160 protein-coding genes (1 of these 160 cut by a window edge) are annotated in these 230,686 nt (G+C 41.1%); 46 read left to right on the forward strand and 114 right to left on the reverse strand.

All coding sequences use genetic code 11. The features are described from left to right. Positions 1-267: 267 nt before the first annotated feature. The 8 genes from KEM09_RS05810 to kdsA all read left to right on the forward strand — a co-directional run bounded on the left by KEM09_RS05810 (position 268) and on the right by kdsA (position 6,835). On the forward strand, positions 268-987 hold the full coding sequence (locus tag KEM09_RS05810; protein WP_212226672.1) for a DUF6261 family protein: 720 nt from the start codon (positions 268-270) through the stop codon (positions 985-987). A 254-nt stretch (positions 988-1,241) separates the two neighbouring features. Then, positions 1,242-1,886 carry a hypothetical protein gene (locus tag KEM09_RS05815; protein WP_212226674.1) on the forward strand — a complete coding sequence of 215 codons (645 nt, stop codon included), beginning with the start codon at positions 1,242-1,244 and terminating at the stop codon, positions 1,884-1,886. A 212-nt stretch (positions 1,887-2,098) separates the two neighbouring features. Further along, complete coding sequence (locus KEM09_RS05820; protein WP_212226675.1) at positions 2,099-2,440, forward strand: hypothetical protein; 342 nt, start codon at positions 2,099-2,101, stop codon at positions 2,438-2,440. A gap of 64 nt (positions 2,441-2,504) precedes the next feature. Further along, on the forward strand, positions 2,505-3,173 hold the full coding sequence (locus KEM09_RS05825) for a hypothetical protein (RefSeq protein ID WP_212226677.1): 669 nt from the start codon (positions 2,505-2,507) through the stop codon (positions 3,171-3,173). Positions 3,174-3,255: 82 nt separating this feature from the next. Beyond that, a complete protein-coding gene (locus tag KEM09_RS05830) occupies positions 3,256-4,098 on the forward strand; it encodes an MBL fold metallo-hydrolase (protein WP_212226679.1) in 843 nt (280 codons plus the stop codon). 10 nt (positions 4,099-4,108) lie between these two features. Next, the gene (locus tag KEM09_RS05835; RefSeq protein ID WP_212226681.1) at positions 4,109-4,507 is read left to right on the forward strand and encodes a hypothetical protein; all 399 of its coding nucleotides are present in this window, start codon (positions 4,109-4,111) and stop codon (positions 4,505-4,507) included. 11 nt (positions 4,508-4,518) lie between these two features. Continuing rightward, positions 4,519-5,799, forward strand: a complete 1,281-nt coding sequence (locus tag KEM09_RS05840) for a replication-associated recombination protein A (RefSeq protein WP_212226684.1) — start codon at positions 4,519-4,521, stop codon at positions 5,797-5,799. A gap of 214 nt (positions 5,800-6,013) precedes the next feature. Beyond that, entirely contained in the window at positions 6,014-6,835 is an 822-nt protein-coding gene (kdsA, locus tag KEM09_RS05845) for a 3-deoxy-8-phosphooctulonate synthase (protein ID WP_212188429.1), read from the forward strand. Positions 6,836-6,887: 52 nt separating this feature from the next. Here the strand turns inward: kdsA and KEM09_RS05850 are convergent, their stop codons facing one another. Continuing rightward, a complete protein-coding gene (locus KEM09_RS05850; RefSeq protein ID WP_212226686.1) occupies positions 6,888-9,107 on the reverse strand; it encodes a PAS domain-containing sensor histidine kinase in 2,220 nt (739 codons plus the stop codon). Positions 9,108-9,304: 197 nt separating this feature from the next. On the opposite strand from KEM09_RS05850, the gene KEM09_RS05855 reads away from it, so the two are divergent. After that, on the forward strand, positions 9,305-10,966 hold the full coding sequence (locus tag KEM09_RS05855) for a dipeptidase (RefSeq protein WP_244824866.1): 1,662 nt from the start codon (positions 9,305-9,307) through the stop codon (positions 10,964-10,966). A gap of 72 nt (positions 10,967-11,038) precedes the next feature. Here the strand turns inward: KEM09_RS05855 and KEM09_RS05860 are convergent, their stop codons facing one another. The 9 genes from KEM09_RS05860 to KEM09_RS05900 form a co-directional block, all read right to left on the reverse strand. Continuing rightward, positions 11,039-12,739: a formate--tetrahydrofolate ligase gene (locus tag KEM09_RS05860; protein ID WP_212226688.1), complete on the reverse strand. Its 1,701-nt coding sequence runs from the start codon at positions 12,737-12,739 to the stop codon at positions 11,039-11,041. A gap of 136 nt (positions 12,740-12,875) precedes the next feature. Beyond that, entirely contained in the window at positions 12,876-13,601 is a 726-nt protein-coding gene (locus KEM09_RS05865; RefSeq protein WP_212226690.1) for a LytR/AlgR family response regulator transcription factor, read from the reverse strand. After that, positions 13,598-14,719: a sensor histidine kinase gene (locus KEM09_RS05870; RefSeq protein WP_212226692.1), complete on the reverse strand. Its 1,122-nt coding sequence runs from the start codon at positions 14,717-14,719 to the stop codon at positions 13,598-13,600. The genes KEM09_RS05865 and KEM09_RS05870 overlap by 4 nt, the downstream gene beginning before the upstream one ends. A gap of 226 nt (positions 14,720-14,945) precedes the next feature. Then, positions 14,946-15,497, reverse strand: coding sequence for an RNA 2',3'-cyclic phosphodiesterase (gene thpR, locus KEM09_RS05875; RefSeq protein WP_212226694.1), 552 nt, complete (start codon positions 15,495-15,497; stop codon positions 14,946-14,948). 8 nt (positions 15,498-15,505) lie between these two features. Further along, the gene (locus tag KEM09_RS05880; RefSeq protein ID WP_212226696.1) at positions 15,506-16,162 is read right to left on the reverse strand and encodes a rhomboid family intramembrane serine protease; all 657 of its coding nucleotides are present in this window, start codon (positions 16,160-16,162) and stop codon (positions 15,506-15,508) included. 5 nt (positions 16,163-16,167) lie between these two features. Then, complete coding sequence (locus tag KEM09_RS05885) at positions 16,168-17,196, reverse strand: threonine aldolase family protein (protein WP_244824867.1); 1,029 nt, start codon at positions 17,194-17,196, stop codon at positions 16,168-16,170. Continuing rightward, positions 17,193-18,128 (reverse strand): hypothetical protein, encoded by a 936-nt coding sequence (locus KEM09_RS05890; RefSeq protein WP_212226698.1) that lies wholly within the window; start codon positions 18,126-18,128, stop codon positions 17,193-17,195. The genes KEM09_RS05885 and KEM09_RS05890 overlap by 4 nt, the downstream gene beginning before the upstream one ends. Before the next feature lie 34 nt (positions 18,129-18,162). Continuing rightward, positions 18,163-19,266 carry a universal stress protein gene (locus KEM09_RS05895; protein WP_212226700.1) on the reverse strand — a complete coding sequence of 368 codons (1,104 nt, stop codon included), beginning with the start codon at positions 19,264-19,266 and terminating at the stop codon, positions 18,163-18,165. Positions 19,267-19,360: 94 nt separating this feature from the next. After that, entirely contained in the window at positions 19,361-21,571 is a 2,211-nt protein-coding gene (locus KEM09_RS05900; RefSeq protein ID WP_212226702.1) for a RelA/SpoT family protein, read from the reverse strand. A gap of 310 nt (positions 21,572-21,881) precedes the next feature. On the opposite strand from KEM09_RS05900, the gene KEM09_RS05905 reads away from it, so the two are divergent. The 4 genes from KEM09_RS05905 to rplS all read left to right on the forward strand — a co-directional run bounded on the left by KEM09_RS05905 (position 21,882) and on the right by rplS (position 23,365). Beyond that, on the forward strand, positions 21,882-22,169 hold the full coding sequence (locus KEM09_RS05905) for a YtxH domain-containing protein (RefSeq protein WP_212226704.1): 288 nt from the start codon (positions 21,882-21,884) through the stop codon (positions 22,167-22,169). 69 nt (positions 22,170-22,238) lie between these two features. After that, the gene (locus KEM09_RS05910) at positions 22,239-22,610 is read left to right on the forward strand and encodes a phage holin family protein (protein ID WP_212226713.1); all 372 of its coding nucleotides are present in this window, start codon (positions 22,239-22,241) and stop codon (positions 22,608-22,610) included. Continuing rightward, positions 22,597-22,872 (forward strand): hypothetical protein, encoded by a 276-nt coding sequence (locus KEM09_RS05915; protein WP_212226715.1) that lies wholly within the window; start codon positions 22,597-22,599, stop codon positions 22,870-22,872. Before KEM09_RS05910 ends, KEM09_RS05915 begins: the two co-directional genes overlap by 14 nt. A gap of 145 nt (positions 22,873-23,017) precedes the next feature. Continuing rightward, complete coding sequence (gene rplS, locus KEM09_RS05920; RefSeq protein ID WP_212226716.1) at positions 23,018-23,365, forward strand: 50S ribosomal protein L19; 348 nt, start codon at positions 23,018-23,020, stop codon at positions 23,363-23,365. A 58-nt stretch (positions 23,366-23,423) separates the two neighbouring features. On the opposite strand, the gene KEM09_RS05925 is transcribed toward rplS, so the two are convergent. Both KEM09_RS05925 and KEM09_RS05930 read right to left on the reverse strand, forming a co-directional pair. Beyond that, entirely contained in the window at positions 23,424-25,610 is a 2,187-nt protein-coding gene (locus KEM09_RS05925) for a glycosyltransferase (protein WP_212226718.1), read from the reverse strand. A gap of 198 nt (positions 25,611-25,808) precedes the next feature. Next, positions 25,809-28,253 carry an AsmA family protein gene (locus tag KEM09_RS05930; protein ID WP_212226719.1) on the reverse strand — a complete coding sequence of 815 codons (2,445 nt, stop codon included), beginning with the start codon at positions 28,251-28,253 and terminating at the stop codon, positions 25,809-25,811. Positions 28,254-28,444: 191 nt separating this feature from the next. On the opposite strand from KEM09_RS05930, the gene KEM09_RS05935 reads away from it, so the two are divergent. Continuing rightward, complete coding sequence (locus tag KEM09_RS05935; protein WP_212226720.1) at positions 28,445-30,025, forward strand: dipeptidase; 1,581 nt, start codon at positions 28,445-28,447, stop codon at positions 30,023-30,025. Positions 30,026-30,139: 114 nt separating this feature from the next. Here the strand turns inward: KEM09_RS05935 and KEM09_RS05940 are convergent, their stop codons facing one another. From KEM09_RS05940 to KEM09_RS06005, 14 genes are all read right to left on the reverse strand, one after another. After that, a complete protein-coding gene (locus KEM09_RS05940) occupies positions 30,140-33,679 on the reverse strand; it encodes a glycoside hydrolase family 38 N-terminal domain-containing protein (RefSeq protein ID WP_212226724.1) in 3,540 nt (1,179 codons plus the stop codon). Between the two features lie 50 nt (positions 33,680-33,729). Further along, the gene (locus tag KEM09_RS05945; RefSeq protein ID WP_212226726.1) at positions 33,730-34,725 is read right to left on the reverse strand and encodes a LacI family DNA-binding transcriptional regulator; all 996 of its coding nucleotides are present in this window, start codon (positions 34,723-34,725) and stop codon (positions 33,730-33,732) included. A gap of 479 nt (positions 34,726-35,204) precedes the next feature. After that, complete coding sequence (locus KEM09_RS05950; RefSeq protein WP_212226728.1) at positions 35,205-36,719, reverse strand: BACON domain-containing protein; 1,515 nt, start codon at positions 36,717-36,719, stop codon at positions 35,205-35,207. A gap of 86 nt (positions 36,720-36,805) precedes the next feature. Then, a complete protein-coding gene (locus tag KEM09_RS05955) occupies positions 36,806-40,078 on the reverse strand; it encodes a TonB-dependent receptor (protein WP_212226730.1) in 3,273 nt (1,090 codons plus the stop codon). Between the two features lie 270 nt (positions 40,079-40,348). Beyond that, positions 40,349-40,918, reverse strand: coding sequence for a TetR/AcrR family transcriptional regulator (locus tag KEM09_RS05960; RefSeq protein WP_212188449.1), 570 nt, complete (start codon positions 40,916-40,918; stop codon positions 40,349-40,351). 96 nt (positions 40,919-41,014) lie between these two features. Beyond that, complete coding sequence (locus KEM09_RS05965) at positions 41,015-42,037, reverse strand: aldose epimerase family protein (RefSeq protein WP_212226732.1); 1,023 nt, start codon at positions 42,035-42,037, stop codon at positions 41,015-41,017. A 47-nt stretch (positions 42,038-42,084) separates the two neighbouring features. After that, positions 42,085-43,359 (reverse strand): galactokinase, encoded by a 1,275-nt coding sequence (locus KEM09_RS05970; RefSeq protein WP_212226734.1) that lies wholly within the window; start codon positions 43,357-43,359, stop codon positions 42,085-42,087. 26 nt (positions 43,360-43,385) lie between these two features. Continuing rightward, the gene (locus tag KEM09_RS05975) at positions 43,386-44,432 is read right to left on the reverse strand and encodes a UDP-glucose--hexose-1-phosphate uridylyltransferase (RefSeq protein WP_212226736.1); all 1,047 of its coding nucleotides are present in this window, start codon (positions 44,430-44,432) and stop codon (positions 43,386-43,388) included. Positions 44,433-44,458: 26 nt separating this feature from the next. After that, positions 44,459-45,157, reverse strand: a complete 699-nt coding sequence (locus KEM09_RS05980) for an NUDIX hydrolase (protein ID WP_212226738.1) — start codon at positions 45,155-45,157, stop codon at positions 44,459-44,461. A gap of 214 nt (positions 45,158-45,371) precedes the next feature. Continuing rightward, positions 45,372-46,349: an ROK family protein gene (locus KEM09_RS05985; protein ID WP_212226740.1), complete on the reverse strand. Its 978-nt coding sequence runs from the start codon at positions 46,347-46,349 to the stop codon at positions 45,372-45,374. 91 nt (positions 46,350-46,440) lie between these two features. After that, positions 46,441-47,763, reverse strand: coding sequence for an MFS transporter (locus tag KEM09_RS05990; protein ID WP_212226742.1), 1,323 nt, complete (start codon positions 47,761-47,763; stop codon positions 46,441-46,443). A 301-nt stretch (positions 47,764-48,064) separates the two neighbouring features. After that, on the reverse strand, positions 48,065-48,676 hold the full coding sequence (locus KEM09_RS05995; protein WP_212226744.1) for a hypothetical protein: 612 nt from the start codon (positions 48,674-48,676) through the stop codon (positions 48,065-48,067). A 68-nt stretch (positions 48,677-48,744) separates the two neighbouring features. Then, positions 48,745-49,278 (reverse strand): FKBP-type peptidyl-prolyl cis-trans isomerase, encoded by a 534-nt coding sequence (locus KEM09_RS06000; RefSeq protein ID WP_212226746.1) that lies wholly within the window; start codon positions 49,276-49,278, stop codon positions 48,745-48,747. Next, entirely contained in the window at positions 49,265-50,293 is a 1,029-nt protein-coding gene (locus KEM09_RS06005; protein ID WP_212226748.1) for a DHH family phosphoesterase, read from the reverse strand. The genes KEM09_RS06000 and KEM09_RS06005 overlap by 14 nt, the downstream gene beginning before the upstream one ends. A gap of 104 nt (positions 50,294-50,397) precedes the next feature. Between KEM09_RS06005 and ndk the strand changes: the two genes are divergently transcribed. Then, positions 50,398-50,829 (forward strand): nucleoside-diphosphate kinase, encoded by a 432-nt coding sequence (ndk, locus tag KEM09_RS06010; protein ID WP_212188459.1) that lies wholly within the window; start codon positions 50,398-50,400, stop codon positions 50,827-50,829. A gap of 143 nt (positions 50,830-50,972) precedes the next feature. Here the strand turns inward: ndk and KEM09_RS06015 are convergent, their stop codons facing one another. Beyond that, positions 50,973-51,263: a DciA family protein gene (locus tag KEM09_RS06015; RefSeq protein ID WP_212188460.1), complete on the reverse strand. Its 291-nt coding sequence runs from the start codon at positions 51,261-51,263 to the stop codon at positions 50,973-50,975. A gap of 63 nt (positions 51,264-51,326) precedes the next feature. Then, entirely contained in the window at positions 51,327-52,433 is a 1,107-nt protein-coding gene (gene recF, locus KEM09_RS06020; RefSeq protein WP_212226749.1) for a DNA replication/repair protein RecF, read from the reverse strand. 229 nt (positions 52,434-52,662) lie between these two features. Between recF and KEM09_RS06025 the strand changes: the two genes are divergently transcribed. After that, complete coding sequence (locus KEM09_RS06025) at positions 52,663-53,349, forward strand: tetratricopeptide repeat protein (protein ID WP_212226751.1); 687 nt, start codon at positions 52,663-52,665, stop codon at positions 53,347-53,349. A 73-nt stretch (positions 53,350-53,422) separates the two neighbouring features. Then, positions 53,423-53,917, forward strand: a complete 495-nt coding sequence (ribH, locus tag KEM09_RS06030; protein WP_212226752.1) for a 6,7-dimethyl-8-ribityllumazine synthase — start codon at positions 53,423-53,425, stop codon at positions 53,915-53,917. 231 nt (positions 53,918-54,148) lie between these two features. Here ribH and KEM09_RS06035 read toward each other — a convergent pair whose 3' ends face one another. Together KEM09_RS06035 and KEM09_RS06040 are read right to left on the reverse strand one after the other, a co-directional pair. Further along, on the reverse strand, positions 54,149-55,789 hold the full coding sequence (locus tag KEM09_RS06035) for a SulP family inorganic anion transporter (RefSeq protein WP_212226753.1): 1,641 nt from the start codon (positions 55,787-55,789) through the stop codon (positions 54,149-54,151). A gap of 702 nt (positions 55,790-56,491) precedes the next feature. Continuing rightward, positions 56,492-56,821, reverse strand: coding sequence for a hypothetical protein (locus KEM09_RS06040; protein ID WP_212226754.1), 330 nt, complete (start codon positions 56,819-56,821; stop codon positions 56,492-56,494). 165 nt (positions 56,822-56,986) lie between these two features. On the opposite strand from KEM09_RS06040, the gene KEM09_RS06045 reads away from it, so the two are divergent. Continuing rightward, positions 56,987-57,709, forward strand: coding sequence for a DUF6261 family protein (locus KEM09_RS06045; protein WP_212226755.1), 723 nt, complete (start codon positions 56,987-56,989; stop codon positions 57,707-57,709). A gap of 74 nt (positions 57,710-57,783) precedes the next feature. On the opposite strand, the gene KEM09_RS06050 is transcribed toward KEM09_RS06045, so the two are convergent. Beyond that, entirely contained in the window at positions 57,784-59,583 is a 1,800-nt protein-coding gene (locus KEM09_RS06050) for a cation:proton antiporter (protein ID WP_212226756.1), read from the reverse strand. A gap of 140 nt (positions 59,584-59,723) precedes the next feature. Next, on the reverse strand, positions 59,724-61,541 hold the full coding sequence (locus KEM09_RS06055; protein WP_212226758.1) for a mechanosensitive ion channel family protein: 1,818 nt from the start codon (positions 61,539-61,541) through the stop codon (positions 59,724-59,726). Between the two features lie 271 nt (positions 61,542-61,812). Here KEM09_RS06055 and KEM09_RS06060 point away from each other — a divergent pair, with 271 nt between their 5' ends. Next, complete coding sequence (locus KEM09_RS06060) at positions 61,813-65,082, forward strand: UvrD-helicase domain-containing protein (protein WP_212226760.1); 3,270 nt, start codon at positions 61,813-61,815, stop codon at positions 65,080-65,082. A 145-nt stretch (positions 65,083-65,227) separates the two neighbouring features. On the opposite strand, the gene KEM09_RS06065 is transcribed toward KEM09_RS06060, so the two are convergent. From KEM09_RS06065 to lacZ, 19 genes are all read right to left on the reverse strand, one after another. Next, positions 65,228-66,805, reverse strand: a complete 1,578-nt coding sequence (locus KEM09_RS06065) for a glycoside hydrolase family 5 protein (RefSeq protein WP_212226762.1) — start codon at positions 66,803-66,805, stop codon at positions 65,228-65,230. A gap of 342 nt (positions 66,806-67,147) precedes the next feature. Continuing rightward, on the reverse strand, positions 67,148-68,590 hold the full coding sequence (locus tag KEM09_RS06070) for an arylsulfatase (RefSeq protein ID WP_212226763.1): 1,443 nt from the start codon (positions 68,588-68,590) through the stop codon (positions 67,148-67,150). Positions 68,591-68,601: 11 nt separating this feature from the next. Beyond that, entirely contained in the window at positions 68,602-69,375 is a 774-nt protein-coding gene (locus KEM09_RS06075; protein WP_212226764.1) for a glycoside hydrolase family 16 protein, read from the reverse strand. Between the two features lie 61 nt (positions 69,376-69,436). Further along, the gene (locus KEM09_RS06080; RefSeq protein WP_244824869.1) at positions 69,437-71,746 is read right to left on the reverse strand and encodes a family 20 glycosylhydrolase; all 2,310 of its coding nucleotides are present in this window, start codon (positions 71,744-71,746) and stop codon (positions 69,437-69,439) included. Between the two features lie 119 nt (positions 71,747-71,865). Continuing rightward, positions 71,866-73,662 carry a right-handed parallel beta-helix repeat-containing protein gene (locus tag KEM09_RS06085; RefSeq protein WP_212226765.1) on the reverse strand — a complete coding sequence of 599 codons (1,797 nt, stop codon included), beginning with the start codon at positions 73,660-73,662 and terminating at the stop codon, positions 71,866-71,868. A gap of 91 nt (positions 73,663-73,753) precedes the next feature. Next, positions 73,754-76,051 carry a glycoside hydrolase family 20 protein gene (locus KEM09_RS06090; RefSeq protein ID WP_212226766.1) on the reverse strand — a complete coding sequence of 766 codons (2,298 nt, stop codon included), beginning with the start codon at positions 76,049-76,051 and terminating at the stop codon, positions 73,754-73,756. 16 nt (positions 76,052-76,067) lie between these two features. Next, a complete protein-coding gene (locus KEM09_RS06095) occupies positions 76,068-78,746 on the reverse strand; it encodes a glycoside hydrolase family 2 protein (protein ID WP_212226767.1) in 2,679 nt (892 codons plus the stop codon). A gap of 11 nt (positions 78,747-78,757) precedes the next feature. After that, positions 78,758-79,993, reverse strand: a complete 1,236-nt coding sequence (locus tag KEM09_RS06100; protein ID WP_212226768.1) for a glycoside hydrolase family 27 protein — start codon at positions 79,991-79,993, stop codon at positions 78,758-78,760. 97 nt (positions 79,994-80,090) lie between these two features. Beyond that, positions 80,091-82,250 (reverse strand): alpha-L-fucosidase, encoded by a 2,160-nt coding sequence (locus KEM09_RS06105; RefSeq protein WP_244824871.1) that lies wholly within the window; start codon positions 82,248-82,250, stop codon positions 80,091-80,093. Between the two features lie 237 nt (positions 82,251-82,487). Further along, on the reverse strand, positions 82,488-82,778 hold the full coding sequence (locus KEM09_RS06110; protein ID WP_212226769.1) for a hypothetical protein: 291 nt from the start codon (positions 82,776-82,778) through the stop codon (positions 82,488-82,490). Between the two features lie 199 nt (positions 82,779-82,977). After that, positions 82,978-83,757: a glycoside hydrolase family 16 protein gene (locus KEM09_RS06115; protein ID WP_212226771.1), complete on the reverse strand. Its 780-nt coding sequence runs from the start codon at positions 83,755-83,757 to the stop codon at positions 82,978-82,980. Positions 83,758-83,830: 73 nt separating this feature from the next. After that, positions 83,831-85,798: a RagB/SusD family nutrient uptake outer membrane protein gene (locus KEM09_RS06120; protein WP_212226773.1), complete on the reverse strand. Its 1,968-nt coding sequence runs from the start codon at positions 85,796-85,798 to the stop codon at positions 83,831-83,833. 75 nt (positions 85,799-85,873) lie between these two features. Then, positions 85,874-89,359, reverse strand: coding sequence for a TonB-dependent receptor (locus KEM09_RS06125; protein WP_212226774.1), 3,486 nt, complete (start codon positions 89,357-89,359; stop codon positions 85,874-85,876). A 76-nt stretch (positions 89,360-89,435) separates the two neighbouring features. Next, positions 89,436-90,407: a FecR family protein gene (locus KEM09_RS06130; RefSeq protein ID WP_212226776.1), complete on the reverse strand. Its 972-nt coding sequence runs from the start codon at positions 90,405-90,407 to the stop codon at positions 89,436-89,438. 128 nt (positions 90,408-90,535) lie between these two features. After that, positions 90,536-91,111 carry an RNA polymerase sigma factor gene (locus KEM09_RS06135; RefSeq protein ID WP_212226779.1) on the reverse strand — a complete coding sequence of 192 codons (576 nt, stop codon included), beginning with the start codon at positions 91,109-91,111 and terminating at the stop codon, positions 90,536-90,538. A 34-nt stretch (positions 91,112-91,145) separates the two neighbouring features. Then, positions 91,146-92,705 carry a sulfatase gene (locus tag KEM09_RS06140; RefSeq protein ID WP_212226781.1) on the reverse strand — a complete coding sequence of 520 codons (1,560 nt, stop codon included), beginning with the start codon at positions 92,703-92,705 and terminating at the stop codon, positions 91,146-91,148. Positions 92,706-92,707: 2 nt separating this feature from the next. Further along, entirely contained in the window at positions 92,708-94,654 is a 1,947-nt protein-coding gene (locus KEM09_RS06145; protein ID WP_212226790.1) for a beta-N-acetylhexosaminidase, read from the reverse strand. A 24-nt stretch (positions 94,655-94,678) separates the two neighbouring features. Continuing rightward, complete coding sequence (locus KEM09_RS06150; protein WP_212226792.1) at positions 94,679-96,235, reverse strand: sulfatase family protein; 1,557 nt, start codon at positions 96,233-96,235, stop codon at positions 94,679-94,681. A gap of 41 nt (positions 96,236-96,276) precedes the next feature. Further along, positions 96,277-99,459, reverse strand: coding sequence for a beta-galactosidase, LacZ type (gene lacZ / locus KEM09_RS06155; RefSeq protein ID WP_212226794.1), 3,183 nt, complete (start codon positions 99,457-99,459; stop codon positions 96,277-96,279). A 283-nt stretch (positions 99,460-99,742) separates the two neighbouring features. On the opposite strand from lacZ, the gene KEM09_RS06160 reads away from it, so the two are divergent. Beyond that, positions 99,743-103,867 carry a hybrid sensor histidine kinase/response regulator gene (locus tag KEM09_RS06160; protein ID WP_212226796.1) on the forward strand — a complete coding sequence of 1,375 codons (4,125 nt, stop codon included), beginning with the start codon at positions 99,743-99,745 and terminating at the stop codon, positions 103,865-103,867. A gap of 114 nt (positions 103,868-103,981) precedes the next feature. On the opposite strand, the gene KEM09_RS06165 is transcribed toward KEM09_RS06160, so the two are convergent. The 9 genes from KEM09_RS06165 to KEM09_RS06205 all read right to left on the reverse strand — a co-directional run bounded on the left by KEM09_RS06165 (position 103,982) and on the right by KEM09_RS06205 (position 119,683). Continuing rightward, entirely contained in the window at positions 103,982-105,178 is a 1,197-nt protein-coding gene (locus KEM09_RS06165) for a n-acyl-d-glucosamine 2-epimerase (protein WP_212226798.1), read from the reverse strand. 3 nt (positions 105,179-105,181) lie between these two features. After that, positions 105,182-107,833, reverse strand: a complete 2,652-nt coding sequence (locus tag KEM09_RS06170; RefSeq protein WP_212226799.1) for a sodium:solute symporter family protein — start codon at positions 107,831-107,833, stop codon at positions 105,182-105,184. Between the two features lies 1 nt (position 107,834). Then, entirely contained in the window at positions 107,835-108,758 is a 924-nt protein-coding gene (locus KEM09_RS06175; protein ID WP_212226800.1) for a dihydrodipicolinate synthase family protein, read from the reverse strand. Positions 108,759-108,820: 62 nt separating this feature from the next. Continuing rightward, the gene (locus KEM09_RS06180; protein WP_244824873.1) at positions 108,821-109,501 is read right to left on the reverse strand and encodes a GDSL-type esterase/lipase family protein; all 681 of its coding nucleotides are present in this window, start codon (positions 109,499-109,501) and stop codon (positions 108,821-108,823) included. Between the two features lie 6 nt (positions 109,502-109,507). Beyond that, the gene (locus tag KEM09_RS06185; RefSeq protein WP_212226801.1) at positions 109,508-111,631 is read right to left on the reverse strand and encodes a GDSL-type esterase/lipase family protein; all 2,124 of its coding nucleotides are present in this window, start codon (positions 111,629-111,631) and stop codon (positions 109,508-109,510) included. Beyond that, positions 111,621-113,654, reverse strand: a complete 2,034-nt coding sequence (locus KEM09_RS06190; protein ID WP_212226802.1) for a family 20 glycosylhydrolase — start codon at positions 113,652-113,654, stop codon at positions 111,621-111,623. The genes KEM09_RS06185 and KEM09_RS06190 overlap by 11 nt, the downstream gene beginning before the upstream one ends. 14 nt (positions 113,655-113,668) lie before the next feature. After that, positions 113,669-114,784 carry a sialidase family protein gene (locus KEM09_RS06195; protein ID WP_212226803.1) on the reverse strand — a complete coding sequence of 372 codons (1,116 nt, stop codon included), beginning with the start codon at positions 114,782-114,784 and terminating at the stop codon, positions 113,669-113,671. Positions 114,785-114,940: 156 nt separating this feature from the next. Beyond that, positions 114,941-116,428, reverse strand: a complete 1,488-nt coding sequence (locus tag KEM09_RS06200) for a RagB/SusD family nutrient uptake outer membrane protein (protein WP_212226806.1) — start codon at positions 116,426-116,428, stop codon at positions 114,941-114,943. 18 nt (positions 116,429-116,446) lie between these two features. Continuing rightward, entirely contained in the window at positions 116,447-119,683 is a 3,237-nt protein-coding gene (locus tag KEM09_RS06205) for a SusC/RagA family TonB-linked outer membrane protein (protein WP_212226808.1), read from the reverse strand. Between the two features lie 112 nt (positions 119,684-119,795). On the opposite strand from KEM09_RS06205, the gene KEM09_RS06210 reads away from it, so the two are divergent. Further along, complete coding sequence (locus KEM09_RS06210) at positions 119,796-120,509, forward strand: FadR/GntR family transcriptional regulator (protein ID WP_212226809.1); 714 nt, start codon at positions 119,796-119,798, stop codon at positions 120,507-120,509. A 45-nt stretch (positions 120,510-120,554) separates the two neighbouring features. On the opposite strand, the gene amaB is transcribed toward KEM09_RS06210, so the two are convergent. From amaB to KEM09_RS06260, 10 genes are all read right to left on the reverse strand, one after another. Further along, positions 120,555-122,084: an L-piperidine-6-carboxylate dehydrogenase gene (gene amaB, locus KEM09_RS06215; protein ID WP_244824875.1), complete on the reverse strand. Its 1,530-nt coding sequence runs from the start codon at positions 122,082-122,084 to the stop codon at positions 120,555-120,557. Positions 122,085-122,118: 34 nt separating this feature from the next. Further along, positions 122,119-123,018: a DUF1338 domain-containing protein gene (locus tag KEM09_RS06220; protein WP_212226811.1), complete on the reverse strand. Its 900-nt coding sequence runs from the start codon at positions 123,016-123,018 to the stop codon at positions 122,119-122,121. Positions 123,019-123,020: 2 nt separating this feature from the next. Then, a complete protein-coding gene (locus KEM09_RS06225; RefSeq protein WP_212226812.1) occupies positions 123,021-124,085 on the reverse strand; it encodes a saccharopine dehydrogenase family protein in 1,065 nt (354 codons plus the stop codon). Between the two features lie 325 nt (positions 124,086-124,410). Continuing rightward, a complete protein-coding gene (locus tag KEM09_RS06230; RefSeq protein WP_212226813.1) occupies positions 124,411-126,429 on the reverse strand; it encodes a glycoside hydrolase family 97 protein in 2,019 nt (672 codons plus the stop codon). 145 nt (positions 126,430-126,574) lie between these two features. Then, positions 126,575-127,942 carry a glucoamylase family protein gene (locus tag KEM09_RS06235; protein ID WP_212226814.1) on the reverse strand — a complete coding sequence of 456 codons (1,368 nt, stop codon included), beginning with the start codon at positions 127,940-127,942 and terminating at the stop codon, positions 126,575-126,577. 120 nt (positions 127,943-128,062) lie between these two features. Further along, a complete protein-coding gene (locus tag KEM09_RS06240; RefSeq protein WP_212226816.1) occupies positions 128,063-130,348 on the reverse strand; it encodes a glycoside hydrolase family 3 N-terminal domain-containing protein in 2,286 nt (761 codons plus the stop codon). A gap of 3 nt (positions 130,349-130,351) precedes the next feature. Beyond that, positions 130,352-132,754 (reverse strand): glucoamylase family protein, encoded by a 2,403-nt coding sequence (locus KEM09_RS06245; protein WP_212226829.1) that lies wholly within the window; start codon positions 132,752-132,754, stop codon positions 130,352-130,354. Positions 132,755-132,839: 85 nt separating this feature from the next. Beyond that, positions 132,840-133,745, reverse strand: coding sequence for a T9SS type A sorting domain-containing protein (locus KEM09_RS06250; protein ID WP_212226830.1), 906 nt, complete (start codon positions 133,743-133,745; stop codon positions 132,840-132,842). A gap of 16 nt (positions 133,746-133,761) precedes the next feature. Continuing rightward, positions 133,762-135,243 (reverse strand): RagB/SusD family nutrient uptake outer membrane protein, encoded by a 1,482-nt coding sequence (locus KEM09_RS06255; protein ID WP_212226839.1) that lies wholly within the window; start codon positions 135,241-135,243, stop codon positions 133,762-133,764. 10 nt (positions 135,244-135,253) lie between these two features. After that, on the reverse strand, positions 135,254-138,226 hold the full coding sequence (locus KEM09_RS06260; RefSeq protein WP_212226842.1) for a SusC/RagA family TonB-linked outer membrane protein: 2,973 nt from the start codon (positions 138,224-138,226) through the stop codon (positions 135,254-135,256). A gap of 329 nt (positions 138,227-138,555) precedes the next feature. Between KEM09_RS06260 and KEM09_RS06265 the strand changes: the two genes are divergently transcribed. Beyond that, positions 138,556-141,414, forward strand: a complete 2,859-nt coding sequence (locus KEM09_RS06265; RefSeq protein ID WP_212226844.1) for a helix-turn-helix and ligand-binding sensor domain-containing protein — start codon at positions 138,556-138,558, stop codon at positions 141,412-141,414. Positions 141,415-141,500: 86 nt separating this feature from the next. Here KEM09_RS06265 and KEM09_RS06270 read toward each other — a convergent pair whose 3' ends face one another. From KEM09_RS06270 to KEM09_RS06285, 4 genes are all read right to left on the reverse strand, one after another. After that, positions 141,501-142,208, reverse strand: a complete 708-nt coding sequence (locus KEM09_RS06270; RefSeq protein ID WP_212226846.1) for a Crp/Fnr family transcriptional regulator — start codon at positions 142,206-142,208, stop codon at positions 141,501-141,503. A 197-nt stretch (positions 142,209-142,405) separates the two neighbouring features. Continuing rightward, on the reverse strand, positions 142,406-144,952 hold the full coding sequence (locus KEM09_RS06275) for a beta-mannosidase (protein ID WP_212226848.1): 2,547 nt from the start codon (positions 144,950-144,952) through the stop codon (positions 142,406-142,408). A gap of 184 nt (positions 144,953-145,136) precedes the next feature. Further along, a complete protein-coding gene (locus tag KEM09_RS06280) occupies positions 145,137-146,573 on the reverse strand; it encodes a sulfatase family protein (RefSeq protein ID WP_212226850.1) in 1,437 nt (478 codons plus the stop codon). A 2-nt stretch (positions 146,574-146,575) separates the two neighbouring features. Beyond that, the gene (locus tag KEM09_RS06285; protein ID WP_212226852.1) at positions 146,576-147,466 is read right to left on the reverse strand and encodes an AraC family transcriptional regulator; all 891 of its coding nucleotides are present in this window, start codon (positions 147,464-147,466) and stop codon (positions 146,576-146,578) included. A 444-nt stretch (positions 147,467-147,910) separates the two neighbouring features. On the opposite strand from KEM09_RS06285, the gene KEM09_RS06290 reads away from it, so the two are divergent. The 3 genes from KEM09_RS06290 (at position 147,911) to KEM09_RS06300 (ending at position 149,775) form a co-directional block, all read left to right on the forward strand. Continuing rightward, positions 147,911-148,762 carry an FKBP-type peptidyl-prolyl cis-trans isomerase gene (locus KEM09_RS06290; protein ID WP_212226854.1) on the forward strand — a complete coding sequence of 284 codons (852 nt, stop codon included), beginning with the start codon at positions 147,911-147,913 and terminating at the stop codon, positions 148,760-148,762. Between the two features lie 109 nt (positions 148,763-148,871). Beyond that, positions 148,872-149,444, forward strand: a complete 573-nt coding sequence (locus KEM09_RS06295; protein WP_212226855.1) for a class I SAM-dependent methyltransferase — start codon at positions 148,872-148,874, stop codon at positions 149,442-149,444. A 1-nt stretch (position 149,445) separates the two neighbouring features. Beyond that, positions 149,446-149,775, forward strand: coding sequence for a TraR/DksA family transcriptional regulator (locus tag KEM09_RS06300; protein WP_212226857.1), 330 nt, complete (start codon positions 149,446-149,448; stop codon positions 149,773-149,775). A gap of 77 nt (positions 149,776-149,852) precedes the next feature. Here the strand turns inward: KEM09_RS06300 and KEM09_RS06305 are convergent, their stop codons facing one another. The 3 genes from KEM09_RS06305 to KEM09_RS06315 all read right to left on the reverse strand — a co-directional run bounded on the left by KEM09_RS06305 (position 149,853) and on the right by KEM09_RS06315 (position 155,998). Beyond that, positions 149,853-154,322: a hypothetical protein gene (locus KEM09_RS06305; RefSeq protein ID WP_212226860.1), complete on the reverse strand. Its 4,470-nt coding sequence runs from the start codon at positions 154,320-154,322 to the stop codon at positions 149,853-149,855. Positions 154,323-154,363: 41 nt separating this feature from the next. Further along, positions 154,364-155,203 carry a 50S ribosomal protein L11 methyltransferase gene (gene prmA, locus KEM09_RS06310; RefSeq protein WP_212226862.1) on the reverse strand — a complete coding sequence of 280 codons (840 nt, stop codon included), beginning with the start codon at positions 155,201-155,203 and terminating at the stop codon, positions 154,364-154,366. A gap of 111 nt (positions 155,204-155,314) precedes the next feature. Next, entirely contained in the window at positions 155,315-155,998 is a 684-nt protein-coding gene (locus tag KEM09_RS06315; protein WP_212226864.1) for a TapB family protein, read from the reverse strand. A 192-nt stretch (positions 155,999-156,190) separates the two neighbouring features. Here KEM09_RS06315 and KEM09_RS06320 point away from each other — a divergent pair, with 192 nt between their 5' ends. Genes KEM09_RS06320 through KEM09_RS06330 form a run of 3 tightly spaced genes read left to right on the forward strand, consistent with a single transcriptional unit; the run spans position 156,191 to position 160,523 of the window. After that, entirely contained in the window at positions 156,191-158,452 is a 2,262-nt protein-coding gene (locus KEM09_RS06320) for a sensor histidine kinase (protein ID WP_212226865.1), read from the forward strand. Between the two features lie 45 nt (positions 158,453-158,497). Beyond that, the gene (locus KEM09_RS06325) at positions 158,498-159,193 is read left to right on the forward strand and encodes a 16S rRNA (uracil(1498)-N(3))-methyltransferase (RefSeq protein WP_212226867.1); all 696 of its coding nucleotides are present in this window, start codon (positions 158,498-158,500) and stop codon (positions 159,191-159,193) included. Beyond that, entirely contained in the window at positions 159,186-160,523 is a 1,338-nt protein-coding gene (locus KEM09_RS06330; protein ID WP_212226868.1) for a zinc-dependent peptidase, read from the forward strand. The genes KEM09_RS06325 and KEM09_RS06330 overlap by 8 nt, the downstream gene beginning before the upstream one ends. Before the next feature lies 1 nt (position 160,524). Here the strand turns inward: KEM09_RS06330 and KEM09_RS06335 are convergent, their stop codons facing one another. Both KEM09_RS06335 and KEM09_RS06340 read right to left on the reverse strand, forming a co-directional pair. Continuing rightward, the gene (locus KEM09_RS06335) at positions 160,525-160,923 is read right to left on the reverse strand and encodes an RrF2 family transcriptional regulator (protein ID WP_212226869.1); all 399 of its coding nucleotides are present in this window, start codon (positions 160,921-160,923) and stop codon (positions 160,525-160,527) included. Positions 160,924-161,024: 101 nt separating this feature from the next. Next, entirely contained in the window at positions 161,025-162,671 is a 1,647-nt protein-coding gene (locus KEM09_RS06340) for a diphosphate--fructose-6-phosphate 1-phosphotransferase (protein WP_244824877.1), read from the reverse strand. A 321-nt stretch (positions 162,672-162,992) separates the two neighbouring features. On the opposite strand from KEM09_RS06340, the gene KEM09_RS06345 reads away from it, so the two are divergent. Both KEM09_RS06345 and KEM09_RS06350 read left to right on the forward strand, forming a co-directional pair. Then, complete coding sequence (locus tag KEM09_RS06345) at positions 162,993-164,210, forward strand: 6-phosphofructokinase (RefSeq protein ID WP_212226871.1); 1,218 nt, start codon at positions 162,993-162,995, stop codon at positions 164,208-164,210. A 100-nt stretch (positions 164,211-164,310) separates the two neighbouring features. Then, complete coding sequence (locus tag KEM09_RS06350) at positions 164,311-165,306, forward strand: glycosyltransferase family 2 protein (protein WP_212226873.1); 996 nt, start codon at positions 164,311-164,313, stop codon at positions 165,304-165,306. Here KEM09_RS06350 and KEM09_RS06355 read toward each other — a convergent pair. Together KEM09_RS06355 and KEM09_RS06360 are read right to left on the reverse strand one after the other, a co-directional pair. Next, positions 165,303-165,509 (reverse strand): hypothetical protein, encoded by a 207-nt coding sequence (locus tag KEM09_RS06355; RefSeq protein WP_212226875.1) that lies wholly within the window; start codon positions 165,507-165,509, stop codon positions 165,303-165,305. The two genes, KEM09_RS06350 and KEM09_RS06355, sit on opposite strands and share 4 nt — an antisense overlap. A gap of 61 nt (positions 165,510-165,570) precedes the next feature. Continuing rightward, on the reverse strand, positions 165,571-166,164 hold the full coding sequence (locus tag KEM09_RS06360; protein WP_212188516.1) for a sigma-70 family RNA polymerase sigma factor: 594 nt from the start codon (positions 166,162-166,164) through the stop codon (positions 165,571-165,573). Positions 166,165-166,368: 204 nt separating this feature from the next. Between KEM09_RS06360 and uvrA the strand changes: the two genes are divergently transcribed. Beyond that, on the forward strand, positions 166,369-169,173 hold the full coding sequence (gene uvrA / locus KEM09_RS06365; RefSeq protein WP_212226877.1) for an excinuclease ABC subunit UvrA: 2,805 nt from the start codon (positions 166,369-166,371) through the stop codon (positions 169,171-169,173). A 32-nt stretch (positions 169,174-169,205) separates the two neighbouring features. Here the strand turns inward: uvrA and KEM09_RS06370 are convergent, their stop codons facing one another. From KEM09_RS06370 to gcvT, 8 genes are all read right to left on the reverse strand, one after another. Then, positions 169,206-169,649: a hypothetical protein gene (locus KEM09_RS06370; protein ID WP_212226880.1), complete on the reverse strand. Its 444-nt coding sequence runs from the start codon at positions 169,647-169,649 to the stop codon at positions 169,206-169,208. Between the two features lie 19 nt (positions 169,650-169,668). Further along, positions 169,669-170,598 (reverse strand): hypothetical protein, encoded by a 930-nt coding sequence (locus KEM09_RS06375; RefSeq protein WP_212226882.1) that lies wholly within the window; start codon positions 170,596-170,598, stop codon positions 169,669-169,671. Between the two features lie 247 nt (positions 170,599-170,845). Then, positions 170,846-171,832 (reverse strand): dihydroorotate dehydrogenase-like protein, encoded by a 987-nt coding sequence (locus KEM09_RS06380; protein ID WP_212226885.1) that lies wholly within the window; start codon positions 171,830-171,832, stop codon positions 170,846-170,848. A gap of 112 nt (positions 171,833-171,944) precedes the next feature. Next, positions 171,945-172,616 carry a YggS family pyridoxal phosphate-dependent enzyme gene (locus KEM09_RS06385; protein WP_212226887.1) on the reverse strand — a complete coding sequence of 224 codons (672 nt, stop codon included), beginning with the start codon at positions 172,614-172,616 and terminating at the stop codon, positions 171,945-171,947. 113 nt (positions 172,617-172,729) lie between these two features. Further along, complete coding sequence (locus tag KEM09_RS06390) at positions 172,730-173,986, reverse strand: DUF1015 domain-containing protein (RefSeq protein WP_212226889.1); 1,257 nt, start codon at positions 173,984-173,986, stop codon at positions 172,730-172,732. Between the two features lie 220 nt (positions 173,987-174,206). Beyond that, on the reverse strand, positions 174,207-175,130 hold the full coding sequence (locus tag KEM09_RS06395) for a 3-phosphoglycerate dehydrogenase (RefSeq protein WP_212226891.1): 924 nt from the start codon (positions 175,128-175,130) through the stop codon (positions 174,207-174,209). Between the two features lie 80 nt (positions 175,131-175,210). After that, positions 175,211-176,281 carry a 3-phosphoserine/phosphohydroxythreonine transaminase gene (serC, locus tag KEM09_RS06400; RefSeq protein ID WP_212226893.1) on the reverse strand — a complete coding sequence of 357 codons (1,071 nt, stop codon included), beginning with the start codon at positions 176,279-176,281 and terminating at the stop codon, positions 175,211-175,213. Between the two features lie 283 nt (positions 176,282-176,564). Next, positions 176,565-177,647, reverse strand: coding sequence for a glycine cleavage system aminomethyltransferase GcvT (gcvT, locus tag KEM09_RS06405; protein WP_212226895.1), 1,083 nt, complete (start codon positions 177,645-177,647; stop codon positions 176,565-176,567). A 255-nt stretch (positions 177,648-177,902) separates the two neighbouring features. On the opposite strand from gcvT, the gene KEM09_RS06410 reads away from it, so the two are divergent. Then, a complete protein-coding gene (locus KEM09_RS06410; RefSeq protein ID WP_212226897.1) occupies positions 177,903-178,367 on the forward strand; it encodes an Hpt domain-containing protein in 465 nt (154 codons plus the stop codon). Between the two features lie 11 nt (positions 178,368-178,378). Next, a complete protein-coding gene (locus KEM09_RS06415) occupies positions 178,379-178,705 on the forward strand; it encodes an STAS domain-containing protein (RefSeq protein WP_244824879.1) in 327 nt (108 codons plus the stop codon). A 23-nt stretch (positions 178,706-178,728) separates the two neighbouring features. Here the strand turns inward: KEM09_RS06415 and citC are convergent, their stop codons facing one another. The 6 genes from citC to KEM09_RS06445 form a co-directional block, all read right to left on the reverse strand. Further along, positions 178,729-179,805: a [citrate (pro-3S)-lyase] ligase gene (citC, locus tag KEM09_RS06420; RefSeq protein ID WP_212226899.1), complete on the reverse strand. Its 1,077-nt coding sequence runs from the start codon at positions 179,803-179,805 to the stop codon at positions 178,729-178,731. Positions 179,806-179,809: 4 nt separating this feature from the next. Then, the gene (locus KEM09_RS06425; RefSeq protein ID WP_212226903.1) at positions 179,810-181,219 is read right to left on the reverse strand and encodes a triphosphoribosyl-dephospho-CoA synthase; all 1,410 of its coding nucleotides are present in this window, start codon (positions 181,217-181,219) and stop codon (positions 179,810-179,812) included. Next, positions 181,219-182,772, reverse strand: coding sequence for a citrate lyase subunit alpha (gene citF / locus KEM09_RS06430; protein WP_212226904.1), 1,554 nt, complete (start codon positions 182,770-182,772; stop codon positions 181,219-181,221). The genes KEM09_RS06425 and citF overlap by 1 nt, the downstream gene beginning before the upstream one ends. Before the next feature lie 11 nt (positions 182,773-182,783). After that, entirely contained in the window at positions 182,784-183,677 is an 894-nt protein-coding gene (locus tag KEM09_RS06435; RefSeq protein ID WP_212226906.1) for an HpcH/HpaI aldolase/citrate lyase family protein, read from the reverse strand. Positions 183,678-183,683: 6 nt separating this feature from the next. Then, the gene (gene citD / locus KEM09_RS06440; RefSeq protein WP_212226908.1) at positions 183,684-183,974 is read right to left on the reverse strand and encodes a citrate lyase acyl carrier protein; all 291 of its coding nucleotides are present in this window, start codon (positions 183,972-183,974) and stop codon (positions 183,684-183,686) included. A gap of 323 nt (positions 183,975-184,297) precedes the next feature. Beyond that, positions 184,298-186,436: a S9 family peptidase gene (locus KEM09_RS06445; RefSeq protein WP_212226913.1), complete on the reverse strand. Its 2,139-nt coding sequence runs from the start codon at positions 186,434-186,436 to the stop codon at positions 184,298-184,300. 297 nt (positions 186,437-186,733) lie between these two features. Here KEM09_RS06445 and KEM09_RS06450 point away from each other — a divergent pair, with 297 nt between their 5' ends. Further along, the gene (locus KEM09_RS06450; protein ID WP_212226920.1) at positions 186,734-187,171 is read left to right on the forward strand and encodes a hypothetical protein; all 438 of its coding nucleotides are present in this window, start codon (positions 186,734-186,736) and stop codon (positions 187,169-187,171) included. 73 nt (positions 187,172-187,244) lie between these two features. Further along, positions 187,245-190,334 (forward strand): ATP-binding cassette domain-containing protein, encoded by a 3,090-nt coding sequence (locus KEM09_RS06455; protein ID WP_212226922.1) that lies wholly within the window; start codon positions 187,245-187,247, stop codon positions 190,332-190,334. Between the two features lie 51 nt (positions 190,335-190,385). Here the strand turns inward: KEM09_RS06455 and KEM09_RS06460 are convergent, their stop codons facing one another. The 8 genes from KEM09_RS06460 to KEM09_RS06495 form a co-directional block, all read right to left on the reverse strand. Further along, on the reverse strand, positions 190,386-190,766 hold the full coding sequence (locus tag KEM09_RS06460; protein WP_212226924.1) for a DUF1987 domain-containing protein: 381 nt from the start codon (positions 190,764-190,766) through the stop codon (positions 190,386-190,388). Positions 190,767-190,782: 16 nt separating this feature from the next. Next, positions 190,783-191,331, reverse strand: a complete 549-nt coding sequence (locus tag KEM09_RS06465; protein WP_212188536.1) for a SiaB family protein kinase — start codon at positions 191,329-191,331, stop codon at positions 190,783-190,785. Between the two features lie 155 nt (positions 191,332-191,486). Then, a complete protein-coding gene (locus KEM09_RS06470; protein ID WP_212226926.1) occupies positions 191,487-192,410 on the reverse strand; it encodes a serine O-acetyltransferase in 924 nt (307 codons plus the stop codon). Continuing rightward, on the reverse strand, positions 192,400-192,942 hold the full coding sequence (locus KEM09_RS06475) for an AAA family ATPase (protein WP_212226928.1): 543 nt from the start codon (positions 192,940-192,942) through the stop codon (positions 192,400-192,402). The genes KEM09_RS06470 and KEM09_RS06475 overlap by 11 nt, the downstream gene beginning before the upstream one ends. Next, on the reverse strand, positions 192,932-193,540 hold the full coding sequence (gene pnuC / locus KEM09_RS06480) for a nicotinamide riboside transporter PnuC (RefSeq protein WP_212226930.1): 609 nt from the start codon (positions 193,538-193,540) through the stop codon (positions 192,932-192,934). Before pnuC ends, KEM09_RS06475 begins: the two co-directional genes overlap by 11 nt. A gap of 21 nt (positions 193,541-193,561) precedes the next feature. Continuing rightward, positions 193,562-195,151, reverse strand: a complete 1,590-nt coding sequence (locus tag KEM09_RS06485; protein ID WP_212226932.1) for a S41 family peptidase — start codon at positions 195,149-195,151, stop codon at positions 193,562-193,564. A 102-nt stretch (positions 195,152-195,253) separates the two neighbouring features. Beyond that, complete coding sequence (gene guaA / locus KEM09_RS06490) at positions 195,254-196,783, reverse strand: glutamine-hydrolyzing GMP synthase (RefSeq protein WP_212226934.1); 1,530 nt, start codon at positions 196,781-196,783, stop codon at positions 195,254-195,256. Positions 196,784-196,939: 156 nt separating this feature from the next. Beyond that, complete coding sequence (locus tag KEM09_RS06495) at positions 196,940-198,085, reverse strand: aspartyl protease family protein (RefSeq protein WP_212226938.1); 1,146 nt, start codon at positions 198,083-198,085, stop codon at positions 196,940-196,942. Positions 198,086-198,269: 184 nt separating this feature from the next. Here KEM09_RS06495 and KEM09_RS06500 point away from each other — a divergent pair, with 184 nt between their 5' ends. From KEM09_RS06500 to KEM09_RS06510, 3 genes are all read left to right on the forward strand, one after another. After that, a complete protein-coding gene (locus KEM09_RS06500) occupies positions 198,270-198,776 on the forward strand; it encodes a UpxY family transcription antiterminator (RefSeq protein ID WP_212226940.1) in 507 nt (168 codons plus the stop codon). Between the two features lie 63 nt (positions 198,777-198,839). Next, entirely contained in the window at positions 198,840-199,844 is a 1,005-nt protein-coding gene (locus KEM09_RS06505; protein WP_212226942.1) for an SDR family NAD(P)-dependent oxidoreductase, read from the forward strand. A gap of 2 nt (positions 199,845-199,846) precedes the next feature. Continuing rightward, positions 199,847-200,659: a hypothetical protein gene (locus KEM09_RS06510; protein WP_212226953.1), complete on the forward strand. Its 813-nt coding sequence runs from the start codon at positions 199,847-199,849 to the stop codon at positions 200,657-200,659. Here KEM09_RS06510 and KEM09_RS06515 read toward each other — a convergent pair. The 5 genes from KEM09_RS06515 to KEM09_RS06535 form a co-directional block, all read right to left on the reverse strand. After that, positions 200,654-201,322 (reverse strand): hypothetical protein, encoded by a 669-nt coding sequence (locus KEM09_RS06515; protein WP_212226955.1) that lies wholly within the window; start codon positions 201,320-201,322, stop codon positions 200,654-200,656. The two genes, KEM09_RS06510 and KEM09_RS06515, sit on opposite strands and share 6 nt — an antisense overlap. An 18-nt stretch (positions 201,323-201,340) precedes the next feature. Continuing rightward, positions 201,341-201,805 (reverse strand): hypothetical protein, encoded by a 465-nt coding sequence (locus KEM09_RS06520; RefSeq protein WP_212226957.1) that lies wholly within the window; start codon positions 201,803-201,805, stop codon positions 201,341-201,343. A 129-nt stretch (positions 201,806-201,934) separates the two neighbouring features. Next, entirely contained in the window at positions 201,935-202,381 is a 447-nt protein-coding gene (locus tag KEM09_RS06525) for a hypothetical protein (protein ID WP_212226960.1), read from the reverse strand. A 127-nt stretch (positions 202,382-202,508) separates the two neighbouring features. Beyond that, complete coding sequence (gene clpB / locus KEM09_RS06530; protein WP_212226962.1) at positions 202,509-205,100, reverse strand: ATP-dependent chaperone ClpB; 2,592 nt, start codon at positions 205,098-205,100, stop codon at positions 202,509-202,511. A gap of 137 nt (positions 205,101-205,237) precedes the next feature. Then, the gene (locus tag KEM09_RS06535; RefSeq protein ID WP_212226964.1) at positions 205,238-206,110 is read right to left on the reverse strand and encodes a polysaccharide deacetylase family protein; all 873 of its coding nucleotides are present in this window, start codon (positions 206,108-206,110) and stop codon (positions 205,238-205,240) included. A 338-nt stretch (positions 206,111-206,448) separates the two neighbouring features. Between KEM09_RS06535 and KEM09_RS06540 the strand changes: the two genes are divergently transcribed. From KEM09_RS06540 to glgP, 4 genes are read left to right on the forward strand one after another with little or no spacing between them, the layout of a single operon-like run. Continuing rightward, positions 206,449-208,392 carry a glycogen debranching enzyme N-terminal domain-containing protein gene (locus KEM09_RS06540; protein WP_212226966.1) on the forward strand — a complete coding sequence of 648 codons (1,944 nt, stop codon included), beginning with the start codon at positions 206,449-206,451 and terminating at the stop codon, positions 208,390-208,392. After that, positions 208,389-209,675, forward strand: coding sequence for a glycosyltransferase family 4 protein (locus tag KEM09_RS06545; RefSeq protein WP_212226968.1), 1,287 nt, complete (start codon positions 208,389-208,391; stop codon positions 209,673-209,675). The genes KEM09_RS06540 and KEM09_RS06545 overlap by 4 nt, the downstream gene beginning before the upstream one ends. A 26-nt stretch (positions 209,676-209,701) precedes the next feature. Beyond that, complete coding sequence (locus KEM09_RS06550) at positions 209,702-211,000, forward strand: glycoside hydrolase family 57 protein (RefSeq protein WP_212226970.1); 1,299 nt, start codon at positions 209,702-209,704, stop codon at positions 210,998-211,000. 58 nt (positions 211,001-211,058) lie between these two features. Next, on the forward strand, positions 211,059-215,282 hold the full coding sequence (gene glgP / locus KEM09_RS06555) for an alpha-glucan family phosphorylase (RefSeq protein WP_212226972.1): 4,224 nt from the start codon (positions 211,059-211,061) through the stop codon (positions 215,280-215,282). A gap of 146 nt (positions 215,283-215,428) precedes the next feature. Here the strand turns inward: glgP and KEM09_RS06560 are convergent, their stop codons facing one another. The 3 genes from KEM09_RS06560 to KEM09_RS06570 are packed head-to-tail and all read right to left on the reverse strand — an operon-like array spanning position 215,429 to position 221,055. After that, positions 215,429-216,631 (reverse strand): Pycsar system effector family protein, encoded by a 1,203-nt coding sequence (locus KEM09_RS06560; RefSeq protein ID WP_212226974.1) that lies wholly within the window; start codon positions 216,629-216,631, stop codon positions 215,429-215,431. Beyond that, positions 216,628-218,640, reverse strand: a complete 2,013-nt coding sequence (ppk1, locus tag KEM09_RS06565) for a polyphosphate kinase 1 (protein WP_212226976.1) — start codon at positions 218,638-218,640, stop codon at positions 216,628-216,630. The genes KEM09_RS06560 and ppk1 overlap by 4 nt, the downstream gene beginning before the upstream one ends. 27 nt (positions 218,641-218,667) lie before the next feature. Continuing rightward, positions 218,668-221,055 carry a GAF domain-containing protein gene (locus KEM09_RS06570; protein ID WP_212226978.1) on the reverse strand — a complete coding sequence of 796 codons (2,388 nt, stop codon included), beginning with the start codon at positions 221,053-221,055 and terminating at the stop codon, positions 218,668-218,670. 258 nt (positions 221,056-221,313) lie between these two features. Here KEM09_RS06570 and KEM09_RS06575 point away from each other — a divergent pair, with 258 nt between their 5' ends. Genes KEM09_RS06575 through menB form a run of 3 tightly spaced genes read left to right on the forward strand, consistent with a single transcriptional unit; the run spans position 221,314 to position 224,916 of the window. Beyond that, the gene (locus KEM09_RS06575) at positions 221,314-222,393 is read left to right on the forward strand and encodes an isochorismate synthase (RefSeq protein ID WP_212226980.1); all 1,080 of its coding nucleotides are present in this window, start codon (positions 221,314-221,316) and stop codon (positions 222,391-222,393) included. A gap of 13 nt (positions 222,394-222,406) precedes the next feature. Continuing rightward, the gene (gene menD / locus KEM09_RS06580; protein WP_212226982.1) at positions 222,407-224,098 is read left to right on the forward strand and encodes a 2-succinyl-5-enolpyruvyl-6-hydroxy-3-cyclohexene-1-carboxylic-acid synthase; all 1,692 of its coding nucleotides are present in this window, start codon (positions 222,407-222,409) and stop codon (positions 224,096-224,098) included. Continuing rightward, positions 224,095-224,916, forward strand: coding sequence for a 1,4-dihydroxy-2-naphthoyl-CoA synthase (gene menB / locus KEM09_RS06585; RefSeq protein WP_212188560.1), 822 nt, complete (start codon positions 224,095-224,097; stop codon positions 224,914-224,916). Before menD ends, menB begins: the two co-directional genes overlap by 4 nt. 94 nt (positions 224,917-225,010) lie before the next feature. On the opposite strand, the gene KEM09_RS06590 is transcribed toward menB, so the two are convergent. After that, the gene (locus KEM09_RS06590) at positions 225,011-225,649 is read right to left on the reverse strand and encodes a LysE family translocator (protein WP_212226984.1); all 639 of its coding nucleotides are present in this window, start codon (positions 225,647-225,649) and stop codon (positions 225,011-225,013) included. A gap of 528 nt (positions 225,650-226,177) precedes the next feature. Between KEM09_RS06590 and KEM09_RS06595 the strand changes: the two genes are divergently transcribed. Next, positions 226,178-228,427, forward strand: a complete 2,250-nt coding sequence (locus KEM09_RS06595) for an inorganic phosphate transporter (protein WP_212226986.1) — start codon at positions 226,178-226,180, stop codon at positions 228,425-228,427. A gap of 348 nt (positions 228,428-228,775) precedes the next feature. Here KEM09_RS06595 and KEM09_RS06600 read toward each other — a convergent pair whose 3' ends face one another. Then, entirely contained in the window at positions 228,776-230,560 is a 1,785-nt protein-coding gene (locus tag KEM09_RS06600; protein WP_212226988.1) for a sensor histidine kinase, read from the reverse strand. Positions 230,561-230,577: 17 nt separating this feature from the next. Beyond that, positions 230,578-230,686, reverse strand: partial view of a two-component system response regulator PhoB gene (locus tag KEM09_RS06605; RefSeq protein ID WP_212226990.1) — the end only. The gene runs 581 nt beyond the window's last position; 109 of the gene's 690 nt are visible here — the last part of the coding sequence; its start codon lies off the right edge, out of view — the gene reads right to left on this strand; it ends in the stop codon at positions 230,578-230,580.

Genomic DNA, 230,686 nt, shown 5'->3' on the forward strand with positions numbered 1-230,686 from the left:
CAGCGTGTATTTGCTTGTTTTAGTGCTTGGACAAGCCGATACACCGTGTATCGGGCCCAACAAGTTCCAAAAAGTCAAAATACACCGTGTATTTGCTCCAACAAGTCCAAAAATGCAAAATACATCGTGTATCGGCATCGCCAGGCTTCAAAATGCAAAAATACATGGTGTATCGACGCTTTTTCATTTTCTGCTCGATACACGGTGTATCAACCATCTGAAACTAATCTCACTAAATACATTTTACAAACCTCTAAATAGGACAATATGGAGAAAATTCAAAAAATTCGATTAAACACCCGCATCAGCGAAGTCAATGGTTTGGTGCAGCAGCTTATTGATGAGTACAAAAAGCGTGATTATTCGGCTGACAGCTACCTCACCATGGTATATAAGCAGCTGAGTGAACAGAACGCACAACTGGGCATTGCCATTAAGCGCGATTCCATTGAATCGGAATTGGCCGAACTGGACGATGTAACCGACAGTGTATTTACCTTGCTGCATGGTTTGGTCAAAGGCTATACCTACCACCCCGATGAAGCCATATCCGGCCCTGCCATACAACTGTTTAAAATGATAGATAAGTATGGCCTGGAAGTAAAAAGCAAAGGCTACCGCGAAGAGTATCCGCTGCTGAGCTCAATGATTACCGATAGTAAAACCGAGCCCTATGCGGCCTGCATCACGGCCCTGACCGGGTGCGACGTGCGCTTCAGCCAGCTCGAAACGGCGGTGGTTAATTTTAACGCCAAACAGCATGCCTACTATGGTGCCAGGGACGACCAACAGGAGCTGGAAACAGCATCGGTGATTAAAAAACGCCTCATCAACTTACTTCACGATGATGTGGCCCCTTACCTATATACTATGCAAAAGGTAAATGCACCCCTATATGGCCGGCTGGCACAATTTACTGCCAATCGCATTGCCGAGAGTAATGCCGTGGTGCGCAACCGCAGCACTAAAGTGGTAGCAGACCAATAAACAGTTAACCGAGATTAGTTGCAGCCCTGCAGACATGTGGGGCTGTTTTGTATCAACCGCCCTATTAATACGCCATACCGACTCCTCTTATATGGCACTATACTTTTCTATATAGAAAATATTATACATCTTTAGGATGGTGATGGATATAAGAAAAGTAACAGCACCTGGTGAGGTTGTTTGGGAGTTAGCAGCAATTATTCAGTGATAAAAATCTGTTACAATTAATACTCAAAACTTTTATTAGTCGAAGAATGAAAATAGACAATGACAATATACGTAAACTAGCTGATGACATTGTTCTCTCAATCACAGAGAGTTTTTATGCGAATGGTGTTTTTAATGACGATGATATTAAGGATAGTGAATCACATTTCAAGGCACTTAAGCGAATACTTGATGAAGGCGGTATAGATAATCTGAGCATGACTGTTGACCATACAGATAGTTTAACTTCAAAAGCTCGACACTATAAAAAAAATAACGAATTAGACTACGCCAGAATATTCTATGCGACTTACTTTGAACATCAAGTTAATGATTTAATTGACTTATATTGTAGAAGAAATAAAATTGACAATAAAAACAGATTGTCTATAATTCAGTCGGTTAATATTTGGGGTAAATTCACTTGGTTACTCGAACTTATGAACTACCCAAAGTTCAATAAGAATCACCTAAATACTATTAAGAATCTTGCTGATTCAAGAAATGCTTTTGTCCATTATAAATGGAAAGAAGACCCAGATTTTCATAGTGATATTAATCTGGAAGCCGAACAGAAAAAAATAGAGGACGAATTTAAAAGGATTGAAAATGCAGTAAAGTACTTTAGAAATTATTGCAGCAAGATTAAGTTTAATGGAAAGAAGAACCATTTAAAAAAACTTATAAAATAAAAGCTGCTAACACGCTAGTATAAAGCATATGGCATTCGAGATTTTTTTGAAGTATAGTTCGGTATTCGACTACCGCCAAATCTCTGATTTGGCTTAAAATGAAAAGTTAAAAACAAATAAAAGTTTTGGCTCAGAGGAGTATTTTGGAGTTCTATATCTGCTTCGGTAGTTGGACTAATAATCTTTTTAGCGAAAATCATAAAGCTATTCAAATGAAAAGAAAAGAAATTGCAATTACAACTGTACTAATCTTAATTGGATTGGTTTTCACATTTCTAGCTTTTGCAAAAAACTTCTCTAACATTGATATTTTTCGAACAAAAAACATTGCATATCACAATGAAAAGCTTCTTAAAATCAATAATTCAGAAGACATTGATTTTGTAAAGAATGAAGTAATTAAGTTTATTGAAAATTCAAATTATAGAAATTCACAGACTACAGAAAGAGCTGTAAAAGTTTCTAGGAATTTAGTCGTTGTACTTTTAGGGAATTTGATTGTATTAATCTTATTGCTATTTAGACTGATAAAAAAACACCCCACAACACGCTAGCCTCAAGCATTTGGCATTCGTGAGTATTTGGAAGTTATATGGTGTATAAACCAATAAAATTTACATGAAAAGGATTCTGAATCACATTAATAGACCTGGAATGGTGCTAGTATTATTTCTGTTGTCCTTCACTTTGTCAGTTTGCTCTAAAGTTTTTAGGATATTTTTTAAAACCTATTTACCATTGGGACTGGGAGACTATAACACTTCGATTTATACAATGATTCTGGTAATACTTACAAGTGTTTTTATAATCTGGTTCATTACTTTATTAAACATTAGATATACATTAAAAGGACTACTGATTCCTGCTTTTGTGATTCTGAACTTACTTGTTAGTGCTAAAATTGGAGATCTCTTGACTACTCCAGCTGTTAAAGCATTTTGCAATCTGAATAAGGACAATATTATAGAAATGATAACAATATTGGAAAAAAATAATATTCAATCTATTAAGAGGATTCCTATAAATGGTGATTTTCATATCATACCTTTTCAAAACAGAAATGACTCCCAGAAAGAACTGATTAATATATCGAGACAACTTGGTTTTATTAGTGTAACAAGACAAGAATATATTTTGCTTATATATGAATTATCAATGTGGGGTGGCTATGGTTTAATACTTGCAGATGGTGAAAAGGTTAATTCTTTCCATCAATTAGAATTTGGTGGTCAAATTGCAAAATGGGAAGAAATCAATACTAATGTATACTACTATGAATTTGATTAATAAACCTTTCATCGCAACAGCATGAATCCAATTCCCCCACTGCCGCGCGAATCCAATCACCTAACAAACAACACCCAAACCCATGAAACAACTACTTACCTTCATCATCATTGCCATTATCACCATTAGCTGCAGCACAAATCAGGATGATTGGTACCAAATCCAGCAGCTCAATAAGCGCACTTATAGTATTTCCGAGCCCAACAGTTCGCAGCGTAACTCCAGCTTTTTAATCATTGGTGAGAAAGAAGCCATATTGCTGGATGCCGGCACAGGCGAAAACAAAATGCAGAGTATGGCACAGGTGGCCAATTCGCTCAGTCCGGTGCCGGTTACCTTGCTACTGTCCCACTTTCATTTCGACCACATTGGCGGCGCTTCTGATTTTCGTAAAGTTGGCCTTGCGGCACTTCCATTTCTTGCCAATCGCCTGTCTGCCGATAGCATTCTGGTACTTACTAAAACTGAAGTATTAAGTGATGATACCATCAGCCTAAAAATCGACAGACTATACCCTGTTGGCGAAGCCATTGATTTAGGCAACCGTAACATACAAGTACTCCACACACCCGGCCATTCAAAGGCCTCCATTGCGCTTATCGACCATGAGCAGCGATACATCTTTACCGGCGATCTCATCTACAACGACCTGTTGCTGGTTAACAACTGTGAGGCCTACCTGCAAAGCATCAATACCATACAAGAGCATAGCAATGCCGGCTATCGTATATTTGGCTCACATGGCACTCCCGAGGTCGACTATGCACACCTGGTAAAAGTAAAAGAGGCTTTAACAGCCTACCTGGCAGACGATGGTTCCTTTGACTCTATCAGGAACATCAGTTTCTTTGGCACTCCTAAAGAGGTATATCAAAAAGGAGATGTAGCCTTTATCGTGGGTTATAGCGATGTGTTTAAGCATTAAAACTACATAAGTGTTATTGAACCATTTTCTAAAACCACCAATTGTTTTCCTTAAAAATCAGAAACTGACAACTCGAGAATTGCTCACAGCAATCGCATTAAAAAAACTGTTTTTTTCAACTCAAGCCGTTGAGGCTTCACCTTTTTGCCTCCAGCTCAAAAAGGTGAGAAAAAAGCCGCCGACTAAAGTACTTGTTTACCCATTAAGGCAACGCTTCTGGAAAAATTTAAAGATTTACAGCTTGGGAGCAAATTTTTCTTACCTCCGCTTTTGCCAATGGGTCCCAAACGGCGTTACTTATGTCGGTAAAGCGTATAAAAAAAACATCACTATTCTAAAGGTGATTACCCTAGAGTATTTCATTCTGCTGCTGCAGGCAACAATGAAATTTGTATTTTTGGGTTCTTAAAACAAAGATGCATGAGTGGATATCCTCCCCTGGCCGAGCGGATGCGGCCAACAAACCTGGAACAATACATTGGTCAGAAGCACCTGGTTGGCAAAGGCGCTGTGCTGCGTAAGATGCTTGATCGCAAAGTGATTTCGTCCATCATTTTATGGGGGCCTCCGGGAGTTGGTAAAACCACCCTGGCCAAAATCATCTCCAAGCAACTTGAGCGACCATTCTTTGTGCTGTCGGCCATCAACTCTGGGGTGAAGGATGTGCGCGAAGCCATAGAAAAGGCCCGTAAGGCCCGGTTCTTCAGTTCGCCCTCTCCCATCCTGTTTATCGATGAGATACACCGCTTCAGCAAGTCGCAGCAGGATAGCCTGCTGGGTGCCGTAGAAGAAGGTGTGGTAACGCTGATTGGTGCCACCACCGAAAACCCGTCATTTGAGGTTATTTCGCCACTCTTGTCGCGCTGCCAGGTGTATGTACTCAAAGCCCTTGAAAAAGAGGATTTGCTCGAACTGGTTGACAAGGTGCTCAGCGAGGACATTCTTTTAAAGGAGAAGAACATCACGGTTAAAGAAGACACCGCCTTACTGCGTTACTCAGGTGGCGATGCACGTAAGCTGCTCAATATCCTCGAACTGGTGACCAATGCCGAAATAAGCAGCGAAACGATTGAGATTACCGATGAACTGGTCACCACACATCTACAACAAAACCCGGCCCAGTACGATAAAAATGGCGAGATGCATTACGACATTGTATCGGCCTTTATTAAATCTATTCGTGGCAGCGACCCAAATGCAGCCGTATATTGGTTGGCACGCATGGTAGAAGGTGGCGAAGATCCTAAATTCATTGCCCGCCGCCTGATTATTTCGGCCTCCGAAGATATTGGACTGGCCAATCCCAATGCGCTACTGCTGGCTACCAACTGTTTCGAAGCCATTAAGATGGTGGGCTGGCCCGAGGCCCGTATTATTCTGTCGCAAGTTACCATTTACCTGGCCACCAGCCCCAAAAGTAACTCGGCCTATCAGGCCATAAAAGATGCCCAGTCAATAGTCAAACAAACCGGTAACCTGCCGGTGCCGCTGCATCTGCGCAATGCGCCCACCAAGCTCATGAAAGAGCTTAACTATGGTAAGGAGTATTTATATGCTCACTCCTATCCTAATAATTTTGTGGAGCAGGATTACCTGCCCGATGAGCTTCAGAAACAGCAGATCTATCATCCGCAAAACAACCCGCAGGAAGCCAAAGTGAATGAACGTATGCAGTTTTTGTGGAAGGACCGGTATAAGTAAGAATACAGTCCGAAGTTCGAAAGTCCGCTGCATAAAACGGATTGCAGCTTTATGAGCACCTTGTAAGTAAAGATGCGAGCCGCAGAAACTCATTACTCACGACTGACCACTCACTACTGACTAATTTAATTTAAAATGTCAGTGGCTTTGCCTATTTTTGTAATCGAAATTAAAACAACCTCCGGACTATAGTGCTTCGGACTATTTAACGACCATGGATATAAATAAGATACCAAAGATTAAACATACCGATAGTGGCAACTTTTTCCTGCTGGCCGGCCCTTGTGCCATCGAAGGCGAAGAGATGGCCTTGCGCATAGCTGAGCGCATTGTTGAAATCACTAACAAGCTGCAGATACCTTACATTTTTAAGGGCTCGTACCGTAAAGCCAATCGTTCACGCATCGATTCATTCAGTGGTATTGGCGATGAAAAAGCGTTGAAGATTCTGCGCAAGGTGAGCGAGACATTTGATGTGCCGACGGTTACAGATATTCATGCGGCCGAAGAAGCGGCCATGGCTGCCGAATATGTAGATGTATTGCAGATACCAGCCTTCTTATGTCGCCAAACTGACCTGTTGGTGGCCGCTGCTAACACAGGTAAGGTGGTTAACATTAAGAAAGGACAGTTTCTGAGCCCCGAATCGATGGTATTTGCTGTAAATAAAGTGAGAGACAGTCATAACAATCAGGTGATACTAACCGACCGTGGTACCATGTTTGGCTACCAGGATATGATTGTTGATTACCGTGGTATCCCTGCCATGAAGCAATTCGATGTGCCTGTTGTACTTGATATCACCCACTCACTGCAGCAACCTAATCAATCAAGCGGTGTGACAGGTGGTAAGCCCGAGCTGATTGAAACAGTGGCACGCGCTGGTATTGCTGTTGGTGCGGATGGGCTATTTATAGAAACACATTTCGATCCGGGTAATGCCAAATCAGATGGTGCCAATATGCTGCACCTCGATTTGCTGGAAGGCCTGATGACCCGACTGGTAGAAATCAGAAAAGTGGTCAATACATTTTAAGTCAGGAGAAAAAATATTTGAAAAGCGTCGAACCGAAGGTTACGGCGCTTTTTTATTGATCAGTTAATGGCAGGTAGACTTTTATTTCGGTGCCTACGCCCACTTCACTTTCCACCTCTATTCGCCCATCATTTTTTTCTACCATATCCAGCGACAGGTGCAATCCCAAACCTGTTCCTTTTTCCTCTGACGTGCCGGAGGTAGTCATGTAACTACTGATGTTAAACAATGTTTTTACTTTCTCAGGACGAATGCCAATACCGGTATCTTTAACCGACAATATTACAAACTCACCGTCGATAGCTGCCCGGCATCTCACCACTCCATTGGAATTGGTAAACTTAATGGCGTTATGAATCAGGTTACGCACCACAAACTTCATCATATCCAGGTCGGCATACGCCACTTCCTGCTGCCGTATATCGTTGATGAGTGCAATCTGCTTGTTTTCGGCCTGTAAAGTGTAATGTTCGAACGCCATATCAACCAGATTTCTTAAGCGAAAAAACTGGGGATTAACCGTCATTTGGCCCAATTGACTTTTGGCCCATATCAACAAATCATCTAATAGCTTATAGACATTTTCGCTACTCAAGGCTATCTGCTCGATATAGGACTTAATCTCTTCCCTGCTGTAATGATCCAGGTTGTTTTTAAGAAGCCCAGAAAAGCCAAGTATACTGTTAAAAGGATTCTTGATATCATGAGCAATGATGGAAAACAGTTTGTCTTTGGTAGCATTCAGCTCCTTCAGCTTCTCTTCGCGCTCCTTCAGTTGCAGCTCGGTCTCTTTCTTCTTGGTACTATCAGTAATAATACCAATAATCTCCACTATCTCACCGTTTACATCTTTTATAGGCGATACATGCAGGTCGCCCCAAAACGTTGTTTTATCACGCCTTATAATCTCCAGCTCAAGGTTATAATCGTTAACTTCACCTGACAACAGGCGCTGAAAGTTTTGCTCAGCTATAGCCGCCCATCGTGGATGAGCAAACTCCAGATGTTCACATGCGTAAATTTCCTCTTTACTATCGTATCCCATCATCTTCTGAAAGCGCTCGTTGACCAGTACAAAGCGTCCATCAGGTGACACCACACCTATGCCTGCCACTGTGCTGTTTACCACCGCATCCAGCTTATTTCGATGCTGAATCAGCTCCAGTTCTGTTTTCTTCAACGGGGTTAAATCCATGCCCACCGATTGGTATTCAAATATTTTACCATTCGAATCAACCAGGGCCCGGTCAAGCCAGCGCATCCATTTGGTTTTACCACCTTCCAGCACCAGCTGATGTTCAACAACGCTTATGGGATTTTCTGCTGTTAATGATTTAATCGTACGCTTAGCACGACTTTTCTCTTCGTCCGGATACCAGTCATAAATATTACGCCCAATCAAATCTTCGCGCTGCACCTCAAAGGTTTTACAATATTCTTCATTGGCATAGATGAGTACGCCGTCTTTATCAAAACGACTGATAAGGGCCGGTGCATCTTCCACCAATGAAAAGTAACGCTCTTCACTTGCCTCCAATGCCTGTATAGTTTGTCTGTAGGGCGATACATCATAAAAGAACAAACACACGTTATCCTTTCCAAAAGGAAAGCTCCGATAGCGGACATGCTTCCCAATATCCTGAAGGTGCGATTCAAAAGATGACTTGCGGGATAATACCTGTGCCAGTCGCTCCTGATCCATCTGGTAATCGGGTAAAATATCGCTCACTTTCAGCCCTACCAAACCAAGTCTGCCCACAACAATGCCGGCTGACGGATTAGCTCTTGTAACTCTGAAGTCAACAACCTTGTCGTGCTCGTAAATTGGCTGAAGAATAGCTATGCCTACAGGTGAATTATCAAATAATTCATCCAGAAAACTGTTATCACGGTCGAGCTGTAGCTGCAGCTCACGTTGGCGGGTTATATCCTCTTTGACAGCAATAAAACCACTTAAACGGCCGTTATCAGCTTTCACCGGACTTATAACAGCTTTCTCCCATATAAAATCACCACCCTTGGTAATATTCTTGAAGAGCCCACGCCAGGTTTCACCATTTTTTATGGTAGCCCAAAGGTTATGATAGTATAAGGCATCGTGATAATCACTTTTAAAAAGGCGCGGAGTTTTCCCAATCACTTCCTCTCTCGAGTAGCCGTACTTTTCTACGAAACTATTGTTCACATATCGGATCATCCCTCGATTATCCGTTAACACAACAATACTTTCCGAATAGTCTAATGCCGTAATGAGTTCATCCCTTATTTGCATTTTCCCCAGATCTCACCCATGCAAATAAGTAAAAATGATAGTAAAACGCAAACTATTAAGGCAATATGTTAATAATTGGTCTGTGTGCCAAACAGTATTTAAGCTGTGTTTTTAAACCTGTCAAATCTCACATTCTAATATCCGGGATTTTATATATTTGTGTCAGAACAAACATTTTCACTTAATATTTTATTGATATGATGAAAAGATTTATTGCATTAGTGGGTGTTGCAGCCATGCTGTTTCATATAACACCTGCGAATGCCTGTACCAATGTATTGGTGACCAAAAATGCGTCGGTGGACGGTTCCACTATGATTTCTTACGCAGCCGACTCTCATGATCTATATGGTGAGTTGTATTTTTGGCCGGCTGCCACCTACGAACCTGGCACTATGCTTAAGGTTTATGAATGGGATACCGGTAAATACCTTGGTGAAATTCCTCAGGCCAGTCAAACATACACAGTGATTGGTAACATGAATGAGCACCAGCTTACCATTGCCGAAACAACCTTTGGTGGTCGCTCAGAATTACGTGACAACAATGGTTTGATAGACTACGGCAGCCTTATTTATATCACACTTCAACGTGCCAAAACAGCGCGTGAAGCCATCCAGGTGATGACTGAACTGGTAGCCGAGCATGGCTATTACAGCTCAGGCGAATCATTTTCTATTGCTGATAAAGATGAAGTATGGGTAATGGAAATGATTGGTAAAGGTGAAAACAACAAGGGTGCTGTTTGGGTAGCTGTGCGCATCCCTGATGGTTATGTATCGGCCCACGCCAACCAGGCACGTATCACTACTTTCCCATTGAAAGACAAAGAGAACTGCCTGTATTCAGAAGATGTTATCTCATTCGCCCGTGAAAAAGGCTATTTTGATGGTAAAAACAAAGACTTCAGCTTTGCTGATGCCTATGCGCCACTTGACTTTGGTGCAGTTCGCTTCTGCGACGCCCGTGTTTGGAGTGCCTTCAACATTATGAACCCTGCTGATATGGGTAAATATGAGGAATATGCCTTAGGTAACTCAACTGAAAGAATGCCATTATACATTAAGCCTGATCGTAAGATTTCACACCGCGATGTAATGAACATTATGCGCGACCATTACGAAGGAACAGCTCTTGACATGACTAAAGATGCCGGTGCGGGCCCTTATGCGAAGCCATACCGCTTCCGTCCGTTAACATGGGAAGTTGAGGGTGAAAAGTATTTCAATGAGCGCGCCATTGCCACTCAACAGACAGGTTTCTCTTTTGTAGCACAAATGCGTAACTGGTTACCAGATCATATTGGCGGTATCCTTTGGTTTGGTGTGGATGATGCTGCATCAACTGTTTACATGCCTATGTATGCCGGTATGACAGCCGTGCCTAACTGTCTGGCAAAAGGTACCGGTGACCTGCTAAACTTCACTTGGGATGCTTCTTTCTGGGTGTTTACATTTGTGAGCAACCAGGCCTATGGCCGATACAGCCACATGATTGAGGACATCAAAAAGGTACAAACGGAGCTGGAAGATAACCTTACGTCTTTCACAGCTGCTATAGACCAGTCGGCTAAAGCCTTGTATGATCAGAATCCTGAACTGGCTCGTCAGTTCTTGACTGATTTCTCCATCAACCAAGCTGAATTGGTAACCGAAAGATGGCGCAAACTGGGTGAATTCCTGTTAGTGAAATACAATGATGGCAACCTGCACGAAGAAGAAAACGGCGTTTTTAAGCGCAATGAGCACGGTAACCCAGCTCACGCTAAATTCCCTGGCTACTCGCAAGACTATTACAAAACAATAGTTAAAGATGCCGGCGACCACCTGAAGCTGCGTGAACTGCCTGCTGAGAATTAATCCAACAATTACGGATATACAAAAAAACCTCGCTGATAGCGAGGTTTTTTTATTGGTGTAAATTGATTGCATTTATGATAATCCGGTAATCACACCGTTCTCATCAATATCCATGCCCTCTGAGGCCGGCACGGCTGGCAAGCCTGGCATACGCATCATCTTACCAAGGATTGGAATAATGAAACCGGCTCCGGCTGCTATCTCAAACTCACGAACTGTCACGGTAAATCCCTTAGGACGTCCAATCAGTTTCTCATTATCTGAAAACGACTTTTGTGTCTTTGCCATACAAATTGGTAGCTTGTCCAGTTCAAGACTCTCAATCTTTTTAATGTCTGCCAACGCCTGTTTAGAGAAGTCTACCCCATCTGCCCCGTATATTTCGCGCGCAATGGTCTCTATCTTTTCTTTAACTCCCTGGTTGTGATCATACAGCTGCTTAAAGTTGTTGTTATTACTTTCAACTTCCTCAACAACAGCCTGTGCCAAAGACATAGCACCATCACCTCCCATTGCCCAGGCTTTGGTTGGCACTGCCTTAACGCCTAATTCAGCACATAGAGACTGAAGCAACACCACTTCTTCCTCTGTATCCGAAATGAAATTGTTAATCGAAACTACCGGATTAAGGCCAAACTTCTGCGCATTTTCGATGTGCTTGGCCAAATTCTCAAATCCTTTTCTTAAGCGATCACAGCTAGGCGTGTTCAATTCATTGGCAGGGGCACCACCATGGTGACGTAGAGCACGGATAGTAGCGACAATAACCATCGCCTTCGGCTTCAAGCCACCAGCAACACATTTTATATTCAGGAATTTTTCGGCTCCTAAATCAGCACCAAATCCGGCTTCTGTAACCACATAGTCCGACAACGACAATCCCATTTTAGTGGCAATAATCGTATTAGTTCCTTGAGCAATGTTAGCAAAAGGTCCACCATGAATAATAGCAGGATTACCTTCCAATGTCTGCACCAGGTTAGGCTTAATGGCATCTTTTAACAGCAATGCCATGGCTCCCTCCGCATTTAGTTCACGCGCATAAACCGGCTTTTTATCAAAGGTGAAACCGATGAAAATATTACCCAGACGGCGCTTCAAATCAGCGATATCATTAGACATACAAAGGATGGCCATAATTTCGGAGGCTGCTGTAATATTAAAACCATCCTGACGTGGTATACCATTAGGCGTCCCCCCCAAACCAATGACAATATCTCGTAAGGTCCTGTCATTCATATCAATGACTCGCTTCCAGATAACGGTACGCGGATCAATATTCAAACTTCGTGTTTTGCTTTGGATGTTATTATCAATGAGGGCTGCCAATAGGTTGTTAGCCTTCTCAATGGCACTGAAATCGCCTGTAAAATGCAGGTTGATATCCTCCATAGGTACTACCTGTGCATGACCGCCACCAGCTGCTCCACCTTTAATGCCAAATACAGGACCTAGAGAAGGCTCGCGCAATACAGCTGTTGCCTGCTTCCCAATTTTGTTCAAACCTTCAGTCAAACCAATAGAAATGGTGGTTTTACCTTCGCCCGCCAGTGTAGGTGTTAATGCTGTTACCAATACCAGGTTGTTGGCGTTTACTTTGCTGTCATCAATCAGATGCAGTGGCAGTTTAGCCTTATATTTTCCATAAAGCTCCAATTCATCTTCTGAAATATTCAGCTTTGCCGCAATCTTTGATATGTGCTGCATTTGGGCAGCCTGTGCAATTTCTAAATCACTTTTAACCTCACGGGTGTTGTTAATCGGGTTGCTCATTTATTCTGTTGTTTTTATCTGTAATTGCTGAACCGGCAACATCATGCTGGTCATTAAAAAATGAAGTCGCAAAAATAGAAAAATTGTGAAATAAATAAGCCTTAAAAAGTCAATGCTTAATACTGATTTTATTCACTCAACTATTGACTAATCGCTTGTTGACTACTTCTTTAAATGATTTACCAATAGGAATGTATTTTTGCACATTATCCAGCTTTAACTGATTTCCATAAAAAGCCACAATGCGCTCAATATTGACAATGTATGACTTGTGAACACGCATAAACCCATGCTTCTCCAGTTGTTGCTCAAGGTTACGCAACGACTCAAGGGACACAATCTTTTCGTTAGTGCAGAAAAATGTCACATACTCTCTCAGGCCTTCGATGTATAGAATATCCTTGAATTTGACCCGATAAATCTTGTGATCGGCCTTAACCATCATAAAGTTCTTTGTTTCCTCCTTAGGCGACAGAGACTGAAAATCATTAACCACATGTTTATATGAGAGGCGATCGCCCACCTTATTAATGGTATGCATAAAACGCTCGAAAGAGAAAGGTTTCACAAGGTAGTCCAGCACATCCAGCTTATAGCCTTCCACGGCATATTCCTCATAGGCCGTAGTAAATACCACCAGTGGTTTTTTAGTGAGTGTCTTCAGAAAATCAATCCCCGTTATATCAGGCATCTGTATATCCAGAAACATCAGGTCGATATCATCGTTTTGCAGAACACCCATAGCTTCCAAAGGTGATTTAAAGCTACCTGCCAACTCCAGATGGGCAAATTTTGCAATAAAGCTTTGCAGTAGTTCACGTGCCGGAAACTCATCGTCTATAATAATACATCTTACCTTCATGTTGTTGTTATTTTGAGTTTAAGGTTATAGCGCTTTTCATCCACTTTTATCTCAACCAAATGCTTGTCAGGATACAAGTATTTGAGTCGACGCCTCACATTTTCAACACCTATTCCACTGTTTTTATCGGCTGCAATCTTCTTTTTAGGAACACTATTAGACACTTCAAAACAAATGGTATCATCATCGGTTGTCAGCGTCATAGAGATCCAGCCATTAACTGTATCCTCAATTTTACTGTGCTTAAAACTATTCTCAACAAAAGGAATCAGCAACATCGGCTCTATCATCTTCATACGGTCGGCCCGGTCGATATCCACATGGATATTAGGCATCCCCTCAATTTTAACTCGCTGAAATTCGATGAAGTTTTTAATATAATCTACTTCTTTACCCAGCTTTACCTTTACATCTTCCGACTCGTATAAAACATACCGGAGCATGGCCGACAATTTCAGCACCAACTCAGGCGTTTTTACCGAATGTAGCATCGAGAGGCTATAAATATTGTTGAGTGCATTAAACAGAAAATGTGGATTCATTTGCGATTTCAGAAACTTCATTTCATTGACCAGGTTTTGGTTAATCAAACTCAGTTCATGCTGTTTGCGCCTGCGTGTGTCGCTGTATATCCAAAAAAGTGTACTAATAAACAGAATAGCTATAAATGAAGGGACACCCATCATATTAAATCCAAATAATCGCCTCTCTTTGAATCGAGGACGCTCTTTTTTTAGAATTAACTCTTTATTGGCACTTAAAAACCTGTCCTGATCGATTAATTGCTCCCATTGCTCATCTTCACGCAGCTGCTGCATCGATTTGATTCCCATATGTGAACCGGTCAGGTGATATACCCCTGCAGTCACAAACAAGGTTAAACCAATACCAGCCAGGTACTTTATATAGGCCCCCTTTGCTATGTAGCGCGGCAATAGCCAATATGCATTGACGTAGAAAATTACAATGCTGACAACCAGCGTGCGAAAAACAAAGATTATGGCCGTATAGGTATCCATAATGATAAGTGGCAGGTATGAAAGCAGCAAGCCATAGCCCAACCACCATCCAACATGCACCAATACATCTTTCCGCTTGAAGTTGCCCCATTTTATCATAGTGCAAAAATACAGGTTTTACGTTTATCGAATCTTCTTTTCAATGAACAATCACTTTTTGTCAATCAACACACTCAATACCCATTCTTAGGAAGTCTGCGATGTATGTTGATAAAGCCATAAGGAATATTGAATTGTTTTCGAAACCAGAAACGAATCATTCATCTTTGTTTCAATCAAATTTTAAAACTATAAAATATGGAAACCAATCGTCCTCCGCCTGCCGTTAATCATCTCTCCAAATTCCATTTAAAGGATAACTGGCTTTCTCTATGTAAACTGGCCCACTCGGTGTTAGTTTGCTTTCAATCAGCATAAACTTATCCACTTGCATCATCGCATTAACCGCCTCACGTGCCATCTCCCTTTGAATTAACTCTTTGGTTTTAGAAGACAGTTTATGTGGGTGTTTCAACCTTGCCAGGGTAATATGCGGATGAAAAGAGCTTGATGAGGGATGCCGCTGACCAAGCAACCTTTCCACCTCATGATGCAGTTGATTTAGTTCGTCCGATTCATTTACTCCACACCAAACCACTTGCTGGCTATAAGATTTAAAAGTTCCCAATTGATTCAATTGCAAATAAAAACTTTGGACCTTTACTCCTTTTAGTTGATTCTCAATCCAGATATAATCTGACTCACCTACCTCGCCAATAAATTTCAGGGTCAGATGAAAATCCTTCACAAAGCGCGCTTTTACTTCATAAAATGGCTCTTGGAGAGTTTTCAAATCAGTCTGCAAACCATTACAGTCGATAGCGATAAATAGGCGCATAGATATGATTAATTGACTTTATCATTATCTTCCACTTCCCAGAATGGATAATCATAATCTTCTTCTGGCCATTCCTTAACCGGTTTTTGCGGACCTTTTTTTCGATAGATGATGGCCAAAACAGCACCCGCAACCGTGCCCCATAAATGCGATTCCCACGAATAGGGAACGTCCCATTTCACCGGGAAAATTCCCCATATCATTCCTCCGTATAAGAAAATAACCATCAGAGAAATAGCCATGAGAGGTATATAATTACGTATAAAACCGCCAACAATCAGGAAAGCGGCCAGGCCATATATAACACCACTGGCGCCAATATGCCAGGCATCTCGCCCGCCAAGCCATACCCACAGGCCTGTAAGTAAATAGATTAATACAAATACCTTAATTGCTATACCCCTGTAGAAATAAAACAAAGCTGTCCCTAAAACAAACAAAGGCACAGCATTGGCAAAAAAATGATCCCAGTCAGAATGTACCACCGGAGCCAATATTATTCCGCTTAAACCAGCTATAGAGAGCGGTTTGATACCCCACTCCACAAAACTAAAACCTTCGAGGGCCTCAAGCAACTTTAATGAGAAGGTAATGATCAGGAAGAAAACTGGGATGATAATGGCCGTTTTGATTTTCTTCAGTTCTATGTCAGACAGTTTTGTCACAATAGCTACAATAACCTTTTAATAGTTGACACAAAAGCCTTAATATCTTCTTCCCGGGTATCGAAAGAGGTCATCCATCGCACCTCTGAGCGACTTTCGTCCCAGACATAAAAGAAAAACTCATTTTGTAATGGCTCAATCAGCGCTTTAGGTACCACTGCAAATACGCCATTTGACTCGACGGGCTGTGTAATATTCACTTGACTAACTTCCTTTAACTCTCTGGCCAGAAGAGCAGCCATATTATTGGAGTGACGGGCATTCTGTAACCACAGGTCATTCTGCAACAATGCAATAAACTGCGCCGACACATAACGCATTTTCGAGTGTAACTGGGTCGATTGCTTACGAATATACTTCACATTGTTTGCCAGTTCAGCATTAGCAAAAACAATGGCCTCCCCAAACATCAGTCCGTTTTTGGTTCCACCAAAAGACAGTACATCAACGCCAGCCTTTATAGATGTTTCAGCTAATGTGCAGTCTAAAGCAGCAGCTGCATTGGCAATCCGGGCACCATCCATATGCAGGTATAATCCCATGCTGTGCACATAATCAGCTATTTCCTTTATTTCGTTAATTGAGTAAACGGTTCCCAACTCGGTAGCCTGAGTAATGGACACCACCTTAGGCTGTGAGTGATGCTCAAATCCAAAGCCATGCATGTATTGCTTAATCTGCGCTACTGTTATCTTGCCATTAGCTGTATCAATGGGCAATAGTTTACATCCTGATAGTTTCTCAGGTGCCCCACATTCATCAACATTGATATGGGCAGTACGCGCGCATACAACTGCATTATACGATTGTGCCAATGCCTGAATAGCGATAACATTGGCACCAGTTCCGTTATACACAAAAAATGTTTCAGTCTCTTGTCCAAATACCTGTTTAAATAGTTGTAAGGCATTTTCAGTTGTTTTATCACCGCCATAACCAACAGCATGTCCGTTGTTAGCCTCCGCAATAGCTTTTAATACCTCAGGATGCACACTGGCATTATTATCACTGGCAAAACCTCTTATATAACTCATTTATATTGTTTTATCTTAGTTCTACAATTTAATATTGAATGCTCATACACTTCTTTCGATATACACCTGTAACCAATATGCGCCTCATCAATGAAAAAGAAATGCCCTCCCCATTCATGCTTGACTGAGATGAAAACCTTTCGTTGTCCATTGTAAACAAAAATAGTTCGATGAATATGCCTGTTTTTCAGAGCAAATTCTTCGTTAGTCTCCCCCTCCGGATAAACAGGCTTTAAAGGCGGGGCGCCATTCATTTCGCGGCGTGCAAAGTCTTTATCAATGGTATTTGGTGTTTGCTCTTCTTCCTTAATGGGAATATCTGCAGTATTTTCTGAATTGGTATTATTAGCCCGTTTCTGCTTCTTGGTTTTTGTTGGCTTCTTTGCAGGCTTTTTAGCTTTAACAGATGCTGATGCCTCTTCTCCTTCACGTCGCATCTGATCAATTCTGAATTTCACATTTAGCGAATAATCACGGTCATCGGCAAAATCGCCAAAGCGACCGTCAGAGCGCACTTCGCTTTTGTCGTACCGAATTTTGGCAACCGGATTTTGAAAGAAAACCGTATCTACCCACTCAAAAATTCTAAAAAGACGCACCGGCATGTGATATGGTTCAATGGAGGAACTGGACACACCCTCTGGCAGATGCGTTGAGAACTCTATTACTTTTGTAACATAGCCTTCTTTCTTAAAAGAGAAGTTATACTTCTTATTCCATTCTAAAGAGGTAAAAAAATGGCCATTGGCCGATACAGGTATATCTACATTCTGATTTCCACTGCTTAATTCCACCCTCACATCGCTGTAATTATTATTAACCTCCAGCACTTCACCACTTACCGGATACTGAGCAAAAACGAAAGAATAGAGCAACAGAAAGCCGGCTAACAGAAAGCCGGCCTTATGGTATTTTGTTGTAACTCTATTCACATCTCAGGCAATTGGTTTGCCTAAAATTAGAAAATTAATCGTTAAAAACTAATAATGGTGTGGTAGAATGGAACAGCATCTTCTTAGCAAGGTTGGGATTGATAATACGACTGATTAGATTTCTACGCCTGCGAGTGAATGATAACATATCAATATGATTATCCCTCACATAGCTCTCTATTCCAACGAACAGGTCTTCGTGCTCAATTAAATCACACTTCACCAGATTCTCATCATAATTTGCTTTAATGTGTTCTCTGAGACCGGCCATCCGCACTTCATCCCATTGCGAATGCTCTTTTGAACTCACATGCCCACACGTAACCATCATTTTTAACGGGCGAACCAATTGCTCCAGTTTTTCTAGTGATCTGAAATCAGCTTCCTGAAAGTCGGTGGCGTATAGAATATTCTTAAGGGCGCCTAAACCTGTATATTCAAAATCTTCGGGTATAGCTAATACCGGGACTTTAGCTGTTTCCATCACCTCAGCTGTAACACTACCAATCAGATCGGCTGCTTTACGGTCGGCACCACGTGTACCCATTATAATAACCAACGGCCGGTACACCTTGCTATACTTCACAATTTCATCTTCGGCAATGCCTTTTACCAGTTCCATCTTTAATGAAACAGGTTTTTCCAGTTGTTCATTTTTTTGGTTCAGGTAGGCTTTCATTTCCTCCATACCTTCACGGGCTTTTTCCTCCAGTTCCATGACCATTTCCTCGGTATTCACCTCATAGGCAAAGGTATCTGAAAATGGCATTGTACTGATAATGGGATTAAAATAAGTATGAAACACTGTTAACTCTGCATTTAGCTCTTGCGCCCAATCTAAAGCGAATTCAGCTGCTTTGCGTGAGTAATCGGAGAAGTCGATCGGCAACAGGATACGAGGAGGTATACTTTCAACCTCCACAGGTTCCATTTCTTCCAACATCATTCCCTCTAATACAGGCATTGCCCTTTCTAATGAGAATTCTGATATTCTAACTTTAACGCCTGTGGAAACTGCTCCCTGAATTAAGTTGGTATTTTCCAGGAAACTTTCAATCCCTTCGGCTTCAAGCAATGTTTTAAGTATATGCGCCCGTTCAAAGGATAATACGGCTAAAGTGATGATTTTTTCTTCCATGGCGTAATCGTTTAGAAGGTCAGTTACTTTTTCAAAAAAGTTAACTTAAAAAAAGAAAATAATCAACTCAATTAACCTTAAAAACCCTTTATTTTTAGGCGCCTACACGGGATACTGTATAGACCCCTTTAATGTTTTTAATTTTCTTAATCAAAGTGGTCAGACTATTGGTATTATCAACAAAAACAGTGAGTGTTCCTTCAAAAATACCTTCATGCGAATCAATTGCCATGGAACGAATTTTAATTTTCATTTCCTTAGAGATAACCTGAGAAATATTGGTAACAATTCCAATATCATCAACACCGGTTATTTTGAGCGTTGCCTGGTAATTTGCATCCGAACCGCTGGTCCATTGCGCCTTAACAATACGATATCCAAACTTAGTGTGCATATCAAGTGCATTAGGGCATGTTCGACGATGAATTTTTATACCTCCCATTGATGCCACAAAACCAAAAATATCGTCCCCGAAGATAGGATTACAACACTTGGCCAGCTTATAATCTACATTCGTAAGGCTTTTGTCAATCATCAACACATCATCATCGGGCAAATCTTCTTTACCAGCCACAAAGTTTTCAGCACTGCGTTCTTTGTCGGACTCCGTTCCTTCTTCCTCTTTCTTCTCCAGGTTAATGATAAACTCCTTAATGCGCGAAAAATCGATTTTATCAATGGCTATTGAACGCATAAAATCCTGAACAGTCTTATAGCCAAACCCTTTAACCATTTGATTAAGTAGCTGGTCAGTTAGTTCATATTTCCAATTCTTTAGCCTTCTTATTAACATCTCACGACCAAGCTCTGCTTCTTTGTACTCAATATCACGCAGTGCCTGTTTAAGCTTCGACTTAGCCTTGGAAGTTACCACAATATTGAGCCAGTCTTTTTTGGGTGCCTGGTTGTTGGCCGTTTGAATATCTACATGATCGCCATTTTGAAGTTGGTACTTAATGGGTACATTCTTATTATTCACGCGGCCACCAATGCATTTCTTCCCTACTTCGGAGTGGATTTCAAAAGCAAAATCCAAAACAGTAGCACCTTTCTTTAGGCGTCGAAGATCTCCTTTAGGCGTAAAAACAAATACTTCCTCATCGTATAAATCCAGCTTAAAGTCATCAATGAAGTCAACTGCATTAAGCTCAGGATTTTCAAGGATTTCACGCACATTTGACAACCACTCATCCATGCCCTTCTCTCCTTTGTGTCCTTTATACTTCCAGTGAGCAGCCAGGCCTTTTTCGGCGACTTCATTCATGCGTTCCGTCCGTATCTGCACTTCCACCCACTTGTTCTCGGGCCCTAATACAGTTGTATGCAATGATTCATAGCCATTTGACTTTGGAACAGATATCCAATCGCGCAAACGGCTTGGATTAGGCTGATACTTATCAGTGACTACCGAATAGACCTGCCAGCACTCTGCCTTTTCCTTTTCCAACTCACTGTCCAGAATTACCCGTATAGCAAAAAGGTCATATACATTTTCAAATTCGGTATTTTGTTTCTTGATTTTATTATAGATGGAATGAATCGTCTTTGTACGCCCCTTTATTTCAAATTTCAATCCTTGTTTTTTAAGTTGTTTCTCGAGTGGCTCGATAAACTCACGGATGTACTTATCACGCGCTCGCTTGGTTTCATTAAGCTTTTTGGCAATAAAAGAGTACATCTCACGGTTAGTAAACTTCATCACCAAATCCTCCATTTCGGACTTGATGTTGTACAAGCCTAAACGATGAGCCATAGGTGCATATAAATAAGCAACCTCGCTGCTGATACGCTGTTGATCATCGGCACTGTACAAAGCCAACTGACGCATTGTTCTTAATCGATTAGCAATTATGAGCAAGACAACACGTATATCTTCGGCAAATGTTAACAGCAGCTTTCTGAAATTATCATTTTCAATGGAGGTATTTTTATTGTATAACTCGCCAACCTTAACCAAGCCACGGGTTATCAGAGCCACTTGTTTCCCAAAGGTGCTCTCAACCTCGTCACTCGTGACAGCACCATTCAGCACAGCATCGTATAAAAGCGCTCCAATAACGGCAATACGGCTTAAACCAAGCTCATTAACAACAACAAGAGCTACTTCAATCGCTTCAACCACCTTAAGTTCTCCACCTTCGTTACGCGCTACACCGGCATCATGAGTAGCTGTAATATTCAGAGCTTTACGAATCAAGCCAATATCGTCCTTTTCCATCATTGGCTTACACGCCACCAATAGGCGCTTATAAGCCAGTCGTAATTCTTCTCTTTCTTCCGTTTCTATTGCACTATTTAAAGCCATTAATAACTCTCTTTTAATATCTTATATTACCTTACCTCAATCACAACACAAGGTTAGCCATCCGGCGTAATCTCAATATAACCAAAATACTCGGCTTTATTTTTTACAAATTATACCTGTATTATAAACATGCTTGTAAAGTTATAACTTTATCACAAAATGAATTTACAGAAAGTAAACAGATAATAATAAAAGCCGATGATTTATCATTATCTTTCCACGAACGTATGGATTTGGTACATTAAATAAATTGACAACTTAAATAAGCTTTTGTACCTTATAAACTTTAATAACCTTAAAATTATAGGCCATGAAGTATACTGGATTATTTTTAGGAGGTTTAATTACCGGAGCAGCTCTGGGGGCCTCATTAGCTTTACTTTACGCGCCACAAACTGGCAAAGAAACTAGGGATCAGGTTAAAGCTAAAATTAAGGAAATGGAAACCGAATTACAGCAACTTCGCGAAAAGGTGAAAGTAAAAGGTGGCGAGCTTAAAGAAGAGATGAAAGTTAAGATGAATGAAATTGAGAAAAAGATTGAAAATCTCATCAATGAGTACAAAAAGAATCTTGAACCAAGCCATGGAGCCAACTAGCTCTGAAAAATCTATTTCAACCTAATATCCCGGAAAGTTACTTTTCGGGGTATTTTATTAACACACATCATGAAGGAACATCTATCTGAAGAAATTAATGAAGTTAAAGATGAGTTTGAAGAATATGTTAACGCTCGTTTAGATTTAGCCAAACTTCATACCGCTGAAAACCTATCTCGTTTTTTTTCGGGCATGCTCATTAAAATGGGATTGTTTTATTTATTCTTTTTCGTTTTGTTGTTTATATCACTGGCAGTAGCTTTCTGGCTCAATGATTTGTTTGAGGGCAAAGGAGTTGGATTTTTTATAGTTGCTGGCTTTTATCTGCTTATAGCCCTTTTATTTTATGCTATGCGCAAGGTACTTATTCAACGACCTATCATCCAGTCATTTGTTCAACTATTTTTCCCTAAATACACGCAATACGATGAATCTAAGTAGAAATTCCTATAATCACATCAAGTCCTTTGAAGACTTTGAGAGCGAAAAGATGAAGCTCTATTACCAGATAAGGCTATCTGAAAAAAAGTTAGAATTGCGGTATATTGAGCTGGTATCATTCTTAAACCCAATGAGACTGGTTCCCTTTCTGGTAAGTAGTTGGTTGACACCCCTGGCGGTATCGTTCAGAGATTTGATAGTTGGCTTCTTCACCCGCAGTTCGCAGTCAACAAACAATCCTGAACAAACAGAAAAAGAGTAATAACAACCCTAAAAAAGCGCGCTAAGTTTTTTATTTTAAAGATAGAAACACTATTTTTGCAGCCGATTTCACGTAATCTCTTACTGAACGAGGGAGTCATGTAATATTGCGTGAATAAAGTTTAATCCAATAAAATTTCCAAAAAATGGATTTAATTAAAGTAGCCGAAGCCGCTTTTGAAGGCGGAGTTGAGATGCCTGATTTCGGTCCTGGTGATAACATCGCAGTATCGTACAAAATTAAAGAGGGTAACAAAGAACGTATTCAGGTATTTAAAGGCGTAGTTATCCAAATCAAAGGTCAGGGAAACAACAAGCGTTTCACAGTTAGAAAAGTATCTAACAACGTAGGTGTTGAGCGTATCTTCCCATTCAATTCACCTTTTATCGAGAAAGTTGAACTATTACGTCAAGGTAAAGTTCGTCGTGCTAAGTTGTACTATTTACGTGGTCTTCGTGGTAAAAAAGCTCGTATCAAAGAGAAAAGAAGCTAAGCCATTATATAATGGTGATAAGAAGCCTGACTTGTTTAAGTCAGGCTTTTTTTTATTTCTACTCAGCAAAAAGTTGAGCATAATACAACTCACATAAAGCATAGTGCGACAACCAGTAAGCACTGGTAGCTTCAAGTGTCATTTGAGGGTTAATACTTCTACCAGACAAAGAACTGTAACATCCGCCAGTTTGGGAATCATACAAACATTTACCAATTGTATTATCACCCAGGTACCATGAATGCACTTGCCATGCTTTTCTTAAGCAACGTGCATCATCAGCAATCACAAACAGCTTGGCAAAAGCTTTGACCATCCAAACACCTTCAATAGCATTCTGATCTGCTGACGCTTTAGCCTTTGCCTCTCCTTTTGCGACACCTGCCACCTTCGGAATAAACCTGTCTTCGGCCAAAACCATCTTCTCTACAAAGCGCAAAGCCCTTTTGGCTAGAGTCAATAAGGCTTCATCATGCAAGAGCTCATAAGCACACAATAACGCATAAGGCACAAGCCCCAACTGCGAACCCAACTCATCGGCATGCCATTGCCAGTTTTGAATTTTGTCGGCTGGGAAAAGCCCTTGGAGGTGTGCACTCCACTTTTTGAGCAGATCCTCAAACTCCTGATGTCCATGTTCTGTATTAAGCACTTTAGTTAGTCCAATAACGCCTAATGCCAATGCATTAGCTCCATTAAGTTCAACTCGCTGAGAAATATCGAGGAACAGACCATAGGCCATATCCTTAATGCCAGCATCCACATCGGAAGCATACAATACACCCAATGAACTAATTGTCTGCCCCAGAGCTAATCCAGAGCATTGATGCTTTAATTCACCTGCATAACTATTCGATGTGCTAGCAGTTTTAGTATCATTTAGCACGAGTTGAATAAATGATAAGCATTTCTTAATTCCTTGTAGATAAATATCATCGGAAACAGACATGTAAGCATTCGTAAATACTTCAAGAGCCAAAGCATTTGACCTCAAACAATAGCCCCCTCCTAGATCGGCGACTCCATACAAGGTCTGCTTAAGGTAACCCAGATTATTCTCCAGTGATTGAATATGTTGTAAATTAAGTTCTGGGAGATAAGCCAACTCAAATGCACTCTTAATTGGTTCAACAGGCCTTCCTTTAACCGTATAAATAAGCTCCAAGAGTTTTTTAGTGACCAAATCACTCGTATGTTGAGCACCATATAGCGTTGCATTTTCGCGATAGCGTTGCACCTCATTTTTATTACGAAGCATGGCCATCAGCTCCGATGACAGTTCTGTGGCCGACCTGAATGAGAAAAAGTTACCCTTTTGCTCATCTAATAGTTCACTAGCAAACCAGGTAGGTGTGGATAAAATGGCGGCACCACTGTTAACAGCCATGCTCAAATAAATATCTTCAAGAAGTTTTTCTTCGATACACGCAGAAACATACACATCAGCACTATGCATCAATCGTTCCATATTATTACCAACAGAGTGCCAATCAATAATCTTTACGGATGACAACACGCCTCTTTGCATGGCTAATCGCATCAGCGATTTAATATATTCGTCAGTCAGCCTGCCTGAGGTACTGGCATTAACAATTAACAATTTAGTACCATGATTGCTTTTTTGCACTACTGGTAAGGCGTTAATGATGGTCTCAAAACCCGATGAGGCAGTCATTTCACCACAAGCCAATATGAGTTTTGAACAATCTGCTTCAATTAATTCTGTCCTTTCTTCGGGCATCATGGGTGTAAAAGCTGTTATGCCAATAGAATGCCGTAACAACTTATCCCTGTTTATTTTATAGTAATGCTCCAGAAACTCAACGCCCAGTTGGCTAAAGGTAAGTATACGCTCTGAGCGCTTAGCCAGGAAACCCATAATTGCCTTCTCTTGTCTGCACGGCTCATTTTCAACCTTATGCACAATTGTTACCAGCGGCACCTTCAGCTGACTTACAAGATTCAGTATATTGACACCTCCATTTCCTCCAAAAGCCGCAGAGGCATATTGCAATAAGCACACATCAAAGCGTGTATTAATTAACTCTGCTGCCAATTGATAATCAGACAAACAATGCTTATCAAAAATTAAAAGGCTGCTATCGGATAAACCATTTGAAAAAGTAATGGTTTCAATTGTTAAATTATCATTACCAAGCTGCCCAACGGCAGCAGAAAGCTGTGCTGTATGAAGAGCTAATCGAGGGTTGTTGTCAACCACCGGAGCCAGTACGACTACTTTCATCCAAAGAGTATTAGTTTTCCTGAAAAGTTACTTCTGTCACTTAAAGTAAATGCATAGTCACTTAAAACGAAAATAGATTCCATTAATGCACCAAAACCAAAGGTTAATGCACTTATTTATGAGATATCAGCTTTTTGCCACCAGTAAAAACCTATCATCTGCCTCTTCGATTCTCCCACATACAACTATCCGAAGGGCTTAAAAGCCTTTGAGAAGGTTCTTGAGCAGGTTTTCACCTTCCTTCTTCAAATCCTTTTCGATCTGCTTTTTGGCTTTATCAAGACCAAAGCTCAATTGAGGCTCTTGTACAGTTCCTTTTACGAGTACATCCACGATAAGGTCATCACCCGATGTTGGCAGTGAAAATCCAAATGAACCGGCCATTTTAGCCACTTCCTTGCGGCTTACCGGCATTGTTATTTTGTAATCAATTGATTGATCAAGTCCTTGCACTCCTTGCACTTCAACCATTTTGCCTCCCACTTTTGTCTTGAATGGCTTTACAATAACGTTCCCTTTATCCAGGATAAAGTTGATATTGAGGTCTTCGGCACGCATCGTGCGATAGCTCTCATTGTTTAAGGTTGATGCCAAAGAATTTTGAATCTTAGAACCCGAAACTTCTACCTTTTGTGAACGCAACCAACCGCCACCATTCACAGTGGCCATCACAGGCTTTGCATTCCTGCTCAATAAACTGTTGTATTTAAATTTAGGTGACACCTTACCAACGGTATTTTTGGCGAGCGGCAATAATGAATCAACCACACTAAAAGAATTAGCAGCCATGTTTAAATCCAAATCGGCTCCTTCGAAGGCGAAATCCACAAAAGGTTTCTGCATATCAGCCGTATTATATTCGCCTGTCATCGCAAGCGAGCCATCCAGTAAACGCATTTTTAATCCATCGAGCTTAACAACGCCATTGCGAACGGTAATTTTACCATTGGCCCGGTAAATATCAAGTTTATCATACACCAGCTGCTCCACCTGCGATTGAAATACAAAATCAAGGTTCTTGGGTACCTCTACCACTTCCGTTTCTCCTGCCTCAGAAGCAGATTCATCTTCGCTGCCGGCCATTTTTAACAACTCGTTGGTATTGATAAGTTTTGAGTAATGAGTTAGTGAGCCTTTTAGGGTACCATCCTTTAAGGCATACGCCAGGTAATTATCTAATGAGCCCTTAAGATTAAAATCACTTTTTCCAATACGACAATCAAATGATTCGAGCCTGACAGAGCGTGGATTAACACTCATTACCGACTGCTTAATAAACACCGGTAAAGACATATCTGCACCCTGATATGAGAAATTATTTAGCGCCAGTTCACCACGGGCATTAATCTGCTCATAATTCTCAGATTCGATCATTGCATAATCGCCGGCAATGGCAAAATCTGTTTCAATCAGACCTTTTATTTCGAAACTATCGAGCGGAATGGCATTGGCTAAGGAATTCAAGTCGATTCGACCAACTACGCGGCTATCAAACTGAGGATTAGAAATTGGATTACGCACCTTAAAAGAGGCATCAAATGGATTTTGGGCTATTTCGAAATGAAACTGTTTCAACTCTGTCTCGGTTAAATCAGCACTGCCTCCCACATTCTTAACCAGTAAGGCCACATTAATATTATCAATCGATTCTGGTAAATCCGGATATTGTATCATACCATTTTCAACTCCTAAATCTAAAGTAAAAGCCGGCAGATGCTCTTCATCAATGTAATCACCTTTCACAACCATATCTACGTGCATAGTACCTTGTGTTTGGAGCCCTTCAAAATCCTTTAAAAATTCCTCAGGAACCAGTGCTAAGAGTGATTTAAAATCAGTTTTCGTTGTGCCCATTTTCAGGTCGAGCCCATACCCTTTTTCCTTGACTGCCACCGAACCATCTAGTTTTAGTACCAAACCATTAACTGAAAGTTCATTCTCGAGGAAAGAAAATATCATATTTTCTAAATCGGCACCAATACCTGCTTTTAACCCAAGGGATGCCTTATTCACATATTTAATACCATCGTAATCAAACATCAGCTGAGCAATATCACTTTGGATTTCGAGGTTGGTTTGCTGCGCCGACATATCACCAGATAAAGACAGGTTAAAGCCTTTAATCTCCGACTGCATATTAGCAGTTTGATCAACATAACGGATATTGGCATTCTCAATCACAAAGGACTGTAACACCACTTTAAAGGCAGAGGCTTCGCTTTCTTCTTCCTCCATCACTACTTCTTCTGAGCCTTTTGCTATATCCCAGTTAGCTGTTGAATCAGCCAGAACCAGTGCATTCACAAGCACATTTGATAGCAGCACCGATTTTACTTCAATCTCGCCGGCCAATGCCCCAAATAATCCTACTTTTCCCGAAAATTTATCCAGATACACCAAAGTATCCTTTTCAAACGGTACGTTGCCAACAACCGATAAACCATCAATACCGATAGTGATATTCGGAAAGTTTTTAATCAACGACAATGAGAAGTCGGTATAATCCACTCTGGCATTTACATTCGTATTAATCTGCTCCTTTACCAGTTTTTCGATTTTCCCCTTGAATAATGCAGGCAAAACCATCATCAATACGATTAAACCCAAAATAATTCCGCCCGTTATTTTTAAAACCTTCTTCATATTCTAATATCATTAAGTTGATGTGATACAAACAAAGTTAAAAAAACCTCTTGAAGTACAGTTATTGGTTGAGGCCGAACGATGCTATAATAGTAGAGAACTCTTCTGCAGACATGAATAAAACGTACCATTTCAATATGCAGGCTCATTCATTTTTATATTTTTGTAAAACCTCAAAAACGAATGTACCAATGAAAATAACTATTTCTCTTACCCTGCTGTTGACTCTGGTTGCACAGGGATTGAACGCACAGATAAAAGCCGATTGGGAAGGCGGTGTACCCGAAGGATGTACCACCATTACAGTAGGAAAAAATGCCACTTTTGATGGATCGGTGATGACCTCACATACTGACGACAGCCACCGGACACGCTCATGGATGAATATTGTACCTGAACAAAAGCACGGCCGAAGAGACATGGTTACCATGTATAGCCGCGAAAAAGATGATAGCCGTAAAATGCCTGCATACAAGCATACACCGGTGGGTGAAATTCCCCAGGTACGAAAAACGTATGGCTATATCAATTCTGCTTACCCCTGCATGAACACCAAGCAACTGGCCATTGGCGAATCGACCTTTGGAGGCCGGGAGTCTTTGGTTTCGGGAAAAGGCCTGATTGATTGTCAGCGTCTGATTCAGCTGATGCTGGAGCGCTGCACCACGGCCCGCGAAGCCATTAAGATGGCCGGTGATTTAACCAAGAAGTACGGCTACCGTGACTGGGGCGAATGTCTAACCATAGCTGACAAAAAGGAAGTATGGCATTTTGAAATCGTTGGTCCGGGTAAAGATAAGGTAGGCGCCATGTGGGTAGCTCAGCGAGTTCCTGACAACCATGTAAGCGTTAATGCCAACGCAGCCCGCATACTGGAAGTTGATACGACAGATACCAAAAACTTTATGTATTCAGACAACCTGTTTGACATGGCTAAAGACAGTGCCTGGTGGAACCCATTAGAGGAGCCTTTCCGCTTTGCCTATGCCTATGCGCCCGAAAGCCGTGAATCAATGGCCAGCCGGCGACGCGAATGGCGAATACTTAGTATGGTAGCTCCTTCATTAGAATTGGACCCGGAGGCCATGGACTACCCATTCTCAGTTGAGCCAGAGCAAAAGGTGACACTGCATAAGATGATTGAACTATTTAAAGATTATTACGAAGGTACGCCTTACGATATGGTTGGACATTTGAAAAAAGTGACGGAAGATGGCGACACCATTCCTCACCCTTATGCCAATCCGTTTATGCCATACGACAAGTACGACCTGCATAACATTGAAGGAGGTTGGGGAAAGCTGGGCGAGCGCACCATTGCACGCTGGTACACCATGTACGGTACCATTACACAAAGCAGAGACTGGCTACCTGATGAAATTGGAGGATTAGTATGGATGGCACAGGATAATATAGCTACCTCTGTATATATTCCAATTTACTGCAGCGTAACCGACCTTCCTGAATCATACAAAGCTCCCGGACGTAACGGTTTCAATCGTAACTCGGCCTGGTGGGCCTTTAACCGCATGAGCACACTGGCTGCCTTGCGCTGGAACGATGCCCGCCACGATGTGGATAAGGTACTGCTTCCTCTTCAGGAAGAGATATTTGCCAAACAGCGTGAAACAGAATTAGCAGCCATGAGCATGGGCACTAAACAGACCATTGCGCATTTAACACGCTACACCATCGACTGGGGTAATAAGGTAGTGAATACTGCCTGGCAAATTGGCGATGACCTGTGGACCAAATACGATGAGAAGTTTTAGAAATTAAACTATTAGACAATAGACATAAGAACTAAGATTAGGATATTAATCAGTAAAAACAAAGGCTGCTTCGGATGAGGCAGCCTTTGTTGTATACTTTAATAGAATAATTGATTAGTCAAATGACAAACGAATAGTTTCAATTTCGTAATTCTTCAACGGTAACTCAACATCCCTGTCCTTTGACTGCAGACTTCCAGTTTTCTCTTCAATCAGGTTGGTTTTAGAAGCATTAGCAATGGATTTCATACCCGTTAAAACCACTGGCTGACTAGACTGGCCTGTTTTATACAGTCTGATAACGATATCATCATTATCTTCGGCCTTTTTGATGGCAGAGATTACCACATCCGGATCCGACACCTTCAATAGTGACAATGACTCTGGTAAATTACCTTTTTTACTTCTTTCGGGGTTTACCACAACCAATAAGGGTGTGTTATTAGCAATACCATTTCGGTTCATCTCCGCCAAATCAGGTTTAGATGTTGATAAGGAAAAGTGGAAATGATGATTACCCGTTTGCGGGTAAGGATTTCCCTCCCAGTGGCAGCTATGGCGCGATGCAAAAAGAATAGGCTGGATAGTCAATTTGCCTGGTTGTTTGACATCCAGATAGTCGGCTGCCACCACCGACGATGAAACTGATAATGCCAGTTCATCATTGTAGGCACCTATCCAGTTCATTATACCTCGCGGATGAATATCTTCACAAGGTGTGCTATATATTAATCCACCCGCTTCGCCACCTGCCGGCCCCTGCATCTCGTCCTGGCCAACACGTAAAATTCCATAAGGTACCTCGTAGGCAACCTGCCTGAATGCTTCTGCCAAAGGAAATGCCATTCTGAACTCACGGAACATCTCACCATCCCAGTTCACGATATCCGCATCAAAATCTATTCGCGGTAACTCTTTATACACTTTCACCGTCAGCTGAGCCACAGCATGCTTAAGTGGCTGTCGTAATTCCCACTGGGCATAAACCTTTCCATTAGCCGTCAGTTGCCACTGTGGCTTATGAGCACTTAGCTGCTCAAAGCCTTCCAATGTGGGTTGCTGTACCTGCACAAATTCGCCTGCTCCGTTTCCCTCTGATTGCAATGAGAAAATATCACCTGCCAGAAATTCGCTGGTATCAAATAACTCTTTACCTGTCACTTTATCGGTAACACTGCTCAGTCCGCCACGGCCCATTTCAATATTGTAGAAAGCGGTTTCCAATGTGTTCAATTCCTTTTTATCAGTAACTGGCGGTAAGGTGTTAGATGCTACAGCATAATAGGAGGCATAGCCATGTGCCGGCACATGGGCAATAAATTCCACTTTTACTTTTTGAACATGGCCCTGTTCATCGGTATTGTACTCAACTATTTGGAACGGGATGCTGTTGCCATCACTATCGGTCAGGTTTAGACCACTAACAGCCAGTTCGTGCAGATTGAGGTCGGCCTCCACTGGTGTCTGACGCTCCCAGCTCAAACTATTAAACAGAACGATGGGCACTCCCTTTTTCCTGAATTTAATCCGGCCAGCCACATTATTGATGGCTTCATCAGCAATGGCATTGGCCAGGTGAAGGGCTTTCTGATAGCTTGCTTCGAAAATAGCATCGGTGATATCACCATTTTTACCGCCCCATCCGTGGTCAGGATAAATCTTCGCTTTCCAGGCCTCATTCAGCTTCTCGCCGGGGTAATTGGCAAAGGAACCTTTTGTAACAGCATCCAGTACTGCAAACTGCTCGGCATTTACCATCATCTGATCGCCCTCCCGACTTGCTTTTATAGCTTTCTGATGCGATGGACCATGAATATACAGCCACAATGCAGGACGCTCTCCCTTAATAACATTCAATGATTCCGTATTATTCGCGATTCGCTCCATAAACTGCGCTGTGCTGGTCAGCTCAATGGCAGGCAGCTGAATGGGCTTTATCCGTCCGTCAGCACCTTCAATATACTTAATGGCGGCCCATTGCTCCATCAGCTGTGAGTAATCCTTAGCAGGACTCATATCATAATCCGATAAAATAGGCATTACCGCTTCATTGGCATTTACATCATTGTAGCCATCTTTCCAGAATAACACAGCATCGGCAATATAAGCCGCAGCATCAAAAAAGTTGCGATTAATACCATTATAATCCAGACTATAATGGCCTGATGAATAAGCCCTCACCATTGAGCCATCGGGTGATGCCCAACCATAAACACCTTTTGCCTGACGACTTATTACCAGATTAGGCACACCAGCTTTAAGCATTAATTGCGGCATTTGCATGGTTCTGCCAGGCACATCCACATTCCAATAGGTATCTGCTGAATAGCCCTGCAACTCATCCTGCAGCCATTTCTTACCAAAATAGAACTGACGCGCCAGTGATTCACCCGAATACATCTCCTCATACGGTTGAATGTAGGTAGCGCCAACTGTTATTTTACCTTGCTTCAGTAATTTTAATATATCACCCTTTCTGTCAGGATGCCGCATCAAATATTCTTCAATCATCAAGGCATCTTCAATATCAAAGCTGTAGTTCTCGGCAGCCAGTCCATCCTGCACCAGAGGTGATAAAAGCATCGTATCACGCTCAACAATGCACTTCTCTACATCGTCCATCCAGGCTATGTCTTGATGACTGGAATTCATTAGGCAAATCGTTCCCGTAGCCAGTTTTGACTCCGATAATTCAATTAGCTTATCCACCATCTTAGGCTGATAGACGCTTTGGGCCATTATTTTAATGATACCAGGCTCATTAATAATATCGATGTGCTTCATCAGTCCTTTTTGCCCTGCTATATAATAGCTTTCATTGTTCTGATGAAGTACACCTCCAAATACTGCTTGACTATTCATTTCCAATTGCCAAGATGAATATGTTGCAACTTGTTTCTGTACTGACCAGGTTGCCTCTCCCTTATTATTAAGCTTTTGGTCAAAAACATCGCCATCCAGAGTTAGCCTGACCATTATAGCAGCCATTTCCTTACCAGCCTTCACACTAATTTGATCGCTTTTCAAATGGATGGCAACACTGTTCTCACGTGATGCTTTATTGTATAAATACTTACAAATCTCCTGTTCGCGATACACCTGAATCCATTCATTAGTGCCCTTCCCATCCCCGGCTATCTTAAATTCAACAGGCTCACCAGCCTTCACCCAGCTGGCCGGAATACGAGCATGCAAATAACCATGCGTATCCCCATGGCGGTCGGACGAAACATGGTAATAACTCAAATAAGACTGACTCTCTCCATCTACCTGCCAGCTCTTCGCATTGCCCTGAGTAAAACTAAAGCGCTTTAGTTTATTGATATAAAAAAAGAAGGCAGGCGTTTGCTCAGCAGCATCCAGACTGACAAGCCATAGAAAATCAATGTACTTACTATGTAGCTTATCAGGCACAGGTGCTGACTGCCATTCGATAGGCTCTGTATTAGATCTGCATAGTAAAGATGGGGTGGTGGCGTCCAGCAAAGAATGGTACTGAAACAGACCTTTTTCATGGTGGGTCTGATAACCTTCAATAAAAGTATCTGCACGTTTACCCAACTCTGATAATGCTGCATTATCAGTCACAGATTGTGCCAAGCCTCCGGTCAGGACCATCAGGCACAATAAGTATGAAATGATTCGCTTTTTCATGTAATTAGATTTATATTTCAATAATTATATTTAGCTATAGTAGTTATATATCAAGTATTTCGAATGACTAATTTCGGCTCCAGAATTATTTCGCCTGATGACTGCAGACCGCCCTCTTTCAATTGTTCAAAAACCAACTTTAAGCAGTTCTCGGCAATTCGCGCAACAGGTTGATGAACCACTGTAATGCCCGGGGTAAATACACTGAATGCCTGATGATCACCGAAACTCACTACATTCACATCATCTGGACAATGAAAGCCCTTACTCGTCATACACTTAATCCCCTCTAAAGCCAGGTAATGTGTTTCAAAAAGTAAGGCATCAACACCGTTTTGAAGCAACTGACTAACCACACCTTCACATTCTGCCTGATAATTCTCATAATGCACCGTTCGAAAAAAATCTGGCGATGAAGTGGCCTTCATCCAGTCATTGTAGGCCAACTGTCGTTCCTTGATGGCATCCAATTGTAACTCCAGACCAATATAGCCAATGTTTGTTCGGCTCTTTGACTGAAGATGATAAATCAGTTTGTTTATCCCCCTGTAATTATCAACTATCACATGAGGCAATAGTGAATTAGGATAATGACGATCAAACAACACAACAGGAATACCACTATTATAAATACGTTCAATATACGCTTGTTTCTTCTGCGTTGTGGCCACTATCAGTGCATCAACCTGGCGATTTAAAAAGGTATTGATCAGTGCTTCTTCCCGTTCTGAGTTTTCCCGGGTGCTGCCCATCAACAATTGATACTCGGTATTGGCCAACTGTTGCTCCAATTGAAATGCGATGTTGCTGTAAAAACTATCCGCAATATTAGGCACAACCAATCCTATGGTCATAGTTCTCCCCTTTGTAAGGCTGCGAGCTGAAAAATTGGGTCTATAATTATATTCGGCAGCTACTCTAAGAATACGTTGCTGTGTATCCTTATTAATTTTGTACCTATCTCCTTTTCCATTAAGCACTAAGGAAGCCGTAGTTTTTGATACCTTGGCTTTTCCGGCCAGTTCTTCCAATGAAATATTTTGCATACTAAACCGCTTTAGTTGCAAGTGTATTAATTGCAAATTACAACTCAAAGTAATAATTCAAAAAATAAAGTGGCTAAAACATTTGTAGAAGGATGTGGACATTTTGCCTCCCTGCAAAGGTCATATATGTGTAAAAACAAAGGCCACCTCTAATGAAGCAGCCTCATGAATAAGTTCTTTGTCTTATTACTGAATAATGACTTTTCTATTGATTAAGTTTCCTTCAATATTAATTCATAAAAAGTAGATACCTTGCTTCAGATGACTCACCTAAAGGGGTGTTTTCGTATGACTGATTACAGCTTCCGTTTTGGAAACAACTACCTTACCTGTCATATCAACCAGATTTATCTGGATCATATGGTTATAATCAATGTATATAAACTCAATAAGACAAAGTCAAGACTATATGCGCGGTACATAAAAAAATAAACCGCAATCGAGCTGACTGCGGTTTATTAATATTTATAGAATATTCTCTAGTTAGCACTTACATGGCTGAAATAAATACCATTTCCAAGTTGGTCTTGCCCGTTGTAGCTACTCCTTATACCAATTATAGTTAGTTCATCACCAACCACAATACCTTTTGCTGCTAACAATCCTTTTCGGTCATCACCGCTTGCACCCCAGCCAGGGTAACAGCCATACACATATATCTCACTAACGCCATCATTTAAATATAAATTACCATATGTATCATTAGTAATTTGTGTTATATCACCGCTTACCATATAGTAAGTGTCGTTGGACTCTTCTTTCGCCAGAAATTCCGTAATTGTAACCGGAGTAACAGGAATAACACTTTCCAATACGGCACCAACCATTTGTGGATTTCCTTGATACTCGCCACGCTTTCCAACTAGAGTGATAATATCACCTACCTTCAAACCTTTATCTCCGAAATCTTCAATACCATAAACGTAGGTTTCCCCAGAGAAATCCTGCAAGTATAAATTGCCATAGGTAGTATTGGCAATATCTGTAATAACTCCTTCCAATCGATATTGTGTATTGCCCACTTCGGCTGCAAGAAACTCTGCTACTGTAGCATTTACAATGGCTCCTTTTTGGCTAAGCGTTGTTTCAGCAGTATAGTTTTTAGTGCCATCAGTAGTGCTGAATGTAAGAAGTGTTTCGCGATCTCCTCCTTCATTAGCTTCGGCTTTGAATGTGACAACACTATTGGTGCCGGCTGACTGGATGGATGAAATAGATAACCAAGACTTCGCATCTTCAGGAATTTCTACTGATACACCCTCTCCCTTGCAGGTTAAGTATGCAATAAATTCGCCTCCTTCTACAGGAAGCTCAGCGTTCTCAACCGAATCAACTTTCACAAGTGATTTATTGATTTCAATAACCGTTACATTCACCATTTGAGGATTACCCTTGTAAGACGACTTTGGCCCTTCAATCGTTACTTCATCTCCAACTTCAAGACCAAGGCTCAGAAAATTCTTTTCTCCACCCTTCTCGTCAAGCGTACCATATATGTAAACACTACCCGTTTCATCTTCTAAATACCAGTTTCCGTATAAGGTATTACTAATGCCAGTACAAACACCCGACACCCGGAAATTTTTCCCATCTGGAGCTTCAAGCACTTCAGCAACGGTTGCTAACGATATTTGTGGCAGGCCTTGAATAACATTAATTCTTTGCGTTTCTGCTTCAGTGAAGATTAACACCTCTGCAGTGCGACCATCTAAAGCCGATGAAGCGGAAAAGGTAATTTCTGATTCACCTTCACCTCCCGAGGTTGAAGAGATGGTTAACCATTCAACATCATCTTTATCGGTTGTAACTTTTTCTGCAGTCCAGCTATCCTTAGCCGTTACAGTAATAGATGTAGAACCTCCGTCCTGAGGAATAGCGACAAACGATGACGATACCCGAATTTCATCAAGCAAGGTCATTGTTTCTTCATCGTCACAACTTGTCATAAAGGCAAGGGCTGCGATGAATAGTGGAAAAAAATATTTTAGTTTCATCTGTATATATTTTAATTTTCTATGGTAACTCCTTGAACTCCTCCCGATTACTTCGAGACTCGTTTCATATTATCTATACTCTGTAATTAGTTAAAAACATACCTGATACCAATTAACGCATACCAAGTTTGCCCCAAAGTATAGCTTGGTGTGAATGTTTTAGTATCACCAGATATTGAAGAAGGTGTAGAGAATGTAGCTACCCCGTCTGCGTCAACTCCTTCGTATTTGAGAATACGGGCTTCTGAACCAATTTCAGGATTCAGGTTCTTAGCCACACCCCATTCTGAGTTAAACAGGTTCATCACATTTTTTATATCCATGCTAAGTTGCAGCTTGTGATCGTTATTACCAATTTTTAGCTTAAAATCATGCTTATAGCTAAAGTCTACACGATGTACCCAAGGAGAATATAGACTATAGGCTTCGGCATAGTCGCCTTGATTATCTTTCAAATAATCATTGGCATGCACATAGTCCATAAAACGTGTCTTATCGTCTTCAGAAACGAAACGGAAATCGCCATTTTCCACCTCTCTGTCGGTTGGAATATAAATTGCATCGTAGTTGTAGCCATCACCATTAATATCGTTTACCGTCATGTATGAGTAGCTTCTTCCACCTCGCCATCCTTCATAAATAAGACCGTAATGATTACCGCACTTGTCGTGCGCATTAAGAGAAAATATCAAACGATCGGGAGTGGTGTATTGAGAATTGTGTAGCTTAATGTTATTTGGCCCCTCAACTGTAGGAACATATGTAAATGCTGATTCAGCATTAGAACCCGGCATTCCGGTTAAATCTTTTGCCACTGTATGTGTATACGCGGCCATCATGCTCATCCATTCTGTAGGTCGGGCATTAATCGTGATGTTGGCAGACCAGCCATATCCCTTGCTGGTATTTTCCAACATGAATGCCGGTGTGTTAGTGCGGTAACCGTCGGGATAAATAGGACGATTGTCAACCCCGTTAAAACGAGCAAAACCACCTACATTTGGAATACTCCAGTCGGAAAGTGTAACGCCGTTAATTGTTTTATTGTAAATTCCCTCAACAGTTGCTGACAATGGGAAAGATGTATTGAATGCATAATCAACAGCCAGCGAGGTTTTCCATACTTGCGGCATTTTAAAACTCGGATTTACTGCAGAAATAGACGACGGTACTGTTCCATCCTCAGGTGAAATTGTCGTAGGATAACCTAAACTTACCAATTTATCATGCAATGCTCCAATTGTAGCTCTTCCATTAGCGTCGGTAACAAGGCCACCATCAAATACATCCATCGAGAATCCATTATTCGCAGCATTTCTTGCATTTATCTGTGCCTGGTATTGAACCATACCTCCATTGGTTGGCATATTGGTGAAGAACACAAGCGGTAAGTTACCTGCGAAAAGACCGGTACCTCCACGAACTTTCATGCTTTTATCGCCAAATGCATCCCAAACAAAACCAACACGGGGTGAAAATATAATATTTGCATCTGGCCACTTTCCAGTATCAATATGACGACCCGAGTAATCAAGATCTTTGATAGCTTGATTTGTTATCAAATCATCGTTGTTGAAAATAAGAGCTTCAAGGCGCATACCATACGAAAGTTTAAATCTTTCATTAACACTCCAATCGTCTTGTGCATAAATGCCGAATTTATTACTTCTTACACGAGCTGCCGGATTACTTTCTCCACCATAACCATAAGTTAAGTTTACAATCTCAGGTGTTGCACCATTTAAGAAATCATCAAGACTTGAGTAACGATAGTAGCCGGTACCGTTGCGCATATAAGCATTATCGGCCATTTTATACTCGTAAGCTATACCACCAAATATTTTATGATTCCCTAAATAAAAGGTCAACTCATCTTTAATATTCACTACATCATTGTGAACACCGTTGTTCCATGTAAAGAGTTCATAACCTAAAGAAAGGTAAGCCTGCCCGTCTTTCAGAATGTCGATAAAAGGGAATTGATCAGAATTTGTTCCGCGAATATCGTCGAGCTTAGAGTATGTTGCCAAAAATTGGTTAGAGATGTTATCCGATATACGACTATTTAAGTCAAAAGAGAATGAATGAACAAGGTTGTCCATCGAATACATCGAGTTGGCATATGACATTGAAGCCTGTGACATCCTCGCCTCAGACATACGAGTACCCCCGTCCATAGAAGATGCATTAGGCGATCGCCATGATTGATTCTTCGTATAGTTGTAACGCAATGCCAAACGGTGTTTGTTTGAAATGTTCCAATCGAGACGAGCAAGCAATTTTTTGTTGCTTTCATCTGCAGGGAAACTTGTGTAAGATCCTGTTTCATACCCATAGTTACTTCTCACAAAATCGGAAACCATCTGAAGATCGTTTTCTGTTGTGCGTGAGATATAATTGTCCGGATCAGCAATGCCATCGGTTGAAGCCCTCCAGCGATTCGCAACGGTTGGTGTTTTAGCTATTTCGCCGTTTACAAAAAAGAATAATTTGTTTTCGATAATCGGACCACCTAAAGTGAAACCATAGGTTGTATTGCGATCTTCTTCGCGCGCACCAGCAATTTGCAGACCGTGAACAGCATCCCCGCGCATGTTTTCATTTCTATGAAAAACATAAGCACTTCCTTTAAATTTATTGGTACCCGATTTTGTAATCGCATTTACACCACCACCAATAAAGTTAGTTTGTCGTACATCGTAAGGAGCAATCACAACTTGCAATTCATCAATTGCTTCAATAGAAATTGGATTTCCTCCACCAGGAAGAGCATCACTTAAACCAAAGTTATTGTTGAAATTAGCTCCATCCACTGTAAAGTTGGCCGTACGACCATCTGCGCCGGCAAAACTCATCCCATCGCCTCCATATGGCGAAAGACGGGTAATATCTATTACACTGCGACTTACTGTTGGCAGATTAACTATCTGATCGTTTGAGATATTGGTAACAGCTCCGGTTTTCTCATTGGAAAATTTAGTGCGAACTGCAGTAACTTGAATTTCATCTAATGATGTTGCTTCATCGGTAAGAACTACGTCCAATACATAATTCTCACCTAAACTCAATGTGATATTGTTTTTTACAAAGTCGCCATATCCAATAAACGTAACTTTTACCGTATAAGGACCACCTACACGCATACCGTTGAAATTGAATCGTCCTTCAGTGTTAGTAATGGTACCATAAGTTGTTCCTGAAGGTGTGTGCGTAGCAATTACCGTTGCACCGATTATAGTCCCTTCTGCATCAGTAACACGTCCTCCCATACTGGATGTAGTTACCTGTGCATGTGTTTGCATAATGAAAAATGCCAAAACCATAATCATACATGCAAATAATCTCAATACTTTTTTCATGATTGATTAAATTAGTCGTAAAATTAAAACGTATTTATTATTGTATTACATTCCTAAATATCAAGCCATTGAACACTCACCTCGCATTCAACTTATCCAAGACAAAGGTGCCAAAGTCGACCATTAGGTCGGTTTTCTCAACGTTAAAATTCTGTTAATTCTGTATAAAAGACCAAATTTCTTAACAGAAATAATTAACATTTTTTAAGAAGTTATCAACAAAAGCAACAACTCCTTAACCCACAATAACAAAACACTTTTACGAAACAACTAATTAGCAGGCATTTGCTTCTTGGCCACCCCATCCCAATACATATCAAAAGCGGCATCAAATTCTTCAGTAAAACTTTTAAGGGGTTTTGGTGAATTCAGGAAGTAATTAGCCGTAGCCCTGGTAAAGGCAAAGTCGAAGAAAGCAATCATATCAGTCTTATAGGCTTTTAGTATGCCCATATTCACTTTTTGCATAATAAAACGACGCGGCCCCTCTTTGGTATCTTCTACCAGACCAAAATGCATTTTCATATAAGGACTTGATTCAAATATATTGATATAATGAAACTTAACAGGATGCGTTATGAACCACTTGACTATACCACTAAACACTTGCTTAGTGTTTTCTTTCTGATCCTCGGTGAGCACATTTACACACTGCTCTTCTACCTCAAACATCAGTTGCTTATAGATATCAATAATTAGCTGCTCCTTATTTGTAATATGATGATAAAGAGTACCCTTGGCGATACCTATCCGTTCAATCAATTCATTGACAGATGCTGCAAAGCCTTTTTCAACAAATAACTCCATCGCACCTTTATAGATATCTTTCTTTTTACTCATCACATTTAGTTTTAGCCCCGCGAAGTTAAGCGTTTTTTTGAAGCATAAAAAAACCACCTCTAAATAATAGAAGTGGTTCTTATAACATACTTAATATTAAATGAACTTATAAACACAGGTGTGTCGATAATACTCCCCAGCTTTTAAAGTAGCTTCCGGGAAATGTGCTTTATTAGGCGAATCAGGGAATATCTGTGTTTCCAGTGCTACCCCAGCCCATTTTTCAATTGGCTTACCTTGCTTACCTGTTTCGGTACCATCAAAATGACTACCTGTGTAAATTTGCACGCCTGGCTGATCGGTATACACTTCCATTGCCCGGCCTGAAGAAGGACTTTCCAAACGCGCAGCCAATCTCACCATTCCATCATACCCATTAATCACAAAGTTATGATCGATACCATCTACCAGCTTAACTTGTGGACAATCAGCGTTTAGAGCTTCACCTATTGCTTTCGCAGTGATAAAATTCATTGCGGTATCCTTCACGTCTGCAATCTCGCCTGTCACTGTTCCTATTTCGCCATCAATCGGTGTAAACTTATCTGCATTAATAGTTAATTGATGATTGGCAATTGTACCTATTCCTGCCCCATCCAGATTAAAATAGGCATGAGATGTGAGGTTGATAATGGTATCCTTATCGGATACTGCATCATACTCAATCACCAACTCATTATCCTCCGTTAAACCATAGGTCACAATAGTCGTTAGTTCGCCGGGATAACCCTGATCGCCGTCAGGACTCACCAGGCTAAGCTTATAGGCCTGGGCAAATTGCGGTAAATCCACTTCTTCCACCTCCCATGTACGAAGATTAAATCCATCTACCCCACCATGCAGGTGATTCGGGCCATTATTGGTATCCAGCTGATACTGCTGACCATTCAACTCAAACTGCCCTTTTACAATGCGGTTGGCATAACGGCCACAAATGGCTCCAAAATAGGTATCACCAGCTAATGCTTCTTCAACAGTGTCATAACCAATGACTACATCAGCTATTTCACCATTGGCATCAGGCACTTTAATGGAGGTGATTTGTCCACCTCGCGCAATAAAGCTTACCTCTACTTGATTATTATTTCTTAATGTAAATACATCAGATGCTTTTGTCATATTCATTCGTTTTTAAGAAAATTGGTGTAGTTAGTATTAAAAACAAATTATAATTCTACCTGAACAGCACCTTTAGAGCGGATAAACAACTTGTGACAGTTGCCTTTGCCGAATACCGACTCTAGTGTTGTGATATAATCATCTAATAATTCATTAGGCACAAAAGCCTGAATGGTACCGGCAAAGCCACCACCATGCACACGCCAGGCGCCTTTGCCTTTCAGCACTAATTCACTCAATGCCAATGCTAATGCTACATTCTGATGCTTGGTTTCGCCACCAACAAAGATATTCTGGTTATACATGTATGAACTAAAACCTGACTCAACCACCAGTTCCAGAAACTTGTCGAAGTTACCTGACTCTAAAGCTTCCACCTGATATACAACACGTGAGTTATCTGCCTGGAAGTGAATAGAACGCAATAATGCACGGTCTCCTACTTTTTCGCGAATAGATGGAATACCTTTCACCACATCCTCCATTGACAACGGACGCAATACTTCTTGGCCCAACTCTTTAGCAACCGCCTTCATTTCACCAGGCAATGCATTGTATTCTTCATCCAATCCACCATGGCTACCTCCAGTGTTGGTAATAACTAATGAATATCCTGTTTGGGCAAAATCAAAATCCAAAGCTTTTACAACCGGATTGGCTTTGTCAGCAAAGTCAATGGTAATAAACCCACCCACAGCGCAAGCCGTCTGATCCATTAAGCCACAAAACTTCTTACAAGCATGCTCAGCCTTTTGGCCAATCTTGGCATTATCCACCGGATCCAACTTACCATCATTAAACAAGTTACTGAAAATGGCTCCAATCAATACTTCGAAAGAAGCTGAAGAGCTCAATCCCGATCCTTCAGGTACACTGCCATGTATTACCGCATCAAAGCCGGCAATCTCTAAACCCAAAGCTTTAATCTCCTTTGCAATGGTTCTTACAATGTTACCAGGTGTTAATTTAAACTCAGTCACTTCCAATTCACCCAAATCAACCTCGAAAGGATCAAAACCCACAGATGTGATGCGGACTATATTGGTACCGTTAGGCGCAGCAACTGCAATGTTATCCAAATTAACTGCTCCAGCCAATACACGTCCTAACTGGTGGTCGGTGTGATTACCTCCAACTTCAGTTCGACCTGGCGAACTTAACAGCATTACGTCATCATTACCATATATGTTTTTAAACTCGTTAATGTATTTAATATAACGATCAGCCTGAGCTTTCAATACAGCCTCATCGTTTCCATATAACTCTTTAAAAAACGGATTATTTCCACCGTTGATTTTCTCAATTAAACTTGTTATTTGCATTTCTAAACTGAATTAAGTGTTATTGTTTATTTAGCTTTATAATGTACAGTTGGCAAATCACGCAGGCGTTGGGCAGCCTGTTCAGCAGTAATATCACGCTGAGCATTGGCCATCATTTCATAGCCTACCATAAACTTCTTAACCGTTGCCGAACGTAATAAAGGTGGATAAAAATGCATGTGTAAATGCCACTCAGGATGCTCCTGCCCGTCTGTTGGGGCCTGATGAATGCCCGCTGAATAAGGAAACGACACTTCAAATAAGTTATCGTACATCACCGTCAGCTTTTTGTAAGCATCGGCTAAAGCAGTGCGCTCTTCTTCGGTTAATTGAGTAATATTTGCTACAGCACACTTACTCACAATCATCGCTTCAAACGGCCAGGTTGCCCAAAACGGAACCAGCGCCACAAAATGGTCATTCTCCACCAGGATACGCTCACCCGTCATTAACTCTTCAGCTACATAGTCTTCCAAAAGTGTTTTACCGTGCTTATCGAAGTAAGCCTTCTGCATCACCGCTTCTTTAGCTGGCTCCACAGGCACCGAATATTGTCCCCATATCTGCCCGTGTGGGTGCGGATTGCTACACCCCATGATATCACCCTTGTTTTCAAAAATCTGAACATGATTGATATAGTCCAGTGCGCCAATTTCCTGGTATTCATTGCACCACAAATCCACTACTTTTCGAATATCAGTCACCTCCATCTCAGGAATAGTCAGATCATGGCGAGGCGAAAAACAAATAACCTTGCAAAAACCTCTCTCGCTTTCAGCCTTAAATAATTCACCATTGCTGTAATTGCCTTCAGGAATATCAGGTACCAAGGCACTAAAATCGTTCTGAAAAACAAATACATCTTTATATTCGGGATTATTATGCCCTCCTGCCCGCTCATTTCCAGGGCATAAGTAACATTTCTCATCATATTCCGGACGCTTTTCAATGGCCGGCTTCTCAACCTTCCCTTGCCACGGGCGCTTTGTCCGGTGGGGGGAAACCAATACCCAATCACCTGTTAACGGATTATACCTGCGGTGTGAATGTTCAGTAAATTCAAATTGTTCCATAATATAATAAAGTGCAGTTAGTAGTATTAAATTGAACGTTTAAAAATCGGATCGCTAAATTCACCCTCCTGTTTAGGTTTGAATTTAAAGTAAAAAGCGCCTTTACGAGATTCCGACATATCTTTCTCTTCAAGTCGTTCCAAAACTTTGAGCGACAGAATTTTCTTTCGGAAATTTCCAGGATCAAATTGCCTTTGAAATATTTGATCGTACAAGTTTCGCAAACGGGTAATTGTGAATTTCTCCGGCAATAGTTTACGCCCGATAATTTCATAACTGGAACGCAATCTCAACTTCTCAAGGGCCTTCTGAACCAGAATATCATGATCAAAAATAAGCTTCGGCAATGCGGCTATTGTAAACCATTTAGCACCGTAATCTTTGATCAAATTCGCTGCCTTATCATCAATCTTTATTAAAGCATAATACTCAACCGTTATTACACTCCCTCCTGGATCACGATTAGGATCAGAAAATGTATGCACCTGCTCCAGGTAAACATCATCCAGACCAGTTAACTTATGAAGTACTCTGCGTGCCGCTGCTTCGGTTGATTCATTGACATTTACCCAGCCTCCAAGCAACGACCACTCACCTTTTGCAGGTTCAATATCACGCTCAAAAACCAACAATTTAAGCTGCTCCTCCTCATATCCAAAAATGACACAATCGACAGCTACAAAGCGTTTATTCTCCTGATACTGATCGTATATACTTTTATTCATACCTACAAATATAAAAGTAATATTTACTTTTATATCATTTTAAAGGTATATTTTACTTTTATAATTCAATTAAAACAAAATAAGAGCTATTTACGCCAAATAATCAGATATTTACAAACCATGAGTCATAAAAGCATGCTGATTACCTCTACTAAATAAAAAAGCCTGCTCGAATTTATATCGAACAGGCTCATTTAATAATGTTATACGCTTATTACTTATCCAACTCTTTCCATGCCAGGGCACTTGCTCCAACAATAGCCGCATCACCGGCATCAAGCTTCGATGGCAATAATTGAATTTTATCTTTAAAGATAGGTAATAAATGCTTCTCGATACTTTCCTTGGTAGGCTTAAGAATTAGCTCACCGGCCGCCAATGGACCACCAAAGAGGAATATAGCCTCAGGACTTAAATGATGAATGGTATCGGCAATACCCTGACCAAGGTGATGGCCTGTCAGTTTAAATACCTCCAAAGCCACTTTATCACCAGCCACAGCTGCATCGTAAATCATTTTAGATGTCAAATCATTATATGTATGATTGGCTAGTGGACTATCTGTTGCGTTGTATTTAGCCAGCAACTCAAATGCTGTACGCTTCATACCCGGAGCAGAACAGTATGCTTCAAGGTGTCCCTGAGCACCGCAGCCACACAAACGACCTCCCGGCACTAACGTAGTATGCCCACATTCACCAGCAAATCCATCGTGACCATACACAAGATCACCATTCACTACAACTCCGCTTCCTACACCTGTACCAAGTGTGTACATTACAAAGTTTTTCATGCCTTTGGCTCCACCATAAATCATTTCTCCAATAGCAGCAGCGTTTGCATCATTAGTTAAAGCGATGGCTTCCAATTCAGGAAAATGTGCTTTCAACAGTTTAACAACATGCACTACGCCCTTAAATGACAAGTTAGGCGCATATTCAATAGTTCCGCTGTAATAGTTGCCATTAGGCGCTCCCACGCCAATACCAATAATCTCAATTTCTTCATTCATCAACTTAGCGTTGGTGATAAGCTTATTGATTGCAGCAGATAAATCTTCGATGTATTTATTTATATCACCATGCGACGGTGTTGAAATACTGTCTTTAGTCAATACATGACCCATTTCATCAACTACTCCAATGGCGGTGTTTGTACCACCTATATCCACGCCAACAGATACCTTTTTCATTTGATTAGTTTTAATAGTTAATCGATTTCTTTAAACACAACGACTTCCTGAAGTTAGTCCAGGAAGTCGTTTTATATCATACGAATTTCCCTTATTCTACAGGAATATCCTTGTTTACATTTTTACATCCTGCCAATGCATACCATAATAGATAAACAAGAGCAGCAACAATTACCCAGTAAGAGGCCATGTAGCTTACTGTAAGGTCAGCAACGGCTCCTTGAATCAATGGAAGAACTCCACCACCAACTACCATTACCATAAAAATACCAGAACCCATTTCCGTATATTTTCCAATACCTTCAACAGCCAGATTAAAGATACCTCCCCACATAATTGAAGTACATAAACCACACAAAGTAAATAACATTACCGCTAATGGAACTGTCTGCATACCAAAACTTAGGTCTGACATAAATACTGGCATTGAGACCGAAATAGTTGATGGAAGGAAAATACCTAAAGCAACAAAAATAATACCCAAGGTACTAACAAAAGTCAATTGGGCTTTTGCCGAAAATTTGCTACCTAAAACTCCACCTGTGAGACGACCAATCAACATTAAAAACCAATATGTACCAACTACCGAACCGGCAGCTGCAGGATCAATACCCATACCTGCTGCTCCATCTGCAGCATCTTTAGCTGCAGTTAAGTAAAGGTTGATAAAATTTGGAATACCAACTTCAATACCTACGTATAAGAAAATTGCCACTGTACCTAAAACGAAGTGACGGAATGACATTGCACTATACTTCTCTATAACTTTAGATTCTTTTACATCTCTGTTATGTGGCTCAGGAATAGCAACGATTGCTAATACAATAAAAGCTACAACAAAAATACCAATAGCAATTAACAAGGCAGGAACAGCATTTTTCATGGTTGCTTTAGCAAGATCTCCAATTAAATAACCACCCAAAATTGGGACAATGGTTGCTGCCATTGAATTCAATGAACCTCCAAACTGAATCAACTGATTACCCTTTTTACCTCCACCTCCTAAGGTGTTCAACATTGGATTAACAACAGTATTTAACATACACATTGAGAAACCTGAAATCAATGCCCCTGTTAGGTAAACGGTAAAGATTGGTGTGAAGTTATCACCAATTTCATATGGCATTAAGCCTGAAATTAACTGAACACCAACACCCAGAATACCAAGCGCAATTGCCGTTAAGGCCGTAAATTTATAACCCTTTTTCTTCAACAGAATCCCAGAAGGTAAACCTAGAAGTAAATAAGCCAGGAAGTTAGCAAAATTCCCTAACTGAGACATCCAGTTAAGAATACCATCCTGATTTTTGGCAATCACACCCATTGGGTTTGACAATCCAGTCACAAATGAAATCATTGCAAATAGAAAGAACATCATTACTATTGGCAATACCTTGTTGTTTTTGCTAGACATAATTCGATTAATTAATTCTTAAAGGTGGATCAAGAACCCACCTCCCTTGTTTTTAGTTTGTGTATAAAATATTAGTTTTTGAGTTTCGTTTTCAAACACTTACCACCTTCATTATGAACAATTTTGCACAAAAAAGATTAATTTATTTAAAAACGGAAAGCAAGATAGTATTTAAATGTACAATTCTTACAATTTGCGTTAAAATATCGCTAATAAAAAATTGATATAAATTACTGGTCTGTTTTAGGGTAAAAAAAAAACCACCCCATAACGAGGTGGTTCTGTATATTCAACTGATTATTTATTGCTCCAAATAGGTCACTTCCAACTCAAATATATGAGTATTATACTGATTATCTGCGATTAGAGATGGAAGAACAAGTTTAGCTTTGCCAAATAAATTCATGTGTAACACAGCTTCATTAACACCAGGGAAAACATTTGAACCAGCTCCGGGTACGCCACCAACCGGATAAGTTGTAAACGTAAATGGTGAAATGGCGTATTCATTACTCTCTCTAAAAACTTCTACTGTTTTTTCTACAAATGTTGTATCTACACCATCTACGAGGGTATCCATTTGTAAGGCTATTGCATAATTTGTGTATCTGAAACCTACCGTTTTATAAGCTTCTACAGGTTGGTCCTTTTCACCTAATTCTGTGTGAAACATCATCAAACCTGATTCAAAGCGATGGTCAACTGTATCTATTGACGCTGCTGTCAATGAGTCCAGCCTGCTTAAACCATTATCCATCTCTTCGTCATAATAGCGTTCCAACAACTCCTGTTCAGCAGCTAAGGCTTCCTTTACGTTAAAGTAATTGTAAGAATCATTACAAGCAGCAAATCCAATTAAAAATGTAATTGCGATAAGTATAGTCAGGTTAAAAAATCTATTTCCAGTCTTCATTAATTATTTTTTATGTCAGTTTGACAAGCACACAAAGAAAATCATTTTTATGCAATCTTCAAACCTTATTATGGCAATGATTGGCTTGTTTGCACCTCCAACACCTCAATATCCATTACTATTATCGCCAATTTAGGAATCTTATTGCCATCACCGGCAATACCATGAGCCAAATAGGGTGGCAATATTAGTTTAGCAATGGCTCCTTGCTGCAAGTGCTGAACAAATTGCTCAAGCCCCGCTTCCACCTGAGCCTTTCCAACCGTAAATTGCATAAATCCATCAGTTGCCGACGAATAACAGATGGTTCCATCAAGCAAACTGGTTGTGTAAGCTAGTTTCACTGCATCCTGATAGCGTATTGAATCTCCAACACCCGGCTTATTAATCTGATAATAGTAACCGGTTCCAGACTTGGTCATATCCAGATGATTATCGGCAATATACTGCTCAATCACCTTTACCTCGGCACTAACCATCTTTTTATTCATCTCCAAAAGCATGTCTTTGGTCACCTGCTTTTTTTCTCTGGGTTTTTCTTTACACCCACTTAAAAAACCGATGGTCACTAATACAACAACCAGTATTCTAATTAAAGCCATTGGCATCACAAAATTCTTTTAATACATTTTTAAACCGCTCAACTGTTTCATCCAGCTTAAGTTTTGATTCTCCACCGGCAGCATTAAAATGTCCTCCACCATTAAAATAGGTTTCACTGAACTTATTAGCAGGAAACCCCCCGCGCGAACGGAATGATATCTTTATTAAATCCTTTTTCTCGGTAAACAAAGCTGATAAGTTAACGCCTTCGATCCACAGCGCCTGATTAACAAATCCTTCGGTATCGCCTGGTTTAAAATTAAAGCGTTTTAACTCTTCCTGACTCAACGATATGTAGGCTGTTTTCAGCTCGGGTAAACGTTCCATCTTCTCACCCAGTGCATGCCCTAATAAGCGCATCCGATCAAATGAGTTGTTATGAAATATCATGTGATGAATATGCTCTTTATCAATGCCCATGCGCAACAACTCTGCTACAATCAGGTATGTTTCGGGGCGGTTAGAATTGTAATTGAGCGAGCCTGTGTCGGTCATGATACCGGCATAAATACACTCGGCAGCTTCTTTGGTCACAGCATCTTTTAAGCCAGCCTCATTCAACACATGAAAGAGTAACTCACAGGTTGACGAAGCTTCAGGTACACTTATCTGTAGTTGTGCCACATTAGCATCAGGAAATGGATGGTGATCAATCATGATACGGGGCGTATCATCCTGCTCAAACAGCTCACCCATCAGTTTGATACGCGTCAATGAATTGAAATCAACAAAAATAACCAGTTCACTCTCTTTAATTAGTTTGGTCGACTTCTTGATGCTCTTATCGTAAATCAATACCTCATTCACGCCGTGCATCCAATTGAGAAAATCAGGAAATTCATTTGGAGATATCACTGTTACCTCCTTGTCCATATTCCTCAATGTATTATATAGGCCCAATGCGGCACCTAAAGCATCTCCATCGGGATTATTATGCGGAACAATTATGACTTTCCGACTGTTATCTATCTTAGTTTTTAATAAATCTATTTGTGTCTTGTCTTGAATATTCATTGTAATTTTTTGTTGAATTGACAAAGATATAGATTTTGAAAGACTATTTTTTTTGTATTTTCGGAATATTAAGTTTTACCCTTACACTAAATTAATCAGCTAATATGGCAGGACTGAAAACACTTACTATGATTAAGCCGGGAGCCGTAAAAAACAGGCATATCGGCGCCATTCTCAATATGATTGAAGAAGCCGGATTTCGCATCTCGGCTATTAAATCCCTAAAATTATCGAAGGAAGATGCCGAAAACTTCTATGAAGAGCACAAAGAGCGTCCATTCTTCCCCGAACTGGTTGACTTTATGTCATCGGGACCTATTGTGGCTGCTATTCTTTTGAAAGAAAATGCAGTGGAAGACTTCAGAAAACTGATAGGCAGCACCGACCCGGCTGAAGCGGAAGAAGGCACCATCCGAAAGCTTTTTGCTGAAAGTAAAGCTCATAATGCGATTCACGGCTCAGACAGCGATGCCAGTGCTGAACGTGAATGCCACTTCTTCTTTAGCTCGAAGGAATTACTGGAACGTCACCCGTAGACAAAAGTTAAAATTACAGAGGCCTCTTGCATTGCAAGGGGCTTTTTTTAGTTCAAAAAAGCTGATAGCTTATGGCGGTTAGCTATTTCCACAGCGATGTTATCCAAAGCACTTTGTCATTCGCCTCCTGTTATCCATTTCCTCTATCGAAACACTATATCCTGAACAATATTATCGCCTATAGCCTGATTCAGGTTTTCAATGATTTTATCCTTCCACATCAATAATTCGTTGCGCAACACACTGGAGGTCATTTCCACATAAAGAATTCCATTACGGATGTAGATACGATGTGTTGCCCGTGCCACCGATGGCCCAAGTACTTTTGCCCAGTAATGCACAGCCCGGTTCTCGAGCATACCTTTATTCAGATTCTGCTGTTTAAGCACCTCCTTTATTACATCACTTATGGCTTGTGTTTTGCGTCGACGCATACTTAAGTTATTAATTATTAGGCAGTAGCCAGTATTTTAATAAATTGCATTGCATAAATGTGATTATGAGTTCTCAGCAATCTGTCCATTTGCCACATCAAACACCTTATATGCTTTACCTGTTCGTTTCACTATATCAACCAAGTACGGTTTATTGGTATCGGTTATAAAAATCTGATTAAACACATCTTCGGCAACCAGCTGAAGCAGGCGATTGCTGCGTGCGTCATCCAGCTTGTCAAAAATATCATCGAGCAATAAAATAGGCTTAATGCCATTGTGCTTGTGTATAAACTCATATTGAGCGAGCTTTAGTGCAATCAAAAAAGTCTTTTTCTGCCCCTGCGAAGCTATTTTTTTGATTGAGTAACCTCCCAGCAACAATTCAAGATCGTCTTTGTGAACGCCTTTGGTAGTATAACCCAACACAATATCCTTAGAGCGCACTGCTGCCAGCTGCCCCTTTAAATCACCCTCGTGTAAATGGGATTTATAAGTGAGTGCAATCTCTTCCTTCCCATCGGAGATATAGGCGTAATATTTTTGAAAAACCGGTACCAGTTCTTTAATAAAATCAACACGGCGCGCATAAATTCGGTTGGCCAGCTGCTCCAGTTGCTCATCCCATAAATCGAGCATAGAATAATCACCGGAATGACTATCTTTCAATTGCTTGAGAGTTGCATTACGCTGCATCAGTGAGCGATTATAACGCATTAAATCATCCAAAAAGGGCTTATCATACTGCGATATAACACCATCGATGTATTTACGGCGCTGCTCACTTCCTTCATTAATCAGTTGCTCATCCGATGGCGATATCATCACCAATGGCAATAGGCCAATATGTTCCGAAAGCTTGCTGTATTCCTTTTTGTTGCGCTTAAAATGTTTCTTCTGTGACTTCTTCAGGCCGCAATAGATATGCTCCTCCTCATCATGGCGCAAATATTGTCCCTGAACCACGAAGAATTCCTGCTGATGATTAATGTTCTGGCTATCAACAGCGTTAAAGTAGCTTTTACAAAACGACAGGTAGTACAGTGCATCCAACACATTGGTCTTCCCTGAACCATTATCGCCCACCAGGCAGTTAATACCCGGTGAAAAGGCTATTTCGGCCTGTTCAATATTTTTAAAATTGATAAGATTAAGGTGCCTGATGTGCATGTAAAATGGTTTTGTGCAAAAGTAACTAACCTGCAGGATTGTTCAAAAATGCCTTTCAATATTTTTAGAACTATTCGGCCGAACTAACACCATTAGATTACCGCGACATTGATTACCGGATAGCATCGACATTAAAATATTTATCTGGAAGCCACAAAAAGTAATAATCCATCTTTTGTTTTTTGGTCAAAAGGATTACTTTTGGCATTCGAATAAAAATTTACTTACAATGTCAAAAGAGAAACATACGCATCAAGATGATAGCTTCGAGAATGTAGAAAGCGCATTGAGTAAGACGGAGCACTTTATTGAAGAGAATCAGAACAGAATAAGTATGATTGCTTTGGCAATCATCATCATAGTAGCCGGATACTGGGGATTAAAGAAATTCTATTTCTTACCATTGGAGCAAGAAGCTCAAAAGCAGGTGTTCTATGCTCAGCAGTATTTTGAGCAGGATTCATTTAAGCTGGCTTTAAATGGCGATGGACAGAATTATGGTTTCATTGAGATCATGGATGAATATGGCTCAACTAAAGCTGGTAAGCTGGCGGCATATTACGCAGGTGTTTCTAACCTTCATTTAGGTAATTACAACGAAGCTGTTAACTACTTATCAGGCTTCTCTTCTAGTGAAGAAATGGTGGCAGCTACTGCAGCCGGTGCATTAGGTGATGCTTACGCTGAATTGGGAGAAAACGATAAGGCTATCTCACAATACAAAACAGCAGCCTCTTATGACAATTCATTGACAGCTCCTACCTACCTGATGAAGCTGGGAGTAATGTATGAGGCAAAAGGTGATTACAAAGCAGCTGTTGAGGCTTATCAAAAAATTAAAGATAAGTATGCATCATCAGCAGAAGCCCGTCAGGTTGACAAGTATCTGACACGTGCTAAGCTGCAGACGAAGTAATTTTGAACTAAAATATTAAAAAGAGGTTGTCTATGTAGGCAACCTCTTTTATTTTTGCACAAAACTGTAAACAATGGCAACAAGTCTTAAAAACTTATCAGATTACAATATAGCTGATGTACCATCGGCCGCTGAAATGAAGTTCGGCATTGTGGTGTCGGAGTGGAACACCGAGATAACCGAGGCATTATACGAAGGAGCTTATAACACCCTTATTAAGCACGGGGCTTCGGAGGACAACATCATTAAAAAATATGTACCTGGCAGCTTTGAGCTCACCGCTGGTGCCAAATATCTGGCTGAGATGACAGATGTTGATGCTGTTATTTGCCTGGGATGTGTGATACAAGGTGAAACACCACACTTCGACTTCGTTTGTCATGGTGTGACACAAGGTATGACCCTTTTAAATGTGCAGTATCCAATACCGTTTATATTTGGCTTGCTGACCACACTGAATCAGCAACAAGCCATAGACCGCGCTGGTGGCAAACATGGTAATAAAGGAGATGAAGGAGCTGTAACAGCCATTAAAATGGTGCACCTTAATCGCTCGCTTAAAAACTAAGAACATTATAAGATAGCATACGACAAAGCCCGGCCTTAAACCGGGCTTTCTTGTGCATTCTAAAAAATTAAAGGAATATATTAGTCACCAGACTATTTCTGCATAATACACCCAACTTATACCAAATGAATAACAAAATGATTGATAGAGCATTTTGCTTATATCATGGGTTAATGCCGAAACCGAATCACAGATTGTTTTTTAATCAATCGTTTTGATTCGTAATCGATATTACTCCTTCAACAGCTCAACGGCTTTCTGAGTGGCGTCATTAAAGCTATCAAAGATCAAAGCTTCGGGCACAAACTGAGTCAGTTCAAATTGCTTGATTTCCTCCTTAATCTCCGCATTAACCCCCGAAAGTAATATGGTAATGTTCTTGTTGCTCAGCATCCGGAGGGTGTCTTTCAGGTTATGCAGCCCGGTTTGATCAATAAATGACACATGGCGCATCCTGATAATCAATACCTCACAACGCAGTCCAATTTCCTCTATAGCCTCGGAATAGCGGCGGGCCGAAGCAAAAAACAGGGGCCCGCTGATTTCATAAATCTTCAATGCGGCAGGTAAATCGGAGTAGTTCTCAATCACATCGCTGTCTACTATATCATCAATTCGCTTATCGCTGATGTCAGCCATCCGTTTCATAAATAGCAGGGCTGACAGCACCACGCCAATTTCAATGGCCAGTGTCAGGTCAAAAAACACAGTGATAACAAAGGTGGTTAACAGGATAAGAATATCGAAGTAGCGGCCTTTGAGGATGGCCACAAAACTGCGCCACTCACTCATATTGTATGCTACAACCATTAGGATACCAGCCAGGCAAGCCATAGGAATCAGTTTGGCCCATTGCCCCAGAAAAAGCATTATCAGCAACAGAGTAACAGCATGCACCATACCGGCAATTGGGGTGCGTCCCCCATTTTTAACATTTGTGGCTGTGCGTGCTATGGCACCAGTTGCCGGTATACCGCCAAAAAATGGCGTAACAATATTGGCTATTCCCTGGGCAATAAGCTCGGTATTGGAGCGATGCTTACCACCTATCATACCGTCGGCCACAACCGCCGATAACAAAGACTCAATCCCTCCAAGCAATGCAATGGTGATGGCCGGCCCAATGTAATGTTGCAGCTGTCCAATCTCAATAGAAGGAACGGTGATACTAAAGCTGGACGGAATAGAACCAAAAGCTGATTCGATGGTGGTAACATCCAGTTTGAGGAAATAGACCAGTGGCGTGATGATGACGATGGATAAAAATGCCCCCGGTATTTTAGATGTAAGGCGTCTGGCAAAAACCGTAATCAGAATGGTAGCTACTGTAACAAGTACAGCTGTATAGTTAATGCTGTCAATGGCAGAAAAATAGGTCAGCCATTTGGCATGAAATTCAGAAGGCACCTTGGTGACTGATAATCCAAATGCGTCTTTAATTTGGGTGGAGAAAATAACCAGCGCAATACCACTGGTAAAGCCCACCACCAAAGAATGCGGAAAGAACTTGAGCAAAGTACCCAACTTTAGTAAACCAAAAAGCACCAAAAACACGCCTGCCATGATGGTGGAAATAATCAGTCCATCAACACCATACTGCTCAATAATACCATAAACAATAATGATAAAGGCTCCGGTAGGTCCGCCAATCTGTACGCGGCTGCCGCCCAACAATGAAATAATAAAACCGGCCACCACAGCCGTAATCAGGCCTTTGTCGGGCGATACACCAGATGCCACTGCAAAAGCAATGGCTAAAGGCAAGGCTACCAGGCCAACTACCACTCCTGAGAATACATCATTGGTCAACTGCTTCCTGTCAATGCCCGATCGAAGAACAGTGAAGAACTTTGGTTTGAATATATTTTCCATGTGTTTACAAATTGTGTTCCACTTCACACTATCAACCCACCTGAGGGGAAGGCACAATTCAGTAGTGTCATTTCAGATGTGTGGATGCCTTTTACAAGGGCTGCTCATAACTATCCCTCATAAAATCGCTGCAAATGTAAGCCTAAAACGCTACCATTATCCTCCAACAACCGTTTTTTTGTTTAAACCGCATGGCATATTCGTAAACATTTAAGGTGTAATGCCCTGATCAACTATTTATAAGAAGCTGGTATATTTTTTCGATCCGAAGTAGCAAAGTGATGAGTATACTATATATTTTTAAGGGGCAAGGCCAGTGGATAAGAACGTAGAGCCTGGCATAACGAAACTAGGCAAAAAGCTTATTTCACTTGAGCATATTGTATTCTAACCACATAAAAAACATAAGTAGCTATATACAGAAAGTTACTTTCAAACAAATTCTAAATAATTTTGATTGATATAAACTAAGTACCACTATCAAAAGCCACTCAAATTATTAGCTAATCAACTGTTTTATATGCAATTTATCACATCACAATATGTATTTACTTTAATTAGATAATTAGGATAACGCTTTATCCATCATTCGCATTATCAACACTTGGTAATTAATCAATAATTATTATCTTGCATTAAGCGTTTAACCCATAAACCCTAAAATTATGACTGAATCTGGCCAGACAGGACCATACATTTCTATCAGTCCTTACGCAACTTACCCAACAGCCAATCATCAATTGGTTGTATCACCAGTACACCATTCACCAACAAACATTTTAAGGCCCGGCAAACCCCTTGTAAAGTATGCCTGGCCTGTTTTTTCTGAACAATAGCAGAAGTATAAAAGCAAAAGGGCTTACTGCCGGCAGGTTCAACATTCCCGCCATGAGAAAATGTACTTTTTCCGCCAGAAGCCTTTCCTACCGTAGGAAAACCTGTTTTGCACGCCAGAGAAGCTATCCCACCATAGGATGTAATAGCATTTACGCCAGTCACCCTTTCCCATGGTGAGAAAGGCTGTCTTTTCAAAAAAACATGGTTTCCCATCGTGGGATTGGGCATCTTTTCAGACAGGAACCATTTCCTGTGGCAGGATCGACGGATTTCTGCAAGGCCTAATTAAAGGTGCTTTTCACATACCAAATAACTAATCAGTAACTAACAATATTCTTTATCACCAATAACTTAAATCTTATGCTAATAGAAAAAGTTCTTAAACGTATGCGGGTTGCCGATACCGTTCATTTAGGAAATGCAATACTTGATGAACTGGGGAAATCAACCATTGAAGATGTAAATATTACCGCTATAAAAAGCGAAATGAGTACCATTTGCATTGGCCTGGCCGGCGCAGTTAATGAAACAAAGGTGCTGTCGATGCTGGAAAAATACGATACGCTGCGCGATAACACTTATCGCTCATTACTATACCTCAACAAAGGTTTCCTGCTGCATCCCGATACAAAAATACGGGCAGCTGCCAGTGAAGTACAGCAGGTACTTGATAAATATGGCTTTAGTCTGGTTGACCACAACTATGCATCCGAATCTACCCTGATAGATGCCTTCATCAGGGATATGAAGATGCCGTTGATAGCACCCAATGTAAGCGTTTTGCCGGGTTTACCGGCTATTCTGAGTCAGCTGCAAACCGACCAGGACCTGTTTAAAAGTGCCGAAAGAAGCTGGCACGAGGCCCGCGCCGAAGATGGTAAAACCCTTAATGCTACAGCACTTAAGCACGAACTGATGAAAGTGATAAATGACAAACTGGTGCTCTATCTGCGAGCCATGGTACAGCTTAATCCTGCCAGCTTCGGAGAACTGAGTAATAATATCTCCATGCACATCAGCACGGCCAATGAGCTGGTTAAACGTCGCAGTAACAGCGAAGAGGAGGTAGAAATTGATAATTAATTATTCATCCGGTTGATAAAGGATTGTTTAGGGTGCCTATTTAGCGGCACCCTTTTCTTTTTCCTGTAAGCTTATTAACTCTTTTTTTGCAGCAGTATTACCGTTTCGCCTTCTTCCAGAATATCCCCCGAGGCAAAGGTTCTCACCTTACCATGAGGATTCTGAACCAGTATTGGCAGGGTACGGTTTAAATCGTCAATTTGCTGCTCCACCCATGTTTCGGAAGACAGCTCTTTTGCAACCGGCATTTTAACTTCTTCCGTTTTATCATTACTAATATTCATAAACCATTTAGCCAAACGCGGATGACTGGCAAACAAAAGAGACGCTTCAAAGCGTTTAAGCAACTCAATTCCTGCTTTAGCCTCTTGCTGTGCGATGGCCACCTGCACATTGGGCACCAGGAATGAATCTTTTGACAGCTGGCCGGCCAACAGGTTCACCTGGCTATTGGTGGTCAATCCAATAAAGGTATGAATATGCTCCATCGACAGCTCATCCTGCGTTTCTTTATTCAAGGCATTCCCCAGGATACAGTTAAAACCTTGCTCCCGTGCTTTTGTCACATGCGTTTGGTTATTATCCACCATCATTACCGGCTTATGAGGTGCCAGGTACCGGGCCATCAATAAGCTTAGTGAATTAACCCCCAGAAATAAAACACCACTCCGCTGTTCCATATATACCAGCTCATTGCGACGGCGCAGCCATTTGGTTGTCCAATTGAGTAGAACCGGCACTGTCAGCGTGGTAAAAATGGCCATGAATACGAGAATGGAAAAGATGGTTTGGTCAATAATACCCATCTTTAAGCCTATCTCGGCAATAATGATCTCAACAGCTCCCCGCCCGTTCATGCCTGTACCAATGGTAATACCCTCGCGCCAGCCATTGCCCGAGGGCATATAAAACAAGGCTGTACCTGCTATCTTTCCCACCACCGCCAATCCGGTAATGAGCAGCAGTAATTCCCAATCGGTTTGAAAAACAGTAACATCCACAAAAAAGCCGGCCGTCACAAAGAAAACAGGCGCCATAAAGCCAATGGATACATCGTAGAAGGCCTTGTTCACCTCTTTTGATATATTTTTAGGAAACAGCTTGTCCTTCAGAAACAGTCCGGCCATAAAAGCTCCCAGTATGCTGTGCATACCTGCCAGTTCGGCCAGTTCGCAATAGCCAAAAGTGACAATTAGTATGAGTGTAAAATAGGCCGTGCTGTTTTTAAGGCCTGAGCGCGACAGGTAGCGGCCCACATATGGTAAAACAAACAAGCCTATGCTAATGGTGATACCGAAAAAGAGAATGATTTTGCCCCCTATCATCAGAAGCTTCATTAAACTCAATGAGCTAGATTCAACAAAATTGGTGATGCCCGAAAAAATGACCAGAGCCAACACATCAGAAATTAATGCGCCTGCCATCAGCACATAAGCAATGCGTGTATTAAGTAGTTTAAGGTCAATCAGTATGCGACTTTTGGTGGCCAGCGAAGTTACGCCAATAGCAATGGCAACAAATAAGCCAGAAATAGGTGTGCCACCCGTCCACACGATGGCATAATAACCAAGGGCAAAAGGCACCAGAAAACCACCCAATGCAGCCAGCAAGCCAGGCCAGGAGGCTTTTTTTAAATCATGAAATTCTATCTCCATACCAATGTAAACCATCAGCAGGATAATGCCTATCTCGGCCAGCACTTTTATCGACTCAGTGCTTTCGATTACGCCCAGCAGACTGGGGCCTAGTATGATACCTATCAGCAATTCTCCAAGAATAGCAGGGTAACCAATCTTCCGGATTAAGGCTCCGCCTATGTAGGCCGACAGCAATACCAGCGATATATTCAGAATATTAAGGTGAAAAACTTCCATGGCGATGAGATTAAGTTGCTAGTGCTTTAATTTAGCAAAATTCCTCACAATAAACGATGGTCGGGTCTTTTATTTTCAGGCTTATATTTAAGCCCAGGCACCTAACATCATTCTGCTCACTCTTGCTGCCAAACGCTTAACTATTCCTTGTTATCCCGCGATATATGCACATTGAAACCGGATGCCTTGTAATCTTTAGGCAGGTAGTCTGCCGGAATCGTACTCATGTTGCCATCTCTGGCGGCGCGGTAATGGGGCGAAAGTATCTCAACGCCACGCTCATTGCACACATCCTGTATGTGCTGATGCAAAGCCGAATAGATCAGCGCCTGCTTACTGGCCTCACGTGTATAGGCATTCAGCTGATACGACACATAAAAATCATCTAGGCTGGTCTGCAATACAAAAGGCCGAGGTTGATCCAGTAACATATCGGTCCGTGAAGCGGCCTCCAGCAACACTTCGTGCATTAGTTTCCAGGGCACATCATAACCAATAGTCACGGTGGTGTGTATGATTAATCCCCTCTCCTGGGCTTCGGCACTGTAGTTGGTGGTATTGCCGGTAAGCACCGATGAATTAGGAATAGTGATGATTTCATTTTTAATGGTTCTGACCCGTGTCACCAGCAAGGTTTTTTCAATGACATCGCCCGATATATCGGCAATTTTAATCCGGTCGCCTATCTTAAACGGACGCATGTAGGTAATCACTAAACCAGCCACCATATTGGCAATAGCCGATGATGAACCTAGTGAAAACAGGATACCGATAAATACCGATACGCCTTTAAATATATTGGAATCAGAGCCCGGGAGATAAGGAAAAATCAGCACAAACATAAATGCATAAAGCAAAAACTTGACAATGCTGTAGGTAGGCATGGCCCAATCGGCATGAAAGCCCGATATCTTTAGTTTCTCTGTCTGTATTTCCCGAAAAATATACTTCACAAAACGAATCACATATTTCATCACAAAGAATATGACCAGGATGCTAAACAGGTTGGGCAAATAATCCCATACAGCTAACAGGACGCTTTTAAAAGGCGACCACACCAGATGAAACAAGGCATTGGCCCAATCGCGTGAAAACGGAAAGATACTGAAAATGATGGGCAACGTGATGTAAAGCAATATAATGTATACCACCCAGCGAACAACCCTTACCAGAAACAGAATCCCGGTTAATTCCTGATCGGCTGTCAGGAAAGTATAGTCTTTATAAGATAAGTCCTTTAACCAAATACCCTTCTTCTGATCAATGAAGTTCAGCAATTTGGCATAGCCCTTTCCAATGAGCCATATAATCAGCCAGGCAATGGCCATCACCAAAAACACCCAGCCCAGCCGTGCTGCAAACTTAAACAGGCTGTTTTCCTTCTTGGCATTCACAATAGAATGGGTGATAGCTTCCCTGTATTCATTGGCCAGTTCGTGCATACGCCGACCATACCACAAAGCATCATTTTCGGATACACTCATGATAATCAGTTCGCCATAGACAATATCAAACGTATTTTCAGCCTTAACTACCTGTATTGAGTCTGCTTTCAGAAAATCATCTTCATACAGCTGCCTGATTTTACGATTAGTACTGTTTGCCCTTTCATTGGGGGTAGCTGCCCCAATTTTAGAGTATACAATAAGCAAAGTATCTTTCATAACGCCTACCACAGGGTAACCTTTAGCAGTAGCACGTAAGGCATTTATCTGTGCTTTTTTATCAGACAAGCGCTTTTGCTCATTTTCATCAATAGCTTGCAGCTGCTTTTGAAGGTCTTCCTTCTGCAGGTTATCGGTGGTTTTAAGTTTCAGCAACTGCGCCTCCAGCTCAGATTTTTTAAGCGAATCAGCCTTACGCTGAGCATCAACCTCCAATAAGCGCTGACGGTACTCATTTAGTATTATCCGGTTAAGCGAGTCACTCACTTGTATAACACTATCTTCCTGCCCCATAACCAGCATATTGCATAGGACAAAGAAGAGTACCAAACCATTTTTCAAAGACTTTATCATGGACAACAATATAACTGATAATTATAGGAAAAAAAAGACCTGATTTAAACGTCTGACATGGTTCATTGTTTTAGGTTTCGTTAGAAAAGAGCATCCATTATAAAACATTCTCACTGATGTTCTCGCGCAGATAATTCTGCAGCCCCGCACTGAAAAATCTGTGGCTTCGCACAGAAAAATCTGTACTTTTGATAGCAAACAAAAATCGTTCATGTCAGAATTAAAAATATATCGTGCATCTGCGGGCTCCGGTAAAACATTTACCTTGTCCTTTGAGTTTATCAAACTACTGTTTCAAGAGCCACAAAGCTACAAAAGCATACTTGCCGTGACCTTTACCAATAAAGCCACTGCTGAGATGAAAAGCCGTATACTGGATAAACTTTATGCCTTATCGGTCGCCGAGGCCCCCGATTACCTGCCCGAGCTGATGAAACTACTGGATAAACCAGAAGCTTATATTCGAAAAGTAGCCAGGAACCTCTTGATTAATATACTGAACGATTTCTCCAAGTTCTCCATCAATACCATCGACAGCTTCTTTCAGAAGGTGATACGCTCATTTGCCTATGAAGCGAACCTGCCGGCCAACTTCAAAGTGGAGCTCGATTCTGACAGGATACTCGCACAGGCAGTGGATAATTTGCTGCGCGAACTGGAACTCAAAGGTAATGAAGACCTGAAGGAGTGGCTGATTAAGCACACCTTGTCGAAGATAGAAGAAGGTAAAGACTGGAACATTGCCAGTGAGATAAACTCACTTGGCCGCGAGGTGTTTAAAGAGGAGTTTCAGAGCCTGAAGCCAGAGGTTTTACAAAAGTTGCTTGATAAAAAAGCTCTGAACAGCTACCGCCTGCAATTAAAGCAGATGGCGGATGCTTTTGAGGCAAGCATTCAGTCTGCTGCTCAAAAAGGCCTTGATGCGCTTAAATCGCATGGCATCAGCTGGGATATCCTGCAGGGTAAATCGCGCTCACCGCTTAAGAAGCTCGAAAAGCTGGTGAATGTGACTAAAGCGGCGGATTACCTCGAAATCTTAAAGCTGGAAGACTTGGTAAATAATCCGGAGGCAGCTAGTCATAGTAAGAACAGTGAATCGGACAACAGCCTGATTATTGACTGCTATAACAATGGTCTGAACGAATCGCTGCAACAGCTTTGGAATATCCTGGAAGAGGATAAAACCAACTACTTTACGGCCAAAGCCATCCTGTCGAACCTCAACGCACTGGGCATTATTACCGACATAGCCCTGAAGGTGAATGAGCTGGCCCGTAACGAGAACCTGTTTCTGCTGGCCGATGCCAACCGCCTGCTCCACCAGATTATTGATGAAAATGAGGCCCCGTTTATTTACGAGAAAACAGGCACCCGCTTTCAGCATTACATGATTGATGAGTTCCAGGATACCTCGCGCCTGCAGTGGGACAACTTCAGACCGCTGCTGCAGAATAGTGTAAGTGACGGGCATACGGCACTAATTGTGGGTGATGTAAAACAATCGATCTATCGCTGGCGTAATTCGGACTGGAAACTACTGAGCGATCAGGTGAATAAAGACTTTCTATCGCACGGACTGACCAACCTGACGCTCGATACCAACTGGCGTAGTTCGGAGCATGTTATCACCTTTAACAACTGCATTTTTGCCGGAGCTGCACGTATGCTGCAAACCGAATTTATCAATTCGTCCAAAGAGGCCATTGATGAAGCCGATATACCCGATGACCTCCAACAAAAAATTAGCACAGCCTATAGCGACACCGTGCAACAGGTGGCTGCCAAATCAATTGGTTCGGGTGGTTTTATCCATGTTGATTTTCTGGAAGGTAAAAACGCGGAGTTCAGAAGCAATGCCACCAAGGCTGCGGTGTTGCAAATCGAACGCCTGATTGATGAAGGGTACAACTACCGTGATATTTGCATTCTGGTACGCAAAAAAAATGAAGGCACCGAAATAACGGAGGCCTTGCTTTCAGGCAGCTTCTCACCTACCCAACGGAAACATCCGGTGATTTCCAACGAAACACTGCTACTTAGCAGTTCACCGGCTGTTAACCTGGTGGTGCAACAGATTAAGTACATCCAGGAGCCCGATAACGAGGTATTTGAAGCCTTCATCAGGCTATACAGCCATTTTTACAGCACCCGGCAGTCCAATGAAGCAAACTACTGTGATACCACGGTACTCCATGAAAATAAAGAACACTTTGACGAGCTGTCAGCCCAACTACTTGAGCTAAAAGGTCAGCCGCTTTTCGAGATGACCGAGGCACTGGTTCGCCGCCTGCCCGACGAACTGCACCAAAACCAGTTTGTATTTCTGCAGGGTTTATTGGATGCCGTGCGCGATTATGTGACCAACTACTCGGTAAATGTGCATGATTTCATTAACTGGTGGAATGACAAGGGACAAAATACGGCCATCTCTGTGCCCGAGAATCAGGATGCCATTAATGTGATGACCATTCATAAATCAAAGGGACTGGAGTTTAAAGCGGTGGTGGTACCCTACTGCAACTGGGATTTGGATGACAAAGGCCATGGCAGCCTTATCTGGTGTCAACCCCGGAACGCCCCTTTCAATCAACTTGATTTGCTCCCGGTTAACTATTCATCCACATTGCTGCACACCCAGTTTATAGATGAGTACCTGAATGAACGCCTGCATCAGTTTGTAGATAATCTCAACCTGCTGTATGTTGCCTTAACCCGCGCCGAGGAGAGCCTGGTGATAATGGCTGAGCAACCGGCCAAAACAGGCGGCTTGAAAAATGTTTCGCACCTGTTATTCCGCATCATCAGCCAGTTTAATATGCTATCAGAACTTGACGAACAGCCTGTTCAGCAGTTAACCGATGCCTGGGACGACACAGAAAAAAGCTATGAATTTGGCAGTATACCCAAACAAGCTCAGAAAGCCGTGCCGGAACAAACGGTTTCTGTTCCTTTCAAAACCACAGAGCTGGGCAAGCGCATTAAAATACATCCCGAAAGCGTGGCCCTTAGCTCACCTGAACATTTGAAACACCTGAAACATGGTAAAGTCATGCACCGCCTGTTTGAACTTATTATCACCAAAGATGATGTTGAATCAGCTATTACCAAACTTATTCTAAACGGCCAGATTAAAACTTCAGATAGGCATAGTCTTCTGGATTTTGTGACCGATAAAATTAATCAGGACCAGGTCAAAGAGTGGTTCGAATCCGATAAACATATCATCAATGAAGGAACCATTTTGGTACCAAGCGGCACCTATCGCCCCGACAGAGTGATTGTGACAGATACAAAAGTAACCGTAGTGGATTATAAGTTTGGCGAATTAAAGGATGATAAACATGCCATACAGGTGAAACGCTACATGGATTTACTTAGGAAAATGGGCTACAGTAATATAGAAGGCTACCTGTGGTACCTCCGTGAGAAAGATGAAGTGATAAAAGTAGGTGATCAGCCTGTTCAGGGAAGCTTGTTTTAAGCATAGCTATATGGCAATTACAAGCCATTCAGCTATTACATAAAACAACTAATAAGACTATGGCAAAAGCACAAAGCATTATCAAAAACCCACCAATTTAATTGAGAGTAAGAATAGCTTTGTGCGCATTGCCTGTTTATTGACCTTATTTCATCAGGCGTTCATTTAGAGAAATAGAAATGGAACGTTGTTCCTGTTTACCTAGTGGCTGAATGACCAGCCAGCCATGTTCGGTACCCTCCAACTCATTAATATGAGCTTTAAATGGCAGATTCTGTATGGATAAGCGCTTCACATCAGGCACAAACAGCATGGTAGGTGCATCTGTTAATCCATCTTCCTGCCACGTTATGGTAAACAGACCACTTTCTCGCTCAAACCGATAGTTCAATAGCCTTCCGTTTGTGCAAACCGGATAAGGCCGCAATATTGCTTGCTGAAAATAGCCCAGCTTCTCAGTTCCTTCATCATAAGACCAATAAGCCTGACCAAACTGGTATTGTTCGATGAGTGAAATAGCATGCTGGGCAACCGGTATGATATCTTCTGAATGATTGTAATAGGCGCCCCATTCTCCCATCCACACAGGCATATGTAATTCCTTACCCTTCTCTTGAATTCGGCGGTAAATAAAATTGACACGCTCGTTGCTGGCCGCGGCTGCATCTCGTGTATCAGTCACCAAATCATAGCCATGTGGCGCATAAGCCACTTGCGAATCGGGTGTGCCATCCTCCAACACAACCCGCTGAATACTGCTTCTCACCCCCATATTACTAAAGTAACTGTGTTCAAGAAATAAAACAGACCTTTGATCCACCTGCCTGATGGCATTGGCCACTTTTTGATACATGGCCTGCAAATGTGTCGACTCAAATTGCTGATTCACCTCCTGCAATGCATCAATAACAGCCGCATAACTGGCTTCGTCAGTTAATTGTTTTAAGGCTTCGGTCCGCTTTTGTTCATTACCCCAGGTTAATGCCAATTCTTCTTCCGACATCACAACACCATGCTTTTGATACATCATCGTACCATAGGCATTCAATAGTGCTGGCATGGCCAGTTGCGCAGAAGAGCCTGCAAAGGGTTCATTCATGATATCATAGCCAATAACATTTGAATAGTGAGCATACCGCTGGGCAACATGCTGCCAAAGGGCAGCATAATGGTCCTGAATACCTATTCCATCCCTTGCCGGTGAATTATTCCAGAAATGATCGAAAGCTGTTTGAACAGCCTCACTTAAAAGGTAGGCATCACTCCAGATGGCACCTGTGGTATGTGGCTTATCACCTGTGATGGTTGCCCACTCAGGAGCTCCATCGGCATATTTCACGCTAAATAAGTCCTGATGCATATCCAGTACCACAAACAGATCATTTTCGGCCGCCCATGCAATGCGTTTATCCAGTTCCTTCAGGTAGGCTTCGCTATATACACCCGGCTGAGGTTCCAGCCCATCCCAGATAATCCCCAAACGGATACAATTAAACCCCTGCTGTTTTAAGAGCTTGTAGAATTCCGGACCACCTTTATACAGGTAGTTGTCATCTTTGTTTTTATTTACCACATTAATGCCATTCAATATAACCTGACGACCATACTCATCAATAAAGATGTCGCCCTTAACTGTAATTTTTGAAGGCATTGGCAAACCATGCTCATTGGTGCACGACCAAGACAATAAACCAGCCAATAGAACTATTGCAACTTTTTTCATATAATATGTCATTCTGTTATGCATTAAATAAATCCTTTCTCAACCACTTCTATAGCTAAAAAACATAAAGCCAATAATGGCTCAAACATAGCTATTCAGTCATTATTATGAATTGAAATCAAAAGCTTTGGGATAAAATGCACCTATTTGGGATGAATGATACCAGTTGAATTAACTGCAACTGGAAAGCCCTTCTGTCTATAAATTGTTACGCAGAAAGGAAGTGAGAGAAACCGAATAAAATAAAGCCAGGAATTTACCAAAGCATTAGATCATAAAAAAAGAGATGGATACAAAACTGCCATCTCTTTTTCCTTTGCATTAACGCCGCATCTATGATGGTCATTTCAATCTGTTTGGCTCAAACACAAATACCTCTGAGTCGTTTCGTGCCTGAATAAACAGCTGCTCAAAGTGTTTCACTATATGCGGAAACTGGATGGCGATATTGTTTTGTTCGCCCGGATCGCTTTCCAAATCATATAGTTCCAGTGTTGCTTTCTCCGGAGTGAGCACATTGTATTTCACACATTTCCAATTACCCATTCTAATAGCTTGTCTGCCATTCAGCTCGTGAAATTCCCAATAAAGGTACTCATGCTGCTGTTGTGAGTCTTTTCCCAGTAATGTGGGAACCATCGAAATTCCATCAATGTGTTGTGGCATATTCGCCTGAGTTAACTCCGATAAAGTAGGTAGCCAATCCCAAAAAGCCGAGATATGTTCCGTTTGACTTCCCGCCTTAATCATGCCTTGCCAGCTGGCAATTAAAGGCACACGGATTCCTCCTTCGTACAAATCTCTCTTGTAACCTCTATAAGGTCCGTTGCTATTGAAATAATCGGGCTGTGCACCACCTTCCTTATGCGGACCATTATCCGATGTAAAGATGATTAGCGTATTATCGGCAATACCTAGTTCATTGACTTTATTCATAATGTCGCCCACCTGCTCATCCAGTAGATGAACCATGGCTGCAAAAGCTGCATGCGACTCCGGTTGTGAACCATATCCGCCATTGCGATAGGCAGGTCCATCATCTATGCCTTTGTAATTTTGCTCAGGCTCAAACTTGCCGCGATACAAATCCATGTACTCTTCCGGGACCAGCAGCTCAGCGTGCGGAATAATTGTTGGCACGTAACAAAAGAATGGTTCATCATGATGGGCTGCAATAAACTCAATCGTTTTCTCATGAATCAACTGAGGTGCATAGGTACCGGCGGCTTTCCCTTCATTGGCCTTTAAAACCAAACTATCTTGATTGTCACGCAGAAAATAAGGATAATAGTTATGGCCAATACGCTGACAGTTATAGCCAAAGAAGGTATCAAAACCCTGATTATTAGCATCACCTTCTGAGCCCGGATAACCCAGCCCCCATTTACCAAATGCTCCGGTAGCGTATCCTTTTTCCTTTAATAACTCAGCCAATGTCACCACTTCTGCACTCATTGGATATTGCCCCTCTGGCAGCACCTCTTTATTACCCCGAATAAACGTATGCCCGGTGTGTTGTCCGGTCATCAAGGCTGAGCGCGATGGTGCGCACACTGTACTGCCTGAATAATGCTGGGTAAACAACATCCCCTGCTGAGCCAGTTTGTCAATGTTTGGCGTTCGGAATTTAGTTTGTCCGTAACAACTCAAATCACCATAACCCAAATCATCGGCCAAAATAAAGATGATGTTGGGAGATTTCACTTTACCGGCATCTCCGCAAGCTGTCAACAACGCAATCCCGGCATATATCAGTATTATTACTTTGCCTGGTTTTAACTTCATAATTCCCCTTCTTATTTATTTTGAACTGGTTTATATACTCTCACATAGTCAAACAAAACCTGATCCGGAAAATCCGCCTTTCGGTAATCACCTCCCCATCCGGTAAGTTCTGCGCTTAAAATCATGTATTCCTCAATATTTGATACAGCCTCTTGGGTGCGCCAGGTTTCTATGCCATCTACATAAAAGATATATTCGTCTTTGGTCCACTCCACACCAAATGTATGAAATCCCCTATTAATGCCATCCACCTTTACCTTTGTTCCCGCATGCTGATGCTTTTGCTTATAGCCATTCCAGTGCAGGTTATGGTAAACATTGTTGAGTCCTTCAGCAATATGGTATTCAAAAATATCAATTTCGGTTCCATATTGTTGTGGGTTGTCCTTCTCTTCATGTATAGTTGGCGATTGCAACCAGAATGCCACATGCGGCCCCGGTTGCACATTCATCTGCGCCCGGCATTCAAAATAACCATACCTGGTCATAAAAGTATTTTGTGTGCCTATCTGGCCAATGGTATACATACTGTCAACCTGCGCAACCTTAATAACCAGATGCCCTTTGCCATCTACAAAACAATTATCGGTTCTGACATACCCAACGTTTCGCTTATTTCCCGTATCACGGTAGTTCCATTTAAGCGTATCGATAGTTTGTCCATTAAAATCATCACTCCATACCAGCTCATAGTCTTTTAAGATATGCTCAGGTGTCTGAGCTTTTATGGCTACTAACCCAAAGGCAAAAAACGCTAACGTCACTGCTATCTTTAACTTTTTCATATAAATTGTAACAATGCCAGGCCACCAGCCAGTTTTATAGGTGATGGCATGGCAATAATCTTTAATGACTCAAATACTCCCTTAAAGGCAACTTTTCTCCAACTTCATTCATCATCTCCAACTTGAGACCTTCGCCGCCACCACCTTCGAAGAACAGCACTTTAACAGGATATGCACCTTTCTTTAAAGCCAGACTTGCTTTTTTGTAAATCATACCGTGAAAACCATCGTTATCAATGACCAAGCGATCGTTTAAATAAAATTGCGAGCCATCGTCGGAACCCAAGGCAAATTGATACAGGCCATCCTGCTCAATGGATAAGACACCCTCAATGCTTAATCCAAAATTATCATGCGGTGCTTCTGACGGAATCATCACATCAGTAACTACAAGGCTCTTCCCATTGGCCTTATCAACCTCACTGCATTTTTCAAATTTGCCCGTCGCAAGCTTACACGCAAGTCCCTTTTCTGTTCCAGGCTCTGCAATACCTTCAATAAACGACAATTTCTGAGCCGGTATTTCCAACACATCACTTGCCCGGCCTCTTGAATCAATGGCCACAGCCTTAATGGTACATTCCTCGGTAATAGTAATCGCGCCCTGATACAAGGTTGATTGTTCTGTAGGAATGCTACCATCAGTGGTATAATAGAGCTTGGCTCCAATGGCATTGTCAAACAGCTCTAGCTTCGCCTGGTCAATAAACTCAACTTTATCAACAGACGAAGAAGGCATCAGCACCTTATCAAAGTAGTTCACTCCCATCATATCAAATCGTTGAAAATGGCTTTGTAATCGTCTGGCAAAAGCCTCGTAATCACGCTTTGAAAAATCGAGCCAACCCACTTCGGCAATGGCACAAGCCCGTGGATAGGTCATGTACTCTACATAATCGCTCTCGGGCATATACTCGGTCCACACATTACCCTGCACCCCAATTATGTGCTTGGCTTCTTCTGCAGTCAGATCACCAGCCATTGGATCATATGAATACACCTTACTTAAAGGCAGATAACCTCCAATAGCCAAGGGTTCTTTCTGTGGGTTATTCTGATAATAATCGAGGTAGAAATGCGTGTTAGGTGTCATAATCACGTTATGGCCCTGTTTGGCAGCTTCTTCGCCACCTTTGATGCCACGCCACGACATCACTGTGGCATTGGGAGCCAAACCACCTTCCAGAATCTCGTCCCATCCGATGATATCACGACCATTTGCATTCAGGAACTTTTCAATGCGGTGAATAAAATAACTCTGCAGCTCATGGGCATCTTTACAGCCTTCGGCCTGCATGCGTTTTTTACATTTAGGGCACTCATTCCAACGAGCTTTCGGACATTCGTCGCCTCCAATATGAATGTATTTGGATGGAAAAATATCCATCACCTCAACAAGCACATCTTCCAGAAAAGTAAACACCTCTTCGTTACCGGCACAATATACTTCCTTAAACACACCCCATTCCTTCGCCACTTCATATGGACCACCCGTACAACCTAACCCTGGATAAGCAGCAAGAGCCGCCTGGGCATGACCCGGCAATTCAATCTCTGGAATAACTGTAATGAAACGGTCGGCTGCATACTGTACAATTTCACGTGCCTCTTCCTGGGTATAGTAACCACCGTAGCGCTTACCATCGTATTGGCGTTCGCCCACACCCAGATGACCAACCAGTGTCTCATCACGAAAAGCAGCCACCTTGGACAACTTCGGGTATTTCTTAATTTCCAAACGCCATCCTTGATCCTCTGTCAGGTGCCAGTGAAATACATTCATTTTGTGTAAAGCCAGCAGGTCGATGTATTTTTTTATGAAATCCATCGGGAAGAAATGGCGTCCCACATCCAGGTGTAAACCTCGGTATGAAAAATTAGGTGCATCTGTAATTTCTACCGCCGGAACTGTCCAATCAGTATTCTTAACCAGTTCTTTTGATTCAACCTCAGCCGGCATCAATTGACGAATGGTTTGAAAACCATAAAATAGACCAACCGGATTGTTGGATTTCACCAATATGCCATCCTTAGTAACTACCAATTGATAACTTCCTTCAACACCTTCAAGAGTGGCATCTTCTATAAAGCACACTGTATTTTTAACTAGTTCACTGTTTTCAGTTGCTTCAACCTGCAGCTGAAGCCCTGTAGCAGGCTTAATGAAATCGGCAAAGGCTTGTGCAACAAACTGACTGTTTTCGCTGCCTTGATAGCTTACTATTGTTGACTCATTTATTGTAAAGCTTCCTTGTTGTGCCTTTAGTTGTTGTGGATAAGGCACCAGGTTATACTCATTGCTTTTTTGCTCACAACCTGACTCAAGTATTAACATTGCGGACAAAATGAGCATACTCAGTTGTTTCATCATCTTGGATTAATTTTATTAATATAAAGTGATATAATCTCTGCGTTGTTCCGATCCTTTTCCAAATTGCGAAAAGTTAGAAACATCTCGTATAATATTGCTTGTCGAAATATTCCAGAAACCTAAAATTTAAAAAACTCCTTCGAAGGCATTTTCACCTCTTTGGGATTCATATTGATAACTTCCACCTTTTTACCCAAAACATCCCCTTCAATCTCATTTCCCTTAATCGTTACATTCTTGCAAGCATCCAAAGTAATTCCAGCCTGGCGCTTGTGAAATGGCTCAATCTTAATACTGCGAATCAGTGTGTTATTCGTGAATTGGAGCCCATTAACAGATTTGGCATATAAGATGGGATAGTCAAAAGGATGAAACGTATTATTTGTAATGGTGATGTTGCGATGAAAAGGATACTCAGAATCCGGTTCCGGAATCTCTGGCAGAATGCTGATAATGGCTTCACAGAACTGATACATCGACGACATACAAGGATACTCAAAAACATTATTTTGAATGGTTACATCTCTTACTGCACCTGATTCATACCAATAATTGGCATCTCCTGCAATTAGAATGGCCGAACCGCTCGACTGAAACCGGTTGTTCTCTACAACTATCTTACCGGGTGTTGATAGTAAAAGACCCCTTGCCCTGCAACTGCCAAACACACTGTTACGTATTTCCACATCAGGTGTCCAGGTGAGGTTTTCCAGCGCTGCACCGGCTTTTATTTCTTCAGGAATTGGGGCACTCAACTGAACTGTAAACTCCTCCTTGTTAATGACCTCATACGCTTCAATAGTCCCAAAGCCAACGGTGCGCATGCTTTTGTTTTCGATGAAACCCACTTGTTCACCTGTCTGGCTCCAGACCATTCCGGCACTCATATCGTGCATAAAGCGACACTTGATTTTTTGTGGAGAAAGAATCTCGGTGATGCGCACACAGGTCCCATGCACATTAATAGGATCGTCCATCAGTCCGGCCCACTCGCAATTATCGACTGTAATCTGACCCTTGCAGCCCATAAAGTGAAAGCCGTCATCATGACCGCTTAAAAAGCGACCCTTAGCTTTATTGGGAACTACTTTTACATCTTTTAGGGAGATGTTTTCACTGTACTGCGACAAAACACCCAAACCAGCCGTGTGATAAATGCGTACACCTTCAATGGCAATATCCTTACTATTGACCAGAAACATACCGGCATGATCGCGCGTACTATGGCGTAACACCAGCCAATTGCCTACTTTGGGATGACGCTTGAAACCACCCTTTCGGTAAAGCTTCACCAGACCTAGTGATAACTCTTTTGTCTGGTAATTCTGCCATCCATGTCCCAAAGCCTGTGCATCACCTGTATAAGGTTCCACAAAACGGGTATCTGGTTGAAACTCCATCACCTCCCACAAAGCTGACTTCCAGCCTTCTCCTACAAAAAACAACTTATTGTTTTCAATAATGTAGGGCGATTCATTTGTATTAATACGAATGGTGAAACCTTCCGCATCAGAGCTGATTACCTCCCCCTGTGCCGTTAACGGAATATCCCAATCGACGCTGAAGTTTTTCAGGCTCACATACGATGAGCCGTCCACCGTAAACGGCTGCATGCGATCGTGAAAAATGAATTCAGACCCATTGCCTTCAATCGTTACATTCGTCAGACCATCCATTACAATACCTAATCGCTTTGGGTTGATATCATAGGTGTTCGACTCAAAATACTCTTTTTCGATACAATGATGCGGCCAGAAATCGTAACGTCCTTGTGGAAAGTACAGAACCCTATTTTGCTTCCCTTCCATCATCGCCATTGCCTTATTAACAAAAGGCGCAGCATTTTCGCGCGTGTTTGGCAATAAGCCAAGGTCACTTATCATTAACGTATCTTGCGCCACCAAACTCACTGACATTGTCATTAGTAGGTTTATAATGACTATAAACGTTATTCGTAGATTTATTCTATTCATAATCAGTTTTGCATTTAAGAGATAAGCACTAAACTCATTCAACTATTATTTCGTCAACGAATATCCAAGCCGGTTTACCAGCTCCATTATGTCCCGATGGACACACATTGCTAACAGCTTTCACCCGGATAAAGCGGACTTGCGTTTCATAGAAGGATAGTTTGAAATTACGGATAACTTTCTGCTCATCAGACTCAACAAAATTGATTACTTCACCTATTTCCTTGAATTTGCGTCCATTAGTGGATACTTCGAAGACTACTTTCTGTGGCATAAAAATCCAATCACGGTACTTCTGTAAACACCCCAAGGCTATGCTGCTTATTGCTTTAGTCTCTCCCAAATCGATGGTAGCTATCATATCCCGGGCATCGAAACCATGCCAGTACTGCCCAACAGTAGTGGTTCCCCTCACCCCGTCAGTTAAGGAATTAGGGCCATCGGCCAGATAAAAAGGACTCACCTCGTTTGTATAATCAACACCACGGCCAATTGCCTGATGCATCACAAAAGACTGGCTGGCTGGGACGTGACCTTTCACTTGCCCATCAACAACAGATGCTGCTTTCAATTGCACCGAGGCTTTAATCTCCACAGGTTCTGTATAGAGGTGACTATTTGCAGTTGGCACTGAACCGTCGAGCGTATAAACCACCTCACCACCCAGTAACTCAGTTGAAAGTGCAACCATCAGTTTGCCATTCTCCGAAATCGGTTTAATAGCGACAGTAGAGTTACCGGTACAATAATTTTGACCCTTTTGATCATAGGTGCGAAACTGCTTCTGGATACGCTGATTGAAACCGATCCAATCCTTTTTTTCAGCAGGAGTCCACACCACCTCAGCCAAAGCAGCCATGCGCGGCAATACCATGTACTCTAAATGCGATACCGTTGGTATATACTCTGTCCACACATTGGCCTGAGCCCCCAATACATGCGCAGCATTTTCGGCAGACAATTCATCCGGTATGGGTTCGTAGTCATACACTGTCTTCAGCGTATTAAAACCACCAATGGCTAATGGTTCGCCTTCTGGTCCTGCCTGATAATGATCAAAATAGCAGGGTTTTCCGGGAGTCATTACCACATCGTGAGCCATTTTAGCGGCTTCTATGCCACCAGACTCACCCCGCCAACTCATCACAGTGGCTTCCGGAGCCAATCCGCCCTCCAGTATTTCGTCCCAACCTATAAGCTTGCGATTTTTGCTGATCAGAAACTTCTCGATTCGTTTGATAAAGTAACTCTGCAACTCATTCTCATCTTTCAGGTCTTCATCCTGAATACGTTGTTGGCAGCGCTCACATTTTTTCCATGAATTCTTATTGACTTCATCGCCACCAATGTGAATGTATTCTGAAGGAAAGAGATCGACAACTTCAGTCAGGATATTCTCTAAGAAAGTAAATACGGCATCATCACCTGCACAATAGTTCGATGAAATACCGGTATAATCGCCACCTGTCAATGGTAGTTGAGCTTTTTGCGAACACGAATATTCAGGATAGGAAGCTATTGCTGAGGCCACATGACCAGGCATTTCAATCTCGGGCACGATGGTAATATTCCGTTCTGCCGCATAGATTATGATGTCCTTAATTTGGTCCTGGGTATAATATCCTCCATAGGTTGGTGCTTCGCCTGGTTTAGCCTGTGGACGCTCACTCCAGGGCAAATGATTATAATCCACCCGCCAGGCACCTACTTCTGTTAGTTTGGGATATTGCTTAATTTCAATGCGCCAACCTGTGTCATCCACCAGGTGCCAGTGAAATACATTCATCTTATAACTAGCCATTAAATCAATGTATTGCCTGATGACCTCAGGACCAAAGAAATGACGACTCACATCAAGGTGCATACCACGCCATTTAAATCGCGGATAATCATCTATCCGCATGCAGGGAATAACTAAATCGGCATTGGTACGAACCGGAGGCAACAACTGCAAAAGCGATTGCATCCCGTAAATAATACCAGCCTTATCACTGGCTCTTATCTCAATTTGGTTGGACTTTACAGTCAGTTGATAGCCCTCTTTATGAATGTCACTTTCTGAATCTAAAACCAACTGAATCTTTGATTCTACATCCAAGTTATGAGATAGCTCAAAACCAGATATATGGTCAATGGCCTTTGCAAAAAAGACGGCGGCTTGTTCCAGTTCTGACTGCTCAACATTATAACATAACGCTGTCTGTTCTTTAATATTGAAAAATCCGTTTTGTACCTCTACCGAAACCGGTTGTGGTATAATACCAATCTGATGTTGAGAAAAGGCTTCGACAGCCCAAAGCATTATCAACAAACTATATATTAGTAATCGCATGTGACTCAATTTTAGATTATTTCTTCTCCCCAAACGCCTCCTGCTGACGCTCCACTTCTTTCAGTTTCAGAGCATTTAACTCACGCTTCAGGGCTTCTACCTCTTTTAGTAAATCCTGATCCGATTTTGTAGCTTGAGAAGTCGTTGAAGCAGCGTTTCTTGTTTTATCCGCCCATTCGTTGGCGTTGAAAAGTAGCTTATTAGAAGCTCCATCACTTGAGAAAGTCAGTTCGCCCCTAATTGGCGTCTGACTGCCTTCCAATAACACAGAAGCTGTTACTTTAATATCACCTGGCTTAGTGGTTGCCTGAACCAGAACAGGTGCAGTCCCCCAATTGACCGGACGTGGGTTGGCCATGATACTTTCATCGCCCAGCAGTGTACCTTCGCCTTCAATAGTAAACTTGATGAAGTAATTGTTCAGTCGTTTGATGTTGCCGCTCTTATCGGCCACGCCCGCTACCAATGTCACACAGTCAGAACCATCGGCCTGCAGAGCTGTTCCTTCATCGTCGAGCCACAGCACCAGCTTCTCAGGACGCCTGGCCGGTTCAATACGGTGAGTTGCCACCTTTTGTCCATTGATGTAGCCATCGGCCTGCATAAACACCTCTTCTTGTTTGCGTTTGCGCGACAAGGCTTTATCTGCCATAAAATCATATACACCGCTAAATACAACGATCGGATTAAGAATGCCATTCTCTGTTTTTTCTCTTTTGTACACATACTGCTTGCCCTCTTTAAAAACCTGCAGGCGCACTTCATCACAATTGGAATACACCGTTACATCAGACGACGAGAAAGGCGTCATTTCATGGGCAATAAATACCGTTGGCCCTGTTTCGGCCATTATATCTGTCTGAATTGGGGAGCGCTGCGCCTTAAACAGTTCGTAGGAATATTTAGGTTGACGGAAGACATCCATAATGCCACCATAGAAGGGATCAGGATGATAACCGCGCTGGTGGTCGAAAGAATGCCACAACGCACCTCCCGCATGCTGTCGAGTGGTGCGAAATAGTGCATCGTAGCAAGTGTATTGGTAATCGGGTTTGGCATAGTGATTTGCCTGAATCAGCATGGCTTGTTCCCCCCAGCCTTTGTTGACACGACTTGGTGAATTATGCGAATTCCAATCATCCACATTATCACCCCATTCACGCGTAAAATAGGTTTTATTTGGATCGATGTGTTTCAGTGCCCAGTTTTGATCGCCTGTTGATGGATGACCGAACAAGATGTCGAAATGCTCATTTCCTTTGGCCTCGGCATCACAGGCACAATAACAGCCCGGATAAGGGAACTCGCTTTCAACAATAGCACGTGTATTTTTAGCAAAATAATCGGGATACCAGGTCTCATTCAGAATTGGCTCCCACAGCCAGATGCTGGCATGATTGCGATCGCGACGAACCATGTTGCGGATATCGCTGTATACGTGCTGTTCGAAAATAGGCTCGTCGTTCCAAAACTGCCAGCCCGGTGTATTAACAATCACAAACAGGCCTAACTCGTCACAGGCATCCATAAAAGCCGGATCCTGCGGATAATGTGCATTACGAATCACCTTGAGGCCCACATCGCGCAGCTTTTTGGCGTCGCGCCAGTGTAAACTGTTTGGCAAGGCATTACCCAACACTGCAAAATCCTGGTGACGGTTGGCACCAATCAAAGGCTGCGGATAGGGCTTCCCATTCAGCCAAAATCCATCCTCCCCTTTAAATTCAATACTGCGGATGCCAATGCGCCTGCGATAGCCATCCACCACCTGATTGTTTTCATCCTTCACCCTCACCACCAGGTTATACAGGTATGGTGAATCGGGCGACCAAAGGTTTGGTTTATCTACAGTCAGCTTATTTGCTACATGCTGAGCCTTTTGTGCTTTCAACCTGAGGGCAACCTCTGATGTTACAACTACCTCACCCTTATTATTAATCAGCTCATACTCAATAACACCTCTAAAGCTGCATTTCAATTCATTACGCAGATGCGCTTTCACTGTCACTTCGGCCGATATTTCAGATACCTTATCTGAAGCCACCAGTAGACCACCGCCGGCTATCTCATCCTCATAGTTTGGATCTGTGATATAAATATTATTGTGCGCCACCAACCAACAATCGCGATAAATGCCACCGAAATAGGCAAAATCCAGAGTCTCCTGTGGTTTCCCGGGAGGATACAAGGGATCGTTACTGTTATCGGCCAATACGGCAATCACATTATCGCCATCCCAATTGATGTATGGTGTTACATCTGCAATAACAGGCAGAAATCCACCGAAATGCTCTTTTACCAATTGCCCATTGATCCACACTTTCGACTTTCCCATAATGGCTTCGAAATGCAGAAACAATTTCTTGCCTTTAAGCGTGTGATCTGGTTCAAAATGCTTTCGGTACCACACTTCGCCCTGGTAATTGACACACCCGCTTGCCTCGGTTGGTAAATACTCAATGCCATGTGGCAATGCTACCACACCCCAATTGGCATCATCAAAATCAGAGGCTTCGGCTCCTTCCACAGCTCCTTTATAGAAGCGCCAGGCTACATTCATTGAATACACCTCGCGACCGCTATCTTTCAATTGGAAAAAGCCAGCGGTAGAAAATTCTGGCGTGTAATTAGCTAAAGATGCCATCGAAACCAATAGGCCGACAACACCTAAAAGAAATATTCTTAATTTTTTCATAGATTTCCTGATTACTTGTATTGATAGACATTATAAGGTTTGGACTGTCCCTTTATTCGCAGTACCACAACACCATGAGAAGGAACATCAAAGCATAGGTTTTCATCCTGTAAGCTATCGGATGATTGACTGGTCCATAAATCGCGATAGGTATAACCTTTAGATGGAAGGATACCAATGTCCTCCAACTTAAACTCGATGGACTGAAGCGTTTCGCTGCGGTTCAGCAAGGCCACTGCCACCTCTCCGCTCATGGTCGACCCTAAAGGTCTGCCCCACACTTCCAAATCGCCATAATCGATGATCCTGCGGGCCTGATAAGCCAACGGATCCTGGTTTAAGGCAATCACCTCTTGGTTGGTGAGTATATCCAGTGTTTGCTGAGACATAGTGCTTAAATCGTTGCCTGCCATCAATGGCGAGTTCATCATGCACCACATCGAAAAATGCGTTTTATCTTCTTCGTAACTCATGCCACGTCCTACCTGCAACATATCCATATCGTTAAAATGCCCTGGGGAGGCATAGCGCCACAGTTCCGCATTGATATCGATGATGTGTAAAATGGAAGAAAACTTATTGGCAATATCGCCTGAGATACGCCATGAATCAGCAATGGATGTGGCCCATTTGCCCGGAAACTGCCAGCGACAAATATTATAAACTGTACCAGGCTTGATTTCGTTAATCAGATTAGCTATCTCCGTATAGCGAGTCTGCTCATCCAAATCGAGCCATTGACCACCACACCAGTCTACTTTGATAAAGTCATAGCCCCAGTCTTTCAGCATCAGGGTTAAATCCTGACGGTCGTGCCCATAGAGTCCCATGCCGACACCGATTGTATCTTTGTCCCAATAGGATGCGCAGGTGTTGATACCGGCATCGGAATAGATGCCAGCCTTCAGGCCTTTACTGTGAATGTAATCAGCCACAGCTTTCATGCCATTGGGGAAACGCGTTGGGTGCGGAATAATATTGCCTTGCGCATCGCGGCCACCAAAAAAACCATCATCAATATTGATGAAATTGTAACCGGCTTCTTTCAGACCACTTTCAACTAATGCATCAGCCTGAGCTTTAATAATGTCTTCAGAGATATTTACCCGGTACTGGTTCCAACTGGCCCATCCCATCAGTGGTGTTAATGGCTTGGAAACCGGTTCTGAGGTGGACTCACCCTCTTTTTTTTGAGCGCAACCAACCAATAATAAAACACTTACTGCAATCCAAAATAACTTGTTCATGTATCTGATTTATCTTTCAGTAATGAGATGAAACCAACATATAATGGTATCTATAAACCATTTACAGGCTGGTTTCGTCTCTTATCATTTCTGTAGCTTACTTCGTTATCACACCTAGTTCAGCAAGGGAAACCCATGGCTCGTTAAATGCGCCTACTTTGCTTTCCAGCTTAATAAAACGCGCCTGATAGCTTTTATTGAAATGGATATCCTGCTTCACGGGGTTATTTTTGATATTGCTAAACTCGCCACTTGTTTTTACCGCTTGCCAGTTCTTACCATCCTGACTTACGTAAAACACATATTTGAAGATGGTGCCACTCTTATTATGATCGGCACGCGGCGTATAACTAAACCCTTTAATAATTAGCTGTTCACCTAAATCAATTGCGATATAATGCGGATGACTTGGTACATTATCACCCCAAGGGGTGTGCCACATCGTATTGGGATCGCCATCAATCGTGTTTATTGGTTTAAACTGTTCCGTTTGAGCACTCACGCCTACAATCGTCCATTTTTCCGAACAGATATCGAATTGCTGCGTCACCACACTACTCTGCGATCCGAAGTCGTTAATAAAAGCTCTGGCTTTAACCGTTCCGCCATCAGGCAAACTAAATGGTTGAGAATACCTTGCTGATGCAGCCTTTGGCTCTGTTCCGTCAAGCGTATAGGTGATGACCGGATGAGTAGTCTCCGCTTTAATACTTACCAATCCTTCGCGATTTCGCTTAATGACCGGTTCTGATAAAATCTCAGGTGAAGCAAACACACCTATGGCATTTATCAGTGCACCGTCGCGCGCCTGTTCGATGGTTACACGAACTTCATCAGTAGTTATATTCGGGAAACGGAGCAAACGCTTGTAGCCGATGGTTGTTCCTTTTGCCACCTCAGTCCAGGCACCATCAACTTTGGCTTCCACTTTAAACTGTTCCACACGTTGTCCTTTGGCGATGTATTCCTGCAGCATCACCACATTTACTTTCTGAGGCTGCGATAACTTAAAAGTAGCCGCATTCGGCAGGTTATCTATTTGCCAGTAAGTATCGTAATCATTATCAATGGCCCGATTTGCCGATGACGCATCAGAGCACACTGCATTTAAAATCAGATTGTTTTCAAATGTTTCATCCAGGTAAGCCTTAAACTCTTTTAAACGCGCCACATCGTTTTCATGAATCAATCCTCGTGTATCTGGCGGAATATTTAACAGTAGAACCGCATTCATTCCCACTGAGTTAAAGTAGATATCCACCATTTTAGTGAGCGACTTGACCTGATTATCCTCGTGTTCATGATAAAACCATCCGGGCCTGATGGATACATCCACTTCGGCAGGATACCAGAAAAGGTGATTAGCCTTGTCGATCATGGAGCGACTTCCCAGGTCTTTCGAGGTAGCTTTCAACTCCAGCTGTTCATTAATGGTTGCCATTTCCGGACGACCACCTGGCGCATAAGCAGTCACGCTCCATTCTGTTTCGCGTCCATAGCCGGTTTCGGTACCTACCCAACGCACATCTTCACCCATGATGGCAATCACAGCATCGGGTTGTAGGTTTTTAATTGTGCCATAATACGAGGCCCAGTCATACTCTTGCTTTTTGCCGTTAGGTCCTTCTCCGCAGGCACCATCAAACCACACTTCATCCACCTTGCCGTACCATGATAACAACTCGGTGAGCTGCTGATTAAACATTTCGTTATACCTGGGTGAATCACCATAACATTCTGCATTACGATCCCAAGGAGAAAGGTAAACGCCAAACTTAAGGCCGAATTCCTTACAGGCTTCACTCAGTTCCTTTACCACATCTCCTTTACCATCTTTCCAGGGAGCAGATACAACCGAGTGTTGAGTGGTTTTTGTTGGCCACAAACAGAAGCCATCGTGATGCTTGGCTGTAAGAATAACCATCTTCATACCTGCATCACTGAGTGTTTTAGCCCACTGGCGGGCATCCAGCTCCGATGGATTAAAAATTTCAGGTGATTCGTCACCATGCCCCCACTCCATATTAGTAAAGGTATTGACTGTAAAATGGATAAAAGCCGTCATTTCCAGCTTTTGCCAATCAAGCTGTTGTTGCGTAGGCACTACATGAGCTGCCATTTTAACCTTTTCATCCAGGGTGGTATGCTCTTCAAATTGAACCTGCTTTAGAAAAGTCTTATCCTGATTATTAACTGAGCAGGCAATTACCAAATAGCCGCACAGAATACATCCAATTATAGATTTAAGTTTCATCATTATGGTTAACTGATATTAAAAGAGTAAAACTTACTTTTATTTATCTAAGAAAAAACAATTTATTGGCATTTACACGCTATTGGCAACTCCTTTTCCTTGTTTTGTAATTAATTCCACTAATATTTACATAGCTACTATCACACATTTATACGAAAGGTCCTACTTTGTTGTGTAAATATCAACACTGCATAACATGGTTGAGTTATGTTTAAGAAAATCAATTTGAACATGATCTCCTTAAAAGTTAAAGTTGAAGCTTTTTGACGGCATGTTCATACCCACAAAAATTGTAGCAAGTCCATTAATAGCCATGCTAATACCAAGCACAATAATGCATATCCCAACCCACTTTAATACTTTATTCAGTGCTTCAAGGTTCTGTGGTTGAATCAGATTGTCAGGAAGAGGCTTACGGCTTATTAAAGACAAGGTGGATTCATTATGATTCATTATGATTAAACCCAAACAGATTAATAATCCGGATTTTGCAATCGAAATAATAAATGCATTAAGTATAAAAAATTTCATATTTTAATTTTGAAGGATTAGTTACTGTAATTCTTTAGACCTTATCACTCTTATGCCTCTGAGGCTAATCAGTTTATCTCTCAGGTTTAGGTGATGATCATAAAATGAGCATGGCTTTGGATTACTTGACCTGGATTGTTAATGTTAATCTAAACAGGGAACAATTACTTCGGATTCTTGAGTTATCTTGCAATGATACCTATTGATACACCCTGACCCAGTCTACCAACATCTCCTGAGGTACATCATCCGGGTTAATTTCTCCAACCCAATTGCCGCCCAATGCCTGGTTAAGTATGATGTAAAATGGCTTATCGAATGGCCACTTTTCAGAATCATCACCTTTACAACGAGGATAGGTGAATGTGGCTTTATTATTTATAGAGAAGCACAATGAATCAGGATACCACTCACAGGCAAATACATTAAATTCATTTACATTATAGGGTGCCGTAACATAGTAACTCACACTATCCTTGCCACCCTGGTTATCCAAAAATTCACTGTGGATCGTTTGATAGACGTAAGCATCGTTATTTAAATGTTCCATGATATCAATCTCACCACTTTTGGGCCATCCACCATACTCGCTATTTTCGGGCATCATCCAAATGGCCGGCCAAGAGCCTTTGCCATGTTGCAGCTTAGCACACACCTCTATTTTACCATATAGAAAACTAAATTTCCCTTTGGTTTGGATACAACCCGTTTGGTAATTCATTGTCCCATCCGATAAGTTCTCGACAGTTCCATTTACATGCAGGTAACCGTCAGCCACAAAAGCATTCTCAATGCGATCAGAACAATAGCATGCCCAATCCGCCTTATTTTGCCCCGAAAAACTCCAGTTTTGATCACTTGGTGGACCGGCTATGTCAAATTCATCGGACCAAATTAACTCCCAATCATGTTGCACCTCCTTTGGGGCATTGCAACTACAAAAAGCGATAAGTATGGGTAATAAAAAATATAGTTTCATAATTAAGCGGTAAAAGGCCCTGGGCAAACGAGTGCCCAAGACCTTATTTATAATTAAACTATGTTATATCCTATTAATCAATCGGTTCACCATTTGCTTCAATAGGCCAGTTCGGATTCTGATAAATCACCGAATTAGTTGGCTCACCTCCACTTGTCATTAAGAAGTGATCGTATGCAATCGGCGATAAATAGTGCGCCGGGTGCCAGTTATATCCATTATAAACCAGGTTATTATCTTTCACAATCTGGTAAGGGCGCAAATAATCGCTGTTAGCAGGACTTGATACATTAGAGGTTTTTCCTTCTGTTCCTTCAGGTATTAATAATGATTCACCTGAATCTTCGTCAAGATACCAATCTTGCATAACGCCACCCCACAGGTTAAAACCTTCAATCTGATAGTTACTTACCTGATCCAAAGCGCGCCAGCGCTTTAAGTCCATGTAACGCATACCTTCAGCTACGAGCTCACAACGGCGCTCTCTGCGAATATTATAAAGTGTTGCATCAACCAGGTTACCGCCAGAATACGCACCCCAGTCACCCTGAGCTTCTTGTGTCATATCAGTTGCTGCAATGGTCTTATTGAAATCTGTATCAAGGCCAGCTCGTGTTCTTAAGGCCACCCAACAGTTAGTCGCTGTTGCATCTAAAGAACCGTTCAACACATAAGCAGCCTCAATGTAATTCAGGTAAGCCTCTGCCGCCCTGAATACGATTGAACCGGTATAACTACCTGAACCATCGGCTTGTGAATCATCACGATTAACACCTTTTTTGATTGCATAACCCGTTACATACTTCACCTCAGGAATTCCTAAAATATCAGGATAAGGTTCTACATTGGCATCGGTAATCTGCTCACCTGGCGCTTTCATAAATAGTTTCAATCGATCATCGCGCAACTCTTTCACATCGCTGATAGTAGCATCACCTACATAACCCGAACCCGCTGCATAAATTGGTAAGCCATTCTCCATTAGAAAACTCTCTACAAAACCTTTTGTGTATCCAGTATTACCTCCATTGCGCTGCAGATAGTGCTGATTCTGATGATAAACATTTTCCTGAACATTATACGAGCGCCAGAACAATACTTCATCGAAATCAGACATATCGTTGGCCGCAAACATATTATAGTATGGGTTATCAAAGATGGCTACTCCTTCAGAATCACCATTATTAGCTACTAAACTAACCGCATCAATCACTTCTTTTGAAGCCTTCATCGCTTCTCCCAAAAAGTAGTTGATTTCGGCATCAATATCGATGGAGAAACCACTCAGGTAGTCAGCATTAGCTCCCGGCCAACCTGGACCTCCCGGAACACGCGCTGTTCCCTTGTGGTATTTCAACCAGCTTCCTTCATGCAAAGCAACACGTGACTTAAACAGTTGCGCACTTAATTTTGTCAGGCGATTTCTACCTCCATCCGGCTCATTGTTCATCAACATAATTGCCGAATCTAAATCAGAGATAATGAAACGCGCCACTTCGTTGCGAGGTCTTCTCTTTGATGCTTCAGTTAATACTTCCTGCTGATCAGGTAAAGTATTTCGGATAATCGGGAAATCACCTAACGCCTGAACACGATTAAAGTATTCATAGGCGCGAATAAAGTACATCTCACCAATGTAATGTTCTATGTTGGCTGGATTACCAGAGATGCTTCCTGCCTTCCATTTTGGCAATACATCTTCCAGGAAGTAGTTACACTCGCGGATACCTGAAAAACTCCATGAACCACCATTCTGGCCAACACGCCATTCGCCAGGCGAAAAACGTGAACTATAGCCAGAAGTGGCCTGATTATCGGTGTGGTTATCATAGTTAAACGTACCATTTCCCCAACCTGAATGAGTTGGAAAATTGTAATGTGCAATGGCGTATGCCGCCAATTGATCTTCGGCATTCAAATACACCTCTGGTGTTACCTGATCCAAAGGCTCTCGGTCAAGGAAATCATTACAGCTACTAAATGCACCCAAGGCCAATCCCCCAAGTAAGTAGGCGAATAATTTTATAGTATTTTTTTTCATTTTCATAAATCTATTTTGTTATTCTTTTCATTAGTAATACTAGTTTATCTCTGAGTAAACAACTATTAGTATTTCTTAGAAAGTTATGCTACAACCTGCTGAAATAGTTTTTGATAGCGGATAAATCTTACCATCGCTCCATCCACCATCAATGGTTTCAGGGTCAAATATTTTGGTCATCTCTGTAAATGTCAGCAAGTTCTCGCCTGATACATAGAAACGTAGCTTCTGAACACCATACTTCTTGGTAAACGTTTGAGGTATAGTATAACCTAACTGGATATTCTTCAAACGAATATAGGCCGCATTCTGAAGGTATCGGGTCTGTGTTTTAGTGTTCTTATTAGATTCCCACGACATGATTGGACGAGGGTAATATCCATCCACATTAGCTCCTAACTCATGACCTTCAGGACGGAAATAATCCATGTGCTCTTTAAAGCCGGCAGCTTGCCACATGTTTCCGTTCGCTCCCCAGAAATAAGGGCCCCCCAAAGCATAGTCGCGCTTGCCAACACCTTGCCAAAGCATTCTGAAGTCAATACCTTTCCAGGCTGCATCTACATCAATACTGAATTTATAACGTGGTGTATTGTTACCAATGATTGAGTAGTCACCAGTATCGCCGAGTACGCCACTTCCTGAATTGATTTCACCATCATTATTGAGGTCTTCATACATGATGTCACCAGCTGCCCAGTTGCTTCCCATCACACTCTGGTCGTGATTAGCCAACCAGTTGTTCATCTCATCATCGCTTTTAGCAATACCATGGGTTGTGTACCCCCAAATTTCTCCACCCATGCGACCGGCATACCACATATCAACGCGGCCATTCTCATTTGGATAACGGGTTACTTCCTGTTGGTCATCGGCTAAAATACCTCTTACACCATAAGATACCTGGCCAATTTTATCGCGCCAGCTAAGCTCCAATTCAAATCCATAGGACTTCATATCCGCATTGTTGATTTTTGGAACAGAAGTACCTAAAGTAGCTGGCAGCTCAGGTGCTGGTCCAACCATATCCTCTGTAAAGCGCTGGAAGTAGTCAAACACCAATGTCAAGCGATTATCAAACATCCCTGCGTCTAAACCAATGTTCCATGAACGAACCGTTTCCCAGGTTAATAATGAGCTCACCAATCCAGGACTAAAGGCAGTGTTGGGACGCATGCCGTTTATCATCCATGAGCCATTAGCAGTTCCAACAGGCATGGTTGTATAAAACGGATACCATTGCTTTGTGTTTTGATTACCCAGTTCACCCCATGAAGCACGTAACTTTAAAGTATTAATTTTGTCCTCTAATGGTTGCCAGAAGTTTTCTCTTGCGATATTCCATCCCACTGATAAAGAAGGGAATAAATTCCAACGCTCTTCTCTTAAGAATCGGCTTGTTCCATCATAGCGGGCATTCAGTTCAATCAGGTACTTCTCCTGGTAGTTATAGTTAATACGACCAAAGAAACCAGCTGTAGCCCAGTGTCCATAACCTCCTGAGGTAATTTTATCTTCACCTGAAGCGGTATTGATTGTTGGCAGATCAGGACTGATCAAATCATTACGGTAACCGCCCAAGTTACGCGTTTTATTTTCTTCCGACTGAAAACCAGCTAAAGCTGTCAGGTTATGTCCCCCATCAAATTCTTTGGTAAATTGAGTATAGAGGTTAGGACTCATGTAAGTCGTTTTAGACGCATATTCAGATGCTTGCGTACTACCTGGCGACAACCAGCCAACACCTACCGCATATGGATTTCCTGCTACATCATGTGCATAAGCTGGCAAATAATTGCTACTGCTAAAGTAAGTATCGGTACGATAGTTTAACTCACCAATCAGCTTCCAGCCCTTTACTGGTTCAATATCTAATTTGAACTGCTGGTAATGTTGATCTTTCTCCGATACATTTCTTCCGCCTTCTCTTAATTGCAGAATCTCACCGCCATCGGCATAAAAACCATTTGGATCATAAACCGGATTAGTAGGCCAGCGGCGTGCAATGTTATGATAGAACAAGCCAAACTGGTGTGTGGCCTTTTCATAAGTTTCGCGGATAAACTTCGTATTATAGCGGATATTAACGAAATCAGCTAATTGAGCCGTTACATTTGCTGTTACTGTGAACCTGTCGAATGTATCATCAGCATGACGCAACAGCCCATTCTGGTTCAAGTAATTGGTTGACAAGTAATATTGTACCTTTTCCGAACCACCATTGAGGCTTAAAGCATGCTCCTGCGACGGTGTCCAGCTTTTATAATGCTCCTCAAACCAATCGGTATTAGCATGCGAACCTGTATACTGCTGCCATCTGTCTCCATTGGTATTAGCTACTGTTCCATAGTCTATTTCTCCTTTTTGGTAGGCTAGAATACGTTCCAATACTTCATCGGTAAACGCTGGATTCTGTCCTGCATTGGCACGGGCATCGTTCCAGTAATTGGCAAAAGTATATGAATCCAACATATTAGGCTTCAATAATGGATCGCTCCAACGGAAGTTGTTATTGTAGTTGATTTGCATACGACCTTCCTTACCTCTTTTGGTCGTAATCAGGATGACTCCAAATGGTGCGCGTGAACCATAGATAGCAGAAGATGCGGCATCTTTCAAAACAGAGATACTTTCAATGTCCTGTGGGTTGAGCGAGTTCATGTCACCCTCCATGCCATCAATTAAGATCAGTGGACCTGAATTAGATCCATCACCGATTGTACCAGCTCCACGGATATTGATTTTAAGCGGATTATTTAATTCACCACCACCCGAAGAGGTCACATTTAAACCTGGTACGATTCCTTGTAAAGCCTGTGATACATTCTGCACAGGACGTTCCTCAATTTTATCGGAGGTAACAGCTGACACAGAGCCCGTAACATTTACCTTTTTTTGTGTACCATAGGCAACTACAACCACTTCATCCAATCCGGTCGCTTCCTCCACCATGGTAATATTAAAGTTGGTTCTGCCAGCCACATTCACAACCTGAGACTCAAACCCCACAAATGAGAAAGTCAAACTGGCATTCTCTGAACTCACACTTATTGAAAAGGTTCCATCAATACCAGTGATAACACCAGATGTTGGATTCTCCTGTTCGTACACGTTAACGCCCGGTAAAGGCTCACCCATATGATCAGTCACTTTACCTTCCACTACATGCTGTTGAACCTGAGTAACCACATCGCTCTGTGTTTTATCAACAATCACATAATAGTTCTCAATTACTTTGTAAGTAAGATTTTTATCCAGTACCTGCTTAAGCACCTCTTCAACATCGCTGTCCTTAACATTCACCGAAACGATTTGCTGCGGATTAAGCTGAGAATTGCTGTAGGCGAATCTACAGTCTGCAGAATTTTCAATCTGCTCAAATAGCTCCTGGATTGAAATAGTACTTTCTTGAATGGTCACGCGCTTGTTTTGTGCATAGCCGGCTGCAGAAATGACCATCGAGCCACAAAACAAGAATACACTCAGTAGCTTCATTATACGATAAATTTTTTTCCTCCGATAATTGAGCAAACAATCCGGATGATTTGTTTTTCTTTTCATAAATTTGTGTTTTGCTGAATTAATTAGAAATTAGTTCATTGATTAAGCAGACAATAGGCCAATATTGTCTGCTTTTTTAATTGTTAATCCGTTTTTTAGTTATTATTAGTTTATCATCATTCATTCTGTAGTTGAGCTGTAACACCTCACCCATAATCGCCAATAGATTATAAAGTGTCTCTTCTTTTCTCAAGCGCAGAGAAAAGGTTTTACCTTTAAAGTCAGCCATATTGCAAATCACGTCTACACCATACCAGTGCTCAATTTTACGGCAAACGTCCTCCATGGTATCATCCTTAAAAATGAGACTCCCATTCGTCCAGGCTAGTCCCATTCCTAAATCGAAACGCTTTTTAGTAAGCACTGATGCCGCTTTATTGTATTCCACGCTTTCACCGGGCACCAAAACCATTCCCTCATCTGTACTTTCAACCTTTATCTTACCTTCAAGAAGCGAAGAGCGCACAAACGGTTCGTCCAGATAATTTCTTACCATAAACTGTGTCCCTAACGCTTCTACGGTTATCGAATCTGAAGAGACTACAAACGGCAAAGACGGATTTTTAAATACATCAAAGTATACTTCTCCTGTCACCTGAACATTACGCTGATTCACCCCATAACTTAAGTTATAGCTTAGCGTTGAGAGTGCATTCATGTGAACTTCAGTACCATCTGGCAAGAAGAAATGAGCCCTGTCACCTAGCTCTGTTCTAACGGTCATCAGTTGAGTATCCGCAACTTTTTTATTAATGATCACAAAAAGCAATGCTCCTATAAGAGGAAGTAAGAGAATAGCTGCTAAATTTTTATAAAACTGGAGATTCCACCAAGTCGATGTTATAAATAGCCTCTTAGTCTGATTCGCCTCTTTAACATCAGATGTTTTGACTGCTTCCCATTTCTCTGAAAAGTACAACAACAATTCCTCTCTTTCAGAATCGTTATCTAACCAGCTTTCCAAATCCTGTATCGCCTCCTTACCCAACATCTTATCGGAATACAAGCGGTTTATCTTTGCGTCTATATGTGATTTATTTTCGCTCATCTACATTAAATACGATTGAAGTCCTTGCATCTATTAGTGCTATTTCTATTTTTTTCAATAAAAACTACATCATCCTCACCAACTGCACTTTACACACCTACTTTTTTTTCAAACAACACATAATTAACTTATCCAGCCACCAGTAACACGATTAACAGGCATATCAATTCCTTCAGATTATTCTTAAGAAACTTTGTAGAATTGTACATATGCGCATTTACGGTATGTTCACTAATACCCAGCATTTGTGCAATAGCTCTATAGCTCATGCCTTCAATTTTATTGAGTATAAATATCTCGCGGCCTTTGGCTGGCAATTCATCTATATATTTGAATACCTGCTGCTCAACCTCCTTATATTCTATAGACTCGACGGTTGAGTCATCAATATCCTGACTGCTTGCAATGGTTTCCTCAATATACTTGCGCTGACGAATAAGCTTGCGCATGTGGTCAATCATCAGGTTTCGGGCCACGGTAAAGATGAATGCATCCAAGGATGCATCCTGCTTAAGTGTTTTCCGCTTATTCCATATAATGAGAAATACCTCCTGAACGAGGCTTTCTGCATCTTCTTCTTTGGGAAGACTTTGCTGAATAAAATTCAAAAGACGTAATCTATAGTTCGATACGATCCAGGCAACAGCCTTTTCATCACCATCGATCAACTGTGAAACTATTTTTACTTCTTTATTATCTTTCATCACTTACTATCAGTAAAATCGTAAACTATACCACCTATAACTGTACCTCATCGGGCCAGGGTACTATCTGTCCATTTTGTTTGTTTGAGGGCCTTTGGGCATTCACACTGCGCAAATAATCACCCAGCTTTTTCGCCAACTCTTTAACTATTTGAGGGTGTTCAGCTGCCAGGTTGTTTGTCTCTCCAATATCCTGATGTATATTAAACAGCTCAAAGTGCTGGTCTCTGTACCAATAAATCAGTTTCCACTGGCCACTTCGAATGGTACTGGTGGTTCCGATACCTGGTCCGTGTCCGCCCCATTTGTTTGGGAAATGCCAGAAAAGATCACGATCTGCAGCTGTACTTCCTTCCTGCAATAGCATAGGCACAAAGCTCATACCATCAATATCTTGCTTCGGAGTTACATTTATAATGCCTGCCATCTCAAGTATCGACGGATAAAAATCTTCGATAATCAGGTAATCATCACATTTAGTTTTTGGCTGAACTACACCTGGCCATTTTACTATCATCGGCTCCCGAATACCACCTTCGTAAGCTGAACCTTTACCGCTATTAAGCGGTGCATTATGCACATGTAACTCACCTCCACGGGCATGCGCACTCAGTCCACCATTATCGGACATAAATAATATGATGGTGTTATCATCAATGCCTTTCTGCTCAAGGTAATCCATTAAATCACCCAAGCTCTTATCCATTCCTTCTACCATCGATGCATAACGTGCTTCAGTTTCGTCAAGTCCTTGACTCTTGTATTTCTGATAGAACCGATTATCTGCTTCAATTGGCACATGAATAGTATAATGAGCCATGTAGAGGAAAAAAGGCTTATCAACGCTCAGCGCACTATCCAAAGCCAGTTTAGCTTCAGTAGTTAATGCTTCCGTCAGATTAATGTCCTGACCATGGTATTTCTCCAACCCTGGTATCGCCCATACACTAAGAGGGATAGCATTCTCATCATGACCGTAGTTTTTAAGTCCTTGATAAGTGGCAGGTCCTCCCGCAGCATGACCTGCAATGTTTATATCAAATCCAAGGTTACAAGGATTGGCAGATGGAGTTGTCAAAGCTCCAAAATGGGCCTTCCCTGCATGGATGGTAAAATAACCATTGTCCTTTAAGACCTGCGGTAGCGGAGTGGTGTCAACCGCATATTCAATCGAGTCAGCGGTCTGTAAACCATTCATATTCCACTTTGGAAACTCCAATACTTCATCCTTCGCATCCTGCGACACGCCTCGTCTAAGTGTCCAGTTAGTGACTCTGTGACGGGCGGCATTCATACCACTCATCAGACTTACGCGAGTTGGAGAACAGACAGCACAGGCATACGCTTGTGTAAATTTCATTCCCTGTTGAGCCAAACACTCCATATTTGGTGTATGGTACTTATCGTTGAGTGGTGTTCTTTCGGTCCAAAAGGGCACTGATGTATCCTGCCAACCCATATCATCCACCAAAAACAAGATAATATTGGGTTGCTCTTTCTCTTTATCAACGACACTGCTGCAACTGGTTAAAACAGCCAGCCATGCAATAGAAAGCAAGACAATACTATGCATGATAAAACGTGTTTTTTTCATAGTCAATTATTAATTCGATAGGCATTTTCAATGGGTTCGAATCCGCGAAGACTATTTTGCAAACCTCCTGAGCGGTTCCTTTGCATCCATAATCGTCTGAATTGAGCCAGCAAGGCATCCCAATCTTCCTGCATTGTTTCTTTTACAGAATCACTAGCATGACTCATTTTATTATCAGGCAACAGTAAGCGTTCTTTGGCCATCAGAGCACTGTGACGCGCAAAACCAGCGGCCAGTTGAAGTTCCTCAATTAGTAATTGTTGCTCTTTATTATAGGCCGGACAACGTTCTAGTTGCTCAATTAACATATTTAACTTCTGCAGAACAGCTTCGGTATTCTCTGCATTAACATGCTCCAATCTAGGAGTGGATAACGGATCATCGGGAGAACGAAGGATATCGTAAAATACATTGACGTACTTTTGAATATCTCCATCATATAATTTATAAACACTTCCGAGTTCCATTATAAGTTGAGCCAGCTCAGTGTTTGGATGCTTCATGAGTGAATAAGCCAGGTGAGTATTTACATCCAATGACTCGTTTGCTTCCACCGCCCAAGATAATCCGGCACCATATATGATGGCGGGATAACTGATGACAAAGGGCTGCCAATGGCCAAAGTCGCCCCAATCGGTGATTAAATAACCACTAGCCTCATACTTTTTGCCTGCCTTTGCTGCTTTTAAAAGGTTTGCCTGTGCATTGGGCCATCGACCAATGAAGGACTGCCAGCTGGAAGTACCCGGACAAACATAGAAAGGCACTCCGGCATCGTGCATCTTGCGACTGTTTTTTTCAAACGGGTACCACGAACGGTAGCCCCAAACCAAACAAGTCAGATCTTCAGGTAGGCGGTGCAATTGTTTAGGATAGTTGAGTATAATGTCTGCCCACATCTGAGGCTGATACCCCTGTGAACTTAAATAATTTGTTAATTCGGACATGTAGCTGATGTACACTTCGCCTTTCCCTTGTTCATCGCAGGCCTCTTTCGAACGTCCATGTCCTAATTCCCATGGCTCATCACCACCAATATTGACCGTTTTAGATGAGAAGTTAGGTAACAACTCATCGTATAGACTTTCAACGAGCTCCATAGAACGCGGATCAACCGGATTTAAAGTGGTGCGTCGTTGTAAATGATGAGGCCCATCCTTTTGTACCTTTTCCAACTCTGCCAGATGCTGGTAGTCGGTATGCTCCAACCAACGCTCCATATGTCCTAATGAGTTTTGGTTGGCCACCAATTCGATAAAGCGCTCCTGGCAATACTCATTAATTGTTATAATATCTTCAGCAGTATAGGGTGAATAATCCTGCCATACTTTCTGATGTTTTTGATAAGCAAAAGTATGCTCAGTATAAAGCTGCAACTGGTTCATTTTCCATTCAGCCAGATGATCGATAATCTGATATAAAGTGGTTAATGTGGGTACTTTATCACGGCTTACGTCCAGCATAAACCCTCTGTTTTTAAAATCAGGATAATCGGTGATGGATACAAGCGGCAAATACCCAGCCTCCTCAGAATAGCGAATGATCTGCTTCAACGTTTGAAATCCATTGTATACGCCAGCCAGATCCACTCCCACTAGTTCAATTTGATTAGCCGCAATCAGCAGTTGATATCCTTGCTCGTTTAGGTCTAAATCTCCATCGATACTTACTTTCATAATGGGAGATTCGCCATTGGCACAAGCTCTTGTGATGTTCCAGTTCAGACCAATATTCTGAAACGCAGCACGTACCTTCTTGAGTTCGGATAACACACGGGCATCTTTAATATCGCCAGATAGTTCAATGCGTCCGGCATGACCATTAAACGCCCCATCTTCCACCTTGATAGTTTGCGGAAGAGGCAATAAGAAATCTTTAACTGAATTAGTGGCAAAGCCAGTCAGCCCAATGAGCCAACTGGTTATCATTATCATTAGATGTTTTTTCATAATTGGAGATTGAAAGTGTAGAGCTTAGTAGGTACTTAAATCGGTATCCTCATACTTCTCTTGTAGTTCCTTTAGTTGCTTTTTCAGCTTGCTAATCAAATCCTGCATCGATTGGTGATCATAAAGGTTAACCATCTCATTAGGATCATCAACCAAATCGTAAAGCTCCCATTTGTCAATATCGTTGTAGAAATGAATTAACTTATAACGGCCGGTGCGGATGCCATAATGACGCTTCACCATGTGTTCGTTGGGGAACTCGTAGTAGTGATAGTAAATAGCCTCACGCCAATCAGCGTCTTTATCATTAAAGAGTTTTACCAGGCTTTCGCCTTGCATATCGGCAGGCACTTTCAGACCAGCAACATCTAAAAACGTGGGTGCATAGTCAATGTTCTGCACTAACTGATGCAATTGCGTTTTGGGCTTAATGACCTTTGGGTAGCGCATCACTAAAGGCGTTCGCAACGATTGTTCGTACATAAAACGCTTGTCAAACCAACCGTGCTCACCCATGTAGAAGCCCTGATCGGAAGAATAGACAATCAATGTATTATCCAACTCACCTTTTTCCTCCAGGTAATTCAATAAACGTCCGATATTATTGTCAACCGACGCCACACAACGCAGGTAATCCTGCATATATCGCTGATATTTGTATAGTGCCAGCTCTTTGCCTTCGAGGTTTCTCGATTTGAAATCTTCTATAATAGGATCATATTCTTTGTCCCAGGCCTCGCGTTGTTCAGGTGTCAGCTGGGCGATCATGTGTTCGTAGTTCTTTCGATACTTAGTTTGAATTTTTCCTTCTTCATCCAATAATTTAAGATCATATACCAAATCCATATCATTGGCAATGTGCATGCGTTGTTCCGCTGCGGCCTGACGATTCTGATAATCATCAAAAAATGTTTCTGGCACATCAAACTCCCTGTTTTTAAACAGATGAAACAAAGCTGTGTCGGGTTGCCAGATACGGTGTGTAGCCTTATGGTGCACTAACAGGCAGAAAGGTTTTTCTGCATCTCGATTTTCAAGCCAGTTGATGCTTTTATCTGTAATCACGTTGGTCACATAGCCTTCTGAAGGAATCGTATCTCCATTGGCAATAAAATCAGAGTTATAGTAATCACCCTGACCAATCAGCACCTCGTAGTTATCGAATCCGGTTGGCAAACTTCTCAGATGCCATTTACCCACAATGCTGGTTTGATAACCATTAGCCTTCAACAACTTTGGGAAAGTCATTTGACTGCCGTCAAAGGTTAACGAATTGTTGATGTGCCCGTTTCTATGACTGTGCTTACCCGTGAGCATAACGGCACGGCTTGGTCCGCAAATCGAATTCGTCACGAAACTATTTCTGAAAATCGCACCTTCTTCGCCAATCCTGTCCAGATTAGGCGTTTCAATAAAACGATTATCGTATGCACTGAAAGTTTGCAACGAATGATCATCCGTCATGATGAAAAGGATATTTGGCTTCTTTTGGTCTTGCTGGTTCTTTGCTGGTTGACAGCCGGCGAACAGTATGGCGACAATCGCCAAACATAAAGCCATCTGTATATATTGTTTTTTCATTAGATATGTAGTTAATATCTGCTTTAGATGCTTGGGTTTTATTATTTAATCGCTGATATCTGATAGGAGTAAGTATAGTCACCTGGCTGAATCTGGTACTTTTCAATCGTTTTTGATTTTTCTGACCAGGTATTTGTTCCGCCTACTCCAACTTGCAATAGATCCAGGTTAAGGGTTAAATGTTGTGCTGTTTTCAGCTCATTAATGTGTTTGGCTGCTTCCAGATTCTTAGCCGACCATGGCCAAACCGATGTACTTAATGGTTGAGCCCCGGTAATGCGAATACCTTTGCCTTGTGCATTGGTCAGTTCAAGCCATCGCACCTCGGTATGATTACTGCACTCCTGAGGAGTTACATAGTGATGGATGAAATCTTTAACTGTCCCCTTATGTACATCCAACTCAGCCGAGAATGCCCGGTCATTGTAGTTTTCCCAAGGCCCTTTACCATAAAACTTCATACTCTGAAGTGATGAGCTAATGTTCAGTTCCGAACCTATTCTTAAAGGCATCGGTAGTTGTTCATTCATTTCTACTGCCATCTCCACCAACACATTGGCCTGGTTGTCAACATCGTATTTAGTTGTCACACTCAATGAGTCACTGTATACCTGCTCCACATATACCCGATAACATGAGGCTGTACTCTGCTCCACAGATACATTTACTTCAGGTTCAACATGCTTAATATCTCTCCAAAAGCCCGATTGCTTATGTGATTTCCATCCCCGGAAATCGTTATCGGTTTGCGGACGCCAGAAGTTCGCCTGGGGACCGGCCTCAATATATCTGTGTCCTTTAAATGCATAGCTCGTCAGCTGACCGGTTATCTTCGACCATTGCACCTCAAACTGTTTGTTGGCAATCGTAATCTGCTCATCCGTCTGCGTCAATGTCAGTCCTTTATTGCCTTTGGGAGACACATCAGCTGTGCTTTTCTCCGGTGTAACAATGAACTGCTGTTTGGCTACCTCATAGCCTGCTGCTGAATAGGCCGTTTCGTGTTTATGATGCATGCTCACGCGTACCACATATTCACTATCATCCTGTAGCTTTATCTTATTTAGAGGCAAGGCCAATTGATGCATCTGGCCTGGCTCAATCACTATATCATTGATGGTGCCTGAACGCAGTTCCTTTCCTTCTTTTGACACCGACCACTTAAAATAGTATTCGTTTGTTGAAATGAAATTGTACAAGCTTTCAATGGCGATTTGTCCTTCTTTAATATCAATCGCGTTGAAACGAATGGGCTGAAACACGTACTTGCATTCTTGCAATTGAGGCTTGACAGAACGATCCGGACCTACAATACCATTGAGGCAGAAATTACCCAGATTAGGTTGATCGCCAAAGTCACCGCCATATTTCCAAAAAACTGTTCCATCTTCATCTTCAGCACGAATACCCTGGTCAATCCAGTCCCAAATAAACCCACCCGCAATAATCGGATGCTCGTAAACGATGTCCCAGTACTCTTTTAAATGGCCAAGTGAATTACCCATCGCATGGGCGTATTCACACATCACAACGGGCCTCTTTAAATCAGGATTGCTCCCCAGCGCCTCCAGCTGTTCCAATGAGGGATACATACGACTGAGCATGTCCACATAAGACGGATCGGTTGGATTCGCCATTTTTGAGTGGTATCTGACACCCCATTCTTTAGAGTTGAGTGGGATGTAATCAGGGTGTGTTGGTACTCCCTGTGCTCCTTCGTAATGGATCAGACGAGTAGGATCGAAATCGCGAATCCAGCCAGCTGCCGCCGCGTGATTTGGTCCACAACCCGACTCGTTACCCAACGACCATGAGAAAATGGATGCGTGGTTTTTGTCGCGCTCCACCATGCGAATCACCCGATCCATAAATGATTGATTCCATGAAGGATCATTGGCCAGTTTACCTCCATAGCCGTGTGACTCAATATTCGCTTCGTCCATCACGTAAATACCATAACGATCACACAACTCATACACATAAGGATCATTAGGGTAATGAGCTGTACGAACTGCATTCAGATTGTACAGTTTCATCAGTTCAATATCGCGCTTCATCTCCTCACGCGTCATTGTTTTACCACCTGTCTCACTGTGGTCGTGACGATTCACTCCTTTTAGTTTTACGGGCTTGCCGTTAACTAAAAAAGCACCTTTGTCGCTGTAAGTGTATTCACGAAAACCAACATAACTGCTGCGCGCCTCAACTACCTTTCCTGCATTATCCAACAGTGTGATGAGAGCCGTGTACAAATATGGATCTTCATCGCTCCAAAGATGTGGCTGGTCAATGCGAGTTTCCATCTTTCCGAAATAAACATTATCACGGGCCGGATACCACTCGTTTATAATGCTATTTACTGGTAGCTGCATAGCGCTATCCAATACTGAACTTCCATTTTGGTCCAGCAAGTTTACTTCCAGCGTCCAACCTTTACTGTTACCGTCAGTTACAACCACTTCAGGGCGTATCTGAAACAGCGCACTTTGATAATCATTATCAAGAGGCGTGCGGATGGCAAAATCATTAACATGAATCTTTGGTTGGGCCATTAAATACACCTCACGATTAATACCGCTCATTCGCCAGTGATCCTGATCTTCGAGGTAACTACCATCGGACCAGCGAATCACCTGAACTGCCAGCTTATTCTTTCCCGGTTGAAGGTGGTTGGTTAAATCAAACTCAGCTGGCAAGCGGCTGCCTTGGCTATAACCAACGTACTCTCCATTCAACCAGCAATAGAATGCCGATGACACTCCTCCAAAATGGATGATTACCTGTTCATCCTGCCATTTTTCAGGCAATTCGAACTCTTTTATATATGAACCAACAGGGTTCGTCCTGTCGATGAAAGGCGCATTGGGCGTAAACGGATATACTTCATTGGTATAAATAGGTGTTCCGTAACCTTGCATTTCCCAGCATGATGGCACCGAAATAGTATCCCACAAATGTGCATCATAATCAATAGTTACAAAATCAGTAGAACGATTTTTACTATCTGGCGTGAAACGGAATTGCCAGTCTCCATTTAATGACTGGACTTCGGACTGCTCCCGATCCATATTTTGGGCAGCGCTCACACTTCTGTAAGAGTACGAAGTTGCCCTTGCATCCATTTTATTCTCCTGAATAATGTGCTGATTTTCCCATTTATTGTTTTGGCTGTTGATGCTAAAAACAATAAACAGCATACAAGCTATTAGTCCACCTTTGATCATCTGACGTTATTTTGACTGTTATTTTTATGCGAATACATCAATTACAAATTTATCAGCCCTTGCTGCGACCTGGCAGCGGTGAAATCATCAAGAATCAATGGTTTTTTGTGCAGTCATCACATAGACAGATTATTCAATTTATATGGATTAATTAATCATCACACAATTCTAAATGCTGATTATCTTCTACTTACAAAGCATTAATAGTCCACATCTTTAATCAAGAATGCAGGTGAATAGATTTTTGTATTTTTGGACTACAACTATCTAAAAGGGGCCATCAATGCGTTCAAGACTTCTTGCAATTATAATTCTGGGATACTTCATTCAGTATGTAGCTGCCACCGACTACTCCATCAGTGCAGAGTACATTACCTTGCAGGATGGTTTATCGGATAACAATGTTAACGCCATCCTGAAAGATGATTCGGGATTTATATGGTTTGGTACTTCAGATGGGCTCAATCGTTATGATGGATTCAATCTCAAATCCTACTATCCTGAAAAAAGTTCGCTTCATGTACTTAGCCTGTACCAATGTCCAGATGGCTATTTATGGATTGGCTCTCCCAATGGGTTGTATGTTTTTGACCCTACAACTGAATCATTCCGGGCTCACATCAAAATCAATCCTGCTCCTGACAACACTTTTAACTCTATCCCTGTGAATGGAGTTTCGGGTGATTTTAACAAGGGGGTTATTCTATCCACATCTTCGGGACTAGCTATTCTAAAGTTTGCTGATTTTGCCAACAGGATTGAAGATTACAGTGTTGTATGGCGAAATAAAACCAACAGCCGAAGCCTATTATACGATACTTTTTCCTGCATTGCGAAAGCACCTGATAGCCAAATATGGATGGGTACCAATACCAACATGGTGGTTAGCTACAACCCAACCACCGATCAGTTTCATTCTTTCCCATTAAAACCCTCCAGTTCTGGCCATCCAATGTTCATTGTGACCAATCTTTCATTTATTGACAATCATTTGATCATATCCACCATTGGTCATGGTATCTATATCTTAAACACAAATACCGGTGAAATAGAGGTCATCGCCCATCAACCCAATGATAATACGATCATCAGCCACAAAGATGTTTACGGTGTTGTAAAGGATTACAGTGGAGACTACTGGATTGCCACCTGGGATGGATTAGACCAGGTCCACATACTAAATAACAAAACCAGGAGTCAACACTATAATTGGGATCATTCCCTGTTTAAAGATAAACTGGAGAATCGGGTGATTTCGATTTTATCTGACCCTTCAGGCGTTATCTGGATTGGCACGCACGGTGGTGGAGCAGTTAAAATCAACCTGGAGAAACAGTTTTTCAGCCGTATCCGCTTTAATAGTCTATACGAGGTTAAAAGCTTCAGCTCTGATTGGCAGAATAATCTCTACATAGCCCTCTATCATGGTGGAATCAAGAAAACAACTCTGCCACTATCATCAGAGCCGACAAATGGCATCGAACAATTTTCTACCTCCGGCAAAGGAAATAGATTCATTCCTTCAGACATTGTTCTTTCATCTGTAACAGATGAATCTGGAAATATTTGGTTTGGTACATTGGAATCGTCGCTATTGTATTATCAACCTGAACAGGATATTGTTAGAGAAATAAAAGTCAAACCTGCAAAAAATGAAAATTGGGAAGGCCGGATTCAAGCCTTATCCATTGACAGCCAAGGGCGTTTTTGGTTAGGCACCAGCAATGGCTTAATCCTCTATGGCAGAGATAATAATGAATTTCATCTGACACAAGCTAATTCAAAGATTAAGTATCAACTATCGGGCAACAACATCAGGGCCATACTGGAAGATAAGGATAAAGCTCTGTGGATAGGTACAGATAATGGTCTGAACAAGCTCATCTATCAGGAGCTTGATTCGTTTCGTTTTAATCAGTTCAACGATTTACACACCTCATCCGATATTTTGGGAAATAAAGAGGTGTGGGCACTTCATCAGATGCCGGATGGCCGAATATGGATTGGTTACAGAAGCGCCCTGGGCTATTACGATGCCATGCATTCAACCATTCACTTTTTTGACAAGCGTGATGGCTTATGCCATAATTTTGTGGCTTGTTTAACTTCTCAAGCTAATGAGCTATGGATTGGCACCAACTCAGGCATTTCAAAGTTCAATACCCAAACACAAACGTTTACCAACTACTATATTGCCAATAACCTGCGCGCTGTTTTTAAAACGCCGGATGGACAACTCATTTTTGGCAACAACAAAGGGCTGTTATACTTTCATCCGGATAGTATTCAGAAAAGGGACTATTCAACGCCTGTTTATATCACCGAAATTGAGATACAAAACCATCCTGTTCGTGTGATGGAGACTGTGAATAAGAAGGTGCTTCTGACCAAAGCTGCACCATATACGTCTGCCATCGAACTGCATCATCCCATAAACAGCTTTGCCGTCAACTTCGTTGGATTATCATACCTCAATCAAAAATCGAATAAATATAAGTACCGTTTGTCAGGCTTTGAAGAAGACTGGACCTCAGTTGATGGAACGCAAGGGGCTGTGACCTTCAACAACCTGAAACCGGGCAGCTACAGGTTCGAGGTTTTGGCTGCCAACTGCGATGAAGTTTGGAATGAACAACCAGCCCAACTAGCCGTCACAATTTATCCGGCCTGGTATGCAAGCTGGTGGGGACAACTCTTGATTGCGACCACTATCATTTTACTTTTAACAGGTTTCTACCGCTACCGGATGAAGCAAATCTACCGGACTAAAGATTTGGAGTTACAGAGTAAAGAGCTGGAACATGAGTTAAACATCGCCCGAATAGAAAAAGACAAAGAGCATGAGCTGGCCGAGATGAAATCTCGCTTTTTCACCAATATATCTCATGAGTTACGAACGCCTCTCACATTGATCCTTGCGCCAGTAAAGGATTTACTGAGAACAAAGTCGCTACCGGAATTTGCAAATAAACAGTTGGAGATGGTTCATCAACAGGCGGCACACCTATATGCTTTAATCTCACAACTGCTTGATTTACGCAAAGCTGAAGTGACACAAATGCAGCTCCAGGCTTCCGAAAATGATATCGTCGGGTTTATTGAGAAGCTGACTGAGCGTTTTAAGCCATTTGCGCAAATGAGAAATGTACAGCTCATTTTTGATTCTGATCAATCCTCTGCTAAAGTTTGGTTTGATGTTGAGAAGCTGCAAATTGTGGTATCTAACCTGCTGTCAAATGCCATAAAATTCTCTCCTGAGAAAAGTACCGTATCCATCCATGTCAAATGCAAGAACGACGAGTGCCTAATCTCTGTTAAAGATAGCGGCCCCGGTATTCCTGAATCTGAACACGAGAAAATTTTTGAACGCTTTTATCAGCTTCAAAATCAAGCAATCAAAGACATTAGTAGCTCAGGCATTGGTCTTTCACTGGTAAAAGAGCTTGTACAACTGCATCATGGAAATATTGCTGTCGAAAGTAAACCGGGCAAAGGAGCTGAGTTCACTGTTAGAATACCATTAGGACATCAGCATTTGAGCGATGCTGAAAAAGGAAAAGGCCAAACCACTAAAGAGCCTTTGATTCCTGAAGCCAGAAAGCAACCAGTAAAATCTATTGTACAAAATGAAGAGCCAAATAGTTTTAAAGTACTGATTGTTGAAGATCATGAGGAATTGCGCCACTATCTAGGCTCTTTGCTTAGCAGCAGGTATGCCATCCAACATGCTGCCAATGGAAAAGAAGCTTTAATACTGATTGAAAAAGAACAGCCAGACCTAATTATTACAGATGTGATGATGCCCTTAATGGACGGACACCAGCTCTGCGAGACGATTAGAACAGACGACCATCTTTGCCACATTCCAGTGATAATGCTAACGGCTAAAAGTGAAGAAAGTGATATGCTGGAAGGATTGGAAACAGGTGCCGATGACTACCTTACCAAACCATTCGCTTCGGAAATCCTATTAACAAAAGTTGATAACATACTAAAAAACAGAGCTCATTTAAAGCAATATTACAGTCAAAAAGTTACCTTATCACCGTCTAACGTTGAGATAGAACCACAGAATGAACTGTTTATCAGACAGGCCATTGAACTAGTTGAAAAAAACCTGACCAATCCAATGTTTAATGCCGCTATGCTGGCCGAAAAGCTTAATATGAGTCAACCCACTCTTTATCGTCGAATTAAGACCTTCACCGGTGATAACATTGCCACTTTTATACGCTCCATCCGAATCAGGTATGCGGCTCAATTATTGAAATCGGGGAATTATTCGGTTAGCGAAACGGCCACCAAAATTGGTTTTAATGATGCAGCTTATTTCCGTAAATGTTTTGTAGAGCAGTTTGGAACAACGCCATCGAAGTATAAAGGGGATAACACATCAAGCATACAATAGCAAAATGATGTACCATTGCATACAATCCTTTTGAGGTAAACTTAATTGGCAATAGACGATTGACAAGAAAGGCCGGTAACAACCGGCCTCAAAAATCTAAACAAACAGGAAAAACTATTTCCTATCATTAATTCGTTCCAAAGTTTGTAAACAATACATCAAACCTCTGGGCACATGAAAGCAACCTTTCCACTTGCCGCCTTTTAATGGCAGCAATACTTTTCCTTCGCGGCTCAGGTATCCATACCACTCGCCATGCTCCGGATCTGAAAAGTGATTCCAGGCATAATCATGTACTTTTTCAAACCATTCCCAACAAGCCTCATTTCCGGTATGATAATAGCCTTTCAGCAATGCTACCAAAGTCTCCAGATGTACCCACCAAAGCTTCTGATCCCATTCGAGTTGCTGCGTTGGATGGCCCTTTAAATCCATGAAATAAAAGATTCCTCCATGTTCTTTATCCCAACCATATTCCAAGGTATCCAATGTGATTTTAACGGCTTTCTCAATTAATTCAGGTCGATTCAGTTTTTCACCCAAATCCATCATAAACCACATGGCTTCGATGGCATGCCCTGGGTTCATTAAACGCCCCTCAAAGCAATCGACGAACTGTCCATCCAGACTCACATTCTCCAGAACAAGGCTTTCTTCAGGAAAATAAAATACTTCCATCACCTCATGAATGATTTTGTCCAATGTCTCCTGAATCATTTCCTGTGGTAATAAGGATTCAATTTCCAGTGCCAGATTGGATAAAATCATAGGCAATGCAAAATTCTTTAGTACCCGTGTTCCAGGATACGCTTTGTTGTAGGTTCCTTTGGGATTATCCTGACGCTTTAAAATCGAGTAAAACGTATCACGGGCCAGCTGTCCATATTCCTCATCTCCTGTCGCCTTGTATAACTGGCCAAACGCCATTGTTGCAAAGCAATCCGAAAAGATATTGTAAGGCTGAATCAATGGCTCTCCTTGCTGATTCAATGAGAAATACCATTGCCCTTTCTCATCTGCGCCATGCTTCTGCAAAAAACGAGCACCATGCAAGGCCATTTCAAGCCACTCTTCCCTTTGTTCGTAGGTGTTGTACAATTTAGCAAACTGCCATACCTCACGGGCCTGCAACCAGATAAACTTGTCGGTATCATATACCTCTCCTTCCCTGGTCAGGCAGGTAAAATAACCACCATGAGTTGTGTCTTTTGAGTGATTCATCCAGAAAGGAATCACGCTGCCCTCCAATTCATTCCGATATTGGTTGATAAATTGTTCGATGCGTTCTTTACTAACTTTTCTATTATTCATCCCTTATTTCTTTTCCCGGTTCTTTTTTATTCCTTCATAAACTAACTGACTTTCTACAGATTTAGCAGGCCAGATAAAACTTAATAGCCATCCTACCAACACGCTCACTGTAATGCCGGCTGCACCATACAACAGAAACGACATATCGGAAGCATTACGCAGATAAAGTAAAGCCACCAAACCAACTGCAACACCAATTAAGGCTGCTATACCGGAAATACGCTTAAAGAAAATTCCCATCATAAAGAAAGCGGCTAATCCTCCGGTTAATAATCCCAGGAAGGTATTGAACTGATCCCATAACGAAGCAATATCCCAGGTGGCTAATACCAAAGCCATGCCAATGCCCAACACTCCGACGATGATACCGGACCAACGCGCCACCAGCAAGGTGCTTTTGGCAGACACATTCAATTTCAGCACTTTGTAAAAATCAGATGTAATCACAGCAGCTACCGAGTTAATGTTGGATGACAAGGTGGACATGGCTGCTGCAAAAACCGCAGCTATCAACAAACCAGCCAGTCCGGCCGGCATCTCACTCACAATAAAATGCGGAAAAACGGCATCCAGTTTTGGAATGGTAATGGAAATTGCTTCCGGATTGGATGTGTAAAAGGCATATAAGCCTGTTCCTAAGAGGAAGAATACAATCGACACAGGTACGCTGATAATGCCGTTTAACCAGATGCTTCGGGCTGTAGCACGTTCATCCTTTGTAGTCATATAACGCTGAACCACCGATTGGTCACTGGTATAGGCAATTAAACTATTGGCAAAGCCTCCTAGAAGCACCACCCACATCACTGGTTTGGACCAATCCAGGCTGGTATCAAATAAAAACAACTTATCCTGGTCAAGCGATAACTGAATGAAACCACCCAAACCGCCATCTACGCCGGCTACCATAAAAACCATAGCAAACAAAGCACCTGCCATCAGGATGAAACCCTGAATCACATCGCCCCAAACAACGGCTTCAATACCACCACTGGTGCAGTACACAATAGTCACCACCCCCATAATAATGATGGACCAGTAAACGCTAAAACCAGTGACCGTATGTAAGGCCAGTGACGGCAAAAACAATACAATGGCAATGCGCGTAATCATAAACAGGATAAACAGTATCGAGGCTACCCAACGCACTGTTCGGTTAAAACGCATCTCCAGATATTCATAGGCAGTTCCGATTTTTAAACGCCTGAAAAACGGCAGGTAATAACGAATAATCACCGGTACCACCATAATAATGGTAAAGTTGAATATCAGCATGCGCCAGTCAGTGGCATAAGCTTTGGCCGGTATGGCAATAAAAGTAATAGCACTTAAGGTAGTGGCAAAAATACTGATTCCAGCCGCCCACCAAGGAATACGACCACCTGCTTTAAAAAAGTCCTGATCATCACCTTCACGCTTCATGAAATAGAAACCTAGTAGCAACATGGCAATAAAGAACAGGACTAACACCAGGTAATTTAACCAGCCAAAACCACCATTCGATTCAAAATCCAAAGCAATAACCTGGTCAGTACGAATGCCCGGCCGAATCTCCCCTGAAGGCACCAGCACTTTATTTTTCCAAATGACAGCTGAAGTTACAGCCGGGGCACTATTCTCCAACTCTCCTGCACTAAACCAGCTATCGGTAATGGTATTATAAACCAATATCTTTTTATTAAACCCACTGTGATTTAACCATAACTGATTTCGTTCCGATTTAGCCTGCTGACGAATAGAATCATTATCTGAGGCCATAGCTCCAATGGCTTTTTCTACCTGGTTAAACACAGCCCCACTGTCACCTCCAACCAGAACAATGTGTGAAGCACCCATCTTAACACCAGCTGCTGCGGCCAATTTCATGGAACGTTGCCCTGCTATCGTAATCGGATGTTTTTGTTCCCATTTCTGCTGAGATGGGATGTACTTCCAAACTTCACTACTGAAGGTGGTGATGAACTCCCCTTCCTGCTTGTACCGACCTCCAATCACATATAAACACTGCTCATTCCCATCCATCTGGCTTTCCACAATGGCATTAGTAATACCATGCGGCAATCCGTCATGCATCTGCCAGCCTTTTTCTGGTGCATCCAAATTTAACACTAACAATTGTGTGTTGTAACCTTGAGGGGTTACGCCGCCAACGATGAATACCTCACGACCTATAGCAGTCATCCCGTGATCTTTCAGCGGAAATGGCAGTTTGGTAAAAGGTAAAAATTCAGTGGTCTTATTTGTTACTTTGATAAGAGAAGCTTCAGCCAATATCCCTTTTTCATTGGCTCCACCTGTGCATAGAATTCCCTCTGGTAAGGAAACAGCTGCTCCACCAGCTACTGATTCTGGCAGCGATGTTTTATCCACATGCCAGGTGAATTGCCCGTTTTCTTCCCACCCCAATAATACCTCATTGGAGTATTGTTTTTGACCATCTTCCCAAGGTTTAGCATCAGGAAAAGCCGAACCTCCGGCCAGCACCACTACATCGTTATGTTGACCAATAAAGGCACCGGCCCAACCATGATGTGGATGACCTTTGACAATAGCGGGTAAAACATCCAATGCTGACTGAGTCAGATGCTGCTGAGCCCTTACAGAACCCGACAGCAATGCTAACACAAATAGTAAAATTGATGCAATATATCTCATGCTACTCTCCTTTTGAAAACAACGCTTCCATTTCCAGCGCTTTCACATCCTGAACAAATTGTTGATACGCTTCTTCAGTCATGGCTTTAACTGGCAAACGAAATCCACCGCATTCAATACCAACATAGCGCATAAATGCCTTACCTGTGCCAATGCCTCCATATTTCCCCAATAAGCGAATCATATCAATAGACTGTTGTTGCAATTCACGGGCTTCTTTAATTTCCCCTTTCTGGTAAGCAGCCATCAGTTGATGATAAAGCGGAGCTGCATAGTTAAAGGTACTTCCTACACTTCCTTCCGCTCCTAAAACTAAGGCAGACAGCATATTCTCATCTCTTCCCCACAGCATATCGTACTGTCCATCGGCGAAGTGCAGGCATGAAAGGTAATCCATGAAATCCTCGTGGGTGTATTTAATTCCGGCAAAATTTGGCATCTGCCCATGCAGTTCTTTCAGTAAGTCAATCATGGCAAATCCCACGCCTGTCAACACCGGGATATGATAGAAATATACCGGCAATTCAGGCACCGCTTGTCCGATCATTTTTACAAATTCAGCCAGCTCCTTAACGCTTGGCGGCTTGAAGTAAAAAGGTGCCAGAATGGCGATGGCATCAACGCCTACTGACTGTGAATGTTTTGCCAAATCAATGCATTCCTGATAAGACGTTCCTCCCACTAAATTAATCTGCTTCATAGGCGAAGCATCCTGCTTAATTTCATTGGCCCAGGCCTCAGCCACCAGCTTGCGTTCTTGCGTTGTTTGTGACACCCCTTCACCGGTACTTCCGTTAATAAACGCCCCGGCTACGCCATTTTGTTTCAAAAATTGGTAGTAAGAAGGGATAATATTCAAATTAATGCCACCATCAGCCGTCATTGGCGTGAAAGGCGCTGCAATAAGTCCTTTAATCTTTTCCATCGCTAATTATATCTATTCGTTTTATCTCTCTTTGTTTTATATAGTAGCAGTTATCTACTTCATTATAAATACTGCTTGATTAATGTGGCCCACAATAAATAGCCTTCACCTGTCAGATGCAGTCCATCATTGGTGTATGATGGATTCATCAGGTTATTAGTGGTATTTTTAAAGTGTGAAAACAGGTCAATAAATTCAGCTGACTCATGTACACACCACTTGGCCAGTTGGTCATTTATCCACAAAATGTCATCGGTTTTGGAGCAATGCCCGGTGAATTTTCCAAACTCAGGATTCACCGGCAGGATGCTCTGGATATATACTTTCGTTTTAGGCGATTGCTCATTTATTACCTGAGCTATTCGGCAAATATTAGCGTAAATGGTATCGTTAGAAATGCTACGTGCCAGGTCATTAACACCAATCAGCAAAAACACTTTGGCAGGTTTCGATTCAGTTACTTCGGCCAATCGATACAGCACACCTTCAGTAATATCGCCACTTATTCCGCGGTTTTTCACATGCTTATTCTGCAATAACTCGCTCCATTCGCAGCCATCAGTAATACTGTTCCCCAGAAAGATAATTTCCTTTTTAGTATTTGGTAACTTTTCAAACAATGTCTTTCGTTGCTGGTAATAGGTACCAAAACGGGACTCCTGCGCCACCCCCTGCACAGTTGTCAGTATAATCATTAGGCCCAGCATGCTATACCAACGGGTGTTTGTTTTATTGTGTATCATGGTCAGCTATTTAGTCTTGTTATCAAATGGAGCATCTATTCGGAAAGTAGAAACCGGAGTTCCGTTTTCGTTGGTCAAATTAGCCTGAGAATAAGGCTTCCAGGCATATCGAATCGCTTTAACCGATATATTTTCAGTTTTAATGACAAGCGTATTTTTCTTTACAGTAGCATCAGCCGGATGAAATATACCATCCTCACCGGCTACTTCCAGTTCCCTTATATTTTCTCCATCTGTTGTTTGGAGCTTTTGCGTATGATTAAAAACTATTTCTATTCCATCCTTACCTGCATTTACGCCCTCAATCTCCACATTTCCAAATGGCACATCATTTTCTCCATAAACCTCACGTAAAGCTGTATTAGCAAATCGTTCGGCCACCGGGTACTTATTCTTAGGATGTACATCCGTTTCATTGCCCCAATCGCTGGTCACCACCATAGACACATGGGGCAGCTGTTGAGCCAATCGTCGTTGACTATCGCGAAAATGTGGCCAGCTTGGTCTGTTCAAGGATGATAGTTGTGCAAATAAAACAGGTAAATCTGGTTGATTCCAGCCATCGCGCCAGGATTGCACCATTACAGGAAATAACGCTTCATGCAATTCCACATTATGAGCATTGGATTCACCCTGATACCACAAAACGCCCTTTATAGCCAGACCTTCAATTTGACTGATTCCTGATTCATATAAATAAGCCGGTTGATACGGATGACGCTGAAAAGTTGATTTTGCATTCTGAATATTAACTCCTGCCCGCTCGCGGCACCATTGCATGGTATGATCGTTATTTTGCCAGTCGTATAGCATATTCACCAATTGCGCATGGTGTTCCAATGTTTTCCGGTCAATCCAGGCTTCAGTCGGACTTCCTCCTACAGCCAACTGTATCAAACCAATTGGTACATTAAGCTCTTGTTCCAGCTGAGTTCCAAAGTACCATCCGATAGCCGAAAAATCAGCTACAGACTGGCTGCTTGCCAACTCCCATTTTCCTGATAAATACTCCAACTCATTCACCTTTTGCAAAATAATTGAATCCCAAGCTGTATTATTTGTTTCAGCCAATGGATGATAATTCATCAATCGGATATTGTAGGGTAATGCTTGATTTAAAGCTTCTGAACCTCTATTGGATTGCTTTACCGTAAATACCATATTAGACTGACCGGAACATAGCCAAACATCACCTAACATGACATCCTTGATAGTAATTTGTTCCGTTTCTGTTTTAACAGTTAAAGCATAAGGACCACCCCATTGCATTGACGGTAATTCGACTTCCCATTTTCCGTCGAATCCAGTTTCAACGTCCATACTCGTGCCGTTAAATTGCACGGAAACACGCTCACCCCGATTGGCCGTTCCCCATATCGCAATAATAGTATCGCGTTGCAACACCATATGATCGCTGAACACTGAGGCCACATGCAATCCACCAAAATCGCCTGTGATGTGTTGATGGGCCAACTTAGCCATGATTGTTGCCCCCTCTTTAGTTGGGTGCAAAGCATCCGGAAACAATTCAGGGCGAGCATGCAATGGCGTATGCCAATCGATAAGCTGAGCATTCCAGTTTTTTGCTACTTGCTCAATTGTTGCCTGAATCTGCCAAAACCAATCTCGCGTTCCTGATTTGAATCGTGGATGCGTATGAAAAATGGGCGTCATGCGGCCAATCCATATCTCAGGCATCGAACCATCTGCTTTCCGAAAGCTTTCCAACAGTACACTATAGTCTTCGATGAAATCGTCACGATAGTTTGGCCAATTGCGCGGATCCGTATCGTTTAATCCCAAGGAAACGATTAGGATATCTGGCTGAAAAGCAACAGCATCCTGAAATTCGGCTTGCTCCATATACGGACGATGTCCTTTACGAAGCAAGGTGGCGCCACTCTTACCAAAATTGCCAACTTCGTAATCCTCTCCCAACATAGCCTCAAGTTGAGCGGGGTAACTATTCGTTTCACGCTGCTCAATATGGTAGCCAAATGTCACACTATTGCCTACACATGCCACTTTAGTTTTTTGAGCATAGCCGGCTGATTCAAAAATCAATAACAAAATAGCAAGCATGCTTAATTTCAGCGCCCAATTGATTCTACATCCCTCTCTATCGCTCATATTCAACTGTTTTAAAATCCTTATCAGGTGAATAAACAATATTATCAAGAGCCTGATGACCATCTGTCGTCACCAATACCGCATTAAACATCCACTTAACCAATCGCACTTCCGGTGATGTAAATTCGCCTATCGGTAATTTCAGTAATAATTTGTTCCAGCCCTTATTTAACTGCACCTGTATTGGAGGACGTCCCTCCCAATTTTCATTTCGCAAGGATATCTCGTTCGATTTTACGGCATGTGTGTTTTCCCAAACAGGTGGCTGAATATGTTTGTCATTCAACCAAATACGACTTTCTTTGTAATCCCATTTCCCTTGAGGTGGTGGCAAGTCTTTTTCGGATCGTCCATAATTTTGGAACCGCACGTAAATCCCTGCTTCCTGCTGAATGGGTGAATAAACCCAGGTGTAAGCATAAGCCGTGTGATTCGGCTGAGGATTAGCATAAAAACCAGGAATTAATGTTCCCCAAACATGACGCAGGTATATTCCGGCACCTGTTGCCTCATGTGTTGAGTAAACATTATCCCGATATACATACGATTTTTGCAATTTCTCTTCCGGTGGAAATGCCAGTGATAAATTCCCTTTATTTGGGAAAGCATCTGTGATACGCCATTTTACATTGGTTTGCTTCACATAGGCAAAAGGCTCTTCATTAAAAACATTCTTTTTGAAGTGGAGCATGCGTTCTTCAAAATCCTTAAACGCATTGAATTCTTCACTATTAACAGCCCCCAGTAAAGTTCCTTGCTCATAGAAGTACTTGTCTCGTCCTCCTTGCCAGGTAGATTCGGCTAATGCCAGCATAGCAGGATAAAAACCATTCTGAGCAATCACCTGTTTTGTTTCATCCACAAAACGGTCATTCCAAATGGCGACAATCGAACCGGCAACATCTGCACTACACTCACTAACGCCCGCCACATTACTATGGTATAAGGCGATGTTATCCGCAAACGTATCGAAATGATTAATATAATGCAGCCTCGAATCAATGGCCGGAATACCTTGATGTAATTGACCACGCGAGCTCCACATCTGAATCATATCAATTTCACCGGCCTGGTAATGCCAACCCGGATTCCAGCTAATTACTTTTTTGCCTTTATCACGGATATAAGCCACCATCTCCGGCACAAAATCAGGATTAGTAAATTTCACCTCATCCGTACCAATATGCAAATACGGCACATCTGCAAACACCACACACACTTCATCCATCAACTGTTTGAGTAGCTTCATGCCTTCAGGCGATTGCATATCGTGACCTAATGCACGAGTAAAAGCCACACTGTGCCCAGGCATATCAATTTCGGGAATCAATAGCACATGATGCTCCTGACAGAATTTCACCAAGTCTTTGGCCTCTTCAAAGGTGTAGTATTTCCCTGCCTGACGTTCAAAATTGGAACTATTATTCAACTGTGGAAAAACTTTACTTTCCAGTCGCCAGGCAATATCTTCGGTCAGATGCCAGTGAAAGACATTGATCTTGAATTGTGACAGCAATGCAATTTGCTTCTTCAATTCTTCAACAGGAATATAACTGCGTCCTACATCGTGCATAAAACCACGAATTTTGAATGCCGGCCAGTCAACAATGTGGCAATTAGGTGCAATCAGTTCACCTCCCTGCTTTACGACTAATTGATTTAAGGTTTGTAAAGCTCTGTAAACACCTGTTTTTGTAACTGCCTGAATAGAAATATTAGTTGCGTTAATCGTTAAATAATAAGCTTCATCCTGATTAAGTGGTACATCCTTCAATGCTTCACCCATCTTTATTTCAAGATGCATATCACTCTTCTGCGCTATCGTACAACCTAGTTCATTAAACTGCTGATGTACCATTTTCATTAAAGAATCTGACACACTCAACGTTGCACTTGTCAAATTAACAAATCCATCTTTCCACTCCACTTTTTGAGGGAATGGCAGTAAAGCTGGTCTCTCGTACTGTGCGTAAACAAGATGCAATACAAAGCAAATCAAGGTGAATAACAAAGCTCTCTTCATCCCAATGGTATTGCCTATTTAGTAACTGAGTCTTCGCCATCGGTCAGCCATTCGAGTGAGAAGCTGACAAAAGGATTTTCTTTATGCCCATCTTTTTCGAAGAATACGGCGATATCGCCATTTTCGAGTACCGTTAATGATGAATAGGCTGAACCTCCTTCATAGATTGTTTTCCCTTCTGTCCATGTTTTCCCTTCATCGTAGCTAACTCTTACGGTCAAATTCACACGCCCTTCTTTACTTTTCGCATTGCTAAATAGCAGACGGTTTTTATCATCGCCATTTTTCACCGATGAATAACGAATAATGGATGCATTACAGGCCGGATCAATAAGTGTGGTATCCGGATAGCTCTCCCATGATAGTCCCTCATCATCTGATATGTGCACATAACGATGTCCCAACTTCTGAACACGGCTGTTAATCATCCAGCGCCCATCAGCCAACTCAACAATCTTTGACTCATCAAAAGGCAGGATGGCATTATCGATGACAAACCATGATTTTCCATGATCCTTTGAACCAAAGACGTGTCCACCTTTTTGCAGGTTAACAATGGTGTGCAGCAATGTTCCATCAGTCGTTTGAATACCTCTTCCTGAGGTGATGAACTTAAAGTCCTTTTCCCATCCATCCAATGCAATCTGTGAGGTGATGTCTTCGGGTTCACTCCACGTTTTTCCATTATCCTTACTTTTCACTACATGAAAATAGTACACGTCCTTCTCCTTATCCAGGTCCATATAGTTGTAAAACATGAATATTTCACCTGTCACTTCATCAACAATCATGGATGGATCTGAAGCTGACTGTCCCAATGGAAAGTCTACCACCGTTTCAATATCAGACCAGGTCTTTCCGTTGTCAATGCTACGACGAAGTACAATGTTGATATCGCGGCTCCATTTCAGGTCGCCACAAGAAGGCACACGCTCGTCAATGGCTGCAATTAAATCACCATTTGGGGCAGTTACTAGTGCTGGTATGCGATAACAGGCCACTCTTTCGTTTGCTGTAGCATTAAAAAGGTCAACATTATTGATAATGGTATTCCTGGTTTCTTTATCGCTTGACTGTGCACATGCATTGATTGCCAGCAGTACCAGAGCAAATGTTAATATTTTATTCATTGAAATTGATTTTAGAGAGATGTATAGTCTTCTATATTCTTTCGTTAGATGTTTTTATAACTTTCAAGATACTAATCCTAGCTTTAAAAACCTCCTGAATGATTAAAACTGCCCCATAAGCCATATGAAGCTTACAGGGCAATTTAACAACAACTTTTAATTATAACCTTCTGTCTGTTTCAATTGATCATCGTTGGCCAACATACTTTCAGAAATTGAATAGTAGATTTTATAGGCTTCAGATTCATCCAATGAGGCCACCTCATCAAACACATACGATTCACCAGCGCGAACCAAATCCCACCAGCGTTTACCTTCTCCAATGAACTCTTTGTAGCGCTCATCTAAGATAGCTTTGGCATTTTCGGCTTTTGTACCATTTGCAAATTCATGTCCACTGAAGTTGTCTCCATAAGCCCTCTGGCGAACCAAATTTATCTCAGCTGCAGGATCTTCACCCAGGTTATTCTTGGCTTCGGCCAGCAATAACAAGGCATCGGCATAGCGATAAAGTGGCACATTGTTATAATTAAAACGTGAACCATCATCACCTATGATGCCCAGGAACTTATTAAGAATAGCACCTTGATAATTGGCGTTATCTGGTGTAAATGGAACATGATTGGTGCCATCGTTATACAATTTAATAAAAGTAGTTCGGCGCATATCATCCAAATCTTCCAGGATGAGATTGGTTTTATCTGATGGCCCGAAACGACTGGCTCCATTCACTACAAAATCAGACAAAGAAGCACCTGTTTCATCAAATAAACCGGCCACATCAACCATACGACCGGTAAAACTACCGTAGAAATTACCTGCTTGATCCTGCTGATAATCAAATGCAAATATAAACTCGTTATTAAACTCATTACCCTGTCCCCACAGTTGTTCAAATGGAACCAGTTCGTGGCCTGTAATTTGCGACAAAGCCGTTTTAGCAGCTGTAAAATCAGCATCGCCACCACCAAGTACCTTACCCGACCACAGGTATACATCACCTTTTAGTACTAAAGTTGCTGCCTTGGACCAATACACATTCTTGCCATTCCATTGACTGTTGTCACTTCCAAAATGTTCCAATGAACTTTCGATATCCGACTTGATCTGGCTCATCACTTCTGCTTTGGGTGAACGTGGCTTCTTAAGTTTTTCCAAATCCACCTCTAACAATGGCTCTGTGGTAATTGGCACATCGCCCCAGGCTTTTAGCATGGTATAATACACCTGAGCTCGTAAACCATACACCTGACCCAATAAATGATTCAGTTCAGCTTCATCCTTAAACGGAGCTTTAGGCGCATTAACAATGAAATCATTAATGTAGTGCATCAGCCCATAAAAATTAGCCCAGTTATTAAAGTGTACAATAGTTGTGCTAATGTTATTATCAATCAAGTCCTGTCCCGATGGCGATTCAATTGTTTTACCACCCCACACATCAGAGCGTAATTCACCCATTTGCCAAAGCGTGTAGGCATAATCCCTGTATTTAGAGAAAATCCCGACATGAGCAGCACGAGCCGCTTCTTCCGTATCCCAAAAACCATTATAGGTTAATTCACTTTCAGGTTGCATATCCAACTCACATGAGCCCAACAAGGTCACAACCAGCAATAGTGCTATATATTTTAATTGTTTCATTTTAAACTGTATTAAAAGTTAGAAAGTAACGTTTAAACCTAAAGTATATGTGCGAGGTAACGGGAAACGTCCCGAATCAATTCCTCCACTGGTCACTTCAGGTGAACTGCCAGAAAAACCATTGAAATAGGCCAGGTTAGCTCCGGTCACGTACAGACGAATATTCTGGAATACATTATTGGCTATAGCACCGCTAAGATTATAGCTCAATGTTACTTCGCGCAATGCCAAATAATCTCCTTTTTCCCACATTCGAGAACTACTGTTGTCAATAGAACCCTGATCGCCACCTGCAGCCATGTGATTACGCTGACGATCCACCAAAGTGAAAATCGGAATATTTGAAGTAGGATTTTCTGGTGTCCACGAGTCTCGTATTTCAATCGGTCCGTTTTGGTTACCCTGAGTTTGAGCTATCCCTTTAACCCGGCGTCCGTTAATGATGTAATGACCAACAGCAAAATCAGTTTTAACAAACAGGTTAAAGTTCTTATAACTCAGGTTCGAAGTCATACCCCCAACAAAATCAGGCGTGGTACGGCCTATTACTTTACGATCCAAATGATTGATAACACCATCGTTATTCAAATCTTTCCAACGTGCATCACCCAAAAAGCGGGTGTCTTTACGGTGGGCAAATTCAACGGTTCTGCCAGCATGTTCGTCAATATCTTCCTGTGTTTGATAAACACCATCAAATACATACGCTGTAATCAAGTCGTAACCCACACGCTGACCTTCTTGTAGTCCGCCAACGTATTTCGTTTCGCCGGTTGCTGCATCGTAAATCTCTGTTCCACCCTGGCGGTTATTATCAACGCCATTAGCTGGTAATTTGTGCGCATAGTTTCTGACAGAATAGTAGGTTACTCCCAAATTCCAATTAAGATCATTCTTTTTAATCACATCGGCATTCAACTGAAGTTCCAGACCTTTATTGCGTAGTGTTCCGTTATTAGTAGTAATAGATGAGAAACCAGTCCATAAAGGCAATGTTAGTCCTGCCAATTTATCTTTGACATCTCTCACGAAATAGTCCGCCATCAACGTGATGCGGTTATTAGCGAAACCAGCATCCAATCCAATATTGAAAGTTGTTGAACGCTCCCATTTCAGATCTAACAAAGGTAAACGGTTATTGACATAGCCAGCCTGTGTATCGTAAACATTTGTTGTAGCATAGGTTCCGAATACACCAAAATTAGATAGTACCTCAATATTGCCATTCACACCATAGCTTAAGCGCGGCTTCAGGCTGCTTACAATCGATTTCATCTTAGAGTCTTTGTAAAACTCTTCGTTGTGCACATTCCATCCTACCGATACGCCAGGGAAGAAATCATACTTGTTATTTCCCAGTCGGCTGGCACCGTCACGACGGAAAGTTAAACCCAGCAGGTACTTATAGTCATAGTCGTAGTTAACCTGTCCAAAAACAGACGCAATCTCATAACCTGTATGATACGAATAAGGTATACCAGAAGCTTCAGAACCCACATTCATAGAATAAATCAGGTCTGTGGGCGACAAGCGAGTGGCGGCATCAAACTCAAATTCCTTCTCTTTAAAATATTCGAAGCCAACTAACGCATTAATGTTATGTACATCGTTAATACGCTTTTTATAGTTGAGCATTGTTGTTACTTGGTTACGCATCATTCTATCATGAGACACTGACGATTTACGATCGGTATTTAATCGGCCAGAACTTAAGTAGGCTTTGTTAAATGCCTCATTGGAGTTATTGATCGTAAAATGACTACCACGAACTGTCAATGTAAAATCATTCAGAAACTTGTAATCCATTTGAACAGATGCTGTTAAACGCTGCTCAAGGTTGGTGCGTACAAACTTATCCTTGTAATACAGTGGATTACCAAAGCCCAAATAAGTACCTGGCTGGTATTCATCAGACAAGCTACCATCCGGATTGTTATTATAAATGCGGGAAGTTGGTGCTAAACCGGCTGTACGCTGGAATAAATTGTATTCACTATCGTATGGCAAGTTCTGGTTAGAGTGCGCATAGATAATATTGGATGACACTTTAAAATTATCAGAAATATTATACGATGCATTAAATGTTCCTGAGTAACGCTTAAATGCAGAGCCAAATACCAATCCTTTATCATCAAGCATACCCAAACCCAGGTAATACGTTCCTTTGTCATTACCTCCGTCGAACGACAAGCTGTAATCCTGTCCATAGCTTTCCTGGTAAAACAGCTCATTCATTTTGTTCTCCTGGAAAAGCAGAGTTGTTCCTGGTGCAATAGGATCATCCATGGTTTGCCAACCATCATAATTCAACAAGTATTTGTTATCATCGGTCAAATACATGGTTGTATAAATGGAATTGGTAGCATTGTTGCCAGTAGCTGCAGCATGTGCCCCAGTCAGAAACTGATCAAGCCAGGCATATCCCATCACATCCTGTGCTGCACGCACTCCTAGGCGGTTAAACTTCACATAGTCCGCAGCACCCAGGTATTCCATTGGATCTTCACGACGTTTATTGGTTGTAAATTTAGATCTGAAGGTCACATTTGACTTACCTTTCTTTCCTTTTTTAGTGGTCACCAATATAACACCATTGGCAGCACGCGCACCATACACCGCAGTGGAAGCTGCATCCTTCAGTACCTCCATCGATTCAATATCATCGGCATTTAAGGCATAGAATGATCCTGGTACACCATCAATTAAAATGAGTGGCGTTCCTTTTCCGTCGAAGCTGGTTCCCCCACGTAATACCAGGCTTGGGGTTGAGCCAGGCTGTCCTGTTGTTTGAGTCACCTGCAAACCGGCAATGGTACCCTGCAATGCAGTAGCTGCATTTGAACGCGGCGCACTTTCCAACACCTTAGTATCCAATTTAGCGATTGAAGTGGTCATCTCAGCTCTTGACTGAGTGGTATAACCAGTTACCACCACTTCATCCAATCGTTTCAACTCTTCCACTAAAGTGACATTAATGGTTTGCTGTGTACCCACTGCAATCACCTGCGTTTGAAAGCCAATAAATGAGAAAACAAGTGACTCATTTGCATCAGCCGAAATCTGGTATGTACCATCAATACCAGTAATTGTTCCATTTGTGGTGTTTTCTACATACACCGAAACACCAGGTAAAAGTTCGCCTCCTGCATCTTTTACCACACCTGTAATTAGGTTTTGAGCCAACACACTACCTCCTAATATCCAAGATAATAGCATGACCAAGCCCAGCTTTTTTGTTAATAGTTTCCTTTTCATAAATTCAAATTTTATTGGATTATGTCATACATAATGCGTTTCAAAAATATGTGATTTAATTTTTTTTTCAAAAGATTTTGCTAAAATTTGTGGGGAGATAATCATGCATCCTATGACAGATAAGACAAAAAATAATAGCCTTAACATCACCGCAGTTGATTCAAGCAGCCTTGTTGACAAGGTGGAACAAACGTTAATTGATTTATTAATCTCTGAGAAATTGAACCCGGGTGATCAAATTCCAAAAGAACTGGAATTGACAGAAATGTTAGGTGTTTCGAGAACCGTTATACGTGAAGCGCTCAATCGGCTTAAAACAATTGGTCTTATCGAATCTACAAAACGGAAAGGCTCAACCATTAAAAGTCCGGATCTACTTTTCCTCTTAAAGAAAAGCTTGATCCCTAATATTCTGGATCAAGCCACGTTAAAAGATATTTTTGAACTAAGGCTGGTGATTGAGATTGGAATGAGCGATTTAATTTATAATCGTGCTACGCCAGAGGATATTGCAGAATTAGAGCAGATTGTTGCAACAGAGCCAGATTCGCCCAAAGAAGTCCTTTTTGATGTAGACCATGAAATCAAATTCCATGGAAAATTGTATCAGATTTCGGGCAATCACACATTAATTGATTTTCAGACAATATTATTACCCGCATTCCGGTATGTATATGATTCCGGCATGATTGAAAGTCCTAATCATGACTCCAAATGGGTTTCACACCAGGATCTAGTAAAGATATTAAAGGATGGTAATGCTAATAAGTTCCGTAACGCCATGCGCAAGCATCTGGACAGACATTTTAAGGGGTATTTTAAGTAAATCATAGACTCACAACCCCTTATTAACATCCATTCGGTAAAAAAACTACATCTCAAATTTGATACCTTGCGAAAGCGGTAACTCGTTGGAATAGTTAATCGTGACTGTTTGCCGGCGCATATAGTTTTTCCAGGCGTCACTTCCGCTCTCTCGTCCACCTCCTGTTTCCTTCTCGCCACCAAAAGCACCGCCAATCTCAGCACCCGAGGTGCCAATATTGACATTCGCTATACCACAGTCGCTCCCATTTTGTGAAAGAAAGTATTCAGCCTCCTGCATATGCATGGTCATGATGGTAGAAGACAGGCCTTGCGGCACATTATTCTGTATAGCAATAGCCTCTTTTAAATCCTTGTAAGATATGATATATAGTAAAGGGGCAAACAATTCTTTTTGCAAAACGGGCAGATTGGCATCAACCAGTGCTATAGATGGTTTGACATAGTATCCGTTTTCCAATCCATCAATTTGCAAGGCACCTCCTTCTAATAAAAACTTACCACCTTGCTGTTTGCACTCCTCTATACCTGAAACATAGCTTTTAACAGCTGCTTCGTCTACCAGAGGCCCCATGTGTGTGTCTGCATCTAAGGGATTACCAATTTTAACTTGCTGATAGGCATGAAGCAAGCGTTCGATGACCTGTTCAATAACAGATTCGTGAACAATGAGCCGGCGGGTAGACGTACAACGCTGTCCTGAAGTGCCGATAGCTCCAAAGTAGGTGGCAGGAATGGCAATATTTAAATCGGCATTCTCAGTGATAATCATGGCATTATTACCTCCCAGCTCCAGCAAGGATTTACCAAATCGTTTAGCCACCTCCTGAGCTACCGCTTGCCCCATTCGTACAGAGCCTGTAGCCGATATCAACGGAATATGCTTATCTGCGCTCATCCATTCACCTACCTCTCTGGTACCTGTCACCAGGCTACTGATAGCCCCTGGTAAATTATTTGCTTTCAATACATCAGCTATTAATTTCTGGCATACTAAAGCCGTCAACGGTGTTTTTTCTGATGCTTTCCAGATGCACACATTACCACATATCCAGGCAATAGTGCTATTCCAGCTCCACACAGCCACTGGAAAATTAAAAGCGGATATAATGCCAACTATTCCCAATGGATGCCATTGCTCATACATCCTGTGCATTGGACGTTCGCTATGCATAGTCAGCCCATACAACTGTCGCGACAGACCGACTGCAAAATCACATATATCTATCATCTCCTGCACTTCACCATAGCTTTCCTGCAGACTTTTTCCCATTTCAAAAGCCACCAGTTTACCTAAAAACTCCTTTTCTTCTCTTAGCCGGTCACCAAATTGCCTAACGATCTCTCCTCTTTTGGGTGCAGGAACATTACGCCAATCAAGAAAAGCCGTATTGGCATCTTCAACAATTTGATCGTAAGCGTTTCGATCGGTACATTTTATTTTGGCTATTGGCTGCCCGTTAACTGGTGAAGTAACCTCTAACAATGATGCATTTGAACCGACAAATATTTGTCCAGTCCATGTGCCTTCATTCACTGGATTTATTTCAAAATGATTTAGTATTTCTTGTAACATATGCTTCATACATTTTATTATCACTCAATAGAAGTTAGCTTTTTGGCTTACCTGTCTGGCTTGAATAAGTGCTTTCAAATATTTTATCTGCATTGGCTGTTTCGAAGCCATCTCTTCTGTGCGTTCTTTCAATTTCATGTTCTGGCATATGCGCAAATTCAGGCAACACTTTTCGTTCGGCAAACTCCACGTAACTACCCGCTATCTGATGCATATCATCATTTGCAAAAGTGGCATCCATCATTTTTGAAACCGATGAACTCTGTTTCAGTAAGCCATCCTTACTGGTTTTTATCAATCCGCCAGCATTATTTAAGGTGATACCTATTGACATCAGGAATTCATTAAACACCTCCAAGCTATTATAGGGATGTGGCAGGTTGTGAACACTAATGGTAAAATGATTCAGGTAATATTTATTGTAAATGGCCCACGAGGCATATTCACTTACTTCAGCCAGCATCTGAAATTCTTCCCAGGAGGGAGTTCGCCATAGTGGAGAGTGCAAAAATTCATCAACCTGCCTAGCATTATTCAAATCTAAATATTCGACAGGGTCTGTTTTTACCTCATCGGTAAAAGAGGTGATGACTTTTTGAATTGAGTCAGGAAAATCATTAACGCGTAACTCACTGATAAATATTCTTGGAAGACTATTCTCCGGAGGTGCATACCAGCGTGCGTTTATCTTCTTATACTCAAAATAGAAATCTTCCCTGGCCACGTATCCATGGTGTAAGAATATCTTTTCCAGCGACTGAATGCCTAATTGCGGCACTCCAATGGTTCGAAAGGCAATATGATCATTCTCTATATCCGACAATTGGCTAATAATACCTTTATCTATCAACGCATGCATTATTGTACTAACATCCGATACGCGTTGCTGGTACCTGGTCATTAGTCCGTCGAGTATTTTATTAAGTGTATCCATTACTACATCTGATTTTTATAATACTTTCCGTATGAAGTAGATAGAAAGTCATCAAGGTTAATATCTTCTTGCTTTAAATAGCCTTTGGAAGGCGTTACTCCCCGATGAACCAGCTCAACAACACTGCAAACACTGGATGCTGTTGTCCAGGAAATCGCCCTGTATTCCTGTCCATCAATCTCCTGAGGTAAATAAGTATGGAAAAATTCTTCTCGAAATAGCTTATCACCCTGCCAGCCTTCCACAGCGGCATAAACATACACTACATCTTCCTTAACAGGTGGTTTAGCAATAGTCAAAATATCCTCCAGCACCTCCTTTTTATCTTTCAGAATGAGTTCAGTAATCAGAAAGCGCATCAATCGTGCATGCCCCGGATAGCGGATAGTTTTGTAATTCAATGTATCTACCTTACCGTCAAGCGTCTTGCATAAAGTACCCAGCCCCCCACTTGTATAAAAGGCTTCATATTCGCGTCCTTCAATATTTATGGTTTCTAAACCCATTAATGATGAAACGTACTTTCTTTTTCCATTGGTAATAACTTCCGCATCCTCAATGTATTCGTTAATAACACCAGCTGGTGACCAGTTAAATGAATAGCCCAATAAACCGTTCGGATATCTTGGCAAGGCGCCTACTCTTAGCTCCACATCTCTTAGTTTATCAAAACGCTTCACCAGATCATATCCAACTATGCCGATGTAGCCTGGTGCTAATCCACACTGCGGTGCCATAATTCCCTTAGAAGTTGCTGAAAGTTTCATAATTTCATCCGATGTCTTGATATCCTCTGTTAAGTCAAAATAATGAATACCAGCCTGATGGGCAATCTGTGCAATAATAATGTTATACTTGTACGGTAAACACGATACCACCGCATCAAACTCTTTAAGTTTCTGAAAGGCAGCTTCACGCTCCGTAATATCGATCATTGAGCTTTGGAATGAAAATGAATTAGCTATGGGTTGTGAATCGAATCCATGCACATTAAAGGATTTGTTTAATAGAATGGCCACAAGCGATCCTACTTTTCCCAGGCCAACAACAGCAATGTTTTTAATCATTATAGAATATTTTAGGATGGTTAACTCTTCTTTAAATATAGAAAATTTTATTCTTACACAAAGAGTTGAAATACTTTTATTTACAACAATAATCAGCTACTAAAATTGTGTTACCTTAAAAGCTAATTCTGTGACGAATTGTTACAAATAAACTGGCATTACTATCAAACGAGATGATGAAAAATTTAAAAGGCCATCAGCCATGTATAGCATGGTTAATGGCCTTTTAAGTTAACATTAATAAAAAATCGGTATACCAATATGAAATTTATAATTCAAACATATCATCCGACATTAGGCTTGAGGCAGAGCTTATAAACATTATTTATTCAATAAGTGCCCCCATCTTCGTGAAATCGGGTATAAACTCAATGGCAGCACCTCCTCCTCTGGCTAAACGCACTTCCATTTTAGTGCTTGCGTTTACTGCCTTTTCTTCTATCAAAAAGTCATGCGGTTCAGTCTGGTAATCAGACTTATTGGCATCTCTGTATATTACGCATTTATAATCAATATCAGCATTCAGGAACGAGCAATCAATAGTAACTGTTCGCTTCTTATCATTGGTGATGGCGCCCAGGTACCAGCAATCCGAATTTTTGGCTTTTCGGGCCATCACAAGGTACTCTCCTATCGCCCCATCTAAAGCCAGGCTGCGACTCCAATTAACCGGTACATTTTTAATAAACTCAAAAGCAGGATGACCAATATAGTTATCAGGCAAGTCACATGCCATTTGTGCCGGACTTTGGCATACAACGTATAAAGCTAACTGCTGAGCTAATGTAGAATAAGCCCGTTTATCGGTGATTCCAAGGTGCTCATACGTAAGTTTGAAGAGTCCAGGCGTATAGTCCATTGAACCGGCCAGTAAACGGGTGTATGGAAGAATAGTAACATGCTCAGTCGGATTATTTACCGGAGCCCAGGGAGCGTTATACTCCTGCCCTCTGGCAGACTCTACGGCCAAAAGATTGGGCCAGGTTCGGTTTAATCCGCTTGGTTTTATATGCTCATGCCCGAGAATACAAATTCCCCTTTTTGCCGCCTCTTCCAGTACGTATTGATAATGATTAACCATACGCTGACCATGGTGTGGCTCTCCACTCTTCACCGGACCCACATAGCCGGTTTTGATGTATTTAATCCCCAGTTTCTGATAATAATCAAAAGCTTCAGGAATTTGTTGCTCGTACTCGTTTACATAACCCGCTGTTTCATTATGCATCACAATCTCAATCCCATTCTGACGGGCATATGACACCACCTCTTCCAGGTTATAATCAGCATAGGGCCTGCAATAATCAAAGTTTTTCCACTCGTCCCAACCGATATTCCACCCCTCAATGAGAAGGCCCTGGAGTTCATTTGCTGCAGCAAAATCAATCATCTCTTTAGCATGGGCAGTGGTAGCACCGTGACGCTCACCTCCATGCCATGTTTTTAATCCCAGGTGCATCTCCCACCATATACCTGTGTACTTTATCGGATTAACCCATGAGAAATCACCCTGAGCTTCTTCATTGAGATTCACAATCAAATCAGAGTTAATCAAATCAACTGCCTGTTTTCCCAGTTGAATGGTTCGCCAAGGGCTAATCAGTATATCGGCACCTTTATAAACATGCCCAATCGTATCGGGCACCAATCTGCTTTGCAGATATCCACTATCCGAGTGACTGATGGTCATGGATGGAAAATTCACAAGTGCTGCTTCATGAATTGACAAGTAAATACTATCAGGTGTTATTAAAGTTAAAGGGGTTTGTACCGAGTCAATGTTTGAGATGAGTGTATGTTGATATATTTTTTCATAACTGTCATCATCGACTGGTATCCACCAGCATGTGCTGTTAGCCGGTAACTTAAACCCTGTCTTTTCTTCAGTGATTATTATGGGTTGCTCTTCGGCTCTTTCTGCTTCATACCGAAACCCCAAGCCATCATCATACACTCTGAAAACGATCTTAAGCACCCCGGCCTTATTCTTTAGTGCATAAACAGCCTCATTGAAATTATTACGCACATATTGATTTGGTCCCCAAATAGCTTCCCATACCTCATCAAAGTGATTCACTTGACAATCAACCATTTTAAAATGACTGGACAGATTTTCCCCATCGGCCAGTTGAAATCCTAAATCAGACCGTTCAATGATTGATTGCCCGTTAAACTGTACTTTGTAAAATGGCTGCCCAACTGAATCAATATCAAAATGAACCTTTACATTTCCATTGGGTGAGGAGATAGACTTGACCGTTGTTTGATAGCTGCAACTGCCAATGAAAGAGCCTGCACCAAGTATGAGCGCTAGCCCCAAACACATAACAAAAAATGTTCTCATATGAATTTTAAATTCGAAAAGCTCTAATCAGCAGAAGGCATGAATTAGAGCTTTCGTTACTTCTAAGCTTGTTGATTTTAATAACATCCCCCGGCATATTTTACACCTGCCGGGTATTTAATAAGTATATGGAGGAGGACTGTCGTCAGAAACTAAATCCCAGTTTAGTGAGTCCATCTTTCACCTCCTGATCGGCCATAAACAACTTCCAGAGCTGTTGAGTACGGTAATTTTCAATCATCGCAACAATGGGTCCCTGATCAATGCCAATATAACCATCAGAGTACCAGCTATGGTGCTCTGAAAATGCATCATAGAAACCATAATCGCCCCATAATTTTGCATTCATCTTATAATAAAAATATTCCAAGGCTTTTAATGATTGCTCCGGTGTATAGGGGAAAGATGCCAAGGCGGCTGTAGGTGCTATAACTCCAAGATCATTTCCTGGTTCATGCCCGCCATACCCAAGATGGTTATCACTCGATGTCAATCCCCAGCTATCGCCTCCATACCCTTTCCAGCCTTTGGGATTTTCTTTACAATAGGAATAATTGATAAGGGCATGTGCCGTCACTTGCTCCCAGTAATTGGCGTACTGATCCTTCAGATTACGCGGGTCGAGGCCAATAAACGAATAATGCGACCAAAACATCGGACCTCCATAGTCAATAGACAATGGTAGGTGTATACCATAGAATGTTTTTCCATTATACATCTTTCCACCGTGCGCAAACCAGCCATTTTCATATGTACTTTTATCTATACCATAGGTTGGTGAGGCAGCGGCCAAAACATATACGATTAACGCCTCATTCCAACCTCCTACTTTCATTCCCATGTGAAAAGCATGGTTGGGAGACCAGTGCCAGTTTAAGGTATTATCACCAGGATCGAAAGCAGTCCATTCCACAGCTTCCCAAAGTGCAGTAATACGGGCTCTTAATTTTACTTCATCCTGATTATCTCCATCAAAAAATTGCCTGTTGATGAGCATCCCCTGCATCAGAAAAGCTGTTTCAACCAAATCAATGCCATCATCATGGTATGAGAAAGGTCTGATTCGACCATTATCACCATAATACCAGTGCGCATATGCGCCATGGTAACTTTCGCAGTTTTCCAAAAATGCACATATTTTATTCATACGGGTAATGGCCTCTTCACGCGTAATCCAGCCCCTGGCAACAGCTGCCGGAAAGCATGAGATGCCAAATCCGGTGGCACCGGTCGCAATCAAACGTGGTGAATTACCTTCATAGGCATCGTTCTGAGAACGCTCGCGGGCACATCCGCTATTGGCTTCTGCAAATTCCCAAAAATATTTGAAAGTCTGCTTCTGCACCAACTCCAGTAGTTCGTCGGTTGGCAACTTCTCAATAACCTCATCATCAACTGGTGGTAATTCAGGAAACTCAATCTCCTTTTTATCTTTGGAACAGCCTACACATATGACTGATGCCAGAAGAAAAGTGATGAATAGTTTTAAACTTACCTTTTTATGTGGATTCATAATACTTTGTTTTGCTTAAAATTTATCTCTACAATGAATAATACAGAGAGTGCTGAACAATTATTAGCTAAGTGATAAAGCACTCTCTGTGTTCAAAATTAATATGCAGCACTATTATAACTATCTTATAGTATATGGCTCAACATCAGCGTCTGAACTTAATTCAAATTTGATACCTTGCTCAACATCACTGTTTGTGCCAATAAACAAAAGAAACTCTCCTTTTTCAGCACCATAGCTCATGTCCTTACGCCAGAAAGCCAGATCTTCAACCCGAACTTCAAAGTTTACATCAATGGCTGTATTAGCAGGAATCATTACTTTCTGAAAACCTTTGAGTTCTTTAACTGGTCGTGTAACACTGCCCACCAAGTCACGGATGTAGAGCTGAACAACTTCTTCTCCGTCCACATTACTCGTATTGTTCACCTTCACCGACGCTGTTATTTTCCCATCGGGCGTTAAGGTATTAGTATCCAATGTAACAGCCGAATACTCAAAAGATGAATAGCTTAATCCGTACCCGAAACAGTACAATGGATCGTTTGAGCAATCCTGGTAACGGGTAGTGAAATGATCCTCAGGATTATAAGGACGACCCGTGTTTTTCATATTGTAATGGACAGGCACCTGACCTAAATGCTGCGGAAAGGTAGCGGTTAGCTTGCCTGAAGGATTGTAATCACCGAAAACAACATCGGCAATTGCAGGTCCCGCCATACTACCCAGATGCCAGCACTCCACGATGGCAGGTAAATGCTCATTCTCCCAGGTAATGGTAAGCGGACGCCCGTTGTGCAATAACAGTACGATTGGTTTGCCGGTTTTATGTACTTCCCTGATAAGTTCTTTCTGAATCAGCGGAATATCAATATGCACACGGCTGGCTGCTTCACCTCCCATATTTTCACGTTCGCCCATACACATAACAACTACCTCGGCCTTTTTAGCGGCAGCAAGGGCTTCAGCAAAACCAGAACGGTCATCCCCTTCCCAGTCACACCCCTTAGCGGTATAGATCTTAGTTTTACTCCCCAGCTTCTCCTTAAAAGCAGTCAGAATAGTGGTCACTGTTTCCGGCTGACCGGTTGTGTGCCACGCGCCCAATTGTTGCTTCTGCTCATCAGTCATTGGACCAATTAAGGCGATAGAGTTAAGCTGCTCTTTGTTTAAAGGCATTAAGTGGTCTTCGTTCTTCAACAACACAATACTCTTTCTGGCCATTTCATGAGCCAGAGCAAAGTGTTCGGGGCTTTTAATTTTACTCTGCTTGTCTTCATCCGGACGGCAATAACGATAAGGATCTTCGAACAAGCCCAGGCGATACTTCATTTCGAGGACACGACGACATGCTTCGTTAACAGTCGCTTCTTTTACTTTGCCTTCTTCCACCGATTGTTTCAAATGGTTCATGAAAATACCACTTTGCATGTCCATATCTACCCCTGCATTCATTGAAGCCTCACCAGCTTCTTTCTCATTGGCCACACTGCCATGGTTAACCATCTCTTTAATGGAGGTATAATCGGTCACCACAAAGCCATCAAAGCCCCACTGTTCTTTTAAAATATCATTGAGCAGGTGCTCGTGCGCTGAACAAGGCGTTCCATCCAACTCATTGAAAGCTGTCATATAAGTTGCCACACCCGCATCGCAAGCAGCTTTAAAAGGTGGCAGATACACATCGCGCAATACCCGCTCCGAGATATCTACGGTATGGTAATCTCTACCTGCCTGTGCGGCACCATACGCTGCAAAGTGCTTGGCACAAGCCAGTACTGTTGCTTCGTCAGATAAGTCCGTTCCCTGGAAGCCTCTTACCTGTGCTGCCGCAATTAGACTTCCGAGATAGGCATCCTCTCCTGCTCCCTCAGCAATACGTCCCCAGCGTGGATCACGCGCAATATCGACCATTGGCGCAAAGGTCCAGTTAAGACCATCAGCAGCAGCTTCAACAGCTGCTACCCTGCAACTTTTTTCTATCTGATCTAAATCCCATGAGGCTGACATGGCAAATGGTGTAGGAAAGGTGGTTCGATAGCCATGAATCACATCATAACCAAATAGTAGGGGGATTCCCAGTCTTGACTTCTCAACAACCTCCTTTTGCATCCGGTAAATAAAATCAGCAGTTAGTGCATTAAACACAGCTCCCACCTTGCCTTTAATGGCATCGTCAACAAAATCATTTTCAGAAACGGGGCCGGTAATATCCCACCAACTGGCGAATAATACTGTTTGTCCGATTTTCTCTTCCAGTGTCATCTCTGTCATCAGTGAGTCGATAAACCTATCCATTTCAGGTTGATCATTCCATTGATTATGCACTACTGCTTTATCTGTAACCGCTTTACTACATCCACAAACAAGGAGGAACAACACCCCCAAAAGACCTAACTTATTCATTTTCTATTTACTGTTAAAAAATTTACCTGTATACTTCAAATTCCCACTCACAATTGCAAATAAGTATACACCATACTCCAAAGAGCCTATATTAATTGATACCGAACTTTTATCAACACTGGTTACCTGTACTTGTAATACCTGCTTACCATCCATGTTAAATATACTTACAGTTGCAGGCTCTTTCAGCTTTTCAGGTAAGCGAAAGGTTATTTTTCCTGACTGCTCGTTTTGTATAATCTTCACGTCAGTAGTCTCAATGATTCCATCATCTACCGGGGTACCCGAAACCTCAAATCCAAGTTTCGTTAAGCCATTTTTGACATCGGCATCCTGCATTACCGCATTCCATATTAAGCCCGTACGGTAATTCTCCAGCATAATAAGAATGGGCCCTTGATCGATGGCCAGATAAGAACCTGCCACCCAGTTCAGATCATCGTTAAAGGCATCATAAAAACCCATAGGCCCAAATAGTTCGGCACCACGTTCCCTATAAAAATACTTAAGTGCTTTCATTGACTCAACAGGCGTGTAGGGGAAACTACCTAAAGCTGCCGTTGGGGCTATGGTACCGTTATCATTATCCATTGGGCGACGTTCTGAATAACCATCTGCCTGGTCACTGGCTGTAATTCCCCAACATTTATCACTGTAATTGGTATGCGATAAAGGATTTTGCACCGAGTAGGTGTGTTGAATTTTGGCCACATTAACACACTCTGTCCAGTAATCGGCGTACTGGTCTTTCATTTTGTGCGGATCAAGCCCAAGATGTGTATAGTGCATCCAGAACATAGGGCCACCGTAATCAGGTGCAATATTCAGGTTGTAACCATAAAACTGGCGCGGATTCTTAATGGCACCACTCCTTGCAAATCCCTGGTGATAAACCTCTGCTGGCACACCGTAGGTAGGTGAAGATGCAGCCATAATATATGTCACCAGGGTTTCATTAAAACCTCCGATGGCAAAATTCATGTCCCAGCCATAGTTTGGCGACCAATGCCAGTAAAGCACATTTTGGTTATCACGGCGATACCAGCTCCAATCGATCTTTCGCCAGATCTTATCTGCCAATAACCTGATTTGCTGCGATTCAGCATCATTACCTGTAAAATAATTTTTCAGCGCGATTAATCCAGCAGCCGCAAATGAGGTTTCAACAATATCACCTCCATCATCTTTAGGCGAAAACGGAATTGTTTGCCCGGTAGCACCATTATACCAATGCGAGAATGCACCATGATAAACCGGACAAATATCAAGAAAATTGAGAATTTGTAAAATAGCTTGCTTTATTTCACTCTGAGGGGCATAGTTCCGCTCATACCCGATAATCATAGCCATGAGACCCATTCCGGTTCCTCCCGATGTGATGCGGTTAGGATTATCATCGTTGCTGCGTTCGCGAGTCAATTTATAGGTAGGATGCGCAAAATCCCAGAAATACCGCCAGGTGTAGCGTTGAACCATATCCAACAGTTCATCATCCGTAAAGTCACGCGTTGTCGCCTCGGCTCCCACAGCATCGGACACATTTATTCCTGAAGTTGAAAACACCCGGTACTTAACGGACAGATTTGTTCCTTTGCTACGAACAAAATCTAAATAAAAAGCCTCACTAGTGGTTCCTCTGTATTCGTAACTGGTGCCACCATCAAAGGATGCCTCAATACGATATGACAAACCGGCTGATGGTTTAGTCCAATTTAGCTCAACATGACTATCATATCCAACAGCACTTAAGTTTTGTACTGGTTCCACATTAGCCATCTGAATGCTTGCTGCTATGTCATCAATAAACAAAGTACGTGATACACTGGTCGTTTCTGTCTGTTTAAATACCACCGCCTTTGTTTGAGAAAAATCCAAATGACTATTTGACGCATCATTAAAGATGGTTTCCAGCGGGATGCTTATTAAAGTCCACTGACTGGGCGGAACCGTCTCGTTATAATCACCTAAAGAGTAGGTCATTGAATTATCTTCAGCACCATTATCCGAACGCAAAGCCTTAAGTCCAATTGCGGGTAATGCAGACTGTGGAAGGCCATCTGACGAATAAATATAAAAACTGAGGTGAGAATAGTCTGACAGATCGGAAAGACTCCAATCGTTTTTATAAATGCTAACTATCCAGGCACCTCCTTCGTTAGATGTATAATTAAACTTGAGTGCTGTATTGCCGTCGTACGCTGATGTTGTGCAAGGCACTTTATCATTGTATGCAGGACAACAGGGTGGTGCTGTGTGTTCAAATGTGCTGTTGCCCAAACTGTTTACATCCACAATCCCCTGATCGTAAAAAGTATTATCCGTTCCTTCCCTGAAAAAGAAGATATCCTGCGAAAAGGCATTCGCAAAAACAAACAGTATTGCTATAACTACTATAATTTGTTTCATAAAATCTTGTTTATGCCACCAGCCGGCATTGCACTGGCTGGTGGTTTGATTTAAGAAGCTTTAGTTTCACTGCTAAGTACAGCCATTATCGTTTAATCACCTTCTTTACAATCGATTCGGTACCATTACTTAATCGGATGAAATACAAGCCATCAGCAAATGATGACATATCGATTGGCAGCCTTTGTTGGCCTGAAATCTGGTTACGGTAAACTTCGGAGCCTGTAGCACTACTAACGGTTATCAGTATATCAGTATCAAGCAATTCTGAAGGAATCACTATCTCGGCCACAGACTGCACCGGATTGGGCATCACAAGCACTCCTGAACCATAGGCATCCAAAATACCATTTGCAACTTCTGTCGTGGTTTGGATATCGTCAATGTAAAGAGTGCGCTCAACAGCATCATTATCATTTTGACTAAATACCACAGCTTTTACCTTGGTAAAATTATAGGTAGCTGCCGGCACACCCTCGGTAATTACACTTAGTGGCAATCCTACCCTCACCCATGTATTAGCCGGCACATCAACATTATACGCTGCAATGTTAAAAAACTCTGTATCCTCCTCCGCATCATTATCGGTACGACGAACCCTTAGTCCGATTTTTGGCAACAAATCTTTGGATAGTGCAGTTGTTGAGTACAAATAGAATGACAAATAATTATTGGCTGTCACATCAATATCTGCCCAGTCATTTCTGAAAACGGTAGCTTTCCAGCGACCATTCGCTGTAGCTGAAGGAATATAGTGAAACCTTAAAGATGTAGCTCCATTATTAGCAATTGTTGAACATGGCAACTTATCATCATACTCCGGACAGCAGGGTGGTGCCACATGGTCAAACACCACATCTCCCAGATTAGCAACATCCACAATACCCTGATCGTAGAAGGTATTATCTGTTCCTTCGGTAAAAAACACTTGTTCCTGACCGTACGTAATCGCAGAAACCATACTTATAATAATTATAAAGATTCTTTTCATTGGTTTAGATTTTTAGTTAATAACCTGGATTTTGTGTTAACACACCTTTGCTGAGGTCAATTTGTATGGCAGGAACCGGCATTAATTTTTTGTAGTCGGACCAATTGGTTTTACCATCATTTTGATACGCATTAGCTGCATAACCGGGCTCCACATCATCCATACGCATTAAATCAAATGTGCGATGGCTCTCCATGGCCAGTTCCACACGTCGCTCATGCCAGATAGCATGCCGCAGTGTCTGCTTTTCCGAAGAGGTCACCTCGGGCAGTATCGCTGCATTTCCATTTCTGGCTCGCAGGCGCACCTGCTCCAGGTAGTTTTGTGCCAGACCTGTTTCACCCGTCTCATTGGCTGCTTCAGCAGCTATTAACAACACATCGGCATAACGCAGAATAACCACATTTTTACTACCATTCCAGTCGTTTTCTTCATAAGGCTGATATGATTTGTAGTTGTAGTAAGGATTTTTTGCTTCGTTACCAACCAATACACCATCGTATAAAGTTTGTCCGCGGGTAATAACTGTGGCTGCTTTACGCGGATCACCCTCTTCATATGCATTCAACAAGGACTCTGACGGTACGTTAAAACCCCATCCCCAGCTACGGCCTGAACCTGCATCGCGAGGTAGTTGCGTGATAGTATGTCCATCGTTACCATTGAAAACATTGGAACACTGCACCTCAAATAGGGATTCTGCTCCGTTCTCACCTAATGATCTGAAATTAGTAGCATAATCTGCCAATAAAGAGTACTCTTTTGAATCAATCACTTCCTGAGCATACTTTAATGCATTTTCGTTATCCTGAATAAACAAACAGGCTTTTGCCAGCATGCCTCTCGCCGCTCCTTTGGTAATGCGGCCCATCTGTGCCAAAGGATATTCCGATTTCTCAGGCAGGTATTCAACAGCTTTTGTCAAGTCTGGGATGATAATATCCGCGTAGATTTCAGCCTTGGGGCTACGCACCAAATTAAACTCATCAGGTGTTAACAAACGATCGACCTTAGGCACATCTCCAAATGCTCTTACCAGGTTAAAAAAGAAATAGGCTCTAAAGAAATGTGCCTGCCCTAATAGCTCCTTTTTCACATCTTCATCTAAAGCACTCATCTTCGGTACATTTTCCAGCACCTGATTAGCCCGGTTCACCCCCTGAAAATTGCTGTTCCACCATGCATTGACATGAATGTTACTTGGTAAAACATTTAATTCGTCAAACTCGGGCATTGGCACACCATCACCCGGAATACTTCCTTTATCAGCATCATCAGAATAGATATTTTTAATCCCAAAGCTACCGAAGCTGATATGATCCCAGCTGTTAATAGTGTTATACATGGCATTCACCGCCATGGTAGCTGATGACTCACTGGCCCAGAAAGTTGGTGGTGTAACAGAAGCCGGCGGAACTGTTTCGAGCCACTCCTCATTACAGGCACTCATTCCCGCTACAACAATTAATATCGCTAATATATGACCTATATTTTTCATGACTGTACGCTTAAAATTCTAGATTAATACCAAGTGAATAAATGGCAGGTACCGGGTACGCTCCCCTGTCTATTCCTGCTTCAGTAGGGTGACCACCTATAATAGGATCAAAACCTGAGTATTTGGTGAAAGTATACAAGTTACTGCCCGTAGCATAAACTCTAACTTTGTTTAAGTGTACCTTTTGAGTCAGGTGTTTTGGCAAGGTATAACCCAATGAAACATCACTGATGCGCATATAAGAACCATCTTCCACAAATCGATCAGACACTTCATAGTTTTCGCCTGAGTTGGTGACCCTTGGCTCAGAGTTACTGGTGCCTTCACCATACCAGCGATTCCAGTACGACGATTCGAAATTGTTATTGGCAAATCGAACGGCTTTCTTACGGTTGTAAATTTCACGTCCGAACTGTCCTGATAACGATGCTGAAAAATCAAAACCTTTAAAGCTGGCAGACAAATTAATACCCAGGATAAAATCAGGGTGTGGCGAACCTATGATTCGCTTATCTTCATCATTAATAAAACCATCATTATTAATATCTTTATAACGGATATCGCCAGGTTGTGAGTTACCATTTAACACTGGTCCGTCTGCTACTTCCTGCTCATTCTGATAGATACCATCCACTACATAACCATAGAAATGGCCAACAGACTCACCCACAATCGTACGTGTGGCCATGCGTCCGTTACCTAAATCACCTTTCCATAGCACATCGTCATCGTTCGATAGCCTAATTACCTTATTATCAACAACCGAAGAAACAATACTCCAGTTATAATTGAAATCACCCACCTTATCTCTGTAGGAAATACTCAGGTCATAGCCGCTGTTTTCAACAGAACCAACATTTACCATACCCACACCTGTATAACCTGTATGCGACAGAATGGAACCGGCCAATAGCATATCCTCCGTCGTTCGCTTAAAGTAGTCCACTTCCATCATCATTCGGTTATTGGCAAAACCAGCCTCATATCCAAAGTTGATCTGCTTATGTTTCTCCCATCGCAATGCCGTATTGGTAAGCTCAGTTACGGTGCCCCCTTCCTGCTTTTGCTGACCAGTGCCAAACACCACATCCAAACCGGTATTAACTCCGGGATAGGCGGCATAATCACCAATGCGATCGTTACCGGTTACACCCCAGCTGGCTCTAAACTTCAAATAGGGCAACCATTTCTTCAAAGGCTCAAAGAAACTTTCATCGGAGATACGATAGCCCACTGCCATTGAAGGAAAGTTTCCAAACTTATTATTAGCACCAAAGCGAGATGAACCATCACGGCGCATAGTAGCCGTCAGGTAGTACTTGTTATCAAACGAATAATTAAAACGGAACAGGTATGATAGCATACGGTTTTCGTTCCCGCTGTTGCCGTTCCATATGTCAGTCAGTTCATTAACTACACCGGCATCGAGGTACCAGAAATCCTGAGATTCACCTCTCAAATTTCTACGACCTCCGCTAAGCCACTCACCTGTTCCTATATAGGAACTCATTCCTGCCATCGCATCAAATTTATGCTTATCAATTTCCTTGTTATAGAAAAATAAGTTTTCGAACGAATAGTTGAGATAACGGCTGTTGCTCACACTAACTGAACTATTATCACTTTTTTGCCAGGCACTCACAAAATACTCTGGTGTAAAGGACTTACCATAGATGTGTGACAACTCAATGCCAAATGAAGACTTAAATTTCAGATTGAAAGGTAACTTAACCTCAGCAAATGCATTTCCGATGGTCTTGTATGTTTGGTTTTTACCTTGTCCTTCATACTCGTATTTAGCGGCAATATTGGCAAAATTACCGTTGTCGCTTTGTCCGTAAGTCCCATCTTCATTGTAAACAGGCATTAAAGGGTCGGTGGTATAGGCTCCTTCAATTAAACCACCGGGTGCTCCCTTCGTATTGAAGTATGCAAACTGCAGGTTAGTGCCCAGGTTCAACCAGCTTTTTACTTTGTAATTGTTATTCAACAGCACAGTTAAGCGCTGGTATTCATCACCTTTCACAACACCCTCCTGCTCAAATCCGGTTACACTCAAATTATAGTTGCGCGTATCATTACCACCTGATAATGCCACGTTTAAGCTCTGTACTGGAGCTGTTTGGAAGATTTCATCAAACCAGTTGGTTCCAGTCAGGCTTTGTGGATTAGGATATTGAACTGAACCATTTAGCTCATTCATCAACTGTGCATACTGCGCAGGAGATACCATATCGGGATAATGCGTTACCTTTTGCACACCGCGATTATAGTTGATTGAGATGTTGCCATCTTCGCTCTGCCCCTTTTTGGTGGTCACCATTATAACGCCGTTACCACCACGAGCACCATAAAGAGCTGCTGCCGAAGCATCTTTTAATACCGATATAGACTCTATATCGGATGGATTGAGGTGATCGATTCCATAAAGTATCATCCCATCAACTACATAAATGGGCGAATTTTCGTTGACAGAACCAAAACCCCGAATAAAAACTGTTGGTGCAGCTCCGGGTTGACCACTAGGCGTTACTATAACACCTGATATTTTACCTTCTAACGCATTTTCGGCCCGGGGGCTTTGTATTTTGGCAATATCAGTTGATTTAATATTAGCAACAGCGCCCGTTAGATCAGATTTCTTCTGCGTTCCATAGGCTACTACTACAACATCGTCGAGGTTATGCACGGATGCCTGCAGGTAAATTTTATTATCTGACATGATTGCACCTGCTTTCAACTCCTGAGTCTCATAGCCAATAAATGATACCTGAATAAGAGCATCCTCAGCAGCACTTAATTGAAACCGACCATCTATATCGGTTATTGTTCCCTGATGTGTTCCCTTTATTAATACATTAACTCCAGTTATAGGAGAACCATCTTGTTTATCAACAACAATACCTTCGATTAAACGCTCCTGCGCCCCTACCGACAAGGATATTAGTATTGCCACTGCAATTATTACAATTCTTCTCATCATTAAACCTGAATTGGTTAGTAAATAGATAATACCTGTTTGTTATAGTTTTATTAGAGCTCTTAATAAATGTATCTGAACAGGCAGATTCTCATACAAATATTCATCTCCTTAAATAAGAAAAGAAAGAATTTTCCCCAACAATCCCCAATCATTATAAAACTCCTGAATACACCACCTATTAAACACTATACAACAGGTATTTACATAGCACAAAAGTCAATTTAGTGATGTTAATTATTGTTTAATGTTGTGGTTATGTTGTGGTGCATTTTAAGTGTTTTTTACAAATTTATGCCTTTTTTTGTACCATTATTTAAGCCATTCAATACATGAAAACATATAATAGCCGACAGTTCGTTTTACGCTTTCTGATACTCATTGCAATACTTTTGGGGAGCATGCATTCTAAATGCGAAGATTTTGTTCTAAGACGAAAAGCCATAGTTTATAACTTCAGTAAGAACGAATACAAGGCGGCTAATCAGAACTGGGCCATCACTCAGAATGCTCAGGGCGAACTGTTCTTTGGTAATACATTCGGACTGTTACACTACGATGGTTATAACTGGCGAATGCATAAGCTAAAAGACCAGATGGCCATACGCTCAGTATTTGCTGATAATGATGGTAAAATATATATAGGTGGTCACGAAGAGTTTGGTTACTGGCAATACAATAATATAGGTGAGCTGTTGTACCATTCTGTCAGTTCAACTCTGCCATCGTCCCACTACTTTAAGAATGAAGACATTTGGTCGATTACTAAAATCGATGGAAAAATCTATTTCAGATCATTTGCCCGCATCTATGTATTGAATAACGACAAAATTACGGTTATCGATCCCAACAATTCGATTTTCACTTTTCATGAGATAAAGGGTGTACCATATATCTTCCTTATGAATAAAGGTTTTCACAGGATTACCAATGACTTTCTGCTGGAAAAGGACTTTGCTTTAGCAGAATTTGACAATTTTAATGTCACTTCAACCATTGAAATAGGTGACTCCTTAATTATTGCAACCGACAAGAAAGGTCTTTATTTGAAAGTACGACAGACTATCAGTAAATGGAATTGCGAAGCAAACCAGCTATTGAAAGACTTACAGATCAACCAGGTTCTCTATCATAGCCGGCAAATTGTTGTTGGTACAATCAGTGATGGTGTATATATTTTTTCGGAGCAAGGAAAACTAATCAGTCATTATAATAAGTCGAACGGCCTGCAGAATAATACTGTTTTGAAGATGCTGTTTGACAGCAACCATAAGCTATGGATAGCATTGGATAAAGGAATAGACCTGATAGACCTTGAACAAGCAGTTGATCTTTATGAAGATGAAACAGGTACACTGGGCTCGGTCTACAGCTCGGCTGTTTTCAATAAGCGTCTGTACCTGGGCACCAACCATGGCATCTTCTCTACGCCATGGCCCCCCAATACCAAAAACAAGCTGCCCATTCATTACCATACCAATACAAAAGGCCAGTGCTGGAATATCTACAACTCAGGCAATCAGTTACTTTTCGGGCATAACGATGGTACCTTCTCTACCGGTCAACCAGAACTTGAGAAAGTTTCCCCAATCTCTGGCGGAGCGGGCATGACTATCAACCCATCTAATGGTCTGCTATACCAATGTACCTATATTGGCATTGCTATATACCAAAAGAACCCAAAAGGACTGTGGGTCTTTCATAAAATGCTGCAGAATACCAGCAGTCCACTTAAATTTCTTGAGTTCGACTATGAGGGCAATTTGTGGGCCAGTCACCTATACAAACACCTGTTCAGGTATAAGCTTAATACCACCGGAGATACCATTATCAACACCGATGTATTTGGCAAACAACAAGGCTTCTTCTCAAATTATGATATCAATGTATTTAAGATAGACAAGCGCATTGTTTTCACCAACAATGGCCAGCTCTTTACCTACGATGACATTTCAAAAAAGATAATTCCATACAGAAGTTACGAGAAACAGCTTGAAGACTATGCCAGGGCCCGACTGATTTATGAATTACCCAATCAAGAATATTGGTTTGCAAAGAATAGCGGTTTTAGAGGATTCAGGCAGGATAACGATTCTTTAATTTCGATTGGTAACATCCAATATTCGAACTTAAAACAAAGCGCGGTTGACCTGTTTGAGAATATATCGAAGCTGGAATCAAATCAATATCTGCTGGGACTGGAAGATGGTTTTTGTATTTGTAATATTGCAGCAAGTAAGGGAAATGAAAAGCAATTAATGCATCTTAAAATAAGAAGCGCTCAGGCTTTTGGTCCGAAAGGTGATGTTCAGGCACTCCATATTAATAATCAACACAAGGTATCAGTACCACACAACCATAATAATCTCAAAATAGAACTCTCAGCTCCGGGTATTTATAGCAATTCAGTAAAGTTCTATTACTCAATAGATCAAAAAGGCAATTGGAAAACAGTTAATAGTAATATACTGGAACTAAACAACCTTAATTGGGGCAGCTATAACATATCTCTAAAAGCCATTGATGAACATTCCAATATGGTTGCCTTTAACAATTACTCGTTCAGGATAAACCGCCCTTTAATGCTTCATCCACTAATTATAATTGTCTATTTTATTATTGCAGGATTATTAATTGTAGCCTTTCGCAGAATAACAAACATCAGAATCAAACAGCAAAAGCTTATTTATCTGAAAAAGCTCAAACAACAGAATGAAGCACAGATAATTAAGATGAATAACCAGCTTTTACAATCGAAGGTGGCAGATAAATCGAAAGAGCTGGCCAGCTACACAATGCTGTTAAAACGTAAAAACGAAGTATTGACAGAGCTTAAATATGAGATAGAGCAATTGGAACTGAGTAAAACCAAAAGCAACCTGCTAACAAAAGCAAAGGCAATAAAAATTATTAACAGTAACTTATCTGATAAAAATGACCTGGAGGCCTTTAACCTACATTTTAACGAAGGCTATGATAATTTCATTGTGAAACTGAAGCAGAAGCATCCTGAGATAACACCCAACGACATGCGATTATGTGCCTTTTTGCGCATGAATCTCGCCACAAAAGAAATTGCTGTCTTGCTAAATCTATCTCCACGAAGTGTTGAAGTTAAACGTTACAGGCTTAGAAAAAAACTTGGGCTGGCCACCGAAGATAACCTGACAAATTATTTAATGGAGTTTTAATAGCCTGGTATTGAAAACAATTATTTAGAATAACACATCCCAATAAAGGGATCCAAAGCGTTAAAACACCTCACGAAAATGCCATTTTAAACAGAATGAAACGAGGAGTAGCTCATTCGCCTCAATTTCTGAATATTAAGTAGCCTGATCTGACGCCCATTAAGCTCAATCAGTTTATCCTCCTTAAATTCAGATAACATGCGAATTACAGACTCTGGCACCGTACCAACGGCACTGGCGATTTCCTTGCGCGAGATATTCGCTTTTAAGGTGTTATCTTCATCCAACTGGAAAATATCCGCTAAATGTAATAAGGTTGCGGCCACCCGTTCCCGAATTTGCTTTTGAGAAACATTCAAAATAAAGCGCTGTGTCTCTTCCAGTTCCATACAAGCCTTTTGTAACAACTTATAAGCGAAATTAGTATTGGTACGTACCAGTTTCAGCAGGCAGCCTTTTTTGATAAATCCTGCTTTAACGGGGCCGGCAGCTTCACTGGTTGTGCAAGCCAACTCATTGGTCATCACAGAGCGAAAACCAAGTATCTCACCAGAGCGTGCAAAACGAATCACCAGTTCCTTACCTTTTGCACCACGTTTAACCTGTTTAACGATGCCTTCGATAATAAGCATGAGATGCTGTAAGGCACAACCTTCATGATACAGTGCTGTTTTGTTATCCAACTCTTTGTGAACAATATTATCAGCCAGATATAGTTTTTCATCACCTGAAAGGCAATCAAATAAACTAAAACTATTTAGTAATGCCAATGATTCATTCGTGCTGTGTTTCATTCTCATACTTTAAGAATTCAGATACTGAAAGCCGGCATGTTATTACTTGTCGCATCTTCAGTCCTATGGTTAATTATGCCCTAAATCAATTCAAATTACAAATATGCAATAAGTAATTGAGTAAACTTTGCATCCTAGCTTATTTAACAATTAGAAGTAGCCGGTGTGGTGAAACCGGCTACTCCAATTCTACTCAATTAAAAAGTATCAACTAATGATTTATGCTTAAGCTGTATGGTACTTGCCTTATCAACCTGTCCATTAAGTATTTTAAATCGAACCGTATATTTCTCTCCGGGTAACATATCGAAATAGTTGTCGCTAAACTGTCCATCCAATTCAACAAACTCCAGCATGACATCCTTTACCAGTCTAGCTGATTCAAGTTCAATCTGTAATTCATCGGGTGATAAGATACTAATGCCGGATACAATTTCGGGAACTGATAACTTCAGGTCTTTGGGCGAGACAAAATACAAAGGATTACGAGAAGTAACATGGCTTCCGTCCATCAATGTAACATCAAGCACCAATTCAGCTGGTTCATGGTTCCTAATAATATCGCTGATTGGTTTTTCAAATACATTCACACTTGTATTGGCCAACAGTTTCACATCAACATTTTCTTCCCATATTACCTGCCCCTCAAGGTCAGAGAGTTTTAATTGCAGCCTTCTGTCCTTATCATCGGTTAAATCAGAAACCAGGTAAACTTCTACTGTATCATTCTTAATTACAGCCGAAACAAGTTCCTTTGCATAAGCATCTCTCACCTTATAATGCAAGGCTTTCCAACGGTTGTAATAATCAACTGACGACCACGAGGCCACAGGCCAGCAGTCATTTAGCTGCCAGTACAATGTTCCCATACAGAATGGCATAGCTCTGCGATGTGCTTCAATGGCCATTTTAATACCCTTAGCCTGTAACACCTGGCTTATATAAACATATGATTCAAAATCCTTTGGCCAATTATAATCTCGCTTCATGTATTTGTCTATAACCGGATAGCCCACACGGTGCTTTTGGTGCGCTTTCATCACCTCCGTATCAATTGCACGGTCTTCCGGCAAGGTAAAAGCATCAATGGTTTTCATTTCGGGTAGCGACTGAAAGCCATATTCGCTCATAAAGCGGCCGATATTCTCCTCCTCCAGAAACACTTCGAAAGGATCCTGAGCATGCCATACTGCCCACAGGTGCACATCGCCATCGCTATTCACCGGATAGCCCCAACCATACTTTGGCGAGGAAGGCCAATAGGCTTTTGAAGGATCATATGCATTGACCACCTCAGGCAATAACTGATGAAATAGCTTTTCGTAGTCGTGCCATACCGTTGCTGAATCTGCTTTTGTGAAATGACGCGACCAGCGCCAATCCTGCCAGCCAATATAATTCTCATTATTACCACACCAAAGTGCAAGAGACGGGTGGTTGCGCAAGCGCTTAACATTCTCTACTGCTTCCTGGCGTACATTCTCAAGGTAATCAGCTTCGCCAGGATACATGCTGCATGCAAACATAAAGTCCTGCCACACTAACAAACCCTTTTCATCACATAAATCGTAAAAATAATCTTCCTCATAAAAACCGCCACCCCATACTCGCAACATGTTCATGTTGGCATCAAGGGCATGCTGAATTACCCGGCGGTAATCCGCCGAGTCCACTTTGCTTTGAAAGCTCTCCTGAGGTATGTAGTTGGCTCCCTTTGCAAAAACCGGTACACCATTTAGCTCAAAGTGAAAGGAAGAGCCCTTTTCGTCAGGATTTTGAACCAGCTTTAATTGGCGCACGCCAATCCTGCTCAATTCGCTATCCATTAATACACCCTCTCCTACCAGGCTGGTTTTAATGGAGTAAAGATGTGGTTCGCCAAGGCCATTTGACCACCAAAGCTTTGGTTGTTCGATATCAAACTCGCAAATAATCCTGTTCAAGCCTTCTTTGAGCGATGCTGCCTGTCTTATGTATACATTGGCTTCGTCACAGCTAATAATCAGCTCAACATCCGCTTCAATCAACGACTCAATTTCTACTTCGGCCTGCAAACTGGCCAAATCAGCACTTACATCATTCTGAACAATAAACTGATCGGTTATCTGAGCACCACTCCAAGCCTTTATATAAACTGGTCGCCAGATACCCGCAGTAATATAAACAGGGCCCCAATCCCAGCCAAAATGGAATGCCGGTTTCCTTGAATACACATAGTCATCAAACAACGGAATGGTATCAGCTTGTCGTAGCATGGCATTAGCATCCACAGAATTACGGAAGTATACTTCAAGCAGGTTATCTGTTAGCTTCACATACTGCTTAATGTCAGCTGTCCACGCACGGAAGTAGTTATTAGCAGCAATTATTGGCTGGCCATTCAGATAAACATCTGCATGTGTATCCAGGCCATCAAAACACAAAACTACGGATTGGTTGTTCAGTAATTCCTTATCAACATCAAAGCTTGTTTTATAAACCCAGTCGCGCTCACCAATCCATTGCAGCTCTTTCTCGTCATTGCGATAATAGGGCTCCGGAATCAGACCATTATCAAATAAATCCATATGAACAGAGCCGGGTACTTTAGCAGGTAAAAATTGTGCACTGTCTTTCTCTGCAAAAACCCAGTTACTTTCATTCAACGAGACAATTTCGGGTGTTTTATCCTTTAACGGCTTCTGACATTGATTAAAGATAAACAGGCTGAATAAAGCAATTACAACGTAAACTGAAACTTTCATTTTTAACGATTTAGCAATGCTTATAGCAAGCATTTCGGTTATAATGCTGCAATACTAGTTTTCCAGTTCAGGATTAAAAAATTCTTACTAACATCGTATTAAAAGCCGATAATATTGTAACACTGCCCTTGGTTGCATGCTGACAAACTACCTGCTTATAATGAATGATGAGAATCGGAAATCATCACTTAAACTGATCGTATTCAGGATTTACGCACTGCTGCTTCCACCGGTTGTACATAAACCTTAACCCGTCAACGCTTTCGGGGTATTGCCCTTTGTCGTCAGTTGCGTCTATCCACTTATCAAGGGTTGTACGCATCCGGTTAAGCTCACCTGTGTACTCCTCTTCATAAGCCAGATTATAAATCATATCCGGGTCCTTCTCCACATCATAAAGCTCTTCAGCTGGACGCTCATTACCCCAGAATTTAGCTGGAATTTCACCTAACTTACCTTCGCTCGCCAATTGATGCATGCGCTTACTTATGTCCCATTCATCTCGGTAATTTGGCTGCATATATGGTCGATCCGGATAAAAATTGCGGATGTACCGAAAATCTTTTGTGCGCACCGAACGAATTCGATCAATGGTAAAATCACAACGATCGCGGACTGATATAACATAATCACGTGGCTTATAATCAGCAGCCATTAAATCGATACCTTCCGTATATGATGGAATGTCAATATTGGCCAGTCCAAGTGTTGTGGTTCCAATATCAAGACCACTTATTAAATCATTATTGACTGTTCCTTTTTGCAATTTCCCATCTTTCCCATAATAGGCTATTATGAATGGCACATTTGTACCTGAATCATATAAGAATTGCTTATGTCGCCATAAACGCATACCATGATCTGAGATGAAAAAGATATAGGTATTTTCGAGTAAGCCATCTTGACGAAGTGCTTCCACAATTTTACCCACCTCATTATCTGTCAGCTCAATGCATTCAAGATGATTAGCTAAATCCTGACGAATAAAAGCAGAATCAGGATAGTAAGGAGGTACTTTAATCAGATCAGGTTCAATCGCTCTTATCCTTTTTTCCTTAAACTTTCGGTTATAAACATGCTTATTGCCATACAATTGAATCTGGCCGAAAAATGGTTGACCATCTTTACGAGCATTCCAATCGAGTTTATTGCCCGACATGCCATACATGCCGATTGAGCGAAAATCACCTTCATACAGGTTACGTCTGTCGTACCAGAAGTTATAATCATCTTTCCCCCAGTTGTAAGTGAAATAACCTGCTTCCTTAAACAGTTCGGGTATCGTTTTAATGCTATCAGGCAAAAAAATGGCCGATGCCAAATCACGACTACTGTGGTGATTATGTAACCCTAATGTTGTTGGCATTGTACCGGTAATAATGCCCGACCTGACAGCAGAACAGACAGCAGCCGGCATGTGCACATTAGTATACTTAACTCCGTTTAGCGCCAATTCATCAACATTTGGAGTATTTACAATAGTGTTACCATAGCACCCAAACTCCGGACTTAGATCTTCCACATAAATCCAGAGGATATTGGGTTGAATTGTTTCCTTTTGGCAGCCACCTGTCATTACTAGCGTACTCAAAAGAACTAATAGCAATTGAAGTTTATTCATCTTTATACTTTTTGAATTTGTTCATTCATATTCTTATACCGCTGCTGATATTCACTTGGAGTAGCATCTTTTAACAACTTAAACTGCCTGTTAAAAAAGGACTGGTTATTAAATCCGCATAAAGCACTTATTTGTGCAACCGACAAATCCGAATCCATGAGCAGTTCACAAGCATAACCAATTCTCACGTCGGTTAAGTACTGGTTAAATGTTTTGGTAGTTTTAAGTTTAAAAAAACGGCAGAATGCTGTCTTACTCATGGTGGCCAGATTTGCCACGTCATCAAGCTGTATGGGTTTCTGAAAATTACTCACAATATGCTCAAGTACCTTATTCAACTTTTCTGAACTCTGTTCATATCTCATACGCTTGAAGGCCGATGAACATAAGGGCGTTAGATCATTAAGGTCGGTTATATGATTAAGAATATTGAGCAGTCCTATAATCCGGTTAATACCTGCACTATCAATAATGGCCCACATCTCTTTTATAACTTTTGTGCGGGTGCGCCCGGTTATTTTCATCCCACGCGAGCTAAAGTCAAGCATCTTACTAATTTCTTTGAATTCAGGCAGTGAGAAAAAAGTATCGCCAAATGCATCGTGTTTAAACTGGATAACAATAACCTCTGCATTGATAGCAGAACCAGCCTGATGATAGCAATCATCGTTTTTCCATACATGTGGCAGGTTAGGGCCTAAAAGCACTAAATCGCCATGAGTAAAATTTTCCACACTATCACCAACAAAACGTTTACCGGTTCCATTAACTATATAAATCAATTCATAATCGGGATGATAGTGCCATGGACTATCCATGTATGGTAAAATAGTATGCTTGACTCTGAATGAATGAAGCATATTTGCTGATAGATATTCTTTTTGGGCTTTCATAATGATACAATATTATCCCAAAATAACATCAATTCTATTTTTTTGCTAATATCCTATTACCTATTGCTAAAATTTTACAATTCATTGAATGTTTTATCCAACATACGCCTTGTTAAATGAGACATAGTATAATTGATGGATGCAACAATAACCGCCATCCCTTTGATTTATGATTGTATAAACTATTTTTGCAATCACCTTTCTCAAATCATTTGTGCAAGCGAAAAAAATTTTTGAAGATAAAAGCAACCATTGCACAAAAAACGTATCTAACAAACAAACTGCGGTGGGGACAGCGGTTTAATAGTTAATAATACATGCTGAATTTTCTTTCTCAGTCCGGTACTAATAGTATTGGAATGAAAAGGATATAGATATTGACACAAATACAGCTCAAATATTTGAAGTTTAATTAATACTTATTGAATAATAGTGAGAATGATAATGAGAAAGGTCGTACTATTTATGCTATTGCTGCCATTGCTGGCAAGCTGTTTGAAAGATGATTACGTTGATTACACAGCCATTGATGAAGAGATTATTGTCAATTACCTGGCTGAAAACAACATTGAGGCCCAGCGCCATGCTTCAGGTTTATATTACAAAATTATTGATAAAGGAAGCGGAGCCCCTATTGGTGGCGATATATCCAAAGATGAGAAAGTGACTTTCTCCTACAAAGGCTATTTAACCAATGGTAAAGTATTTGCCGATACCGAAGGTGAAAATGTCACCCAGTATTTATCAAGATTGTTGATTGGCTTCCAAATTGGCTTTCCACTCATTAACCGCGAAGGCGAAATACAACTGTTCATTCCTTCAGGCTTAGCTTATGGCAATTCTGGCGCTAATGGTGTACCAGCCAATTCGGTGGTTATATTTGATGTAAAAATAGACCGGGATCAATCAGAAATTGATGAAGATATACTGGCAGCATTCCTCGAAGAAAATAACATTGAAGCCGAACGCGATGAGTCTGGACTTTACTACCAGATTATTGAACCTGGCGAAGGTAGCAATGCTACTGACAATTCAATAATTGATGCCTCATACAAAGGTATGTTTATGGATGGTGAAGAGTTTGAGACTGGTACCTTGAGCAGAACACCGCTTAGCAACCTTATTGAAGCCTGGCGTGTTGGCATTCCAAAGCTTAAAAAAGGTGGCAAGGCTGTTTTTTATTGCCCTTCGCAATTATGCTATGGTAGCTCACCCCAGTATGATAAAGATGGTAAAATAACTATACCGGCTAACAGCATACTTGTATTTGAGATTGAACTGGTCAACTTTCAATAAAGCGAATTGCTCTTCAAGGCAATGATATTTATGTCTATCTAGTTAATATCTGAGCCCTGGTTCTTACTGAATCAGGGCATTTTTGTATTTTGCAGGCAAATAAGTCATTATGAGCGATACTTTTTTTGAAAAAGAAGATAACGTCAGGCAATACCTTGAGATGACGTCTGATTACGACGGCAGATGGTTTTATGAACAGTTTCAAAAGCATATTCCAACATCAGGAAAAATATTGGAGCTGGGCATGGGCCCTGGCAAAGACCTTAATAACATCAGGCAAAAATACGATGTAATTGGTTCTGATTACTCCTTTGTATTTGCCGAACTTTATAAGCGTCAGTACCCTGAGATAAAAGTGATGGTACTGGATGCGGTGACCATTAAAACAGAATTGCACTTTGACTGTATCTACTCCAATAAAGTGATGCATCACCTTACAACCAGTGATTTTAAGCAATCGCTTGCAAGACAGGCAGAAATACTTAATAGCAAGGGATTGGTTTTGCATACATTCTGGCGGGGTTCGGGTAAGGATGAATTCCAGGGGCTTTTGTTTCAATATTACGAGCAAGATGAGCTTCAGCAGTTGTTTGGCGAACAGTTTAATATTATCCATATTGCCAGTTATGAGGAGTTAAAACCCGACGACTCAATTATTGTAGTGGCTCAAAAAAGAACTTAATATGGACATTAACAGATTGGAGATAGAACAGTTAATCCGCAAGCAAATAGCTTCGCTTGAGCGAAAAATAAAGTCATTAAAAGAACTTACCCAGGCCATTGCCCCCGATGATGCCATAGGACGTGTAAGCCGTATGGATGCTATCAACAATAAAAGTGTGAATGAAGCCGCTTTGCGACAGTCGGAAGCTAAACTCAAAAATCTCTTCATGGCCCTTGAACGTATTCACGAGGCCGACTTTGGGATATGTCTGCAATGTAAAGGTCCTATCCAACCCGGACGGCTGGTTTTAATGCCCGAAAGTCGTAAATGCATGAAATGTGCCCAATAAAAAGGTGCCTATCCATTACAAATAAGCACCTTTTTCATTAGCTTGCTATAAGACTTGCCACATAGCTCAAAGCCGCATTATGGCTCGTTATTTTCTTCTCCATTACTTTCCTCAGCGGCTTCCTCATTAGCGGCAGGTGCTGATGACTTAAATCCTGCAACAAATTTCTTCTTCTTGCTCTCAGGCGCCATAATAAAGGTATAGCCCCTTTCGCCTAATCCCACCTTCTGCTTACGATCTTCCGCTTTAAGTTCCTGTACAATGCTGTTGAAATTTGAATTGGAAGATAAGGTCTGCATCATGCTGTTCTTATAGACAAAATACACCCAGGTATTGGCATCAAACTCAATATACATCTCCAGTGAATTACCGCTACGCTTGCGGGTTATCTCTGCCAATACCTTCACCTCGCGATTGACAACAAAGTCCTTTATATAGGCCAAGTCAGCTTTCCCATTGGCCACAAAAGCACGTTTTTTTGTATCCCACTCAAAATCAATATTACTAAATAACAGCAATTGATGAAGTTCGGCTGGTAAGCCTTGCCCCTGTCCTGTTGCATTGCGGTCATTTTCAGCTTTAACAGCTTGCTTTCGCCCACACCATTCGGCCAAACGATTAACAAACGTTTCTTTACTTAACTTTGATGCCTTGGCCGATGATGACAGAATACTGCTGTAAAGAACATCCTGGGCCTCAGTACTGAAGAAGAAGTCAATACCCAACATCGTAGAAAGCAAAATTTCGTTCTTATCCCTGTTATTAACAATCGTACCGCTGGCTTTTGTTTTTACCTGGTCTAAATCGATGCCCATTTCAATAGCCCCATGGCCTTGTATATTGCAGTCAGCCTCAGAAAAACGCATTAAGGTACCAGTCGTATCAGGGCTGGCCAGCTTACTGGCCGAAGCTATATCAAAGGATTGCTCCTTGCTGTTATACACCAGAAATCCCGATGCATTAATCATTGGCACATCACTGTAGTCTTTTCGGTCCTCGGCAAATGATGAGTAAATATGCGTGCTATCCTTCGTTATAAAGAAGTCCTTGTAAATATTCTCATATTTAAAATTCTGCAGTTCCTCACCAATCGGTATACGCACTTCTTTAGGATCTATTGGTCCTTCAAAGCGCACATAAGTTTGTGGTCCTCGCGAGCAACGATGCAACATCTGGGCTCCTCCACTGAAAGTCAACAACTGTTCTTTGGCATTCAGCCTGGCATCCCCCTGATAAGCAAAATGCGAGTCGAAGGTAAATAAATCCTGAGGAACAATTTTCGTTTCTGCAATGGTCATTTCCTCTTTACCATACTCAATGTTGTGCATATTGAGCGTTAGTTTTTTACCATCACCATTAAAATAGTCGTATTTTCCGTAACCTTTGTATTCATACCTACCGGTAATATTAACTTTGGCATCGTAAAGTGTATGCTTCACCAGTGAGTCCTTATCAATAATAATACGCACACTATCCAGCGGGTCCAGCACTGCATCCTCACGAATGGTTACCATACCATCGTTGAGTAACAGGTTGGCATCTCCCACCTCTATGTTTTTCACTTCTTCAGCATAAATGGTTTTTGTTTCAACATCGTACATGGCCATAGGCACATAAAAAGCCAGCGAATCCTGTCGACGATGTGTCGATACAAAGCGGTTACCCTTGGAACCACGTGCCCCCATGTAAATATCGTTTTTATCCATGTCCCACGAGAATTCGCTGATAAATGACACATAGCGGTTCTCGGTAAAATCAACACGACTACCACCTGAACGAGACTGGAATGTACCCTGTCGCGTTTCAAAGTCAATGCTTGAAATCAGGTTAGTAGTAGCAAAACTAACACCTTCCACTTCAGCACCAGAGAGGTTAAAGTCTGAAGAGTCGGCCAAAATCGCATGGTCGCCAAAATCAATATCCTTAGACTTTACATTGGCACTGCGCATGTAGAAGGTTCCGCCTCCTGTCATACCATAAGGAGTAATTTTGATTTTACCCTGCAGCTGCGCTTCCTCGTTATACATAGTGAAGTTCTGCTCCTGACTTGTTGCATAAAACTGGTCCTGATGCGGCATATACTCCACATATATGTATTGAGAACTGACATCGGGGAATGGTGGATCTTCCAGTTGTTTGCCCACAGTAAAATCATGAACCTGCCCTTTCACCATATCTGGTAAAAACGTAAAGTCTTCGGAATGCGAGATGCTTGTCAGATAATTTAATACACCATTACCTTTGAGTCCCTTATTACTTAAGTCAATGGTATTGGTAAATGTAGATTTACCGCCATAAACAGGATAACCTTCTGGTGGTGTTTCACGCCTGAAACCAAGAGAATAATCGGGTCGTATCGTCAGGTTTTCCCTGAATGTGGGAAAGATATTTGACTCAAACTCACCACTGAAGTTAAAGTTCGTCCGTTTCAGCGTATTGATACTATCCATTTCAAACGGATCGAGCGTAAAGAAAAACTCATCTTTATGATACGCTCCTCCCTGTATTGATGGGTTGTCGAAATACACGTAGGACTCAATCTGGCTATTAATGATCGGATAGTGTGGGTTACTCTTAATACCTGACTTATTATCAGGCTCATCAATCTGCAGATAACCGGATAATTGGGATATGGTATTACCCACATCTTTTAACACCGGCAGGCCAAAGTAATCCCTGTCGCCCGATTCAACCTTCATCTTGAGCGAGTCGATGTTGCTCATGTCTATCCTAAAATCATCGTATAGAAACTTAAATCCATCGCCCGATAGTGTTAGCATACCCGCATTGATAGTACCATTAAACACAAAGTTCCGGTTTTCTTTCAATATAATGGACTGATTACGAGGAAAGAACACAACGTTCTGATGGTCGCAAATGGATATGGTTTCAACGCCATTCAGGTTTAAGTCAAAGTTAAGCAGGTCAAGACGTGCATTGGTTATTTCACTATCTGTAAGCGAGGTAAAACGAATCACATCATAGTCCTTCTTGCCTAACCTAAAGTCTATGTAATCATTCAACCGTTGACGAATTGTTATTTCATCGGTATTAACATTATAACCTATAAACCCATAAAACGACAATTGGATGAGCTGTTGCCTTACCGGACTCTCTGGGAAACCCATAAACTTAGCATATTCTGCGGCTGTAAATACCTGACCATGAAAATAATTGCTACAGTTTCGAAGTCCCTGTAAAGGATGGATGGCATCCATTCCCTGCAACTGGTTATAAAAATCTTCCCTGAAATAACTCAACGATTCAAAAAAGGCCTGGTTTTGAGCTGCACCAGTAAGCATACGCAAATCCATGAACTGCGCTCCAATTTTCCACCTGATCAACTCAACATCCATGCTAATATTGTGGAAAGTATCAAAGTAAGGACTCAGCGCCAAACCTTCGCCATTACGTATAAGGTGTATCTCTTCCAAATCGGCCATATACTTAAATATCAGCCCGGGATGATAAATAAAGCCCCTGTCCATTACAATAGATACCTCGGTATCGTTACTCAACACCTGGTCTTTTCGCAAAGCAAAGTAGAGGGATTTAGCGGTAATAAAAGTTGTATCGTTACGCGAAATAGTAATGGTGGCAGGATTTTCATGGGTACCAGCTCCTAAAAATTTAGCACCATTTTGCGCAAAACCTCCTTCATAATCAATGTTCGGATGAATTTTATCAATGCGAAAACGTTGCTCAGTAGTAACAAATTTAGGATAGATGGTTGTTCCGGGTGAGGTTATTTGCATCACCTTGTGTTCCAATGAACCATGCAAGGGATAGTCAAAATAATGACGGTTATAGAACTCCACACTATCAACCTCAAAAGCAGGCTTATCCATGTCCACCTCATAGTCATCAAATGTAGCATAAACCATATTGGCGTCAAAACCGCATCGCTCCCAAGTCACCTGCCCCTTTCGACCCAACCATTTCTTTTCAAGAGGATAAAGAATACCTGAAGTATTGAATATAACGATACTATCCCTTTTTGACACACACACTAAATCAGTTGTGCCCACATGCAAACTAAGCTTTTCATTGGTATACTCGTAGTTAAACTCACCAGAGCGTGCATACCAGGTTAAAGCCGGAGTGGTGTATATCGCGTTGTTTTCAACCAGGTTTTTACTAATTACCAAAAACGATTTGAGATGCCTTAGTGCATACCTGGGCTGATTTAACAAGTCACTAACCGCTTGGTGCCAGTTTTTAAAGCTTTCTGCTGAATGCTCACTGGTTTTAAAAGCCATTATTGTACTCAAATAGGTATTATAATCGGGATATGGCCGGGCCTTTTTCTTCGCCATCAGGTTACAAGTCTCAATCATTAGGCCTTTTAGCTCATCCTCCTGTCCCATCCAGAATATTTCAAAGGCTTCGATAAACTCTTTTGCAGCTTTTTTATCTGTTGCCCCCTTAAAAACTTCCTCCATCTCATTAACAAACAGTTCAGCCTGTCCGCTAAATCTCCCTTGTCCTTTTATGAGTTGTGCTCCAACACTTACAAAAATTAATACGGCTAGTAGTCGTTTAATCATATAATTCAGGTTCTTCACTTGCGTTTATGGCGCAAAATTCGTTACTCGGCCTTTATATACGCAACTGCGGTCCAATTGTTATCTGTTTTTTGAGATATCATCGTTAACCCATGACGAACAGCTTCAGCATCAATGGCAGGTAGGTCTTCGGTATAGAATCCGCTAAAGAAAATTTTACCGTTGGTTCTTAACACATTGGCATAACTGACCATATCGTTCAACAATATATTTCGATTAATATTGGCCAATATCAGATCGTATTGTTTATCGCCCAACAATTCGGCTCCGCCAAGCTGAATTTGCATATTGGAGATATGATTAAGCTGCAGATTATCGAGGGCATTATTATAAGCCCACTCGTCAATGTCAATACCAATAACATCGGTAGCTCCTTTCATGGCGCACAACATGCCCAATATGGCGGTTCCACAACCCATATCCAGCACGTCAAGCCTTTTCACGTCTGCTTCCAGAATATGCTGTACCATCAAACTGGTGGTTTCATGATGCCCGGTACCAAAGGCCATTCGCGGATCAATAATAATATCATATTGACAGTGATGTTCCACTTGATGAAATGAACTACGGATTATGCAATCATCACCAATAATAATTGGTTGAAAGAAATTTTCTTCCCAAACCTTATTCCAGTTCTGGTCGGCAATTACCTCACTTGAATAGCTCCATTTAATCCCTTCAATCGGGCAATAAAGTTCTTCGAGATTGGCATTGGCAAAGTCTTTACTAGGAATAAAAGCGTCAAATCCCTTGTCATTCTCTTCAAAACTATCAAATCCCATCTCTCCCAATTGAGCAATAAGCAATTCATTGGCCACCTCATTGGGTGGCATTACCAACACCGAAACCTTTGTATATTCCATCTTTACTTTTTTTTTGCAAAAGTATCTAAAAAGTAAATATGCCTGCCGAAAAAAGAATCGGATGAGCACATTTTGACTCATCCGACTTTATTCATACATACTTAATTTTTACTATGGCTTTTCAAATTTAGTTAACTCACTATAGCCCATCAACTTGCCTTTTCGATGAGTTTCTGTTCTTACTACACCAACTCCTTCGGCATACCACTCAACAGAGCTGACAGTCATATTCATGATGGCTTTCGTAACAATATCCTGTGATATTTTGACACAATTAAATGTACCAGCTGGTGTTTTAACTTCCTCTTCGGCTTCAACCTTTCGGTTAACCACACTAACTGTCATATTCATAGGGATGGGTGTCCCGGTGACCTCCATCCTAATATTGCCATCTTTAAGCGTTTGGCCTACTTTATAAAAAGACGGAATATCGATTTCATCCATGGTTAATTTTACTTCCATATCCTTGTAGGCATCCATCTGTTCCTGATTCAGATAACCGTTCATGTCAATGTAAAATACGCCATCAACACATTTGAAAGTAACCTCACTTTCCATTGGTTCATCTTTAGAGCCAGGGGTTTCAAATACTTGATGAACCGTAAAACTTGAGGCATTACCATTATGCTCAACGGCTTTCAACTCCTGCTTCACCAGGCCTGTTACTTTTCCCTTTTTGTCGTAATGAGTCAATTCTGAGCGTGTACCCTCTTCATAGGGTATGTAAGCTCTACATTCCTGCGCTGTCAGGTTTGACACCTGCCACAGCAATAAAATTCCAATAATATACTTCATGGTTTTAAGGATTAAATTTGATTATCAGCTAACTAAGTTATAACATATTTCTCAAGAGTTAAAACATCAAATTTCCATGTTTAAGGCCGTTATATCGTTTCATGGTATTATAGCCTTCTTTAAGTCAAACGACATATGTATATTTCATTTCTTTGAGTATCTTTATCTGTCAATCATACTAGGATATAACTAATGCTAATTAACCAAACCAAATCGCTAGCAGCTATACTACTGATTCTTATTGGCCAGTTATTAAACCTGACGGCTCATGCAGAAGACCTGAAAGAGATTCTGGTTCTTAATTCGTATCATATTGGTTTTAAGTGGACGGCCGATATAAACAGGGCCATCTCTGAACACTTCGAAAGTGAAGAATCTGTGCGCATTTTTTATGAGTTTATGGATAGTAAACGCTTCAACAGCGATGAATATTTTGAGGCGCTTTATCAACAATACTTCATAAAATATAAAGGTCACAAAATTGATGGCATCATCTGCTCAGATAACAGAGCCTTTGATTTTTTCACCCAACATGGAAAAGAAATTTGGGGAGATATTCCGGCAGTTTTTTGTGGGGTAAATAATATTAACGAACAGCTTAACCTGGTTGACAGCAGCAAGCATGTAATTGTACATGAAATAATAGATATAAAAGGCTCCATTGAGCTGATTGAGCAATTGCAACCAGACCTTGAAGAGTTAATTGTAATATCTGACAAAACTTTATCGGGCAATATATTTTTGAGTCAATTTATTGATGCGTTTAATGCCGAATCCCGAAACTTTTCCTATCAGATAATTAACAACACTGAACCGCAGCAACTTAAACAAGCACTTCATCAGTTACCTGCAGCTAACAGGGCAATTTATCTACTGAGCCTATATACACAGCGTGATGGTATCCCTAACGAGATGATACATGAAAGCAGGTACTTTTTTAAAGATGTGAACATTCCTTTGTATAGCAACTGGGATTTTCTCATGCCCGATATGATTGTTGGTGGTCAGCTGCTAAAGGCGCATGATCAGGGAAAACTTTCGGCTGAGCTGATGCAACAAATACTTAAGCATGAGGAGGTATCCTTGCATAACTTTCCGCCTGATTATACCATCTTTGATGAACATCAGCTAAACAAGTATCAACTGAATAAGGAAAATGTTAATGTTGATTTTCAGTTAATAAATGAAGAAATCAGTTTTGTTCGCGCGTACAAAAAAGAACTAATTGTTGTATTAAGCATTCTTAGTGTTTTTATTTTCATAATCCTTCTGCTTGTAGGCGATATCATCAAACGTAAACGCATTGAAATTAGCTTTATCGAGAGCGAAAAACGGCTCGAATTGGCCATCAACGGAGCCAGTGAAGGGTTGTGGGATGTTGAGATAAGTAAAAACTACATATACATTAATGAGCAGTTTGCCAGAATGTTAGGCTACCAATCAGCTAACGAACTTACTATTAACCTCGACAATTGGCATTTACATGTGTTTTCGCAAGACGTGGAGCAAATGAGAGAGGCCTTTAATCTACACAAAGCAGGTAAGGCCGAAGCTTTCCAGTGCGAAGTAAGAATGTGTAACAAAGACAAAAGCTATTCGTGGTTTTCAATCCATGGAAAGATTACAGAGCTGATTGATGAGGAACCCAATCGCATTACCGGAGTCATCCTAAATATTAGTGATCAAAAAGCATTTGAAAACGAACTACAAAAAGCAAAAGAGAAAGCTGAAGAAAGTGACCGTTTAAAATCCTCTTTCCTGGCCAATATGTCGCACGAAATACGCACGCCCATGAATGCCATCCTGGGATTTACAGACTTGTTACTATATGGTCAGCTGAGCAGTAAAGAGCAAACAGATTATCTGCAGATGATTAAACGTGGTGGCGAAAACCTGTTAACCCTCATCAACGACATCATAGATATTAGCAAAATTGAATCAGGTGAGCTTAAAATTAGTAACGAGTTAATCAATATTAAGGAACTGGTTAATGAAGCATATGAGGTAGCATTGAGCCTTTGCAAAAATTTTAAAAAGCATATTGAAATTAAGATAGTCTCAAATATTCCCGATGACCAACCTTTCATCTATACCGATCCACTAAGAGTTTATCAAATACTATTAAATCTGTTATCAAATGCCGTTAAATTCACCGATAAAGGTCAAATAGTTATCACATATAGTATCAATGAAGACAAGCACCTAAAAATCTCTGTGGCAGATACAGGCCCCGGCATCTCCGAGAAAGACAGACATCTTATTTTTGACCGCTTCCGTCAGGTAGATGAATCAACCAATAAGAAGCATGGTGGAACAGGTTTGGGACTTTCAATTACAAAGAGCCTGGTTGAATTGATGGACGGGCAAATTAACCTCTACTCAAATCCACCTGATGGAGCTGAGTTTACCATTATTCTTCCCGTCAAAATAAAGCAACACCTGGTTGAAGGATAACAGGTTTTATGCAAAGCTTTATATCTTTACAGCAAACAATTAAGTATGGAGTTATTTTTTGATCCCAAGTTTGATGGGAATGGTATTTTAAACGAAGTAGAAAGCAAACATTGCATCAATGTTTTACGCCATAAAGCAGGTGACACAGTAACTGTGGCTAACGGCAAAGGTCAATACTATTCTTGCCAGATAATTAACCCACACCCCAAGCGCTGCGAACTGGATTTAATCAATACCGAGGATTTTCCTCCAAGACCATATAAGATTCATCTGGCGGTAGCGCCTACTAAAAGCATTGATAGATTTGAGTGGATGATTGAAAAGGCCATGGAACTGGGGGTTGACGAAATAACACCATTGCTCTGCCAGCATTCGGAACGTAAAAAGATTAGAACTGACCGCATTGAAAGAGTTGTAATTGCGGCTATGAAACAATCTTTGAAGGCCTATCTACCTAAAATAAATGAACTAACACCTTTTGATGTGTTCATCAAACAGCTTAAAGACAGTAAAGCCTATATTGCGCACTGCTATGAATCAGACAAGTTCCCTTTGAGACTGGCTTATCAGGCACAAAGCAACTGCACATTATGCATTGGCCCCGAAGGTGATTTTAGCGAACAAGAAGTTGAGATGGCTGTTAATGCCAATTTTCAGCCTGTTTCATTGGGTTCCAGTCGACTCAGAACCGAAACTGCAGGTGTAGTAGCATGTCATACAATCCACCTGTTAAATGACTAGCGAACATATATATGTCATTCTCATCTTTGTTTCGGGAATGGGAATTGCCCTGGGCATTGTGGCCTACGAGTATTTCAAATTTAAAAAATCGCACACCATAACTCTTAAAGTAGCACAGCAGTCTCCACGGTGGAAAAAGATTCAGCAAATACTTGAAAATAACTTTTCTTATTACAAGCAATTACCATCAGAATTAAAGCCAGATTTTGTGTTTCGCACCTATAAATTTATGAAGCGATGCAACTGGATCTCATCCAGCCAGCCAATCGTTAACTTACACCAGAAAACGCTAATATCTGCTTCAGCAACACAACTCACCTTTGGCTTACAAGAATTTGATTTCGGCCGCTTTAAAACCATTCTGCTGCATGATGATGCCTATTACAATCGCCAAACCCGACGCTACCACCGTGGCGAGGTTAACCAGGCCGGATTAATTGTATTATCCTGGAAGTATTTTGAGGAAGGCTATGCTGATGAAAATGATAAGGTAAACCTTGGGCTTCATGAAATGGCCCATGCAATGGACCTGGCACTTCACCTGTCTCATGGACGCATTTACAATATCCATCGGTTAATGGAGAAATTCAGGCAATCAGCCTTTGAACAGCTTATTGAAATGCGCCGTAAAGGCAATGACTTTTTCAGAGAATATGGCACTACTAACCCCCGAGAATTTTTTTCGGTGGCCGCAGAGCATTTCTTTGAGGCTCCTGTTGAGTTTAGGAAACAGTTGCCCGATTTATACCTTGAGTTATGTCAATTACTGAATCAAGATCCAGGGAATAAGGTATTCAGAGGCTATAAACCGCCGCACACTAATCAGTATAAAAATACACTGAGTACGGAAGCTAAACGACATTATAAACCTCTTTTGACATTGAGGCCTAACATTAATCTGTTTGTTCCGTTTATAACGTTTACCCTTTTGCTTGCCCTCCTTTTTCCAGTCATTAAAAGCATTTATCCAAATAGTTTGGCCTACACCCTGATGCCATTATTATTTGCTTACCTATTGGGCATATACCTCATTTATCATTCTAAAGCTAATAGCCTTAAACTAATTGACAGTCATTTATTTATTAAAAAGACTTTTATAAAACAACCTACACTGTCTGTACACCTCAAAAACCTGGTTAAAATCAACTTTACCTATATGCTGACCTACTACCGGGTTGATTTCTCCTATTTTGAAGGGGAGGAGATTAAAGTCAGCTCACACTCGCTGTACTTTTCGCCGAAAAGCATAAAAAAGCTGGAGCGATTATTACTCCAGCAAAACGTTCGTATTAAGCACAATAACAAATGGCTTAAAAAGGAAAGCACCTGAATCAGATATATTCATTCAGAAAGTGGCTTTCCATATATTCCTTAAATTCCTTTGTCATATTGCGAGATAGGTCGCCAAGCATGCATGAACCTATAATACAGGTACGTTTATCGCCCGGACATGACTGGATAGCCACTTTACCCTCAATGGCCTCATAAATCATGAGTAACGAAATTTCTTCCGGCTCCTGCTTGAGTACAAAACCACCACTTGGGCCACGGTTCGACGCCACAAAATCTTCTTTCGCCAATCGCTGCATCACTTTTGCAACATGATGTTTCGAGCTCTCAATAGCTTCTGATATTTGATTGACATTAAGTTTTGTGTCACTTCTGGCAATTAGAACCATAGAGTGAAGAGCTATGGATGCAGCTTCTGAAAGTGTTACTATTTTTGACATATCCCGTAAAAAAAGGAAATTGAATACTTAAATATTTATTTGAACAAAAATATAAAAAAACCCGTAACTACAAGAGCTACGGGTTATAATATTAAAACTTTCTATTGTTGCTCGTATTTTAAAGTATTTGTAGTAAGGTCACATACCTCTGAAGGACCAAAATACTGAATAGGACCTGGGTACATATAATTGGTATTTAATGCCCATTCTTCACGATTTTCAACCAGTTTCTTGAAAGGAGCTCCATTTAACTGTACCAGTGCCTTCTGAATTACTGGCTTCATCTCACCATGACGTTTCTCCATGTTCATCATCATTGTAACTGGTACACCGCCTGCCATCCATTCTGATGAAGGAGCAGTAAGGTTACGTACAGATGCCATATAACCAGTCTTGCCTTCTCCAATGAGCATTGAAGCTGTGTTACCAAGTGAATAACAATAATCAGCATCAAAGTTAGAAGGAGCTGCACAACGTCCTTCATAACCAAAGAAGTGCGGCTGACCTTTGAATTTACCTTTGAATTCACCCGCTTTTTTCATGCTTTTCAACTTGGCTTTCACCATGTCAATCAACATTTTTTCTGTTTCGATAAGTGAAACCTGAACGTTACCATGTGGATCACGATCCAACATTAACTGGTTGGCAATTGAGTTTGGCAGTGATACGAATACTTCACGTGATTCTTCAGAAATACGCTCAGCTACAAATTCACGCTTTTCTTTGTTGCCTTCTAATGCATTAACAGCCTCTTCGTTATGTGCCAGGAAGTCATTTAACTCTGCAATTAACTTCTTCATAGCAGGAATAAATTCTACTAATCCCTCAGGAATCAGCACTGTACCAAAATTATCTCCGTTTTCAGCACGCTTAGCCACAATATTGGCAATGTAACTTACTACATCATCCAAGGTTTGTTGCTTAGCCTCTACCTCTTCTGAAATAATAGTGATATTTGGCTGAGTTTGTAAGGCACATTCTAAAGCAATATGAGAAGCCGAACGCCCCATTAGCTTAATAAAGTGCCAGTACTTTTTAGCTGAGTTGGCATCACGCTGAATGTTACCAATTAATTCGCTATATACTTTACAAGCTGTATCAAAACCAAATGATGTTTCAATCATTTCGTTTTTAAGGTCACCATCAATCGTTTTAGGCACGCCAATCACCTGCACACCTGCTTGTTTCTCTTTGTAGTACTCTGCTAGTACACATGCATTTGTATTTGAGTCATCACCACCAATAATAACTAAAGCAGTAATGTCTAACTCTTTGCAATTAACTAAAGCCTTTTCGTATTGCTCAGTTTCTTCCAATTTAGTACGACCTGAACCAATAATATCAAAACCTCCAGTGTTTCGGTAATGGTTTACTATATCCTCAGTTAACTCAATGTATTGGTTATCAACCAAGCCACCAGGCCCCCCCAGGAAACCATACAATTTATTCTCTGGATTCAACTTCTTTAGTCCGTCGTATAATCCCGAAATCACGTTATGTCCACCTGGCGCCTGACCACCAGAAAGAATCACGCCTACATTCTGAGCTGCATATTCCTTTGCGTCACCTGGCTCAAATGTTAAAACAGGCATACCATAAGTATTTGGAAACATCTTTTCAATATCTGCCTGGTCAGCTACTGATTCAGTTGCTTTTCCCTCTACAATCTTAATACCACCTTTTAAAGATGATGGCATTTTAGGCACGTAGCTTTCGCGTGCAATCTGAAGTGGACTTTTAATCATCATACTGTCGTGTATTGTTTTAATTTGGTATCTGTACAAAAATGTGTTTTATAACACCTTTTTTCTAATGAATTGCAAATTTGCTTATATTTTTTCAAAACAGGAAGGCTCAATATTAACAATTTACAATCTTTAACTTATTTAGAGTGAATTTGATTAAAGTTTAAAACAAAGCCTTCTGTCAGTTTACATTTCAATAGCTTTCTTTCCTGTTAAAGTTCCAAACTGTTTTTATTATTTTTTTACCATTCAAAATTGATTTGCAGAATTTTAGATAATAACTTGTATAAAAACAACAATCATCTAAAAACCGATTTTGGCATCATGAATCTAAAAAAAAACATTTCAAAAACCATTGCCATACTTACCGGAGGAGGCGATGTACCAGGGTTAAATCCGGCGATAAGAGCAATTACTATACGGGCAATCAGGGAAGGGTTTAAAGTAATTGGCATTAAAAATGGCTGGAAAGGAGTTATCTCCATCAATCCGCTCTTACCTCTCGAAGAACAAGCTTATTGCATCCAGTTAGACGATCATATGGTTAACAGACTGGGAAGAACAGGTGGTACATTTCTGCATTCAAGTCGGACTAAAGCTGATAAAGTACATATAAATGAAGTGCCCGATCACCTGAAAGGCAGCTATAAAGAGGAGTACAATGATTTAACCCCGGAAGCCGTCAAAAACCTAAAACACCTGGGTATCGATTACCTGATACCAATAGGCGGTGACGATACCTTAAGTTACGCTGTCCGGCTGCATCACGAAGGTGTTAAAACCATTGGCGTACCCAAAACTATGGATGGGGATGTACCAGGAACTGAATACTGCATAGGCTTCAGCACCTGCGTTACCAGAACAATTGAGCTCACTCACGCTTTACGTACTTGTGCCGGTTCACACGAACGTTTCCTGGTATTGGAAGTGTTTGGTCGAAATGCAGGCTTCTCCGCCCTACTGCCAACAATGGGAGGTGCAGCTGATCGCTGTGTAATACCGGAACACCAGATTAATATTGAACAGCTGGCGGCATTAATGGTTGAAGATCGTAATAACAACCCCAGTAAATATTCGGTGGTACTAGTTTCTGAGGGAGCAAGTTACGAAGGGGGTAATATTTTATACTCAAGTCACGAAACAGATGCTTTTGGTCACAAAAAGTTAGGTGGTATTGGTGAAGATATTGGTCAGCAACTCAAACGTCTTTCTCCCAAATTCAACAATGGCAAAACCATCAATGTGATTAACCAAAAGTTAGGTTACCTGGTACGTTCAGGCATGCCAGATGCCCTGGATTCTATTGTTCCTACTGCCTATGCCAACCTGGCAATGGATTTAATTATACAGGGTCTATCTGGTCAGATGGTTTGCATTAATGATGGAAAATATAGTCATATATCAATTGAGGCAGTCAAAAAAGACGAGCATGGTCAAAGCACCAAGAAGGTGAATGTCAGTAAATTCTACGATACCAATCGATACCGCCCCAATTATTCCAATATCATTGGCGATCCCATGCTGATATTAACGCGCGAATAAACAAAAAGGCCTTGGAGTTAAACATAACTCCAGGCTTTAACTTTCAATAACCTTTTCGGACAACAATATTTGCTATATTTGGTGGCATAAAGCAAAAACCATGCAGTTTTCAGTAATAATTCCTATCTACAACAGGCCTGACGAAATTGTTGAATTGTTAGAATCTTTAACACTACAATCTGCTAAATCTGTATTTGAAGTTATTATTGTTGAAGATGGTTCTTCAACCCCATGCAAGGAGGTTATTGAACCCTATTTCAGCCAGTTAAACCTGCATTATTACACGCAATCCAACCAAGGACCAGGAATGGCCCGAAACCATGGAGCAGCAAAAGCAATAGGAGAATACCTGATTTTTTTTGACAGCGACTGTATTATCCCATCAAATTACTTCAATCATGTAATTGAACATCTAGATATACAGCCACTTGATTGCTTCGGCGGCCCGGATAGGTCACATCCTTTTTTTACACCCATTCAAAAAGCTATCAGCTATTCAATGACCTCACCAATTACAACTGGTGGCATACGTGGTGGAAGTCGTAAAATGGATAAGTTCTATCCCCGCAGTTTTAATTTGGGGATCCGTAAAACAGCATTCGAAGCCATTGATGGATTTGCTGATATGCGCTTTGGAGAAGACCTCGATTTAAGTATGCGAACGATGGATAGTGGTTATAATGTCGGCCTCATAAAGGAAGCCTACGTCTACCATAAGCGCCGTACTCACTTTAAAGCCTTTTTCAAGCAAGTCTTTAACTCTGGTATAGCCCGAATTGATTTATCGCTTTTACATCCGGGAACATTAAAACCGGTTCACCTGCTGCCATCAGTTTTCACCATTGGTTACCCGCTCTTGCTTTTCCTTGCTTTCATCTGGTCACCTTGGTTCTCGCTACTCTTTCTTTTGTTTCCAGCCATTATCTATCTGGATGCACAATTCAGAACAAAGAGCTTCCTGGTAGCCATATTAAGCACATGGGCTTCATTAATTCAGCTAACAGGATACGGTACTGGTTTTCTAAAAGCTTTTTGGGTACGAATAGTAAAAAAGAAGGGCGCCTTTCACAATTTTGCCAAATCCTTTTACGATTAATTTATCACCATACCATTCTCACAGCCCAATACATTCATTGACTGATACGAGCGGGCAAATGCCTTTATGCTGGATATTATGAATTCGTGTGGCCGCAACTCTGCATTATTAAATAATGCATCAGGCAGATTTTCAAATACCGACAATAGCAAATCAGCCTCTTCTTCGTAGGCTGCAAAATCTTGAGTAGTTGTTTTACGCATAGGCACTGCTATTTAATTATTTATTACAACTAAATAACGCAGTGCAACCAATTATATTGTACTACTGCAATGTTAAAGAAATATTTCGCTCTTCGGCCAATCTGCGAAGGTTCATTAATGCATAACGCATTCTCCCCAGGGCTGTATTGATGCTTACATTGGTTTCTTCAGCTATTTCTTTAAAACTCAAATCCCGGTAATGCCGCATCATCACAACCTCTCGCTGGTTATCAGGTAATAATTTTACCAACATACCAACTTCCTGCATCACTTGTTCATATACCAATTGTTCTTCTATCGATTTATCTGAAAATGAAGTAGAGTTAAACAAATCATACTCATAATTGTCATTTGAGATAACCGACTGATTCTTTTGCTTACGATAATAGTCGATAATGAGGTTATGCGCAATACGCATTACCCAGGAAGAAAACTTGCCTGTATCATTATAGCGACCATTTTTAAGGGTTCGTATAACGCGTATAAACGCTTCCTGAAAGATATCTTCAGCAAGTTCCTGTTGTTTTACACACATTACAATGTAAGAAAAAATCTTTGCCTTGTGACGTTCAATTAGTACATCTATTGAACCAGCATCACCAGCAACAAAATCCTTTACAAGTTGCTCATCAGAAAGCACTAATTGCTTTTCCATAATCAATTATTTTTAAACATCTCGTAAAGGTGCGTCGATAGGCATATTTTTTAAGAAATAACTACTTAATTGTTTTCGGTTGTAAAAAAAGTAAAAAATTGTTTAAAAACCAAATACCACTGACTGCAACTATCTACCCACTGAAGTGTTTCAATTGTAATATCCAGCATATATCTTTGTTTGCACAAAAAGATTTGTAAGAGCATGCAGAAAAAAGCAATTACAGTTAAAGGAGCCAGAGTTCATAATCTTAAAAATATAGACATAGAAATACCTCGCAACCAGTTCATTGTTATTACAGGAGTTTCTGGTAGCGGTAAGTCGTCTTTGGCATTTGACACGTTATATGCCGAAGGTCAGAGACGCTATGTTGAAAGCCTAAGCGCCTATGCCCGTCAGTTCCTGGGACGATTGGACAAACCAGATGTTGACTTTATTAAAGGCATTCCTCCTGCCATTGCCATCGAGCAAAAAGTAAATACACGTAATCCACGCTCTACTGTTGGAACCAGCACCGAAGTGTATGATTATATCAAATTGTTATTTGCGCGCATTGGAAAAACTATATCACCCATAAGTGGTAAGGAAGTAAAAAGGCACTACACCAGTGATGTGGTTAATTTTATTAAACAGCTGCCCAAAGGCTGTAAATTAGCCATACTTTCCCCGATAGTATCTGCCGATGACAGACAATGTCATGAACATCTCAACATACTGCTTAAGCAAGGCTTTAGCCGCGTTGAAATAGACAATCAATTTATACGTATCGATGAGCTTCTGACGGAAGAGAAGGAAGCAAAACAAGCATGTAAAGAGATGCTTCTGGTAATCGATCGCCTATCGGCCAGCGATGATGAAGATACTTTAGGCCGCCTGGCCGACTCCATTCAAACCGCTTTTTATGAAGGTAAAGGCGAATGCCTTGTAAAAGTATATGAAGGCAGCACCACAACAGTTCATGAGTTCTCGAATAAATTTGAACTTGACGGAATCGAGTTTGAACTGCCGACAGAACATATGTTTACATTTAATAATCCGGTAGGTGCTTGTCCCGAGTGCGAAGGATTTGGCAATGTAATTGGTATTGATGAAGATTTGGTGATCCCCAATAAAGGGCTATCCATATTTGAAGATGCAATAGCCTGCTGGAAAGGTGATAAAATGAAAGAATGGAAAGAGCGACTGATTAGAAGTGCTCACCATTTTAATTTCCCGGTACACAGCCCGTATTTCGAATTAAGCCCGGAACAAAGAGAGCTATTATGGACCGGCAACAGGCACTTTAAAGGATTAAATGCCTTCTTCAAACATTTGGAGGAAAAGCAATACAAGATACAGTACCGAGTTATGCTTTCGCGATACCGTGGCAAAACCACTTGCCCTGCGTGCAAAGGCACGCGACTGAAAAAAGAAGCAAGCTGGGTGAAAATTGGTGATAAAAGTATCCATGAGCTGGTTGTTCTGCCTATAAGCGAGCTACAGAACTTCTTCAAGGTTTTGAGCCTGTCAGAGCATGAATTGGATGTATCAAAACGGCTGCTTCACGAAATTCGCACCAGATTAAGCTTTTTATGTGATGTTGGTCTTGGTTATTTAACACTGAACCGCCTATCTTCTACACTTTCTGGGGGCGAAAGTCAACGCATTAACCTGGCTACCAGCCTGGGTAGCAGCCTGGTTGGTTCTTTGTATATACTTGATGAGCCTAGTATTGGGCTTCACTCGCGCGATACAGCATTGCTTATCAATGTACTTCGTAACCTGCAGCAGGTTGGCAATACTGTTATTGTGGTGGAGCACGATGAGGATATTATCCGTTCGGCCGATACCATTATTGATATCGGTCCGCTAGCAGGTCGTTTGGGAGGCGAATTGGTTTTCCAGGGTGATTTCAGACAACTGGAAGCTTCAGACAAAAGCTTAACAACAAAATACCTTAATGGCACAGAAGCCATAACCATTCCTGATAGCAGACGGTCATTCAATGAAGCTATTAATATTTCTGGCGCCTGCGAAAACAACCTGAAGAACATTAACGTCAAGTTTCCACTCAACATAATGACGGTCGTTACAGGTGTATCAGGCAGTGGCAAGTCATCATTGGTTAAGAAAATCCTCTACCCTGCCCTAAAAAAGCGCTTAGGTGGTTATGCCGATAAAACAGGATCCTTTGACCTTATTGATGGGGCAATTAATAACTTACACGAAGTTGAATTTGTTGACCAAAACCCAATTGGTAAAAGCTCACGCTCAAATCCGGCAACCTACCTGAAAGCCTATGATGAGATTCGCAAGCTAATGGCCGATCAGCAAGCCTCCATAAACCTAGGCTTAAAACCTTCACACTTTTCGTTTAATATAGATGGTGGCCGATGTGAGGAATGCCAGGGTGAAGGCACCATTAAGGTTGAGATGCAATTTATGGCCGATATTGTGCTACAGTGTGAGAGCTGCAAAGGAAAACGCTTCAAGGATGATATTCTGGAAGTAAAATATAACGGCAAAAATGTGTATGACATACTGGAAATGACCGTTAATGAGGCGATTGATTTCTTTGGTGAAAGTAGCAAAAGTACTGAGAAACGCATCATCAAACGCCTCAAACCATTGCAGGATGTTGGACTGGGATATATAAAACTAGGTCAGTCGTCCAGTACGCTTAGCGGTGGTGAAAGCCAACGCGTTAAACTGGCCTTTTACCTGGCTAACGAAAGAAGCCAGCCAACTATGTTTATTTTCGATGAGCCAACAACTGGCTTGCACTTTCATGACATTCGTAAACTACTCGATGCTTTTTCTGCCCTCATCAAAAATGGCCATTCACTAATCATTGTTGAGCACAACATGGATGTGATTAAATGTGCCGACTGGGTCATTGATTTAGGACCTGAAGGAGGAAATGATGGTGGCTTCCTGGTATACGAGGGAACGCCTGACGATTTATTGAAATGTCCAAAATCATACACCGGTAAATATCTTCGACCCTATATAACAACAAAGAGCTCTTAAAAGAGCTCTTTGCATTTTATGTATTAGGTCACTTATTTCTTTTTCTTCTTTCCAGGTTCTAATCCAAACAACACCGACACACAGCCATTAATTAAGTCATCTGCTCCGGTGCTTTTTTCCAACACATTCAATTCAACAATCAGCATCTGCGTTGATTCGACTTTAAAGTCCCACACCAAACGATAATCGTATTTGATGTTATCAAACAGCACATTTCCTTCTTTATCTAAAATACGAAAATGAATATCGGGCAACTGCTCAACTTTGGCAATGGCCACCCGGTATTTCTGTCCGCTAAAAAATGTCTTATACAATTCCGCCTTTTCTCCTTCTTCGAGTATGGTTGCATTGTAATTACCATCATGAATATATTCACCCAGGTAATCCTTACCAACACTTTTAGCAAAATTGATACACTGACTGTTGACATTAAGCACGCCAAGAAACAGGCTAATCAGTATGATTGATAAACGCATATTTTCTTGTCAAAATCGATTAAGAAACAAATTCAGTTCTGATCTCCTCAACCTTCTTCATCAGCTCTTCAAATACGATAGGAGAAATTACGGCTTCAGACTCAGCTTTGATAGTTGTCACTCGTGATTCAGCATCTGTCTCTGCTTCTATCTTCGAGGTATTGCTAATCTCAACCTTTTCAAATATCTCATTCAATTCAGATATACGCTCCAATAAATACTGTACATCTTCATTATCCTGATACTCTTCTAATAAATTAATAACTGTATAAAGACTTAACTTTTGATATACAATACGATCGATTAATCGCTTATTATTCTCAACAGAACCATTGGTCAATCGAGTTGCCAGATATAGACCTTCTACCCATCCTCCAACAAGAACCATTACCGCAATGGCGGGACGATCGTTTTCGGTAAGATAAGCGTTTGATGACATAAATGTTTCAGAGATGATATCCAGCATCACATCTCTGTTATCTATATTAGCTTCAAGCTTTTTTAGAGTTTCCTCATCAATGGCATCCATTATGCCTAAACCATCTGCCAGTCTTTTGGCGTTGGCCATGTATTTGATAGAGCTTTGAGTTTGGTCAAATAAGCTGGTGTAACTCAAATCAGCCGAATAAATACCCAGGTTAAGTGCCATTTGACGATTAGTAGAGTATTTATCGATATTAGATAGTGGATTCAAAAGTTCTTCGCTGTAAGTGGCACCTGCTCGCTTAATCAACATGGCCGTTTCAAGAGGTGAAGGCAATGAGTAAAAAATAAGTTTTGATTTCTTAAAATCATCTACCAGTTTTCCGTCAACATTAACAGACTCTACAATCTGCTGTTCTTCTGACTTTTGCTTCTTCTGCCCCGAATTACAAGACGAAAAAACAAGAACTCCTCCTATCGCAAGTGATAAAAAGTAAATGGTAGCTTTGGTCATTATACGTTTCATAATGAATGAATATTTGAACTTCTGGTTATTTTAATTTCAACGTTTCGTTTTTGAAAATTAGTATAAAAATATTAAATAAAACGAATTAGGCCGGCATTTTAGCATTATAAATATTAGCCACAGCTATATAACAATTAATTATTGCTAAAAGTTTGCTGAGCCGCCCTACTAACACACAGTCACTTATAAAAAAGTCCGGCTTATTAAAGCCGGACTTTTTTTTCAATATCTAAAATTATCAAAATTTCTATTCGTATGATGAGAAATACTTCATAAACTGAGCCCGCTCATACAAAGCTGGATTCTCAATCTTACTGTAGCTCATCAAACCTCTGAATTCATCGATCGTGTTGTACTCCTTCTCTTCCATCCACTGATTTAATGTGTCAAGCATTTCAGTGATTACTTTAGGACCATGCTTATACACTGCAGAACATGTCTGTACACTGGTTGCTCCGGCAAGCAATTGCTTAACCACAGCTGCTCCATCATGAACACCTGTTGAAGCTGAAATATCTATATTATGCACCTTATCTGATGTAATGGCTACCCAACGCAATGTGCGTCTCATATCAGCCGGAGAACTAAGCACCTCAGCTGAGGTTAGAGCCATTTTGTTGATATCAATATCAGGCTCATAGAAACGATTAAACAGTATAACCCCCTTAGCTCCTGAAACAGACAGGCGATTGACCACTTTAACCAAATTAGAGAAATAGAGGCCTAATTTTACTGAAACAGGCATCTTCACCACCTTACTCACGTTGGTCACCACATCGACATAAAGCTGTTCATAAGCTTCCGGATCGCTATTTTTATCAGTATTTAATACAAACACATTCAGTTCTAGCGCGTCTGCCCCAGCAGCCTCTATTTGTTGCGCAAAATCCACCCATTCATCCGATGAGAAGCAATTGATACTGGCTATAACAGGAATATCGTATTGCTTTTTGGTTTCACTAATTAACTTTAGGTAATCGGCAACAGAGTTGTCCCGCGTATATCCTTTTACATAATCAGCCGCCTCAGGATAATCAAATCCTTCGCCTTTGTAGATAATGTTGTTTATTTCGTGATTAATCTGCTCTTCAAAAAGCGATTTTAACACCACAGCACCGGCACCGGCTTCCACAAGTTTACCAATTTTATCTACACTATTGGTTAAACCTGAACTACTAACGACAATCGGATTCTTCAGTGTTAATCCAAGGTATTTAGTTTCTAAATTTGCCATTGGGGTTATTATTTTTTATACAAGTCTTGATTAAAGCAAATATAAACAAAAGTCCACCACCTGAAAGCTTCAGTGATAAATTATTGTTGATGACAGCTAATATAGAATGGTTTTAATGATAATTGCGGGCACCAAAAATGGAACTGCCCACTCGTACCATTGTACTGCCTTCTTCAATAGCAATAAGGTAATCACCCGACATACCCATACTTATCTCTTTGAAATCCTCACTCTTAGAAAATATTGAATTTTTCAATCTGTTATATAATTCCTTCAATGAATGAAACTCCTTTTTTATCTGTTGTTCATCATCTGTATAAGTAGCCATTCCCATTACGCCACGAATTTCTACATGACTTAATTCTTCTAACAACTCTTTACTAAGTAAGCTCATTAGTTCATCTTCCGAAAAACCAAACTTACTTTCCTCTTCGGCAATATGCACCTGCAACAAACAAGGAATTTTACGACTATTCTTCTTTCCTTCCTTATTAATTGTTCGGAGTAACTTTTCGGTATCAACCCCATGTATAAGGCTTACAAATGGCGCAATATATTTCACCTTATTACTCTGCAGGTGTCCAATCATATGCCACTCAATATCTTTAGGAAGCGTTTCAAATTTTGTGGTTAATTCCTGCACCTTATTTTCGCCAAAGACTCTTTGTCCGGCTTCATAGGCCTCCATGACATCTTCATTGGGTTTTGTTTTAGATACAGCTACTAATAAAGCTCTGTTTTTTATTTGCTGCTTAACGGCAAGTAGATTATCCTGAATTGACATGTTCTGTTTTTTAGAAGTACAAATGTACAGACTTAGGTGATTAGTACAAAAAAGCCTCCCTGCTAAAGGAGGCTTAAAACGGATATTTAGTTAGTCTGTATTTTTGGTAAAGACTATTTAGATTCTAATTTATGAATAACCAGACCAGAACGCAACTTTGGCTCGAACCAAGTTGTTTTTGGAGGCATGATATTACCAGTATCTGCAATATCAATCAATTGCTGCATTGAAACAGGATACAAAGCAAATGCTACTTTCATATCACCTGAATCCACACGTTTCTTCAATTCACCCAAACCACGGATGCCACCAACGAAATCGATGCGGGTCGAACGGCGTAAATCTTCAATACCTAACATGTTATCCAAAACATGATTAGACAGAATCGTTACATCTAATACCCCAATTGGATCGTTATCGTTATAAGTGCCTTCTTTCGCATTTAGTTTGTACCACTTACCCTCAAGGTACATGCTGAACTCGTGCAATTGAGCCGGACGATACTCTTCCTCTCCCATGCACTCAACCACAAACACTTCCTCAAGCTTACTCAGCAACTCTTCAGGTGTCAAACCATTTAAATCTTTCACTACTCGGTTGTAGTCAATAATTTTCAACTGGTTATCAGGGAAATGTACAGCCATGAAGAAGTTATATGATTCTTCGCCTGTATGATTTGGGTTCTGACCTTTTTTCTCTTCGCCAATACGAGCACCAGCAGCAGTACGGTGGTGACCATCGGCAACATAAGTTGCAGGCACTTTCGTTTCAAATAATTCTTCCAAACGCTTATTGGTTTCTGCATCGTTGATGGCCCAAAGGTGGTGCCCAAAACCATCTTCAGCTGTAAAATCATAGTCTGCAGCCTGATTTTTCACGATATTCTCTACAACAGCGTCAATCTCAGGAACTGCCTTATATGAGAAGAATACTGGTTCAATATTAGCATCCAGGTAACGCGTCAGAATCATACGATCTTCCTCTTTATCCGGACGAGTTAACTCATGCTTTTTGATGATGCCGTTAGCATAATCTTCACATGCAGCAGCACCCACAATACCGTACTGAGTGCGTCCATCCATTGTTTGCGCATAGATGTAGTACTTGGCCTCCTCATCCTGCACTAACCAGCCTTTTTCCTGGAAAGCTTTGAAGTTAGATACTGATTTTTCATAAACTTCTTCAGAATGGATGTCTGTTCCGGCAGGACAATCAATCTCTGCGCGTGTAATATGTAGTAACGAACAATCTTTTCCTTCAGCCATTTGAGCTGCTTCCTGGCTGTTCATCACGTCGTATGGTAAACAGGCTAAGTCTTGCGAAATATTCTGCGGAGGTCTTAAGCCTTTGAATGGTTTAATAATTGCCATTTCTTAATATTTAGTTAGTTTTTAGTATATAACTGATTAAAATCAAGCAACTACATTGGGGCAATTGCTCTGATACAAATGTAGGTAATCAGTCATAAGTGATTAGGTGACTTTCGTCAACTTTAAAGGTGATTTTAGCTGTTATGTAACACCCTTTACAGATCAATAAGCGCCACCCTGTAAACAGAGCAGCGCTTAATATTATTCCTATATAAGTTAATTACTTATTTACACGGAAAGTTTCGTCACCATTTTCGAAGAAACCGATGATTTGTTTGGCAGCAGCCACCCCTGCATTGATATTGGCTTCGGCAGTTTGAGCCCCCATCTTTTTAGGTGTAAAAAAGAAACGTCCTTCGAAGTTTGCTTCAAAATCAGCCTTGCAATCAGGTGCAATATCTGAAATATAAGCAAAATCAGGACGATCAGCCATCAGCTTCAGCAATTCTTCTTCGTGAATTACTTCTTTACGGGCTGTATTTACTAAAGCACCGCCTTTGGGCATCTTATTCAATAAGTCGTAATTGATTGACTGTTTCGTTTTATCATTAGCAGGAATATGCAACGATACATAGTCACAAGTTGAGTACAACTCTTCAACTGTATCAACAGGCTTAATACCTGCTGCTTCAATTTTTTCCTTAGCTACAAAAGGATCGAATGCATAAATTTCCATACCAAATCCTTTGGCAATCTCAGCTACATAATGACCAACATTACCGTATGCATGAATACCTATTTTCTTACCTCTTAGCTCAGTACCTGCAGTACCGTTGTAACCATTGCGCGCCATAAACACCATCATACCCAAAACTAACTCAGCAACAGCATTAGAGTTTTGCCCTGGAGTATTCATAGCTACAATACCTTTTTCGGTACATGCTTCCAGATCCAGGTTATCGTAACCGGCACCTGCACGTACAACAATTTTTAATTCAGAAGCAGCTTCAATTACTTCGCGGGTCACCTTATCAGAGCGTACGATTAAGGCATGTGCATCTTTTACAGCGTCCAGCAATTGAGCCTTGTCGGTGTATTTTTCAAGCAGTGCCAATTCATAGCCAGCTTCTTTAACAACAGGTGCAATCTGGTCAATGGCTGCTTTAGCAAATGGTTTTTCAGTTGCTACTAATATTTTTTTCATCTCTGCTTAGTATTATATAAGTGTGGTGATAAAAAGTAAGCCCCACAGCGGGGCTTACCAACTGTCTTTATGTATTTTGCTTAGTGCTTTGCTTCAAATTCTTTCATGCAGTCAACCAATGCCTGAATACTTGACTTTGGCATAGCATTGTAGGTAGAAGCACGGAAACCTCCAACTGAACGGTGTCCTTTAATACCACTCATTCCTCTTGATGAAGCGAAATCAAAGAATTCTTTTTCTAACTCTTTGTATTCATCATTCATTATAAAGCAGATGTTCATCAATGAACGATCTTCAACATTCACAACTGGTGCTTTGAATAAGCGGTTACGATCAATTTCATCATATAACACAGCTGCTTTCTCAATGTTGATTTTCTCCATAGCAGATACACCGCCCATTTCTTTTAACCACTTTAATGTTTGAAGAGCTGAGTAAATTGGGAATACAGGAGGCGTATTAAACATTGAACCCGCATCAATGTGCGTGCGGTAATCCAACATTGTAGGAATATGACGGTCTACTTTTCCTAATGCATCGGTTTTAACAATTGCAAAAGTTACACCTGCAGGAGCCAGGTTCTTTTGAGCACCACCATAAATCAATGTATATTTAGAAACATCTACCGGGCGAGAGAAAATATCTGATGACATATCAGCTACTAAAGGTACATTCACATCCAGGTCAGTTTTAATCTCTGTTCCGTAAATGGTATTGTTAGTTGTGATATGGAAATAATCAGCATCAGAAGGAATTTCGTAACCTTTAGGAATGTGGTTGTAAACAGAGTCCTTTGAAGAAGCTACTTCAACAACTTCGCCAAATCCTTTAGCTTCTTTTAGTGCCTTATTGGCCCATGTACCCGTATTCAGGTAAGCTGCTTTTTTCTGCATCAGGTTGTAAGGCACCATACAGAACTGTGTGCTGGCACCACCACCTACGAAAACAACTTCGTATCCGGCAGGGATGTCTAACAATTCTTTAAATAAAGCGAGTGCTTCGTCCATAACGGCAACAAATTCTTTACCTCGGTGTGACACCTCAAGCAAAGACAAACCTGTACCGGCAAAATTCAATACGGCATCAGCCGAATTCTTAATCGTTGACTCAGGCAAAATAGAAGGCCCTGCTGAAAAGTTGTGAATCTTCATTTTATTAAAAATTTTAAATACTGCTAATTTACTTTAGTTTGTTATGATTCATGTTTTGAGTGTTTCAAAATTAGGAAATATCTGGCGCAAAGCACACAAAATCAATTAAAATATAGCTTACAATTCAAAAGTAATTTGTGAAATATTTCAACTGATTAACCGAGTATTACCATTCCATTTGAAAAGATAAGTAGCCAGTAATCAATCTTGTACATTTAGCAAATCTGGCCACTTTCAAAACATGATAATTATCACTTTTAGTTAAATCTTTTTTAGTGGCATCCTAAACGAAAGGTATCTTAACCACCTTTGCTTTTAGTTTTCGATTACGTACCTTGATGTAGATTTCTGTATCGAACTTAGTATAGCCCTTATTGATATAAGCCATACCAATTCCTTTTTGCAACATTGGTGACATAGTACCTGAAGTTACACGACCAATCACTTCATCGTTTTCGTTTACCACTTCGTAGTCTTTACGAGGAATACCTCTATCCTCCAACACAAAACCGCGCAGACGTTTCGAAACACCTTCTTCTTTTTGCTTTAGTAAATAATCCTTATCAATGAAGTTATTGTGATCGTTGAACTTAGTGATCCAGCCTAAACCGGCTTCAATAGACGAGGTTGTATCATCAATATCATTACCATACAAACAGAAGCCTTTTTCTAAACGCAATGTATCGCGAGCAGCTAAGCCTATTGGCAAAATACCCTCTTCCTGACCTGCTTCAAAAATGGCAGCCCATACTTTTTCGGCATCAGCATTGTGCAAGTACAACTCAAAACCACCTGAACCTGTATAGCCAGTATTAGAGATAATCACATCATCTGCTCCTGCAATAGCTCCAGTTGTAAATGTATAATACGGCACTGCTGATAAATCAATTTCTGTTAGTTTTTGCAGAACAGCCTCAGCTTTAGGCCCCTGGATAGCTAACTGTGATATATCATCACTGGCATTCTCCAGTTCGGCACCCATGGTGTTTTGCTCATTCACCCAAGCCCAATCCTTATCAATATTGGCCGCATTAACTACTAATAAATACTTCTCTTCTTCGTATTTATACACCAATAAATCATCTACAATGCCACCTTTCCCATTTGGAAAACATGAATACTGTGCCTGTCCTACCGTTAGAGCTGCCACATCATTTGATGTAACTTTCTGGACTAAATCAAAGGCTTTTGGACCTTTCACCCAAAACTCGCCCATGTGCGATACATCAAACACACCCACTCCATTTCTTACGGTCATGTGTTCGTTGTTAATTCCTGAATATTCAATGGGCATTTCGTAACCAGCAAATGAAACAATTTTGGCTCCTAATGACTCGTGAAACTTGTAAAAGGCTGTTCTTTTCATGTTTTATTTATATTAATCTTAATACATACAGTTAATTAACATGCATAATTTGATTGAACCATTTTAGTTCAAAGCATGTTGAGCAAATGTAGAAAAATTATCAAGTGCCAAAAAATGATAATTATCGGTTAAAAAACCTAATTAATATCAATAAGCGAAGTAGCAAATTGGGTATCGATTAATTATTTCGGGTAAAAAACCTACATTTGTTAAAATATTTGTAATTTGAGCATGAATAAAACTGAATTGTGACATATGCCAAACCCATACACACACATAAATCTCAACTACCTGGAGAGCATCACCGATGGCAGCCAGGAGCTTATAAAAGAACTAGTTAGCATTTTTATCGAACAGATACCTGAATTCAGGGATGGTTTTGATGAAGGCTTAGCGCAGAAAGATTGGAGTAAAATTGCGGCCGTTGCTCACAAAGCCAAATCATCGGTTATGTCAATGGGCATGGATGACTTAGGAAATACAGATTTAAAGAATCTGGAACTATTGGCCAAACTTTTAAAAATTGATGAACTAACGCAATCGGAGCACAACTCAGACGAGGTGTTGCAACTGCAAAAAAGCCTTGAAAGCTATTCTAACGATCGTAAGGACTGGCTGAATGCCAATAAAAGTGAAAGTTCGATTGAGGCAATTATTACGCGTTTTAACCAAACATGCGAAGCTGCAATTACTGAATTGCAGGATGTATTAGAGAATTAAATATAGACAATATGCTACAAGTTAAAGAACATGATGGTGTAATGTTCGGCTTATTAGCTGATACTGATAGATTAAATGCAACTATTGCACCTGAAGTAAAAGCAGAACTCACAGCAGCTCTCTCTGACAATGGAGTTAAGATGGTACTTAATTTATCAAACATCAGCTTCATTGACAGCACTGGTATAGGCACCTTAATCAGCGCATTAAAAACGGCCAGGCAAAATGGCGGCACTTTTCAACTGTGCTGTATCAAAGCTGATGTGCTAAGTCTGTTGAAACTAATGAAGCTTGATAAAGTTTTTGATATTTTTGAGTCAGAAGAACAAATAGTATAGATAAAACCGCTTCGGCGGTTTTTTTAATGCCGTAAATCAGCTGTTTTTAATTGCTGCTCAATGGCACCTAAATTCATTTCTTTGAGATATTCAATAGTTGATTGTGGCAATAATTGATTTAACCTCTGAGCATCATCGTTTTTAATAGCCTGACGCACTTTACTGGCACTGATAAAATCACCCGCCACTCCTTCTGTTAATTGCTTGCGTTCCACCTCAATTAGCTCAACACCTTTGAAAGGCAAAATAGTTTTCATGGCCTGGTTATAAAGCTGTGTTGTGGCACAATAGTTTTCGGTACCCACATAGCGTTTACATATACCAAGCTGAGGAACAATATGCTTACAAAATATTTCTATATCCAATTCGGCTTGTTTCTGAGTCACCATATCTGGCGTTTCATTCTTTAAGAAGTAATTAGGAAAAGTAGCACACGATACAACATATTCACCACCCTTCACAAGCCTGACATTCGGTAAGTGACGTGTTCCTCGTCGTATCATTTCATAGCGATCGCCAAACTTAAAAACCGATTTCTCTGTTTCCACCACAAAAACATACACCAGTTCGTTTTCCTCTGCTGCTTTCTCAATAAGGTATTGATGTCCCAATGTAAACGGGTTACCATTCATGACAATTGCAGCCACTTGTTTTTCTCCTCCCATGGAGCGAATCGTACCTAAATATTTCTTGTAGTCATTAATATCTTTATACCCGAATTCAAGGACAGATATAAGCGGTTGTGCTGACGCAATATGACGATAGCCCAATCCTTCAAACCGGAGAATATTATCAGGCCTTGTAAAAACAAAAGCCTGCTGATAGTGATTCATCACATGCTCAGTAAGGTGAGTAACAATATGTGCGAAGGCTCCCGATTCACGAAAACGGGGAGCCACAGCTACGTATTTAAGTATCTTACCTAAACAAGAGCCCACCCCAACTATATCATCGTTAAGGTTATAAAGAATCACACTGTATTCCACTGATGACTCATCAAAATAAAAGCCCAAAGGGGAAAGAAACCGCCGGATTAAGTCAACGTCATATTTACTGCTTAAATCAGGCTCTTCTATTCTAAAATCAGAATTTTCAATCATCACACTATTTCCTAAACTCAGTCTGACATAAATGCAAAGTTACTGTTACCGCTAAAAGATCTGCCGATCCACCAGGAGATATTTTCAGGTCATTACACCAATCAACCAGCTCGGTATAGGTTGCACGACGGTTATTCTCCCAATCATTCAAAGCCTGCTTTGCTTTTGCTTTCAACTCCTCAAGTATCACAGCATTGTGACGATAGATAACATTGGTATCGTTATTTAAAGAGATAAGTTTTAACAACACCGGAATTAAAAGGTCATGCACTTCAGTATCTGTGCACTCATTTAGCTTTTTGTCAATACTATTATTGAGGCAGGGTAACGAATGGTGCAATACGGTTGGCATCCCCTGCTCTGCCTCGCCCCTTGCGCCTGCCGCTTGCAGGCCATACTTCATAAAACTTTGCTGACCGTGCGTCAGTACATCGTCCTCACGTGCTGAACACAACTCCCTCTGAACCACCCCTCGCGTAAGTTGCTGAATAACTGAAGAAAAGGTATTTATTTTGAAGTAACCATATCTATTCACCACCCGCACAATGGCAAAGCAACTAAGTGCCAGGAGAAAAATCGCTCCCTTATGCGTGTTAACGCCATTGGTTGCATTGAACATGGCGTCTTCCATTTTAAGGCCAATTTGCTTAATACGAGGTAAAATGACAGATACATCTTTACCTTTAAAATCAATAGCTAATTGACAAACCTCTATGAAATATGGGGAAATAACCGCTGATGAATTTATAAAAGTAATAAAATCCATATCGGTATGCGCACCACTCGACTGGCGACACACAAGTCCGGGTTTAGGACTCAGCGACACTTCGTACAGCAAGCCCTTCAGGGCAATAGATGCCACTTTGGTAACCACCTCTTTCGTCCTCAATTCACGCAGGTAGTTGTCAATAGCCTCCTCCATGCTTCTTCGCACATCGGCAATCGCATGACGCTTCCCTTTTCGGCAATCTTCGGCGGCATGCTCACAAATAAAACAGGCCTTTGCTTTACCAGACGATACAGGTTGTCCATCTGCATCCAACACATCTAAATCAACAATTCGTCCCAGTTCAAAGCTTTGCTCAAAAGCTTCGGTTATTGCCTTCAGATTCATCGCACTGAAATGTCGCATATCAAACAGATAAATAACAGCATCGCCTGCGGCATCGGTTAGCTCCTGTTTGTTGCTCCATCGGTTATTGGCATTCAAACTAACAATATAACGTTCAAAATCAGATTCAACCTCTTTGATAAATGCAGCAAGTAAATCGTTAGTTTTGGGCAGCCCCGGAATATTTAATTGGAGAGAAACCAAGTGGTACTGCTCTTGAAGCAGACCAAGCTTATATTGCTGGCGCGCCTCCCTCGCCAGCAATAAGCTCTCAAATATCTCTGTCTCCTTAATTATCTCCATTACTCTTTCACCTGGTGAATCACATCTATGACAGTTCCATCGCGGTATTCAACAATCCCAACCACACGCTCGGTGGTTTCAATGGGCTTAGCTTTACCGGTAATACCCTCAACCTCTTCTGCTAACACCGCAATATCTTTCACTTTAATTCCTGCAGCTTCAAGGTGCGCTTTTAATTCTGGTTTTTGTGGATTCACACAAATCCCACGCTCGGTCACCAACACATCAATACTCTCACCCGGGGTAACAATGGTGTGTACTTTCTTCTTAACAATAGGAATACGGCCTCTGAAAGATGGACATACAACAACTGTTAGGTTAGCACCAGATGCAGTGTCGCTATGACCACCAGAAGCACCTCGCACATATCCCTCCGAGCCTGTAATCACATTGACGTTGAAATTAGTATCAATCTCTAGAGCCCCAAGTACAACTATATCCAGTTTATTGGTCATACAACCACAGTTAAACGGATTGGCATACAAGCCAGCAGGAATTTCAATGTGGTACTGATTATCTAACAACGATGAACTAACTGCTGCATCGAAAGACTGCACATCAAAAATAGAACGAAACAAACCTTCATTCAGCATATCAACACCATAAGAAGTCACACCTCCTAAAATAAAGCTGCCCTTTATTGAGCGTTGCTTCATTATTTTTCGGATGTATTTGGCCACTGCCAATGATGCACCACCAGCCCCCACCTGGAAACTGAATCCTTCTTTCAATTCGCCGGAATGCTCAATCACCTGAGCTGCCAAACGTGCAATCTGCAGGTCCATAGGTGCTTTGGTTATACGTGTGGTTCCACCTGCAATTTTAGAAGGATCGCCAATGGAGTCAACTTTCACCACGTAATCGATGTAGTTTTGTGTAATGGACTGTGGTACACACGGATAATCCACAATATTATCGGTGACTACAATCACCTGCTTGGCATACCAAGAGTCGATAGCTGCATAACCCATTGAGCCAAAGGCCGACGGACCGTGTGCACCTGTTGCATTGCCTTCTTCATCGGCAGCCGATGCTGCAAGAATAGCTAGATCAATTTTTATTTTACCAGTGTGTACACTACGCACACGTCCACCATGCGAGTGAATGACAAATGGCTTAGGCAAAACGCCTTCGGCAATGGCTTTTCCCAGCTCGCCGCGTATACCACTGGCGTACACCTGAGTGATGGTGCCATCCTTAAAATATGGTAAAATCGGGTCATGTGCAGTAGTTAGGCTACTGGCGGCCAAAGTAATATCCTTAATACCCAAGTCTGCCAAAATTTTGATGGCTTCGTACACCAGATTATCACCCCCACGCAAATGGTGATGAAAGGATACCGTCATGCCATTACGAGGTTTGGTCTTTAATATGGCATCGCGGAGCGTATCACAGATTTTGCTGGAATGTGGCATTTTAGCTTTATTGGGTGGCGGAACAGTTTTTTCTTCCATCCATCCTTTTTTCAGCTTTGAAAACGCGCCTTCAAAAGCCTCTAACTTCCCGATGCCCTCAAGCTCTTCAGGTATTTCTCTTTGCAATATATTTTTCACAACTGTCGGGTTTAAAGCGATTCAACATCAATATCAGCCATTTCAAGTACACGTAAAGCGCGTTGTACAACGGGTGCGTCGACCATTTTTCCATCAACAGCAAATACCCCAATTCCTTCGGCTTTGTTACGTTCAAAGGCTTTCACAATTTTAGCCGCTTTACGAATCTCCAACTCTGTTGGTGTAAACACCTCATTCACCACTTCAATCTGACGTGGATTAATGATTGCCTTACCTGTAAAGCCGAGCTTTTTGATATACTCCGCTTCTTCGCGCAGCCCTTCCTCATTTTCAACATCAACAAAAACGGTGTCGAATACATCTATCTTGCATGCTTTGGCTGCCATAACTATCTGCTTACGGGCATAGTCAATACCTACACCATCATTGGCTTTTACCAGCTGCATATCGGCTGCCAAATCCTGCCCGCCAATTGAAATAGCGTCAATACGAGGTGAATACCTGGCAATATCATATACATTTTGAACGCCGAGAGCCGTTTCAATCATCACATGCACTTTCATATGCTCATGCGGCAGGTTATGCTCATCCTCAATTTGCTCAATCAACTCCAGAATGCGTTTAATCTCATCAACGGTCTCCACTTTGGGTAGTCGAAGTGCATTGGGTTGAAGCGGCACAATTTGCTTTAAATCCTCCAAACCAAAAGGCGTATCAATGTGATTAACCCTAACGGTTACCTCACACCCTTCATAGGAAATATACTTCAACATATGGGCTACCAGAATACGGGCCGCATCTTTCTGGTTAAGCGCAACAGCATCTTCCAAATCAAGGAGGACACCATCTGCACCATACACGCTACCTTGCTGCAACATTGCCGGGTTATTGCCGGGAATATACAGCATTGTGCGTCTTTTAAAGGTTCGTTGTTTGACTTTCATCGACAATTACTTTAGGGTTCCGGATTGTAGTTGGGCAGCTCTCTTCAATGCCGTTTCCAGGCGAGCTGAAACAGTTGGTGGTAAAGCGCCTTTATCATTAATGATTAAGCGCACATCATCAATGTTAAAATCATCCAGATTGGCATGTATCTGGCGCAACAAATCATCACCAAACTGCTGCATAACAATTGACTTCAACTCAATAATACGCCCGGCACCTTTCTCAACCGGCTCAACCAGAATCAGTACATCACTTGATTCGAAACTACCGGCCTGAGCTTTTGTTTTAAGTTCCATAGTTAGCAATTAAAGAAATATTTCATCAAATATTGAATATAATCTTTTAAAAACCTACTTCTAATAATGGTTATAAAACATATCTTTCCTCATTGCACCTAGTCTGCTACATTATCAATTGATATTCTGCATATTATTACATTATATGATTTTCATCAGGCCATCACTAAAATTCACAAACTATTGATTATGTAACTATTAACTCCCGAAGCAAATAAGCAATAAAAAGCTTTGAATTTCAGCCAAAAATATTTTCTTAAGCAAAATAAAAGCCTGACACCACATCTATGGCATCAGGCTTATAAGCTATTCTACATCTTCGTTTACAAAAAATCGTCGAAATACCTTGTTACTTTTTCCATGAGATGAATACGATCCCGGCCAATTACATTATGCTCGTGGCGAGGATATGCGAAGTAATCTATTTGAACCCTATTCTTAACACATTCGCGCACAAATGACAAACTATGCTGCCAAACCACAACCGGATCGATAGCCCCATGAACAACCAACAAACGCCCTTCAATGTTAGTTACTTTACCATTTAAATTGGCCAGTTCATAACCTTCCGGATTTTCCTGTGGCGTATCCATATAGCGCTCGCCATACATAATTTCGTAGTATTTCCAGTCGATAACCGGTCCACCAGCTACTCCCACCTTAAATACCTCAGGGTGCTGAGTCATCATTGATATAGTCATGAAACCTCCATAGCTCCAACCATGCACGCCGATACGCTCTGTATCAACATATGGTAATGATTTCAAATACTCAATGCCCTGCATTTGATCTTCCACTTCCAGCTGCCCCAATTGGCGATGAATAGCCTGCGCAAACACCTTTCCTTTGTTGGCCGTTCCTCGATTATCCAGAGTAAATGCAATGTATCCTTTCTGAGCCATATATAATTGCCATCCGCGGGCACCAGCCAACCAACGATTCTGAACCATTTGCGAATGCGGTCCACCATACACGTATACGATGACCGGATACTTTTTAGCCGGATCAAATCCAACAGGCAATACCATTCGTGCATCCAGTTCAAACTGTTCATCCTTGGTTTTTAATTTAATCAACTCAACCTTGCCTGTTTCAATATCTTTATACGGATTATCTACAACTTGTAATGTTTTGATTAAACGTCCTTGCGTATCCTTCAGATTAGTTTTAGAAGGCACATTAAGCGAGGAAAAGGTGGTAATGGCATAACGCCCATCCTTACTTATTTTTGCACGATGAACACCTCGCTCACTTGTTATGCGCGTCATCTTACCCGAGGATAAACTCACCTTGTAAATATGACGCTCTAAAGCCTCTTCTTTAGTTGATTCGATAAAAATATTTTTAGCGGCAGCATCAAATCCAAGTACATTGGTTACTTCCCAGTTGCCTTTGGTCAATTGCTTTTTAAGTTTTCCATCGAGGCTGTAGATGTATAAATGATTATAACCATCTTTCATCGATTGCCAGATGAACTCGCCTTTGCGCTTAGGAATAAATAATGCAGGGTGCTGTGGTTCGGTCCATTTATCATCCTTCTCTTCAAACAATGTAGCCACCAATTCACCCGTTGCAGCACTATACTTTTTAAGCTGCATATGATTTTGCTCCCTGTTCAGTTCGGCTATGAGTATAAACTGGTTATCAGGTGTCCAGCAAACATTGGTAAAGAAGCGATCATAAGGAGCACCAGTGTTTAAGTAGGTGGTTTCTTTGGTAGCCAGATTGTAAACCCCCACAGTCACCTGATGGCTGCTCATACCGGCCATGGGGTATTTAATGTTCTCCAACTTAGCCACTCGCTCATCAACATTAACAAGCGGATAGTCACTGACCATTGAGTTATCTTCGCGATAAAAAGCCAGCGAACCACCATCAGGTGACCAAAATGTTCCCTTATTAATACCGAATTCATTGCGATGCACAGTATGACCAAAAATCACATCGTCACCATCTTTTCCGGCCACAAACACCGGCTCCTCATTAGTTGATTGTATAAATAAATCATTTCCTACAGTGTAGGCCACCTGAGCGTTATCTTTGTTCAAGTCAAAGTTTTGCCCTTCCTTGACTCTTCCTACGAACATGGTTATTTGGCCTTCGCTTTGATCGATCGTAAAGAAACCACTGTTTGCTGTGAACGAAAAAGACGAGGCCGTTTCCCATTTCAATGCCGGCAACCGTTTCAATTCAGGATACTCTTCTAGCCTTAGGATGTTATTAAGCCAATTTAAATCAAACAGAAACGATGCTTTCTCATCTTTTATTCCCTGTACCATCACCGAATCATTTCGCTGAATGACCAGCTGGTTCATGTCTCCCCTAAAACTAACATTTAAAGCTCTTGGGTAATAGTTGTATACTGTTTTTCCTCCATAAATCACATCTTCCAGCGATAGTTGTCCATTGGCTGAATACAAAGTAAGTATGGCCAGCAATAAGATTAAGATTTGTCTCTTCATCAGATATATTTTAAATTACTAGATTACATTTTTCTACTCCAACAACGCAATAATATCGTCGCAATTAAAGTTATCAATCAAGTGCATAATTGGTAAAATATTGTCATCTAAACAATGAGAAAAGTAATTAGTTTGAACTTTAATGTGCGTTAAATGCATATGTTACAAACCAAAGACATAGTTTAGACACATTAAGTTTTTTTATTTTTTTTGCACTATCAAACCTAATAATTGACAACTTTTGAATATCTTTCTGAAAATTTTGAACCTGTAAAATCTCGATAAAGCACTAATAAAATGAAAAAGCACTCAATTATTTTCTTGCTATTGGCAATTATGGCTTTATTCTCTCCTCTGAAACTAAACTCACAAGAAGATGTGTTATTTAACAATTGTATTAACCAGCTTAAATCGCCATTTGTAGCCAGTGGTCAGCCTTTCAGAGCATTTTTAACAGGTAGTGAAGTCGCAGAATTCCATACAACTTTTTTCTCAGGAAGCATGTACCGTGTTGTAGCGTGCAGTCATGAGGATAATAATATTCTCTTCTCTATATACGACAAAGAGCGAAACCTGTTATTTTCAAATGAACAATTTGAAGCAGCCGGTTCATGGGACTTTAAAATTGAAGGCTCGGTTGAATGCATAGTTGAGGCGCGTTTAAATCCTGAAAAATCAACTTCTGGCATTGCCATGTTAATGATTGGATTCAAAAGCTTAGATGCATTCAATTAATCATCAAAAAGCCCCACTGACAGATAAAGGAATTTAATACACCTACCTCACAGAGGTAACCTGAATATGCAGTATGAGCGAAGAAATATTAAAAGCCCTGATACAGCTGTTTGCGCTCATTGCATTTCCCAGAACTGAAATAAAATCACGAAGAATAATTGTTAAGTCGTTTTTAAATCAACAACTTAACAGCCGTCTCGTAGAAGATTACCTGCAATTATTCGACAAGCTGCAAGGCGAACATGAGCAGCGCCTATCCGACAAAGATAAATTCTACAAACGTCATGCAGCCAGCTCTGTAAAAGTACTTAAGATTGCCACAGGTATCAACGAAGCGCTTACCTATTACCAGAAACTTATTGTTCTGATTCAGCTGATAGAGTTTTTGAACATTGATGTAGGTATGAGTGATTACGAGCGTGAGTTTATTGAAACAGTTGCACTCACCTTTAATATCCCACAAGACGAATATCAGTCAATCATATCTTTTGTTACAAGTTCGTTTAACGAAGTGCCCGATGCCAATAATGTATTAATTGTTGACAGCATACCCCGTTACGAATCAACAGCTTTCAAACATTTGTTCTGGGAAAACCTGAAAGGCGAATTACGTGTTATTCATTTAAAGTCAGTCAACCTATTCGCGTTCCGTTTTAATGGCAACATGGACCTGAGCATGAACGGGCAGCTGATAAACGAAGGACGAGTTCAGATTCTCAACCCAGGTAGTTCGCTCCGAAACAAGCTGATCGATACCATATTTTACAGCGATATTTTCAGTCAGTTTATTACTGACAGCACTGAAAATGCTGTTGATTTCAGATGCGTAAATGTTGAGTATCACTTTAGTAAGAAAGCCATTGGCCTGCATAAAACATCATTTGCAGCTAAATCAGGCAAGTTAGTAGGTATAATGGGTTCAAGTGGTGCTGGAAAAAGCACATTGGTTAATGTTTTAAGTGGCATTAATACACCAACCAGAGGGCAGGTTTTAATTAATGATATTGATGTACATAAAAACCTGGATCAGGCAAAAGGCCTTATCGGCTATGTAGCCCAGGACGACCTGTTGATGGAAGATTTGACAGTGTATCAGAACCTGTATTACAATGCCAAGCTGTGCTTTGACAACTTGCCAGAATACCGCATTCGCAGGAAAGTATTAAAGCTTCTTAGAAATCTGGGCCTATACGAAATTCGTTTTATGAAAGTAGGCAGCCCGTTGAATAAGAAGATTAGTGGAGGTCAACGAAAACGTCTTAATATAGCCCTGGAACTTATCAGGGAGCCATCAATATTATTTCTTGATGAACCAACATCAGGCTTATCATCTCGTGATTCAGATAACATCATTGACCTGCTCAAAGAATTATCTATTAGAGGCAAGCTGGTATTTGTAGTCATCCACCAACCGTCATCAGCTATCTTTAAAATGTTCAATCAGCTGCTGGTACTTGATACGGGGGGCTACCTAATATACAATGGCGATCCTGTTGAAAGCGTTAATTATTTTAAGGCATGCATCAACCACGCCAATAGAGATGAAAGCGAATGCCCAACCTGTGGTAATGTCAATGTGGAACAGATATTGAACATTGTCAACTCACAGATACTGGATGAATACGGGAATTTTACGCAAACACGAAGGGTTGACCCCAAAGAATGGTACGATCTGTTTCATGAAGGTTGGGAGTCGATCGAACCACCAACATCCGCTAACAGTGCCCTGCCCCCGAAAAGTTTTCAAATACCCAATAGAATTAAACAGCTCTTCATTTTCATGAAGCGCGACATTGTTTCAAAACTAGCCAACAAGCAGTATCTATTAATTAATCTGCTTGAAACGCCGGTACTGGCACTTCTGCTAGCTACTATCATACGTTATTACGATGTTGACAATACTACCGATTCTGTTTACAGCTTTGCAAAGAACCCTAACATCACTGTGTACATAATTATTTCGGTTATTATCGCATTGTTTGTTGGACTGACGGTGAGTGCTGAGGAAATAATAAACGATCGTAAAATTCAGCGACGTGAATCATTTCTAAACCTTAGTCGCTTAAGCTATTTATTTTCCAAGCTATTTATTCTCTCTGGCCTGTCCGCTATTCAATCGGCCTTATTTGTGCTTATTGGCAACTTTATCATTGAGCTCGAAGGCATGTTCTTTCAATACTGGCTGATCCTGTTTAGTTGCTCTGTTTTTGCCAACATATTAGGACTGAATATTTCTGACACATTTAAAAAGACGGTCAATATTTACATTATCATCCCATTCTTGATCATTCCGCAATTAATACTTAGTGGAGTTTTTATTAGTTTCGACAGGCTAAACCCAAGTATCTCAAGCCCCGAACGCATTCCATTATATGGTGAGATAATAACTGCCAGATGGGCATTTGAGGCTCTGGCGGTTGCCCAATACACCAGCAATGAGTTTGATAAGGATTTTTACAGCTATGAAAAGCTTAAAAGTCAGGCAAAATATCGAAAAGAATTTTGGATACCATCACTTAATAATCATCTACGTAAAATTATCAATCAGACCAACGAAGAGCATGCAACTAGTCATGAACAGATAACTTACTCTCTAAGGCTAATAAACAAAGAGTTAGGAAAACACCACCAACTCTACCCTAATCGATCTGGTCAGCTAACTCTTCTTTCTAATGAACAATCTGGCTACAATCTGGATTCGGTAGATAACTACCTTCAGTATTTAAAAAACTACTATAAGACGCTCTACAACAAGGCAGATAACCGACTTGATGATAAAATAAAACAACTAACAAGCACAGAAGAAGATCGCCTAATCTACCTGGAGGCGAAAAGTAAGTATCACAATAACGATCTGGAACGCTTTGTAACCAACTCAAATAACTTTTTCTCCAATAAGATAATTGAATATGATGGTGAGCTATGGCAAAAGATTGATCCCATTTATCAGGATCCGGAGAGTCTGTTTCTGAAAGCTCATTTCCTGGCACCAACCAAACCCTTTGGTCAAAGAAAGATAGATACCTATTATGCCAACACCATTGTTATTTGGGTTATCAACCTTATCCTGTTTCTGATGCTTTACTTACGTGCATTGCCAGGCATGTTATCTTTACGCACCAAAACAATATGGTACCTTAAGGACAGAAAAAAAGCTGAATAAGCAACTATTGCAACTTATTCAGCCTTTAAAATTTCTTTGAGTAGTTGGGTATTACTCTTCCATTTCAATCATTTTGAAAGGAATATTAATTATCGACTGGTAGTCTTCTCCTGCTTCAAACATGTCTTCATCATCTTCTTCATAATACCAGTTGATCTCAACCGGATGTCCTTTTTTATGAATTAACTCAAGACGTTTGAAAATATCTAATATGCATTTCGAAGAGCTGGTATTAAAATATTCTAATTGAATATTGACATTAGTCTCTTCAGAAGGTGCTTCTCCAAATTTCTCAAGCCAGTCGATTATTGGCTTGTAAAACTCAACAGAATTTTCAGGAATAGAGCGCCCCTTAATTTCAACTACTCCTTTTTCCCCATCTAGTCTTACAAATGGTGTCTTTGGACTTCCTTCGCGAATTATTGTTTCCATACTGGTAGCTATACGGTTAACTAATGTATACATCTAGCGAGAAAAAGATGTATTCATCATCAAATTGATAAAAATAATATTCTAATTTATTGCCTGTTTTTCGAACGATATCGAGCATTCCCAGGCCTCCCCCTCCTTTTTCAGAAAACTCATCGTTATTAAGTATATCCCTGTACAACATACGAACTTCTTCATCCGACAAGGAATTTACCTGATCAATTCGGTCTTTAATATAATTTAATTTTTCCTTTTTCACAAAATTGCCTGTTGAAATGCGGTAAAAGGTGCCATCTTTACTTAAAATGATGATTCCAAAATTACTACTTTGTTCAACAGGTGCTGTACTTGGCGGCAAATCTACATGATGGTACAAATTCTGCAAACTCTCCACAAACACATTGTAGACCTTTTTTCGAACACGATTTTTTTCATTTTTCATGTTCAAACTGTTCTCAATGGATTCTAATGCTTCAGATATCAACTCTGGTGTAATTCCCCCATTGTATTCCAGGATAATATCCCCTTGCTTCTTTTCTAGATACCAGTTTTTTAAATCAAATGCCATTGCCAATGGTCTAATTATCTACAAATATAGAAAAATATTAATACCGTCCGATTATGCACAAGTTTACATTAAATACTGCATTTTCTGTTTATTTGATTGACTTATTTGGTCAATCCCTTGTAAATGCTGACAAAACACCTTTTTTAGCTGATATTTTATATACCTCCTCCTTCTGTATATAATACATCGCGCGGCTTAAACTGAATAATTTTCGATTTCGGAGCAACTGAGTTAGTAACCCAAACGTTTCCACCTATGACTGAACCGGCCCCCACAGTGATACGCCCTAAAATAGTAGCCTGGGCGTATATTACCACATCATCATCAATAATTGGATGACGTGGAATACCTTTGATTGGATTACCATTTTCATCCAGTGGAAAGCTTTTGGCCCCCAGGGTAACACCTTGAAAGAGTTTAACATTATTGCCAATAATAGAAGTGGCGCCAATAACAACTCCCGTACCATGGTCAATACTAAAGTACTCACCAATTGTTGCCCGTGGATGAATATCTATACCTGTTTCTGAATGTGCCATTTCACTGATCATACGAGGAATCAAAGGCACACCTATAGTTAGCAGTGCATTAGCAATACGATAATTGGTAATGGCCCTAATGGCCGGATAGCAGAAAATAACTTCTCCTTTACTCTTAGCTGCCGGATCTCCTAAGAAAGCTGCTTCAACATCAGTCACCAACATTCGTCTGATTTCAGGAAGCTTACTGATAAACTGACTGGCATAATCATGAGCAATACTTTTTCGTTCGCTCAAATCAAATTTTTCGGGCATCTCGCACATAAAACATAAACCGGCAAAAATCTGATCGACTAAAATCGTATAGAGGTTTTCAGTATTCACCCCAATGTAATAGCTAACACTATCTGGACGTATTGAACTATCGCCATAATAACCCGGGAACAGAATCTCACGAGAAAGATTAACAACCTGTTCCAATGCACTTAACGAAGGCATTTTATGGTCCTTAAAATGCGGATGGCAAACACTTTTATAGCTTTGCTCCTGCGATAGCTCATTGATAGCTTTTTTAATCCTTGAAAAGTGGTCAGTGGTCATTGTTGCTTATTAAAAGTTGGTTAATATGATTTTTTGCTTGCTCGATACGTGATGCTCCATTACCTTTTATCACTTCATAGGCAAAGTTATAGTTTTCCAGTTCTGATCGATAACGCTCAAACAAAAACAATCTCTTCGATTCATTCTCTCTTACTCCATCATCTATCCACTTTATATCCGGATAGCACAATAAATGCAGATCAATTGAAACGTTGCCTATCAGTTCCTCCAACCATTCAGGAACTGAATTATAAACCTCAGCAAACCATACTTTTGTAATAATCAGGAAGGTATCAAAAATCACTAATGATTGTCCTGAAGTGACAGCTCGTTCATAGCTATCTTTCTGATGCAGGGCAATTTTTTCAACATCCTCATAAGTATATGGCCTGTTTAAGCCTTCAACATATTCGCGGGCATACTCAGGTATCCAATATCCCCCAAAAATACCACTTATCTCTTTTGACATACTGGACTTTGCCGTTGACTCAGGCCCTGTAAAAACAATGGATATTGGTCGCTTAAGCTTCATGTTTTGCCATTAATCGTTTCCACTCATAAAACCCGATGATAGCACCTATTGTGTAAACCAAAAACAGGAAACTATAAAAATACAATCCTTTATAGATGTACATGCCCATAGAAACACTATTGATGACCACCCAAAACACCCAGTGATGGATGTATTTGCGAGCCAGCAACCAAGTAGCCAGGATAGATGCAGCAGTAGTAAACGAATCCAGATAAGGCAAATCAGAACTGGCAATATCTACAAGTGCCGGGATATTCAATAACGCGGCTAGTAAGCCAAAGTAAATAATCACTCCCAACAAAAAGAGTTTAATTAACAGCCTGGTTGAAACTGGTTTAATGGGTACATCTCCTGAGTCAGTAGTAGCCTGACCACTTAACCAATACCACCAACCATAAATACTTATGGCAACATAATAGAATTGCAGCCCCATATCAGCATAGAGTGCCGACTGGTAAAATACCACAATGGAAACACCTGAGGCGATGATTCCCCAAGGCCATAGCCGGGGATTTTCGAGAATAGAGTATATTAAATAGATGATTGAAGCAACCGTTCCGGTTACTTCAAGACCATACTGAGCAATAAATTCGTTCATTGGTTAGGGTACAAACTTTAATTACTTAAGATATTGAGAGTAATCTCTTTTTGATTCTACAATCTCAACGGCCTTTTGATAGGCATCTGATATAGGATTAATTGACTGGAAGTACTCCGACGGACTGAACAAATCTCTGGCAATTAGAGCTTTCAACTGTGCTTCTGCTAACTGCCTGGACACTTCCCATTCTTCCTTGTTAAATTCTACTTGTTCATTCTGGCCTTCCTCAATCAGTAAATCTACCAAGCTGGTATTCACATCAAACTCTTCCTCGAAGGTTTTATAATCAGGATAAAGACGTTTTAAATCCTTTCGATTATCATCCACATAATTCAAAATCATCCTATTAACAGAACCACTGGCTATTAAATCACGATAATAATCGGAGTACATACTTGTATCAACAGCCACAAACACATCAGGCATTATACCGCCACCGCCATATACCGTGCGACCAACCACCTTGGTTTTATACTCCAGAGCATCATCAAAATGAATACTATCCACATTCGACAACTCGCCATGCAGGTATCGATCATCCAACTCATTATGGTAGGCATCAACACCGTTTTCATAGTCTTTTTGTATACAACGACCTGCAGGTGTATAATACTTAGCTATAGTCAGGCGAATCATCGATCCATCAGGAAAATCAAATGGCCGCTGCACCAAGCCTTTGCCAAAACTACGCCGCCCTACTACCAGGCCTCTATCCCAATCCTGTACTGCTCCTGAAACAATTTCACTGGCCGATGCTGAACCTTCATCAATCAGAACCACCAGGTTTCCTTTTTCAAACAAGCCTTTTTTGCGGGCCAAATGCTCTCTACGCTCACTATTCAAACCTTCGGTGTATACCAGTAATTTATTCTTATCAATAAGCTCATCTACAATATCAATCGCAGCTTTCAGGTAGCCTCCGCCGTTGCCTCTTAGATCGAGAATAAGATTCTCAAATTGATGTTCTTCCAGCCCTTTAAGTGCCTCAACAAACTCCTCATAAGTATTTAATGCAAACCGGGAAATTTTCACATATGCCGTTTTGGGCGTAGCCATGTATGCAGCCTCTACACTGTGTAATGGAATTTTATCGCGTACCACAACAAATCTTAAGTCGTCACTGGTACCTCGTCGTAGGATAGTCAGATCTACTTTTGTACCTTTCTTACCCCTCAAATACTTAAAAACATCACTGTTCTTAATCCCAATACCAGCTACATTATCGCCATCAATCGATATAATGCGGTCACCGGCCCTGATGCCAACTTTCTCTGATGGCCCGCCAATAACCGGGTTAACCACCATCAAGGTGTCATCCATAATATTAAACTGAATACCAACACCTTCAAAACTACCATCAAGCGGCTCATTCATAGCAGCCACCTCATCGGCCGAGATATAAACTGAGTGCGGATCCAAACTCTTCAGCATACCAACAATGGCTTCTTCAACCAGCTCTTGATTATCAACCGAATCAACATAAAGCGAACTAATCAACTGATATGTCAATTGTAGTTTCTGAATGTTTTTATCAAACACCTGAGCACTTATACTCGTCACCAACAAAAGGCAAACAATAGCCATTGTTATATTCTTTTTGAATCCCATCTCAGTAGTTTTAAGTTATATAATTATCAGCACCTGACTCTATTTATAAACAAAGGCCGGAAAGAAAAAGTTCCTACCGGCCATATAAATCTCGTAATAAGATTATTCCCATTCGATAGTTGCAGGTGGCTTCGAGCTGATATCATAAACAACCCTGTTTACACCTTTCACTTTATTGATAATGTCATTAGACACTTTAGCTAAGAAATCGTATGGCAGATGAACCCAGTCTGCAGTCATACCGTCTGTTGATGTCACAGCACGCAAGGCCACTACCTTCTCATAGGTACGCTCATCGCCCATAACACCCACCGACTGAACTGGTAACAACATAACACCAGCCTGCCATACCTGATCGTATAGATTGTTATCCTTTAAGCCCTGAATAAAGATGTGATCCACCTCTTGCAGCAATGCTACTTTTTCAGCTGTGATATCACCTAAGATACGAATAGCCAAGCCTGGTCCAGGAAATGGGTGACGGCCCAAGAGGTTTTCATCAATCCCCATGGCACGTCCTACACGACGTACTTCATCTTTAAATAACAAATTAAGCGGCTCAACTACCTTTAGGTTCATTTCTTCGGGTAAACCTCCCACATTGTGGTGTGACTTAATGGTAGCTGATGGTCCGTTAACAGATACAGATTCTATCACATCCGGATAAATAGTTCCTTGCGCCAACCATTTTACATCCTGAATTTTGTGCGCCTCAGCATCGAACACTTCGATAAATACACGTCCAATAATCTTACGTTTAGTTTCCGGATCTGATACACCGTCCAGCTCACTCAGGAATTCTTTCTTGGCATCAACACCTATTACATTCAGTCCCATGTGCTTGTAGGAGTCCAGCACTGCTTCGAACTCATTTTTGCGCAACAGGCCATTATCTACAAATATACAGGTTAGGTTCTTTCCAATCGCCTTATGCAACAATACACCAGCCACTGTACTATCAACACCTCCTGACAATCCAAGTACCACTTTATCATTGCCAAGCTTATCCTTTAATTCCTGAACAGTTGTCTCCACAAATGAATCCGGCGTCCAGTCTTGTTTACAACCACAAACACCTACTACAAAATTCTTCAGAATTTGTGTTCCTTCAGTACTGTGATACACTTCAGGGTGAAACTGCATGCCATAGGTTTGTTCACTTTCAACCTTGTAGGCAGCTACTTTAACATCCTTGGTACTGGCAACTATCTTATAACCCTCAGGCAGATTAACAATGGTATCGCCATGTGACATCCAAACCTGAGAATGATCGCTTACATTGGTCAACAGCTCACTTGTTGTATCTACATAATGCAAATTAGCACGACCGTATTCACGTGTTTTAGAAGGTTGTACTTCTCCTCCATAAAACTGCGATAAATACTGAGCGCCATAGCAAACGCCCAATAGTGGCATTTTTCCTTTTATTGCAGTCAAGTCAGGCTTTGGTGCATCTTTGTCGCGCACACTGTATGGACTACCACTTAAGATAACCCCCTTAACGGTTTCGTCCATCTCGGGACAATTATTAAACGGGTGTATTTCGCAATACACATTAATCTCACGTACGCGTCTGGCAATTAACTGCGTATACTGAGAACCAAAATCCAGAATGATAATTTTTTCCTGCATTAATTTGCACCTTTATTTTCGATAAACAGATAGCCTGACAAACCATTTTAGATGGCCTGAATTTGCTATGACTGCAACCAAAGTTATACTTGAAAAATTTTGTGCAAATATACGATTTAATATTTGATAATAGCGTGGTTAAAACCAAGTAAAGCATCAAATCTTTAACCTTGGTAAAGTTACTTTCCGACTCTCTGAACCATCTGGTTTAAGCAGGTAAAAAGTCAACTCATCTTTTGCTTTGGTCAACTCTTTAAGTGTTAGAAATACCTCACAAGAGCTTTTATCTTTAAGATTCACACCCTCAATATCTTCTATAACATCCCCTTTCTCAATACCGTACTCTTCGGCCGCAGTGCCTTTCCAAATACCATTGACTAAAAACTGATCATCTTTCATAATCAAATCAATACCAAAACTTTCTATAGTCAGGTCATCTGAATTTTCCCCTAAATCAATAAAAAAACGCTTTTGCGGATAGTCTAAAATAAAATTACCGTGTTCAAGCATTTTCATACCTATTTTAGATTTGCCATCACTCGTCTCAAGGCTCACACTTTGAAATTGTGTAATACCAATTTGCAATTTAGAGTTGCAATAAATACTTGTCTGGTGCTTACCCGCTCCCCAGGCACCATGCGAATTAGTGCCGCTGGAAACATAATCAGGTTGGCCAATTGCCTTTTTCTTGGTCAACCAGCTGGCGGTAGGATTGTATAGTGAAAAAATATCACCACTACCTGTGTCCAGCAATACCCACCCTATATTCTTGCTGTTGATCTTACACTTAATAAATGGGGAACTTTGTTGCTTATTTACGTGCATTTTAGCTCCTTGCTTACTCTGCTTGCCCAAAGTTTGAAATGAATCTGTTATTACCAGCTTCTTTTGATACCAGTCAATTTTAAAGGCGCCAAAACGCAATAAATTACTCCCAATAATACCTTTGTATCCCAAACATTTAAAAGGCCCTGCAAACATATCAACATACATAACCGGTATATCTTCATACTGTAAATCCCCCACCTCAATCAGTGGCATCCTCACTATCTCTGCCATTTGCTTTTTTCCGGTTGCATCACCTATTCGCATCTTACTTGAATTGTCATATTGCTGATTGGTTGAATCCTTGAACAATACACACATCGCCCCGGTATCAAGCAAATACCTTCCTTTTACACCATTCATATTAGCCTCTATCACAATCTTATCATGAATATATTCAAAGGGTATTTCTGTATAGAAATTGTCAGTTACAAGTTGTCCTTCATTAAACTGCCCAAAGACAACAAGTTGTTTCATGAATAATAACAAAACAATGGTCAGAACAAGAACTGTATTTTTATTTGCATTGATATTCGCATTCGCCACACTATTCATATTTACATATTTAGATTTGATTGCAGGCTATTCAATTCTCTGCATTGCTCAAATATCATTATTTTCAAGCTTAATTTTTATTAAATTCGTTTCAAAATTTGAGATTTTGGAGAAAAAGCAAGAAGCATCGTGGTATGCTTTATATACTAAATCAAGGGCTGAGAAGAAAGTTTTTGAGCAACTGACCGCTATGGGTATTGAAACCTATTTGCCCTTAAAGAAAACATTAAGACAGTGGAGCGATCGTAAGAAATGGGTGGAGATGCCTGTGATTAGCTCATACATCTTTATTAAAATACCAAAAACCGACTACCAGAAGGTATTTGATGTCAACGGCATTGTGGCCTATGTGTCTTATAAAGGAAAGGCCTGTATTATTCCAGAGAACGATATACTTGCTATGAAGCGTGCCATTGAAAATCAAATGGAATTTAGCGTTGAGAGTGGTCAAATTGAAAAAGGTCAGCAAATCACTGTGACCTCTGGCCCTCTGGAAGGTATAAAAGGTGAAGTAATTGAAATACAGGGAGCAAAAAAGATAATTCTGCGCATCAACCAAATAGGTTACACCCTTGTTGTAAACCTTGACAGTGCCACATTTAAAACAGATTAAAGTACATAGCAGATGCGATAACGATACATACTCTGCCAATTCCACCAAAATTAACCATACCACATGAGCATTAATAAAGAATCAAAAATATTAGTTACCGGTGCAGCCGGCTTCATTGGCTTTCACTTATGCCAACGCCTTTGCACAAGCGGATTCAATGTTATTGGCATTGACTCTGTTAATGATTACTACTCAACGCAGTTAAAGAATGATCGCATTGAGCAATTAAGTAATTATCCGAATTTTACTTTTAAACGCATTGACATATGCGATAAAGAAAAGCTGGACAAGGAATTTGCAACGCACAAATTTGAGGTCGTTATAAACCTGGCTGCACAGGCCGGTGTAAGATACAGCATTGAGCACCCTTATAAATACATAGATAGTAATTTAATCGGCTTCATCAATATATTAGAGGCCTGCAGGCAACATCCTGTACAACATCTGATTTATGCCTCTTCCAGCTCTGTATATGGCAATTCAGAGAGTATACCTTTTAGCACACAAGCCCCATGTAATGAACCGGTATCATTATATGCAGCCACCAAAAAAGCGAATGAGATGATGGCGCACAGCTATGCTCAATTATATAAAATACCGGTTACCGGCCTTCGTTTTTTCACTGTTTACGGACCTTATGGACGACCCGACATGGCTTATTTTTCATTTACCCGAAAAATAATGAATAACGAAACCATACAGGTTTATAACAATGGCGATCTCGAGCGCGATTTTACTTTTGTAGACGATATTGTTAAAGCTATTGAAAAACTAATTGATTTGCCATTTGATACAAAAGAAGAGATGGAAAAGCCTTATCGTCTTTTCAACATAGGGAATAATAAACCTGTTAAGCTAATGGCTTTTATCAACACACTTGAAAAACATATTGGCATAACAGCCAATAAAGAATACCTGCCCATGCAGAAAGGTGATGTGTTCAGAACATATGCCGACATTAGTGCGCTGGAGGAGCGAATTGGCTTTAAACCATCCACCAGCATTGACGAAGGACTGAAACAATTTATTGATTGGTATAAATCGTATTATAACGGACAGCAGAATTAACTATGCATTACGAAGAAGAATTACCCATTGAGGACTATATTTATACCGAAGCGCTAAAAGAACGTCATTACGATATGGAGCGCTTCAAAGAGCTGATTGCTGTTAATGACAGTAGTAATGAAGAAGCAGCTACGGAGTTGTTGTATGTTTCCAAAAGACTGTTTTACAATCATCATGGGCTGGATAAAATTATGATGGCACGTGATACCATGCTTCACTTTTGGGATGTGGAAACGGATGACGACACTATTCCCGCAACAATGAATAGTGGCATTAAAGAACATGATGAATTAATAGAAGATGTATTAAATGCCATGAGCGACATGGATGATCTTCAGCAGCTGAATATTAAAAAACTGGCTAATCGCTACCCAGAGCTATCCTTCTTATCCCTGATAAAAATTATTTTGTTGGAATTACAAGAAACAGCGCCCAACAAAATAATGAAGCAACTGGATGAAGCCTTATCGATATACCCCGATGATATTCTGCTTAAGTTAGAAAAAGATACTCAGCTCAATAAACAGGAAAAAGCGGGTAGTTACATCACCAGCACTTTGCTTTCGTCTAAAAAAGCTTCGGAGCTATTTCATCGTCAGACCATCCACTCTTTTGAGTTAATAAGTTTAAATACGGCCATTTATGAGTTTCTGGTCAATCAAAAAGACATCCTTTTGTTGGATGCCCTGATGTTTGCCTCGCAAACACTCTACCCCGAGTGGGAAGATGCCTGGAGCGACAAACTCCTTTACAGCGAAATACTAAAAGTACAGTTTTGCCAAATGCTGGTGACAGGCAACCAGGCTATTTCATGAGAAATAGCCTTTTAGTTTTTCTACCAGCGGACCAATATTTTCGGCCCCGCCAGTGAAATAGGCAGTACCTAAGTCAACTACTTTCTTGCCCGATTGAGTGGCTAAGCCTTCCAGAAACTTGCGGAGAATAAGCTTGAATGTGATGGCCTCTCCTTTTTCTACCTTTATCGCTGCCTTACACTCCTTTACAATGCGTTCGATGGCTTTCTCGGGATAATAATAGGCCAGCAAATCAATAAATGATTCAATGTGTATGCGGATAATTTCGGAGTTAAACGAACTGTCGGCATAATGACCAAGCTGCTTTAATTGTGCCCCAATACTGCTTCGGATAAACTTGTTTTCAATCACAAATTCAATCTTATTCAAGTCACCACGGAGCTTTGATTTAGCAACAATGGCAAAGAATGCTTCCTTAATATCAGCCTCTGTCATGTGCGTGTATTTCAGATCACTCTCGTAGGCGAGGCGTCGCACCTTTGTTTCCGGTATTTGCAGGTCAAGACTCATCTCAAAATTGGTCTTATTCTTTAGGTCGCCATACTTACGGAGCAAGTTAAATATCAGCACCTCAAAGTCATTTTTATTCATCGAACCAAAGCCTCGATTTGCATAGTGTTCAATAAACTCAGCTGCAAACAATTCTTTATCAAAAACCTCCATGTATTATATTTTTCTTTATCAGGGTTTATAGTCAACATCTAGCTGCCTGCCTTCGCGCGCAGCTTTATTATCTTGGGCACTTCCAAGCGCCAAGCCAATGGCCATACCAACTGCAATGCCAATCCCAAGCGTGCCCATATTATCTGTAACCTGCCCCCATACTATACCCAGTGGTACACCAAACACTGTCATCCCCAGCACCATCCATAAATTACGATAGTAGCCTTTGGGCACAAGCTTCAGTTCCTTTTCAAGCAGCTTAATAATGGCCTTTTGTGAGGCGGCTATTTGCTTTCTTAGTTCAAACTTTTTGTCAATGGCATGATTCACCAGCTGTATATTGTCATTCACAAACTCAACAATAGCTGAGGGCAATTCTCGCTTTTGCAGTTCCACCACAAGCTTACGAAATTGATGATAACGCATATAATCTTTTGATGGCACATCATTCGGTTTTATCTCAATCAGGTTAATTATTGTCATGGCACTTGATTTTCTGTTCTTTGTTTAATATCCAGGCATCCTATCCTCTGAAACAATCCGCTTTCCAATCAGCAGACAGCTTTAACTATTGGATGTAGCTCGTGATTATAAAAATACATCATCGCATAGTTACAATAAAATATCATAAACACCCGATGAGCCATCCAGCTCAAATTCTGCCCCCTCCAATTCAATCGCATTATAATCGGTGAACGAACAGCAATCTTCACTTTTCCGAACTGCATCCACATAGAACGTAAAAAGCACATCATCATCATGATACACATAGCAATTAACTACTTCGGTCTGCCAGCCAACTGAATATAAATTGATGTATCCCAGATTATTTTCATCAATAAAATCAAACTCAATGCTCTTCTGTGTTATAACATCTTTTATTTGAATATCATCAATTGAAAAGGTTCCATTGGTAAAAAGATTCTCTCCGCTACCATTGTCAACCATATTAAAAACAAACGCTTTAGGTGGCGTCATACAGGCCGGGCAATCTTTGACCATATCGCAGGCGCAGGCGAATAAAATCAACAGGAAACAACCGAAGAGTTTAGCTTTCATAAGTTTGGTATAGTTTAGACAAGCCTAAAGGTATCAAATAGATAAACTTATTGAAATAATTAGGCACAAAAAAGGTGCAGGACTTTACTAATCCGCACCTTCTCACAACTAATTATCAACCTTATACCTATCTCTGATTAGTAAAAACTAAACCATTTTCACCAGCATCAATAACGATAGAAGAAGCTGCATGTACTTCACCACCCAATATTTTCTTCGACAGCTCATTCAGCACCAGTCGCTGAATCACACGCTTCACAGGCCGCGCCCCAAATTGAGGCTCATACCCCTCTTGGGCAATGTAATCCAATGCGTCATCTGTTATTTCAATATGCATCTGTTTAGCAGCCAGCATTTTTTTCAGGCTATTCACCTGAAGCTTCACCACTTCTTTCACCTCGCTTATATCCAAAGGTGTAAACATCACCACCTCATCAATGCGGTTAAGAAACTCAGGCCTAATCGATTGCTTCAATAAAGCCAGCACTTCGCGTTTAGTATCCTCCACAACTGAGAAACGCTCATCCATATTAATGCCTTCCAGCTTATTCTGAATAATATGGGCTCCCATATTGGAGGTCATAATAATAATGGTATTCTTAAAATCAGCCACTCGTCCTTTATTGTCGGTTAATCGCCCCTCATCCAACACCTGCAGCAACACATTAAATGTATCAGGATGAGCTTTTTCTATTTCATCGAGCAACACTACCGAGTAGGGTTTTCGCCGCACAGCTTCGGTTAGCTGACCTCCTTCATCATAACCTACATATCCTGGAGGTGCACCCACCAGTCGGCTAACAGCATGCCGCTCCTGATATTCGCTCAAATCGATGCGAGTCAAGGCATTCTCGTCGTTAAATAAATAATCGGCCAGTGTTTTAGCCAACTCGGTTTTCCCCACGCCGGTTGTACCCAAAAACAGGAATGAACCTATGGGACGTCGACTATCCTGCAAATCAGCACGTGAACGACGTACGGCATCTGCCACCACCTCAATGGCCTCTTCCTGACCAACCACACGCTTGTGCAACTCATCTTCGAGCCTTAACAGCTTTTCACGTTCGCTACTCATCATCTTCGACACAGGAATACCAGTCCAGCGTGCTACCACTTCAGCAATATCTTCGCTGGTTACTTCTTCTTTTATCAAGGCATTTTCCTGGTTAGATTTCAGTGTTTCCTGAGCCTTTTCCAGTTTCTCCTCCTCGGCTTTTATTTTACCATAACGCAACTCAGCCACACAACCAAAATTACCATCACGCTCAGCTTTATCGGCTTCCTGTTTGTACTGGTCTATTTGCGTTTTCAAATTTTGCACCTCCTCGGCGGCACTGCGCTCCGACTCCCATTTGGCATAGATGCTGTTGCGTTGTTCTTTTAAATCAGCCAGTTCTTTCTTTATCTGGCCAATCTTCACTTTATCATTCTCGCGCTTAATAGCCTCCAGTTCAATCTCCATTTGCATGATGCGCCTATCCAATACATCCAATTCTTCAGGCTTTGAGTTCATCTCCAATCGCAGCTTGGATGCTGCTTCATCCATTAAATCAATGGCCTTATCGGGCAAAAAACGATCACTGATATATCGGTGAGACAACTCAACGGCAGCTATAATGGCGCCATCTTTAATACGTACCTTGTGATGATTCTCATACTTGTCCTTAATGCCGCGCAGAATAGAGATAGCGCTCTCTTTATCCGGCTCATTGACCATCACTTTCTGAAAGCGTCGTTCCAACGCCTTATCCTTTTCAAAGTACTTTTGAAACTCATCCAATGTGGTAGCTCCAATGGCACGTAATTCGCCACGTGCCAAAGCCGGCTTAAGTATGTTGGCAGCATCCATGGCTCCTTGTCCGCCACCAGCTCCAACTAAAGTATGAATCTCATCAATAAATAATACGATGCGTCCATCCTCTGCCACCACCTCTTTCACGACAGCTTTCAGACGTTCCTCAAACTCACCTTTGTATTTAGCCCCGGCGATCAGCGCACCCATATCAAGCGAATAGATAATCTTATCCTTTAAATTCTCAGGTACATCACCCCTCACCAATCGGTGCGCCAAACCTTCTGCTATAGCAGTTTTACCAGTACCTGGCTCTCCCACCAGCATCGGGTTGTTTTTGGTGCGTCTGGACAGAATCTGCAGGATACGCCGAATTTCATCATCCCGACCAATGACCGGATCCAATTTACCGTCATTGGCCAGCTTATTCAGGTTGCGTGCATATTTTTCAAGCGATTGATAGGTTTCCTCTTGTGATTGTGAGGTCACATTCTTTCCCTTGCGCAACTCTCCAATAGCCGATGATAAATCTTTTTCATTGATGCCGTTATCTTTCATCAGGCGCGCCACCTCATCTCCAGCGCCGAGCATGGCTAAAAGAATGTGCTCGATGGATACATATTCATCTTTCATCTTTTTTGCCCTGACCGATGCATCATTTAATGTAGCTCCAGCCTTTCTTGACAGCATCATATCGCCCCCCTGTACTTTGGGGAAGCTTTGAAGAATACTCTCTAATGTTTGTTGAAATATGGCCGCATTAACGCCCAACTTATTAAGCAAAAATGGCAACACATTCTCGTCAACTGTATAAATGCCTTTCAAAAGATGGGCATTTTCAATTTGCTGATGCTGCATGCTCTGTGCAATATGCTGCGCCTGCTGCACCGCTTCCTGTGATTTGATGGTATAATTATTAAAGTTCATGGTCTTTTGTTTATACCCTGCTCACTTCAAATGCTATACCTTTAACAAAAACTAGTCAATATGTCACCTAATCAACTAACAAATAAGACATTATGACTCTACCACTCTTAATTTCTATGACAATTATTCAGTTAGGATTAATATCCTGTAGTATTATTTAATCTTTCATATACAGGATAGTATTCCATACCATCTGGAGCCATCTTCATCAGTCGCTTTCGCTCTGCCTCGTTGTTCATCCACCTGTACACCCATGAAATCCCCCACTTTTTATGATAGTAGTTTTGTTGCTGATAAACTGAATCATTTAATGCATCTCCCAAACTCACAAATAAATAACCTTGATTTCTGAGCATATTTATAATCCGGGGCAGGTAATCGGCATTAATCGTATTATCGTGACAAAGGTATATCTGCTTTATATGCCGATGGTATTGACCAATGGATAGTGAATCCATCCACATAAAATTTTTAATTGTCGCATTAACATATGCGTCACCTATTGCAGCAGCCATTTCAGTACTATCTGTTTTTATGTAATACTCATAAATGGCATTAAACATCCAGTCTGAACTTTCTATAGTAAATGGTGTAGTTGTGAGGTGAAGAGAATCAAGCACTTCTCCTATAGCACTTTGCTCAATTGAGTCGTTACCCAAGCTGTTATAGGGAAACCTGAAATACTTAATTGTTTTGCCAGCATCCGCGCAAAGCCTTTGGCTATGCAACATGCCTTTAATCACATCATCTCTGAAAACTTCTAATCCCACCTTTGAATAATCGGTATGGGCAAAAGTATGCGTACCCACCGTAAGCAATTCACTTTCTATCCAGCGCTCCAACAATTGTTCACTTACCTTTTTATCATCGAAATCAAAGAATAGACCTTCGTTAATAAATATGGCAACGGGTATTGCGAGTTCCTCCAAACTATCCAAAAGCAGAGTCTTATAGCCATCCTGAGCATACAAAGATATGTTTGGCACATCATCAATGCTTATAGCAACCATCTTTTGGGCTGAAATATTAGCAAAAACCGCATTGCATAAAAAAACGACCATAAGACTAAGCCTCCTGCTAACCATGTTCTTAATATTAATATTTTGTTAGGATAATATTAAACGATTAAAACCTAATATAGTATAAAACATTAAATTTAAAAGCAATTGCAACACAATTACTTTCAAACTTTAGTTTATGTTATAAAATATTAAAAAAAATGATTTTTATCACATCCCATGAGTGAAGCCATAAAAATTTGCCTAAATTTGAATTGGGAATGCAACTGGGAGTAAAACAACGCAACAACAGGAATTGAATTTTAAAAACGGTTATTTACTATTTGCGTATGAGTTACTTGAAGTTTGACAAGGCTCAATTGGTTAACACCGAATATTCGCTAAAAAGAGAGTTTATTCGAACCAACCGAGCCGGTTCTTTTGCCAGTTCAACAATTATTAACTGCAACACACGAAAATACCATGGCTTGCTCATCTGCCCCATCGATAAATTTGGTGGCGATAACCATGTTTTACTTTCTTCACTCGACGAAACAATTATACAACATGGCTATGAGTTTAATCTGGGTATACATAAATACCCAGGGACATACGCACCTAATGGCCATAAATACGTTCGCGAATACGAAGTAGATCCCAATCCTGCAATCACCTATCGCGTTGGAGGTGTATTGTTGAGAAAAGAGCTATTACTGGTTGAAAAAGAGCAACGCATCCTGGTAAAATACACCCTGCTGGAAGCAAACTCTCCCACTACGATTCGTTTTCAACCATTTATTGCATTCCGTAATATACATGACCTAACGAGTGCAAATATGGTAGCCAATACGCGTGCCAATACAGTTGCCAATGGCGTTTCTGTTCGCCTCTATGATGGATTCCCGAAACTATACATGCAAACCTCACGTGAATCGGAATTTATACATGCACCCGACTGGTACTATGATATTGAATATACCGAAGAAAAAAATCGTGGCTATGCTTGCCATGAGGATTTATTTGTACCCGGCTACTTTGAAATGACAATCAAAAAGGGTGTGCCTATTATATTCTCAGCAGGTACAAGCGAGAGCACACCTAGCAGTCTGGTAAGGCAATTCAACAGCGAACTTAAAAAGCGTATAAAAAGAGATAGTTTTGAGAGTTGCCTGGATAATTCAGCTGAGCAGACCATTTCGAGAAAAGGGAAGCATGTGTCAATCATCAATGGTTTTCCATTTTTAAGCCACAGTGAACGGAACACCTATTTATCCATTCCGGGCCTTTGCCTGTCGCGTGGTGATGAAAAAACCTTTCTGGAAGTGTTGCAAACATCTGCCAAAACACTCCTTAACCGTTTTTCTCCTGATACCAACATCAACAAAGAAAAAACCTCTGTTGATGTGCCGCTATGGTTTTTCTGGACCCTTCAAAAATACATCGAATGGGGTGCTGATAAAAAAGAAGTTTGGCAGAAGTTTCGAAAAACAATTAAAACCATCCTTAGCCATTATAAACAAGGTTCTCACCTGGCTGTGGAACTACATAATAATGGTTTACTCTGGACCAGTCAAAAAGGAGTATCCTGGATGAAAGTAAGAAATAACGGTACCTTCCTGCAACAACGCATGGGCTACCTAGTTGAAGTTAATGCTCTTTGGTACAATGCAATTAGTTTTGCCTTAGAACTGGCAAATACCACTGGCGATAAAGCTTTTATAAAAGAATGGCAGGTTCTGCCTACACATATTAGAGACAGTTTTAACGCCGTATTCTGGACCGACGAAATGGGCTACCTGGCTGATTATGCCATTGAAGGTTATACAAGCTGGAGCACGCGCCCCAATATGCTGTTTGCCCTGTCGCTTCCCCACTCGTGTCTGAACACTGAGCAAAAGAAATCGATCCTTGATAAAGTTGAAAGAGATTTACTAACTCCCAGAGGACTTAGAACACTTTCGCCCAATAATCAGGATTACCTGGGTGTAATTTCGGGCAATGAGTATGAACGCAACCGGGCCTTCCACAACGGCTCAGTATTCCCGTGGCTGTTAGGACATTATGCCGAGGCTTATTTGAATTTATACAAAGAATCAGGCCTGTCCCATATAAAAAGAATACTTGAGGGATTTGAAGAATGCGTCAACGAACATGGCATTGGCTCCATCTCTCAAATCTATGATGGTAATCCGCCTCATAAGCCGAATGAAGCCACGTCATATGCCTTGAGTGTGGCTGAAATCATCAGAGTAGGTAATATGATTAAGAATGTATCAAAAGAAGTTGACGTATGAAAGTATTAATGTTTGGCTGGGAATTCCCCCCTCATATATCCGGTGGATTAGGTACTGCCTGTTATGGCTTAACCAAAGGGCTGTCGAAAATTGATGATTTGGACATCATATTTGTGGTGCCTAAGGCATACGGTGATGAAGATGAAAGTAAAATGAAGTTGGTTGGAGCGAACAATACACATATTAAACAGATACAGGAACATATTCGGAAGTTTAAAAGCAAGCATACCTACCTGGAAGTCGAATCGGAGCTTATACCATATAACGATCCGGATGAATATTACACTTTCAGAAACTCGAAGCTTTTTGGTAAGAATAAACTGTTTAAGGTGAATAGTGAAGGCAAACTAGAGTTTACAGGTAAATATGGTGCCAACCTGATTGAAGAGATCTATAAATATGCCTACGTAGCCTCCACTATTAGCATGGACAATGAACATGATATTATCCATGCGCATGATTGGTTATGCTATCCGGCAGGCATTGCAGCCAAGGAAGTATCGGGCAAGCCTCTCGTTGTGCATGTGCATGCAACAGACTTCGATCGCAGTGGAGGAAGCGTTAATCCTAAAGTATTTGAAATTGAAAAAATGGGTATGGATGCAGCCGATAAAATTATTGCTGTCAGCAACCTTACGCGCAATATTATTATCGAAAAATATGGTCAGGATCCATCTAAAGTTGAAACAGTTTACAATGCGGTAGAACCCGTTTCTTTTGAGCAAAAGCAAGCCAATAAAAAAGGCGTTAAAGAAAAAGTAGTCACGTTTTTGGGCCGTATTACCATGCAAAAAGGACCAGAGTACTTTGTTGAAGCAGCCAATGCCGTGTTAAAGCGAACCAACAATGTGAGATTTGTAATGGCTGGCAGCGGCGACATGCTTGAAAAAATGGTAGCCAGGGCAGCTCAGTTAGGCATCTCTGATCGGTTTCATTTCACGGGCTTCCTTAAAGGAGATGATGTATTTAAAATGTTTGAGATAAGTGATGTATATGTGATGCCATCAGTATCTGAGCCATTTGGCATTTCACCTTTAGAAGCCATGCAATCAAATGTACCGGTTATCATATCAAAGCAGTCGGGTGTATCAGAAATCCTCACCCATGCCATAAAAGTTGATTATTGGGATATTGACGCATTGGCCGATGCCATTTATGGCATCATTAAATACGACTCCCTATCGCGTGTTTTTAAAGAAAAGGGCAAAGAAGAGGTGGATAACCTTAAATGGACCAATGCTGCCCGCCACGTACACCAGGTATACAGTGCAGTGATTAACTAAATCCTTTAACTCTTAAACTAATAACAATGAAGTCTATTTGCTTATATTTCCAAATTCACCAACCCCTTAGATTGAGAAGATACCGTTTTTTCGATATTGGCAATGACCACTATTACTACGACGACTTTACCAATGAATCCATTATCAGTAAAATGGCAAAAGAATGTTATTTGCCAGCCAATAAAATACTACTTGATCTTATTAAGTCTAATAAGCAAAGTTTTAAGGTCAGCTTCTCCATCACAGGTGTCACTCTCGATCAGTTTGAAAGCTATGCTCCGGAAGTAATCGAAAGTTTTAAACAATTGGCAGAGACCGGTTGTGTGGAATTTCTGGCTGAGACGTATTCGCATTCACTGGCTGCACTCAAAGACCAGGATGAGTTTAAAGTGCAGGTTAAGTCTCATAGTCAGCGCATACAAGAGTTGTTCGGTCAGAAACCTAAAGTATTCAGAAACACAGAGCTAATCTATTCAGACGATATTGGAGCTGCGGTAGCCAGCCTGGGCTATAAAGGCATGATTACAGAAGGTGCCAAACATATATTGGGCTGGAAAAGCCCCAATTACCTGTATTGTAATGCTGTTAATCCCAAGCTAAAACTACTGATGCGCAATTATACACTCAGCGATGATATTGCTTTTCGCTTCTCGGTGCAAAGCTGGAATGAGTGGCCGCTAACAACAGAGAAATTTGTAAATTGGCTTGACCACCTTGACGAAAAAGAAGAGATAGTGAACGTATTTATGGACTATGAAACCTTTGGTGAGCATCAAAAAAAAGAATCAGGTATTTTTGAATTTCTTATCAACCTGCCTGCAGCCATTCTCAAGTCCGGTTCATATAAATTTATAACTCCATCAGATGCCATAAAAGAGTATCAACCTATTGCAGTGGCGCATGTTCCTCATGCTATCTCATGGGCCGATGAAGAACGTGACCTGTCGGCCTGGTTAGGTAATTCATTGCAGAATGAAGCATTTACCAAGCTCTATGAGTTAAAAAAAGATGTGGAGTCGCTTAATCATGAACGTATCAACAAAGACTGGAACTACCTGCAATGTAGCGATCATTTTTACTTCATGTGCACCAAGTTTTTCTCTGACGGTGACATGCATTCCTATTTCAATCCCTACAACTCACCATATGATGCATTCATCAATTACATGAATGTGCTCAGCGATTTTAAAATAAGGCTCGATGAGTTGAGAGAAAATGGAAAACCTGCCTTATCCATTGAAAATGAACTTCTCAAAAAAGACAGACTTATTAAGAAATATGAAACAGAGATAAAAAAATTAAAGAAAAAGATTTTATCGGATTAACAAAGTGAGCATGTATGCTTTACTTAACTTTTATAATAACCAATCATATAAAATGCGTATGAAAAAAATAAAGCCAACCCCGGATTTTATTTTTGAAGTCAGTTGGGAAGTATGTAACAAAGTAGGAGGAATTCATACGGTTATTTCTACAAAGTCATTATCACTGAAAGAAACTTTTAGGGATAATATTATATATATCGGACCTGATTTTAACTATAAAGAGCATAGCAATAAAGAGTTTAAAGAAGATAACAGCCTCTATCCTGAATGGAAACAAAAAGCCATTGAGCTGGGAATTCCTATTCGCATAGGTCGCTGGAAAATACCCGGTGAACCGCTCGTTATGCTCATTGATTTTAAGCCGCTATTAAAGAATAAAGATGCCTTTTATGCCAAAATGTGGGAGGTATATCGCCTTGAATCACTATATGGAGCAGATGATTACCACGAACCTGCCATATTTGGCTATGCCGCCGGTCAAATTATCGAAAGCTTTGTGAAAGAGCATTTCACTGTGCGTGAAAAGGTAGTAGCCCATTTCCATGAGTGGATGACTGGTGCCGGATGTTTATATATTGAACACCATATGCCCGAGATAGCCACCATTTTTACCACGCATGCCACCATGCTCGGCCGGGTATTGGCCAGTAATAACGAACCGCTTTACGACAAACTATACGAGTTCAATACCAAAGAAAAAACGAACCAATACAACGTATCGGCCAAATGTTCATTGGAGAAAAAAGCTGCACTGGCAGCCGACTGCCTGACAACTGTAAGCGAAATAACCTCCAAAGAGTGCAACCAGTTTTATGGTAAGCCGGTGGATGTGGTGCTGCCCAATGGTTTTGAAGATGACTTTGTGCCTGAAACAGACAGCCTGGTTGCCACACGTAAAACATCAAGAGAGCTGTTAAAAAATGTAGCCGAAGCTATGCTGGGCTATCAGCTGGCAGATGACACCCTTTTTCTGGGCACCGGCGGACGCTATGAGTTTAAGAACAAAGGACTTGATGTATTTTTAGATGTACTTTCCACTATTAATCATGATCGGGCACAAGAGCGCGAGCTTATCGCATTCTTTTTTATTCCGGCCGACCAACGCGGACCGCGTAAAGATCTGATTGAGCACCTGGCAAATAACAAAAAAGATACAGCGTTGGTGACACCGTTTATTACACATTACCTTGGTAATATTGATCATGATCCGATTCTGAATAAAATCAAAACACTTGGTTTTAGTAATCAGGCCAATGAAAAGGTTAAGGTATTATTTGTACCCACCTATCTCACCGGTCAAGATGGTATATTTAATAAATCATACTACGAGCTATTATGCGGACTCGATTTGTCTGTTTTCCCATCTTATTATGAACCATGGGGATATACGCCAATGGAAAGCATTGCGTTTGGCGTGCCTACCATCACCACCTCTTTGGCAGGTTTTGGCAACTGGGTAACACAAATTGAAGAAAACGGCAATGGTGGCGTGGAAGTCTTTCACCGCAATGATTCCAACACTGATGAATTGGTGCATAATATGGCCCATTACATCCAACACTTTAGCCAGCGCACCAACGATGAGTTATTCTCCTATCGTGAAAATGCTCACAGGATAGCTCAGAAAGCATTGTGGAAGAATTTCATAGGGTACTATTTTAAAGCTTACGAACTGGCCATCAAAAACAACATGAACAAAGGAACTGACAAACACGAAATAAAGCATCTGAAGGTGGCGAAAAGCAACCAGCTTCAATGGCGAAAACTGGTGGTTGAATCCAACCTTCCAGATGAACTCTCCGGCCTCGAGGAATTATCCAGAAACCTATGGTGGTGCTGGAACTATCAGGCCATTGAACTATTTAAATCCATCGACCCAGAACTATGGATAAAGGTGAAGCGTAATCCGATAGTACTCCTAAAATCCATTAGCAGTATCCGGCTCAATGAATTAGAGAATGATAAAGACTTCATATCGCGTTATCAGTCAGTATACAAAGATTTTAAAGACTACATGGCTGTTAGTCCTGACGAGAACCAACCACAAATAGCCTATTTCAGCATGGAATATGGTTTAAGTGACAATTTAAAGATATACTCAGGGGGCCTAGGTATACTGGCCGGCGACTATTTGAAGGAAGCCAGTGACTCTAATGTTAATATGATAGCCATTGGTTTCATGTATAAATTTGGCTATTTCACCCAACGCCTATCACTCAATGGCGAGCAGTTGGTAGAGCTGAATGCTCAAAAGTTTTCATTTCTGCCTATTGTACAAGTAAGGGACGAAGCCGGCGTGCCTAAAACAGTTCATTTCCACCTTGAAGGGCGTACTGTGAAAGCGCTTATCTGGGAGGTGAACGTTGGGCGTATCAAACTATACCTGCTTGATACTGATACCGACATGAACAATGAGCAAGACCGTGTGATTACACACCAATTGTATGGTGGAGACTGGGATAACCGAATTAAACAGGAAATACTTTTAGGTATTGGTGGAATCAGGGCATTAGACGAACTCAATGTAGAGCCAGATTTGTATCACTGTAATGAGGGCCATGCTGCACTCATCAATATTGAACGCTTACGCCAGCTAATAAGTGATGGTTATTCATACGATGAAGCGCTTGAAATTGTACGCGCCTCTTCTTTGTTTACCACCCACACGCCTGTTCCGGCCGGGCACGATACCTTTACGCCAGAGATGATACGCCACTACCTGTACTATATCCCTGAGGAACTGGGAATTAGCTGGGATAAATTTTTAGCATTGGGCAGGGCTAATCCACTCGATGCCAAAGAGAAATTCTCAATGAGTAATCTGGCTGCACACACCTCCGTTGCTATGAATGGTGTGAGCTGGCTACATGGTAAAATTTCGCAGGAAATGTTTAACAACCTATACGATGGCTACTTTGCTGAAGAGCTACACATAGGTTATGTCACCAATGGAGTACACTATCCAACCTGGACAGCAAAGGAATGGCGCACCTTGTACGAGAGTGAGTTTAAAGACGGATTCATTAACGACCAGTCGAATAAGAAGTACTGGCAGAAAATTCATGATATTCCTGATGAACGCATCTGGTCAATTAAAAACCAGCTTCGCAAGCAACTGATCGATTATACTAAGGAACGCTTCCATCGCAACTGGATTCGTCGATATGAGGACCCTAAAAGACTGGTGGAAATAATTGATTCCATTGATGAGAACACGCTTACGATTGGTTTTGCTCGCCGCTTTGCCACTTATAAAAGAGCACATCTGCTGTTTAGCGACATCGAACGTTTATCGCAAATACTGAACAATCCGGATAAACCTGTTCAGTTTATATTTGCAGGTAAGGCACACCCTGCAGATAAAGCTGGTCAGGATTTAATTAAACTAATTGTGGATGTTTCGCGCCGTCCGGAGTTTGTTGGTAAAATCCTCTTCCTCGAAAACTATGATATGGAGCTTGGTCAGAAACTGGTAAAAGGTGTTGACATTTGGATGAATACCCCTACCCGACCACTGGAAGCCTCCGGCACATCGGGCGAGAAAGCGGTGATGAACGGCGTTATGAACTTCAGTGTGCTTGACGGCTGGTGGCTGGAAGGATATCGCCAGGGAGCTGGCTGGGCCCTTACCGATAAACGCACCTATGAAAATCAAGACTTTCAGGATGAGCTGGATGCCCAAACCATCTATTCGATGCTTGAAAACGATATCATACCATTGTTTTATAAGCGCAACGGGCAAAACATTCCCAATGACTGGGTGAAATATATCAAAAATTGTATAGCCGAAATCGCACCGGATTACACCACCAAACGCATGATGGATGACTATAAGGAGCGATTCTACACGCCTATGTTTAACCGTGTTAGAAAAATTCGCCTGAACGACTACCAGATGGCAAAAGAACTAGCTGCTTGGAAACAAAAGGTATTGATGGCTTGGGATAAGATTGATGTGGTTTCGGTGGATGCACCTAGCACACCTAAACATAAATACCTGGCTGGCGAAGCCTATCATATGGAGGTAGCGCTTGACCTTAAAGAGCTGATTGATGAAAACATTTGTGTTGAATTGGTTATCCGCAACTCAGCCGAGAGTCAGGAAATTGGTCCTATCACCACGAAACGTTTTAAGCAGGTTCGAACAGTGGATACACTAGCGTTTTATGAACTCGATTTGGAACTTCAGGATCCAGGTATCTTTGATTTCGGATTCAGGGTATTTGCCTGCAATGAGTTATTACCTCATCGCCAGGATTTTAATTACGTCAAATGGATTTAACGGCAAAATTTACCTTATTAACGAAAAAGGAGTCTGGAAACGGACTCCTTTCTTTATGGAAAGCTTCAGGGAACTTGCTTACCTGTTCTTTTTGCTTAACAGTTGTTACATAGATCCCTATTTTGTTCGATTATTATTTAGTTAGCTTATGAACCCACATGAATTAAACCCAAACTAACTATAAAAGCCACCACTGAAATACACAATCCAATCACAAAAGTAATGTAGCCCATTCGAAGGTAGGTGTACTTTTTATTCAGAACTCGCCCAAGGTGGTATAAATCGCGCGTCAGGCTCTTATACAGGTAGTCTTTGTCTTTCATCAGCTCACTTACGCCCCACTCAAAATCGTTTTGCTCCATATTGTGGAAGTTACCAAAGAAAATAAGATTACCGCGCTTATTGCTGACATCATCCCGGGTCATCAGTCCATGAGTAGTGCGAGGGATAGTTGAAACAATGGAGATGATAATGGTGGCTACACTAAAACAGATTAACACCAAAGCTGGAATTAACAAATACGGATTGTTATCCAACTTTGGAAATAAAGCTGACAATACGATAGAAATAATAATACCATTAACACTAATAAGCGTATTGGCCTTGCTATCGGCTATTTGACTTAATGATAGATGATTACGAAGAGTCACCCGAAACATCGTTTCAACACCTTTATCAGGCTTTTCCGTTGTTTCCTTCTTCTTCTTTTCGGTATGTTTAATTAAATCTTCCCTTGTGTTAATCTCCATTTGCGACAATGCCACTAATCGCTCCCGGTTCTTAGCTTTCCCCTTTGTATAGTTTTCTTTGGCATAGGCAGTATAAAACTGCTGCTCATCAAAGAAGACGATACAATCGTCAATCCATTCCTTAGGCGTTTTTTTGGTACGGCCATTTATCTCATCAAACAAATTAAGAAACTGAACACGTATATAATCACGGTTTTTAAGGTGTGACAAATCGGCATCTTTAATAATCTGCTCATGTATATTGGCAGGCACATGCCCCAATTGAGTACTTAAAATCACACGCTCTACTAATTGAATCGATTCCTCAGGATAGTGCTTTTCTTCAAGTACTTCACGGACAAAGGCTGCCGAACGCTTTTCATGGCCTTCGATTTTTTCACAGGCTTTCACGTCATGAAACAATGCTGCCAATTGCAAACTTTCCAGCTCCTTTGCGTTTATCTCAGGGGTGGCAGCACCAATTTCACTTACCGAATGAAGCACATTGAGTGTATGTTCCCAGTTATGAAAGCTATGTTCGTTCTCCTGATAGTTTTTGATTTGCTCTTCTGCAATTGGCATACATTCTGTAACCAATAATGTCCATGGCTGCTCTGTCATTTTCTTATAGTTTTTGTCTTTTGCAAGTTAGCAACTAACTCATGCATATACTCTTGTGAGGTTAAGTTATTATTGCCTTCAACCAACTGATTATCTCCTTCAGAATTTATTATCCGGCCTTTTATCCCATCATTTAACTGATAACTGACTTGCTGAAGCAACAGATTTTGCACATCAGCATCCCATATGGGGAATGCAATTTCAATCCGCCCCGATAAATTGCGGGTCATCCAATCGGCCGAAGCGAGGTAAGTCTCTCTTTCTGAGAGGTGATAAATACGTGTGTGTTCCAGGTATTTGTCGATAACACTCACAATTTTCACATTCTTCTTTTGTGCTTTCGATAAGGGACAATAACAGCAGATTCCGCGCACAACCATTTGAAACTGCACGCCAACATCAGCTGCCTCTCGAATCAAATCTATCATCTCCGGATCTTCAAGGCTATTAAGCTTAACATGCAGAACCTGTTTCTCACCTGCTACCGCTTTCTCCATTGCACGACGAATGGCATTCGTCACTTTTTTTCTTAAAGTAAATGGTGCCACCAGTAAATGCTTAAAGTGCGGTTGATACTGCTCATCTTTTAAAAACTTAAAAACCTCATCTAAGTCTTTTGTGTATCGTTCATCACTGGTTAATATACCGTGATCGGCATATATCCTGGCTGTTTTCTCATTTAAATTACCAGTTCCCAGATAGGCATACGATTTTAAGATGCCTTTTTCACGCCGTTTAATCAGAAAGGCTTTCGCATGTACTTTCAAATTGGCGATCCCATATTTGACAACGGCTCCGGCTTGCTCCAGTCGTTCTCCCCAATAAATATTTGATTCTTCATCGAAACGGGCCAGCACTTCCGAAAATACAAACACCCGCTTGCCGTTTTTGGCAGCCCGCTCTAGTGCCAGGCCTATCTCTGAGGTTTTACTAACTCTATATAAGGTGGTACTAATCTCTTCAACACCATCATCTTCAGTAGCGAACTTTAAAAAATCAGTAACATAATTAAACGATTGATACGGATAACTCAAAAATACATCTTCATCACCGATGGCCTGATACCAATCACTACTGTTATCCAACTGACTACATGATTGTTGCTCTTCACTTTGGTAATACAGGTGTGTTCTATCCTCAAACACAGGAAACTCAAAAAAATCGTAATAATTGTGATAGGTTCCGCCGGCTATGAGGCTCGACATATCCAGATCTAGCTTTTTGCGTAAAGCATTAATATGCTTAAAGGGAATGTTTTCATTAAATAACAATCGACAAGGTAAGCCTGTATCACGCTTCTTGAGGCTCTTCTTAATCTTCTTTACAATGTTTTCGTCCTGCTCTTCGTCAATATACAATTCCGCGTCGCGCGATATTTTAAACGCATATACCTCTGCCCCGTGGCCCAATAGTTTGTGAATATTGTATCTGAAGATATCATCGATCTGCACTATTTTAGTGTACTGCTTATTTTCCTCCAGTGTAATAAACCTTCCCCAGTTGGTGTAATCCATCTCCAGCAGATATTGCCTGTTGCCGTCAATAACCAGTTGATAAATTGCCTGGTTTTTAAGATTCAAGGAGGCTTCATTGGTTACTTCAAGCAACTTAAACTCATCTTTAAAGTGTTCATCGTAGTACTTTTCAATCAGCTGCCGGTCAACCGCGTTAATGTGACCACATAAAAATAAAATTCCTGCGTCGGCTAAGCCCGGCACTATTTCGTTATAAAACAGTTTACCCAAATAGGTTTGCTGTTCGCTTACAATGGTATTTATCTGTTGTAAAATATACGATGGACGGTAGCCATATTTATTGCGCTTATCGCCCTTATACTTTTGTGCAAAACGATGACTGGCTACCCGCACTTTGTAAAACTCCTCCAAATTAGACGAGTAGATAGCGACAAATTTCAGGCGCTCCATCAGCGGAACATTTGGTGAGGCAATTTCCTGTAATATGCGGCCATTAAATGATAACCAACTTAAATCTCTGTCTATGTATTTCATTGATGCTTGAGATCTGTAGCCAACTTTTTATTTCGTAATTACTTCTTCATACGCCTTTGCATCTAACAAACCAGTGTCTGCACCTTTGAAATCTACTTCTATTCGCAGAGCTCTTAATCCGGATGCACCTTTTAGATCTTCCAGTTCTAAATCTTCTACCTTCCGGGTAATATAACCCTGGGCTTTCATAAAATCAAGGAAATGGCGATATTCTGCTATTTCATCGGCATGTGAATATACAATAGCAATTTTCCCCACTTGGGTTATGCGCTCATTGGAGCCTTTCACCAAGGCTTTATCAATGCGCTTTTTGGTAATCTCATAACGGATGTTGTAAGCCCCTGCCACATCAAATTTCTTCTCATCCTGCCTGAAGGCAATACTCAGCGGATTTGAGTGGACCAGTATCAATTGAGTAATATCCAGTTTAGTAGGTAATGAAGACTGCAGAGATCTGACCTCGCGCGCTACCTTCACCATTACCAGCAATTGCCACAGCCGCATATTCTTTAAATAGATATCGCTATATTCCATATCCTTCACCAGCGACTGTCCGATGTAGGCATTATATTCTATTCCATCGGTTCGGTACTTTTCAAAATAATGCGGATAGACTTTTTGTGCACTAAGCTGCTCTTTATCGATAATATCGCTCACCTTGTCGTTAATAAGCGTTAAACTATCTTCAAAATCTTTTCGCTTATCATATATAACGCCCAATTCAGGATCCAGCAAAGCCTCATATTCGGCTATTAAAGAACCCATCTCGGGGTACCTGCTTTTAAATAAATCTAAAACCGGCTTCACTTCTTTTTTCAGGAAATCGATGATAACCACCTCATCACCCGCCTTAAGACCCGAACCAACTGTTTTTAAATGCCGGCTAATTGTGTAGCGCAAATCATTCATCAATGGCACATCTGCCACCTCCCGGTCATTCTCCAGAATTTGTTTAGCAGCTTTTAACTGCGTTTTTAAATCCGCACGAATGGCTTCATTACGTTCTAACGATGAGCCACGGATATCTGAAGCGCCATAAATAGGTACAACATTTGGAAAAACAATGTCTTCGTTCTTCGCATTATCAATCGACTCATCATTATTTATCAATTGCGCAGCGGCCTCTCTGAAGCGCCACTCTACTGTTGGGTGAATAGCCGTATATTCTTCCTGAATGACTGACCGCACCATGTCATTCCAATCTTCCTTTGAACGTTTCATGGCCAAAGCAAAAATGGGAAATAAGTCATGAAGCAACTTTAATTGAATCATGGTGATACTGCCTGGTTTTTTACACCCAAACTCGAGCATGCCCATAATCTCACCTTCATGCAATAAAGGCACTATTGCGTGACTACGGATACCATACTTCAGTAGTTTTTCAACAAGCACATTCTTCTCAAGTTGCGCAATATCTGAAGTCAATACTATCTGCTTTTTATTAAGTGCCTTCTCATAAATTGTACCCTTATAGCTAAAGCAGTCCAATTCTTCACGCGGTATTATCGTATTCCAGATGAACTGCTGATTCAAGTTGGTTTCAAAACCATAATTGGCTGCCATACCAAACTCAGCTTCCGGATTTTCAATTAAGGTTCTGATTTTATCTTTTATTCTCAAATAACCTTCTTTTGACAAGACAGTTTCTTTTTTCAATAAATCAGATTTTAGCTTAGAAATCGTGTGGTCACGTGTTACATCATGATACTGAAATTGTATCAAGCCTCTGAATTCAAACTCATCAAGTGGAATTAGTTTATTCCATAGATCCAAATCATGATCATTATCCAAAAGCACTTTGAGATCTTCAGCCGACAATTCTTTCATTTTCCCTGTTGTTCGTATCTCAAGGAAACGTGAATTGAAGCGCTTATTAAAAAACTTAACGATACCGGTGTCTTTATTCGTCATTTTTAAAGTAAAAGGTAAATCAACCGGAATATCCACCTTGTAATAGCGCTCCAGAATGATAAAATAGGCTTGATACAAAATGGTGACCAACAAAAGATTATCGTCTAATTCCATTTCATCTTCTTTGGCCAGTCCCATAATACGATTGCCCTCACCCAAAATTCGCTTAAAGGCACTGGTTGAATAAAATTCACTATTGGGCTCAAATGGTTTCCAGGCTGCACTTAGCTCAAGGTCATCCTGCAAGGGATTAAATGCAAAACTCATCAATTGCTTAACCAGTTCAGGATACTTATCCAGCGTGGTCTGTGAAACACTATCTGCTTTTAATTCTGGTGCATGGTCGAGCTTTTTCAGTAGTTCAACTGCCATATAGCTCATTACATGCGAATGCTCAACACTCATCTTTTCAATTTCCTTTATCAATAACTGAAAGCTGAGCTTCGTTTTAAATGGAATATTACACAAACTGCAATTTACCTTTATATAATCTTTGTCTATCATCTCCCCAATTTTGTACCAAATATCTGCACTCAAACAAACCTTTTCAACTAAATATGCATAAAGCAGTCAAATGCTTGATTAAAACCTAATCTTTAGACAATAAAACAGTTAATACCTTAATTTAGTTGACTGGTCAATTGACACATTCCATTAGTTGCTTTGATTACAAAGCATACGTTTCCTGCATCACAAAAACGTTAGCAGTTCAGTTAATTTAAGCCTATTTACTATCTTTGGTGGCTGATATAAAGTTGGGATGTGAAAAAAGAACTAGAAGCAGTTATTGACCAGGAGGAGTTTGACTCCATCGTACTATATTGCTTGCCAAATCAGGCTACTTGCCATATTTTACTGGGCACAAGCGAGAAAGTAATCAATGGCATCAATAGTCTTCACCTTAAAAGTGACGGTTTTGTATTTGAACCCTTTGATAATACAACATCAAATGGGCTATTTATTGATAACCTCTTTGAAGCCTCCTTCGAGAAACTATCCGGTGCGCATAAGGCGTTAATCAGTCCGCTTTTTAATATTGCCCCATCTACTGAGGCTATTTATGAAGATACTTATGAGACCTATCTGCAGCACTTCAACACCATGCATCAGGCTCTTAAAGATGGAAAGCTATCGAAGGTTATACTGTCGCGCGCACTTAAAGGACCAGCCGTTCAGAACAACCAGATTCCTGACATTTTTGAAACCTTAACTGAAAAGTATCCGCACGCTTTTGTGTACGCCATCAGCACACCCTCTGGTGGTACCTGGATAGGTGCCGGACCTGAGTTATTGCTGAAACACGAGAATACCCAACTATCAACCGTTTCTTTGGCAGGTACACTTCCCAACAACGACCAATTTAAATGGACAGCCAAAGAAATAACCGAACAGCAACTGGTAACCGAATACATCGAAAACGTGCTGGTTCATCATCAGGCCGATAACATTGAATACAGCAATGCTGAGACCATTAGCGCAGGTCAAGTAAAACACCTGCGTACAAATTTTCATTTTGAAATGGGTGAAATCAACGGTAACCATGTGGGCCTGTTATATGATTTGCATCCTACCCCAGCTGTATGCGGGCTGCCCAAAGAACATGCTTACCAGTTGATTATTAATACCGAAGAACACGATCGCCAATACTATTCGGGGTTTCTGGGTCCCATAAAAGATGGCAATTATGAGTTTTACGTTAATATTCGTTGCCTAAAACTAACCAATACTGAGTCAGTTCTATATATTGGCGGAGGACTGACCATCGAAAGTGAAGCCGAAAAAGAGTGGCAAGAAACAGCTCTTAAAGCACAAACACTCTTGTCGGTTTTAAAAAATATTTAACCTTTGTATACTTATGAATAAAGCAGTTTCGGATAAGAAAGTTGTTAAAACACTTGTTGATATATGTTTGTCGGAGGGACTGAGAGAAGTCGTCATTTCTCCTGGTTCACGCAACGCCCCCCTGACACTCACCTTTTGCGCCAACCCAGAGTTTGAATGTTTCAGTGTTGTTGATGAACGCAGTGCCGGCTTTTTTGCCCTGGGCATAGCTCAACAAACAGGCCGACCAGTTGCTTTGGTTTGCACCAGTGGTTCGGCCCTGCTTAATTACGCACCGGCAATTTCGGAGGCCTATTATCAAAACATACCACTGGTAGTTATTAGTGCTGATCGCCCTCAGGAATGGATTGATCAAGCCGATGGCCAGACAATTCGCCAGGTAGGCGCCCTGGATAACATCGTTAAATACAGCTGCCAGCTACCCACATCTAAAAATGCTAGCAACTGGTATGTGAACCGCCTCATAAGCGAAGCATTCTATCAGTGCCAGCACAAAATGGCAGGTCCGGTACATATTAATGTACCGTTAGCCGAACCCTTGTATGGTAAAACGGTGCATCCCGAAGAGAAGCAAAGACGCATCAAGCAGGTGGTATCATCCAGCTCTGTTTCGGCAGAAGCGATGCAGCAGTTGAGTGAAGACTGGCTGAAACACGATAAAATACTGATTGTAGCCGGCCTGAATAAACCGAATGGCCGAATGCAACAAGCACTGCGCCAGCTCTCTGAGATGGAACAGGTAGTGGTGCTAACCGAAACCACCTCCAACATTAACGGTGAATCAATTATTACAGGTATTGATAAAGTGGTGTCCACCATTACCGAAGAGGAAGTACATTTCTTTAAACCATCGCTGCTGATAACCTTCGATGGCGCCGTGGTATCTAAAATGATTAAAAAGTTTCTGCGCGATTATCAGGCAAAAGAGCAATGGCATATAAGCGTGTCCAACCACCATATGGATACCTACCAGCAGCTGACGACTTCTATTGAAGCCGAACCTGCTGATTTTCTGGAAGACTTATTACCCAAGGTAACATCCATTAAAAGCCGCTACCGCACCACCTGGTTAAACAGGGCTGAACGCTCGGACAAACACCATGAAGAATACCTGGCCAAAAACGGCTGGAACGATTTAAAAGCTATTGCGCATATTGCCAGTGCTTTGCCAGAGAAGTGGCAGGTTCAGTGGGGCAATAGTTCAGCCATTCGTTATGCCCAACTTTTCAAGGAGTTTTACAACGAGGACACCTACTGCAACAGGGGAACAAGTGGTATTGATGGCAGCCTTAGTACTGCCGTTGGTGCCAGCTACATCAGCCAGAAACCAACCTTGCTGGTGGTAGGCGACCTTTCCTTCCTGTACGACAGTAACGGACTGTGGAACAACTATCTACAGTCTAACCTCCGCATTATTATCATTAACAACGGAGGCGGTGGCATCTTCCGCTTTATCCCTGGCCCCTCTGACTCGGAGGAGCTAGAGACCTATTTTGAGGCTGCACACCAACTCAACATGCAGCCATTGGCCGAAATGTATGGCCTGAAATATTTAAGAGCAGATAACGAGGAAGCGATGAACGATTGTTTGACACAATTGTTTTCTGAGAGTGACAAACCAATTATATTAGAAGTTAAAACACCTGCCAAAGAAAATGCCGGTGTGCTAAAATCTTATTTTAAACGCTTAAAAGAAGAATTATGAGCCAACGCAACTGGACTTCTGTAAAAGAATACGAAGATATTAAGTTTGATTTTTTTGAGGGTATAGGAAAGATTACCATCAATCGTCCAAGAGTATACAATGCCTTTCGCCCCAAAACGGTGCTGGAGCTGATTGATGCTTTTGACATTTGCCGCGAGCGCCAGGATATCGGCGTTATTGTATTAACCGGCGAAGGCGATAAAGCATTTTGTTCGGGAGGTGACCAGAATGTAAAAGGACACGGTGGTTACATTGATGAAGGTGGCGTACCCCGCCTGAATGTATTGGACTTACATAAACGCATCCGCTCACTACCTAAGCCGGTGGTGGCCATGGTTAATGGCTATGCAATTGGAGGCGGACACGTGCTGCACGTGGTGTGCGACCTTACCATCGCTTCAGAGAATGCAATTTTCGGACAGAGCGGACCTAAAGTAGGTAGCTTTGACGGTGGCTTTGGCTCGTCCTATCTGGCGCGACACGTAGGACAAAAGAAAGCGCGTGAGATTTGGTTCCTGTGCAAACAATACTCGGCCAAAGAAGCAGAAGACATGGGACTGGTTAATACTGTTGTTCCGTTTGAGCAATTGGAAGACACCACTGTAGAATGGTGTAAAATTATGCTGCAACGCAGCCCTATGGCTTTACGCATGATTAAGCGTGGATTGAACGCCGAATTAGATGGACAGACAGGTATTATGGAAATGGCCGGTGATGCCACGCTTATGTTTTACCTGATGGAAGAGGCTCAGGAAGGTCGTAACGCATTCCTTGAAAAAAGAGATCCTGACTTCCAGCAATTCCCTAAATTTCCTTAATCATTAACGAAAAAATAGATTAGCGCCCGTTGGTCATATCCGGCGGGCATTTTTATTTAATGAAGTTTCATTTATTGGACTAATCAGTTAAGGCTTACAAGATATACTCTTTGGTAATCCAGATGCTAAAGGCCAAAACAACCAGTACAATAATAGTACTACCGGCTATTTTATTGATCCAAAACAGACGACGCAGGTTGATTTTTGAGCGAAACATATTAACCAGCGAGCTCAATATTAACCACCAGCTGGCAGCACCCACCATCACACCTCCGATAAGTAATAAATTGTCAATCAAGGTGTTTTCGGAGCCTACCACCCTGAAACCAGCAAAAAATGCCAAGAAGAGAAACACAGCCAGTGGATTGGCTACTGTTAGGGCAAAAGTCGAGAAGAAATCCTGCAGCAAACTGGTTGTCTTACGCTTCTGGCGCCTTAGTTGTATGGCCGGATTGGTATTAAATATTTTGAGTCCTAATGAAATAAGAATAATAACACCAAATATCTGTATCCACAATAGTTGTGACTCAATGAATCCCACAATAAATGACAGACTAAAACCAGCAATGATGGCATATATTGTATCCGATAAGGCAGCACCTAACCCAGACACAAATCCCGATAAATGTCCTTTATTAAGCGTACGTTGCACCACCAACACTCCAATAGGCCCTAGCGGTATGGAAGCCGAAACACCTATTATTATACCATCAACTATATTTCCTAGAGTCATTCAAGCCTTTTTTTTGAACCTGTCATGTACCTTACATTAAGTTATGATTGAATTATAAGAATGTCAGGTTTCTTCCTTCTTTTAATGCAAAAGTCTCGCAAAATTATAAAAACCTTTTCAGATAAGGCAGGGATAAATTAGATAATAATGTATAAATATTAAATATGTCCCTTTGCCGGGTACAAGTACTACATGTTAACATTACATTTACCCACCTAAAAACCACCAATCACATAAAACACTCACAACAACTGCCTTAGCAAATTCAGCACAAAAACACACCACAATCAAGACAAATTAACTAATGATGATCTAAATACATCCAGCAAACGGGCGACAATTAATAGTATTACACTGATATAAAAGTTACTATTGCAACACCTCTCCCACTTGAAATAACATTAAGAATGATTTAACTTGAACGAAATTAACACAAACTTAACATTCGCTTAAAATTAAATCAATCTCATACTGCACCCATCTAAGTATGTTTGCCTCGCGAAAAAGAACAACAAATAACATTTTCTGATGGAAAACATTTATTTAATTCTGGTCATCGTGCTTTTTGCACTGGCCATTTCTGACCTAATCGTTGGCGTAAGTAACGATGCTGTGAATTTCCTTAACTCGGCAATTGGAGCAAAAGCAGCGCCATACAAGTACATCATGATTGTAGCCGCTCTGGGTATCCTGTTTGGAGCTACCTTTTCAAGCGGTATGATGGAAGTAGCCCGTAAGGGTATTTTTAACCCGCAGTATTTCGTCTTCTCGGAGATCATGGTCATATTCCTGGCCGTTATGATAACCGACGTGATATTGCTTGATGTGTTCAATACCTTTGGTATGCCCACCTCTACCACCGTGTCGATTGTATTTGAGATACTGGGAGCAGCCGTGGCAGTAGCCATTATTAAGGTGTCAAACAACCCTGATATGAATCTTAGTGAGTACATTAACACAGCTAAGGCATTAGGTATTATATCGGGCATTCTACTTTCAGTTGTCATTTCATTCAGTGTTGGTGCACTGGTTCAATATGTTACCCGCCTTATATTTTCGTTTGATTATGACAAGCGCCTGAATTATTTCGGTGCTATCTGGGGCGGCATTGCCATTACAGCTATTACTTACTTTATCCTGATTAAAGGTGCCAAAGGTGCTTCTTTTATGGATTCGGCCACCAAAGACTGGATTAAGTCTAACGGCCTAACAATTATAGCCATTAGCATGGTAGCCTGGACCCTGTTACTTCAAATTCTAAAACTGGTATTTAAGGTAGATATCCTGAAAATAATTGTACTAACAGGTACTTTTGCACTGGCCATGGCTTTTGCCGGCAACGACCTTGTTAACTTTATTGGAGTGCCATTAGCTGGTTTCGAGTCATTCAAAATATTTGCTGCTTCGGGCGATGTTAATACCAGCATGGAAGCGCTGGCCGGTAAGGTAAGTACTCCAACCTACATGCTGATTATAGCTGGTATAGTAATGGTTATAACACTTTGGACTTCGAAGAAAGCTAAAGCTGTTGTAAAAACATCACTAGACTTAAGCCGCCAACAGGAAGGTGACGAACGTTTTGGTTCTTCATATTTTGCCCGTTCGCTGGTGCGTGCTTCTATCAATGCATCAAACGCTGTTAATGCAGTTATTCCGGCAGCTATTAGCAGAGGCATCAGTAAACAGTTTGACTCTACTAATTACGAAGAACGCAGAAAGAAACTGGGTAACGATGCTCCGGCCTTTGATATGCTGCGTGCCTCTGTTAACCTGGTTGTGGCAAGTATCCTTATTTCCATTGCCACCAATATGAAACTGCCACTTTCTACCACCTATGTAACATTTATGGTGGCTATGGGTAGTTCACTGGCCGATCGTGCCTGGGGACGCGAAAGTGCTGTTTACCGCATCACCGGTGTACTTTCGGTTATCGGAGGATGGTTCTTCACTGCTTTGTCAGCATTCACAGTAGCATTTGTAATGGCTTTACTAATCAGCACCATCGGTATTTGGTTTGTGGCTGTATTGGTTACCATCGCAATCTATGTAATATTCCGCACACACATTATTCATAAGAAAAACACTGAGACAGAAGTTGAGATTGACGAGTTTGAGATTGAAGAAGTGAATGGCGAAATACACGTTGATAAGGTACTTGAAAAATGCCGATACAGTGTAACCGATATTCTGAAGAAGATTTCACAACTATATGCCCAAGCAATTCACGACTTTGAAGCAGAAGACCGCCGTAGTCTGAAAGAAATCAACAAAGAGGTTAAAACCATCAACAAAAAAGCCAAAAAGCTGAAGAGTAATGTTTACCCAACAGTTAAAAAGCTTCAGGAACAATCTGTTGACTCAAGCCTGTATTACATTCAGGTAGTTGATTACCTCAGGGAAGTAGCTCACTGTCTGTCTTACATTACTGAGCCAGCATACGATCACCTAGATAATAACCACAAGGTGTATTCACCTGAGCAATTTGAAGAGTTGAATGGCATACGTTCTGATGTACAGGATTTCATGGCCAAGTCAATTAAAATCATTACTCAAGGCGACTATGGTCAGTTAGAAGAACTTATTGAAGAGCAGCAAAACATTTTTGCCAAAATGCGTGACAACCGTAAGAAACAACTGAAACGCATTAAAAATGAGAAAGCCGGCACAAAAGTAAGCTTGCTGTACTTAAATGCATTACACGAAACGCAGAATTTAATGCTGCACCTGGTTAACCTGGTAAAAGCACAACGCGACTTCGTTGACTATCAATCAAAGTAATTTAGACTAATACTATAAAGAGCTGCCGCAAGAATTAACTTGTGGCAGCTTTTTTTTTGCCCTGGATTCTGGTATTTCAGCTAAGAATATATGCTTCTGCAGCGCATCAGGATTTAATACCCTAATACTTCAATGTGGTGCAGATAGAACAGGTCAGAATCACCTGCCAAACCCAAAGGCCAGGCAAGGCCACCTGCTTTCTTCTTTTCCCGGAAGTTTAATCGTCTATGAGCTCTAAGAAGGAGGAGTCCTTAGTTATATGTCTTTTAGTCATTTTAGCATATAGATTTAAACAGGCATACGCAAGACGAAATAACCCTATTAGTTCTACTAATGTAATTGGAGCTATTACAAACTATACCTTGGTAAGCTGAAATAAAACTCAGCACCCCCGTTGGCTCCGTTTTTCACTGACACAATACCTTTGTGTACACTCACCGCATGCTTCACAATGGCTAAGCCCAGGCCTGTTCCACCCATCTTTCGTGAGCGCCCTGAATCAACTCTATAAAAGCGCTCAAATATGCGCGACAGATGCTTTTCGGGAATTCCTGTTCCGTTGTCTATCACAGAAAAATAATAGTATTCATCATCCTGATGATACATATCAATGACAATCTTCACATTTTCGCCAGCGTAGCTCAAAGCATTGTTTAACAAGTTTTGAAATACCGAACCCACCAACGATTTATTTCCGTTAACTATCACTGAGGCATCAATTTTAAGCACTATCTGTGCCCCTTGCAGCTTCACCACCTTATCCACATCATCAATAATTTCCTGTACCAAAGGAAGTATGGCAACCTGGCTAAACTCATAGTACTCCTCCTGCTCCTCTATTCTGTTTAGTAAAACAATATCCTCAATCAAGGAAGTAAGACGACTGCATTGCCTGTTGGCTTTATTTATAAAATAATCTTTCTTCTCCTCTGGAATATCTTTGTTATTGAGGATGGTTTCGAGATAGCCACTGACCGAAGCAACTGGCGTCTTCAGCTCATGGGCAATGTTTGAGGTCATTTGCTGCTTAAGTAGTTTTCTCTTTTCCAGTTTAGTCGTGTCTCGTATGTATATTTCAAAGCTCTTATCCGGGAAAATTATGCACTTAATTTCAAAATAATAGCCACTCTTTTTAACCGTCAGCTCAGTTTGAGGCAACTCAGTCTGTTGCTCGGTAACACTAACAAGTACAAGATGTTTATCAAGAAATTTATGCAGCTTTTTCAGCTCCTTAATTTCAAATATCTGTTCTGGATTTAACGAAGCTTTCTCTCCTATTAAATTTAAATACTGAACAAAATTAGGGTTGGTAAGAATTGATGTTTTTTCCCTTGAAAAGATGCCAATACCATCATTGACCACATACAAATGCTTTATCAGCTTCTCTTTCTCGAGGCTCAAAGCATCTTTAGTTTTCATCAGTTTAGTATACATCGATACAATTTCCTTACCTATTACCCCAAGCTCATCATGCGGAAACTGGTAATCTTCAACTAAAGGTTTGTTTTGTCTTAATTGCAGGGCAAAATCCTTCAACTTGGTTATACTTTCACTCATTTTACCTGTTACATATGAAAGGATTAACCAGGTAAGCAGGAATAAAAACGCTATGAAAATCAGAAACAGCTTTTCGGCTTTTAAGAAGTTTTTCACTTCAATATCGTATACCACAGCTGCCCGTATAAAAACATCATTGTAGCAATGGACATAATAATAAAAATCCTGCCCGGTAGTAGCCGATTGCCTGATATTCGATCCGGCTCCGTTGCTCGATACAATCGCCTTCTGTACTTCCGGTCGCTGAAGATGGTTTTCCATTTGCTGATAATCATCCACGAAATTATCATACAATACCTCGCCATCTTTATCGATTATGGTAAGCCTTGTTTCAACTGCCGGCAGTATCTTAAGCAATGAATCTACCAATTGGATTTCATTATTGGCAATGATTTCGTTCTCAAGAAGAAAACCGTTAGTTATTTCGGTAATGGCATTTAATGAGTTCTCTAATTGTGTAATCTTAAATTGCTTCTCTCTATTGTATTGAAATACAATAAAAGATAGTGTTACAATAAAAAAGATGGAGTAATAGTATAAAAACAGTTTTCGTTTAAAATTGATTTCAAACCCCATAAAGACTCTTTTTGCTGTTAAGTTTCGAAGTAGTAACCCAAGCCTGGACGATTTTTCAGATACTCTCCATATTGCTTTAACTTTTTCCGTAATCGTGTAATATTCACATCAACGGTACGGTTTGTG

Origin of the sequence: Carboxylicivirga mesophila (genome assembly GCF_018271975.1) — a bacterium.
Lineage (GTDB): Bacteria > Bacteroidota > Bacteroidia > Bacteroidales > Marinilabiliaceae > Carboxylicivirga > Carboxylicivirga mesophila.

Bases quoted from the DNA above. Each gene is read 5' to 3' on its own strand.
- KEM09_RS05810 (WP_212226672.1), top strand. From the start codon at position 268: ATGGAGAAAATTCAAAAAATTCGATTAAACACCCGCATCAGCGAAGTC.
- KEM09_RS05815 (WP_212226674.1), top strand. From the start codon at position 1,242: ATGAAAATAGACAATGACAATATACGTAAACTAGCTGATGACATTGTT.
- KEM09_RS05820 (WP_212226675.1), top strand. From the start codon at position 2,099: ATGAAAAGAAAAGAAATTGCAATTACAACTGTACTAATCTTAATTGGA.
- KEM09_RS05825 (WP_212226677.1), top strand. From the start codon at position 2,505: ATGAAAAGGATTCTGAATCACATTAATAGACCTGGAATGGTGCTAGTA.
- KEM09_RS05830 (WP_212226679.1), top strand. From the start codon at position 3,256: ATGAAACAACTACTTACCTTCATCATCATTGCCATTATCACCATTAGC.
- KEM09_RS05840 (WP_212226684.1), top strand. From the start codon at position 4,519: ATGAGTGGATATCCTCCCCTGGCCGAGCGGATGCGGCCAACAAACCTG.
- kdsA (WP_212188429.1), top strand. From the start codon at position 6,014: ATGGATATAAATAAGATACCAAAGATTAAACATACCGATAGTGGCAAC.
- KEM09_RS05850 (WP_212226686.1), bottom strand. From the start codon at position 9,107: ATGCAAATAAGGGATGAACTCATTACGGCATTAGACTATTCGGAAAGT.
- KEM09_RS05855 (WP_244824866.1), top strand. From the start codon at position 9,305: ATGATGAAAAGATTTATTGCATTAGTGGGTGTTGCAGCCATGCTGTTT.
- KEM09_RS05860 (WP_212226688.1), bottom strand. From the start codon at position 12,739: ATGAGCAACCCGATTAACAACACCCGTGAGGTTAAAAGTGATTTAGAA.
- KEM09_RS05865 (WP_212226690.1), bottom strand. From the start codon at position 13,601: ATGAAGGTAAGATGTATTATTATAGACGATGAGTTTCCGGCACGTGAA.
- KEM09_RS05870 (WP_212226692.1), bottom strand. From the start codon at position 14,719: ATGATAAAATGGGGCAACTTCAAGCGGAAAGATGTATTGGTGCATGTT.
- thpR (WP_212226694.1), bottom strand. From the start codon at position 15,497: ATGCGCCTATTTATCGCTATCGACTGTAATGGTTTGCAGACTGATTTG.
- KEM09_RS05885 (WP_244824867.1), bottom strand. From the start codon at position 17,196: ATGAGTTATATAAGAGGTTTTGCCAGTGATAATAATGCCAGTGTGCAT.
- KEM09_RS05895 (WP_212226700.1), bottom strand. From the start codon at position 19,266: ATGGAAGAAAAAATCATCACTTTAGCCGTATTATCCTTTGAACGGGCG.
- KEM09_RS05900 (WP_212226702.1), bottom strand. From the start codon at position 21,571: ATGGCTTTAAATAGTGCAATAGAAACGGAAGAAAGAGAAGAATTACGA.
- KEM09_RS05905 (WP_212226704.1), top strand. From the start codon at position 21,882: ATGAAGTATACTGGATTATTTTTAGGAGGTTTAATTACCGGAGCAGCT.
- KEM09_RS05910 (WP_212226713.1), top strand. From the start codon at position 22,239: ATGAAGGAACATCTATCTGAAGAAATTAATGAAGTTAAAGATGAGTTT.
- KEM09_RS05915 (WP_212226715.1), top strand. From the start codon at position 22,597: ATGAATCTAAGTAGAAATTCCTATAATCACATCAAGTCCTTTGAAGAC.
- rplS (WP_212226716.1), top strand. From the start codon at position 23,018: ATGGATTTAATTAAAGTAGCCGAAGCCGCTTTTGAAGGCGGAGTTGAG.
- KEM09_RS05925 (WP_212226718.1), bottom strand. From the start codon at position 25,610: ATGAAAGTAGTCGTACTGGCTCCGGTGGTTGACAACAACCCTCGATTA.
- KEM09_RS05930 (WP_212226719.1), bottom strand. From the start codon at position 28,253: ATGAAGAAGGTTTTAAAAATAACGGGCGGAATTATTTTGGGTTTAATC.
- KEM09_RS05935 (WP_212226720.1), top strand. From the start codon at position 28,445: ATGAAAATAACTATTTCTCTTACCCTGCTGTTGACTCTGGTTGCACAG.
- KEM09_RS05940 (WP_212226724.1), bottom strand. From the start codon at position 33,679: ATGAAAAAGCGAATCATTTCATACTTATTGTGCCTGATGGTCCTGACC.
- KEM09_RS05945 (WP_212226726.1), bottom strand. From the start codon at position 34,725: ATGCAAAATATTTCATTGGAAGAACTGGCCGGAAAAGCCAAGGTATCA.
- KEM09_RS05950 (WP_212226728.1), bottom strand. From the start codon at position 36,719: ATGAAACTAAAATATTTTTTTCCACTATTCATCGCAGCCCTTGCCTTT.
- KEM09_RS05955 (WP_212226730.1), bottom strand. From the start codon at position 40,078: ATGAAAAAAGTATTGAGATTATTTGCATGTATGATTATGGTTTTGGCA.
- KEM09_RS05960 (WP_212188449.1), bottom strand. From the start codon at position 40,918: ATGAGTAAAAAGAAAGATATCTATAAAGGTGCGATGGAGTTATTTGTT.
- KEM09_RS05965 (WP_212226732.1), bottom strand. From the start codon at position 42,037: ATGACAAAAGCATCTGATGTATTTACATTAAGAAATAATAATCAAGTA.
- KEM09_RS05970 (WP_212226734.1), bottom strand. From the start codon at position 43,359: ATGCAAATAACAAGTTTAATTGAGAAAATCAACGGTGGAAATAATCCG.
- KEM09_RS05975 (WP_212226736.1), bottom strand. From the start codon at position 44,432: ATGGAACAATTTGAATTTACTGAACATTCACACCGCAGGTATAATCCG.
- KEM09_RS05980 (WP_212226738.1), bottom strand. From the start codon at position 45,157: ATGAATAAAAGTATATACGATCAGTATCAGGAGAATAAACGCTTTGTA.
- KEM09_RS05985 (WP_212226740.1), bottom strand. From the start codon at position 46,349: ATGAAAAAGGTATCTGTTGGCGTGGATATAGGTGGTACAAACACCGCC.
- KEM09_RS05990 (WP_212226742.1), bottom strand. From the start codon at position 47,763: ATGTCTAGCAAAAACAACAAGGTATTGCCAATAGTAATGATGTTCTTT.
- KEM09_RS05995 (WP_212226744.1), bottom strand. From the start codon at position 48,676: ATGAAGACTGGAAATAGATTTTTTAACCTGACTATACTTATCGCAATT.
- KEM09_RS06000 (WP_212226746.1), bottom strand. From the start codon at position 49,278: ATGGCTTTAATTAGAATACTGGTTGTTGTATTAGTGACCATCGGTTTT.
- KEM09_RS06005 (WP_212226748.1), bottom strand. From the start codon at position 50,293: ATGAATATTCAAGACAAGACACAAATAGATTTATTAAAAACTAAGATA.
- ndk (WP_212188459.1), top strand. From the start codon at position 50,398: ATGGCAGGACTGAAAACACTTACTATGATTAAGCCGGGAGCCGTAAAA.
- KEM09_RS06015 (WP_212188460.1), bottom strand. From the start codon at position 51,263: ATGCGTCGACGCAAAACACAAGCCATAAGTGATGTAATAAAGGAGGTG.
- recF (WP_212226749.1), bottom strand. From the start codon at position 52,433: ATGCACATCAGGCACCTTAATCTTATCAATTTTAAAAATATTGAACAG.
- KEM09_RS06025 (WP_212226751.1), top strand. From the start codon at position 52,663: ATGTCAAAAGAGAAACATACGCATCAAGATGATAGCTTCGAGAATGTA.
- ribH (WP_212226752.1), top strand. From the start codon at position 53,423: ATGGCAACAAGTCTTAAAAACTTATCAGATTACAATATAGCTGATGTA.
- KEM09_RS06035 (WP_212226753.1), bottom strand. From the start codon at position 55,789: ATGGAAAATATATTCAAACCAAAGTTCTTCACTGTTCTTCGATCGGGC.
- KEM09_RS06045 (WP_212226755.1), top strand. From the start codon at position 56,987: ATGCTAATAGAAAAAGTTCTTAAACGTATGCGGGTTGCCGATACCGTT.
- KEM09_RS06050 (WP_212226756.1), bottom strand. From the start codon at position 59,583: ATGGAAGTTTTTCACCTTAATATTCTGAATATATCGCTGGTATTGCTG.
- KEM09_RS06055 (WP_212226758.1), bottom strand. From the start codon at position 61,541: ATGGGGCAGGAAGATAGTGTTATACAAGTGAGTGACTCGCTTAACCGG.
- KEM09_RS06060 (WP_212226760.1), top strand. From the start codon at position 61,813: ATGTCAGAATTAAAAATATATCGTGCATCTGCGGGCTCCGGTAAAACA.
- KEM09_RS06065 (WP_212226762.1), bottom strand. From the start codon at position 66,805: ATGAAAAAAGTTGCAATAGTTCTATTGGCTGGTTTATTGTCTTGGTCG.
- KEM09_RS06070 (WP_212226763.1), bottom strand. From the start codon at position 68,590: ATGAAGTTAAAACCAGGCAAAGTAATAATACTGATATATGCCGGGATT.
- KEM09_RS06075 (WP_212226764.1), bottom strand. From the start codon at position 69,375: ATGAAAAAGTTAAAGATAGCAGTGACGTTAGCGTTTTTTGCCTTTGGG.
- KEM09_RS06080 (WP_244824869.1), bottom strand. From the start codon at position 71,746: ATGATGAAACAACTGAGTATGCTCATTTTGTCCGCAATGTTAATACTT.
- KEM09_RS06085 (WP_212226765.1), bottom strand. From the start codon at position 73,662: ATGTCAGTGAGTTTGGTGGCGCAAGATACGTTAATGATAAGTGACCTT.
- KEM09_RS06090 (WP_212226766.1), bottom strand. From the start codon at position 76,051: ATGCGATTACTAATATATAGTTTGTTGATAATGCTTTGGGCTGTCGAA.
- KEM09_RS06095 (WP_212226767.1), bottom strand. From the start codon at position 78,746: ATGAAAAAATTAAGAATATTTCTTTTAGGTGTTGTCGGCCTATTGGTT.
- KEM09_RS06100 (WP_212226768.1), bottom strand. From the start codon at position 79,993: ATGAACAAGTTATTTTGGATTGCAGTAAGTGTTTTATTATTGGTTGGT.
- KEM09_RS06105 (WP_244824871.1), bottom strand. From the start codon at position 82,250: ATGATGAAACTTAAATCTATAATTGGATGTATTCTGTGCGGCTATTTG.
- KEM09_RS06110 (WP_212226769.1), bottom strand. From the start codon at position 82,778: ATGAAATTTTTTATACTTAATGCATTTATTATTTCGATTGCAAAATCC.
- KEM09_RS06115 (WP_212226771.1), bottom strand. From the start codon at position 83,757: ATGAAACTATATTTTTTATTACCCATACTTATCGCTTTTTGTAGTTGC.
- KEM09_RS06120 (WP_212226773.1), bottom strand. From the start codon at position 85,798: ATGAAAAAAAATACTATAAAATTATTCGCCTACTTACTTGGGGGATTG.
- KEM09_RS06125 (WP_212226774.1), bottom strand. From the start codon at position 89,359: ATGAAAAGAAAAACAAATCATCCGGATTGTTTGCTCAATTATCGGAGG.
- KEM09_RS06130 (WP_212226776.1), bottom strand. From the start codon at position 90,407: ATGAGCGAAAATAAATCACATATAGACGCAAAGATAAACCGCTTGTAT.
- KEM09_RS06135 (WP_212226779.1), bottom strand. From the start codon at position 91,111: ATGAAAGATAATAAAGAAGTAAAAATAGTTTCACAGTTGATCGATGGT.
- KEM09_RS06140 (WP_212226781.1), bottom strand. From the start codon at position 92,705: ATGAAAAAAACACGTTTTATCATGCATAGTATTGTCTTGCTTTCTATT.
- KEM09_RS06145 (WP_212226790.1), bottom strand. From the start codon at position 94,654: ATGAAAAAACATCTAATGATAATGATAACCAGTTGGCTCATTGGGCTG.
- KEM09_RS06150 (WP_212226792.1), bottom strand. From the start codon at position 96,235: ATGAAAAAACAATATATACAGATGGCTTTATGTTTGGCGATTGTCGCC.
- lacZ (WP_212226794.1), bottom strand. From the start codon at position 99,459: ATGATCAAAGGTGGACTAATAGCTTGTATGCTGTTTATTGTTTTTAGC.
- KEM09_RS06160 (WP_212226796.1), top strand. From the start codon at position 99,743: ATGCGTTCAAGACTTCTTGCAATTATAATTCTGGGATACTTCATTCAG.
- KEM09_RS06165 (WP_212226798.1), bottom strand. From the start codon at position 105,178: ATGAATAATAGAAAAGTTAGTAAAGAACGCATCGAACAATTTATCAAC.
- KEM09_RS06170 (WP_212226799.1), bottom strand. From the start codon at position 107,833: ATGAGATATATTGCATCAATTTTACTATTTGTGTTAGCATTGCTGTCG.
- KEM09_RS06175 (WP_212226800.1), bottom strand. From the start codon at position 108,758: ATGGAAAAGATTAAAGGACTTATTGCAGCGCCTTTCACGCCAATGACG.
- KEM09_RS06180 (WP_244824873.1), bottom strand. From the start codon at position 109,501: ATGATACACAATAAAACAAACACCCGTTGGTATAGCATGCTGGGCCTA.
- KEM09_RS06185 (WP_212226801.1), bottom strand. From the start codon at position 111,631: ATGAGCGATAGAGAGGGATGTAGAATCAATTGGGCGCTGAAATTAAGC.
- KEM09_RS06190 (WP_212226802.1), bottom strand. From the start codon at position 113,654: ATGAAGAGAGCTTTGTTATTCACCTTGATTTGCTTTGTATTGCATCTT.
- KEM09_RS06195 (WP_212226803.1), bottom strand. From the start codon at position 114,784: ATGAATAAAATATTAACATTTGCTCTGGTACTGCTGGCAATCAATGCA.
- KEM09_RS06200 (WP_212226806.1), bottom strand. From the start codon at position 116,428: ATGAAACAATTAAAATATATAGCACTATTGCTGGTTGTGACCTTGTTG.
- KEM09_RS06205 (WP_212226808.1), bottom strand. From the start codon at position 119,683: ATGAAAAGGAAACTATTAACAAAAAAGCTGGGCTTGGTCATGCTATTA.
- KEM09_RS06210 (WP_212226809.1), top strand. From the start codon at position 119,796: ATGACAGATAAGACAAAAAATAATAGCCTTAACATCACCGCAGTTGAT.
- amaB (WP_244824875.1), bottom strand. From the start codon at position 122,084: ATGTTACAAGAAATACTAAATCATTTTGAAATAAATCCAGTGAATGAA.
- KEM09_RS06220 (WP_212226811.1), bottom strand. From the start codon at position 123,018: ATGGATACACTTAATAAAATACTCGACGGACTAATGACCAGGTACCAG.
- KEM09_RS06225 (WP_212226812.1), bottom strand. From the start codon at position 124,085: ATGATTAAAAACATTGCTGTTGTTGGCCTGGGAAAAGTAGGATCGCTT.
- KEM09_RS06230 (WP_212226813.1), bottom strand. From the start codon at position 126,429: ATGAGAACATTTTTTGTTATGTGTTTGGGGCTAGCGCTCATACTTGGT.
- KEM09_RS06235 (WP_212226814.1), bottom strand. From the start codon at position 127,942: ATGAATCCACATAAAAAGGTAAGTTTAAAACTATTCATCACTTTTCTT.
- KEM09_RS06240 (WP_212226816.1), bottom strand. From the start codon at position 130,348: ATGAATAAGTTAGGTCTTTTGGGGGTGTTGTTCCTCCTTGTTTGTGGA.
- KEM09_RS06245 (WP_212226829.1), bottom strand. From the start codon at position 132,754: ATGAAACAAATTATAGTAGTTATAGCAATACTGTTTGTTTTTGCGAAT.
- KEM09_RS06250 (WP_212226830.1), bottom strand. From the start codon at position 133,745: ATGAAAAGAATCTTTATAATTATTATAAGTATGGTTTCTGCGATTACG.
- KEM09_RS06255 (WP_212226839.1), bottom strand. From the start codon at position 135,243: ATGAAAAATATAGGTCATATATTAGCGATATTAATTGTTGTAGCGGGA.
- KEM09_RS06260 (WP_212226842.1), bottom strand. From the start codon at position 138,226: ATGATGAGAAGAATTGTAATAATTGCAGTGGCAATACTAATATCCTTG.
- KEM09_RS06265 (WP_212226844.1), top strand. From the start codon at position 138,556: ATGAAAACATATAATAGCCGACAGTTCGTTTTACGCTTTCTGATACTC.
- KEM09_RS06270 (WP_212226846.1), bottom strand. From the start codon at position 142,208: ATGAAACACAGCACGAATGAATCATTGGCATTACTAAATAGTTTTAGT.
- KEM09_RS06275 (WP_212226848.1), bottom strand. From the start codon at position 144,952: ATGAAAGTTTCAGTTTACGTTGTAATTGCTTTATTCAGCCTGTTTATC.
- KEM09_RS06280 (WP_212226850.1), bottom strand. From the start codon at position 146,573: ATGAATAAACTTCAATTGCTATTAGTTCTTTTGAGTACGCTAGTAATG.
- KEM09_RS06285 (WP_212226852.1), bottom strand. From the start codon at position 147,466: ATGAAAGCCCAAAAAGAATATCTATCAGCAAATATGCTTCATTCATTC.
- KEM09_RS06290 (WP_212226854.1), top strand. From the start codon at position 147,911: ATGAGAAAGGTCGTACTATTTATGCTATTGCTGCCATTGCTGGCAAGC.
- KEM09_RS06295 (WP_212226855.1), top strand. From the start codon at position 148,872: ATGAGCGATACTTTTTTTGAAAAAGAAGATAACGTCAGGCAATACCTT.
- KEM09_RS06300 (WP_212226857.1), top strand. From the start codon at position 149,446: ATGGACATTAACAGATTGGAGATAGAACAGTTAATCCGCAAGCAAATA.
- KEM09_RS06305 (WP_212226860.1), bottom strand. From the start codon at position 154,322: ATGATTAAACGACTACTAGCCGTATTAATTTTTGTAAGTGTTGGAGCA.
- prmA (WP_212226862.1), bottom strand. From the start codon at position 155,203: ATGGAATATACAAAGGTTTCGGTGTTGGTAATGCCACCCAATGAGGTG.
- KEM09_RS06315 (WP_212226864.1), bottom strand. From the start codon at position 155,998: ATGAAGTATATTATTGGAATTTTATTGCTGTGGCAGGTGTCAAACCTG.
- KEM09_RS06320 (WP_212226865.1), top strand. From the start codon at position 156,191: ATGCTAATTAACCAAACCAAATCGCTAGCAGCTATACTACTGATTCTT.
- KEM09_RS06325 (WP_212226867.1), top strand. From the start codon at position 158,498: ATGGAGTTATTTTTTGATCCCAAGTTTGATGGGAATGGTATTTTAAAC.
- KEM09_RS06330 (WP_212226868.1), top strand. From the start codon at position 159,186: ATGACTAGCGAACATATATATGTCATTCTCATCTTTGTTTCGGGAATG.
- KEM09_RS06335 (WP_212226869.1), bottom strand. From the start codon at position 160,923: ATGTCAAAAATAGTAACACTTTCAGAAGCTGCATCCATAGCTCTTCAC.
- KEM09_RS06340 (WP_244824877.1), bottom strand. From the start codon at position 162,671: ATGATGATTAAAAGTCCACTTCAGATTGCACGCGAAAGCTACGTGCCT.
- KEM09_RS06345 (WP_212226871.1), top strand. From the start codon at position 162,993: ATGAATCTAAAAAAAAACATTTCAAAAACCATTGCCATACTTACCGGA.
- KEM09_RS06350 (WP_212226873.1), top strand. From the start codon at position 164,311: ATGCAGTTTTCAGTAATAATTCCTATCTACAACAGGCCTGACGAAATT.
- KEM09_RS06355 (WP_212226875.1), bottom strand. From the start codon at position 165,509: ATGCGTAAAACAACTACTCAAGATTTTGCAGCCTACGAAGAAGAGGCT.
- KEM09_RS06360 (WP_212188516.1), bottom strand. From the start codon at position 166,164: ATGGAAAAGCAATTAGTGCTTTCTGATGAGCAACTTGTAAAGGATTTT.
- uvrA (WP_212226877.1), top strand. From the start codon at position 166,369: ATGCAGAAAAAAGCAATTACAGTTAAAGGAGCCAGAGTTCATAATCTT.
- KEM09_RS06370 (WP_212226880.1), bottom strand. From the start codon at position 169,649: ATGCGTTTATCAATCATACTGATTAGCCTGTTTCTTGGCGTGCTTAAT.
- KEM09_RS06375 (WP_212226882.1), bottom strand. From the start codon at position 170,598: ATGAAACGTATAATGACCAAAGCTACCATTTACTTTTTATCACTTGCG.
- KEM09_RS06380 (WP_212226885.1), bottom strand. From the start codon at position 171,832: ATGGCAAATTTAGAAACTAAATACCTTGGATTAACACTGAAGAATCCG.
- KEM09_RS06385 (WP_212226887.1), bottom strand. From the start codon at position 172,616: ATGTCAATTCAGGATAATCTACTTGCCGTTAAGCAGCAAATAAAAAAC.
- KEM09_RS06390 (WP_212226889.1), bottom strand. From the start codon at position 173,986: ATGGCAATTATTAAACCATTCAAAGGCTTAAGACCTCCGCAGAATATT.
- KEM09_RS06395 (WP_212226891.1), bottom strand. From the start codon at position 175,130: ATGAAAAAAATATTAGTAGCAACTGAAAAACCATTTGCTAAAGCAGCC.
- serC (WP_212226893.1), bottom strand. From the start codon at position 176,281: ATGAAGATTCACAACTTTTCAGCAGGGCCTTCTATTTTGCCTGAGTCA.
- gcvT (WP_212226895.1), bottom strand. From the start codon at position 177,647: ATGAAAAGAACAGCCTTTTACAAGTTTCACGAGTCATTAGGAGCCAAA.
- KEM09_RS06410 (WP_212226897.1), top strand. From the start codon at position 177,903: ATGCCAAACCCATACACACACATAAATCTCAACTACCTGGAGAGCATC.
- KEM09_RS06415 (WP_244824879.1), top strand. From the start codon at position 178,379: ATGCTACAAGTTAAAGAACATGATGGTGTAATGTTCGGCTTATTAGCT.
- citC (WP_212226899.1), bottom strand. From the start codon at position 179,805: ATGATTGAAAATTCTGATTTTAGAATAGAAGAGCCTGATTTAAGCAGT.
- KEM09_RS06425 (WP_212226903.1), bottom strand. From the start codon at position 181,219: ATGGAGATAATTAAGGAGACAGAGATATTTGAGAGCTTATTGCTGGCG.
- KEM09_RS06435 (WP_212226906.1), bottom strand. From the start codon at position 183,677: ATGAAAGTCAAACAACGAACCTTTAAAAGACGCACAATGCTGTATATT.
- citD (WP_212226908.1), bottom strand. From the start codon at position 183,974: ATGGAACTTAAAACAAAAGCTCAGGCCGGTAGTTTCGAATCAAGTGAT.
- KEM09_RS06445 (WP_212226913.1), bottom strand. From the start codon at position 186,436: ATGAAGAGACAAATCTTAATCTTATTGCTGGCCATACTTACTTTGTAT.
- KEM09_RS06450 (WP_212226920.1), top strand. From the start codon at position 186,734: ATGAAAAAGCACTCAATTATTTTCTTGCTATTGGCAATTATGGCTTTA.
- KEM09_RS06455 (WP_212226922.1), top strand. From the start codon at position 187,245: ATGAGCGAAGAAATATTAAAAGCCCTGATACAGCTGTTTGCGCTCATT.
- KEM09_RS06460 (WP_212226924.1), bottom strand. From the start codon at position 190,766: ATGGAAACAATAATTCGCGAAGGAAGTCCAAAGACACCATTTGTAAGA.
- KEM09_RS06465 (WP_212188536.1), bottom strand. From the start codon at position 191,331: ATGGCATTTGATTTAAAAAACTGGTATCTAGAAAAGAAGCAAGGGGAT.
- KEM09_RS06470 (WP_212226926.1), bottom strand. From the start codon at position 192,410: ATGACCACTGACCACTTTTCAAGGATTAAAAAAGCTATCAATGAGCTA.
- KEM09_RS06475 (WP_212226928.1), bottom strand. From the start codon at position 192,942: ATGAAGCTTAAGCGACCAATATCCATTGTTTTTACAGGGCCTGAGTCA.
- pnuC (WP_212226930.1), bottom strand. From the start codon at position 193,540: ATGAACGAATTTATTGCTCAGTATGGTCTTGAAGTAACCGGAACGGTT.
- KEM09_RS06485 (WP_212226932.1), bottom strand. From the start codon at position 195,151: ATGGGATTCAAAAAGAATATAACAATGGCTATTGTTTGCCTTTTGTTG.
- guaA (WP_212226934.1), bottom strand. From the start codon at position 196,783: ATGCAGGAAAAAATTATCATTCTGGATTTTGGTTCTCAGTATACGCAG.
- KEM09_RS06495 (WP_212226938.1), bottom strand. From the start codon at position 198,085: ATGAAACAACTTGTTGTCTTTGGGCAGTTTAATGAAGGACAACTTGTA.
- KEM09_RS06505 (WP_212226942.1), top strand. From the start codon at position 198,840: ATGAGCATTAATAAAGAATCAAAAATATTAGTTACCGGTGCAGCCGGC.
- KEM09_RS06510 (WP_212226953.1), top strand. From the start codon at position 199,847: ATGCATTACGAAGAAGAATTACCCATTGAGGACTATATTTATACCGAA.
- KEM09_RS06515 (WP_212226955.1), bottom strand. From the start codon at position 201,322: ATGGAGGTTTTTGATAAAGAATTGTTTGCAGCTGAGTTTATTGAACAC.
- KEM09_RS06520 (WP_212226957.1), bottom strand. From the start codon at position 201,805: ATGACAATAATTAACCTGATTGAGATAAAACCGAATGATGTGCCATCA.
- KEM09_RS06525 (WP_212226960.1), bottom strand. From the start codon at position 202,381: ATGAAAGCTAAACTCTTCGGTTGTTTCCTGTTGATTTTATTCGCCTGC.
- clpB (WP_212226962.1), bottom strand. From the start codon at position 205,100: ATGAACTTTAATAATTATACCATCAAATCACAGGAAGCGGTGCAGCAG.
- KEM09_RS06535 (WP_212226964.1), bottom strand. From the start codon at position 206,110: ATGGTTGCTATAAGCATTGATGATGTGCCAAACATATCTTTGTATGCT.
- KEM09_RS06540 (WP_212226966.1), top strand. From the start codon at position 206,449: ATGAGTTACTTGAAGTTTGACAAGGCTCAATTGGTTAACACCGAATAT.
- KEM09_RS06545 (WP_212226968.1), top strand. From the start codon at position 208,389: ATGAAAGTATTAATGTTTGGCTGGGAATTCCCCCCTCATATATCCGGT.
- KEM09_RS06550 (WP_212226970.1), top strand. From the start codon at position 209,702: ATGAAGTCTATTTGCTTATATTTCCAAATTCACCAACCCCTTAGATTG.
- glgP (WP_212226972.1), top strand. From the start codon at position 211,059: ATGAAAAAAATAAAGCCAACCCCGGATTTTATTTTTGAAGTCAGTTGG.
- KEM09_RS06560 (WP_212226974.1), bottom strand. From the start codon at position 216,631: ATGACAGAGCAGCCATGGACATTATTGGTTACAGAATGTATGCCAATT.
- ppk1 (WP_212226976.1), bottom strand. From the start codon at position 218,640: ATGAAATACATAGACAGAGATTTAAGTTGGTTATCATTTAATGGCCGC.
- KEM09_RS06570 (WP_212226978.1), bottom strand. From the start codon at position 221,055: ATGATAGACAAAGATTATATAAAGGTAAATTGCAGTTTGTGTAATATT.
- menD (WP_212226982.1), top strand. From the start codon at position 222,407: ATGAATAAAGCAGTTTCGGATAAGAAAGTTGTTAAAACACTTGTTGAT.
- menB (WP_212188560.1), top strand. From the start codon at position 224,095: ATGAGCCAACGCAACTGGACTTCTGTAAAAGAATACGAAGATATTAAG.
- KEM09_RS06590 (WP_212226984.1), bottom strand. From the start codon at position 225,649: ATGACTCTAGGAAATATAGTTGATGGTATAATAATAGGTGTTTCGGCT.
- KEM09_RS06595 (WP_212226986.1), top strand. From the start codon at position 226,178: ATGGAAAACATTTATTTAATTCTGGTCATCGTGCTTTTTGCACTGGCC.
- KEM09_RS06600 (WP_212226988.1), bottom strand. From the start codon at position 230,560: ATGGGGTTTGAAATCAATTTTAAACGAAAACTGTTTTTATACTATTAC.